The sequence below is a fragment of the Paraburkholderia sp. BL9I2N2 genome, assembly GCF_004339745.1.
Classification (GTDB): domain Bacteria; phylum Pseudomonadota; class Gammaproteobacteria; order Burkholderiales; family Burkholderiaceae; genus Paraburkholderia.
The window spans coordinates 920,034-1,150,719 of sequence record NZ_SMGP01000003.1 but is presented as its reverse complement, the minus strand read 5'-3'; the positions used below and the strand labels follow the sequence as shown (position 1 = coordinate 1,150,719).

At 60.9% G+C, this 230,686-nt stretch carries 187 protein-coding genes and 20 pseudogenes (2 of these 207 only partly in view); 107 read left to right on the top strand and 100 right to left on the bottom strand.

Annotation, left to right across the window (positions count from 1 at the left end):
• Positions 1 to 10 carry the beginning of a hypothetical protein gene (locus tag B0G74_RS36155; protein ID WP_132381172.1) on the bottom strand. 197 nt of this gene lie to the left of the window's left edge, so only the first 10 of its 207 coding nucleotides appear in the window; the start codon lies at positions 8 to 10; its stop codon lies beyond the left edge, outside the window.
• Positions 11 to 289: 279 nt separating this feature from the next.
• Here B0G74_RS36155 and B0G74_RS47570 point away from each other — a divergent pair.
• The 3 genes and pseudogenes from B0G74_RS47570 to B0G74_RS36140 form a co-directional block, all read left to right on the top strand.
• Positions 290 to 516: pseudogene (locus tag B0G74_RS47570) on the top strand (methyl-accepting chemotaxis protein); the annotation flags it as partial.
• A gap of 529 nt (positions 517 to 1,045) precedes the next feature.
• Positions 1,046 to 1,720: a response regulator transcription factor gene (locus B0G74_RS36145; protein ID WP_132381170.1), complete on the top strand. Its 675-nt coding sequence runs from the start codon at positions 1,046 to 1,048 to the stop codon at positions 1,718 to 1,720.
• A gap of 84 nt (positions 1,721 to 1,804) precedes the next feature.
• Positions 1,805 to 2,020, top strand: a pseudogene (locus tag B0G74_RS36140) (helix-turn-helix transcriptional regulator); the annotation flags it as partial.
• Positions 2,021 to 2,053: 33 nt separating this feature from the next.
• Here B0G74_RS36140 and B0G74_RS36135 read toward each other — a convergent pair.
• Positions 2,054 to 2,377 carry a hypothetical protein gene (locus B0G74_RS36135; protein WP_132381168.1) on the bottom strand — a complete coding sequence of 108 codons (324 nt, stop codon included), beginning with the start codon at positions 2,375 to 2,377 and terminating at the stop codon, positions 2,054 to 2,056.
• Positions 2,378 to 2,888: 511 nt separating this feature from the next.
• On the opposite strand from B0G74_RS36135, the gene poxB reads away from it, so the two are divergent.
• The 6 genes from poxB (at position 2,889) to B0G74_RS47130 (ending at position 9,656) form a co-directional block, all read left to right on the top strand.
• Positions 2,889 to 4,610, top strand: coding sequence for a ubiquinone-dependent pyruvate dehydrogenase (gene poxB / locus B0G74_RS36130; RefSeq protein WP_132381166.1), 1,722 nt, complete (start codon positions 2,889 to 2,891; stop codon positions 4,608 to 4,610).
• Positions 4,611 to 4,646: 36 nt separating this feature from the next.
• A complete protein-coding gene (locus B0G74_RS36125) occupies positions 4,647 to 5,033 on the top strand; it encodes a YtcA family lipoprotein (RefSeq protein WP_243658474.1) in 387 nt (128 codons plus the stop codon).
• A gap of 22 nt (positions 5,034 to 5,055) precedes the next feature.
• Positions 5,056 to 6,111 (top strand): multidrug transporter subunit MdtN, encoded by a 1,056-nt coding sequence (gene mdtN, locus B0G74_RS36120; RefSeq protein WP_132381164.1) that lies wholly within the window; start codon positions 5,056 to 5,058, stop codon positions 6,109 to 6,111.
• A 335-nt stretch (positions 6,112 to 6,446) separates the two neighbouring features.
• On the top strand, positions 6,447 to 8,180 hold the full coding sequence (locus B0G74_RS36115; protein ID WP_165923997.1) for an FUSC family protein: 1,734 nt from the start codon (positions 6,447 to 6,449) through the stop codon (positions 8,178 to 8,180).
• Positions 8,173 to 9,138 carry a TolC family protein gene (locus B0G74_RS47135; protein ID WP_243658473.1) on the top strand — a complete coding sequence of 322 codons (966 nt, stop codon included), beginning with the start codon at positions 8,173 to 8,175 and terminating at the stop codon, positions 9,136 to 9,138. The genes B0G74_RS36115 and B0G74_RS47135 overlap by 8 nt, the downstream gene beginning before the upstream one ends.
• On the top strand, positions 9,021 to 9,656 hold the full coding sequence (locus B0G74_RS47130) for a TolC family protein (RefSeq protein WP_243658472.1): 636 nt from the start codon (positions 9,021 to 9,023) through the stop codon (positions 9,654 to 9,656). Before B0G74_RS47135 ends, B0G74_RS47130 begins: the two co-directional genes overlap by 118 nt.
• A 256-nt stretch (positions 9,657 to 9,912) precedes the next feature.
• Here the strand turns inward: B0G74_RS47130 and B0G74_RS36105 are convergent, their stop codons facing one another.
• Positions 9,913 to 12,126, bottom strand: coding sequence for a glycoside hydrolase family 3 C-terminal domain-containing protein (locus tag B0G74_RS36105; protein WP_132381160.1), 2,214 nt, complete (start codon positions 12,124 to 12,126; stop codon positions 9,913 to 9,915).
• Between the two features lie 945 nt (positions 12,127 to 13,071).
• On the opposite strand from B0G74_RS36105, the gene B0G74_RS36100 reads away from it, so the two are divergent.
• Positions 13,072 to 13,518 carry a VOC family protein gene (locus B0G74_RS36100; RefSeq protein ID WP_132381158.1) on the top strand — a complete coding sequence of 149 codons (447 nt, stop codon included), beginning with the start codon at positions 13,072 to 13,074 and terminating at the stop codon, positions 13,516 to 13,518.
• An 83-nt stretch (positions 13,519 to 13,601) separates the two neighbouring features.
• Here B0G74_RS36100 and B0G74_RS36095 read toward each other — a convergent pair whose 3' ends face one another.
• A complete protein-coding gene (locus B0G74_RS36095) occupies positions 13,602 to 13,820 on the bottom strand; it encodes a hypothetical protein (protein ID WP_132381156.1) in 219 nt (72 codons plus the stop codon).
• Positions 13,821 to 14,805: 985 nt separating this feature from the next.
• Here B0G74_RS36095 and B0G74_RS45995 point away from each other — a divergent pair.
• The gene (locus tag B0G74_RS45995) at positions 14,806 to 14,949 is read left to right on the top strand and encodes a hypothetical protein (protein ID WP_165923996.1); all 144 of its coding nucleotides are present in this window, start codon (positions 14,806 to 14,808) and stop codon (positions 14,947 to 14,949) included.
• A 101-nt stretch (positions 14,950 to 15,050) separates the two neighbouring features.
• Here B0G74_RS45995 and phnY read toward each other — a convergent pair whose 3' ends face one another.
• Together phnY and phnA are read right to left on the bottom strand one after the other, a co-directional pair.
• Positions 15,051 to 16,505, bottom strand: a complete 1,455-nt coding sequence (phnY, locus tag B0G74_RS36090; protein ID WP_132381154.1) for a phosphonoacetaldehyde dehydrogenase — start codon at positions 16,503 to 16,505, stop codon at positions 15,051 to 15,053.
• Between the two features lie 14 nt (positions 16,506 to 16,519).
• Positions 16,520 to 17,755, bottom strand: a complete 1,236-nt coding sequence (gene phnA, locus B0G74_RS36085) for a phosphonoacetate hydrolase (RefSeq protein ID WP_132381152.1) — start codon at positions 17,753 to 17,755, stop codon at positions 16,520 to 16,522.
• A 227-nt stretch (positions 17,756 to 17,982) separates the two neighbouring features.
• On the opposite strand from phnA, the gene B0G74_RS36080 reads away from it, so the two are divergent.
• The 5 genes from B0G74_RS36080 to B0G74_RS36060 all read left to right on the top strand — a co-directional run bounded on the left by B0G74_RS36080 (position 17,983) and on the right by B0G74_RS36060 (position 24,625).
• Entirely contained in the window at positions 17,983 to 19,038 is a 1,056-nt protein-coding gene (locus tag B0G74_RS36080; protein WP_132381150.1) for a putative 2-aminoethylphosphonate ABC transporter substrate-binding protein, read from the top strand.
• Positions 19,039 to 19,159: 121 nt separating this feature from the next.
• Entirely contained in the window at positions 19,160 to 20,251 is a 1,092-nt protein-coding gene (locus B0G74_RS36075; RefSeq protein WP_132381148.1) for a putative 2-aminoethylphosphonate ABC transporter ATP-binding protein, read from the top strand.
• Positions 20,248 to 21,975 (top strand): putative 2-aminoethylphosphonate ABC transporter permease subunit, encoded by a 1,728-nt coding sequence (locus B0G74_RS36070; RefSeq protein ID WP_132381146.1) that lies wholly within the window; start codon positions 20,248 to 20,250, stop codon positions 21,973 to 21,975. Before B0G74_RS36075 ends, B0G74_RS36070 begins: the two co-directional genes overlap by 4 nt.
• A gap of 35 nt (positions 21,976 to 22,010) precedes the next feature.
• Complete coding sequence (locus B0G74_RS36065) at positions 22,011 to 23,141, top strand: 2-aminoethylphosphonate--pyruvate transaminase (RefSeq protein WP_132381144.1); 1,131 nt, start codon at positions 22,011 to 22,013, stop codon at positions 23,139 to 23,141.
• Positions 23,142 to 23,236: 95 nt separating this feature from the next.
• Complete coding sequence (locus tag B0G74_RS36060) at positions 23,237 to 24,625, top strand: FAD-dependent oxidoreductase (protein WP_132381142.1); 1,389 nt, start codon at positions 23,237 to 23,239, stop codon at positions 24,623 to 24,625.
• Positions 24,626 to 24,644: 19 nt separating this feature from the next.
• Here the strand turns inward: B0G74_RS36060 and B0G74_RS36055 are convergent, their stop codons facing one another.
• A complete protein-coding gene (locus B0G74_RS36055; protein ID WP_132381382.1) occupies positions 24,645 to 25,358 on the bottom strand; it encodes a phosphonate utilization associated transcriptional regulator in 714 nt (237 codons plus the stop codon).
• Between the two features lie 539 nt (positions 25,359 to 25,897).
• Between B0G74_RS36055 and B0G74_RS36050 the strand changes: the two genes are divergently transcribed.
• Together B0G74_RS36050 and B0G74_RS36045 are read left to right on the top strand one after the other, a co-directional pair.
• On the top strand, positions 25,898 to 26,401 hold the full coding sequence (locus B0G74_RS36050; protein WP_132381140.1) for a hypothetical protein: 504 nt from the start codon (positions 25,898 to 25,900) through the stop codon (positions 26,399 to 26,401).
• Between the two features lie 355 nt (positions 26,402 to 26,756).
• Complete coding sequence (locus tag B0G74_RS36045) at positions 26,757 to 27,395, top strand: dihydrofolate reductase family protein (protein WP_132381138.1); 639 nt, start codon at positions 26,757 to 26,759, stop codon at positions 27,393 to 27,395.
• A gap of 315 nt (positions 27,396 to 27,710) precedes the next feature.
• Here B0G74_RS36045 and B0G74_RS36040 read toward each other — a convergent pair whose 3' ends face one another.
• Positions 27,711 to 28,058, bottom strand: a complete 348-nt coding sequence (locus tag B0G74_RS36040) for a BON domain-containing protein (protein WP_132381136.1) — start codon at positions 28,056 to 28,058, stop codon at positions 27,711 to 27,713.
• 364 nt (positions 28,059 to 28,422) lie between these two features.
• Here B0G74_RS36040 and B0G74_RS36035 point away from each other — a divergent pair, with 364 nt between their 5' ends.
• Positions 28,423 to 28,725, top strand: a complete 303-nt coding sequence (locus tag B0G74_RS36035) for a VF_A0006 family four-cysteine protein (protein WP_132381134.1) — start codon at positions 28,423 to 28,425, stop codon at positions 28,723 to 28,725.
• 22 nt (positions 28,726 to 28,747) lie between these two features.
• Here B0G74_RS36035 and B0G74_RS36030 read toward each other — a convergent pair whose 3' ends face one another.
• A complete protein-coding gene (locus B0G74_RS36030) occupies positions 28,748 to 30,265 on the bottom strand; it encodes a DUF1254 domain-containing protein (RefSeq protein ID WP_243658471.1) in 1,518 nt (505 codons plus the stop codon).
• Between the two features lie 294 nt (positions 30,266 to 30,559).
• Between B0G74_RS36030 and B0G74_RS36025 the strand changes: the two genes are divergently transcribed.
• Positions 30,560 to 31,936, top strand: coding sequence for a DUF1214 domain-containing protein (locus B0G74_RS36025; protein ID WP_243658470.1), 1,377 nt, complete (start codon positions 30,560 to 30,562; stop codon positions 31,934 to 31,936).
• Between the two features lie 506 nt (positions 31,937 to 32,442).
• Here B0G74_RS36025 and B0G74_RS36020 read toward each other — a convergent pair.
• The 6 genes and pseudogenes from B0G74_RS36020 to B0G74_RS35995 form a co-directional block, all read right to left on the bottom strand.
• A pseudogene (locus B0G74_RS36020) lies at positions 32,443 to 32,775 on the bottom strand (ABC transporter substrate-binding protein); the annotation flags it as partial.
• A gap of 219 nt (positions 32,776 to 32,994) precedes the next feature.
• On the bottom strand, positions 32,995 to 34,116 hold the full coding sequence (locus B0G74_RS36015; protein ID WP_132381132.1) for a porin: 1,122 nt from the start codon (positions 34,114 to 34,116) through the stop codon (positions 32,995 to 32,997).
• Positions 34,117 to 34,359: 243 nt separating this feature from the next.
• The gene (locus tag B0G74_RS36010) at positions 34,360 to 35,106 is read right to left on the bottom strand and encodes an SDR family NAD(P)-dependent oxidoreductase (RefSeq protein WP_132381130.1); all 747 of its coding nucleotides are present in this window, start codon (positions 35,104 to 35,106) and stop codon (positions 34,360 to 34,362) included.
• Positions 35,107 to 35,165: 59 nt separating this feature from the next.
• Positions 35,166 to 36,719 carry an AMP-binding protein gene (locus B0G74_RS36005; protein WP_132381128.1) on the bottom strand — a complete coding sequence of 518 codons (1,554 nt, stop codon included), beginning with the start codon at positions 36,717 to 36,719 and terminating at the stop codon, positions 35,166 to 35,168.
• Positions 36,720 to 36,866: 147 nt separating this feature from the next.
• A complete protein-coding gene (locus B0G74_RS36000; RefSeq protein ID WP_132381127.1) occupies positions 36,867 to 38,105 on the bottom strand; it encodes a thiolase family protein in 1,239 nt (412 codons plus the stop codon).
• A 91-nt stretch (positions 38,106 to 38,196) separates the two neighbouring features.
• Positions 38,197 to 39,318, bottom strand: coding sequence for a CaiB/BaiF CoA-transferase family protein (locus B0G74_RS35995; protein ID WP_132381125.1), 1,122 nt, complete (start codon positions 39,316 to 39,318; stop codon positions 38,197 to 38,199).
• A gap of 203 nt (positions 39,319 to 39,521) precedes the next feature.
• Between B0G74_RS35995 and B0G74_RS35990 the strand changes: the two genes are divergently transcribed.
• Together B0G74_RS35990 and B0G74_RS35985 are read left to right on the top strand one after the other, a co-directional pair.
• Complete coding sequence (locus B0G74_RS35990) at positions 39,522 to 40,310, top strand: enoyl-CoA hydratase/isomerase family protein (protein WP_132381123.1); 789 nt, start codon at positions 39,522 to 39,524, stop codon at positions 40,308 to 40,310.
• A 59-nt stretch (positions 40,311 to 40,369) separates the two neighbouring features.
• A complete protein-coding gene (locus B0G74_RS35985) occupies positions 40,370 to 41,722 on the top strand; it encodes a DUF1214 domain-containing protein (protein ID WP_132381121.1) in 1,353 nt (450 codons plus the stop codon).
• A 90-nt stretch (positions 41,723 to 41,812) separates the two neighbouring features.
• On the opposite strand, the gene B0G74_RS35980 is transcribed toward B0G74_RS35985, so the two are convergent.
• The gene (locus tag B0G74_RS35980; protein WP_132381119.1) at positions 41,813 to 42,517 is read right to left on the bottom strand and encodes a TetR/AcrR family transcriptional regulator; all 705 of its coding nucleotides are present in this window, start codon (positions 42,515 to 42,517) and stop codon (positions 41,813 to 41,815) included.
• 295 nt (positions 42,518 to 42,812) lie between these two features.
• Between B0G74_RS35980 and B0G74_RS35975 the strand changes: the two genes are divergently transcribed.
• The 8 genes and pseudogenes from B0G74_RS35975 to B0G74_RS35940 all read left to right on the top strand — a co-directional run bounded on the left by B0G74_RS35975 (position 42,813) and on the right by B0G74_RS35940 (position 50,972).
• Positions 42,813 to 43,958: an acyl-CoA dehydrogenase family protein gene (locus tag B0G74_RS35975; RefSeq protein WP_132381117.1), complete on the top strand. Its 1,146-nt coding sequence runs from the start codon at positions 42,813 to 42,815 to the stop codon at positions 43,956 to 43,958.
• An 81-nt stretch (positions 43,959 to 44,039) separates the two neighbouring features.
• Positions 44,040 to 44,201: pseudogene (locus B0G74_RS35970) on the top strand (fatty-acid--CoA ligase); the annotation flags it as partial.
• A 32-nt stretch (positions 44,202 to 44,233) separates the two neighbouring features.
• Entirely contained in the window at positions 44,234 to 45,418 is a 1,185-nt protein-coding gene (locus B0G74_RS35965; protein ID WP_132381115.1) for a lipid-transfer protein, read from the top strand.
• 57 nt (positions 45,419 to 45,475) lie between these two features.
• Positions 45,476 to 46,690: an acyl-CoA dehydrogenase family protein gene (locus tag B0G74_RS35960; RefSeq protein WP_132381113.1), complete on the top strand. Its 1,215-nt coding sequence runs from the start codon at positions 45,476 to 45,478 to the stop codon at positions 46,688 to 46,690.
• A gap of 14 nt (positions 46,691 to 46,704) precedes the next feature.
• Positions 46,705 to 47,871 carry an acyl-CoA dehydrogenase family protein gene (locus B0G74_RS35955; RefSeq protein ID WP_132381111.1) on the top strand — a complete coding sequence of 389 codons (1,167 nt, stop codon included), beginning with the start codon at positions 46,705 to 46,707 and terminating at the stop codon, positions 47,869 to 47,871.
• Complete coding sequence (locus B0G74_RS35950; RefSeq protein WP_132381109.1) at positions 47,868 to 48,323, top strand: MaoC family dehydratase; 456 nt, start codon at positions 47,868 to 47,870, stop codon at positions 48,321 to 48,323. The genes B0G74_RS35955 and B0G74_RS35950 overlap by 4 nt, the downstream gene beginning before the upstream one ends.
• Positions 48,324 to 48,356: 33 nt before the next feature.
• The gene (locus B0G74_RS35945) at positions 48,357 to 49,268 is read left to right on the top strand and encodes an SDR family NAD(P)-dependent oxidoreductase (RefSeq protein ID WP_132381107.1); all 912 of its coding nucleotides are present in this window, start codon (positions 48,357 to 48,359) and stop codon (positions 49,266 to 49,268) included.
• Between the two features lie 300 nt (positions 49,269 to 49,568).
• Positions 49,569 to 50,972 (top strand): DUF1214 domain-containing protein, encoded by a 1,404-nt coding sequence (locus B0G74_RS35940; protein WP_132381105.1) that lies wholly within the window; start codon positions 49,569 to 49,571, stop codon positions 50,970 to 50,972.
• A gap of 306 nt (positions 50,973 to 51,278) precedes the next feature.
• Here B0G74_RS35940 and B0G74_RS35935 read toward each other — a convergent pair whose 3' ends face one another.
• Complete coding sequence (locus B0G74_RS35935; RefSeq protein WP_132381103.1) at positions 51,279 to 51,857, bottom strand: TetR/AcrR family transcriptional regulator; 579 nt, start codon at positions 51,855 to 51,857, stop codon at positions 51,279 to 51,281.
• A 121-nt stretch (positions 51,858 to 51,978) separates the two neighbouring features.
• On the opposite strand from B0G74_RS35935, the gene B0G74_RS35930 reads away from it, so the two are divergent.
• The 3 genes from B0G74_RS35930 to B0G74_RS35920 all read left to right on the top strand — a co-directional run bounded on the left by B0G74_RS35930 (position 51,979) and on the right by B0G74_RS35920 (position 54,983).
• The gene (locus tag B0G74_RS35930; protein WP_132381101.1) at positions 51,979 to 52,956 is read left to right on the top strand and encodes an SDR family NAD(P)-dependent oxidoreductase; all 978 of its coding nucleotides are present in this window, start codon (positions 51,979 to 51,981) and stop codon (positions 52,954 to 52,956) included.
• Positions 52,957 to 53,068: 112 nt separating this feature from the next.
• The gene (locus B0G74_RS35925; RefSeq protein WP_132381099.1) at positions 53,069 to 53,395 is read left to right on the top strand and encodes a hypothetical protein; all 327 of its coding nucleotides are present in this window, start codon (positions 53,069 to 53,071) and stop codon (positions 53,393 to 53,395) included.
• 634 nt (positions 53,396 to 54,029) lie between these two features.
• Complete coding sequence (locus B0G74_RS35920) at positions 54,030 to 54,983, top strand: LysR family transcriptional regulator (protein WP_132381097.1); 954 nt, start codon at positions 54,030 to 54,032, stop codon at positions 54,981 to 54,983.
• A gap of 211 nt (positions 54,984 to 55,194) precedes the next feature.
• On the opposite strand, the gene B0G74_RS35915 is transcribed toward B0G74_RS35920, so the two are convergent.
• Positions 55,195 to 56,322 (bottom strand): porin, encoded by a 1,128-nt coding sequence (locus B0G74_RS35915; RefSeq protein WP_132381374.1) that lies wholly within the window; start codon positions 56,320 to 56,322, stop codon positions 55,195 to 55,197.
• A gap of 525 nt (positions 56,323 to 56,847) precedes the next feature.
• On the opposite strand from B0G74_RS35915, the gene B0G74_RS35910 reads away from it, so the two are divergent.
• The 9 genes from B0G74_RS35910 to B0G74_RS35870 all read left to right on the top strand — a co-directional run bounded on the left by B0G74_RS35910 (position 56,848) and on the right by B0G74_RS35870 (position 65,818).
• On the top strand, positions 56,848 to 57,879 hold the full coding sequence (locus B0G74_RS35910; protein WP_132381095.1) for an ABC transporter substrate-binding protein: 1,032 nt from the start codon (positions 56,848 to 56,850) through the stop codon (positions 57,877 to 57,879).
• 3 nt (positions 57,880 to 57,882) lie between these two features.
• Positions 57,883 to 58,716: an ABC transporter ATP-binding protein gene (locus B0G74_RS35905; protein ID WP_132381093.1), complete on the top strand. Its 834-nt coding sequence runs from the start codon at positions 57,883 to 57,885 to the stop codon at positions 58,714 to 58,716.
• Complete coding sequence (locus B0G74_RS35900) at positions 58,716 to 59,555, top strand: ABC transporter permease (RefSeq protein ID WP_132381091.1); 840 nt, start codon at positions 58,716 to 58,718, stop codon at positions 59,553 to 59,555. The genes B0G74_RS35905 and B0G74_RS35900 overlap by 1 nt, the downstream gene beginning before the upstream one ends.
• 37 nt (positions 59,556 to 59,592) lie before the next feature.
• Positions 59,593 to 60,978: an FAD-dependent oxidoreductase gene (locus B0G74_RS35895; protein WP_132381089.1), complete on the top strand. Its 1,386-nt coding sequence runs from the start codon at positions 59,593 to 59,595 to the stop codon at positions 60,976 to 60,978.
• The gene (locus B0G74_RS35890; protein WP_132381087.1) at positions 60,975 to 62,156 is read left to right on the top strand and encodes a CoA transferase; all 1,182 of its coding nucleotides are present in this window, start codon (positions 60,975 to 60,977) and stop codon (positions 62,154 to 62,156) included. The genes B0G74_RS35895 and B0G74_RS35890 overlap by 4 nt, the downstream gene beginning before the upstream one ends.
• Positions 62,153 to 62,926, top strand: coding sequence for an enoyl-CoA hydratase-related protein (locus B0G74_RS35885; protein WP_132381085.1), 774 nt, complete (start codon positions 62,153 to 62,155; stop codon positions 62,924 to 62,926). The genes B0G74_RS35890 and B0G74_RS35885 overlap by 4 nt, the downstream gene beginning before the upstream one ends.
• Entirely contained in the window at positions 62,926 to 63,261 is a 336-nt protein-coding gene (fdxA, locus tag B0G74_RS35880) for a ferredoxin (protein ID WP_132381083.1), read from the top strand. Before B0G74_RS35885 ends, fdxA begins: the two co-directional genes overlap by 1 nt.
• Positions 63,262 to 63,270: 9 nt before the next feature.
• Positions 63,271 to 64,185, top strand: coding sequence for a LysR family transcriptional regulator (locus tag B0G74_RS35875; protein ID WP_132381082.1), 915 nt, complete (start codon positions 63,271 to 63,273; stop codon positions 64,183 to 64,185).
• 187 nt (positions 64,186 to 64,372) lie between these two features.
• A complete protein-coding gene (locus B0G74_RS35870; RefSeq protein WP_132381081.1) occupies positions 64,373 to 65,818 on the top strand; it encodes an NAD-dependent succinate-semialdehyde dehydrogenase in 1,446 nt (481 codons plus the stop codon).
• A gap of 141 nt (positions 65,819 to 65,959) precedes the next feature.
• Here the strand turns inward: B0G74_RS35870 and B0G74_RS35865 are convergent, their stop codons facing one another.
• The 3 genes from B0G74_RS35865 to B0G74_RS35850 all read right to left on the bottom strand — a co-directional run bounded on the left by B0G74_RS35865 (position 65,960) and on the right by B0G74_RS35850 (position 68,127).
• Positions 65,960 to 66,421 (bottom strand): ester cyclase, encoded by a 462-nt coding sequence (locus B0G74_RS35865; protein WP_132381079.1) that lies wholly within the window; start codon positions 66,419 to 66,421, stop codon positions 65,960 to 65,962.
• 343 nt (positions 66,422 to 66,764) lie between these two features.
• Positions 66,765 to 67,088 carry a DUF4148 domain-containing protein gene (locus B0G74_RS35855; RefSeq protein ID WP_132381077.1) on the bottom strand — a complete coding sequence of 108 codons (324 nt, stop codon included), beginning with the start codon at positions 67,086 to 67,088 and terminating at the stop codon, positions 66,765 to 66,767.
• Between the two features lie 184 nt (positions 67,089 to 67,272).
• Complete coding sequence (locus tag B0G74_RS35850; protein ID WP_132381075.1) at positions 67,273 to 68,127, bottom strand: LysR family transcriptional regulator; 855 nt, start codon at positions 68,125 to 68,127, stop codon at positions 67,273 to 67,275.
• 625 nt (positions 68,128 to 68,752) lie between these two features.
• Here B0G74_RS35850 and ald point away from each other — a divergent pair.
• Entirely contained in the window at positions 68,753 to 69,871 is a 1,119-nt protein-coding gene (gene ald, locus B0G74_RS35845) for an alanine dehydrogenase (RefSeq protein WP_132381073.1), read from the top strand.
• Between the two features lie 338 nt (positions 69,872 to 70,209).
• On the opposite strand, the gene B0G74_RS35840 is transcribed toward ald, so the two are convergent.
• Genes B0G74_RS35840 through B0G74_RS35830 form a run of 3 tightly spaced genes read right to left on the bottom strand, consistent with a single transcriptional unit; the run spans position 70,210 to position 72,779 of the window.
• Entirely contained in the window at positions 70,210 to 70,815 is a 606-nt protein-coding gene (locus B0G74_RS35840) for an isochorismatase family protein (protein WP_132381071.1), read from the bottom strand.
• Positions 70,816 to 70,869: 54 nt separating this feature from the next.
• Positions 70,870 to 71,697, bottom strand: coding sequence for a pirin family protein (locus tag B0G74_RS35835; protein ID WP_132381069.1), 828 nt, complete (start codon positions 71,695 to 71,697; stop codon positions 70,870 to 70,872).
• An 11-nt stretch (positions 71,698 to 71,708) separates the two neighbouring features.
• Positions 71,709 to 72,779, bottom strand: coding sequence for an alkene reductase (locus tag B0G74_RS35830; RefSeq protein WP_132381372.1), 1,071 nt, complete (start codon positions 72,777 to 72,779; stop codon positions 71,709 to 71,711).
• Between the two features lie 112 nt (positions 72,780 to 72,891).
• Between B0G74_RS35830 and B0G74_RS35825 the strand changes: the two genes are divergently transcribed.
• Positions 72,892 to 73,797 carry a LysR family transcriptional regulator gene (locus tag B0G74_RS35825; RefSeq protein ID WP_132381067.1) on the top strand — a complete coding sequence of 302 codons (906 nt, stop codon included), beginning with the start codon at positions 72,892 to 72,894 and terminating at the stop codon, positions 73,795 to 73,797.
• 398 nt (positions 73,798 to 74,195) lie between these two features.
• On the opposite strand, the gene B0G74_RS35820 is transcribed toward B0G74_RS35825, so the two are convergent.
• The 5 genes and pseudogenes from B0G74_RS35820 to B0G74_RS35800 all read right to left on the bottom strand — a co-directional run bounded on the left by B0G74_RS35820 (position 74,196) and on the right by B0G74_RS35800 (position 77,452).
• Positions 74,196 to 74,876 carry an MBL fold metallo-hydrolase gene (locus B0G74_RS35820; RefSeq protein WP_279388639.1) on the bottom strand — a complete coding sequence of 227 codons (681 nt, stop codon included), beginning with the start codon at positions 74,874 to 74,876 and terminating at the stop codon, positions 74,196 to 74,198.
• Between the two features lie 198 nt (positions 74,877 to 75,074).
• Positions 75,075 to 75,366: pseudogene (locus tag B0G74_RS47565) on the bottom strand (EAL domain-containing protein); the annotation flags it as partial.
• 119 nt (positions 75,367 to 75,485) lie between these two features.
• On the bottom strand, positions 75,486 to 75,770 hold the full coding sequence (locus B0G74_RS35810) for a hypothetical protein (RefSeq protein ID WP_132381065.1): 285 nt from the start codon (positions 75,768 to 75,770) through the stop codon (positions 75,486 to 75,488).
• Between the two features lie 576 nt (positions 75,771 to 76,346).
• Positions 76,347 to 77,126 carry an SDR family oxidoreductase gene (locus B0G74_RS35805; protein WP_132381063.1) on the bottom strand — a complete coding sequence of 260 codons (780 nt, stop codon included), beginning with the start codon at positions 77,124 to 77,126 and terminating at the stop codon, positions 76,347 to 76,349.
• Positions 77,126 to 77,452, bottom strand: coding sequence for a nuclear transport factor 2 family protein (locus B0G74_RS35800; RefSeq protein ID WP_132381061.1), 327 nt, complete (start codon positions 77,450 to 77,452; stop codon positions 77,126 to 77,128). The genes B0G74_RS35805 and B0G74_RS35800 overlap by 1 nt, the downstream gene beginning before the upstream one ends.
• 94 nt (positions 77,453 to 77,546) lie before the next feature.
• Here B0G74_RS35800 and B0G74_RS35795 point away from each other — a divergent pair, with 94 nt between their 5' ends.
• From B0G74_RS35795 to B0G74_RS35785, 3 genes and pseudogenes are all read left to right on the top strand, one after another.
• Entirely contained in the window at positions 77,547 to 77,888 is a 342-nt protein-coding gene (locus B0G74_RS35795; RefSeq protein ID WP_132381059.1) for a helix-turn-helix domain-containing protein, read from the top strand.
• Positions 77,889 to 78,068: 180 nt separating this feature from the next.
• Positions 78,069 to 78,416: pseudogene (locus B0G74_RS35790) on the top strand (CatB-related O-acetyltransferase); the annotation flags it as partial.
• A 323-nt stretch (positions 78,417 to 78,739) separates the two neighbouring features.
• Positions 78,740 to 80,194 carry a PAS domain S-box protein gene (locus B0G74_RS35785; RefSeq protein ID WP_165923994.1) on the top strand — a complete coding sequence of 485 codons (1,455 nt, stop codon included), beginning with the start codon at positions 78,740 to 78,742 and terminating at the stop codon, positions 80,192 to 80,194.
• A 368-nt stretch (positions 80,195 to 80,562) separates the two neighbouring features.
• Here B0G74_RS35785 and B0G74_RS35780 read toward each other — a convergent pair whose 3' ends face one another.
• A complete protein-coding gene (locus tag B0G74_RS35780; RefSeq protein WP_132381055.1) occupies positions 80,563 to 80,817 on the bottom strand; it encodes a hypothetical protein in 255 nt (84 codons plus the stop codon).
• Positions 80,818 to 81,479: 662 nt separating this feature from the next.
• On the opposite strand from B0G74_RS35780, the gene B0G74_RS35770 reads away from it, so the two are divergent.
• From B0G74_RS35770 to B0G74_RS47115, 11 genes and pseudogenes are all read left to right on the top strand, one after another.
• Positions 81,480 to 82,046, top strand: a complete 567-nt coding sequence (locus B0G74_RS35770; RefSeq protein WP_132381051.1) for a universal stress protein — start codon at positions 81,480 to 81,482, stop codon at positions 82,044 to 82,046.
• 147 nt (positions 82,047 to 82,193) lie between these two features.
• On the top strand, positions 82,194 to 82,427 hold the full coding sequence (locus tag B0G74_RS35765) for a hypothetical protein (protein ID WP_132381049.1): 234 nt from the start codon (positions 82,194 to 82,196) through the stop codon (positions 82,425 to 82,427).
• A gap of 741 nt (positions 82,428 to 83,168) precedes the next feature.
• Positions 83,169 to 83,456: a hypothetical protein gene (locus tag B0G74_RS35760; RefSeq protein ID WP_243658468.1), complete on the top strand. Its 288-nt coding sequence runs from the start codon at positions 83,169 to 83,171 to the stop codon at positions 83,454 to 83,456.
• Positions 83,457 to 84,284: 828 nt separating this feature from the next.
• Entirely contained in the window at positions 84,285 to 84,503 is a 219-nt protein-coding gene (locus B0G74_RS35755) for a hypothetical protein (protein ID WP_132381047.1), read from the top strand.
• Positions 84,504 to 85,395: 892 nt separating this feature from the next.
• Positions 85,396 to 85,707 carry a hypothetical protein gene (locus tag B0G74_RS35745; RefSeq protein WP_132381043.1) on the top strand — a complete coding sequence of 104 codons (312 nt, stop codon included), beginning with the start codon at positions 85,396 to 85,398 and terminating at the stop codon, positions 85,705 to 85,707.
• 487 nt (positions 85,708 to 86,194) lie between these two features.
• The gene (locus tag B0G74_RS35740; RefSeq protein WP_132381041.1) at positions 86,195 to 86,695 is read left to right on the top strand and encodes a DoxX family protein; all 501 of its coding nucleotides are present in this window, start codon (positions 86,195 to 86,197) and stop codon (positions 86,693 to 86,695) included.
• Between the two features lie 175 nt (positions 86,696 to 86,870).
• The gene (locus B0G74_RS35735; protein WP_243658467.1) at positions 86,871 to 87,131 is read left to right on the top strand and encodes a sigma-70 region 4 domain-containing protein; all 261 of its coding nucleotides are present in this window, start codon (positions 86,871 to 86,873) and stop codon (positions 87,129 to 87,131) included.
• A gap of 23 nt (positions 87,132 to 87,154) precedes the next feature.
• Positions 87,155 to 87,700 carry a sigma-70 family RNA polymerase sigma factor gene (locus B0G74_RS35730; RefSeq protein ID WP_132381368.1) on the top strand — a complete coding sequence of 182 codons (546 nt, stop codon included), beginning with the start codon at positions 87,155 to 87,157 and terminating at the stop codon, positions 87,698 to 87,700.
• Positions 87,700 to 88,341, top strand: a complete 642-nt coding sequence (locus B0G74_RS35725; protein WP_132381037.1) for a DUF1109 domain-containing protein — start codon at positions 87,700 to 87,702, stop codon at positions 88,339 to 88,341. The genes B0G74_RS35730 and B0G74_RS35725 overlap by 1 nt, the downstream gene beginning before the upstream one ends.
• 289 nt (positions 88,342 to 88,630) lie before the next feature.
• The gene (locus B0G74_RS35720) at positions 88,631 to 89,086 is read left to right on the top strand and encodes a ribonuclease (RefSeq protein ID WP_132381035.1); all 456 of its coding nucleotides are present in this window, start codon (positions 88,631 to 88,633) and stop codon (positions 89,084 to 89,086) included.
• 87 nt (positions 89,087 to 89,173) lie between these two features.
• Positions 89,174 to 89,336, top strand: a pseudogene (locus B0G74_RS47115) (branched-chain amino acid ABC transporter substrate-binding protein); the annotation flags it as partial.
• Between the two features lie 156 nt (positions 89,337 to 89,492).
• Here the strand turns inward: B0G74_RS47115 and B0G74_RS35710 are convergent.
• The 11 genes and pseudogenes from B0G74_RS35710 to B0G74_RS35660 all read right to left on the bottom strand — a co-directional run bounded on the left by B0G74_RS35710 (position 89,493) and on the right by B0G74_RS35660 (position 102,184).
• Positions 89,493 to 90,508 (bottom strand): annotated as a pseudogene (locus B0G74_RS35710) (alpha/beta fold hydrolase).
• A 13-nt stretch (positions 90,509 to 90,521) separates the two neighbouring features.
• On the bottom strand, positions 90,522 to 92,180 hold the full coding sequence (locus B0G74_RS47560; RefSeq protein ID WP_279388634.1) for an amino acid ABC transporter permease/ATP-binding protein: 1,659 nt from the start codon (positions 92,178 to 92,180) through the stop codon (positions 90,522 to 90,524).
• A gap of 104 nt (positions 92,181 to 92,284) precedes the next feature.
• A complete protein-coding gene (locus tag B0G74_RS35700; protein WP_243658464.1) occupies positions 92,285 to 93,136 on the bottom strand; it encodes an ABC transporter substrate-binding protein in 852 nt (283 codons plus the stop codon).
• 77 nt (positions 93,137 to 93,213) lie between these two features.
• Positions 93,214 to 94,116 carry a polysaccharide deacetylase family protein gene (locus B0G74_RS35695; protein ID WP_132381029.1) on the bottom strand — a complete coding sequence of 301 codons (903 nt, stop codon included), beginning with the start codon at positions 94,114 to 94,116 and terminating at the stop codon, positions 93,214 to 93,216.
• 139 nt (positions 94,117 to 94,255) lie between these two features.
• Entirely contained in the window at positions 94,256 to 96,631 is a 2,376-nt protein-coding gene (locus B0G74_RS35690) for an acetamidase/formamidase family protein (protein WP_132381027.1), read from the bottom strand.
• A gap of 175 nt (positions 96,632 to 96,806) precedes the next feature.
• Positions 96,807 to 97,838, bottom strand: a complete 1,032-nt coding sequence (locus tag B0G74_RS35685; RefSeq protein ID WP_132381025.1) for an acetamidase/formamidase family protein — start codon at positions 97,836 to 97,838, stop codon at positions 96,807 to 96,809.
• 139 nt (positions 97,839 to 97,977) lie between these two features.
• A complete protein-coding gene (locus B0G74_RS35680; protein ID WP_207915757.1) occupies positions 97,978 to 98,172 on the bottom strand; it encodes a hypothetical protein in 195 nt (64 codons plus the stop codon).
• 146 nt (positions 98,173 to 98,318) lie between these two features.
• Positions 98,319 to 98,912, bottom strand: a pseudogene (locus tag B0G74_RS35675) (AraC family transcriptional regulator); the annotation flags it as partial.
• A 70-nt stretch (positions 98,913 to 98,982) separates the two neighbouring features.
• Positions 98,983 to 99,885 carry a choline ABC transporter permease subunit gene (choW, locus tag B0G74_RS35670; protein WP_132381021.1) on the bottom strand — a complete coding sequence of 301 codons (903 nt, stop codon included), beginning with the start codon at positions 99,883 to 99,885 and terminating at the stop codon, positions 98,983 to 98,985.
• Positions 99,878 to 101,050 (bottom strand): annotated as a pseudogene (locus B0G74_RS35665) (glycine betaine/L-proline ABC transporter ATP-binding protein); the annotation flags it as partial. The gene choW and the pseudogene B0G74_RS35665, both read right to left, overlap by 8 nt.
• 306 nt (positions 101,051 to 101,356) lie before the next feature.
• Positions 101,357 to 102,184: a glycine betaine ABC transporter substrate-binding protein gene (locus B0G74_RS35660; RefSeq protein ID WP_132381366.1), complete on the bottom strand. Its 828-nt coding sequence runs from the start codon at positions 102,182 to 102,184 to the stop codon at positions 101,357 to 101,359.
• Between the two features lie 1,051 nt (positions 102,185 to 103,235).
• Here B0G74_RS35660 and B0G74_RS35655 point away from each other — a divergent pair.
• Positions 103,236 to 104,126 (top strand): 2OG-Fe(II) oxygenase, encoded by an 891-nt coding sequence (locus B0G74_RS35655; protein WP_132381017.1) that lies wholly within the window; start codon positions 103,236 to 103,238, stop codon positions 104,124 to 104,126.
• 42 nt (positions 104,127 to 104,168) lie between these two features.
• Here the strand turns inward: B0G74_RS35655 and B0G74_RS35650 are convergent, their stop codons facing one another.
• From B0G74_RS35650 to B0G74_RS35640, 3 genes are all read right to left on the bottom strand, one after another.
• A complete protein-coding gene (locus tag B0G74_RS35650; protein ID WP_132381015.1) occupies positions 104,169 to 104,840 on the bottom strand; it encodes a hypothetical protein in 672 nt (223 codons plus the stop codon).
• 95 nt (positions 104,841 to 104,935) lie between these two features.
• On the bottom strand, positions 104,936 to 106,393 hold the full coding sequence (locus B0G74_RS35645) for a cytochrome c peroxidase (protein WP_132381013.1): 1,458 nt from the start codon (positions 106,391 to 106,393) through the stop codon (positions 104,936 to 104,938).
• A 186-nt stretch (positions 106,394 to 106,579) separates the two neighbouring features.
• Positions 106,580 to 108,916, bottom strand: a complete 2,337-nt coding sequence (locus B0G74_RS35640; protein ID WP_132381011.1) for an alkaline phosphatase family protein — start codon at positions 108,914 to 108,916, stop codon at positions 106,580 to 106,582.
• Between the two features lie 1,701 nt (positions 108,917 to 110,617).
• Here B0G74_RS35640 and B0G74_RS35625 point away from each other — a divergent pair.
• Positions 110,618 to 110,741: pseudogene (locus B0G74_RS35625) on the top strand (IS21 family transposase); the annotation flags it as partial.
• A gap of 247 nt (positions 110,742 to 110,988) precedes the next feature.
• Here B0G74_RS35625 and B0G74_RS45990 read toward each other — a convergent pair.
• Positions 110,989 to 111,153 carry a hypothetical protein gene (locus B0G74_RS45990; protein WP_165923992.1) on the bottom strand — a complete coding sequence of 55 codons (165 nt, stop codon included), beginning with the start codon at positions 111,151 to 111,153 and terminating at the stop codon, positions 110,989 to 110,991.
• 8 nt (positions 111,154 to 111,161) lie between these two features.
• On the opposite strand from B0G74_RS45990, the gene B0G74_RS35620 reads away from it, so the two are divergent.
• Both B0G74_RS35620 and B0G74_RS35615 read left to right on the top strand, forming a co-directional pair.
• A complete protein-coding gene (locus tag B0G74_RS35620) occupies positions 111,162 to 112,673 on the top strand; it encodes a sensor domain-containing diguanylate cyclase (RefSeq protein ID WP_132381005.1) in 1,512 nt (503 codons plus the stop codon).
• A gap of 175 nt (positions 112,674 to 112,848) precedes the next feature.
• Positions 112,849 to 113,193: pseudogene (locus B0G74_RS35615) on the top strand (PDDEXK nuclease domain-containing protein); the annotation flags it as partial.
• Between the two features lie 146 nt (positions 113,194 to 113,339).
• Here B0G74_RS35615 and B0G74_RS35610 read toward each other — a convergent pair.
• The gene (locus B0G74_RS35610) at positions 113,340 to 114,281 is read right to left on the bottom strand and encodes a substrate-binding domain-containing protein (protein ID WP_132381003.1); all 942 of its coding nucleotides are present in this window, start codon (positions 114,279 to 114,281) and stop codon (positions 113,340 to 113,342) included.
• 593 nt (positions 114,282 to 114,874) lie between these two features.
• Complete coding sequence (locus tag B0G74_RS35605) at positions 114,875 to 115,567, bottom strand: phosphatase PAP2 family protein (RefSeq protein WP_132381364.1); 693 nt, start codon at positions 115,565 to 115,567, stop codon at positions 114,875 to 114,877.
• A gap of 1,876 nt (positions 115,568 to 117,443) precedes the next feature.
• Between B0G74_RS35605 and B0G74_RS35595 the strand changes: the two genes are divergently transcribed.
• Together B0G74_RS35595 and B0G74_RS35590 are read left to right on the top strand one after the other, a co-directional pair.
• Positions 117,444 to 117,923 (top strand): hypothetical protein, encoded by a 480-nt coding sequence (locus B0G74_RS35595; protein WP_132381001.1) that lies wholly within the window; start codon positions 117,444 to 117,446, stop codon positions 117,921 to 117,923.
• A 390-nt stretch (positions 117,924 to 118,313) separates the two neighbouring features.
• Positions 118,314 to 118,475 (top strand): annotated as a pseudogene (locus B0G74_RS35590) (phenol hydroxylase); the annotation flags it as partial.
• Between the two features lie 54 nt (positions 118,476 to 118,529).
• On the opposite strand, the gene B0G74_RS35585 reads toward B0G74_RS35590, so the two are convergent.
• The 9 genes from B0G74_RS35585 to B0G74_RS35545 form a co-directional block, all read right to left on the bottom strand.
• Positions 118,530 to 119,555 (bottom strand): NADP-dependent oxidoreductase, encoded by a 1,026-nt coding sequence (locus B0G74_RS35585; RefSeq protein WP_132380999.1) that lies wholly within the window; start codon positions 119,553 to 119,555, stop codon positions 118,530 to 118,532.
• Between the two features lie 167 nt (positions 119,556 to 119,722).
• Positions 119,723 to 120,691 carry a transcriptional regulator GcvA gene (gene gcvA / locus B0G74_RS35580; RefSeq protein WP_132380997.1) on the bottom strand — a complete coding sequence of 323 codons (969 nt, stop codon included), beginning with the start codon at positions 120,689 to 120,691 and terminating at the stop codon, positions 119,723 to 119,725.
• A 157-nt stretch (positions 120,692 to 120,848) separates the two neighbouring features.
• Complete coding sequence (locus tag B0G74_RS35575; protein ID WP_132380995.1) at positions 120,849 to 121,886, bottom strand: NADP-dependent oxidoreductase; 1,038 nt, start codon at positions 121,884 to 121,886, stop codon at positions 120,849 to 120,851.
• Positions 121,887 to 121,935: 49 nt separating this feature from the next.
• Entirely contained in the window at positions 121,936 to 122,493 is a 558-nt protein-coding gene (locus B0G74_RS35570; protein WP_243658463.1) for a DUF302 domain-containing protein, read from the bottom strand.
• A gap of 81 nt (positions 122,494 to 122,574) precedes the next feature.
• Positions 122,575 to 124,161 carry a cation acetate symporter gene (locus B0G74_RS35565; protein WP_132380991.1) on the bottom strand — a complete coding sequence of 529 codons (1,587 nt, stop codon included), beginning with the start codon at positions 124,159 to 124,161 and terminating at the stop codon, positions 122,575 to 122,577.
• Positions 124,154 to 124,528: a DUF485 domain-containing protein gene (locus B0G74_RS35560; RefSeq protein WP_132380989.1), complete on the bottom strand. Its 375-nt coding sequence runs from the start codon at positions 124,526 to 124,528 to the stop codon at positions 124,154 to 124,156. Before B0G74_RS35560 ends, B0G74_RS35565 begins: the two co-directional genes overlap by 8 nt.
• A 54-nt stretch (positions 124,529 to 124,582) precedes the next feature.
• On the bottom strand, positions 124,583 to 125,905 hold the full coding sequence (gene fahA, locus B0G74_RS35555) for a fumarylacetoacetase (protein WP_132380987.1): 1,323 nt from the start codon (positions 125,903 to 125,905) through the stop codon (positions 124,583 to 124,585).
• A gap of 57 nt (positions 125,906 to 125,962) precedes the next feature.
• Entirely contained in the window at positions 125,963 to 127,192 is a 1,230-nt protein-coding gene (locus B0G74_RS35550) for a CoA transferase (RefSeq protein ID WP_132380985.1), read from the bottom strand.
• A 2-nt stretch (positions 127,193 to 127,194) separates the two neighbouring features.
• Positions 127,195 to 127,965, bottom strand: a complete 771-nt coding sequence (locus B0G74_RS35545) for an enoyl-CoA hydratase/isomerase family protein (RefSeq protein WP_132380983.1) — start codon at positions 127,963 to 127,965, stop codon at positions 127,195 to 127,197.
• A 95-nt stretch (positions 127,966 to 128,060) separates the two neighbouring features.
• On the opposite strand from B0G74_RS35545, the gene B0G74_RS35540 reads away from it, so the two are divergent.
• The 7 genes from B0G74_RS35540 (at position 128,061) to B0G74_RS35510 (ending at position 136,565) form a co-directional block, all read left to right on the top strand.
• Positions 128,061 to 129,314, top strand: coding sequence for an AraC family transcriptional regulator (locus B0G74_RS35540; RefSeq protein WP_243658491.1), 1,254 nt, complete (start codon positions 128,061 to 128,063; stop codon positions 129,312 to 129,314).
• A gap of 172 nt (positions 129,315 to 129,486) precedes the next feature.
• A complete protein-coding gene (locus B0G74_RS35535) occupies positions 129,487 to 130,452 on the top strand; it encodes an AraC family transcriptional regulator (RefSeq protein ID WP_132380981.1) in 966 nt (321 codons plus the stop codon).
• 292 nt (positions 130,453 to 130,744) lie between these two features.
• Positions 130,745 to 131,749: a sugar ABC transporter substrate-binding protein gene (locus B0G74_RS35530; protein ID WP_243658462.1), complete on the top strand. Its 1,005-nt coding sequence runs from the start codon at positions 130,745 to 130,747 to the stop codon at positions 131,747 to 131,749.
• Positions 131,750 to 131,839: 90 nt separating this feature from the next.
• Entirely contained in the window at positions 131,840 to 132,661 is an 822-nt protein-coding gene (locus tag B0G74_RS35525; RefSeq protein WP_132380977.1) for an ATP-binding cassette domain-containing protein, read from the top strand.
• The gene (locus tag B0G74_RS35520; RefSeq protein ID WP_165923991.1) at positions 132,658 to 133,941 is read left to right on the top strand and encodes a sugar ABC transporter permease; all 1,284 of its coding nucleotides are present in this window, start codon (positions 132,658 to 132,660) and stop codon (positions 133,939 to 133,941) included. The genes B0G74_RS35525 and B0G74_RS35520 overlap by 4 nt, the downstream gene beginning before the upstream one ends.
• A 153-nt stretch (positions 133,942 to 134,094) precedes the next feature.
• The gene (locus B0G74_RS35515; protein ID WP_132380975.1) at positions 134,095 to 134,823 is read left to right on the top strand and encodes an SDR family oxidoreductase; all 729 of its coding nucleotides are present in this window, start codon (positions 134,095 to 134,097) and stop codon (positions 134,821 to 134,823) included.
• Positions 134,824 to 134,921: 98 nt separating this feature from the next.
• On the top strand, positions 134,922 to 136,565 hold the full coding sequence (locus tag B0G74_RS35510; RefSeq protein ID WP_132380973.1) for an FGGY-family carbohydrate kinase: 1,644 nt from the start codon (positions 134,922 to 134,924) through the stop codon (positions 136,563 to 136,565).
• A gap of 474 nt (positions 136,566 to 137,039) precedes the next feature.
• Here the strand turns inward: B0G74_RS35510 and B0G74_RS35505 are convergent, their stop codons facing one another.
• Positions 137,040 to 138,398: a hypothetical protein gene (locus B0G74_RS35505; RefSeq protein ID WP_132380971.1), complete on the bottom strand. Its 1,359-nt coding sequence runs from the start codon at positions 138,396 to 138,398 to the stop codon at positions 137,040 to 137,042.
• 405 nt (positions 138,399 to 138,803) lie between these two features.
• Positions 138,804 to 140,186 carry a monooxygenase gene (locus B0G74_RS35500; RefSeq protein WP_132380969.1) on the bottom strand — a complete coding sequence of 461 codons (1,383 nt, stop codon included), beginning with the start codon at positions 140,184 to 140,186 and terminating at the stop codon, positions 138,804 to 138,806.
• Between the two features lie 118 nt (positions 140,187 to 140,304).
• Between B0G74_RS35500 and B0G74_RS35495 the strand changes: the two genes are divergently transcribed.
• Together B0G74_RS35495 and B0G74_RS35490 are read left to right on the top strand one after the other, a co-directional pair.
• Positions 140,305 to 141,855 (top strand): alpha/beta fold hydrolase, encoded by a 1,551-nt coding sequence (locus B0G74_RS35495; RefSeq protein WP_132380967.1) that lies wholly within the window; start codon positions 140,305 to 140,307, stop codon positions 141,853 to 141,855.
• Between the two features lie 295 nt (positions 141,856 to 142,150).
• Complete coding sequence (locus B0G74_RS35490) at positions 142,151 to 143,659, top strand: aspartate aminotransferase family protein (RefSeq protein ID WP_132380965.1); 1,509 nt, start codon at positions 142,151 to 142,153, stop codon at positions 143,657 to 143,659.
• Positions 143,660 to 143,784: 125 nt separating this feature from the next.
• Here B0G74_RS35490 and B0G74_RS35485 read toward each other — a convergent pair whose 3' ends face one another.
• The 3 genes from B0G74_RS35485 to B0G74_RS35475 form a co-directional block, all read right to left on the bottom strand.
• Positions 143,785 to 144,222: an acyl-CoA thioesterase gene (locus tag B0G74_RS35485; RefSeq protein ID WP_132380963.1), complete on the bottom strand. Its 438-nt coding sequence runs from the start codon at positions 144,220 to 144,222 to the stop codon at positions 143,785 to 143,787.
• A gap of 66 nt (positions 144,223 to 144,288) precedes the next feature.
• Entirely contained in the window at positions 144,289 to 145,221 is a 933-nt protein-coding gene (locus B0G74_RS35480; RefSeq protein ID WP_132380961.1) for a branched-chain amino acid transaminase, read from the bottom strand.
• Complete coding sequence (locus B0G74_RS35475; protein ID WP_132380959.1) at positions 145,218 to 148,817, bottom strand: indolepyruvate ferredoxin oxidoreductase family protein; 3,600 nt, start codon at positions 148,815 to 148,817, stop codon at positions 145,218 to 145,220. The genes B0G74_RS35480 and B0G74_RS35475 overlap by 4 nt, the downstream gene beginning before the upstream one ends.
• A gap of 96 nt (positions 148,818 to 148,913) precedes the next feature.
• On the opposite strand from B0G74_RS35475, the gene B0G74_RS35470 reads away from it, so the two are divergent.
• The 12 genes and pseudogenes from B0G74_RS35470 to alr all read left to right on the top strand — a co-directional run bounded on the left by B0G74_RS35470 (position 148,914) and on the right by alr (position 163,847).
• Entirely contained in the window at positions 148,914 to 149,819 is a 906-nt protein-coding gene (locus tag B0G74_RS35470; RefSeq protein WP_132380957.1) for a LysR family transcriptional regulator, read from the top strand.
• A gap of 230 nt (positions 149,820 to 150,049) precedes the next feature.
• Positions 150,050 to 151,132 carry a LacI family DNA-binding transcriptional regulator gene (locus B0G74_RS35465; RefSeq protein WP_132380955.1) on the top strand — a complete coding sequence of 361 codons (1,083 nt, stop codon included), beginning with the start codon at positions 150,050 to 150,052 and terminating at the stop codon, positions 151,130 to 151,132.
• Between the two features lie 341 nt (positions 151,133 to 151,473).
• Positions 151,474 to 151,998: pseudogene (locus tag B0G74_RS35460) on the top strand (isochorismatase family cysteine hydrolase).
• Between the two features lie 145 nt (positions 151,999 to 152,143).
• Entirely contained in the window at positions 152,144 to 153,709 is a 1,566-nt protein-coding gene (locus B0G74_RS35455; RefSeq protein ID WP_132380953.1) for an ABC transporter substrate-binding protein, read from the top strand.
• A 7-nt stretch (positions 153,710 to 153,716) separates the two neighbouring features.
• Positions 153,717 to 154,652 (top strand): ABC transporter permease, encoded by a 936-nt coding sequence (locus B0G74_RS35450; protein ID WP_132380951.1) that lies wholly within the window; start codon positions 153,717 to 153,719, stop codon positions 154,650 to 154,652.
• Positions 154,649 to 155,620, top strand: coding sequence for an ABC transporter permease (locus B0G74_RS35445; RefSeq protein ID WP_132380949.1), 972 nt, complete (start codon positions 154,649 to 154,651; stop codon positions 155,618 to 155,620). Before B0G74_RS35450 ends, B0G74_RS35445 begins: the two co-directional genes overlap by 4 nt.
• A complete protein-coding gene (locus tag B0G74_RS35440) occupies positions 155,617 to 156,459 on the top strand; it encodes an ABC transporter ATP-binding protein (protein ID WP_132380947.1) in 843 nt (280 codons plus the stop codon). The genes B0G74_RS35445 and B0G74_RS35440 overlap by 4 nt, the downstream gene beginning before the upstream one ends.
• A complete protein-coding gene (locus B0G74_RS35435; protein WP_132380945.1) occupies positions 156,449 to 157,282 on the top strand; it encodes an ATP-binding cassette domain-containing protein in 834 nt (277 codons plus the stop codon). Before B0G74_RS35440 ends, B0G74_RS35435 begins: the two co-directional genes overlap by 11 nt.
• A gap of 138 nt (positions 157,283 to 157,420) precedes the next feature.
• Positions 157,421 to 158,590 carry a porin gene (locus B0G74_RS35430; RefSeq protein WP_132380943.1) on the top strand — a complete coding sequence of 390 codons (1,170 nt, stop codon included), beginning with the start codon at positions 157,421 to 157,423 and terminating at the stop codon, positions 158,588 to 158,590.
• Positions 158,591 to 158,659: 69 nt separating this feature from the next.
• Complete coding sequence (locus B0G74_RS35425) at positions 158,660 to 160,783, top strand: hydantoinase/oxoprolinase family protein (RefSeq protein WP_132380941.1); 2,124 nt, start codon at positions 158,660 to 158,662, stop codon at positions 160,781 to 160,783.
• Positions 160,780 to 162,630: a hydantoinase B/oxoprolinase family protein gene (locus B0G74_RS35420; RefSeq protein ID WP_132380939.1), complete on the top strand. Its 1,851-nt coding sequence runs from the start codon at positions 160,780 to 160,782 to the stop codon at positions 162,628 to 162,630. The genes B0G74_RS35425 and B0G74_RS35420 overlap by 4 nt, the downstream gene beginning before the upstream one ends.
• A gap of 20 nt (positions 162,631 to 162,650) precedes the next feature.
• The gene (alr, locus tag B0G74_RS35415) at positions 162,651 to 163,847 is read left to right on the top strand and encodes an alanine racemase (RefSeq protein WP_132380937.1); all 1,197 of its coding nucleotides are present in this window, start codon (positions 162,651 to 162,653) and stop codon (positions 163,845 to 163,847) included.
• A 476-nt stretch (positions 163,848 to 164,323) separates the two neighbouring features.
• Here the strand turns inward: alr and B0G74_RS35410 are convergent, their stop codons facing one another.
• From B0G74_RS35410 to B0G74_RS35400, 3 genes are all read right to left on the bottom strand, one after another.
• Entirely contained in the window at positions 164,324 to 164,542 is a 219-nt protein-coding gene (locus tag B0G74_RS35410; RefSeq protein WP_132380935.1) for a hypothetical protein, read from the bottom strand.
• Positions 164,535 to 165,452, bottom strand: a complete 918-nt coding sequence (locus B0G74_RS35405) for a sterol desaturase family protein (RefSeq protein WP_132380034.1) — start codon at positions 165,450 to 165,452, stop codon at positions 164,535 to 164,537. The genes B0G74_RS35410 and B0G74_RS35405 overlap by 8 nt, the downstream gene beginning before the upstream one ends.
• Before the next feature lie 892 nt (positions 165,453 to 166,344).
• Positions 166,345 to 166,731, bottom strand: coding sequence for a potassium channel family protein (locus tag B0G74_RS35400; RefSeq protein WP_132380933.1), 387 nt, complete (start codon positions 166,729 to 166,731; stop codon positions 166,345 to 166,347).
• A 452-nt stretch (positions 166,732 to 167,183) separates the two neighbouring features.
• On the opposite strand from B0G74_RS35400, the pseudogene B0G74_RS35395 reads away from it, so the two are divergent.
• A pseudogene (locus tag B0G74_RS35395) lies at positions 167,184 to 167,459 on the top strand (IS6 family transposase); the annotation flags it as partial.
• Between the two features lie 347 nt (positions 167,460 to 167,806).
• Here B0G74_RS35395 and B0G74_RS35390 read toward each other — a convergent pair.
• On the bottom strand, positions 167,807 to 168,343 hold the full coding sequence (locus B0G74_RS35390; protein ID WP_132380931.1) for a DUF4142 domain-containing protein: 537 nt from the start codon (positions 168,341 to 168,343) through the stop codon (positions 167,807 to 167,809).
• Positions 168,344 to 168,707: 364 nt separating this feature from the next.
• On the opposite strand from B0G74_RS35390, the pseudogene B0G74_RS35385 reads away from it, so the two are divergent.
• The 5 genes and pseudogenes from B0G74_RS35385 to clcA form a co-directional block, all read left to right on the top strand.
• Positions 168,708 to 169,472 (top strand): annotated as a pseudogene (locus tag B0G74_RS35385) (glucosidase); the annotation flags it as partial.
• A gap of 10 nt (positions 169,473 to 169,482) precedes the next feature.
• Complete coding sequence (locus B0G74_RS35380; RefSeq protein WP_132380929.1) at positions 169,483 to 170,961, top strand: alpha-amylase family glycosyl hydrolase; 1,479 nt, start codon at positions 169,483 to 169,485, stop codon at positions 170,959 to 170,961.
• Positions 170,962 to 171,844: 883 nt separating this feature from the next.
• On the top strand, positions 171,845 to 172,324 hold the full coding sequence (locus tag B0G74_RS35370) for a glycine zipper domain-containing protein (protein ID WP_132380927.1): 480 nt from the start codon (positions 171,845 to 171,847) through the stop codon (positions 172,322 to 172,324).
• Positions 172,325 to 172,393: 69 nt separating this feature from the next.
• On the top strand, positions 172,394 to 172,792 hold the full coding sequence (locus tag B0G74_RS35365) for a hypothetical protein (protein ID WP_132380925.1): 399 nt from the start codon (positions 172,394 to 172,396) through the stop codon (positions 172,790 to 172,792).
• A 180-nt stretch (positions 172,793 to 172,972) separates the two neighbouring features.
• Positions 172,973 to 174,295 carry a H(+)/Cl(-) exchange transporter ClcA gene (clcA, locus tag B0G74_RS35360; RefSeq protein ID WP_132380923.1) on the top strand — a complete coding sequence of 441 codons (1,323 nt, stop codon included), beginning with the start codon at positions 172,973 to 172,975 and terminating at the stop codon, positions 174,293 to 174,295.
• A gap of 546 nt (positions 174,296 to 174,841) precedes the next feature.
• Here the strand turns inward: clcA and B0G74_RS35355 are convergent.
• The gene (locus tag B0G74_RS35355) at positions 174,842 to 176,242 is read right to left on the bottom strand and encodes an FAD-binding oxidoreductase (protein WP_132380921.1); all 1,401 of its coding nucleotides are present in this window, start codon (positions 176,240 to 176,242) and stop codon (positions 174,842 to 174,844) included.
• An 844-nt stretch (positions 176,243 to 177,086) separates the two neighbouring features.
• On the opposite strand from B0G74_RS35355, the gene B0G74_RS35350 reads away from it, so the two are divergent.
• On the top strand, positions 177,087 to 178,001 hold the full coding sequence (locus B0G74_RS35350) for a LysR family transcriptional regulator (RefSeq protein ID WP_132380919.1): 915 nt from the start codon (positions 177,087 to 177,089) through the stop codon (positions 177,999 to 178,001).
• A 10-nt stretch (positions 178,002 to 178,011) separates the two neighbouring features.
• Here the strand turns inward: B0G74_RS35350 and mdcH are convergent, their stop codons facing one another.
• Genes mdcH through mdcA form a run of 9 tightly spaced genes read right to left on the bottom strand, consistent with a single transcriptional unit; the run spans position 178,012 to position 185,384 of the window.
• Entirely contained in the window at positions 178,012 to 178,944 is a 933-nt protein-coding gene (gene mdcH / locus B0G74_RS35345; protein WP_132380917.1) for a malonate decarboxylase subunit epsilon, read from the bottom strand.
• Positions 178,941 to 179,591: a malonate decarboxylase holo-ACP synthase gene (locus B0G74_RS35340; protein WP_243658461.1), complete on the bottom strand. Its 651-nt coding sequence runs from the start codon at positions 179,589 to 179,591 to the stop codon at positions 178,941 to 178,943. The genes mdcH and B0G74_RS35340 overlap by 4 nt, the downstream gene beginning before the upstream one ends.
• A gap of 18 nt (positions 179,592 to 179,609) precedes the next feature.
• A complete protein-coding gene (gene madM / locus B0G74_RS35335; RefSeq protein ID WP_132380913.1) occupies positions 179,610 to 180,377 on the bottom strand; it encodes a malonate transporter subunit MadM in 768 nt (255 codons plus the stop codon).
• A 14-nt stretch (positions 180,378 to 180,391) separates the two neighbouring features.
• Positions 180,392 to 180,787: a malonate transporter subunit MadL gene (gene madL, locus B0G74_RS35330; RefSeq protein ID WP_132380911.1), complete on the bottom strand. Its 396-nt coding sequence runs from the start codon at positions 180,785 to 180,787 to the stop codon at positions 180,392 to 180,394.
• A 59-nt stretch (positions 180,788 to 180,846) separates the two neighbouring features.
• Positions 180,847 to 181,662 (bottom strand): biotin-independent malonate decarboxylase subunit gamma, encoded by an 816-nt coding sequence (mdcE, locus tag B0G74_RS35325; protein WP_132380909.1) that lies wholly within the window; start codon positions 181,660 to 181,662, stop codon positions 180,847 to 180,849.
• Positions 181,659 to 182,510 (bottom strand): biotin-independent malonate decarboxylase subunit beta, encoded by an 852-nt coding sequence (locus B0G74_RS35320; protein ID WP_132380907.1) that lies wholly within the window; start codon positions 182,508 to 182,510, stop codon positions 181,659 to 181,661. The genes mdcE and B0G74_RS35320 overlap by 4 nt, the downstream gene beginning before the upstream one ends.
• 5 nt (positions 182,511 to 182,515) lie before the next feature.
• Positions 182,516 to 182,824, bottom strand: coding sequence for a malonate decarboxylase subunit delta (locus B0G74_RS35315; protein ID WP_132380905.1), 309 nt, complete (start codon positions 182,822 to 182,824; stop codon positions 182,516 to 182,518).
• Positions 182,825 to 182,832: 8 nt separating this feature from the next.
• Positions 182,833 to 183,723 carry a triphosphoribosyl-dephospho-CoA synthase gene (locus B0G74_RS35310; RefSeq protein ID WP_132380903.1) on the bottom strand — a complete coding sequence of 297 codons (891 nt, stop codon included), beginning with the start codon at positions 183,721 to 183,723 and terminating at the stop codon, positions 182,833 to 182,835.
• Positions 183,723 to 185,384 carry a malonate decarboxylase subunit alpha gene (gene mdcA, locus B0G74_RS35305; protein WP_132380901.1) on the bottom strand — a complete coding sequence of 554 codons (1,662 nt, stop codon included), beginning with the start codon at positions 185,382 to 185,384 and terminating at the stop codon, positions 183,723 to 183,725. The genes B0G74_RS35310 and mdcA overlap by 1 nt, the downstream gene beginning before the upstream one ends.
• A 186-nt stretch (positions 185,385 to 185,570) precedes the next feature.
• Here mdcA and B0G74_RS47090 point away from each other — a divergent pair.
• Positions 185,571 to 185,999, top strand: a pseudogene (locus B0G74_RS47090) (PLP-dependent aminotransferase family protein); the annotation flags it as partial.
• 103 nt (positions 186,000 to 186,102) lie between these two features.
• Here the strand turns inward: B0G74_RS47090 and B0G74_RS35300 are convergent.
• Positions 186,103 to 187,917, bottom strand: coding sequence for a lactate permease LctP family transporter (locus B0G74_RS35300; RefSeq protein WP_132380899.1), 1,815 nt, complete (start codon positions 187,915 to 187,917; stop codon positions 186,103 to 186,105).
• Positions 187,918 to 188,099: 182 nt separating this feature from the next.
• Positions 188,100 to 189,458, bottom strand: a complete 1,359-nt coding sequence (locus B0G74_RS35295) for an Nramp family divalent metal transporter (protein WP_132380897.1) — start codon at positions 189,456 to 189,458, stop codon at positions 188,100 to 188,102.
• Between the two features lie 880 nt (positions 189,459 to 190,338).
• On the opposite strand from B0G74_RS35295, the gene B0G74_RS35290 reads away from it, so the two are divergent.
• Positions 190,339 to 190,761 carry a universal stress protein gene (locus B0G74_RS35290; RefSeq protein WP_132380895.1) on the top strand — a complete coding sequence of 141 codons (423 nt, stop codon included), beginning with the start codon at positions 190,339 to 190,341 and terminating at the stop codon, positions 190,759 to 190,761.
• A 461-nt stretch (positions 190,762 to 191,222) separates the two neighbouring features.
• On the opposite strand, the pseudogene B0G74_RS35285 reads toward B0G74_RS35290, so the two are convergent.
• The 14 genes and pseudogenes from B0G74_RS35285 to B0G74_RS35220 form a co-directional block, all read right to left on the bottom strand.
• Positions 191,223 to 191,336, bottom strand: a pseudogene (locus tag B0G74_RS35285) (DDE-type integrase/transposase/recombinase); the annotation flags it as partial.
• 67 nt (positions 191,337 to 191,403) lie between these two features.
• Positions 191,404 to 192,441: an XdhC family protein gene (locus B0G74_RS35280; protein WP_132380893.1), complete on the bottom strand. Its 1,038-nt coding sequence runs from the start codon at positions 192,439 to 192,441 to the stop codon at positions 191,404 to 191,406.
• Positions 192,442 to 192,492: 51 nt separating this feature from the next.
• Positions 192,493 to 193,914 (bottom strand): MFS transporter, encoded by a 1,422-nt coding sequence (locus B0G74_RS35275; RefSeq protein WP_243658460.1) that lies wholly within the window; start codon positions 193,912 to 193,914, stop codon positions 192,493 to 192,495.
• Entirely contained in the window at positions 193,911 to 195,572 is a 1,662-nt protein-coding gene (locus tag B0G74_RS35270) for a UbiD family decarboxylase (RefSeq protein WP_132380891.1), read from the bottom strand. The genes B0G74_RS35275 and B0G74_RS35270 overlap by 4 nt, the downstream gene beginning before the upstream one ends.
• Before the next feature lie 201 nt (positions 195,573 to 195,773).
• The gene (locus B0G74_RS35265; protein WP_132380889.1) at positions 195,774 to 197,246 is read right to left on the bottom strand and encodes an NAD-dependent succinate-semialdehyde dehydrogenase; all 1,473 of its coding nucleotides are present in this window, start codon (positions 197,244 to 197,246) and stop codon (positions 195,774 to 195,776) included.
• 90 nt (positions 197,247 to 197,336) lie between these two features.
• Entirely contained in the window at positions 197,337 to 197,930 is a 594-nt protein-coding gene (locus tag B0G74_RS35260) for a UbiX family flavin prenyltransferase (protein ID WP_132380888.1), read from the bottom strand.
• Positions 197,917 to 199,584 carry a UbiD family decarboxylase gene (locus tag B0G74_RS35255; RefSeq protein ID WP_132380886.1) on the bottom strand — a complete coding sequence of 556 codons (1,668 nt, stop codon included), beginning with the start codon at positions 199,582 to 199,584 and terminating at the stop codon, positions 197,917 to 197,919. The genes B0G74_RS35260 and B0G74_RS35255 overlap by 14 nt, the downstream gene beginning before the upstream one ends.
• 129 nt (positions 199,585 to 199,713) lie before the next feature.
• A complete protein-coding gene (locus B0G74_RS35250; protein ID WP_132380884.1) occupies positions 199,714 to 200,442 on the bottom strand; it encodes an enoyl-CoA hydratase/isomerase family protein in 729 nt (242 codons plus the stop codon).
• A 65-nt stretch (positions 200,443 to 200,507) separates the two neighbouring features.
• Entirely contained in the window at positions 200,508 to 202,874 is a 2,367-nt protein-coding gene (locus B0G74_RS35245; protein ID WP_132380882.1) for a xanthine dehydrogenase family protein molybdopterin-binding subunit, read from the bottom strand.
• A 4-nt stretch (positions 202,875 to 202,878) separates the two neighbouring features.
• Positions 202,879 to 203,391 (bottom strand): (2Fe-2S)-binding protein, encoded by a 513-nt coding sequence (locus tag B0G74_RS35240; RefSeq protein WP_132380880.1) that lies wholly within the window; start codon positions 203,389 to 203,391, stop codon positions 202,879 to 202,881.
• 19 nt (positions 203,392 to 203,410) lie between these two features.
• On the bottom strand, positions 203,411 to 204,292 hold the full coding sequence (locus tag B0G74_RS35235; RefSeq protein ID WP_132380878.1) for an FAD binding domain-containing protein: 882 nt from the start codon (positions 204,290 to 204,292) through the stop codon (positions 203,411 to 203,413).
• A gap of 27 nt (positions 204,293 to 204,319) precedes the next feature.
• Entirely contained in the window at positions 204,320 to 205,027 is a 708-nt protein-coding gene (locus B0G74_RS35230) for an SRPBCC family protein (protein ID WP_132380876.1), read from the bottom strand.
• 112 nt (positions 205,028 to 205,139) lie between these two features.
• The gene (locus tag B0G74_RS35225) at positions 205,140 to 205,934 is read right to left on the bottom strand and encodes an alpha/beta hydrolase (RefSeq protein WP_132380875.1); all 795 of its coding nucleotides are present in this window, start codon (positions 205,932 to 205,934) and stop codon (positions 205,140 to 205,142) included.
• Positions 205,935 to 206,098: 164 nt separating this feature from the next.
• Complete coding sequence (locus B0G74_RS35220; RefSeq protein ID WP_132380874.1) at positions 206,099 to 206,500, bottom strand: carboxymuconolactone decarboxylase family protein; 402 nt, start codon at positions 206,498 to 206,500, stop codon at positions 206,099 to 206,101.
• Positions 206,501 to 206,640: 140 nt separating this feature from the next.
• On the opposite strand from B0G74_RS35220, the gene B0G74_RS35215 reads away from it, so the two are divergent.
• The 5 genes from B0G74_RS35215 (at position 206,641) to B0G74_RS35195 (ending at position 213,146) form a co-directional block, all read left to right on the top strand.
• Complete coding sequence (locus B0G74_RS35215; protein WP_132380872.1) at positions 206,641 to 207,327, top strand: GntR family transcriptional regulator; 687 nt, start codon at positions 206,641 to 206,643, stop codon at positions 207,325 to 207,327.
• Between the two features lie 414 nt (positions 207,328 to 207,741).
• Positions 207,742 to 209,040: an MFS transporter gene (locus B0G74_RS35210; protein WP_132380870.1), complete on the top strand. Its 1,299-nt coding sequence runs from the start codon at positions 207,742 to 207,744 to the stop codon at positions 209,038 to 209,040.
• A gap of 150 nt (positions 209,041 to 209,190) precedes the next feature.
• A complete protein-coding gene (locus B0G74_RS35205; RefSeq protein WP_243658459.1) occupies positions 209,191 to 210,600 on the top strand; it encodes a solute carrier family 23 protein in 1,410 nt (469 codons plus the stop codon).
• Positions 210,601 to 210,838: 238 nt separating this feature from the next.
• Positions 210,839 to 211,882, top strand: coding sequence for a porin (locus B0G74_RS35200; protein WP_132380866.1), 1,044 nt, complete (start codon positions 210,839 to 210,841; stop codon positions 211,880 to 211,882).
• A 172-nt stretch (positions 211,883 to 212,054) separates the two neighbouring features.
• Positions 212,055 to 213,146, top strand: coding sequence for a porin (locus B0G74_RS35195; RefSeq protein ID WP_132380864.1), 1,092 nt, complete (start codon positions 212,055 to 212,057; stop codon positions 213,144 to 213,146).
• A 294-nt stretch (positions 213,147 to 213,440) separates the two neighbouring features.
• Here the strand turns inward: B0G74_RS35195 and B0G74_RS35190 are convergent, their stop codons facing one another.
• Complete coding sequence (locus B0G74_RS35190) at positions 213,441 to 214,055, bottom strand: hypothetical protein (protein ID WP_132380862.1); 615 nt, start codon at positions 214,053 to 214,055, stop codon at positions 213,441 to 213,443.
• Between the two features lie 582 nt (positions 214,056 to 214,637).
• The gene (locus B0G74_RS35185) at positions 214,638 to 215,504 is read right to left on the bottom strand and encodes a LysR family transcriptional regulator (RefSeq protein ID WP_132380860.1); all 867 of its coding nucleotides are present in this window, start codon (positions 215,502 to 215,504) and stop codon (positions 214,638 to 214,640) included.
• A gap of 100 nt (positions 215,505 to 215,604) precedes the next feature.
• On the opposite strand from B0G74_RS35185, the gene B0G74_RS35180 reads away from it, so the two are divergent.
• From B0G74_RS35180 to B0G74_RS35170, 3 genes are all read left to right on the top strand, one after another.
• Complete coding sequence (locus B0G74_RS35180; RefSeq protein ID WP_243658457.1) at positions 215,605 to 216,600, top strand: HPP family protein; 996 nt, start codon at positions 215,605 to 215,607, stop codon at positions 216,598 to 216,600.
• 76 nt (positions 216,601 to 216,676) lie between these two features.
• Positions 216,677 to 217,213, top strand: coding sequence for a carboxymuconolactone decarboxylase family protein (locus B0G74_RS35175; protein ID WP_132380858.1), 537 nt, complete (start codon positions 216,677 to 216,679; stop codon positions 217,211 to 217,213).
• A gap of 137 nt (positions 217,214 to 217,350) precedes the next feature.
• Positions 217,351 to 218,352 (top strand): LysR family transcriptional regulator, encoded by a 1,002-nt coding sequence (locus B0G74_RS35170; RefSeq protein ID WP_165924001.1) that lies wholly within the window; start codon positions 217,351 to 217,353, stop codon positions 218,350 to 218,352.
• Positions 218,353 to 218,717: 365 nt separating this feature from the next.
• Here B0G74_RS35170 and B0G74_RS35165 read toward each other — a convergent pair.
• The 3 genes and pseudogenes from B0G74_RS35165 to B0G74_RS35155 all read right to left on the bottom strand — a co-directional run.
• Positions 218,718 to 219,653 (bottom strand): annotated as a pseudogene (locus B0G74_RS35165) (polyamine ABC transporter substrate-binding protein); the annotation flags it as partial.
• A gap of 523 nt (positions 219,654 to 220,176) precedes the next feature.
• A complete protein-coding gene (locus B0G74_RS35160) occupies positions 220,177 to 220,977 on the bottom strand; it encodes a YkgJ family cysteine cluster protein (protein WP_132380854.1) in 801 nt (266 codons plus the stop codon).
• A gap of 1,246 nt (positions 220,978 to 222,223) precedes the next feature.
• Positions 222,224 to 223,285 carry a class I SAM-dependent methyltransferase gene (locus B0G74_RS35155; protein WP_132380852.1) on the bottom strand — a complete coding sequence of 354 codons (1,062 nt, stop codon included), beginning with the start codon at positions 223,283 to 223,285 and terminating at the stop codon, positions 222,224 to 222,226.
• 228 nt (positions 223,286 to 223,513) lie between these two features.
• On the opposite strand from B0G74_RS35155, the gene B0G74_RS35150 reads away from it, so the two are divergent.
• Both B0G74_RS35150 and B0G74_RS35145 read left to right on the top strand, forming a co-directional pair.
• Positions 223,514 to 223,933: a MarR family winged helix-turn-helix transcriptional regulator gene (locus tag B0G74_RS35150; RefSeq protein ID WP_132380850.1), complete on the top strand. Its 420-nt coding sequence runs from the start codon at positions 223,514 to 223,516 to the stop codon at positions 223,931 to 223,933.
• Between the two features lie 90 nt (positions 223,934 to 224,023).
• A complete protein-coding gene (locus B0G74_RS35145; RefSeq protein WP_132380848.1) occupies positions 224,024 to 225,361 on the top strand; it encodes a chloride channel protein in 1,338 nt (445 codons plus the stop codon).
• Positions 225,362 to 225,746: 385 nt separating this feature from the next.
• Here B0G74_RS35145 and B0G74_RS35140 read toward each other — a convergent pair whose 3' ends face one another.
• The 3 genes and pseudogenes from B0G74_RS35140 to B0G74_RS35130 all read right to left on the bottom strand — a co-directional run bounded on the left by B0G74_RS35140 (position 225,747) and on the right by B0G74_RS35130 (position 226,694).
• Entirely contained in the window at positions 225,747 to 226,013 is a 267-nt protein-coding gene (locus B0G74_RS35140; RefSeq protein ID WP_132380846.1) for an IS3 family transposase, read from the bottom strand.
• 89 nt (positions 226,014 to 226,102) lie between these two features.
• A pseudogene (locus tag B0G74_RS47085) lies at positions 226,103 to 226,320 on the bottom strand (hypothetical protein).
• A gap of 170 nt (positions 226,321 to 226,490) precedes the next feature.
• On the bottom strand, positions 226,491 to 226,694 hold the full coding sequence (locus tag B0G74_RS35130; protein WP_132380842.1) for a cold-shock protein: 204 nt from the start codon (positions 226,692 to 226,694) through the stop codon (positions 226,491 to 226,493).
• 848 nt (positions 226,695 to 227,542) lie between these two features.
• On the opposite strand from B0G74_RS35130, the gene B0G74_RS35120 reads away from it, so the two are divergent.
• Complete coding sequence (locus tag B0G74_RS35120; protein WP_132380840.1) at positions 227,543 to 227,857, top strand: hypothetical protein; 315 nt, start codon at positions 227,543 to 227,545, stop codon at positions 227,855 to 227,857.
• A gap of 1,009 nt (positions 227,858 to 228,866) precedes the next feature.
• Positions 228,867 to 229,574: a phosphate signaling complex protein PhoU gene (gene phoU, locus B0G74_RS35115; protein WP_132380838.1), complete on the top strand. Its 708-nt coding sequence runs from the start codon at positions 228,867 to 228,869 to the stop codon at positions 229,572 to 229,574.
• 172 nt (positions 229,575 to 229,746) lie between these two features.
• Here phoU and B0G74_RS35110 read toward each other — a convergent pair whose 3' ends face one another.
• Entirely contained in the window at positions 229,747 to 230,091 is a 345-nt protein-coding gene (locus B0G74_RS35110) for a hypothetical protein (protein ID WP_132380836.1), read from the bottom strand.
• Positions 230,092 to 230,379: 288 nt separating this feature from the next.
• Between B0G74_RS35110 and B0G74_RS35105 the strand changes: the two genes are divergently transcribed.
• Positions 230,380 to 230,686, top strand: partial view of a DUF2442 domain-containing protein gene (locus B0G74_RS35105; RefSeq protein ID WP_243658456.1) — the 5' portion only. The gene runs 53 nt beyond the window's last position; only the first 307 of its 360 coding nucleotides appear in the window; the start codon lies at positions 230,380 to 230,382; its stop codon lies off the right edge, out of view.

Sequence of the window (230,686 nt, the reverse complement as noted above, 5' to 3'; positions counted from 1 at the left end):
TCTTGCCCATGTACGTCTCCGACTGTGAGGTGATTGGGTGAACGCCCTGTGGGATACGCGCAGGATTCAGTTTGCGCATCGGGCTGCTTCAGTACGTAGCGTGACAGTGGTGCGGCTTCGCTGTTTCCTGGTACGAACGGCAACTTTCCGTTTTGCACGATGATTCTTCGACGCTGAGAGTGCGTTCAATTACCTCTCCGTCCGGATCAGCATGCAATTGCACAACGCCCGTGCAAGCACGCGAGTCCGATGACGAATTGCGTCGCTTTCTCGATCGGTGTCTACTGGGTTGAACGCGACTGTTAAAGCGGCGCGTGCGGGAGAAGACGGGCACGGCATTGCCATGGTGGCATCGGAAGTACGCAGTTTCGCGCAGCGCGAGCGCGGCAAAAAGAGATCAAGGAATTGATTGAGGATGCGGTACAGCGCATCGGCTTCGGCGATGAACAAGTTTCGCGCGCCGGCACGACGATGGAGGTAGTCGTACGTTCGGTAAAGCTAGTGTCGGCCATCATGGCCGGGTACAGTCACGTTGTTGGCATGTTGCGAGAAATGCACCGGCAGTTGCGATCATGTCGTTCCGCAGATCATAGAGGACCGCTTTACTGCAACGGAAACGGGCGACCTACATGTTTATGTAATAGCGGTCCTACCCCCTGCTCGCTATCATCAATAGTTCCTCTTAAACTGGGAGTTGCTGACGGCTCGCGGCATTGCAATCACGTACGAGATGGTGTGACGCTGGCCGGTAAAGTCCGGTCTGGGTATGGGCTGACGCATTCGCTCTACTGCGCTGGCCCGAGCCGAAAAGTGGCATCTTGAAGTGGTGCTCACCATCAATCAACGGCAGGAAGCACTGCGGCGATTTCCGTCGGTCCGCGATCAGGTAACCCGTTCATGCTCTGCCGCTACAACGCAAACGCGCAAGGGAAGCATGACCGGCAATCCAAATGCTGGATCGTCTTTCCGCATAATTTTGGAATACTTGTGTTGGCGATTTTACCCGCGCGACTTTCAATAACGTGAAGGTACCAGGGAACCTGCCATGAGCAGTGAAACGGGCGACGCCGCGAATAGCTCGATTGTCTATGTCGTCGACGACGATAACTCGATGCGTGAAGCGGTCGGTATGTTGCTGCGCTCAGTGGGCTTGCAGGTTGAACTGTTCGCGTCCGCGGATGAATTTCTTGCGTTCCAGATGCCGGATGTGCCGAGCTGTCTGATTCTGGATGTGCGGCTCAAAGGGCAGAGTGGCCTTGCCGTGCAGGAACAGATTGCGGCGGGCGCAGTGCGTGTGCCGATTATCTTCATGACCGCGCATGGCGATATTGCCATGTCGGTCAAGGCGATGAAGGCCGGCGCGATGGACTTTCTCGCGAAGCCGTTTCGCGACCAGGACATGCTGGACGCCGTGGCGACCGCGCTCGGCAAGGACGAGGAACGGCGCGAAGCGGACCGCTTGGTGGCGGATCTGCGCCGTCGCTACGAGTCGCTCACGCCGCGGGAGCGCGAAGTGACGGCCTTTGTCGCGAGCGGCTTGATGAACAAGCAGATTGCCGCTGAAATGAAGCTGAGTGAAATCACGGTGAAGATTCACCGCGGTCAGGCCATGAAGAAGATGGAGTCGCGCTCGCTTGCCGATTTCGTGCTGAAGGCGGAAGCCCTCGGCGTCAAATCGCCACAAGGCTCCACTACACCGCCGCGTATTAAGCGCGGCTGAACCGCGGGGCATCTATGCCTCCCGTGCGACGTAAATCGCATCGCGGTTCGTTTCTCCCTCGAAGCCCTCGCAATGCGACGCCCCGGCCTCACCCGCGTGCATTTCGCCACGCAATTCCGGCGCGCGACGGGCCTGTGTCCGCATGACTACTTGCTGCGCCGCCGGATCGAACACGCACCTCAGCTGTTGCTGAGCTCGGAACACAACGTCTTCGATGTCGCGCTGAGCCGCGGCTTTCGCTCGCAAGCGCATTTCACCACCGTGTTCAAACGCTTTGTCGGCGAGACGCCTTACTACTAAAGGATGAAAGCGAATGGCGCTCGATAAGCAGGTTCAGTCATTGTGTTCTTGCCGTGTGGCGGATGATGCGCTCAAATCCGCGCGATGGCAGCGCTCCTCCCACAAATGAGCCGACGATTGCGCATGCGTCGATCCCGAGGCTGAACTGTGCAGCCGCTCCGACACGTCGGTGATTTGCGCAGGCTCCCGGTTATCTGTGACGATGCGTTGGAGTGGCAACCGGACGTCCGTTCCGAAAGTCATGACTGCCCGCATCAGGCCCCGCTCCGGCAGCAGGCACGATGTACCGATCGTCAGGCAAACAGCCGCGGCGACGTAGCCGGTCTGGAACCACGGAAATCGGATCGAGGTCGTCATGCATTCTCCGATGCGCTCTGGAACACATGTAGGGCGCGCAAGATTGTGATTGAACATGCGATGGAGTATTGCCGCGCGTACGGATACGTTCTTTTGCGTTGGCACATCGTATTGTCTAATCGCACTTGCATGCGCCGACAGTAAAAAAACAGCGCATTGAAGAATGCAGAATGGAGGAGCGGCGAACACCATGCGGCGTTCATCGTATGCGCAGAAGCGGAAGTCCCAAGCCAATCCGCAAGGCGGGCTCTCAATGGGTCAAAGGGATCAATAGCTCCGCATTCAATATTCTGTAAAGGCTTTCACGTTGGAACGATGGCTGAATGCAGACATCCACGAACGGTTTGCCGTGCACGTCATTTGATATGGATGCCCGTACTCGTGCATGCGGATAAAGACCGTGCGACTACGAAAGGGCCAATGATAGGCGATCGCTAGAATCCGGACATGCTTCAAGGCTGACTGCGAAGTGCCGCCAGCAGCGAAGACTTAATCTGAACGGAGAAGCGACATGGCAAAGATGGCAGCTGACTACATGGTGGGCGCATTAGCGAAGGCGGGCGTAAAGCGCATTTACGGTGTCGTGGGAGATTCGCTGAACGGACTCTCGGATTCGCTGCGCCGGGACGGGTCGATTGAATGGGTTCATATGCGGCACGAGGAGAGCGCGGCATTTGCCGCGGGCGCCGAAGCCCACCTCACTGGAGAGCTCGCGGTTTGCTGCGGAAGCTGTGGACCCGGCAATCTGCACCTGATCAACGGACTCTTCGACTGCCATCGGAGCGGCGTTCCCGTTCTTGCCATCGCGGCGCATATCCCGAGTTCGGAGATCGGCATCGACTATTTTCAGGCTACGCATCCTGAACTGTTGTTTAAGGAGTGCAGTCACTACGTCGAACTCGTGTCGAGCCCGGACCAGTTGCCTCAGATTCTCGGGCGAGCAATCCGGACGGCCGTTGCGCGAAAGGGCGTCGCGGTCGTCGTCGTGCCGGGCAATGTGGCGCTCGGGCCGCTGACCAAACCGGTGCCGAAATGGAGCATGCCGTCGGCCCCGGTGATCCGGCCGTCGAACGACGAGGCCGTGAAGCTCGCGGACCTGTTGAACCGGTCGTCGCGGGTGACGATGCTCTGCGGCGCCGGTTGTAAGGATTCACATGCGGAAGTCGTGGAGCTCGCGCGCAAGCTGCAAGCGCCCATCGTGCACTCGCTGCGAGGCAAGGAATACATCGAATACGACAACCCGTTCGACGTCGGCATGACAGGACTGGTCGGATTCTCATCCGGCTATGCGGCGATGAAAGGTTGCGACATGCTGTTGATGCTGGGTACCGATTTTCCGTACCGCCAGTTCTATCCCGAGGGTGTGACCATCGCGCAAGTCGATGTGAGGGCGGAAGCACTTGGGAACCGGTGTCCAATCGATCTGGGGGTGTTGGGAACGGTTAAGGACACGCTCGGCGAGTTGTTGCCGATGATTCAGGAGAAAACGGACAGCAGCTTCCTGAACCGTGCGCTCGACGATTATCGCAACGCCCGGGAGGGACTGGACGCGCTGGCGGAGCCCGAAGCAGGCAGCCATACCATCCATCCGCAGTACGTGACGCGGCTGGTGAGCGAACTGGCGGACGACGACGCGATCTTCTCCTGCGACGTCGGCACACCGATCGCGTGGACGGCCCGCTATCTGAAGATGAACGGCAAACGGAGGCTGGTGGGTTCGTTCAATCACGGCTCGATGGCGAACTCGATGCTGCATTCGATCGGTGCACAGGCTGCCTTCAGAGACCGGCAAGTAATTTCGATGTCCGGCGACGGCGGCTTCACGATGATGATGGGCGAGTTCGTCACGCTCATTCAGACGGGCTTGCCTGTCAAGGTCGTCGTGCTCAACAACGGCACGCTGGGTTTCGTGGAACTCGAGATGAAGGCCGGCGGGTTCGTCGATACGGGGTGTGATCTGAAAAATCCGAACTTCGCCGCGATGGCCAATGCGATGGGTATCAAAGGTGTGCGCGTCGAGCATCCGTCGGAACTGGAAGGCGCGCTGCGGGAGGCTTTTGCGCATCCGGGCCCGGCGCTCGTCGACGTGGTAAGCGCTCGTCAGGAACTTGTGATGCCGCCGGTGACGACCGTAGACGAGGCCTACCATTTTGGGCTGTTCATGTTGCGTGCGGTCATGGATGGGCGAGGCCAGCAGCTTATCGACCTCGCGAAGGTCAATCTGTTGCGTTAATGATTTTGTCGGCACGTATGCTGCGACCACGTCGTCATGCTTTCGCCCCCGCTCGCGACACGGTTCACACCCGGTGGAGAAGCGATCGCGTATCCCTCCCTGAACACAACGGTGATGCCAGTGATGGTAGGTAGACAGAAAGGTAGACGTCGTCGCATCAGCGCCGCTCACAGATCGCATCTCGCGCAGGCGATCTGGGTGGTGCTCCTTTTGCAAGGTTGCACCAGGTCTCCATCGCTGAATGTGCTGGGTGCGTATTTTCCCGATTGGCTTTTTTGCATTGTCGGTGCAGTCGCGGTGACAGTCCTGATCCGCCTGTTGTTAGTGCGCGCGTCGCTCGACGAGTGGCTCGACCCGCCAGCAATTGCTTATCCGGCACTTGTCGCGCTGCTGGCATTCGCTGGCTGGTTGCTGTTCTTCTGACGTCTATCGGGAGTGGGAACACATGGCAGAGAGCGCTCAAAAACCAAAGATGAAGCTGTTGACGGGTCTTCTATTGCTGTTCGCGATCGTGTTGGGGATCGTGGTGGTCTGGCGTGCGGATACCGAACCCCGAACCGACGACGCCTACGTGTACGCGGATACGATCAACGTAGTCCCCGAAGTATCGGGGCGGATCGTGACGCTCGCAGTGCGTGACAACCAGCGAGTGAAAAAAGGCGATCTTCTTTTCGAACTGGATCGGCGCCCCTTTCAGGATGCACTCGATAAGGCCCGTGCGTCGCTCGTACAACTGGACGAACAGATCATGCTGACGCAAAGGTCGGTCAACGCACAGGTACTGAACGCATCGGCTGCGCGCGCAAACGTCGAGCGGGCGCGGTCCGCCGCGAAGCAGGCCGCGGACACATTGCAGCGGATGGAGCCGCTGGTGGAAAAGGGTTATGTGTCGGCGGATGAGCTGGACCGGGCGCGGACTTCGGCGCAAAGCACCGCAGCGGAACTCGCGTCGGCCGAACTTCAGGCGCGCGAGGCGATGGCTGCCGTCAGCGGGGTGGATGCGCTGCAAGCCCAGCGCTCGGTCGTGCAGGCGGAAATCGCCTCTGCTGAGCTGAACCTGGAATACGCAACGGTCCGGGCACCGTTCGACGGTGTCGTTGTGTCGCTTCGCACCACGCGCGGACAGTTCGCATCCGCCTCTGCGCCCGTGTTCACCTTGATCGACACGACTCATTGGTATGTCGTCGCGAATCTGCGCGAGACGGAGCTCGCGAAAGTTCACCCCGGCACGCTGGCTACCGTTTATCTGATGAGCAACGCATCAAGGCATTTTCAGGGGAAAGTTGATTCGGTCGGATTTGGTGTGTCGCCTGAAGACGGCGGGAGTCTTGCTCAAGGTCTGCCGCAAGTGCAGCGCAGTATCAACTGGGTCCATGTATCACAGCGTTTTCCAGTGAAGATTCTCGTCGCGGCCCCGGACCCGGGCCTCTTTCGCGTCGGTACTTCCGCGGTCGCGACGTTTCACCCGGCCGGCCAGCGTGACCCGCGCACCGCGAGCTGACAGATGAGTCAATTGCTCCTGTTCCTGCGCGACGGGCTGTCGCCATTTCCCGGCCGGATGAACGTCGCCTTGCGTTGCATCGCCAGTGCGGCCGTCGTGATCGTAGCGTCGATGACGCTTCAGGTGCCGTACCTTGCCCTGTCACTCATTGTGGTGTTTTACGTGACCCAGTCGAACGTCGTCATCACACGCATGATCGGCATTCTGTTTTTCGTGGGCATTACGCTCGCGACTGGCTGCACAGTGCTATTGCTTAAATGGACGTTCGACTATCCGCTATTGCGGATTGTAGTCGCCAGCATCATATTTTTTTCTGTTGCGTGTATGCGATGCGCGTGTTCCAGTTCGGCATCGTTTTCTTTATCGCGGCCCTCATCGTCATTTACGTGCAGACGTTCGTCGACGTAACGCAGAACGCCGAAGGGATTGTCCGCGAGACGCTATGGGTGTGGGTTGCCGTGTGCTACCCGATTGCTCTCACATTGGTCATCAATACGCTACTGCTGCCGATGGAGCCCCGCCAACAGCTGCGCCGGATGATGGTGTCGGAGCTCGCTGCGGTGCAGGCGAGACTGGACGCGCTGCGCGACGGTGCATCCGCGCTTCCTCCATTAAAAGCGCTCGACATGGAAGCCGCCACGACTTCGCTGCAAAAGCTGCTGAGATTTACCGCGATGCGTGGCAAGCGAAACGCGCTTGCTGAGGCGCGTGATCTCGCGACCGTGACGGCCGTGTCGAATCTATACATGGCTGCATCGAACCTGCGCCCGCTGTCGGGCAACTCGGGGCCTCTTGCGATGGGCGTGGTCTCCCTGGGCGACGGGTGCGCGGCATTGGTCGATTCGATCAAAAGAGACGAACCGTTTTTACTTCCGCTTGCCGCACGCGAGGCGTCTACCGCCGGCATGCCCTGGGCGTTGCTGGCGATGCGACGTACGTTCCTGGAGCTTGATGCGTTCAAGGTCGCGCAGGCCGACGCGATGCACATGCCGCCTGGCCAGCCCATAGTCGCGTCCGACGCTTTGAGCAACCCTGTCTACGTCCAGTTTTCGCTCAAGACCTTGCTGGCCGTGCTCGTGTGCTATGTCTTCTACAACGCGGCCGGATGGCAGGGCGTTCATACGGTAATGCTGACGTGCCTCGTCGTGGCCCAACCCAGTCTTGGTGCGTCGGGCCGGCGGTCCATGCTGCGCTTCTGGGGAGCCGTGTCTGGAAGCCTGCTTGCGCTCTTCGAGATCGTTTTCATTCTTCCGCAGATTGACGGTATCGCAGCGCTGCTCGTGGTCGTTGTGCCCGTCCTGTTCACAGGCGCGTGGATAGCAGCAGGTTCTGAACGCATCAGCTACGCGGGCGTGCAATTGATGTTCACGTTTTCGCTGGCATTCCTCGAACAATTCGCCCCGACGTATGACCTGACCGAGGTTCGGGATCGCATGGTCGGCATCTTCCTCGGCATTGCTGTCGCGACCTTCGTGCAGGTGTGCATCTGGCCGGAAGGCGAGGCGACCTTGCTCAGACGGAGGCTTTCGACCAGTCTCGCGTCGATAGCGAAACTCCTTGCGTTGGGGCAGTCGACGGAAGATCAGACAACAATCGGCAAGCAACGAATGGCCGCGTGGGCCGCGCTCAGCGACTGCGAAGGTATGCTCTTGCGCGTGGCGCTCGAACCGACCTGGCGTGAAGGCGAAGAAGAGCGCGTCACGCTTCGCGCGAATTCGGTGCTTGCAGGTGCCCGTGAACTGTTGCTGGCGGCCGATGCCTTTCGAAGTGCGTTCGATGTTACCAGGACTCGGCTTTCGGCGCGTGCCCGTGTTGCTGTGTGCGATTCCGCTTCCAATGCTGTCTCCGCCATCGAGCAATATGCAGCCGGACTGACGGCGCCGGAACCTTCCGCCAGAACTCCCCGCGTGTTGGCACGACATGTTGACGCTGACGGCGTTGGTGGCCGCGAGGCGGAGCTGGGCGACGAAATCAACCGTGTTCTGCGAGCGGTATCGAACTTGCCGGACTGGTTGGAGAACGATAGCTCCTACCCATTAACGCTTCGAGCAGGCACACACCATGAATGATGCGATGTTCGCCGTGTGGCGTGGCCGTGGTGCCTTGCAATCAGGATGCTGCGCCATCGCTTGTGCCGCACTGCTCAGCGGCTGTGCGTTGATTCTTCACGACAGCGGTGCCGTTCCGCAGGTCGAGGCGGCTCGGGTGCAGCTTTCGCCGAAGCTCGATTTGCCCACCGGCGACTGGCCGTCCGACAAATGGTGGCTTCAGTACGACGACCCGCAACTGACTGCCCTCATCGACCGTGCTCTGGTGGCGTCTCCGACGATGGCACTCGCACGCCAACGTGTGGCGCAGGCTCATGCGCAGGCAGAACTGGCGGTGGCGGCAGCCGGGCCGCAACTCGCCGCGACTGGAGCCATCGACCGCGAGCGTGTCTCATCTCATGGATTCCTGAGCGCATACGCGGGGTCCGATCCGGCGATCGGCGCGAATGGTCCCTGGTATACGACGGGATTGGTCGGTTTCGACGGCGCGTGGGACCTGGACATCTGGGGGCGGCACCGGGCAGAGATTGCGGCGGCCGTGGGGGTCCAGAACGCGCAAAAGGCGGAGGAAGCGGAAGTGGCGCTCGAGCTTTCGACAGACATCGCGCGAATCTACTACGTCGTGCAAACCGCGCGCTCCGAGATCGATCTGCTCAAACAGCAAAGAGACGCGATCTCGATCGAAGTCGATGCGCAACGTTCGCGATTCGCACGCGGACTCGAGCCCGACACGACGGCCAAACAGGCAGAAGCGAAGCTTCTGACGGTGGATCAGCAGATCGCGCAGACATCCGAGCAGGTGACGAACGGGCGGGAGTCGCTTCGCGCGCTGATAGGCGCGGATTCGGGGGGCTCGGCAATTTGGCGTCGCGGCCTCTGCCCATTGTTGCGACGGGCGTTCCGGACAGTCTCGGCTTTCAACTGCTTGCGCGCCGCCCTGATTTGCAGGCGTTGCATTGGTATGTCGTTTCATCTTTGAAACGCGTGGACGCAGCAAAGGCGGCGTTCTATCCGAGCTTCGATATCAAGGCGTTCTTCGGCTTCAACGCGTTGGACCTGTCTCAACTTTTTCTTCATGCAAGCCAGCAGATCAATATCGCACCAGGCCTATATCTGCCGGTGTTCGACAGCGGCCGTCTGAACGCGTCGCTTGGCGGCGAGCGTGCATCGAGCAACGCCACCATTCTGCAATATAACCAGGCCGTACTGAATGCCGTCCGGGATGTGGCGCAAAACGGAAGTGCGTTGAAAGACCTGAGTGAACGGACCGCGATGCAGCAGAAAAAGCTCCAGGACGTGCGGTTTGTTTTCGACAGCGCATCGGCCCGCTATGGGCGCGGACTTGTCGACAGGCTGCAGGTGGAAGAGGCGCGCGAGTCGGCGATTCAGGAACAACTTGCGTTGCTTGAACTGACGGGCCAGAGTCTTCAGACGTCCATTGCGCTCACGAAGACGCTGGGCGGTGGTTATCAGGCGGCAGTCGACGCGCAGTCATAATCGCGATGAGCCGCGCGGGTTCTCTCGCTCACGGATGACAGGTTCGTTGCCCGTCCCGTCCCGTCCCGTCCCGTCCCGTCCCGTGTCGGGTTCGAGTCGAAATTTGTCATGGTGAACCAAGAACGGTCGTTTGGCACTGTGAGCCAAATCGTTGACGGCCCGCGCGCCGCTCGCCAACTCCTGCTGGCGAGCGGGTCAGCCCATGTTCCCAGGCGCGGAACAGCATGCGCCCAGATTCGTGACGGGAGTACGAGTTTCAGCTCCCTTGCAGCCGAATGTCACGCGACGACGCTCCGACGTACACGGTCCCTCCCGGCACATATCGCCAGCCATTGCGCGACGTGTCCCACACGCTCTGCATGCGCGGCGTGACCGTGACGCGAACGTGGCGTGCTTCGCCGGGGTTCAGGCCGATTTTCTCCCAGCCGACGAGACGTCGCGGCGGCTCGTCGCGGTAGGGCACGCCGAGATAAACCTGCGGCACTTCCGCGCCCGCCATGCGGCCGTCGTTGCGCACCGTGAACGACACGTCGATCGCGCCGTCAGGACGATGTTTGACGGATAGCCCCGAGTACGAGAAATGCGTGTACGACAGCCCGTAACCGAACTCGAACATCGGCGTGATGTTTTTCGCGTCGTACCAGCGGTAGCCCATGTTCAGCTTCTCCGCGTAGACGGGATCCGGCTCGAACGCGCCGCTTTGTCCCCACGTCGGCGTATCCTGGTCACGCACGGGGAACGTGACGGGCAGCTTGCCGGAAGGATTGACCTTACCGAACAGCACGTTCGCGATCGCATTGCCGCCGCCTTCACCCGGATACCAGGCTTCCACGATCGCCGCCACGCGATCCTTCCACGGCATCAGCACCGGATTGCCGCTTTCCACGACCACGATCGTGCGGGGATTGGCGTGCGCGACCGCGTCGACAAGCGCATCCTGGTTCGACGGATTCGCAAGGCTCAGGCTTTGCAAATCGCCAAAGTCTTCACCCGCCGGCTGCGCTACGACGACAATTGCGACATCCGAGCGGGCCGCGAGCGCCGCAGCCTGGTTGATCTCCTGTTGAGTGTATGCACGGAAGGGAGTCTGCTGATCGCTGTTGCCGGCAAAGCTCACCTGCGCCGATGGCGCGAGCGCGCGAATCGCCGCAACAATGGGCGTGTTCAGCTTCAGCCACGGATTGGTCCACCAACTGCACCCGGTCGATGTGCCGAACGTCAAGCCGCCACAACCCGCGAATGCCCCCGTGACCGGATCACGTGTGTTGCCTGACCCGCCGCCGGTCAGCACCGCCGCATCAGCGTGTCCGCCGATCACCGCAATCCGTGAAAGCGAGGCCGCGGAGAGCGGCAACTGGTTGTTGTCGTTCTTGAGCAGCACCATCGACTGCTCGGAGACCGCTTGCACGAATGCGTTCGCGCCAGCGAAGTCGATCGTGGCGCCGCCCTTGGGAGGATCGTCCATCACGCCGATGCGGATCATCACGTACAGCTTGCGTCGCACCATGTCGTCGAGGCGCGCGGTCGAAACCGAGCCGCTCGCGATCGCCTGTCGAACTGCCGTGGGTGTCAGATAGACGGTGGAACCGACGTCCTCTTCCTCGTCGAGGCCGGCGTTGATCGCGTTCGCCGTGCTATGCGTCGCCCCCCAATCCGACTGGACCTGTCCTTCAAAGTGCCAATCGTTCTTCAGCACGTCGTTGAGCAGATGCGCGTTCTCGCACGCATAGTCGCCGTTGAGCCGGTTATAGCTGCACATCACGCTGCCCGGCTGCGCGCGTCTTGCGGCAATTTCAAACGGCAATAGATAGAGTTCGCGCAACGTGCGCTCGTCGATCTGGCTATTGCCGCCCCCCCGGTTATGTTCCTGCTCATTGCCGGCGTAGTGCTTGATCGTGGCGATGACCTTCTCGCGCTGCGTGCCGTCAGTGCGCTCGGCGAGCATCTCGCCGGCGAGCACCGGATCTTCGCCGAGGTACTCGAACAGCCGGCCGCCGCGCGGCTCGCGCGCGAGATTCGTGCCCCCGCCAAGTCCCATTCCGAAGCCCTGTGCACGCAGTTCTATCGCAACCTGTCTGCCGAAATTGGAAGACAGGCGGCGGTCCCAGCTTGCCGCAAGTGCGATCGTTGCCGGGAAGGTCGCGCTGGCCTGCGATGTGCTGCCGGAGCCCGTCGCGGAGTCGACCATGTTCAGGTCGGGAATGCCGAGGCGCGGTACCCCTTGAATGAAGCCCGCACCGCCTCCCGGCACGGCGGACATTGCGTATTCCGAATGAATGAACTGCAGCTTTTCGTCGAGCGTCATCTTGCTGACGAGGGTGTCGGCGCGCCGATGCGCGGCCGCCGATCCGAACGCGTTCACCGCACTTGAAGTGGGCGCGAAATCGAGTGGAAAGTCGAGTACATCCGCACGGGCCGCGACGCACACGGCGGCCGCTAACGCGACCGCTGGCCATATTTTCTTCTGCATATCTGTCTCTCCGAGATTCTGCTTTTGTTGGAATGCGGAAGCGGAGCGAGTCCGATAGGTTCATACCGGACACGAAGGCTGGCGACGCAGGGTGGCTGCGCAAACGTTTGCCGGCCCGAACGAAATCGGGACCATCTGATTGACTGTAGCGACTCTCCGTGCTGAGTAATGTAGGAATGTAGTCTGACTACAGCATCAGTACTTTTACTAATACGATGCGTTTTTATGCTGAATGATGGTCGCCGTTAAAAATTATTGGGGATTAAATGCGTTAAACGCACAAAGCCCAATGCATTCAGCACGACAAGTAGTGATTGAGACTTAGGGAAGAGGAATGCGACGGCGAAGGTTATGAGCGGAGACGCCTTATTCCGTTGACTTTGAAGATTCGAAATGAATGAAATCATCGAACGGCTGACAAGTCACGCGTCAGGGCGGCTTGGGGTTGGACGAGTTGCGAAAGTTCGCGTCGGGTGAAAATACGCTGGACGGGCTAACCAAGGCATACATACACCGTAACTTTGAATAGCAATATGCTGTCGTCGAGATAAGCAGACGTGCATATGAATCGGAGATGGAGATTCGGTCTGGGGCCGCATTTGGCATAAAGGCGATGCTAAATCTGGCGTGAGGCATGTCGTCATAGTTCGAGGGACAATGCACACGAAAGTGCGGACGATAGATTGATCCTTTGCCTTCGTAATTAAAACGTGTAAAACGGTAAATTAAAACACAGGTCATAAGGCATGGCTGCATATCTCTTCTCTTGTAATCCAAAAAGGCGGACTTGGGTAGACCACGCGGATGGTATCTACCGTGTCAATAACAACGAGCCCTACGATGTGTATTGGAGTTGTGGAAACCGTCGCAACATCGATATTGGCGACAGGTTTCTGCTGACGACGCATTACGATCGGCGCTTGAGCCAGGCGCCAAGGAGACATCATGACGGTGAAGCGTATGGACAACGTCGGCATCGTGGTTGAAGACATCGATGCCGCCATTGAGTTTTTTATTGAACTTGGCCTTGAGCTGGAGGGGCGCGCCCCAATCGAAGGAGACTGGGCAGATGGCGTCACTGGATTGCGCGGCATGCGTGTCGAAATTGCCATGATGCGTACGCCGGACGGTCACAGCCGGCTCGAGCTGTCCCGCTTCCTTGCGCCACCTGTGGTCGCCGATCACCGTCGCACCCCGGTGAACGCCCTTGGTTACTTACGCGTCATGTTTACCGTGGAGGACATCGACGATACGCTCGCCCGTCTCGGTAAACGCGGGGCGGAACTCGTCGGCAAAGTGACCCGGTACGAAAACACGTATCGGCTCTGCTACATCCGGGGCCCCGAAGGAATCCTCATCGGGCTCGCTCAAGAGCTCGGGCATGGCGCCTAACCCTGGGGCGCGCATGCCATTGCCTTGCGCTCAACCGCAATCGATATCAATCGACATGCGACCTGGACATTCCCCAACGCTAATCACCGGGCCCCACTGGCGATAGCGGCGGCAAGGCAGTCTCGCTGCGACTGCAGACGTGACCAGGCGGTCAAAAGCGCGTCGAGGGACGCGAGCTCCTTCTCACGAGATCCCAAACGCTGAAGCAGCGAGATGTACTCTCGTCGCACTGCAATCACGCCTTCAAGCGCCACCAAGGCTTGCTCAACTTCGCGGAGTTGCCGTCGCAACTCATCGGTCATTTCAATCCTCCCGACGGATGAACGCATCCTCTTCGTACTGGACACGCTCCACCGACTCCAGTGCGCCTGACTCTCGTTGCTGATGCCAAAGGCTGCGGATAATCCGGCGAGCTTCCCTGATTCCCATTAGCACTCTCTTAAGGGCGTAGTGGATCGACGCGGACTCCCTTGGCGCAACGTGAAGTGCGGGCGCGGTTTCGCTTGAGGCGTTCTCTCGTCCATAGTGGACTCGCCAAAGCACTGTGTAAACGTACAGTATCGCGAGTTGCGCGTAAAGGCCTAGACTTACCATTCCGACACAAACGCGGAGCGCGCCATGGTCAGCAAGACCGTCCGCCGGACATTTTCCGGTCTGACTTCGACGTTTTCGCCAGCTCCGAAAGGCAAGCAAGGGGTCGCATATACCGTGAGATCGGCCCAGCAACGCGCCGACGAAGCCTGGAGACGCGCGACTCACGGAGTCCACAATTCCCCAGTCAGTAAAGATCCGAAGGCGTGATTTTCGGAAACCAGAAGCAAGACTGAGCCTGCCGTCCGAATTAGCTGTGATCGAAGCCGGAGACGAACTATGACTGCGCCGCAAAAACTTGACGGTGTGACGCTGAAGCCCCACGCCAAGGCTCCACGCAAGCTGATCGAAGTCCCCGACCCAGAGGCGCGCCCTGACCTTTTGGAAGCAGTTCGCCGAGTCGTGACGGAGAATCGGGAAGCTGGGGAGCGACGACCCGAGAATAATTCGATCTAGTGTGGTGGCCGTGGCACCTGTGATTTGAACTACGAGACATAGCCGCTCGGCTCGGGTTGGAAAAACCATCGAATCGGTTGCCGACGGATACGGCGTAGGGAATCGCTCCATGCCGATGATTCAAGCTACGAACGCGGGAATCATTGGCGGTGCATCGATGTCATTGCGGAGGACAGCATCAGTCCCGCTGTCTCGCTTGCCAACGAAAACCGCGGCGTCACGAATTCGCGGAAGTACGCCTTGAGCGCACTCAAGGCGATCCCTTCGCGCGAGCAGATGGATGCGCTGATCGCATCGCCGCGCGCCTGCAAGCATGCGACAATCCAGGCGCGGATCGGCGGCCCGACCTTGATCGCCACCATGTCGGTGTCTCAGTCTGCCTAAGCCTCCAGAATCAATTAATGTCCCTGCCCGCAGCGACCGATATTCGTAGTCCGCAGCGCGCAGAGACAGTTCGTCACGAGAGACGCATTAGCGTTTCGCACTCACCATGGCAAGGAGTAGGTCTTCGTATTGGTAAAACTCTTCATCGCCTCCTGCACGCCTTCCTTGTAGCCGAGCCCCGAATCCTTTACGCCGCCGAACGGGGTGAGCTCGAGCCGGTAACCCGGCACTTCGCGCACGTTCACACTCCCCACCTCCAATTCGGTGATGAACCGCGTAATGTAATCGAAGCGGTTCGTGCAGACCGACGACGACAGCGCGTAGTCGGTGCAGTTGGACATGCGGATCGCTTCGTCGATATTGGAAAAACGCATGATCGGCGACACGGGGCCGAATGTCTCGTGTTTGACGAGTGGCATATCGGGCGTGACACGATCGACGACGGTCGGTGAATAAAGCGCGCCATCGCGACGATTGCCCGCGAGCAGTCGGGCGCCGCGCGACAACGCGTCGTTGACCTGGCGTTCGCAGAACTGCGCGGCAGCCTCGTCGATGACCGTTCCCATGTCCACCGAACTATCCGCCGGATTGCCATATCTCCACGCGCGAGTCTTGTCCACGACGAGGTCGGTGAAGCGATCGGCGACCGCCTCGTGGACCAGCATGCGCTTGATTGCCGTGCAGCGTTGGCCCGAATTCTTATAAGAGCCCGACACGGCGAGTGAACTGGCTTCGTCGAGATCGGCGTCCTCCATCACAATGATCGGATCATTTCCGCCGAGTTCGAGCACCGCGCGACGGTAGCCCATGCGCGAGGCGATCGATTTGCCGATCGAGACGCCGCCGGTAAAGGTAATGAGATCGATCGCGGGGTTTGTGATCAACTCGTCGGCGATGACGCGAGGGTCGCCCGTCAACACCTGGAGCATCTGCACGGGCAAACCGGCTTCATAGAGAATGTCCGCAAGCAGATAGCAGGACAGCGGCACTTTCTCCGATGGTTTGACCACGATGCGATTGTTCGTCGCAATCGACGGTACGATCTTGTGCGCGACCTGATTCATCGGGTGGTTGAACGGCGTAATCGCGGAGATCACACCGAGCAGCGGGTCCCTTTGCGTGTAGACACGCCGCTTCTTCCCGTGAGGTGTGAGGTCGCAAGAAAAAATCTGACCATCGTCTTTCAGCACCTCGCCGGCGCCGAACACCAGCACGTCGGCCACGCGGCCGGCCTCATAGGTCGAATCCTTCCAGCACAGGCCGGCCTCCGCCGTGATAAGGGCCGCGATCTCTTCCGTGCGCGCGCGCACTGCATCGGCTGCGCGCCTCAGGATCGCGGCGCGCTCATACCGGGTCAGCGCGGGACGATACGCGCGAGCGAATTCGAACGCATGACGCACGTCCTCTAGCGTGGCTTTCGGCACCGTGCCGACAAGCGTGCCGTCGTATGGGTTGCGCACTTCGATCACTTCGTCGCGAAAGATTTTTTCGCCGCCGATGCGCAGCGCTTCATGACGCACCTGCAATTGAGTTTTCGTTTCCGCAATGGCGTTCATTTCCGTTTCCCCGGTCATTGAAGGTGATTGAGTGCGATGTCGATGATGTCGAAGTTGCGCAGCCGTGCGCGCTGGGCGACCGACTTCGCGACCGGCTGGTTGAACAGAAGCGGCACGATCTGTTCGGCAAGGCCGCCATGCGAGCGCAGCGGCACGTCGAGGCCGGACAGATCGTGTTTGATGCGCCGGGTGCCGAGCACCACATCGCGTGTCGAGATCACGATGAGATCGCCCATGCGCGCGGGAGGCAGCTCGAAACGTGCGCAGCCTTCGGCGCCCGTCAGCACCAGTTCGATGCCGGGCTCTGCGGCAAGCCGTCGGCGCATCTCTTCGATATCGGCTGAAGGGGGCAGGTAGACGGTCGCGAACGATCCAAGCGCGCCGTGGTGCACGACGTACGGGTCGGTGATCGGCAGGATCACGCGGGCGGCGTCGTTGCCGAGCCACTCGTCAAAGCGTTCCTGAAGATAGATCACGTTGGGCTCGCCGTCTTCGTTGTGCTTCGCGTTCATGCCGTGATCGGCCGTGATCGCGAGAATCGCCCCCAGCTCGTCGAGCCGTCGCAGATAGCCGTCCATCATCTGGTAGAACGCGTTCGCACCGGCTGTGCCCGGCGCGCATTTGTGCTGGACGTAGTCGGTGGTCGACAGATACATCAGGTCGATTGCGCGGGTTTCGAGCAGGCGCACACCGGCCGCGAAGACGAATTCCGACAGCTCGGCGCTATACACGCTCGGCACCGGCTTGCCGACCAACTCCAGCAGATTGTCGATGCCGTTTTCCTCGATCGTCGCCTCGTCGGCTTTCTCCGCCGAGAAGCACACGCCCGCGAGATCTTTACCTAGCAGGCGGCGCAGTTTGTCTTTTGCGGTGACCACCGCGACGTGCGCACCCTTTTCGGCGAAACCGGCCAGCACGGTCGGAGCGACGAGGTACTTCGGGTCGTTCATCAACACCTCCGTGCCGCTGTCGCGATCGAAAAAGTAGTTGCCGCTAATGCCATGCACAGCGGGCGGCACGCCGGTCACGATCGACAGATTGTTCGGGTTCGTGAAGCTCGGCACGACACACTCACCCTTGAGCGCAGTGCCGGAATCCAGCAGTTTGCCGAGAAACGGCGCAACGCCCGCCGCTGCCGCCATCTCCAGATATTCATATGCGCAGCCGTCCACACAGACCACGACGACGGGTCGATGCATCCAGTTGTAGCTGCGGCCGTTCACTTCGATGGTAACCGGTGTTTCGCTCATGACGTGTCCTCTGGGTTAGGGTAAGTCGGGTGTTGTGGATGAGGCGTTATGTGGCAAAGTGTGGCAATACTTGACATTAAAATTGATGCTTTGTAGATTGTCAACAACAGACAACATTCTCGAGTCCACAAAAAGCAGTCGTCACGAAGCTCGCAACAGGCAGTAGTCCCGCAGCACCGGTCGTTTTCGTCGCTGGCCGCGACGCCACTTTCTCAAGGGGTCTGGAAATGAAGGAAAAGCAGGGGTTGAACGGTTGCAGCAATCGTCTGAACGTGGCGCTGCGTTGGCTCGTTGCCGCCGCCGTCACGCTCGGCGCGGTTCAGTTCGCGCATGCGAAAACACAGTTGCTCGTCTATACGGCGCTCGAGGACGAGGCCATGAAGCCGTATAAGGACGCTTTCGAAAAAGCCAATCCAGATATCGAAATCCGCTGGGTGCGCGATTCGACCGGCGCTGTCACCGCCAAGCTGCTTGCCGAAAAGAGCAATCCGCGCGCCGACGTGGTGCTCGGACTCGCGGCATCCAGTCTCACGCTGCTCGATCTGCAGGGAATGCTGATGCCGTACGCGCCGAAGGGCTTCGACAGCCTGACGCGCAAATACAGCGACGCCAACACGCCGCCGCACTGGGTGGGCATGGACGTCTGGGGCGCGACAGTCTGCTACAACCGCGTCGAAGCGGAAAAGCGCCACCTGCCTAAGCCGACTTCGTGGGAAGACCTGACTAAGCCCGTCTACAAAGGGATGATCGTGATGCCGAGCCCGGTGTCGTCCGGCACGGGTTATCTGGACGTGACGTCATGGCTGCAAACGTTCGGCGACGACAAAGGCTGGAAGTACATGGACGCGCTGGACAAAAACGTCGCGCAATACGTCCACTCGGGATCGAAGCCCTGCACGCTGGCGGGCACCGGCGAGTTTCCGATCGGTATCTCGTTCGAATTCCGTGGACACGAGCTGCAGGCCCAGGGCGCGCCCATCGACCTGATCTTCCCGAAGGAAGGGCTCGGCTGGGATATGGAAGCGACCGGCATCATGAAGACCACCAAGCAGCCGGACGCGGCCAAAAAGCTCGCGGACTTCATGGCCAGCAAGGAAGCCAATGAAATTACCGCGCAATGGTGGGCGATCGTTGCCTACCCCGGTGTCGCGAAGAAGCTCTCCGGCATACCTGAAAACTATTCGGAACTTCTGGTGAAGAACGATTTCACGTGGTCGGCGAAGAACCGCGACGCGATTCTCGGCGACTGGCAGAAGCGCTACGGCAGCAAGGAGCAGAAGTGAGGGCGGACTCAGCCGGGTCTTGACGAATGCCGGGCGCGCCGCGCGCGCGTCCCAATCGATACGGTGAAGCAGCGCTCGGCGGTGCATCGCCGCCATGCAGGCAGGGCAAGCGGAGGAGCATATGACAGCGTATTTGAGCGTGCAGAGCGTTTACAAACGGTTCAACGACACGCCGGTTCTGGAGGACATCAATCTTGGCGTGAAGAAGGGCGAAATGCTCTGCTTCCTCGGGCCGTCGGGATGTGGCAAGACCACTTTGCTGCGTATCATCGCCGGACTGGAAACGCAGAGCGCCGGCCAGATCATGCAGGCCGGCCGCGATATTTCGCGGCTCCCGCCGCAGCTTCGCGACTATGGCATCGTCTTTCAGTCGTATGCGCTGTTCCCGAACCTGACCATCTTCGACAACGTGGCCTATGGTCTCGTGAATCGCAAGATGAAGCGCGCGGCGATCGCCGATCGGGTGAACGAGCTGCTCGCGCTGGTGGGCTTGCCCGACGTGCAGCGCAAACATCCGAACCAGCTATCGGGTGGCCAGCAGCAGCGTATCGCGTTGGCGCGCGCGCTGGCCACGTCGCCGGGCTTGCTTCTGCTCGACGAGCCGCTCTCGGCGCTGGATGCGCGCGTGCGTGTGCGGTTGCGTCAGGAAATCCGCCAGTTACAGCAGCGGCTCGGCGTGACCACGATCATGGTCACGCACGACCAGGAAGAAGCGCTTTCCATGGCCGATCGGATCGTGGTGATGAATCATGGCGTGATCGAGCAGATCGGCACGCCACACGAAATCTATCGCGAACCGGCGTCGCCGTTCGTTGCCGACTTCATTGGCAAGGTCAACCTGATTCCCGCCGAGGTGACGCGCGACGGCAGTCTCAAAGCCGGCGCCATCGCGCTGCGCTACGGGTGCGGAACGGAGCGAGCACTGCTCGGTTCGAAGGTCTCGGCTTTCGTGCGCCCGGAAGACATTCATATCAGCGCGCCGGGTAGTACGGCAGACAATCTGCTACCGGCCTCCGTGGAGAAGCTGGAATTTCTCGGCGCGTTCTGCCGGGTCAGCTTCAAGGTGGATGGACTAGGCGAGCAGGAGATCGTCGCGGATCTGTCGTTTCATGAAATGCATCGCACGAGTCTGCGGGCAGGCGCGCGCTTCAATCTGGCCATCAGCCGCGAACACGTGTGCGTGTTTTCCGCCGCGAAGGAGCGACTTCAATGAGTGCCGTTCTGATAGAGCGTCGCAGCGGCGACGAAAGTCACGCCGAGGTACGCCAGAAAAGCCATTGGCATGACCGTGTCGCGCAGTTGGCGCTCGTACTGATGTCCGCGTTCCTCGGCGTGTTTCTGCTATTGCCGCTTGCTCTGGTCGTCGGCAAATGTTTCGTCGATGCGGACGGTCACTTTGTTGGAATGGCCAATTTCACGGGCTATCTGGTGGATTCAGGCGTATGGACATCGACCTTGCATTCGGTCACGGTCGCATGCCTGGTGACGGCAATCGTGATTCCCATGGCTTTCACGTTCGCGTACGCGCTAACCCGTTCATGCATGCCGATGAATAACGCCGTCCGCACGATTGCGCTACTGCCGCTGCTCGCGCCGACGTTGCTCTCCGCGGTGTCGTTCATCTACTGGTTCGGCAACTCGGGCATTCTGAAACCGTTGCTGCAAGGCCATTCCATCTACGGGCTGCCGGGGATCGTCTGCAGTCTGGTCTATGCCGCATTTCCTCATGTGCTGATGATTCTCGTGACGGCACTGTCGTTATCCGATGGCCGTCTCTATGAGGCCGCGGACGCGATGGGCACACGCCGCGCGCGCAAGTTCTTCACGATTACGTTGCCGGGCGCGAAGTACGGGTTGATCAGCGCGACGATGGTGTCATTCACGATCTGCATCAACGACTTCGGCGTGCCGGTCGTCATCGGCGGACCCTATTCGGTGCTCTCCACCGACATCTACAAGCTCATCATCGGCTTGCAGGACTTCAACCGAAGCGCGGTGGTCAGCCTGCTTCTGCTCTGTCCGGCGCTGGTTGCGTTCGCCGTCGACTTCTTCATTCGGCGCAAGCAGCAATCGCAACTCGGCGCGCGCTCCACGCCTTATCAGCCGAAACCCGCGCGTGGATTCGACATGGCGATGCTCGGCTATTGCGGCATTGTTTGCGGTTTGCTGCTGGCGGTGGTCGGTATTTCGGTGTTCGCCTCGTTCGTGAAGTTCTGGCCGTATCAGATGAGCCTCGGCTTGCAGCACTACAAGATGGGGCTGATCGGCGCGGGGATTTTCGATGCGTACAAGAACAGCCTGAAAATGGCCGCTTGCGTTGCGATTGGCGGCACCGTCATCGTGTTCGGCGGCGCGTATCTCGTCGAGAAGACGCGTGGGCCGCGCTGGTTGCGGGGCTTTATCAATCTGTGCGCGATTCTGCCGATGGGCGTGCCGGGACTCGTGCTCGGTATCAGCTACATCTTTCTGTTCAACTCGCCTGCCAATCCTTTGAACGGCCTGTACGGCACGCTCGCGTTGCTCGCGATCGTCACGGTTGTGCACTACTACTCGTCGAGTCACCTGACGGCGGTCACTGCGCTTCGTCAGATCGACAACGAGTTCGAGGCGGTCTCGGCATCCTTGAAAGTGCCTTTCTACAAGACGTTTTTGCGTGTCACCGTGCCGGTGTGCCTGCCATCGATCCTGCAGATCGCGCGCTATCTGTTCGTCAACGGTATGACGACGGTGTCGGCGGTCGCGTTCCTTTATTCACCGGACACGCAACCGGCCTCGGTTGCCATTCTCAATCTCGACGACGCTGGACAGATCGGACCGGCCGCGGCGATGGCCACGCTGGTCCTCGTGACGGCGGCATTCGCGTGCCTGCTGTTTGCCGGCGTGTCGCATGGCGTGTTGCGTAGAACCCAGGCATGGCGCACATCCCGCCGCGCCTGAAACAAATCTTCTATCAGAATCTACAAGGAGCCACCGTGAATCTGCCGTCCGCACCCATTCTGCTTACACCCGGTCCTCTCACGACTTCCGAGCGCACGCGTCAGGCAATGCTGCGTGACTGGGGATCGTGGGACGGCGACTTCAATCAGATCACCGCCCGTATCCGCCAGCAGACGCTGCGTATCGTGCATGGCGAAGACACGCATGAATGCGTACCGTTGCAAGGTAGCGGCACTTTCTCCGTCGAAGCCGCGATCGGCACGCTGGTCCCGCGCGACGGTCTCGTGCTAGTGCCGAACAACGGCGCGTATTGCCAGCGCATCGCGAAGATTTGCCGGGCGCTCGGTCGTCGTCACCAGACCATCGACTATCCTGAAGACACGCAGGTCAAAGCGATCGACGTCGATCGCACGCTGGCGGCTGATCCGGGCATCACGCACGTCGCGCTCGTGCATTGCGAAACAGGCGCAGGGGTGCTCAATCCGCTCCACGAGATCGCCGAGGTTGTCGCGAAGCATGGACGTAGTCTGATCATCGACGCGATGAGTTCTTTCGGCGCAATCGACATCGACACGCGCCGAACCCCGTTCGACGCCGTCGTGGCCGCTTCCGGAAAATGTCTGGAGGGCGTGCCCGGCATGGGATTCGTGATCATTCGCCGCAGTGTCCTGGAGCGCTGCGAGGGCAACAGCCCTTCGCTCGCGATGGATCTATATGACCAGTGGGTCTACGTGAACCGCACGACACAATGGCGCTTTACGCCGCCCACGCACGTCGTGGCGGCACTCGATCAGGCCATTGCGCAATACGTGGAAGAGGGCGGCCTCGAAGCGCGTGGTGGCCGCTATGCAAGCAATTGCCGGGCGCTCATCGAAGGTATGGCCGAACTCGGTTTTCGGACCTTTCTCGATCCGTCGATCCAGGCGCCGATCATTGTCACGTTTCATGCTCCCGACGATCCTAACTACGACTTCAAGACTTTCTACACGGAAGTGAAAAAGCGCGGATACATTCTTTACCCGGGCAAGCTGACACAGCTGGAAACATTCCGCGTCGGCTGTATTGGACACTTCGGCGAGTCCGGAATTCCGGGCGCGGTCGCAGCGATTGCCGACACGCTGAAAGCGATGGGAATCACGCGGGTGTCCGCGAAAGCGTTGGCCTGAACGAGCCGACGCGGAGGCTTCCTTGCGCGTGAATCGCGAAGAAGCCTCCGACTTCGTGCCCGGAGTCAAACCGTTGTATCCAATGTGAGCCATTTATGCGTCCCTTCTGGATTGAACAAGCACTCTTTGCCGATGGTTCATTGGCGCCCGCATTGCAAGGCGCCACGACTGCCGACGTTTGCATTGTCGGCGGCGGCTTCACCGGTTTGTGGACTGCCATCCAGGCCAAGCAGAAAAAACCCGATCTCGACATCGTGATCATCGAGAGCGATCTGTGTGGCGCGGGCGCAAGCGGTCGCAACGGCGGCTGTCTGCTCACGTGGTCGACCAAGTTCTTCACGCTGCGTCGTCTGTTCGGCCAAGCAGAAGCGATCCGTCTCGTGAAAGCGTCCGAAGCGGCTGTCGGGCGGATTCGCGACTTCTGTGTCGAGCATGCGATCGACGCCGAACTTCGGCTCGACGGCACGCTCTACACGGCGACTTCACGCGCGCAAATCGGCTTGCTCGATCCGGTCATAGCCGCGTTGAAGGAGCATGGCATCAACTCGTACCAACATCTCTCACCGGACGAAGTGGCGAGCCGGTCCGGATCCGCGCGCAATCTCGGCGGCGTGTATTCGCCGGTCGCCGCAACGGTTCATCCGGGCAAGCTCGTGCGCGGACTGCGCCGTGTCGCAATGGCAATGGGTATTCGCATTTATGAACGCACGCCCATGCTCGACTTTGCCGCCGGTGACCGCGTGACCGTACGCACGCCGGCCGGCAGCGTGACTGCGCCGAAACTGGTGCTCGCGATCAATGCGTGGATGGCGAGCCGCTTCCGCCAGTTCGAACGCACGCTGGCAGTCGTCTCCAGCGACATGATCGTCACCGAGAAATGCCCCGAACTGCTGCATCGAATGGGCTTGAAGGATGGCGTGTCGGTGCTCGATTCGCGGATCTTCGTCTACTACTATCGCAGTACGCCGGACGGTCGACTGATGCTGGGCAAGGGCGGCAATACGTTTGCCTGGCGCGGCCGGATCGCGCCGGTGTTCGATCAACGCTCGCCGTATGAAACCGATCTGACGCGCGGTCTGCACGATTTCTTCCCGGCGCTGCGCGACGTGCCGGTGACGGCGAGTTGGAACGGGCCGTCGGATCGGTCGGTCACCGGCTTTCCATTTTTTGGGCGTCTGGAGAATGCGCCAAACGTGCTCTACGGCTTCGGCTATTCCGGCAACGGAGTGGGACCGACTTATATGGGCGGCCAGATTTTGTCGTCGCTGGTGCTCGAACTCGACAATGAGTGGACGCGCAGTCCGTTGACAAACGGCCCGCTGGGCTATTTCCCGCCCGAACCGATTCGCTTCGTGGGCTCGATTACCGTGCGCGACGCCATTCGGCGCAAAGAGCGCGCGGAAGACGAAGACCGTCAGCCGTGGCTTGTCGATCGCTTGCTCAGCAAGCTGGCCAACGCGGCCGGCAAGTCGGATAAAGCGTAGCGCAGCCCTTCAGTCTGTTTCAACTTTTGGCTGCCCCGTCCACGGATGCGGCCCACCGTTCGTGGGCACGCCGCATTCTGGCGAGGCCGTGGGCAACGTGTTCGCGCACAAGGGCGACCGCGCGTTCCGCATCGCCTTTAGCGAGCGCGTTGACGATTTTCTCGTGTTCCGCGACCGACGTAGCCAGCGCGCTCTTTTCCGATTCGATGGCGGCCTGACGCAGCAGACCCAATTGGCGGACGAGATGCCGGTACGTTTCGATCAGATGCTGGTTGCCGACACCCGACACCATCGCGTCATGCAACTGGACATTTAATGTCGTGTACAAGGTGAGGTCGTGATCTTTCTTGGCCGTCTTCATCGAAGCAATGATGCGTTTGAGCGTTGCAAGCGTTTCGGGCGTCATCCGTTCGGCCAACGAGCGGGCAACCGACTCGTCCAACATCGCGCGGACCTGGTAGATTTCTTCCGCCTCGCGCAGCGACAGCGCGCGCACCGTGACACCGCGGTTCTTTTCGGTTTTTAGCAAGCCCGCCTGTTCCAGCGCACGAAACGCTTCGCGCAATGGTCCGCGAGACACGTTTAGCCGGGCGGAAACTTCGACTTCGTTCAATTTCTCCCCCGGGGCGAATTCGCCAGAGACGATGCCGCGTTCAAGTGTTTCCTGGACTAGCGTGGCAAGGGAGTGCCGCTGCAGCAAGTCAATCGCGCTGGTTGGAGTTGGCGTGGTCATTGATGAGCGGTTGGCAACGGTAAATGGAGGGGCATAACTCGAGTCTCCTGAACATAGCGTGGCAAGTTGTTTATTGTCAACAACCATCTGACGACAATTTTCTACTGACGCGTTCATCTTCGAAGATGTCGGCGTGACGGCCTGCAAGGGGGCTGCGCCGCGGCTTGCTCGCGGCATAGTTCGGCGAGATTGCGTCCTGTCACGAGACGAGTTTGGCCGACACCGACTGGAGCAGCATCGCCAGGACGTTGGTGCGGCCGCCACCCACAGCAGTGCGTAGCCGTAGCCGGCACCCGCCTGGTTTGATCCCAGACTGGCACGGCAGATGACTCTGGTGCGTATCGGGCGCACGCGAGGAACGGCCCGAGACCTGTGCCAGGCGCTGGCGCCCCGGCACGATAATTTGCCAAGCGCGGGTTTGGCCCCATTGCCAGGCCCATCCGGTCCGCTTCTACAATCAGCCGTCGTCGCCGCGACTTTCAGGAATGTATGGAACACGGCACGAATCACCTACTTGCAATTCAAGGGAGCCAAAAGAAATGAAGTTCCTTTTGCGGTTCTTTACGATCGTCCATGGGCTGATGGCTGCTCTCTTCGCCTGCGCGGCGCTGATGTTGATTGCGATTGCTGCTCGCATCGGTTCGACTGCATTTGCGAGTCAATGGGATCAGGCAAGCGCGCAATCCGTCATTGAAGCCGTGGGGTTGCTGGCTGGGGCCGTTGTCGCCTTGCAGATCGCCGAGACCATCGTAGAGGAAGAGGTCATACGGGAGGCTGACGTGAGCGCGCCGACGCGGGTACGACGTTTCATGTCGCGATTCTTGGTGGTTGTCGTCGTCGCGCTTGCCATCGAAGGGCTTGTGGCAACGTTCAAAGCGCTGCACCAGGATCCATCGCAGCTTCGATATGCGGCCGGGCTGCTTGCTTCGACAGCCTTGCTTCTTGCCTCCTGGGGGCTGTTCGTCCACCTGAATCGGTCCGCGGAAGAGTTAGAGCCGGAGGCCATGGAGGACGCGAAACGCGAAGACAAGAAAGTGCAATAGGCCAGTGCGGAATGTGCTGCCCGAATGCCCGCCGTGACACGAAGCGCCTGATTCGTACGGAAAAGCTTCTGTCACGGTGAGGCTGGTTTGTCGGGTGACCGCAATGGGGTCGGTAGACAGTGTGGCAGCAACCGGGCCACCAGGCGACTTCAGTCAATCGCTCCAAAGCGGACATAGGGATGATTTGCAGACTATTTTCCGATATGTTGCTTTATGCATTTCATTTGATGGACTTGGCAGAAGTCAAAAATCGCGCAGCGATCTAATCCAATTCAATATATCTCTAGTTCTAGCTGCCGAGTTAGCCGGCAGTCCTCGAAGTTAGGCCGACATCCGAACATGCGAGAGGAGAATCATGAGCAAAGTATTCGTCAACATTGGACTTAGCCTCGATGGCTACATGGCACCGGAAGGAATGACCATGGAGAATTGGGACACGCCTGAGTACAAGAGCTGGGGTGCCAAGTGGGGTGCGCTGATGGCGTGGATCCTCAATCAACAGTACTTCCGCGAGAACCTCAAGCTCGGACCGGGGGGAGAGACCGGCCCGGTCAATGACCTGCTTCGCAGCACCACGGAGCGCATCGGTGCCAACATTATGGGCAAGCGAATGTTCGACCAAGGCGAGCGTGCCTGGCCAGAGGAGGCGCCGTTTCACACACCGGTATACGTTCTTACCCATGAGAAACGCGAACCCTGGGTGCGCCCGGGTGGGACGACCTTCTATTTCATCAATGACGGGCCGGAGCGTGCCCTTGAGCTGGCTCGGGGATCCGCAGGCAGTCGTGATATTCGTATTGCTGGTGGAGCCGATGTGATCCAGCAGTACCTGACCATGGGTGTTGTTGACGAGCTGGAAATCGCCTTGTCACCCGTGTTGTTCGGCGGTGGGCGGCGTCTCTTCGAGAACCTACGCGAGCCCGGGCCGCAGTTTCGCATCGACAAGGTTCTTGATGGCCCAGCTGCCACACACTTGCGCTATGTGCGTCAGTGAGGTGGGCCTAACAATCGGTTGCAGCGGGCGGTCCGCTGCGCGGCCCGCCGCTGAACCGGAGCGTTGGATGTCTGCTTCCCAATTGTTGAATTGACCGCTGTGGGCCGATCACGCTCGGCCCTGATGCCGGTGACTGTAATGGCGGGGGAATGGTCGCCAACGCGCAGATGCAGTAAGCCGAAGGCGGGACTGCCGATCACGCGCAATACGGGTATCGATACCTCGCTCGCGAATTTTGTTAATTGTGAAGCAGGCTCCGCTTCGACACGCTCTTCTGCGGCACTCGTTCGTCAGCCGTGTTCCGGCGAATGCGCGTCATTTCGGCCTGAGTTGCAGATCGCTGCTCACGGATTGGACCCCCGGCACGCCGCGCGTCACGGCAAGCGCCTTCTGAATCTGTACCTCTGAATCCACATAGCCTGACAACTGCACGACGCCTCGATACGTCGCGACGCTCATCGGCAACGATCTCAGCCCAGGGTCCGCGACGAGCGCCTGCTTCACCCGGGCGGCGAGCGCAGCGTCGTCAGTGGCGATCTCCCCCGGCGCGGTCACGGCAGGCGTCGTCGTCGTCGACTTGCAGCCGTTGATGAACACGAACGCGGGCAACGCGAACGCCGCGACGATCAGCAACCGGCTTTTGATGTATCGACCGTTTCGCATGTCGGTTATGACAACCCGATTCGTGCACAACGAGCGTCGTTCGGGTTGGCTTGGCAGGTAGACATGTGCGCTCTCCTTGAGTCCACCATGATAGTGCAGAGTGGTGAACTTTGACCAAGCCGACTTGCCTAAGTCTGTTCATGCTCCGGGCCGAGTTTGTTGTTCAGTTCGGCCGGTGCCGGCCAGTCGGCCTTGTCGCATGAATTGTCGACAATCGCACAGCGCTTGTCCGATGAAGCGATGACGGTGACACAGCATTTCAATAGTGAGAGCGACATTTGCGTCGTCTAAATTGCACCCTTCGCATCGAAAAATGCGACATGGTACGATTGGCCGCCGTCATCCCTGCGTCTTGCCCACAATCATGCGCAACCTCGCCTATCTGCTTCTCTCGGTCACGCTCGCCTCGCCGCTCTCGGCGCTGGCGCTGGGCACCGAAAATCCAGACTACGATCAATGCATCCTGCAATCGCTGGCGAACAGCCAAAGCAACATTGCGGCAAACGTGATCAGACGCTCGTGCGAAGCGCTCTACAGAAACGGCGCGCTGCTCTTGCCGCGCGAAAAGTCGTATCACGTGTGTGTTTTACAGAATATGCAGAACGTGAGAGCCGCATATGCGGTTAACCAGATCCTGCGAGCATGCCAGCGCCAGAATCAGATGTGAGCCATGTCTCGTGAACCTCGCTTCAGTTGATGCGTACCACCGGTGGCGGCGTCCACGATCCATCCAGTATGGCGGCCTTGGGCCAGTAGGCGCGGATGTACAGCGAGAACACGTCCTTCGGCGCAGGAACCCAGTTCGATTCCTTGTCTTCCCCAGGCGAGTCGTTCTGGAAATAGAGCGTGAGCGAGCCGTCGTCGTTGTACTTCAGTGATTTGCTCTTCGTGCCGAGCGAAAAGCGGTTCAATCTGTTCGCCTCGAACAGATGCTCCTTGTTATAGACCGTCAATGACCAGAATCCGTTTACCGGAGGCAACTGTCCCTTCGGAAATGTCACCGTGTAGCGATTCGCCCCCGCCAGGCGTTGTCCGCTCGCGTCAAAGTCCGTATAGATATAGCGGGTTTCCTGCGGCGCGTTGTCGTACATATTCGACTTTGCCGATGCCGTGCGCGACAGGTAGTCGGTACCCCAGCGCGCCCCGTTGGGCGGAGACGTCCAGCCGTTGCCTACCGGTCGGCCGTTGTTGCGAAATTCGAAGAGCGGGCTGATCAGATCGGCCTCCGAGGCCGCCGCCGTCTCGTTCAACGTTGCCTTGATTTGCGGGTCTTTTGCCGCAGCGTCCAGCACAGACTGGATCGTCGCGTAGAGCGCTTGCTCGCCGGGCCGAGGCGGTACCATCTTCATGACCAGAGGAAGCTCGTCGAAAAACTTGTCCGGGATGACCCACTTCACTTCGCCCTTGCCGTCGGTAGCCGGCGGCGGGAAAGAGGGGGTGCTCTTCCAGTTTTTGATCTTCATCTTCCCGGTGTATTCGCTTAATGGATACACCATGACCTGACTTAACAGAGGTTGAATTGCTGCTTTGTCTTCAGGTGTGTCGTCCTGAAAAATCCGGGGAAATATGGCCACGAGATTGGTGGGTGCACGGTGAACCGCGACAATCCCTTTCGGGACGTTCCCTTTCCATTCGGGGCCAACCAGTAAATGGAGCCCGGGCTTTGTTCTGTATTGCGTGCCGATTTCGCCGAATGAATCAGTTCTCGCGTCGGAGAGCTGATAGGTATAAAAGCGTTTGCCGAAATCCGGAACCTGGATAATGACGGGGGTTTTGTCAAGCTCCATAAAGCCCGCGCCATACACCGTATCCTGATTGGGACACGTGACAAAATTCTCGGCCGAATCAATGTAATCAGTCAGCATGGAAACCTGGTTGTGCGGCGAACCGGGAATCACGCCGCCTATCCGGCCGGGTTCCGGCAGGTCTTTCACGGCAAGCGAGCGGTTGTAGTTATTCACCAGCGCCCAGCCCCAGAGATAGGCGAACCGGCCAACCGTAGCGACATACTCTTTGGTCATCACCGTGCCGGTGGGGGTCCCAAGGATTTCGGACGCGGACTGCGCAACAGAGGGCGGCGCTGCAGCCGCCACACACACCGTTGAAGCGCCCACGCCCACGCCCACACCTAAGCCCACGATCATATGCCTCAGATTCACATTGACTCCTCGTTGAGAATGTTGGAACGCCAGGCCAAGCGTCGTCATGTCCGCAGCTAACGGCAAGCCGCCCTTCGGATTACGGGGACTCGTAGCATTGCCGGATCAGCACTGAAGCTCGATGGGCACCCCTTATCACCGTTGCGTTATCCATCATGAAAGCAGTGCAAAGAACACAGTCGTTCAATTAATCCCGAGCCCGCCCGCAGCTTGATGTTTTTGCGAATTTAGCTGAGTCGCATAGTGTTATCTGGATATCGGCACTCACTGCCATGACACTCTATCAAGATTTTCTTAATCAATGTAAGCTTTCCGTCATCCATCCAGAAGAGGACTAGTTCAATGCTAAGCACTACCAATGCGACGAGATTGACGTTCTCCGTAATTGCAGCAGGTTTGATTGGCATGGGCGTGGCGGCCTGCAGCTCGCCGGGTAGAAGTCAGGCACCGGCCGCAAGCACGACTGCGAATGCGAGCGCCCCGACTGATGAACAGATCGTGGCCGCATGGAATTATCTGTATGGGCGCTATCTGGTGTTGCAGCAGGAGAATTACGACATCAACGTCGAGAAGGCGGGTTACAACAAAATTAAATACAATCCGCTTGGCTCGGCCCAGTTTGTCAATCCGAATCTCGACGTGGCTTATCTGGAAGCCTGGCTGGCGGCGGATCCGGATCACGCAGTCATCCTGAACGTGCCCAAAGTGACGGGCCGCTACTACACGGCGCAGTTGCTTGACGGGTGGGGCGAAGTCATTACCAACATCAATGAGCGCACAAATCCCGATCACCCGTATGGCAAGTTTGCGCTCGTGATCAAGGGTACCAATCCGCCGGTGCCGGCTGATGCGGTCAAGATCGAATTGCCGTCGGCGAAGGCCAAATTGCTGGCGCGAGTGGAACTCAAAGGCTCGCCGGAAACGGCCGTGAAGTTGCAACATCAGTTCACTGTCGTTGCGTCGCCGGACACAAAGATCGACGCGCCTTTTCCCGTGCCGTCCTTCACGCCGGCCGCGCCCATTGGAGCCGAGATCTTCGATCACGTGAGCGAAGCACTGGCCACGTATCCTGACGCCATGCCGAAGGCCGCCGAATTTCAGGCATCGGCAATCAACGTCGCTAACTATGCGAAGAGCAATGACGCGGCACGCAAGCGGGTGAACGAGGTCGTCAAGGCAAAGGCGGTTCCGGGCTTCTTGCAGCATGCCAAAGGCTTTGGGACGCAGAAGGGCGGCTGGTCGGTCACTTATGTCGCGGGCAAGTTCGGCAATGATTACGTGGCACGTGACATCGTCAACTACGGTGGCCTGTGGGCCAATGTCATCAGTGAAGCAATCTACTTTGTCGGCCTAAACGATAGCAATAACCATCCCCTCGACGGTAGCAAGACCTACGAGATCCGTTTCCCGAAGGGTGAAAGGCCGGATGCACATGTCAATGGATTCTGGTCCGTCACGTTGTATAGCGTGCCGGATTATCGCGTGGTGCCCAACGCGCTGCATCGGTATAACCTGAACAATGTATCGCATCTGAAGGCAAATTCGGATGGAAGCACGAGTATCTGGCTCGCACCCGTTCGACCGAAAAATGTTCCGCAAGACAACTGGCTGCCTACGCCGGATGGGAAGGGATTCTCATTGAACTTCCGTACTTATGTGCCGAAAGACGAGGTCCAGCAAGGTCAGTGGTTTCCGGCACCGATCGTGAACGTGAAATAACGACGAACGTGCAATCGCGGTTCAGTTTGTCGAGGTGCGACCTCGATAGACTGAACCGGATGTCTCTGGTCGTTTGCCAGGCGGGTGTCACTGCTGCAAGCCGGAATGACACGGGCGTCGGTTCGTAGGGATTTCGGCGCCGGAAGCGGCCGCGAACGTCCAGTGCATGAGGCGGCACCGGGGCCAGTTACGGATGTTCGAGTGTCACCTGCAACTCAGACAATGGCCGTTCTCGTGTCGCTTGTATGATTCGGATCGTCATCCGGGACTGCCATCGGTTGTGCGTTCGCATTCGCCTTCGCCGTCTGCCCGCCGTTTCTTGACGGGAAGCGCTGTGCCGTCGTTGCGAGGTCGAGGCATTATCCGGCGAAAGCGAGCACCGTGAATACGCCTCGAACAGCCACGAGCAGTCGTCTGGAAAATCCCTGATGATCCTTGCGTTACGAGCGACATCGGACGAACTGATGATCGACTTGTAGCTTCAGTTTGCAGCCACTACGCCGCAATCACATCCGAACGACATCCATCACGGTTTTCTTTCGGTCCTTGAACTGATAGATCGTGATCGCGGCGTCGCGGAGGTCGCCATGCGGGTCGGACGCGATGCGTCCAATTACGCCTTCATAGCTGGTGGAGGGCATCGGCGCGAGAATTTTCGCCCGCTCGGCCGAATTCGCGCGCTTCATGGCGTCGTAGATCACGTAGACGGCGTCGTAGGTAAATGGCGCATAGGCATCTATCGTCGTCCCGAAACGTGCCACATAGCGTTTGTCGAATTCCTGACCCTGGGGCATCTTCGACAAGGCGAGGCCAGCTTCAGAACACGTCACGTTGCCGATACATGGCGGCACGGGCTTCATGGAGGAAGCCGGCGCCGCGCAGTTTTACCGCGATGCGCGCATCCCAGGAAATCGGTCGCAAGACGCTGCGTGATCGCGGTGCGGTCGTGAAGGCGCTGCTTGCGTGATCGCGCAGACCGCCGACGCGCCCGGCGCGCACAACGGCGCAGCGGTCGTTGCCGTAGCCCGTGCGATACAGGCAGGCAACAAGCCCATACGTCAGAAGCGATGCGTCATGCCGACAAGAAAGAGCGACTGCGACGCTTCCGTCCCGGTTACCGTAATGCCTGGCCAGCTTACTTTGGCACTTCCGTTGTTCTTGAAGTACCCACCGCGCGCATAGATGCTGGTGCGCTTCGACACGCTATGGTCGATGCCTGCCTGGAAACCGAGCGAGTTGTCATGCACGCCGCGTACGTCGCGCTCGACCACTGCAAGCTGGATTTCGTCAGCGGCCGTCGCCTGGATCGTCGCGCCGAGTTCGGCGTAGCTCAACGAGTGTCCCGCGCCGAGCAGGGCCGCTATTGACCCCGGCGCGGCATCCTTCGGACGCGCGTACGAATAGTTAAACTGGAAGTTGACGATGCCGATCCGGTATCCGAGTGCGCCCGTAAAGTGCTCGGTACGCAGCAGGTTGAGCGCACGCGGCAGACTTGGGACCGTCTCCTGTCCGGACTGCTGGTTCAAGTAGGCGAGCGCCGCGAACAGCCCGGCGCCTTGCCAGGTCAGTGCGACATCGAGCATGTTTCCCTGCTGCATCGCGATCGGCTGTGTGGCCGACGCCGCGAAACCATACATCGCATAGAGCTTCGCCCCCAGGACATCCGGCGACCGGTACATGATGGTATTGCTGATACGCCCCGGCGCATACTGGACGGCAAGCGTGTTGTGGTCGGTGGCCGCGGCAAGGTCGACTGCGGAGAGAGGCGACAGTGCTTCATTGCCGCGGAACGGATCGGTCGGATAAACGGCCCAAAAGCTCGGCTGATATTGACGGCCGAAGCTCAGCGTGCCGTACTTCTCGTGCTGTATGCCTACCCACGCCTGGCGATAGAAGAGGGCCGTCGAATCGGCGAGGAAGGCGCCGTTGTTGATGTTGTAGCCGCCTTCGAGCTGAAATACGGCCTTCGTTCCGCCGCCCAGATTCTCGCTGCCTTTGAAACCGATCAGTGAGCCTGTCGAGCCTCCACTTCGTTCTGAAGCCGAACTATGCCCGCCGTTGTTGAGATACTGGATGAACACATCGGCCACCCCATACAACGTCACGCTCGACTGCGCGGCAGCACTGCCCGCAACGAGCGCCATGGCTGTGGCGCAAATGCTCTTACTGATAAAACGCATACATGTCTCCTCTATGTGTATGCCACGTCCGACAGACGCGGGTAATGCTGATTCAGACAGGACTCCAAATGGTTGTTGAAACGCGATCTACCCGGATCTGACGTTTCCATGTTATTAGTAGGAGTCCGTATCGTATATAAGACTATTTCTCACGAATTAACAGGAACTCAACCTTCTACCTCGCCGGAATTTTCAGTGATCAGAGTAAGGATTTGAGTGTCATGGCGCTGCGCGCCATGCCGATCAACGCGTTCCACACTCGATATCGAACGTGGTCGCGTTCAAATAGGAATTTTCGACAATGTGCTGGACGAGGCCCGCGAATTCGTCGGGCTTGCCCATGCGTTGCGGAAACAACAGCTTGCCGACGATCGTCTCTGACACCTTCGCTGGCATTCCCGCAGACATGCCCGATTCGAACAGGCCCGGTGCGATCGACAAGACGCGAATGCCATGCTCGGCCAGATCGCGTGCCACCGGGATCGTCATGCCGATCACGCCGGCCTTGCTTGCGCTGTATGCCGCTTGTCCCATTTGTCCTTGACGCGCCGCGCCCGATGCCGTGTTGATGATGACGCCGCGTTCACCATTTTCGTCTGGCTCGTTGGCGGTCATTGCGAGCGCTGCGTGACGGAGCACATTGAAGGTGCCAGTCAGATTCACCGACAGCACGCGATTCCACAGATCGGACGGGAATAGCTGTCCTTTGGAGATCGTCTTGCTCGGCCCTAGAATGCCTGCGCAATTGACAGCCACATGCACGGTTCCATACGTGCGCACGACGGTATCAATACCCGTTTTGACGCTCTCTTCATTGGCCACGTCGACGGCGACGCCCTTGATATCCGGCCCGAGCGCCTCTTCCAGCTTCGCGCCATCGAGGTCGAATCCGACCACTCTGGCGCCCGTTGCTGCAAGTGCCTTGCATGTGGCGAGGCCGAGGCCGGATGCTGCGCCAGTGACGACTACAACCTTGTTTCGCAGATTCATGTTTCTGCCTTGTTCCTGGTTTGATGTTTAAGAGTCAGGTGATCGGTCATGCGCGGCACTCACACCGCACGCCACTGACCTTCCCAGAACTTGCCGCGAATCTCACGTTTGAGCACCTTGCCGACCGCGCTGCGTGGCAGGTCTTCCCAGAACTCGAAGCTCTTCGGCGTTTTCACGCTGCCGAGCTCGCGCTTGCATAACTCAGCGAGTTGCTCGGTTCCCACATGCTCGCCGTTCTTCAATTGGACAATCGCTTTGACCGCTTCGCCCCATTTCTCGTCGGGTACACCGATTACCGCGCAATCGAGAACAGCGGGGTGCGAGTTGATGACCGCCTCGATTTCTCCCGGGAAGACGTTGAAGCCGCCGCTTACGATCATGTCCTTCTTGCGGTCGACGACCGTGATGAAGCCACGTGGGTCCTTGATGCCGATGTCAGAAGTGTGGTGCCAGCCGAATTGGGAGACCTGCGCCGTTTCCTCGGGATTCTTGTAGTAGCCGAGCATGACGGTCGTAGAGCGCACCACAATTTCCCCCTTTTGTCCGGTGCCGACGATGTTGCCTGCGTCATCCATGATCTCGACACACGCGAACTGCGCGGCCTTGCCTGCGGATTGCAGCGCGACTTCGTCGAACGTGCCATCGGCCAGCAGGTAGTCGGACGGACGTTTGACGACCACAGGAAAGCCGCATTCGCTCTGTCCATAGACTTCGTAGATCACCGGCCCGAAGCGGCGAACTGCCTCCTTGATTTTTTCCGGGGCAATGGGCGCTGCGCCGACCGCGAGGCAGCGCAGCGACGAAAGATCGGCGCCAGCCAGAGCGGGATCGCTCAACAATGCGTAGACGACTGTGGGCGGCAGGAACAGATGCGTGATACGTTCTTCGGCGATCGTGCGCAGTACGACTTTGGCGTCGAACGAGGGCAGCACGACGGTACAGCCGTTGCGGATCGCGCCGGCCAGCGTGAGCATGCACGCGGCATGCGTAAGCGGCGCGACGGCCAGCACGCGCGAGTCCTGATCGATTTTCAGTTCGGAAAACACCGCAATCAGCCCCATTTCGAGCGAGCGGTTGTCATGCAGGGCGCCTTTCGATGGACCTGTCGTCCCGCCGGTCGGTTGCAGCAGCGCGTGCTGATTGGGGTTTTCTTGCGGCGCGACGAACGGGTCACGATGATTCGCTATCCAGTTGTCGAGCGATTCGCCGTGTTCCGATGGCTGGTCGATACAGATGAACTTGCAACCGGCCCCGAGGCCGTCCTTCAGCGCCGGCACGATGGCGGCGTAAGCACTGTGGAAGAAGACCAGTTCGCAATCGGCGAACGAGAGCACCGCAATGTTGGTTTCCACCGTATTGCGCGTATGGACTGAAACCCAGGCCATGTCCGCGCGGTTGATCGCGATCTGAAGCAGGCTGATCCGGTAGTCATTCGGCGCGTAGATCGCCGCATGTGCGCCGGGCCGCAGCGTCGGGTCGCGCATAAGTGCGTGTGCGGCGGCATGGACGAACTTCTGTGCATCAGCGAACGTGATTCGCGTCGTTCCGTCGACAAATGCTTCACGGTCCGCATGCCGGGACACGGCCGAATCGAAGTAATCGGCAAGGCGCATATGAGTCTCCTTGAGTCGACGTAGCCGTGCATGGCGGCTACCTTTTCATTCATGATAGGCGGCGCAGCGGGTCATTCCCGGTGCCGGCATGCGGCAGCCCGAAAGAGGCCGCGGCGATGCGCTCGCCCGTGATGCCTTAGTGATGCATTAGCGCGCCAGAATCGTGATGCAGGCCACTGCTTCTTCGATTCCATACAGGCCGCCACCGTTCTCTGCGACAGCGATCCGCGCGTTGTCGACCTGACGCGGGCCTGCTTCGCCGCGCAACTGCGTGACGAGCTCATGCACCTGTCCGAGACCCGTCGCACCGACTGGGTGTCCCTTCGACTCCAGGCCGCCCGACGGGTTGACCGGGATCCGGCCGCCGATTGACGTTTCGCCACGCTCGGAGAACGGGCCGCCGTCGCCGAAGTCGCAGAAGCCGAGATTCTCGATCTGGACGATCTCACCCATCGCGGTCGCGTCATGCACTTCCGCCACCGACACGTCCTTCGGACCGACGCCAGCCAGCTCGTACGCGCGTCGCGATGCCTGCACGGTGACATGCTGCTCGATGTCGTCGGGCGAGCGGTCCGTGCCGCTCTGGACCACCGAGGCTAGCACGCGGATCGCGCGTTTCGGATCGATGTTCAAACGCTTGAGCGCGTCGGCCGTGCACAGGATGGCAGCAGCAGCGCCGTCAGACACCGGCGAGCACATCGGCAGCGTGAACGGGTAGGTAATGGGCGGCGCGGCCAGGACTTCTTCCACGGTGTAGGCGACCCGGTATTGCGACAGCGGGTTGTGCACCGAATGACGGTGGTTCTTCGCCGACACGGCGGCGATCTGGCGCTGCGTGGTGCCGAAGCGTTTCATGTGCGCGCGGGAGAACGCCGCGTACACGTCCATGAACACGCTATAGGGCTTCGGCGACGTCGATCCAGCCGGAATCTCGACGCCTTCGCCGATGCGCAACAACTCGGCGTGAATTTCTTTCGCGCGCGAAACATCGAGTGCGCTGTCGAAGACCGAGAACATGCGCTCGCGGTCTTCGGAAAACATTTTTTCGGCGCCTACAGCCAGCGCAACGTCCCCGGCGCCCGAGCGCAGATGGTTGACCGCCAGCACGAATGCACTGCTGCCGCTCGCGCAAGCATTCTCGACGTTCACGACCGGGATGCCGCCGATACCCATGTCTCGCAGCGCGATTTCGCCACGAATCATGTGCTGACCGTCCATGTGACCCTGCGATGCATTACCGTAGAACGCCGCTTCCAGAGCGCTCTTTTCGATGCCCGCGTCCTTGAGCGCCGCTTCGGTAGCATTGCGCACCAGCGATTTGATGCTCTGGTCGAGTAGCCGGCCGAACGGCGTCATGCCGACACCAACCACATAGATGTCTTTCATTTTGATTCCCAGATTGTTTGAGGATAGGCTATCTGATGCGGCTAATTCTACTTTCGAGTAAACGCATAGTCGATAGGGTAAAAGTCCATGTTTACCCGGCTGTCTGTGCGTCTTCGGCGTGCGCGAGCAACTCGTTGTCATGCTCGCCGACAGCGGGTACCCCGCGCGTAGGTCCGGGGTGCACGCCGTTGAAGACAAGTGGCTGCGCAACATGCCAGGCGCGACGCCCGTCGCGCTCGTCAACCTCGCAGAACATGCCGCGCGCGCGGAAGTGCGGGTCATTCACGACTTCGTCGAGACTATTCACCGGCGCCCAAGGCACGCCCGCCTGATCGAGCAGTGGCGCCCATTGAGCGCGCGGCCTATGCCGCAGCGCTTCAGAAATGCGGGCGCGAAGTTCAGCTTCGCGCGGTGCGCGTTCGGCGTTCTTTACCTGCGCGATATCGGTGAGGCCGAGAAGCTCGCATAGAGGGGCCCAGAACCAGTCTTCGTGCGCGATTGACAGCGTCAGCAGAAGGTCGTCTTCGCAACGGAATACGCCGTAAGCGGGCTGCGCGTTGATTTCAGCCATGCCGAGGCGTCCGCCGTTCATCGCTGGCGAAAGGAACACGCTCATCCACGACACGAGGCCGTCGGTCATCGACACGTCGACATACTGGCCGAGCCCGGTGCGAGAGCGCTCGAGCAGTGCAGCAAGACAGCCTGTGACGGCGAACATCGCAGCGGAGAGGTCGCCAATCGCAAGCTCAGGTGGTGCTTCGATCTGGCCGCTGGCGGCCTGGCGATGCAACAGGCCTGCGATTGCCTGATACGACAGATCGTGCGCGGGCCGGTCACGATACGGGCCGTTCTGGCCGAAACCCGAGATCGACAGATAGACGATGCGCGGATTGAGCTTCGCGACATCGCCGTAGCCGAAGCCGAGGCGTGCCATCGTGCCGGGACGGAAGCCTTCCATCAGCACGTCCGCGGAAGAGATCAGTTCGCGCAGCGCTGCGCGTCCCGCGTCGGTTTTCAGGTCGACGCCGACTGAACGTTTGCCGCGGTTGAGTGCGGCGTGAAAGTCGGGCAGCTGACGGGCAGGGTCGCCGGCGGGCGGCCGCTCGACCACGATCACGTCGGCACCCAGATCGGCCATTACCAGCGTGGCGAACGGGCCGGGATACTGTTCGGCAAGACTGAGGATGCGCACACCTTCCAAAGGCAAACTCATACGTGTCTCCTGCTGCGACCCCACCGGGTCGCGTAATCAATGCGCGTGCGCATGGTCTGTCGATGCGCCGCGCCGGGTTCGTTGAAGCGCTATATTGGCATATTTTCTACTGCTGAGTTAGTATAGAAACTAGAAATTTAATTGACGCTTGGCTAATCGAGCGCCCGGCGCTTACACCGAGACTGTTTCAGGAGGAAGACACCATGCAGGACATGCCCGTTATCGCCGAGGTACGGCATGGCGCGATGTGGATCACGCTGAATCGCCCCACAGCGATGAATGCGATTACTCCCGACATGGTTCGGGAAATCGAGCAGGCGCTCGACGAAGCTGAGAAGCGAGACGACGCGCGTGTCGTCGTGCTGACCGGCGCGGGCCGCGCGTTCTGCGCGGGCGCCGATCTGAAATTTGTGCGTGGCGAGCGCGACGGCGACCAGCCGGGCGCGAGCCAGTTCCTCGATGCGCTGCTCGCGCTGCTTAACCGTCTCGAACGTTTTCCCCGGCCGGTTGTTGCGGCCGTGAACGGCATGGCGCTCGCGGGCGGTCTTGAGCTGGTGCTGTGCTGCGACCTGGTGATCGCGGCGGAGTCGGCGCGGTTTGGCGACGCGCATGCGAACTATGGGTTGCTGCCCGGCGGCGGCGGCTCGGTCCGCCTGCCACGCAAGATCGGCGCGACGCGCGCGAAGTACCTGATGTACACCGGCGAATTTGTCTCGGCCGGGTCGATGGAGTCGGCAGGGCTCGTCAATCAGGTCGTCGAGGACGCGGAGCTTGATGCTGTGGTTGACACGCTCGTGAAGACGATGGCCGCCAAGAGTCCGCTCGGTCTGCGCCGAATGAAGACGCTCGTGAACGACGGTCTCGAGCAGCCCGCCGAGGTCGCGCTCCGCCAGGAACTGCTGATGACCGCGCTTCACCAACACAGCGAAGACATCCGCGAGGGGCTTGCCGCGTTCCAGGAAAAACGCGCACCCCAGTTCACCGGCCGCTGAGTCGGCCGGGTGGCCGCTTTCGCATGTGCGCTGCGGCCGCCCCACTCATGGAGACGAGAATGCAGAAGCTATTTCGCGTGAGCGCTGCGGCGCTGCTCGCGTGGACCTTGCTCGCGGGTCTCGACGGTTGCAAGAGCGTGCCAATCGAACAGACGCCGCCAGTTGCGACCGATCAAGACCCCGGAGCCACAGTGAGCGACACCGACGTCGTCCATGCTTACCACTACCTGCTTGGACGGTTGCTGGTCCTGCGTCAGCAACGTCTCGATTTCGAAAAAGACGGGTTTCAATGGAACCACATAGTGCACCGTAAGCCGGGCAGCGTGGAATGGGCAAACCCGAATCTCGACGTGCTCTATTCCGAAGCATGGGTCGCTCTCGACGAGAAGACGTGCGTGCTGCTCGACATTCCGCGTATCGAAGGACGCTATTACACGTGGCAGATGCTGGATGGCTGGGGAGAGACGGTGCTCAATATCAACGAGCGCACGTTTGCCCAACGGCCTTATGGCCGCTACGCGCTGTGTCTGAAGGGCGGGCGCGCGACACCGCCGGCCGACGCACTGCGCATCGATCTGCCGGTCCGGACGATGCGGGTTCTCGCGCGCATCGAGCCCGGCGACGATCCGGCGCAGGCTACAGGTTTGCAGCATGAATTCCGCTTGACGCCGCTCGGTGAGCCCCGGATTGAAGCGCCCATCGAGGTGCCTCTCTTCACGAACGCACGTTTGCCGCGAGCTGAAGCGTTCGACTTCGCTAAGCAGGTTCTGGACGGCCAGCCGGACCTCGCGCCTGGCATGGACGAGGTTCGTGAGAAGGTAAGGGCAGTGGCAGCTCTGGTTCAATCGGACGCAGCGGGACGCACGCGGGTGGACGACGTGATCGCCCGGCAGGCGCTGCCGGCGCTTGCGCAGCGGATGAAAACGCTCGGGCCGACTGGCAATGGCTGGGTCCGGCCCATGACCTTTGGCCACTATGGAAGCGACTACCTCGACCGGACGATTGTCGATCTCGTCGGTATCTGGGCGAACACCCGAACCGAGGTGACGTTCTACGGCATGCCGCATCTGGACGGCAGCGCGACCTATACGCAGACCTACCCGAAAGATGCACCGCCGCAGAGTCTCGCGCGCTACTTCTGGTCGGTCACCGAAGTCGATTCGACTCATTACAAGGTGGTGCCGAATCAGCTGGGGCGTTATGCGCTCAACCGGCAGTCGCGCGTGCAGCCCAATGCGGACGGCTCCGTCACGCTCGCGTTCGGTCCCGCCCGTCCTGACGGCGTCCCCGAATCGAACTGGCTGCCCACGCAGCCTGGCACGAACTACAACCTCACGTTCCGGCTATATGGCCCGGCGATCGACGTGGCGGCAGGTCAGTATTTCCCGCCGCCGCTTGTCAGGCAGCATTGAGCGACTTGCAGAGAAAATCAACGGCTCCCGGGCGGCACATGTGCGCACGCGCTCCGTTGCGCGCCGTCTGCCTGGAGGCGTTCGAAACGTCTAGGCTGCTTTCACGGAGGTCTTGCGCGGACGGGTGCGGATCTTCGCGGATCCGGTCGCGAGTCCGTGCGACATGAAGTTGACAAACACCTCTGCGATCGCCTCGGGGCCGTGATCGCCCTCTGGATTGAACCAGCTCGGAATCCAGTTAATCGAGCCCATCAGCCATGCCACGGCCAGCTTGGGCTCGCAAGGCGCGATCGAACCATCTTCGATGCCCTCCTGGATGTATTCCCTGATACGCAGATCAAAAGCGCGGCGGCGCTTGCGGACGATTTCCTGATGCTCGGGCAGCATGTCGTCGAGCGCGGACACGAACGCGTGCGAAACGAAATCGTCTGTCACCAGCACGATGAACCGGCCGATTGTCTGTTCGAGCTTTTCGAGCCCGGTCTTGCCGTACCGGCCTTCCTCCAGTGCAATGTCACCCATGTCGAGTGCGAGCGTCTGCGTTTCGAACAGTAGCTCGCGCTTGCCCTTCACGTAGTAGTACAGCGCTGCCTTGGTGACGTTTAGCGCCTCGGCCACGTCGTCAAGGGACGTGTTGTGAAACCCCTTCGCCTTGAAAGCCTGGCCCGCCGCGCGGATCAAAGCGGTTTTCTTGAGCTTTTGCAGATCTTCGCGCGACGGCAGCGCGTCTTTCCACCGCGGGGAAGACTCTTTCGATTTTCGGAGGGTGGGAGATTTGCGCGTAGTCGAAGCCATGATGAAGGATCCCGTTCTGATTCAACGCATCTTACCACGCAGTCGAACTGGCTTTGATCGTGCTCTAACGGCAGCAGGAAAGGCTCTGAGAAGGGCAGTCTATCGCCTGATCGGGCCATTCCGACAAAGGAAGGAGAGTTTCAGATTGACAATTTGACCTATAAGAATAAGAATTAACTTTATAGTAGAAAATGTGTTCATCAACGTGGGTCAACGGCGTGCAATCGGGCATGTTCCACGTTGCGGAGCGAGAATTCAGAACGGCGATCGAAGCATCCGGATTACGGAGACAACCATGGCAGACACATCCACAGCATTTCTTACCGAGCAACAGATCATGATTCGCGACTCGGCGCGCCGCATCGCCGAGGAGGTGATCGCGCCGACCGCCGCGAAGCGGGACCGCACGTCGGCATGGCCGCACGCCGAACTGAAGCAGCTCGCGGAGCTTGGCTTTCTCGGCATGCTCGTTCCGGAAGAGTACGGCGGCGTGGGCGCGGGCGTCGTCGAGTTCTGCCTTGCGCAATACGAGTTCGCGGGCGCCGATGCGGGCCTGGCAACGATTTTGCACGTGCATAACTTCACGGCGCTGTGTATCGCCACACACGGCACTGAGGAGCAGAAGCGCCGCTATTTGCCGGCCATGGCGCGTGGCGAATCGATCGGCGCATTCCTGCTGAGCGAGCCGCAGGCCGGCTCCGACACCGCCGCGCTGCGCGCAACGGGCCGCCGCGACGGCGACCATTACGTTCTCGACGGCGCGAAGCAGTTCGTCTCGAACGGCAGCGAAGCGGGCGTTGCAATCGCCTTCGTGCTGACGGACAAGGACGCAGGCAAGCGCGGCGCGAGTACCTTCATCATTGATCCGAAGCAGCCGGGTTACACCGTCACTCGCATCGAAAGCAAACTTGGCCAGCACACCGCACATACGGCAGCGATTTCTCTCGAAGGCTTTCGCGTGCCGCGCGAGAACCTGCTGCGCCCGGAAGGTGAAGGCTATCGCCTCGTCATGTCCGGGTTGTCGGACGGCCGCATCGGCATTGCATTCATCGCGGCTGGCGTTGCACGCGCTGCGCTCGACGCTGCTGTCGCGTATGCGAAGGATCGTGAGGCCTATGGCCGCCCAATTGCGGAACTGCAAGGCGTGAGCTTCGATCTCGCCGATATGGCCGCGCAGGTCGAGATTGCCTTCCAGTACTCACTGCACGCAGCGCGTCTGTGTGCGGAAGGCATCGAATGCTCGAAGGAAGCGTCGATCGCCAAGCTGTTCGCGAGCGAGATCGCTGAAAAGGTGTGCTCGGACGCCATCCAGATTCATGGCGGCTACGGCTACCTGACGGACTTCCCGGTCGAGCGCTATAGCCGCGACGTGCGTGTCTGCAAAATCTACGAAGGCACGAGCCATGTCCAGAAGCTGATCATTGCGCGCAGCCTGGTGTAAAGCCGATGTCCGGCCCATTAAAGGCACCCTGAGCCATGAGCGATAGTTCGATGGGTACAGAACCTGACACGCGTTCGCTCAGCCGATGACGTCATCAATCACTGCAAGACGCTGATTGCCAGCTACAAGTGTCCCCGCAGCGTCGAGTTCGTCGACGAGTTACCGCTGTCCGGCGCGGGCAAGGTACTCAAGACGTGCTTGCGCGAGCCATTCTGGAACCGCCGCGCTGGCAACGTTGCATGACTTTTTTTAACCGATTTATCGCGGAGCACACCATGAGCCGAGATGTCTACGTAGCCGGCATCGGCATGATCCCCTTCACCAAGCCCGGTGCGAACGAACCCTATCCGAAGATGGCCGCACGGGCGACAGCTGCCGCGCTGGACGACGCGGGCATTAGCTACTCGCAGGTACAGCAGTGCTATGTCGGCTACGTGTACGGCGATTCAACCGCTGGCCAGCGCGCGCTCTACAAAGTCGGCATGACCGGTGTGCCGGTCATCAACGTGAACAACAACTGCTCGACGGGTTCGACGGCACTTTATCTCGCCCGTCAGGCCGTGGCGAGCGGCGCGGCGGAATGCGTTCTCGCACTCGGCTTCGAGCAGATGAATCCAGGTGCGCTCGGCACGATTTTCAAGGACCGTCCGTCGCCGTTCGATCATTTCGACACGATAGCGGAGGACCTGGTTGGCGCGACAGAAGTGCCGCCTGCATTGCGCTATTTCGGCGGCGCAGGACTTGCGCACATGAAGCAGTACGGCACGAAGCTTTCGACGTTCGCAAAGATCCGCGCGAAGGCAAGCCGTCACGCTGCTAACAATCCCCTCGCGGTGTTCCGCAACATCGTCACCGAAGACGAGGTCATGGCCTCTCCGATGGTGTGGGAAGGGGTGATGACGCGGCTGATGGCGTGCCCGCCTACCAGTGGTGCCGCAGCGGCGATCATCTGCTCGGAGCAGTTCGCGCACCAGCATGGCCTGAACCGTCAGGTGAAGATCGCCGGGCAGGCGATGACAACTGATTTCCGTGCCACCTTCGAGAGCCGCGACATGCGCGAGGTCGCAGGTGTCGGAATGACAAAGGCGGCAGCGCGCCAGGTGTACGACCAGGCGGGCATCGGCCCACAAGACATCGACGTGATCGAACTGCACGACTGCTTCGCGCACAACGAGCTTCTGACCTATGAAGCGCTGGGTCTCTGCGCGGAAGGTGACGCGGAGAAGTTCGTCGTCGATGGCGACAACACGTATGGCGGCAAGTTCGTGACCAACCCGTCGGGTGGCCTGCTGTCGAAGGGGCATCCGCTGGGCGCGACCGGCATTGCGCAATGCGTGGAGCTGGTCCAGCAGCTGCGTGGCACCGCGGACGCGCGCCAGGTGTCCAACGCACGGCTCGCATTGCAACACAACGTCGGGCTGGGTGGCGCGTGCGTCGTGACGCTGTACGAGCGCGTCTGAGTGCCTGATGGCGCTTCGATCGACTTCACACTGAATCATCAACAGGAGTAACGTCCGATGGACTTTCGACCGGACATGGGCCTCGATACCTTTCGTCAGCAGGTGCGCGCGTTCCTTCGCGACAACTTGCCGACCGACCTGGCGGGCTCACAGCACGGTGTGCGTTCGCCGCGCGCCGATCTCGTGTGCTGGCAACGCATTCTCAACCAGCATGGTTGGGGTGCACCCTACTGGGCGGCAGAGCATGGCGGCACCGGCTGGACTGCGCAACAGCGCCTGGCCTTCGACGAGGAATGCGCGATAGCGGGCGCACCGACCCAGGATGTGTTCGGACAGCGGCTGCTCGGTCCCGTGCTGAATCACTTCGGCACGGCGGAACAGAAAGCTCAACACTTGCCACCGATCTTCAATGGGGACCGTCTGTGGTGCCAGGGATTTTCCGAGCCTGGCTCCGGTTCCGATCTCGCTTCGCTGCGCACGCAGGCTGTACGTGAAGGTGACCACTACGTCGTGAACGGGCAGAAGATCTGGACCAGCTACGCACATCAAGCGGACTGGATCTTTCTGCTGGTGCGCACGGACCCGTCCGCGAAAAAACAGGCCGGCATCAGCTTCCTGCTCGTCGATATGAGAACGCCGGGCATCACCGTGCGGCCCATACTTACGATCGACGGCTGCCATCACCTGAACGAGACGTTCTTCGACAACGTGCGTGTGCCGGTGGACAACTGTGTCGGAGGCGAGGGCGCGGGTTGGAACGTCACGAAGTTTCTGCTCAACAACGAGCATGCGGCAACGGCCGATCTGCCGACGCTCGTCCGCTTTCGGCGGCAATTGCGCAAGCTCGCGGCGACGCTGGTGGTGGACGGCAAGCCGCTGATCGAGCGGCCCGAATTTGCGCAACGGCTCGTGCGCCTCGAAGCCGAATTACAAGCCATTGGCATGATGGTGCAGCGCGTTGCGGCCATGGAGGAAGACCACAGCCCCACTGCTCACGTGATGGGCTCGATGCTCAAGATTCGTGGCACTGAACTGCAGCAGCGGATGAGCGAGTTTCTCGTCGAGTCGCTGGGCGACTACGGGGCCTATGCCTATGCTGATGCAGGTGCGCAGCGGGACTCCGGCGCGACGCACGACGCGTTGCCGATGCCTGCGCCAGGTCTTGGACCGGGTATTGCCAGTGAAATGTTTTTCCGGCGTGCGTCGACGATTTACGGCGGCACCAGCGAGGTTCAGCGCGGAATCATTGCCAAGCTGATGTTTCAACTCTGACGCGACAGATCACCATGAACTTCCAGTTGAATTCGGAGCAGCAGATGCTGCAGGACAGCGTGCGTCGCTATATCGAGCGAGCGTACGCATTCGACAGGCGCACTGCGCAGGTCAGGGCAGGCCGCGATCATCATGCGGTGAACTGGTCGTCGTTCGCCGAGAACGGCTGGCTCGCGGCGGCACTCCCAGAAGAGTACGGCGGCCTGGGCGGATCGGTGCTCGACACCGTGCTGATCGCGCAGGAGCTGGGGCGCGGTCTGGTGGTCGATCCCTTCGTTGGCTGCGCGGTGCTCGCCGCGCAGACCTTCGTGGCGGCGGCCACGCCCGCGCAGCTGGACGTACTGCTGCCGCGCGTCGCTGAAGGCACATGCCGCATCGCGCTCGCGTACCAGGAAGCATCATCGCGCGGTAAGCCGACAGTCGTCGACACGCTCGCGACTCGCGACGCGAGTAGCTTCCGGCTCCACGGACAGAAGACACTCGTGCTGGGCGCGCCCGGCGCAGACCACTTCATCGTGTCGGCGCGTATTGCTGATCACGCTGCAAGCGACGATAACCTGACGCTCTTGCTCATCGACGCGACCGCGCCGGGTGTGACGATGCGTGCGGTGCCACTGCACGACGGAAGCTGGGCGGCGCAGTTGCAGTTTGACGGCGTACAGGTTGGCCAGCAAGCGGTGCTCGGTGAACCAGGGTGCGGTCTGTCCGCGCTTCGTCACGGCCTTGCGCACGGAACCGCAGCGCTGTGCGCAGAACTTGTTGGCGCGATGGAAGCCGCGATCGTCGCAACTGCCGAGCATCTTAAGGTCCGTAAGCAATTCGGTGTGCCGATCGGCAGCTTTCAGGCGTTGCAACACCGGATGGCAGACATGGCTGCCGAGATGGAGCTTGCACGCTCGATGCTGTACGCGCTGCTGGCATCCCTCGAAAACGACGACGCGGCGACGCGTCAGCACACTGCATCAGCTGCAAAAGCGCTGGTTGGCCGTGTGGCGAAGCAGGTGTGCGCTCAGGCAATCCAGTTGCACGGAGGGATCGGCATGACCGAGGAATACACGATTGGTCATTATTTCAAACGCGCGGTCGTTGCCGACATTCTGTTCGGCACCAGCGACCAGCACGACGCCGATCGCGGGGCATTGCTGCGCGATGCGTCAAGTTCTTCCACGGAAATGGCATGAAGCACTACGGAAGCATCGAGGCGTTAAAGCCGCTTGTCGGGGAATCGATCGGCACTAGCGACTGGCTCGTCGTCGATCAGCACCGCATCAATCAATTTGCGGATTCGACCGGTGATCATCAGTGGATCCACGTCGATGTCGAGCGCGCTCGCAGCGGCCCATTCGGCGTGCCGATTGCGCACGGCTTCCTGACTTTGAGCCTGATGCCCGCATTTCTCGAGACGGCGTTCGAGGTGCGTGGCATCGGTTCGGCGCTCAACTATGGCCTCGACAAGGTGCGATTTGTAGCACCGGTTCCCGTGAATTCGAGCTTGCGCGCGCAGTTCAGGCTTGTCGAATGGGAACCGCTGGGAACCAGCGGAGCACAAATCAAGGTCGAGATGATTGTGGAAATCAACGGGCAGAGCAAGCCCGCCTGTGTGGCCGAATCCATCATGCGTTTCTTCTGCTGACCCGCGCGGCCTGTACTTAATGAGATCGAGATAATGAACATTCGTTTTGACGGCAAAGTCGCCATCGTCACAGGAGCAGGTGCGGGCCTTGGGCGCCAGCACGCACTCGCTCTTGCCGCACGCGGCGCAGCAGTGGTGGTCAACGATTTCGGCGCAAATCGGGACGGTACCGGCGGATCGTCCGCGTCAGCGCAAGCAGTCGTGGAGGAAATCCGCGCGATGGGTGGTAGCGCAATCGCGCACGGTGCCAATGTCGCCGACTATGCACAGGTCGCCGACATGGTCGCGCAGGCGATGTCCACGTTCGACCGCGTCGACATCCTGATCAACAATGCGGGCATCTTGCGCGACAAGAGTTTCGCAAAGATGGACCTGTCGGAGTTCAAGGCGGTGCTCGATGTCCACCTGATGGGCTCGGTGAATTGCACGAAAGCAGCGTGGGACATCATGCGCGAGCAGAAGTACGGCCGCATCGTCATGACGACGTCTGCAGCCGGGCTCTATGGGAACTTCGGCCAGGCCAACTACGGCGCAGCCAAGATGGCGCTGGTCGGGCTGATGAACGTGCTCCATCAGGAAGGCATCAAGAACAATATCAAGGTCAACACGATTGCGCCAATCGCGGCGACCCGCATGACCGGGGAATTGTTGCCTGCCGCCGCGCTCGACGCGATCCGCCCCGAGCGTGTCACGCCTGGCGTGCTGTTCCTGTGCAGTGACGACGCACCCTCCAGGGTCGTGCTATCCGCAGGCGGCGGCTCTTTTTCAGCCGCAGCAGTGATGGAGACTGCGCCGTGCCATCTGCGTGACGAGGAACTGACACCGGAGACGATCGCTCGCCGCTTTAGCGAAATTGCAGACTGGAGCAATGCGCGCGCGTATAGCGAAGCAGGGGAAGAGGTGCAGCGGTTTATCAATGGCGCGGTAGAAGCTCTGCGCGGATGAGAACCGGATGGACCCGGAGGCCGCAGATTGCGTGCAAGGAGTGCACGGAGCATCGCGTGTACACAGGACGCGGTGCGAGCCGGTGGAAAATTTGAGGAGGCAGGTTTCAAGGTTCTGGTTGCGGTGAAGAGAGTGGTGGATTGCTATGGCGAGTTCTTCGGTGTGGGGGGAAGGTATGGTGCGGCTGCAGGCATACAATAGCTTGCAATTTATTCAGGTTATTGAAGCAATGATCTGGCATGTGGAATCTGGGGTCCGTTAATCTTCTACTCACCAATGTCCAAGCAAGCGAGGCCGTCGATGAACGCATTCGTTAGTCCGTCATATTTGATTGGCGCTGTCAGCGCTTTCGGCATCTCCCGGCTTGAATTCAGACAATCAGGATTCGTCTTCGCATTGGGCATCTCCCTTGCCGTGAGCGGTTGTGCTACCGATGGGAAGCAGCCTTCCGCAGGCAAGACGGCACCCACCGTTCAGACGGCCGTCTCCGACACGGATATTGTTGACGCCTACTACTACCTTCTTGGCAGGGTGCTCGTGCTTCGCCAGGAGCACCTCGACTTTGAGAAAGAGCAGTTCGAGTGGAACAAACTGATCTATCGCAGCCCGGCCGGTGTCGCATGGGCCAACCCGAATCTTGATGTCGTCTATTCTGAGGCATGGATCGCCGTCGATGAAAAGACTTGTGTGTTGCTGAGCATACCGAAGATCACAGGACGCTACTACACGTGGCAAATGCTCAACGGCTGGGGCGAGACCCTGGTCAATATCAATGAGCGAACTTTTCCGCAACATCCCTGGGGCAATTTCGCCCTGTGCCTCAAAGGTAGCGAAGTTCAGCCGCCCCAAGATGCGCTTCGCGTCGATTTGCCGGCCAAAACTGCACGAGTACTGGCACGTATTGAACTGGGTAGCAATCCCAGGGAAGCGTTGCGTTTGCAACGTCAGTTCAAACTGACGGCCAAGGGGCGTGTCCAGCCGGACAAGCCGGTCGACGTCCCCATGTTTGAGGGCAACCACCTGCCCGGGGCCGAGATATTCGATGGTGCCGACTCGATTCTCGCAAGCGAACCCGACATCAATCCCGGCATGGAGGATGTCCGCGCCAAACTGGCAGGCGTGGAGTCGCTCCTTACATCGGGCGCGCCCGGACGGGCCCGAGTGGAGAAGGTCGTGACTGAGCAGGCGGTGCCCGCACTCCCCGGCATGCTAGCAACAATTGGTACGGCGAAGAACGGTTGGGCGCATCCGCGGCGCAACGGTAACTATGGTGACGACTACCGGATGCGCACGTTGGCTAACCTGACCGGTATCTGGGCTAACAACCCGCAGGAGGTTACCTACTTCGGTGCGCAGGGTCTGGATGGCGGGGTTTCCTACACCATGACATTTCCGTCGGATGCACGCCCGAAAGACAAGGTCCGGTATTTCTGGTCAGTCATCGCAGTTGACGCAAAGGAATACCATGTGCTGCCCACTTCCACCAAGCGTTACTTACTCAATAAGCAGTCGCCACTGAAATACAATGTCGATGGCTCGCTGACGCTCGCTTTCGGTCCGCATGCCCCGAAGAGCGTGCCAGAAAGCAACTGGCTACCGACGGTCGAAGGGCTGAAATACAACCTCACGTTCCGATTCTACGGCCCCGTCACAGATGTGACGGACGGCACTTATTATCCGCCTCCACTGATTGGGGGCGACTAGAATCCGATCGCTGACCGGTGTCGGGAGCGGCATGTCGGGCGCGCTTCTCGACTGCAGAAATCGGCCGCTCGAAGCGGCGTTGTCAGGTCGCGAGGCCAGTCAGAGGTAGCCTCACCGTTCGGACAGTCTAATCGACGGCCGCCTGGCGCCGCCCGTCACGTGATTTCAACCTTGAGAGGAGAGGCTGAAACGGTGACGCAGAAACTCAGATTCAGCGCAGGCCAGGCGTTCAATTCGATCATCGCGAAGATTCAGGGCAGGCATGTCGTCCGTGAGCTGTCCTTGCGGCGGCGTTGGCTGTTGACACTAGTCGGGGAGCCTGGATCCAAGCAAAAGTATATCGACCAGCCTCTTTGCACTTTGCTGCCAGTCCGGAGCAGACGCGACATTGGACACGCCGACGAGCGCGCGAAGCAGATCCAATGGCTCGAGATCAGGGCGGATATCCCCACTCGCGATAGCGCGCATGACGAGCGACTGGATTGCGTCCTTGATCTGCGCGCCGGACGATTCGAATAGCTTCGTCGGCCCCCCTACGATCGAATTCAATGCTGGCGCGATGATCTTCTTCGTGGCGATGTAGTCGACGAAGAGCAACATCCAGGCTCGCAACGCATCGAGTGGGGGCAGCGAATCGGACAGTCTGCGCTCTTCCTGGGCGAGTTTCGCGACCTCGGCACGGTAGACACTCTCGAGCAGTGCCTCGCGCGTCGGAAAATGCCGGTAGAGCGTGCCTACGCCGACCCCCGCCTGACGGGCGACGTCCTCCATGCTGATTTCGCCTGCGGCGCGCGTGAACGCCGTTTTCGCTTCGTCAAGAATGCGCTCGCGATTGCGCAGCGCGTCGGCTCTAGGTTTTCGTTCTTTTGGCGTCGGATCGTTCATTTATACGTTGAAGGCTTGCAAACGGAGGGTGACTCCGTTTAGTATCGTAAAAACGGAGGCAAGCTCCGTTTTATCCCGGGCTGGGAATGACGTCAACCTTGATTGTGCTGGAGCGGCGGAAATGACTGAGAAATTTGGTGCGACTTCGACAACGGACGACGTGCTCGCAGGCGTCGATCTTCATGGCAAGCGAATTCTTGTAACGGGCGTGTCCGCGGGACTGGGCGTGGAGACCGCGCGGGCGCTCGCAGCACGCGGGGCCACGGTTATCGGCGCGGCCAGAGACCTGGAAAAGGCAAAGCAGGCGATTGCCGACGCGCGGCGCGAGGCCGGTGCCGCAGGCGGCGACATCGAGTTGATTGCGCTCGATCTCGCGAACCTCGAGAGTGTTCGTGCTTGCGCCGACAGGCTGCAAGAGGACGGCAAACCCATCGACGTCATCATCGCGAACGCGGGCGTGATGGCGACTCCCTTTGGCAAGACAACGGACGGATTCGAGACGCAGTTCGGCACGAATCATCTGGGGCATTTCGTGCTGGTGAACCGCCTGGCGTCGCTGATTCCGGCTGGCGGCCGGGTCGTGATGCTCGCGTCGTCGGGGCACCGTTTCGCGGATGTGGATCTCGACGACCCGAGCTTCGAGCGTACGCCTTACGATCCGTTCGTCGCATACGGGCGCGCCAAGACGGCGAATATCCTCTTTGCGGTGGCTTTCGATCAGCGACATCGGGCGCGTGGAGTGCGCGCAGCCGCGGTTCATCCGGGCGGGATTCACACGGAACTCGCCCGTCACATGGACGAAAGCCAGATGACGGCGCTGCTCGAAACGATCAACACTCAACTTGCATCAGAAGGGAAAGGACCGTTTCAGTTCAAGACTGTTCCACAAGGGGCGGCGACTTCGGTCTGGGCCGCGGTGGCGGCGTCGGCCGAAGAGGTCGGAGGCAGGTACTGCGAGAATTGCCATGTGAGCGAAACCGTCGCCGACGATGTTGTCATCACGCCCGTCAGCGAAGGTGTTCGACGCTATGCGCTCGATGCCGCCAACGCTGACGCGCTTTGGCGCAAAAGCGAAGAGATGGTTGGTGAATCGTTTTGACATGGCGCGTCGAACGCCATTGCAACGGTTCTCCAACGCCACTAATTCACTTTCGTACACGCTGCACGACATAGTGTTGATGCTGGACCTGGAATTGGAGTAGCGGCCGCGCTTGCCCAGCGCGATGCGTGAGTTCATGGTAGATGGTCTGCGCGGCCCCTTCGAGCGGATCCGGGTCGGCGCGATGGCAGCGACGGCCTTCTCCGCGCATTCGAAGGCATCGGCACAACCTTGGCGCGCTTTGGGCAGTTGCGTGTCGTCGAACTCTTCCCAGATCACCGTGCCACAGCGCGTTGGGCCGCAGCGGTGCGCCGCCGCGATGCGCGAATGGCATGTGCCGGTCGCGGAATTCGACGAGTTGGGCCAGCAGGTCGCTGACCGCCCCTTTACATTGCGTTCGCTGCCTTCTGCACTGGCCTTGGTTGCCGCCCACGCCTGATAGGCGACCACGATGGCGTCGAAATGGGGACGCGAGCCGCGATTCTTGTCATATTCCTTCAGGCAGGCATCGAGAAACTTGAGCAGCTTGCTTCTCGGTTTCAGTGCCAGGCTGGTGCGGCGCTTCCGCTCGTCGCGCGACATGATAGCCATCAGCGAAACTCCTTTGTTTGTATTGGCTGGCTCGATGTGTCGGTATTGCTTGCCGGCGGGGGAGGGTCTCTTGTTACGAATTTCGGCCGCTGTGTTTGTGCTCGAGGTTGTACCAACGCACGAATTGTGGCGTCCGAGTACGAGGCTCATCGACACCGCTGAACGGCATTGGGTACGACATAGAACACAGAGTCGTGAGATATCTCGGCATAGTCCGTTTTGACGCTGGTCACGTAGCGCGCTGCCACTGGTGCGCAAGTAACTTTTTATACGTCTCGACTTCTAAAAGTCATGTAGAAAAACGGCCAGATTTAACGATAACTATCGTATCAGAGTTGTCCTCCGGCACCACGGATCTTTGCCAACGCATGTATGAATGCCGGACCACTATGCTGCGCGATCAAGCGCCTGCACGTGGAACAAATGTCGGAAATGGAAGATGATTAAACAAATGGATTTCCTCGATCCCGTCGATTTGCCAAATGGATAACTTTGACCTCAATCTTTTGCGCGTCTTTGATGCGTTACAGCGTCACGGACATCTTGGTAAGGCGGCCGTGGAGCTGAATCTGAGTCAGCCCGCTGCATCCTACGCCTTAAAGCGTTTGCGTGAAGAACTTGGAGATGCGCTCTTCGTCAAAACCAGGTTTGGCATGCAACCGACGCCACGCGCGATGCAGCTAGCCCCCGTGGTTCAGTCGGTACTAGCCGATATTCGTGAACGAGTGTTGACGGCGCCGAATTTTATGCCAGACAAAGCTCAGCGCACGTTCACTATCGCAATGTCAGATGTCGGTGAGATGGTCTCCTTGCCGAGATTGCTGCAGCGGGTTACAAGTCTCGCTCCCAGCGTCAATGTGAAGACAACGTCTTTGTCTCCCAGGCAGCTATTGTCCGCACTTCAGCGAAGTGAGGTCGATCTCGCGATCGGATATTTCCCTGATCTTGATGGTGTCGACGTTTTTCAGCAGCGCCTGGTTCGACATTCGTTCGCGTGCCTCGTGCGGCGGAATCATCCGGCGGTACAGGGCCGGTTGACGAAGAAGCTTTTTTGCGAACTGCCACATGCGGTGGTTGAGGCAGAGGGCCGTCGCCAGGAAATCGTTGAACAATTCCTGAAAGAGCATGGTATCCAGCGCAGAAAGGTCCTCCATACTCCGCATTTTTTAAGCATCCCGATGACCATTGCAATGACCGATCTGGTAGTCACGGTTTCCAGCGATGTGGGCGAGATATTTGCGCGTATCGCCGATCTCGCGATTTTAGAACCCCCATACCGGATGCCGCAGTTTGACGTCAAGCAACACTGGGCCGACCCGTTCTCATGCGGCCATCCGTGCACTTCTGAAGGCATGGGCGGGGGGCGGCGTGCCCGCTGCCGACTCCGTTTTGCTGGATGTCACAATGGGGCTGCACGGTACGGAAGACGCACGTAAGGGTCGAACCGCACGCGTCGAAGCGATGAAGCATGGGGTCGAGCCAGAGCCCGTTGTATTCACTGGACGATAGTTCTGCGGGCTCGCGGCCAAGACCTAGCATGAGGCTAACGAAGAATGCGCATCACGACGACTGAAGGCGACTAACTCCAGTCCGCAAGAAAGCGCACTTTCGTAATTCTCGGTGAGACCCGTCATTCGCAACCACAGTTCACCACTTATGCCGGAGTCCGATCACCGCTGAGACTTGCGACTTGGTGGTGGAGGGGGAAAGCGAATAGATCTGCGCGTACTGCGCGTCACCCGCCGCTTTCTGATAGATGCCGACGAGAAAGAGATCGGTGCGCTTGCTGAGCAGGTAGTCCACACCGGTATTCACCTGATGCCATTTTGGACTGTTGTCCTGTGGGTGGTATTGCCCGGTAGTGAAGATATACGCGGCGCCAAGAATGAGTTGCGGCGTCACGTAGTCGGTCAGCGAAACCTCAAAATTCTGAAGTGTCAGGCGCGACGTGTCGAGATAGTCGAATCGCGCGTTGGTATAAAGCAGCGACAGGTTTGCCGGTCCGAACGCGTAAGCGCCGCCCGCTCCAAACATCCTTTGCTTGCTCACGCCCGCGTTGGTCGCCGGATTCGTGATGAACGGTGACGTGAAGCCATAGTCGTTCACCACCGCGCCGTTCGTATTGTTGGCGTCGTTCGGCGTATTGACCTGAAGGAACGCCACACCGGCTGACAGCGGCCCGTTGCGATATTGCGCCGCGGCGCTATAGGCATTGTTGTCGGAGAAGCCGCCCGGCTTGTTCGAGAAGCCGTAGAGCCCTTCAAACTGAAGACCTTTGTAGTCGATGCTCTTGTACTGGACCGCGTTGTTGATCCGGAACGTGTCGAACACGTTATCACTGTCGCCAATGTGCGCACCATATGCCGCGAACTGACAGGCCGACGAGAAGACACACAGTGTGACAGCCTCGTCGTATTGACGTCCTAGTGTTACCGTCCCGAGGGTATCCGACGACAAACCGACAAAAGCCTGCCGGCCAAACTCGCGACCGCCTTGCGACAGTGCGCCAGTCGCCACACTGTAGCCGCCTTCCAGCGTGAAGATGGCTTTCAAGCCCCCGCCCAGATCCTCTACCCCCTTCATGCCCCAGCGAGGCGTCTGCATCGGCCCGCTAGCGAATTGCCACGTCGCGTGGCCTTGCTTGTCTGCTCCTTTCTGGTTATTCGCGTAGACGATACCCGTGGAGATCAGGCCGTACAGGGTCACGCTGCTTTGGGCGGATGCCGTCTGACAGGACAGAGCCAGGGCGGCGAGAGCAAAGATGCGTCGATTCATGATTTCCTTTGAACGCTTGTTTTGGGAAAGTGAAAACGAATGCTTGAAGCTGGCCTGAAGCCGTTTGTAATTAGGATCACGAAGCAAAGACAATGGGAAGCGAAGTATTTGTTCCACCGCTGACGGTCTCAGCTTTCTCCGGTTAATTGACAACGCAGCACCGCGGTCCCGCATCGAGATCGCCTGTCATTACAAATGCCTTTCGGAGTTTGTCAGGCGCTGATGCGAATCTGGTGCGATTGCTGGCGATTCTTGCGGAACAAAATTCGCGACAGCTAGCACTGAATTTGACTACCAGTGATCGAATTTTTAGCGCGTCGAGGCTGAACTGGTGCACGAATCGCGCACACATTTGGGCGCTTTGTCAGAAAGCGTGCGCAGATAGCCGCTCTAATTTCGGCATCACTCAGCTTCAAAATTGATGCTTGCGGGGACACTTTTGGTTCTTAATAATCGATTTGACCGGCAGCACTCAGCGTTAGATGACCTGCCCCTTGTATCCAGGAAGGACCAACGGAGGAGATGATGTCAGTAATCGAAAATGCCGGACGTCGGCGTTTGCTGCGGATGACGCTTGCGGCGGGCGGCATGGCTGCAACGGGCGCACTGCTTTCGGTGCGCGCCTTTGCAGGCGACAGGACAACAGTCAACATGCAACTGGGCTGGATTCCGGGTGGCAACCAGGTCGGCGAGGTGACGGCAAAGCGGCTTGGATATTACGAGCAGGAAGGAATCGATTTCCGCATCCAGCCGGGCGGCCCGAACATCGACGGCGTCGCGATTGTTGCCTCCGGCCGATCCGAGGCCGGCGAGATTTCCTCGAGTCCGTCGATCATGCTGGCGGTCTCAGAAGGCTTGCCGATCAAGTGCATCGCGGTCGGATTGCAGCAACATCCTTACAGTTTCTTTTCGCTCAAGAAAAATCCCGTACGCACACCGCACGACATGATCGGCAAGCGTATCGGAATTCAGTCGACCGGTATGGTGCTGCTCAAGGCGCTGCTCGCGAAGAACAAAATTCCGGAAAGCCAGGTCAACATCGTGCCGATCGGTGCCGACATGATGCCGCTTCTCAGTGGGCAAGTCGACGCGGTAACCGGTTGGCAAACCAACACGACGGCGCTCAAGCCGCTCGGGGTAGATCGCGTCGACTTGCGCCTGTGGGACACCGGCGTGCGCCTCTACGCGCTGCCGTACTACGCGAACACCGCGACGCTCAAGGACCATCCCGACACCGTCGCGCGGTTTCTGCGCGCAACTGCGCGTGGCTGGGTTTACGCGAACGCGCATCGCGACCAGGCCGTCGATCTGCTCATCAAGGAATATCCGAACCTGAACCGCGCCGACGAGCGTGTCGCGATTGATTCGCTGATGGGCTACGCGTTCGATCAAACCACGCAGACGCAGGGCTGGGGCACGATGGACGCGAAGGTCTGGGAAGAGCAGATCACGATGTACGGTCAACTGGGCCAGTTCCGCGCAAGTCAGCCAAAAGTCGACGACGTGATGACGATGGACGTTCTCAACGCTACCCGTTCCTCTCGCCTCAAGGTGTAATCCATGCATGCTGCCACTATCAATCCGCCGCGCGCGGAAGGGGTCGGTTCGTCCGTCGCCGCGCTGCAAGACACCCCGCTGTCTATTAGCTGCCGCAATATCAACGTGCGCTTCTTCACCGACCGGCGCAGTGTCACCGCGATCGAGGGCTTGAGCCTCGATGTCGCGGCCGGCGAATTCCTCACGCTCCTCGGTCCCTCGGGCTGTGGGAAGTCGACGTTCCTGCGAGTCGTCGCGGACCTGATCAAGCCGAGCCGTGGCGAGATCAGCGTGCTCGGCGCGGCGCCCCGAATTGCGCGTGAGCATCGGGACATCGGCTTTGTGTTTCAGGACGCGGCCTTGCTGCCGTGGCGCACGGCTATCCAGAACGTGCAGTTGCCGCTCGAAGTCGCGGGCGGCAAGGCCCGCGCGGGCCGGGCGACACCGCGTGAACTGCTCGAACTCGTCGGCCTCAAGGGTCGCGAGGACGCTTACCCGCACGAGATGTCAGGCGGAATGCGCCAGCGTGTGGCGATTGCGCGTGCCCTCGTCAGCGACCCAAAAGTCCTGCTGATGGACGAGCCGTTCGGCGCGCTAGATGAAATCACGCGTGACCGTCTGAACGAAGAATTGCGTCGCGTCTGGAAAGAGATGGGCCTCACGACGCTCTTCGTTACCCACAGCATCTATGAGGCGGCGTTTCTCGGCCAGCGAGTGCTGATGCTGGCCGCTAATCCCGGGCGTGTGAAGGAGATCGTCCCGGTCGGGCTGCCAGAAGATCGAACGCTCGATATCCGCGAGACCCGCGAATTCGTCGAACTCGCTGCCTATCTGCGACGCGTACTGGAGACCTGCTGATGACCACGTCCGAAATGCAATTGAATCTGTCGTCACAAGCGGCGGATCCTGAAGCGCAGGCCTGGCTTGCGCGTCGCCGTCAGCGCCTGTGGCGGGCGCGCCTCTTGCCGGTACTCGGCGTCGCGGGCCTGCTATTCGCGTGGTGGGCGGTCGTGGCGGGCTTTCATGTGAAGCCGTTTATCGCGCCGTCGCCGTTCCTGGTTCTGGAGACGCTATTCAGCAAGAGCGATGTGCTGCTGCAGAACCTGGTGCCGACGGCGATCGAGGCAGTGGGAGGTTTCCTGCTCGGCAACCTGGCGGCGATCCTGATCGCCACCGTCTTCGTGCATAACAAGACGCTGCAGGACATCTTCTATCCCGTCGCCGTGATGATCAACTCGATTCCGGTGGTCGCGAAGGCGCCGATCCTCGTTCTCATCATGGGTAACGGTCTTGAGCCGAAGATCACGATCGCGGCGATCGTCTGTTTTTTCCCGACGCTCGTGAACATGGTCCGCGGACTGCAGGCGGTGAACCCGCAGGCGATGGAACTGATGCAGATTCTCTCGGCAAGCAAGCGCGAAATTTTCTTCAAGCTGCGCCTCTACGCTTCGCTGCCGTATCTGTTCTCCGCATTGCGCATTGCCGCGTCGATGTCGGTGATTGGCGCGGTGGTCGGCGAATGGATCGGCGCCACGCAAGGTATCGGCGCAATGATCATTCAGGCGACCTACAGCTTCGATTCGGCCTTGCTGTATACGGCGATCATCATGAGCGCCGTGCTGTCCGGCCTGTTTTTTCTGGTGATCGCGATTGTCGAACGCCTGGTGGTCAGATGGCAACCCGAAAGCACGCATTGAACCGAACACGAAACACCCGAATTCTCAGAGGCGAAAAATGAACATGATCAGCGATTGGATTCAGGAAAGCGCGCGCGATGTGCGCGTGGCGGCCAAGGCAAACGTCGTGGTGGTGGGCGGCGGCCCTGCGGGCCTGTCGGCAGCGATCGGGGCGGCGCGCAACGGTGCCGAGGTGATTCTGCTGGAGCGTTACAACCACCTGGGCGGCCTTGCATCCGGCGGCATGGTGCTGGTACTCGACGACATGTGGGACAACCACCTGCAGGAAATTTCGGTGCGTGGCGTCTGCATGACCTTCATCGAAAGAATGGCGGCGCGCAAGCTGGCGATGTTCCCGCGCTCGGACGAATGGGGCGAGGATCCGGCTGCGTATCGCAAGTGGGGGCGCTGGGGCACCTTCGACTTTCACAGCCAGAAGACGCCTCACCCGGTATGTTTCGCCGCGGCGTTCGATCCAGATGCGATGAAGCGCGTCGCGCTGGAGATGGTGGAATCGCTCGGTATCAAGTTGCGTCTGCATTCATGGTTCTCGCGCACGCTGGTCGAGGACGGTCGGGTGAAGGGCGTGATCTGCGAGACAAAGAGCGGCCGTGAAGCGATCCTCGCCGACGTGGTGATCGATGCGACGGGAGACCTGGATGTCGCGGCGTCGGCGGGTGTGCCGCATGTTGGCGGCACCTATATCACGACGACCGTATTTCGCCTCGGGGGCGTCGATACGGAGGCGGCCGAGCGTTTCGAAGCCGAAGAGCCCGAGGCGTTTGCGGCGCTGGATCGCCAGATCAAGCGCATTCTGGGTGGCTCGTGGGGCTACTGGTGGTTGAAGACACCGTTGCCCGGCGTGGTGTGGTGCAACTGCCCGCATATGGCGGGTCTCGACGGCCTCAAGCCTGAGGACCTGACACGCGCGGAAGTGCAGGGCCGCCAGCACATTCACGCGGTGGTCGATTTCGTGCGCGGCAAGCTCCCTGGTTTTGAGCAGTGTTACGTGATCGATGTCGCGCCGCAAACGGGCGTGCGCCAGACGCGCCTGCTCGAAGGCGAGTACGTGATGACGAAGGATGACCTCGCGCAGCGTACCCGCTTCGACGACAGCATCGCGCGTGGCCGCGACTACTACATGCCGTATCGCGTGCTCCTGCCGAAGCAGATCGACAACCTGCTGGTCGCCGGCCGGCACTATTCGGCGACCTCGCAGGCGCAGAAGATGTCACGTGAAATCCCGCCTTGCATGGCGATGGGCGAAGCCGCTGGTGTGGCTGCCGCACTCGCGCTCGGTGCGGGGGTGCGGGTGCGCGACGTCGATGTGCACGCGCTGCAGAAAACCTTGCGTGCGCAAGGCGCGGACCCGGGCGACCAGACCGGCCGTAATGCCGACGTGCCGCCGCTTGCCGTGCACATCAATAAGCGGGAGGCCGCATGAGCGTCGCAGACAACATTGCCAAGATACCTGACCTGCCGCTTGCCGGCGTGCGTGTCGTCGATCTCACACAGGTCATGATGGGCCCAGTCTGCACGCAGATGCTCGCCGATTACGGCGCCGACGTGATCAAGGTCGAGAGAAAAGGCGCGGGCGATTTGAGCCGCTCGACGTTCGAGCCGGTAGCCGGCGCGGACAATCCGATCTTCTGCAGTCTGAATCGCAACAAGCGCAGCGTGGCGCTCGACCTGCGCGACGCGCAGCAACTGGCCGATTTGAAGGCACTGATCGCGGACGCGGATGTGGTCGTCAGCAATTTCCGCGCGGGCGTGATGGACCGTATGGGTGTCGGCTACGAAGACTGCCGCCGGTTGAACCCGCGGATCGTCTACGCGGTGGGCACGGGCTTTGGCGAAACCGGACCCTATGCGCACAAGGGTGGCCAGGACGTACTTGCCCAGGCGATGAGCGGTGTGATGGCGCGCCGCGCCGATGAGTCGCTGCCGATTTCCGTGTACCCGACAGCGCTTGCCGACTATTCGGCGGGCATGCACATGGTGCAGGGCATCCTGCTCGCGCTCCTGCATCGTGAGCGCACGGGGGAAGGGCAAAAGGTCAACGTGTCGCTGTACAACTCGATGCTCGCGATGCAGATGCAGGAAGCCGCCATGATCATGATGGCCGACTCGGAAGTGAACTGGGCCGCCATGCCGCTTTCGGGTGTCTTCGATACCCAGGACGGTGCGCTGGTACTCGTTGGTGCGTTCAAGCCGAATCCGCTGCGCGACATTTGCGCCGCACTGCAGATCGAAGACCTGTCGCTCGACGCGCGCTTCTGCAATCTCAACCAGCAGTTCGTTCACAAGGCCGAATTGCAGCGGATCTTCCGCGAGCGCTTTGCGAGCAACACGCGCGACTTCTGGCTCGCCCGGCTCGAGGAGCAGGACCTGTTGTGTGCGCCGGTGCGTGATCTGCGTGAAGCGCTGGTCGATCCTCAGACGCTGCATAACCAGCTGATTCTGGAAGGCGAGGGCGAAGGCCAGCCGGTGCGCTTTATCGGCAGCCCGATCGAACTTTCGCGCGCGCCGGTTGCCCTGCGGCGCGGGCCGCCGCGCCTCGGCCAGCATACCGAAGAGGTCCTGCAACAATTACGCGGCAAGGTCGCCACGGAGGCTGTATGAGCGTACGTCTTGTCATCGACCAGCACGTTGCCACGGTGACGCTGGCGCGGCCGGAAGCGCTCAACGCCGTGGATCTTGCCACTGAAGCTGAACTGCAACGCGTGTGGACCGAGCTTGAGCATAACCGCGACGTGCGGGTCGTGGTCCTGACCGGCGAGGGCGAGCGCGCGTTCTGCGTCGGCGCGGACCTGAAGAACCCGTCGGTGAGCGGTGTTGAATATTGGGCGGCGCCGCGCCCGGGCGGCTTCGGCGGCATTGCGCTGCGCGAGACGCTGAACGTGCCGGTGATTGCGCGGGTCAACGGTTATGCTTTGGGCGGTGGCTTCGAAATGGTGCTGGGGTGCGATCTGGTGGTCGCCTGTGACGAGGCGAGCTTCGGGCTGCCCGAGGCGCTCGTCGGGCGCATGCCGCTCGACGGCGGCATGACCCTGCTGCAACGTCAGATCCCATACCGCCAGGCAATGGCGATGCTGATGACCGGCCGCCGGATTTCCGCGCGCGAGGGGCTCGACATGGGCCTCGTCAATGAAGTCGTGCCGCGCGCCGAACTGGATGCCGCTGTCGAGCGCTGGGTTCAGGCGCTGCTCGCGTGCGCTCCGCTGTCGCTGCAGGCGATCAAGCAGGTGGTCAAGCGCACGTCCACACTCTCGCCGTCGGACGCTCAGGCGTTGAGACTGCCCGCCCTGGTGGCCGCACTTCAATCCGAAGACGCGAACGAAGGCGTGCGCGCGTTCCAGGAGAAGCGCAAACCGGTCTGGAGCGCACGCTGATGGCCTATGTCATCACTTCGCCCTGCATCGACGTCAAAGACGGTGCGTGCGTGCAATGTTGTCCGGTTGACTGTATCTACGAGGGCGGGCGCACGCTCTATATCCACCCTGAGGAATGCATCAACTGCGGGGTGTGTGTTTCAGTGTGTCCGACCGAGGCGATCTTTCACGATGAAGAACTCCCGCAATCGGAGGCCATGTTCGCCGCTGTGAACCGGGATTTCTTCGGGCCGGACGCCAGTGCGCTCGGTTCCCCGGGTGGCGCGTGCGACGTAGGCAAGGTAGCCTGCGATCATCCCGTGGTCGCGGCCTGGACGGTGCGGCCGATGAACTGAGAAAACACGATGCATGCGAATGTCCTGAAATATTTTGTCGAAGTGGCTCGGTGCAGTTCGATCCGCAAGGCCGCGCAGAATCTCTATGTCGCGTCGAGCGCGGTCAACCGGCAGATCCTGAAGCTCGAAGCCGAGATGGGAACTGAACTTTTCGACCGGCTGCCGAACGGTATCCGGTTGAACGCGGCCGGCGAGCGCATGCTGCAACACATTCGCGCGACGCTGAACGACTTCCATTTGATGCGCAGCGAACTTGACGACCTGAAAGGCGAGCGCAAGGGGCACGTGTCAGTGGTGGCAATGGATTCGCTTTTCGTCGACTTTCTACCGGCGACCGTCGAGGAGTTTTCGGACGCCTATCCGGCTGTGACCTATTCGATCGCCGCCGTGCCGCCCCATGACGTACCGACGCGGCTGGTCAGTGGCGAGTATGACGTCGGCATTTCGTATGTCACGAAGCTGCCTGCCGGGCTCGATGTCGTGACCGAAGTATCGTTGCCGCCGGGCGTGGTCATGGCATCGTCGCATCCGCTAGCGAAGACGGAGCGCATCAGCTTCGACGAATGCCGCAATCATGCGTTTCTGCGGCTCGAAGGACGATCGCCGATCCAGGGCGTCGTCACCACCGACTTTCCCGAGTACTGGGAGTCGCTACAGCCGAGCGTCACTTGCAACTCGACGACGCTGCTCAAGCGGCTCATTGCGTCTGGTCGAGGCATTTCGTTTTTCTCCAAGCTGGCTTTTCTCGATGAACTGGCGCGCGGTGACGTGGTATGGAGACCGCTCGACGACGTGAACGTCAACGCGCTCACCGTCGGCGTCATCACACCGAACCAGCGCGCGCTGCCTCATGTAACGTTGGAGTTCGTCGAACGTATCGTGCGACGCCTGAAGCACGTCGACCTGTCGCTGCGCGACGCCTGATCTCCGCGTTGTCGCTGATCGCGCTTTGCCGTGGGCAGGGTGACGCCGCGTTCGGTAGTGATCGCGCGCCTTCGCGTGCATGTAATTAGTCATCTTAAGTGATGGGCTGCATTTCGGCCCTTCATTCACGACCGCCCGCCATCATCCTGATAGCGGTAGATGGTCCCCCAACTATCAGGAACACAACATGGTCACATCAGGCTATACGGATACGCGACTTCTGATCAACGGCGAGTGGTGCGACGCCGCCAGCGGCAAGACGCTCGACGTCATCAACCCTGCCACCGGCAAGGCCATCGGCAAAGTGGCGCACGCCGGCATCGCCGATCTGGACCGGGCGCTGGCCGCCGCGCAGCGCGGCTTCGAAGCCTGGCGCAAAGTGCCGGCCAACGAGCGCGCCACGACCATGCGCAAGGCCGCCGCGCTGGTGCGCGAGCGCGCCTCGGACATCGGCCGCCTGATGACGCTGGAACAGGGCAAGCCGTTCGCCGAAGCACGCGTCGAAGTGCTGGCGGCGGCGGACATCATCGAATGGTTCGCCGACGAAGGCCGCCGTGTCTACGGCCGGATCGTGCCGTCGCGCAATCTCGCGGCGCAGCAACTGGTGCTCAAGGAACCGATCGGCCCGGTAGCCGCCTTCACGCCCTGGAACTTCCCGGTCAACCAGGTGGTGCGCAAGCTGAGCGCCGCGCTCGCGTGCGGCTGCTCGTTCCTCGTCAAGGCGCCGGAAGAAACCCCGGCATCGCCGGCTGCGCTGCTGCAGGCTTTCGTCGAAGCCGGTGTGCCGGCGGGCACGGTCGGCCTCGTGTTCGGCGACCCGGCTGAAATTTCGAGCTACCTGATTCCGCATCCGGTGATCCGCAAGGTCACGTTCACCGGCTCGACGCCGGTCGGCAAGCAACTGGCGGCACTGGCCGGCGCGCACATGAAGCGCGCGACGATGGAACTGGGCGGTCATGCGCCGGTCATCGTGGCCGAAGACGCCGACGTGGCGCTCGCCGTGAAAGCCGCGGGCGGTGCGAAGTTCCGCAATGCCGGTCAGGTCTGCATCTCGCCGACGCGCTTCCTCGTGCACAACAGCATCCGTGAAGAATTCGCCGCGGCGCTGGTCAAGCACGCTGAAGGCCTCAAGCTCGGCGACGGCCTTGCCGAAGGCACCACGCTCGGCCCGCTCGCCAACGCACGCCGTCTCACGGCGATGAGCAAGGTGCTCGACGACGCGCGCAAGACCGGCGCCAAGGTCGAAACCGGCGGCGAGCGCGTGGGCTCGGAAGGCAACTTCTTTGCGCCGACCGTGCTGACCAACGTATCGCTCGAATCGGACGTGTTCAACAACGAGCCGTTCGGCCCGATCGCCGCGATTCGCGGCTTTGACAAGCTCGAGGAAGCGATCGCCGAAGCCAACCGTCTGCCGTACGGTCTCGCGGGCTACGCGTTCACTAAGTCGTTCACCAACGTGCATCTGCTGTCGCAGCAGCTGGAAGTCGGCATGCTGTGGATCAACCAGCCGGCCACGCCGTCGCCGGAAATGCCGTTCGGCGGCGTGAAGGATTCGGGCTACGGTTCGGAAGGCGGCCCGGAAGCGATGGACGCTTATCTGGTGACCAAGGCCGTGTCGACCACTGCTGCATAGCGCTGACCGATCGGCACCCGCTTTGAAACGAGGCGCGTCGAGGAAGGGCTAGTTGTCGATAGCCCTGACGGTAGCCATAAGATAACGCCCTTGCCGCTATCTGCCTTAATGACGCGCCCCATGATCACAACGCACGGACGCTTATCGGCCAGACTCGCTTGATGCAGGCTTGAGATGTCCGGCGATGCCATTTTGCCCACCCGAACTGCGCAGAACCTCCAGCGCACTTCGCTCTACCCAGTTATGCCGGAGCAGCCCGTCCTCGCCGACGTGCAGGACAGCAGTTCCCGTCATATCGATCGGTAAGCCCGATGGTTCCGAACCCATAAAGCCGTTGTTCTTTCCCGTAACCCGCCAACGACTGACGACCCGGTCGCCTATTTCGTTCTGAAACGTCTCGATCACATCGAACTCGAACTCATCGATGCTGGCGAGAAATGCAGCGACCCACTTCTTGAACGCTTCGCGCGATTTGATCTCCACTCCGCCCGAGGTTACCGTGAAGTCGTCAGAGACCAGATGGTCCGCTGCGTGTGGATTGCGTAATTGCCAAACCTCACGCCAAAACGTCTCGACGATCTGGATTGAATTCTGCCCTGCCATTTCAAATCTCCTGTTCATTGACAACAAAGAAATCGCTTCTGGTTGACCCTGTCCGGCCTTCGGAATGTTTCATTGAGCGGGCATGGTTCCCGCCGCGGTAACGTGCTTCAACAACGAGGCGATCTCAGCAATTCGCGCGCGGCGTGCGGTGAAGTTCAGCATCTGCCGCAATGAGCCGCGCGTGTCATGCATGAGATCGAATTTCCTGAGGTGCGCGAAGCATTTTGTAGTTCGAGCAGTCCCGCTCCTATCTCGATCCACGACATGCATTCATGCACTTGCTGTGCGGATGCCGCGGGCAAAGCGATCCGTAGGAGCGCGTCGATGCTACGGCTTTGCCCCGTCATTGACCGAAATAGATGCTGTCCCGTGCTTCCGGCGCGGTCACGGTACGGCGCCCGCTTTGCGAGCGGCCCGTCACGGCGCCGCCGAAGGAAGAGGCGCCGGCGCTCCCGGCGTTCGTGTTGGCGTTCTGGAGCGCGGCGGCTGCGCGCAGTTGAGCGGAGGGGTAGGTGGCATCGGGCGCGTCGAACACGCCAGCTTCGCGGGCCTGAACGAGTTCGGCCCGAACTTCTTCGCGGGTCTTGCCATGGGCGGCAGGTTCGGCGAACACAGACGACGATACGATGGCGCTGGCAATGACGACGGGGATCAGAAAGCGTTTCATTTCGTGCTCCTTGGCGGATAGATGAGAAGCTGTTCGACGATCAAGCGGCTAATCTGCGATCTGCCGTTTGCTTGTTCGTCGATCGGTGAATGCATTATTGCCACCGGCCTTCTATCCGCCAATTCCCGAAATGTGCGTACCGTCCAGGAGAAAATGCACAAGCCGTTGCTGCGCGCTGCCCGCGTCAGCCGTTACCAGGAAAGCAGCTTGCAATGAACTGCATGACGCTGCGGATCGCAGGAGCGTGCCGCAGATCGTTGTGAATGGAGAGCCATATCTCGCGCTGCAATGGCTGGCCCGGCCCCTCGACGATGCTGAGACTCTCGTCCCAGTCCCCGAGGAAGTAGGGCAAGATGGCCACGCCGACACCTGCCCGAGCGGCCGCTGCCTGGACATCCAGGCTATTGCTGCGCAGAATCACAGGACGTGACTTCGCCTGCGTGGCCAGCCAGATGTGTTGAGCGGATCCGTCGAGACTGTCGTCATATCCGATGAATTCGTAGTCTTCGGGCGCATGCGACGCCAGATACTCCGGCGACGCATAAAACGCGAACGCAACCACGCCGATCTTGCGCGCGACGAGATCGGACTCGGTCGGCCTGCTCAGACGAACGGCTATATCCGCTTCCCTTCGTATCAGCGACACATTGCGCGTGTCGGCGATCAAGCGGACGTGAAGCGCGGGGTGCTGCACGCGCAGCCTGCCTAAGTGAGGGGCAATGACACTGCTGGACATCGACGGCGGCGCGCTGATCACCACCTCGCCACTAACGACTTCCTGTCCGCCGACCGACATCCGCTCCACGGCAAACGACTCTTCCTGCATGCGCTTGCCCCGTTCGGCGATGCGTTCGCCGTCTGCCGTCAGCACATAGGCGCGTGGGCGGCGATCAACCAGCTTCAGTTCGAGGGACTGTTCGAGCGAGGCGATTCTGCGCGCGACGGTCGCATGATCGACCTTCAAATGCCGAGCTGCTTTCGCGAGCGATTGTTCCTGACTGAACGCGACGAAGTGGCGTAAATCCTCCCAGTCGAACATGAGTTTTCTCCTGTCGCTTTGATCGTTGCAAATCCCCAGGTTGGGACAACTGGACAAGCATATTAGAAGCAAACATGACAGACGTCACAGAAATTGCGTTGTGAAGGGTATGTGCATTGGCGCATATGACCTATGCATCTTTGCGGAATGGCGGGCAGCTTCAGGGCACCTTCCTGCCGTTTGTACATCGATGGCAGCGAAGGGGACATGGAGGCGACGGGACTAGATATAAACCCTTGCGCCTGCGATGCAGGATGATGGACGCACGTCGCCTAATTCAGGTGTTTCAACCAAAATTCGCGACAATTACATTAACAACATCTACCACACCGCCGATAGTATTGTGGAAATCACTACTCGTAGCCGGATATAGCACCTAGGTCACGCTCGATTCCCACATGCATCCCGCTCCGATGTACCCGTTACAACCTGCTACTGGCCAGGCGCCAGGTCATGGCGTCGCCAACAGGTGAAATCGGGTCGACGGTGGCGATCGTTTCTTGCGATGCCGCGTGCGTGCGTTAGCGTCGTTAATGCCTCCCTCGCCAACGCTCGACGCTCGTGCTGGGCGTCTGAGGAATCAGATCATTTCGCGGCTGATTGGCAGTCCCACACAGGAGGCAATATGCACATAGGCGTTCCGAAGGAGATCAAGAACCACGAGTATCGTGTCGGTCTCACGCCGTCTTCCGTGCGCGAGATCGTCGCGCATGGACACAGCGTGGACGTCGAGACAGGCGCTGGCGCAGGCATCGGCGCAGCGGACGACGCGTACCGGGCGGCGGGCGCGCAGGTTGCGCCCAGCGCAGAAGCGGTGTTCGCCGCTGCCGACATGATCGTCAAGGTGAAAGAACCCCAGCCGCCCGAGCGTGCGATGCTGCGCCCAGGACAGATTCTTTTCACCTATTTGCACCTCGCGCCGGACCCCGAGCAGTGCGCCGATCTCGTCCGAAGCAACGCGGTCTGCATCGCCTATGAGACCGTCACGCAACGCGGCGGCGGACTGCCTCTGCTCGCGCCCATGTCCGAGGTTGCGGGCCGCATGTCGATTCAGGCGGGCGCGTTCAGCCTGGAACGCGCGCACGGTGGCAAGGGCATCCTGCTGGGCGGCGTGGCGGGCGTGCCCCCCGCGAAGATTGTGATCCTCGGCGCCGGCGTGGTCGGCACCAATGCCGCGCAGATGGCTGTCGGCACGGGTGCGCAGGTCGTCGTAATCGATCGCAATGTCGACGCGCTGCGACGCATGGACCGGCTGCTGGGCGCACGCGTGATCACCGTGTATTCGAATCAGGACAACATCGAACGACAAGTGCTCGATGCCGACCTCGTGATCGGCGGCGTGCTCGTGCCCGGCGCCGCTGCGCCCAAACTCGTCACGCGCAAGATGGTCGATGCGATGAGCCCCGGCTCCGTCATCGTCGATGTCGCGATCGATCAGGGAGGATGTTGCGAAACCGCGAGGCCTACGACTCACGCGGACCCCACGTACAAGGTTGGCGAAGTCGTACACTACTGTGTCGCAAACATGCCTGGCGGTGTGCCGCGCACGTCCACGTATGCGTTGAATAACGCGACGCTTCCCTTTGTCCTGAAAATCGCCGACCAGGGTTGGCGCAAGGCGCTTACCGATGACGAACATCTGCGTAGTGGCCTGAATGTCGCGTTCGGCAAAGTGACCTGTCCCGAGGTCGCTGAAGCACTGGGCTACTCCTGCGAGGATGCAGGTGCCATCGCCGCTGAATAGCAAAAACATCGAGACGAAGCGCGGGGGGCTTATCCGGTCGCGCTCTCGAGCCAACATGGCGGCGAGAGTCGCGCCCAATCAGACTTGGTCAGGTTCCCACTGCGAACATCTGTATTGCGCGAAATTCCGTTTTGCCGAACTGTATTTGGCTGGTCGTCGACTATCGGGCCAGTTTGAGACGTTCGAGGGTAATCCACGAATCGTTGAACAATCGTGAATCAAAGATAAAACGTGTCGAAAGCCGTCGTCGGACACGGGATGTCACGAGGCCTCCAAACATGAGTTGATCTGTTATCCGAAGCGCCATGCGCTCCGGATAACAGGATGTGGTTCCGGATTTATGCGATGCCGGCGCCGAGTGCCGGAAACACGTCGGTGAACAGCAAAGTGATCAGTTGTTGTCCCGCCGGGGTGGACCAGTCCTGCGCGATTTCCGCCATGAGCGTGTTGGTGGCGGTGAGCACCACGCCCGCATCGTGCATCCGTTGACGCGAAAACTCTTCGGAAAGATCGCTGGGCGATCCTGAAGCATCCATCACTGCCTGCACGCCAAAGCCTTCGAGCGCAGCGTCAATTGCCGGGAAGATCAGGCAAACGTCGGTGGTCACGCCTGCCATGATCAGGTTCTTGCGCCCCGTGGCAAGCACCGCATCGCGGAAGTCGGGATAAGCCCACGCGTTGACGACGCCGGGGCGCTTGATTCGTGCCGCGTGCGCTTCGGGCAGGATCGCGGCGATTTCCGGAAGAATCGGGCCTTGTGCGCGATCTTCCTGACTGGACGTGATCACGACCGGCAGATCGAGGATCTTCGCCATCTTGGCTAGCGCAATCGACTGTTTGGCGGCGAGTTCGCGGTCGATATTCTTAATTAGTTGCATCGTGCCGACCTGATGGTCGATCAGCAGCAAGGCGGTGTTGTCGGCAGTGAATCGTTCAACCTTCATGAGGTAGCTCCTAAGTGGTGATGGGGCGCATGCCCCGGGGGGTGTGGCGGCCTGTTACAGGCTTCCCATCTCGCCACGTTGGTAGGCAGCGGTTGCCGCGATCAGGCTCTCCTGGCTCGCAAAAGCCATCGGTCCATTTGAAAACACGGGCTGGCGCAACGGTTCGCCGATGAACACGGCGACCTTGGCGCCGCCAGCTTTGGTAGCGAGCTTGTGCATCACCGCTTCAGTCGCGGTCGGCAGGATCGGGACACGAAGGTCGTCGAGACCGAAGCTTTCGCCATCGAGCTCCGCGCTGCCGAAGATCGGCATGAAGAAGGCGCGCTTGCCTGCGGCCACCGATAGCAGAAGTTCAGCGCCTTCCTCCAGTGTGATGTCGAGCAAGGTGACCTCGGTTGGCGGTGTCAGCGGGGAGCGCACGCCGTCAAAGCTGCCCAGGGGGACGCGGACCCGGACCCCGGGGCGCTGCACCACCGGTACGTCCTGCGGGGCCAGGCTGAGCGCGAACGGCGCCGCGTTCTGCCGTTCCCGAGGAAGGTTGATGAAGATCTGCAGCAGGTGGGTGGTACTTCCCAGCACCGCGGGATTCTCTTCATGGACCACACCCCTTCCGCCAGCGGTCCAATGCAGGCCGCCCGGCTCGATCAGCGTGCTGTTGCCGAGCGAATCGCGGTTGGCAATGCCCGTCTCCGAGTCGAGGAACAGGTACGTCACCGCGGAGAAGCCGGCGTGCGGATGCGGCGGGAACGTTGGCGCGCTCATCCAGGCGTGGTCGACTCCCATAAAAGGATCGAGTTGCGAGGGCTCGGAACCGTGCAGGCTGTATGCGCGGAAATGGCTTCCCCGGTTGGCGCGCTGCATGCGCGCAGTGACTGTCGACATGACGGCAGTCCTCAGGCGTGACCGGCTGCGCTCAGCACGGGGTAGTCGATATAGCCCTGTGCGCCGGGCGAGTAGAACGTGTTCTTGTCGGGGGCATTGAGCGGCGCACCCACGCGAAACCGCTCCGGCAGATCCGGGTTGGCGAGGAAGGCACCGCCGAAGACCGTGGCGTCAGCGCGTCCCTCTGCCAGCAGGTTTTCAGCCGCGGCCTGGTCGAGTCCTCCTCCGACCATATAGGCGCCATCGAAACGCGGTCGCAACAGTGCGTGGTAATCGACGCTCGTACCGAACAGGGCGACGTGCAGGTACGCGAGATTGATGCCGCGCAGATAGTCGACGAGATACGTGTAGGTTTCCTGCGGCGCAGTGTCGAAAATGTCGTTGAAGTTCATCTCCGGCGAGATCTTGATGCCGACCCGCTCACCGCCGGCCTCCGCCACCATCGCCTCCAGCACTTCGAGAACGAAGCGGGCACGGTTCGCAACGGAACCGCCGTATTCATCCTCACGCTGATTGCTGCCGGACGAGAGGAACTGTTCAGGCAGATAGCCCGAAGCAGCATGCAACTCGACGCCATCGAAACCGGCTTCCAGAGCGCGACGCGTCGCCCTACGGTACTCATCAACCACACCGGCGATCTCATCCAGGCGCAGCGCTCTCGGCGTCACGAATTTCTCCATGCCGTTGCCGGTCCAGGTCTCGCCCGCCGGCTTGATGGCCGACGGTGCCACCGGCAGCGCGCTATCCGGCTGCAGAGACGGATGCGAGATACGCCCGCTGTGCATCAGCTGCATGAAGATCCGTCCGCCGCGAGCATGCACGGCTTCGGTGACCCGCTTCCATGCGCTCACCTGTGCATCGCTGTGGATGCCGGGCGTACGCACATAGCCCTTACCGGTCGCGGAGGGAAACACGCCCTCGGTAATGATCAGACCTGCGCTGCTGCGCTGGCCGTAGTACGTGATGACAACGTCGTCTGGAACGCCTGCATCATCGGCGCGCGAACGGGTCATCGGGGCCATGATCATCCGGTTCGGAAGGGACAGGCCGCCAATGCGAACAGGGGTGAAAAGCTGACTCATGTTGTGCTCCTCAGTGGTGATGTGTTCATCAGATGGAGTCATCATCCGGCAAACCACTGGCGGGATAAAGATGGCAAAATGGAAATCATTGAGCCATTTATGGAGCAGTGGGATGGAGTTCCTGAACGACATGGCGTTGTTCGTGGAGGTGGTCAAGGCGAAAAGTTTCCGCCGCGCGGCCGAGGCGATCGGAGTGCCGAACTCGACGCTGTCGCGCCGGATCAGTGCGCTGGAGAAGGCAATCGGATTGCGCCTTCTGCATCGCACGACCCGCAAGATCGAGCTGACCGAAGCAGGCCAGCTCTATTTCGAGCGCGCGAGGCGCATCGTGGACGAAGCCCGGCTTGCGCACGAGCAACTCGGCGAGATGCTAGCCCAGCCAGTTGGCGTGTTACATGCGTCGTTGCCGGTGGATTTTGCGAATATCTTCCTCGCGCCGCTGCTCGCGGAATTCGCTCGCCGCTATCCCGGCATCACCTTCGAATTCGATCTGACGCCGCGCCGCGTCGATCTGGTAGCTGAGCCCTTCGATATCGCGATCCGCATGGGCGAGCCGCCGAGCTCGAATCTGATCGCACGACAGCTTGCCCGGCTACCGCGCTATCTCTATGCATCGCCGCGTTATATCGAACAGTATGGCGAGCCCGCCGAACCGGCCGACCTCTTGCGCCATGAGTGCGTGCGCCTCAGTCCGGCGGAGGTCAACGGATGGACGCTGCACAGCGAAAGTGAAACGGCTGAGGTCACAGTGGGTGGTCGGTTCTTGCTCAACAGCGTCGGCATGGTACGGCGACTCGCGACCCTGGATCTGGGCATCGTTGTGCTGTCGGAAGAAATCGCGGCCGACGATGTTGCCACTGGGCTCTTGCGCCGGGTGATGCCAGCATGGCAGGCCCCACCTATTCCCGTGTACGCCATCACCGAGACACGGTTGTTGCCAGCGAAGACGCAGCGCTTTATTGAATTTCTGCGAGAGCACCTGGGGGGAGGAGTGGCTATCAGCAAGCTTCGAAATTGAAGTGCGGCCATTCTTGGAATCGCGGTGGTCCCGACGCCGCTTTCCAACGATGTTCGCAGCAAGACCACTTGAGCGTCCGCTATGGATTGCCGCGAATGTCCCTGATCGGGTGCCTTTCCTGCCGTTCGACAGTCAACGGTGATGCGGCCGCTGAACGCCTCTTACCTGTCGCTCGCGACGCCGCCGGCGAGGATGTCAGGGTTACGGCTGATTCGAAGGCACACTCAAGACCCTGAGCAGTCAATTGCCCTCTCGGTATCCCTTATGTCGCGAGCGTTAATAGTCGACGACCTATAGGCCGCGGTCGATTGTCCAAAACTGGGCCGACATACGCCAACGGTTTCCTTGGCGCGCGAAGTCCGGCCGGCAACGCACCGAACGGCGGACCCGGCTAACGATCAGGTGCGTTTGGCCAGATAGGCATCGACCAACTCGACCAGTCGTTCCCGCCCGAAGCTCCCGTCGTGTCCGGCGTGGACGACTTGCACGGGCAATTCACGCAAGCGCTTCATCGTGCGCACATAAGTCGGAATATCAGCACCGCCTATCTCGTCCAGCAGCGGGCCATCGTAGATCGCATCCCCCGAGAACAGCGTGCCGGATGCCGCTTCCCATAGGCCGATGCTACCCGGCGAGTGGCCGGGTAGATGCAGAACCTCAAAATGCCGGTTGCCAAGATCGACGATGTTCCCTTCCTTGACGATTTCCGTGACCGTTGCGGCACGCACGCGATAGTCGGACATCGAGTAATCAGCGCTGGGAAGGGCGGTGATCAGATCGCCGTCGAACGGATAGCCTGCTTCGCGATACCGGCGAATCGCTTCGTCGCCCAATACCGACGCCAGAAGGGTGCCTGGCTCACGCGGCGAGCGCAGATTCTCTGCCTCCAACTCGTGAACCAGCGTGTGCTCGAACTCATGATGTCCACCGATATGATCCGAGTGCGTATGCGTGGCAACGGCGGTGACGTCCTTCTGCAGCAGGTGCCTGGCTGCCTCCTGCAGACTGACGATACCCATTCCCGTGTCGATCATCAGATCCCGGTCGCGGCCGCGCACATGCCAGATATTGCAGCGCATCAGCGGCACGACATGGGGCTCCCAAAGCAGGGTAATGTCGTCGCTGATGCGTTTGAGTTCGAACCATCGGTCGGCAATCGGTAACTTGGTCATGTGGGGTCGCTCACGGTAGGAGCTGTTACTTTGACACACTCCGCATCGCACTTCGAGAGCGTTGACTCGAGTCGCGTCGTTCAGAGCATTTTCATGCGAGAGGGTTTCGATCAATTGCTCTGCGGACATTGGACGGCCAAGCAGAAAACCTTGCAGGGAATCGCAACCAAGCCGGGTCAGGAACTCTTGCTGCGCCGCAGTCTCCACGCCCGAGATCACGGATAAACCCGCGGTCGATTTTCAGTTCACTGGCCGGTAACCGCTTGAGATAGAGGAGGCTTGAATACCCCGTACCAAAATCGTCGATTGAAATACTCACGCCCGTGCCGCGAAGCTGCTGCAGGATTCGTAAGCTTGCGTCGGCATCGCGCATCGCCGTCGACTCGGCGACCTCGAGCAGTCTCGACGAAACCGAGGTTAGAAACAGGCGAGAGGGACACGTGCAGACGGATGCATCGAGCGGCGGATGGGCGAGACCTTCGCCCACGAGTTCGTCGGTTGCCGGAAGCAACTTTTTTAGTTTTGGTCCAGCGTGTCGCGCGGGAAGAACGTGCGCGACTCAAAAGCCGGCATCACTACGGTCGCGCCTGCCGAAGTAAGGCGGACATTGCAGGTCTGATCGACTCGCTTATCGTGCCTGTAAATGACCGCGCCAGGGCCGCCATTACATTCGGCAGCATGTTCGAAGAGGCGCATTTCGCGCCCGTTCTCGATTGATCTCGTGATGACGAAGCCGTCGGCATGGACTGCCGTTACGCCGACGAGGGCTGCTATCCCAACTACGACTTTTATCATCTGCATGATGGGGACCTCCGGGTCAGGCCGCGTGTCGCACTTGCCAGGCACCGGTGGGTCGGAGCCGATGCGAATATGACCATACTAGATTGTGCTGCTTTCAAATCCCACCGTCGCTGCCGCCAGCGGATATGCTCGATCTGGACAACGTGCCTCAAGTCACCGGACGATTTGACCACAAGTCGTTCAAACATGCTTGTCTGCAGAAAAATGTGAACCCACGCAATCGAGGCACGGACCAATTGCTGCCCAAGGTCAGAAACTGGCGGAACGCGGCCTGGAGACGATCGGCTGAGTTTGTTATGCGTTGTTCGATGCCTGCCCTTGTCCGTCGCCCCATGAGTGCACGACGACGCGTGCGGGCAGGCGTTGGACAACGTTTATCAACAAGCCGCGCGTGCGCGATGGCGCCGCAGAGCTGCCGTTAACCGAGCCGCGCAACTCGCCTGACGGCCGCATTGGGAGAAAATTGGGCACCGCGGACTCAGCCAGTTTCGGCCAACAATCCACTCTCACTAAGTGTCAGCTTCCCGTCAGCTCGCGAGCGTGAAGATGGCATCCCGCTGATGTGCCGCCTAAGCATTAAGCAGTGGGAATGGTTCCGCCGTCGATGACATATTCCGCTCCGCTGATGGCTGCCGCACGCGGTGAAATCAGAAAAGCGATCAGGTTGGCGACTTCCGCAGGTTTCGACGGACGTCCGAGAGGGATGCCGCCCAGTGCATCCATGATGATCTGTTTGCCGCCTTCGTAATCCGTACCGGCCTGGCTGGCGAGCCGTTCCGCCAGGCCGACGGCCGCTTCGGTTTCCACCCAACCCGGCGACACGCGCACGATGCGCACGCCTTTCGGCGTTACCTCCTTCGACAGGCTCTTGCTGTACGTGGACAGCGCAGCCTTGGCGGCAGCATAAGCTGTGGTCGATGCGGGCAACGGCAGTCGATGCTGGATGGACGTGACGTGGATGATGACGCCAGCGCCCTGTGCAATCATCTTGGGCAACAACGCCCGATCGAGTCGTACCGCGGGGAACAGGTTGAGGTTCAGTTCCCTCTGCCACTCCGTATCATCCAGCGCGGCGAAGCCGCCGGCCGGGGCCGAAGATCCGCCCAGGACATGGACGATGGCATCCACTCCTCCGAGCCTGTCCTCGACAGCCTGTGCCACGGTGGCGCAACCTTCAGGCGTGGTCAGGTCGGCCGCGACGAACATCGCTTCGGGAATAAAGTCCGGCTTGGCTCGGGCCGTGGTGAGGATGTCCGCGCCGAGTTCGCCGAGCAGTTTGACGACGGCCTTGCCGATGCCTTTGGTTCCGGCCGTGACGAGCACGCGCGCGCCTGCGAGTTCGAGATTCATGGTGATCAGTGAATCTTTAGAAAATCTATCTGGTTGTCGGTCAGCCGGAAAACATGGTTGAGATCGGCAGGAGTTCCAGGGAAGTTACCGACATACCTGGCCACGACCGTTACGCCCGCATCGTCTTGCACAGCCGTCAACGGTTCGACGCAATAGGCATATTTACGCTGCGCTTCCGCCAGCCAAGCCTCGATTTCCTCGTGTCCCTTGTAAGTCTGTCCTTCATCGTGGACGACCGATTTTTCGGAAAAAGCGCGCCGTAGGGCCGAAGGCGCAGCGCCGTTGCTCACCTGAAAAAAGGTCGCAACCGAATCCGGTAGTGAAATGCTCATGTCTGAAGCCTTTGTGGCAAGCTGGGCGATACGGTAATTTTCACCATAAACTCGCAACCCAACAAGAACGCACGGAAAAGTAAGCTACGTACCCATGGGAAAGGTCTACACCCCCGCGACCGCCGCCACCGGCGTCGAAGAAGTGTTCAAGTTGCTGGAGGGGCGCTGGAAGCTGGTCATCCTGTTCCATCTATTCGATGGCAAGGTGCAGCGCTTCTCCGATTTAGAGAAGCTCATCCCCGGCATTTCGCAGAAGATGCTCGCGCAGCAGCTACGCCAGCTGGAGGCCGATGGCATCGTGGCGAGGAAGCTCTATCCCCAGGTTCCGCCTAAGGTGGAATATCGGTTGACCGACTGGGGACAGGCAATCTGCCCCGCCTTGGACGCACTCCTCAAATGGGCGGAGCAGCGGGACGAGTTGCCCAAAGCCGACTAAAGCCCGATGTGGCGCCTCACGCGGCTTCTTTTGACTGCTGGAGCAAGCTAAGGCGAATCAGGCACTCGGCCTTGGCGACAATGGCCTCTTCGCTCGAATGGGGTGCACAGCCGAGCAGTGTTGCAATGCCTCTCATTCCAGGGTTGCTGAGCGCTGCGAGGCGCACCAGCCGCTTGGAGAGCGTTTGCCGACGCCTGCGATGCATTCGAACCCACCGGCGCCACGAATGTCGGAAGCGATGTCTGGATCGGTTCCGAGGCGATGATCATGCCAGGTGTCCGCATTGGCCACATGGTGCCGTGATCGGAATTCGCGCTCTCGTAACGAAGAATGGTGAGCCTTATAGGGTCATCGGCGGCAACCCCAGCGAAGCCGAATCGAAAGCGTTTTTCGGACGGAGAAATTGAAATGCTGCTTGAGATGAACTGGTGGGACTGGCCGTTCGAAGAAAACAGCCAGTCGATGGGACCTTTGGCCGACGCGATCAAGACACGCGAGATTGAGAGGGGTACCAGGGGGACGTTTTGAGCGTTTCGCCGGACAAAGTGCCTGCCGTCGATCGTCGCATCGCGAAGCGCGTGACACATATGCTCATCGCATTGGGCAGCCCTTTGGCCATGAAGAGATGGTCATCGATCTCGCCGTGAACGGGCCGCTCTTCGGCCTTATGCAAAGCTTCTCATAGGCCGAATCCAGGCGGCCGCCATTCCGCGTCTGATCAAGGTTCGTTGCTGTAAGCATGCGCCACCTTTACCATGCCTATTAAACGACCACGACCGAGTCAATTTTTGACCCGCTTTGTTGCTTGCGGACCCTGCACAATTATTGAGCATAGGCTAGTGGAGGAATCGATGCGGGAAAGCGAAACACGCTTCCGAACGATGTTGGACGCGGCTCCTGTGATGATCTGGATGTCGGATACGGATCGGCTGTGTACGTTTTTCAACAAGCGGTGGCTGGATTTTACGGGGCGCACGCTAGAGCAGGAAATGGGCAACGGGTGGTCAGAGGGTGTGCATCCGGACGATTTCGAACGCTGCCTGAGCGTTTACGTCTCATCGTTTGACGCACGCAAGGATTTCACCATGGAATACCGTCTGCGAAGACGGGATGGCGTGTATCGCTGGATCCTCGATACCGGCGTGCCGCAGGAGGACGTCGACGGTACGTTTCTCGGCTATGTTGGTTCATGCGTCGACATCTCCGACCGCAGGCAGGCTGAAGAAAAATTCCGGAGCGCTCTGGAGTTCCTGCCGGTTGCAATTCTCATGGTTGATCAACACGGGCGGATTGTGCTGGCCAACGAGCAGACCGAAAAGCTCTTCGGGTATCAACGTGACGAACTGATTGCACAGCCTGCGACCATGCTCGTCCCACAGCTGCTGGGCGATAGCGGGGCTATGCCGCAATCCGAGACCTTACGCATTGCACACGCTTCGACAGTGGGGGCGCCTTGCGATCTGTTCGCACGGCGCAAGGACGGAACGGAGTTCCCGGTCGAGGCCGGACACAAGACGGTTCGATTCGAAGATGACGAGACTGTGCTCGCGGTCATCATCGACAAAACAGAGCGATATGAACTGTACCAAAACCGGCAGCAACTGGCCCATCTGACGCGCGTATCGATGATGGCTCAACTAGCAGTGTCGCTCGCACACGAACTGAACCAGCCCCTTACCTCAATTCTGGGCAACACTCAGGCCGCCCAGCGGTTTATGGCCACGGATCCGCTCGACCTGGCTGAAGTGCTCGAGATACTGAAAGACATTGTTCAGGAGACCAACCGCGCGAGCGAAATAATCCGGCGGATTCGCACCTTTCTCAAGAAAGGCGAGCGAGAAATCGCGCCGCTCGATCCGGTCGCTGTAATCCGCGACGCGGTGCAGTTGTTGCAATTTGACGCGATCGCGCGCGGTATGCGCATGTCAGTCCACTACGATGCCACTCCGGCCACAGTGCACGGCGACAAGGTGCAGTTGCAGCAGGTCATGCTCAATCTCTTGCTCAATGCGTTCGACGCAATGGACGGTCGTCCGGCTAGCGACCGCATGGTGGCCGTGTCCATCACGCTTCAGAGCCCCCAAGTAGTGCGCGTTGCGGTGCGCGATCGCGGGGCGGGCCTGCCCGGCGACCTGCTCGCGCTGATCTTCAACCCGTTTGTCACCTCGAAATCCCAAGGCCTCGGCCTTGGGTTGTCGATCAGCCGTACCATCATCGAGATGCATGGCGGGCGGCTATGGGCCGAAAACAATACGGATCAAGGCGCGACGTTTTACTTTACGTTACCCGTAGGGGACGCCGCATAGCTAGACGCCTTGCAGTCGGTGCCGTGATCGACCGGGCTCAACGGCCTTTCTGGTTGATGACGGCGGTTTCGCCACGCCAACATGAGGGCACTCCAGGGCGGGTCGAGGGTCGGCTTAAGCTTGGCTTATCCGAAACTTCTCACAAGACCGGATAGCGGACACTCCGCTGTATGGGCTTGTATGGCCGCCTTGGGTCGCAACCGGAAGTTCGCGGTGGATCGGTACCGAGGGCGGGCCGCGGCGGAGGTTCGCTGCCCTGCCGCTACAGCTGCTGCAGCGGCAGGAGAAGACTTTCATCACAAGCGCGGATTTTGGTGCAGCGTCGTAAAGGTCTTCCAGCCCGACCACGATCACACTTGTAACCGCCTTTACTCGACGATGCCGACCAGATCGTCGATGTCCTTCTGGATACGCATCCGTGCCTCCCGCACGGCGGCATCAGGTGTGTTGGCAACGAGTGGGAGCATCAAACCCGAACCTTTAAATTCGGTTTCGAAATGCACCCATGCTGCGTAAGCGCAAACACCGGAAGCCTTTTGCACCAGGTTCACCGTTACGTTGTATGTGCGTTGCTTGCCATGCTTGCGGGTGTACTGAAAACGGCTTAACAGGGGTTTGGACATCATGTTTCCTTGGCTTTGCTGCTTCCGATTCGGCCTGTTTGCTGAGGGGCAGTCGTTCACTGCCTCAGGGCCGTCTGCCGGATGCCGCGGAGTGTCGTTAGCTATTTGCTGCGTCGTCCGAGGCTGATGATCTGCGGAACGGGGAGCGAGGCATCGGTACGCCATCCACGAAAGCGCTCGCGCAGCGCACGGCAAACTCGTATGCACAGGTCCGGTTTGCGAACTGACCAAGATCACCCAATGAGGTGGATTCGCCGTCTTCCTTCAAAATGCAGGCGCGGGCTACGAACGTGTTTCCGTCCCTTATCGTCGACGCCTGAATCAGTGCGCCGCGGTGAAATAGAACCATTGCATGCCCTCATGATTTCAGAATATGAAAGCATATTGTAATGTTGTTATCTTTGCGTGTGGTGACTGTTACCTTTCTACATAAAGTGCTTAAGTGTGACGACGACACTGTCAAATTGAGGAAATCAACTGACTGAAATCCCACTTCGATGCGGCACTGCCGCGTAACCGAGCAGCGCGCAGAAAATATTTCGCAAATGGCGGCAGTGTCTATACTGAAAGCAAAGTGTAATTTATAGCGGCATCAATGTCGATGTCGCGAGCTGTTAAGTGCGCGTCGGATACAGCCCGCGCGTCGAGCGAGGGGAGGTGTCATGTTCAAGCATCTGCTGGTGCCGACCGACGGCTCGGCACTTTCCGAAGTCGCAGTCCAGATGGCGGTGACGCTCGCCGCCGAAAATGACGCTTCGGTTACGGGACTTCATGTCATGCCGGAGTTCCATGTTTTGGCATATGGAACCGAAATGCTCGCGGATACCGAGGAGAGATTCGTTCAGGTCAACAGGGAGCGTGCAGAAGCCTTTCTCGTGGCTGTCACGAAGGCGGCAAGCCAAGCGGGCGTGATATGCGAAACGGTTGCCACCACCCGCGCTCATCCTTATGAAGCGATCATCAGCACCGCCATCGAGCGAAATTGTGACCTGATTGTCATGGCGTCCCACGGACGCAGCGGTGTGCGTGGCCTGTTGATCGGCAGTGAGACACAGAAGGTACTGACTCATAGCGCTATTCCCGTTCTGGTGGTGCGGCAGTCGACACATACGGGCGTCGTGGGCGAAGCGGGAGCCCGCAAGCAATCGACAACATCGAAGTCTTCGTCGCCTCATGGATTCATCATCGGGCGAATTCCGCTTGCAGTTACTCCGGCACTGTCAACTTAACGGAATTGCTGGCCGGCGTCAGTGCGCCAAAAATGCTATTGAAGCGGGATATTGGTCAGGCCGATTTGCTTAAGTTGACAATACCTCAGCCGTTACTTGTGGGCCGCGCGCCCATCACAAACCCTGTGCCATGCTGAAGGTGTCAGTATGCCGAAAATCTATTGGAAGCTGGAGAGGATCGCGTTCTCGCTCGTCGTGCTGTTGGCGCTTGCATGTTTCGGCCTCATCGTATGGCAGAAGAATCCCGGCATGACGTTGGCGATCCAGACGGGCGGCGAAATGCTGATGCCGAGCAGTGAACATTTGCTCGGCTGCATGGCGCCGGATCAAGGCGGTTGTGAGCGGATGTTGATCGAGCTGAAAACACCGGACAAGACCTGATTGGCACGCAATATGAACGGACACGAGTGTCCGGCGTGTTCCATGCAGTTCCGTCATTGATGCTAGCAGCGCACGCCTTTGCAGCGAGCGCAAACGTCGAACCACTACGCGCGCGACGTGCTACGGGCGCTTGGTGGTGACTTCGACAATCTATTAACCACGACTTCACGTTACGGATCGCGGCAAGCTGCGAAACCGTCGCTAAGGTGAAGCGTTAAGCGGCCTTGGTACGATGCCCGTCCCCGGTTACAGCGTGATACACGGCCACCGGCAAAATCGCTGCCATTAATAAGTTTCCGCTCATCTGGCGCGCTTCGCGCGGGCTTTACGTTCTGCCTGCGTCACGGCCTACGGTGTAACCAGTCGCGCATTGGGTGCGTGTCGAGCCACCGAAGTTGCCGATTCCTGTGATGTTCGCGTCTGTAGTGCTCCGCAATCAGGATGGCAGCCATGATCAGGACGATCGCCCCCAGAAACACTGCCGAAATTGACTCGACCATGGTCGTCTCCTTGCTCGCGATCATAGTTATATCTTAGGTCATGGCAACGAGCATGGACGGCGAATATCCCGGCCACTGAAGGGGCGGCCAAGCTCCCGGACAACCAATACGGCTCGCGAGACTGTCGTCTGAGACTTACCGCCATCGATCCCAATATTTGGCATGCCGCAAAAACTGGTCTAAAGTATTTATCAGACGTAAAACAATATGGCGCAGGCCAGAACCACATTAGGGGGCGCACATGGGTATGTTCTTTGACCAGGACATCGCGCATATTGCACGCGTGATGGTTCCATCACTGATAGAAGACCTCGGCGGGCCAATCCTGTCGGCTGAATACTGGCGCGGACGGCTCCACGAGCTTCTGAATGGGACTCACCTGACGCGCGCCCAACTCTGCGCGCTGGATAGTTTGCTGCTTCAACTGGACGACTTTGAGGCCCATGGCCGGCCGACGCCATCGGGAAGCATTTGCCCGCGTCGCCTGGAATCTCGACAACATCGAACGCCGCGCCAGAACATTTCTTGATCTGGCTCCCTGCGGATTCTTTCCGGTCGCATAAAAAGAAGCCGCAGGACTTGCCTACGGCTACTTAACACACCAAATGCGGGGATTCGTCCGCGTTAATGAAAGCTTATAGCCCAGATATGGTGGCAACAAGCCAAATGTCCATGATTTGCCTCTTCTTGCCACATTCGCGACACAGCTCGTCCCCCAGCTAATTCCCGGTATCGCCAGTCACAACGTTAATATCGTGACGCAGTTACGCGGGGCAGTGCCGCCTTCGACGGTGTGTAATTGGCTCGCCGGAAGCGGGACGCATCGCCCACTGTGCGCGCAGCATCTCTGCGCGCCAAGGCATCGATGGCGCCATCTCGCTGGTTCATTTCCTCCAGGCGAAGCTTGCATAGGATGTCGAAGCAAATGTAGGAAGTGAATCCAGTGATCGCACCGCTGAATAAGGATTCTGAGCCTGCGAAGATACTCAAAAAAAGAAACGGGAAAAAGTTGTTTTACGTGCTGTCGCTTCTGGAGACCTTGATCTGCATACTTACATTCAATGACCGGTTTAACCGGGAGGAACCGCCGTTTCGATAGCCGAGGATCCAACGCCCGGGATGAGGTCGACTACGGTCTCTCGTCTATTGTGTGTGACGTATACATCTCGCCGAACACGATCACTGATCAAGGTGATCGTGTCTCCGATCCGACTGATCAAGAATCAAGAACGCTGGAATAAGCAGGCATGGCTCCACGCGTCTGAATTCCACAGCCTACAGCAACCGATTGGTATCCCAACCGATTGCTGTGCGCAGTGTCGCCCTGTAGGATTTCCCCACTCATTGGGAGGTGACCATGCAGTTCGACTACAAGGACTTCCATATCGACGCGTCACCTCTCGATGAAGGCGGCCATTACTACGCCCGTGCAAAGATCTACCGGCGCGCCTCGGTGGGCGGCGACACCGTCGAGGTCAAATGGTCAGGCGATCTCGGCGACTATCCCTCCGACGCAGCCGCTATCGAGGCGGCGCAGCGCTGGGCGATCCAGTGGTGCGACGAGAATTCGGCATAGGCATCATTGGAGACAGTTATGCAGCCTTGCAACGCCTGTCGCGAATTAGTTGGCAAGCCATCCAGCGTTTCCCCACACGGCGATCTTGCCGCCTCTGGCGTCAGTGCAATCGGGCCATCGGGCCACACGACGAAAATCAGCAGCAACTGGAATTGCACGGTCTGCGGAAGCTGGCTGTACCAGAATACAGCTGATGGCACCCCGCCTGGCGAGTGGGTGATGGGCGAGCATCAGCGAGCTTCGCCCGGGAAGGCGTGACAAGCGGTGCTTTGAAATCACGGTGGCGACCAGCCTGGCTTCGTCCACTACGCTGTCGGAACTTCGCATGCGTGTTCCCCGGCAGTTTTTGTCGAGGGAAGTAGCACGACGCTCAGCTCGCGTAGGCCTTGCCCGCGTCGATCGGCTCGTTGAACGTGAGGCTGTCGTCGTCACTGCTCCTTTCGTTCATGTTGGGCATGACGCGAAGCAATGAAAGTCCTCCGAGACGTTCCGGGCGTTGTTCGTCGACGACTCAAGAGGCCACCTGCGACGGCCATCATCCGGCTCAGTGCGGCCAGGAAGCGACGTTCGCTTCTTCCGCCCAGATCTTCGCCAATCATGGGGGAGCTTGGTTGCAAGTTTGCTCACCGGCCCCGTTCCACTGGCTGCTTGCTATCCACACCACCCAATCAGTTTCCTCGCGGGTCACGTAGCATGCACCGCGCATGCTGGACCACGCCGGCCTCAGATTGGGGACCAGGGACCCGTTTAGGTCACTTCGAAAATCGAAATTCACCCTTGCGAACAATGCGCTTAATTATTAGCGACCGCTTTCCTAAACTTGGTGTTACCTGGAAAAATACGAATAGATCGTTTGCGTCGAAATTCCAGTCCAATTAAGGAGGAGCGGGTCATGAACAAGGCAACCAGCACATTAATCGCGGCCCTCGCCGCACTCACGCTGGCGGGCGGTGCTTATGCACAGAGCAACAACACGCTGGCGACCCCGACCACCGTGTCGCCGGCCGCGGTATCGCCGACCAATGCAACGAGCGGCTACGGCACGCCCGGCGTCACCAACTCGGACAGCGGCATGGGCGCCGGGTCGCCGAACTCGGGCATGCCGAATAGCACTAACAATAGCTCGACGTCCCTCACCAACGCTCCCGGGAGTCACAACACGCTGGCTACCCCGAGCGTAGTGTCGCCGGCCGCCGGCCAATAACAGTTGCGTCGTCGACGTAAATGCTGACGGGGGCGTGAGTTCAAGCCCCGGCAGAGCGAGGCATCGACTCGCATAGCGTGTGTCGTAACGGACTATCCTCACGAGATCCGCAAACCCGGAGTTCGAGTCCCTCATGCGTCACCCATCCTAAGAAAGACCGCTGCCCTCAGGGACAGCGGTCTTTTGTTTCTCCCTGACCGCTTTTGGCATTGGCTTGCGGCACATTGGCTGGTTGCATGCCCGTGTGGTGATCGAATAACAGCAACTGGCGACACAGTTCAGCGGCTGTAGCGGCATGCCCTGTCTGAGCCGGCTTTTACTGACAAGTGACCGGCAACAGTGGAGCAGGCGCGTGCCAAGGAAAAAATATTCAGCCTCACTGTAACCGCGCATCCATCCTCGACGAACTACAAAGAGAGCGGGCGAATGCATACCCCACCTGCATCGCCCGTTGTTCTTTGCTAACGTTCATCAGGAGACCTTGCGCATGGACACTGTCCGCCACCTGCTTCGTTTCACCGATTCCGCCCGGCTGACGGATCGCTGGAGCCTCGCCCGATGGGCACCCCTGCCATTGCGGCTGATCGTCGGTTACGGGTTCATGGCGCATGGCTACTCAAAAATCGTCAAGCATCCGGATGCATTTGCCGGGATTTTGCACGCGCTCGGTGTGCCGGCACCACACTTCATGGCGTGGGCGACCATTGCAATCGAACTGATCGGGGGTCTCTCGATCTTCGCCGGCGCGTTCGTGTCACTCGTCAGTCTGCCAATGATCGCGGTGCTGATGGTTGCGGCGCTGACTGTGCATCTTCCGTACGGGTTCTTGTCGATCAAGCTGATGGCAGTCACGTCGGCCGGCCCGCAGTTCGGTCCGCCGGGCTACGAAACCGATCTGCTTTATCTTGCGTGTCTTGCCGCTCTGATGTTGGGGGGATCGGGACCGTTCTCCGTCGATGGCTGGCTTAGTCGCGACGGGCGGCAATAGGGAAGGGCGATGGAATTCCAGGACGGCATTGCGGACCAGGTATCTGATCTTCGCCGTTATGCGCGCGCCAGTGGGCGACCGTGGCTACGCCGGCGATCCAGTGCAGGGCACGCCAGAGCGAAGTCTGCGCTACGCGATGCGATTTCGACGAGGCACGAATTCGCGCCGATGGCAAATGACGATCACACACAGCGGCAACCAGATTTCATGTCTCGAAGTGCGAGACCTCGATTGGGTCTTTCAAATGCTTTGGGAACAGCAGCGCGAAGTGGTGCTGATGGTCGGTCTTGACGACATGAGTTACGCGGAAATCTCGCTGGTGCTCGGCATGCCGGTTGAAGCGGTCATGTCGCGGCTCTCACGTCGACGCGAACGGTTGCGTCACGTGACCGCCCCCGTGCGGCCAGAATCGAAGCTCGGAGTCACGTCAACGTGACGCGCGGGACGCACGCCGGGCCGATGCGTCCAGTCGAGGAACGGCTCAGAAACTTGCTGGTCCGCTCGCTGGAAGGCGACGCCGCGTCGTATCGAGCGTTTCTGCAGGACCTGACCGGACATCTGCGGGCGTTACTGCGCAAACGGCTGCACTATCTGCCTCATGATATCGAAGACGTCGTGCAGGAAATCCTGCTGGCCGTGCATAACGGACGCCATACCTGGCGCCCGGACGAACCGCTGACCGCCTGGATCAACGCGATTGCGCGCTACAAGCTGACGGACCATCTGCGTGCGCGATCGCGTCGCGAGGCGTTCCAGGAACCGCTTGATGACGAAGCCGATATCTTCGCCGCATCGGACACGGAACCCGCGGATGCGAGGCGCGATGTGCACAAGTTGCTCGACCAGCTACCGGACCGTCAGCGTTTGCCGATCGTGCACGTCAAGCTGCAAGGGCTTACCGTCGAGGAAACGTCGCGCCTGACCGGCTTATCGGAATCGGCTGTGAAAGTAGGCGTGCATCGCGGGCTGAGGGCTTTGGCCATGAAGATTCGAGGGATATCCTGATGAAAACAGAGGATCTGATTTCGATGCTCGCGACAGGCGTTGCGCCTGTCGAACGACATGTCGCTGCAAAGCGCTTCGGTGGAGCGCTCACGTTTGGCGCAATGGGTGCGCTTGCGATCGTGATTCTCGGTTACGGCGTGCGGCATGATATCGCCGTTCTTCTGCATGCTCCGCTGTTCTGGGCGAAGCTCGTGTGGCCCACATGTCTCGCGTTTGCAGCGTTGGCGGCCTGCGTGCGCCTCGGGCGACCCGGCAGGGCTGTAGGGGGCTGGTGGGCCGTACTCGCGACGCCGGTGGCACTGGTGTGGCTTGCCGCACTACTGGTGCTCTGGTTCGCGCCGCCCGAGGCGCGTGAGCACCTACTGATGGGTCGCACTTGGCGCTCGTGCTCTTTCAACATCGCGCTGATCTCGTTACCCGCGTTCGCGGCCGCGCTGTGGGCGGCGCGCGCTCTCGCGCCGACGCGGCTTCGCCTCACGGGCGCGGCCGCCGGACTTGTTGCAGGCGCGATCGGCGCGCTTGCCTACAGTCTTCGATGTCCGGAAATGAGTGTGCCGTTCTGGGCAACCTGGTATCTGATCGGGATGTCGATTCCGACGGCCGCCGGGGCACTGCTTGGGCCGACGCTCCTTCGGTGGTGAAGTTACGGGGCGAAGCACTGTAGCGAGGGACGAATGGACCGTCCAAAAGGCAGTGGGCCGGCGGCGCCCGCGGCTGAAAGCGCCTCGACTGTGCGTCTGTTCGATAAAACGAGCCTCGCCGCAATCTGCTTGATTTGCATACTTCTCGAACGCCGCGAACCGTGTAACGGCCTGGTTGTCGAGTTAAAAATTGCTATTTCGGGCCGGACATTGATTCACTCTGCCGTTAGCGATACCCTTAAATCGTTCGTGGTCGTCGAATGCTGGTCAACCCGGAGACAACCGCTTCGTGAAGCAAGCGTGGGCTTTCCCGTACATCCTCGCCTTGAGCGCGATCCTCGGCGGATGCGGTAAGGACGGATCGCAAAACGCTACTCAAGCATCGGGCGCATCCGAGAGTCAGGCGCCGGTTCAGCCTGGGCAGGCCGCGAGCGCCACACCCGTCGCATCGGGCACGCTGGCTACCGTCACTAAAGCGCAGTTGTCGGCGGAAGCTGCCGAAACACTACGTCTGATCAAAGCGGGCGGCCCTTTCCCTTTTGGCGAGGACGGTGTCCTGTTCCGCAACAGCGCGGCATTGCTGCCGCAGCATCCGCGTGGCTACTACCACACCTACACAGTTCGCACGCCTGGCTCGGCGGATCGTGGGCAGCGCCGCATCGTATGTGGTGGACCGCGCAAGCAGACCGGCGACTGCTACTACACCGACGATTACTACGTCAGTTTCAAACGCATTGCAGAATAACTTGAGCCAATGAAAAACGCCCCCGGGCCTCTCATAAAGGAGACGCCGGGGTGTTGTGTTTTCAAAGGCCGTGCTGCGATGGCACGACCGTTTGCATGCGACGCCGTGGGCGTGATTGTCGCGGCGATGAAGCGCGCGCAAATCAACCGACTCCGCGAAAATCCTTGCCGCGATGCCGGCAACCGACTACCAAGGTGTGCTTGGCGAAACGCAGTTCGATTCAAGAGGCGACCTGCGGTACGGCGTGATTTTCGCTGTACAATACGTGGGAGGCCATTCAGGCGTGCGGTACTGTTCGCACTTCCACACGAAGGCATGCGGACATCTCGGCGATCCTCCCGAGTTCGCGCCAGACCTTGCAAAAAAAGTCTGGCGCACGCGGAACCGAGCGCAAAAGAGCCGAACACTACGCAGCCAGAATCTCCTTCACCGCACTATCGATGAATTTAACATCGACAGCGTTGGCTGCGGGACCGCCCGCAAAATGACCCCAAACCGATTCGATAGGCCGCAACTGTGCATTGGGCATCTTCGAAACCTCATACTCACTATCTTCCGGCGGAAAATACAGATCCGTGCGCCCGGGCATCACAATAGCCTTTGCAGTGATACTGGCCAACGCTCGATCGAAATCTCCCTTATATAGAGAATTCGCGGAAATATCGCCGTACTGCCAACTCCACATCATCGACAAGATATTGTTCGCGTCCTTCTTCAGGAAGTCGCCTTCCCAGAACTGCGTAATGAAGTCCTCGAGAGAGCCATACCCCATTGCTTCCATGTCGAGCCGTTGACGCAGAAACGCCTGCGAAAATCCCCATCCGGCAAACACCCTCGCGGCAGCGCGCATTCCACGCGTCGGCGGTGCATCGTAGAAACCGTCCTTGAATTCCGGGTCCAACAGCAATGGAGCCTTAAGCCCTTCGATGAACACAAAATTGTGCCGCGAGCACCGCGCCGCCCCGCAGAACGGCAGAATGCGTTCGACCATTTCCGGATACATCGCAGCCCAGTGGAACGCCTGCATCGCGCCCATCGACCAGCCGGTGACGAGCCTGAGCGACTCGATGCCAAACTTCTCGGTCACGAGGCGATACTGCATCGCGACGTTGTCGTAGAGCGTCACATGCGGAAAGCGGCCGCGATCATAAGGGGGGGATTGTTGCTTGGCGAACTCGATACGCCGTTGCCAAACATATTCGGCACGATGATGAAATACTCCCGCGGATCGAGCCCCATGTGCTCGCCGATCAGCCATTCATTGTCGACATGGCTGCCGCTATAAAACGTCGGATAGACAATCGCGTTGTCGCGCGCGGCATTCAGCCGGCCATACGTCTTGTAGCTGAGCAGCATGTCAGGGAGCGTCGCACCGGACTGCAGCACGACGCGGCCGAGATTGAAAGTTTCGAAGTCTGTCATGTGAGCCTCATATTCAATTGGCGACGACGTTAAGGAATTTTTGGGTGCGCTCGTGAGTCGGGTTGTCGATGACCTGCTGCGGCGTTCCTTGCTCGATAACTTCGCCGCCGTCCATGAAGACAACGCGGTCGGCGACATCGCGAGCAAAGCGGATTTCGTGCGTGACCACGACCATCGTCATGCCTGCATCAGCCAGCCCGCGCATCACGCCAAGCACTTCACCGACGAGTTCTGGATCGAGCGCCGAAGTCGGTTCGTCGAAGAGCATCAACTTGGGCTTGATCGCGAGCGCACGCGCAATCGCCACGCGCTGCTGCTGCCCGCCTGATAGCCGATGCGGCAGAAAATCCGCGTGCGCGGCGAGGCCCACGCTCTTCAACAACTCCCGGCCGAGTGCTTGCGCTTCGGCAAGCGGCACGTCATAGACCTGCCGCTGTGCTTCGACGATGTTGTCCAGCGCACTCAAATGACTGAAGAGATTGAAATGCTGGAACACCATACCCACGCGCGCTTCGGCGCGTGCGCGTGCGAGGTTGTGCAGGGGCCGCACCGTGCCGCCGCCACCCGGTACTTCCCGGTAACCCACATACTGCGAATCGACCTTGATCGTTCCCCAGTCAAGCGGTTCGAGATGGTTAATCAGCTTGAGCAGTGTGCTTTTGCCGGAACCGCTCGGGCCGAGGATGACGACCACTTCGCCATGCCCGATCGACAGGTCGACGCCGCGCAATATCTCGCGCTTGCCATACGATTTCCAGACGTTCCTGCACGCTACAAACGGTTCATCGCGATGCCGCGGCGTGCGACTTTCGGCAGGCAGCAGCGTCCCGATCCATGCGTGATCGTTCGCCTCCGGCTCTTTTGCGGCGACCGGAGAGTCAATCGGTGCGTCGAGCGCTTTCACATTGCGCGTCGAAGGGCGCAGTCCGAACCACGACAACGTGACCTTTCGGTCGCGCTCGTGATCGAAGATGCTTTCGAGCCACACCTGAAGCAAGGAGATCCCGCTCGTCAGGACCAGATAAATCACCGCCGCCGCACCGAACACGGTAAAGAACTTGAAGTTCTGGCCGACGACCTGTTGCGAGCGAAACGTTAGCTCGTTGACGAAGATCACCGACGCGATCGACGTTAGCTTCAACATGCCGATGGTGTCATTGGCGAGGCCCGGGATCACCGCGCGCATCGATTGCGGCAGGATAATGCGGCGTAACGTCAGCAACGGTCCCATGCCGAGTGCGGCGGCGGCGGTCGATTGCGAACGGTTCACTGACAAGATGCCGGCACGAAACAGTTCAGCGCTGAACGCCGCCTCGTTCAATGCAAAGCCGATAACCGCAGTCGTGACTTCATCGAAACGCAAACCGATCAGCGGCAACGCGTCGAAGATGAACACGAGTTGCAGTAGTTGCGGTGTGCCGCGCACGAACCAGATATAACCCCACGCCGCTGAGTTCAAGGCCTTGAATCGCGACAGCCGCATCAGCGCAAGACCGAGCCCGAGCACCAGCCCGATCGACATCGCTATCAGCGTAATCTTCACCGCGATCCACGCGCCGCCGAGCAGGAAGGGCGAGCCGACATACCCGGCCAGCTCCTTGAAACCGTCGAACACCTGAGCGCCATCGAGACCGGCCGCCATCGCCGGCTGCAATACGAACATGGCAACCATACCGAGAGCGCCGACTACAATGTGTTTGATACGCAATGCCTTCATTTCCGAACCTGATCCATGACGCTACCGGCACACGACACGGTGTGCCGCGCAGGCAGCCTTTATTGAGTAAGCAGTGTGGTCGGCGTTTGCAGCGACGGATCTACGCCGTATCGCTGAAAGGTCTTCTTCTGCGTCTGATTGGCCTGCATGATCTTGAGTCCGTCGGAAACGGCGGCGATCATATCGGCGTTGCCTTTCTTCACACCCACGCCGATCTTCATACCGCTCGTCACCATGAAGCCGCGCATGTAGAGTTGTGGGTTCTGTTTCGCGAGACCGTCGACGAGCGCCAGGTCGTACATCATGACATCGGCACGATGGCTTGCGACGAGGCGTGCGCCCGACGCGATATCGGCGGACGTCATGATGGTCACGTCGGGCTTGCCTTCGGCTTTGCATTTGGCGGCTTGCGCCTGCGCCATCGTCAGTTCGACGGTGCCAATGCCTGCCGTGACCGTGAGGCCGCAGAGCTTGGAGATGTCATCGATCTTCTTGGGGTTGCCAGCCGCCACCAGACCGCCCGTGCCGGCCTGCATATACGTAACGAAGGTCGTTTCCTTCGCCCGTTCCGGCGTGTAGTACAGCAAGTCCCACATCACGTCGATCTGTCCGGCACGCAGCGCGGGCAGCAGCCCCGGCCAGCCGGCAGTGAAAAATTCCGTCTTCACGCCGGCGCAGTCGAACACGGTCCGGGCCATGTCTGCATCGGCGCCGATGATCTTGTTGAAATCCTTGCTGTCACGAAACGCATATGGAGGCGACTCGGGGTCCACGCCGATCTTGATGGTCTTGCCCGCAAGCGACGGATATTTCTGAGCCACCTTGGACGGTTCGCACGATTGCGCTGACGCGCCTTGTGCGAGGAGAAGACCGGTGAGTGCGCACAGCAGCAGCTTGATTGCCTTTGACATGAACATGGCGAATCCTATTGAGGTTGAAGGAAATATGGGCGGACGAGGGCGGCATGGCAAAGTGAAAATGAAGTGATCTAATGCCCGAGAAAGTCCATGTGGTTTGCAATCGAACCAGGCGTGGTGATGCAGACCCGGCCTTCGTCGCGCGCGCGGGCAATATGTTCGAGTGCCCGCCGCAAGTGACACAAACGATGCGGTTGTCCCATCAGGTACGCATGCAGCGCAATGCCCATCACCAGCGGTTCTCGCGCGGATTGCCGCAGCATTTCCTCGAAGTGATCGATCACCAGATCGGCGAACGATTTCGCGTCCATTTGGCGCGCAAGGATCATCGGGATATCGTTGACCTCCTCCGGATACGGAATCGCCCACAGCGGGTGACCGTTGCGCGTAAGCAGGCGCGTGGGCTGATCGTCGTGACACCAGTTGAGCGTGTACTGGTAACCCGCTTCGGCCACCAGATCGCTGGTGACATGGCTCTCCGAGAGCCACGGCGATAACCAGCCGGCCGGCTGTTGCGCGCTCTCCGCCGCGATCCGCTCGCGACATGCCACGATCAGCGCGCGTTCGTCGTCTTCGGTCAGCGTTCCTTGTCGGTCCGAATTCGTATGGCCGTGCGCGACGAGTTCATCGCCACGCTGAGCGAACGCGGCGACCAGTTCGGGGCAGTGATCGTAGAGCGCCGTGTTGATGATGGCCGCGGTTGGCAGTGCGAGTTCATCGAAGAGATCGAGACAGCGCCATGCGCCCACGCGCAATGCGTACTCACGCCACGCGTGATTGAGCACATCGGGTTCGGGCATCACCGGGCCGATAGTCGGTCCCAGTCCTTCACCGAACGCAAAGTGCTCGATGTTGAAACCGATATAGACCGCCAACCGGGAACCGTCGGGCCAACGATAAACGGGGCGGCCGTTGATCGGCAAATATTGAAAGCGCCCGTGGCCGGGCAGCGTGCGATGTGCGGGAGAATCCATGGTCCAGTGAGTCCTGTCGAACGGCGCATACGCCTGTGTTCAAGTCAGAACCCATGGTAGGGAAGCCAAAATCGCGGCATCGAGCTTGCTGCGAACAAACTCTTGTACGCACGCGTATCGGAGGTCGCTACTCGCTACTTCACGCGGTGAAGAGCGACTTCCGGATGATCGCGTGCACGCCCCAGTTGCCGTCTACCACCTGCGTCACGCCGAAGTCGACTGCGACCGAGATCAGAGAGATCGCCTCATCTTCGGAAAGACCCTTGGTCGTCATCAGGAAGCGCCGGGTTTTGATGAACGCGTCGCGCATCGCGAGATCGAGCGTGGATTTTTCGTACACAGCGCTTTGCGCGCTCGTGCCGAACTCGGCCAGATAGTTCGGATAGCTGAAGCCGTGAAGAACCCATTCGTCGGCGGTTTCGACTAGCGGATAGGTGAGGTCCGCAAACACCTGCCTGCCGAGCGTCTCTTTCTTGTGGAGCACCAGTTGGAAGTCGCCGGTGAGCGAACATTCGATCGCGGTGCCGCACAGTTCTGAATCTCCTTGCGATGCATGCGGGTCGCCGACGGAGAGCAGAGCGCCCGGCACCCCGACTGGCAAGAACACGCTCGCTCCACGCGTCACGCGCCAGTTGTCGAGATTTCCGCCGAAGGTGGAGGGCGGGATCGAATCGATCAGACCATCCTGCTGCGGCGCGACCGTGATCACGCCGAAGTGTGGACGTACCGGAATCTGGACGTTCTTCAGGATGTCGTGATTCTCGACCACCGTCGAATGATCGACTGGCACGCCGGGATAGTCGATTGTCGGATGCATCACGCCAAAGGGGTCGCGCTGAGGTGTCCAGCGGAAGTTATAGACAGCGCGCGCGCAGGCGGTTTTGCCTGCGGTGGCGTCGGCATCAAGTTCATAGATGGTGACGACCTCGCGCGGTTTCGGCTCGGTCAATAACTCGCGATAGTGGAAGCCCCACCACGCAGCGGCATTGCTGCCGAACGCGCGGCCGGCGAATTTCGGATTGGCGCAACGGCGCGGGTGAATGTCGAGAATGCGCACTTCCAGCACATCGCCGGGTTCCGCGCCGCGCACGGCAATCGGTCCGGTACAGATATGCACGCCGAAGCCTTCACCCGCGCCACGTCCATAGATGGACGCATCCATGGGACCGGCGCCGCGGCGATTGACGTTCTTGCGCCCGGCGGTCCAGTGGAACACGCTTTCAGCGCCAGGATCACCCTGCACCATGCGCTCCCAATCATCCGCCGCGTGTTGCGTGAGTGTTTCGATCGTCACCGTGTCGCCGCTGTTCAGCTCGAGCACGGGCTTGAGATCGTGACTGAAGTAACCCCAGTGAATTGTGTTGGCCGTCGCGCGCAACAGATGATGACGCGGCTTGCCGGACTCGCGGGACGGGGGTGCCGAAGGCGCTTCAGGCTGCTCGGCAGAGCCGGTCTCGTCCGCAACTTCATGAACCGCACCCTGCTCGGCGAGTTGTGCCTGCACGATCAGACTCCCGGCGTTGACGGGCAAGCCGCGCGAGATTCGCCGCACGAGAAGGCGCGCTAATTCAAGACCTGCTTCATGCCGGAAAGTGCGCGGCGACGCGCCATATTGCTCGCGAAATGCGCGGCTGAAATACGCGGGGTCGTTGAAACCCCAGCGGAAGCAGACATCGGCAATCGAAAGCTTTTCATACAGGGGATTGACCAGATCCGCGCGGCAGCGCTCCAGTCTGCGGGAGCGCAAGTAGGTCGAGAAATTCTGTCCAACCGCTTCAAACAGTTTCTGCAAATAGCGCGGCGACACGCGCTCTTCCTTCGCTATCGAAGTCAACCCGAGATCGGGGTCAGCGAGATTGCCTTCGATGGTTCGACATATTCGTGAAAAGAGCGCGGCCTGAGATGGCGTGAGGCCACTGAAGCTGCCTTCCTTGTCGTGCCCGACGAGACTGGCGACCAGGAACTCCGCGAGCGCGAGTTCGAGGGGACGCAGATCGTCGAGTGACAACGTCTCCACGCTTTCAGCAATCGAGCGCAGAAAGCCGGAGAACACGTGACCGATACCGGCGTCTCCGGGCAAACGCCCGGCACGCAGTGAGAACGGTGTAAGAAGGCGTGCGTTGATGGCGGCGCGGGGCACGCGGATCACGAACGCACGGAAGTCGGAGGTGAACGACAGGCCCGCTTCCTCGCGCGACGACGCATAAACAATATCACCGGTCGCAACTCGCGCGCGCACACCGTCGGCGACGAGCGTTACGCCGCCGTCGAGATGCAGCACGATCACGAGACTGTCGGTGCCGTCGACTTTGAGCTCGATCGTTTGCGCGAACGCGGCCAGCGCGATCAGTTCAAAGCCGTTGCTCGACTTGCGCGACTTGATGGTTCCATGCAAGTGGCGCGCGGCTGCCTGAGGCGCGCCGCAGCGCAGACCAAGCCGGTCGAGCGCCTCGTTCCATGCTCGCAGGCGATCTACTTCGGCGTACGACTCGGTGGTGAAACGCAGTAAGTCCAACCCAGGCTCCCGGACCCTGACGAACGTCAGTCGAGTGATTCAAAGGCAATGTCCGTGCCATCGATAACAACGCCGTTAGCGCTGTGGCGCTGCGCTACGACGGTGCGTGGACGCACCGCTACCGCGCTGCGCTACAACTGTGCGCGGACGCACCGTCGTAGCGCACGCGCACAACTCACGCGCGAGGCTTTTTCTTCGGAGGAAAAATGCTGCGGGGGATCTTGCAATGAATGCCCTGACGGCCATCGACGACCTGGGTCACGGAGAAATCCGCGGCGACGCTCATTAGCGAATACGCGTCGTCGCGGGACAGGCCTTGCTGCTCGGTGAGCAGCAACAACATATCGCGTGAAGCGTTTTTGGTCGCGATGTCGAGGTCTTCATCAAAGCCGTGGACGATCCAGTATTCGGGCGTTTCCAGCAGCGGCGAAGGAAATCTGAAGTCGCGCCGCAGCACGATCTGGAACATCACATTGAGCGACGCCTCGATCGCGGTGCCGCTGATTTCGCCATCTCCTTGCGATACATGCGGATCCCCGATCGAGAACAACCCGCCGTCCACGGCGACCGGGTAGTACATGGTGGAGCCCGCGCCGATGCGCCAGTTATCGATATTGCCGCCATGTGCGCCCGGCGGCACGGTGCTCACGCGGCCCGCCACATCGGGCGCGACGCCTGCCGTGCCCAGATGAGGGCGCACCGGCACGCGAATGCCTTCGAGCGCGGGTTCGCGGCAGCAGTCGCGAATCTCCGAGCGCTTGCCCGGCACGAGATATTTGCCGGGATAGTCATACCCATACAGCGCGTGAGCGGTGTTCGATGCCTGATCGAGTTCGTAGATAGTGACGCGTTCTTTCTCGAAGTCGGTGAACAGATGACCCCAGTGCGCCGCGAGATTCGAACCGTAGTTGAAGCGCGGAATCATCTGCAGATAACGTACCTCGAGCAGGTCGCCAGGCTTTGCGTCCTTCACGAAGATCGGTCCCGTCATCAGATGCACGCCGGGTTGGCGATCGGATTCGGGAATCGTGTCGTAGAGCGCGCGCACCTTGTCATCCATCATGAGGTCGGGGGCGTCGCCTGCATGATGCGTGATCGCTTCGGCGCGAACGAAGTCGCCGCTCTCGACGATCAGCGCGGGCGCTAGCGCCGCGTCAAAATATCCCCAGTGAACATTTTTCTGGATAGCTGGCAGGTCATGAAGCATGCTTTCTGAAGCTCCGTAAGAGTGTGCGATCGGTGCAACGCGACCGATGGCAGATCGTACGAGCGACAGAATAGATACACTTGGGTGACTGCGTACAAAAGCTTGTGCGTGGGCGAAGCTCGTTCCGGCACGACTACGCTTACGAAGGTCTTGTAAGGTCGGCATCCAAGTCCTCGACGATACCGTCGGGGAGGCGGCAATCCGCGACGATCGTCGTGACGTCGGATCCGTCGGGATTGACCGAGTGAATGTGGCCACCGCTCAATTCGAGGAACGACAATCGGCTGGAGCGGGTCGCGTCCGCGGAAACATTTGTTCCGCCGATTTGGGGCATGGTGCGTTCTTTCGGGTCACTGCCAATGGAAGAGAGACTGAATGTGGGGCGCGACTGTGTACCCCGGGGAGCGGTCTCGTCCATCATCCGCCGCACGATATCCGGCTCTGCGGCCGGGGTGCCGACCCGAGCGATTGCAACTCGAGCGATACCTGTTCGGCGACGTTCTGCCCAAGCCGGCTGCCGACGAGTTTGAGCATCAGATCAAGCGGCGCGGTACCGCCGACGCACGTCAGGCGATCGCGGTCGATCACAAACAGTTCGTCTGCAAAATGGACTCGCGGAAACTCCTTGCGCAACACGTGCAGGTCTTCCCAATCCACAGTGCAGCGGTAGCCGTCGAGCAACCCCACCGACATCAGCGCATACGCACCGGTGCACATGCCACCGAGTGGTACACCCTGCCGCGCGAGATCGCCAAGCAGCTCCGTGACGCTGCTATCCACCGCACGGCGGATTTGCGTGCCGCCGCAGACGATCAGCACATCCGGCCTGCCCGCTTCTTCAAGCGTGCACGCGGGCTTGAGCGTGATGCCGTTGCTGGCGCTCACTGGCACGCCATCAGGTGTAAGGATCGACCATCGATATGGCTGCGCGTGGGCGACGTGATTCGCCACGCGCAGCGCCTCGACCGCGCTCGTGAACGCGATCATCGAAAAGCCGGGCAGCGTGAGAAAGCCAAAATGCGCAAGGCTCTGCAACGGCAATTCATTCCTGGCTGACGTCACTTCACTCTCCATGATGCTTACGGTAGGTCTGGTGGTCGCAGAAATCGCTGGTTTTCGCGGCGGCGCGCTGCTCTCTACCTGTTCAGTTCTGTGCGGCAGGCCGCTCCGCTCGTACGCGCATTACGCTGCGCAGGCCTGCGAAGCGCGGCGCGCTGACCGTGCCCGGGGAGCGGCCGAAGCTCTCGGTGATACGATCCAGCATGATCGCGAGCAGCACCACCGATAAGCCGCTTTCGAAGCCCAGCCCGATATCGAGGCGCTGAATACTGGCAAGCACATCGTTGCCGAGACCGCCCGCGCCGACCATCGACGCAATGATCACCATCGACAGCGCCAGCATGATCGTCTGGTTCACACCCTGCATGATCGACGGCAACGCGTTGGGAAACTGCACCTTGTACAGCAATTGCCACGGCGTGCACCCGAACGCCTGCCCCGCTTCGACGATCTCGCGATTCACGTGACGGATGCCGAGGCTCGTCAGACGTACGGCGGGCGGCATCGCGAAGATCACCGTCGACAGAATCCCAGGCACGCGGCCGAGGCCGAACAGCATCGCAGCCGGGATCAGGTAGACGAAGGCGGGCATCGTCTGCATCAGGTCGAGGATCGGTCGCACGACCATCGCGACGTGCTTGTTCCTTGCGGTCCAGATGCCGAGCGGCACGCCGAACACGAGGCTGATCAGCGTGGCAGACAACGTCAGACCCAGCGTGATGACGGTCTGATCCCAGAACCCGGTCGCATAGATCAGTAATTGCGATAGTGTCGCGAAGATCGCAAAGCGCCAGCCGACCCGCCACAACCCGATTCCAATGAAGAACGCCATCAACGCCCACATCGGAACGGCTTGCAGGCCATGTTCAATCAATGCGGCAAAACTCTCGATCGCCTTGCCGATCGAATCGAAGGTACTCGCGTCGTGATCGAGCAGATAGTGAACCGATTGGTCGACCCAACGGCCGAGTGGAATGATCTCAGACATGGCCACCTCGATTGCGCGTGATTACCTTCAGAACGTCCGCCCGATCGACGGAACCGCAATAGCGGTCTTCATCGTCGACCACGGGCAGCGCGGTCGAGTTCGCGCACACGCGCGACACCACGTGATCGAGCGACGCGCCACGCGAAACGCATTCGACCTTGCGCAGCGACGGCGACGCATTCCCGATCGCATCGCGCGTCACGAAGCCGCGAATACGGCGCTCCGCATCGAGCACGAACGCGTATTCGGCGCTGCCGTTCAACGACGCTTCGACGTTCGACTGATCGAGAATACGCACGAGCGGCACGCCGTTCGTCCGCATCAGATCGCCCGCCGTCAGATAGCGGCTCGTATCGACGCCTTCGAAGAAGGCACGCACGTAATCGTCGGCGGGGTTCGCGATGATGTCTTGCGGCGTACCAATCTGCACGACGCGGCCGCCTTCCATGATTGCGATCCGGCTGCCGATGCGCAGCGCTTCTTCGAGATCGTGCGACACGAACACGATCGTGCGGCGCTGATTGTTTTGCAGTTCCAGCAGTACGTTCTGCATTTCCTTGCGCTTGAGCGGATCGAGTGCCGAGAACGCTTCGTCCATGATCATCAGCGACGGGTTCACCGCGAGCGCACGCGCGAGACCCACACGCTGCTGCATGCCGCCGGACAGTTCGGCCGGCAGCTTCTGCGAGAACGTCGCGAGGCCGACCTGTTCGAGCACTTCGAGTGCACGCTTTTCACGCGTCTTGCGTCCCATGCCGGCCACTTCGAGACCGAAGGCGGCATTCGACAGCACCGTGCGCTGCGGCATCAGCGCGAACGATTGGAACACCATGCTCATCGCAGTGCGCCGCAGCGACGTGAGTTCGGAGCGGCGCACTGCGGCAATGTCGCGGCCATCGATGATGACCTTGCCCGCCGTCGGCTCGACGAGCCGGTTGATCAGGCGGATCAACGTGGATTTGCCGGAACCTGACAAGCCCATCAGTACGAAGATCTCACCTTCCTGAACGTCGAACGAGACATTGTGGACGCCGACCACCTGGCCTGTTCTGGCAAATATCTCGTCCTTGGTGGCGCCGTGCGCGAGCAGGTCAGCAGCCGCGTTGGGATTGTTTCCAAAAACCTTGCAGAGACCTTCGACCACAACCTTTGGGGAATCCATTGAATTCATGTCCTTGTGGTGCAGGCGCCGGCCTGCACATTGATGCCTCCGTGGCTTTTCGTACTCGTCGGGCAAACCAGGGCGATAGTCGCGCGCAGAGCGGCTTTCAGCAAAGCTCGGCCGTTCGGCGGCTTTGGCGCAGTGGGTGACTGCACAAGCGATGGATCGACAGGGACTCTTGAATCAAACCATCAAGATTTGAACGAGACGTACGTCTACCCCTATCAGCGAGAATGCGAGAAACACGCGAAGACAGCAGGTGGATCTTGCCGCCGACATCAGGTAGGAGCCACGAAACTAACTAACAAATCATTGCGTCTTAGCAACCCAGCTATCCACGCGCTCCGCGTGCGCCGCAATCCACGCATCAGCTGCCGCCGTAGGCTTGCTGCCATTCTCGGTCGCCAGCATGACGCTATCGATCTCACCCGGTTTCCACTGGAATTTCTTAAGGAACGCAACCACAGGTGCGGCCTTCGTCTCGAGCTGTGGGTTGATCACGTTATCAACATGCTCGGCGCCGCCAAATACCTTCTTGGGATCGTCCAGAAATTTGAGCTTCCACTTGGCAAACATCCAGTGGGGCGCCCAGCCTGTCACGACAACCGGCTTGCTCCCGTTCATCCGTCGAGCGAGTTCCGCCGTCATTGCGCTGCCCGAGCTCGGCATCAAAGTCAGGCTGAGGTTATAAGCCTTGATGGCGTTGTCGGCTTTCTTCATCACGCCCGCACCTGCGTCGATCCCGACGATGCGATCGTTGAAATCCGCTTTGTGCGCTTCGAGATCGGCAACGCTATTCTCGGGCACGCTCGCCGGTACGACCAACCCGATCTTTGCATCCGGGAAATTGGTGCCGAGGTCGGTCACTTTCCCTTTGAATTGCTCCCAGTATGCGCCATGTGTCGCCGGCAGCCACGCTGACAGCGTCGCATCAAGATCGCCCCGTGCGACGCCCTGCCACATGACGCCTGCTGCCACAGGCACGAGTTGAACCGGATATCCCAGTCGCTGCTCGATAATGCGTGCGGCCACGTTCGACGTTGCGACGCTGTCGTCCCAACCTTCGACATAGCCAATCTTGATTGGCGGTTTGGTATCCGCTGTCGCACTGACGGATGTACTCATCATCGTTACCATTGCAGTGCCCAACACACTGCACAACAATAGTTTTTTGAAAACCTTCTTCATTGATTTCCTTTGCTTGTTAACCATAAGGAGAAAACCGCTGACTTGTTCATGATCGCGCTGTCATCGTGCCGTCCAAGGAGTCGGGCGAATCCCGGCAATACGACATGCCCGGTGTCGATAAAACGCGATCAGATGCGCTGCGGGTTGCGGCGTGTCGAGCGATACTTCCGTGCAGCCGCGAGTGAGCGCTCAATGCTCAACGAAGGCGAGCATCAACTTCCCAATTCCCCGTCCTGATACGCGGGGTTGACAGCGAACCGGACAATGCTGGCGACGTCGTCTCTGCGATAAAGGTCGCCAGAGGAGGGCCCATAGCGCGTACAGGGTCATCGTTCCGATGATTGCGCGGGTCTGTTTCAACGCACTCAGCGTCGCGCGCTTCTGCTGCTGGCGCAAGGCACCGGGAAATGGAGTGCGGACATTCGGCCTTGCTCTGCGTGCGACTCGAGGACTTCCGCCAGCTCATCCTCTCCGGTTACGGCGTGCTCGACAAAGAATGGCCACACAGCGTGCGGCCTTCACGCGCCTTCATGATGAACGACCGGAATCAGCAAACGTAACATGTCATTGCCCTTCGATATCGTTTGCATGCTTTCATTTCAACAAATGCGGCATCAAGGCGCCGAAAAAGTTCTAGTTCGGTGCATAAAGATGCCGTCAACGTGGCTCGGAACTGGCAACACGAAGGTGCAGCGTGCCCCTTCGTGCGTAGCCCTGGAGATGGATGGCTTTCACACGTCCAGTAGCAACTGTTGCCGCATCGAATGAAGAGCATAACTCGCAGCTGGTGACGCCAAATCGCGTCTTATTGTTTGCATTCTGCTGTGCAGCGCTGACGGCGAACCTGTCGTCGCGGCAAGCGGCTCAATTGGTCTGCCGTAACTTACACGAACCGCTGCCCACTCGAATCCATTCACTGATGGTTTATATAACCGATATCATGGCAGCAGTTTTCCACTGCAGACGACAGTACCCTTCCAACCTATCGTTCACCATTCCGATGTCCATAACAGTTAGCTTCCCCGTCGAAGTGCGCGACTGGATTGCCCACAATCTCACGCGCGGCGTCGCGCCACAGGCGATCGTGCGCGAGCTGATCGATCGAAATAACGCAGCGGAGCTCGCGTCGGCAATGGTCGATGCGGTCTCCTCGGCTTTTTTATACGGCACACCGTTGCCAGGCGAGACGCTCGAAATCGGCGGTGCGCCAGTCACTTACGAAGTGGAGCCGCTGCGCGTGCCGGACGGTGCGACGATCCGGCTCGGTGAGCGCAAGGTGCGTGTGATGTCGCGGATGCACCGGCCATCCTCGGTACTGCTCGCGGATTTTCTCACCGCGAACGAATGCGAGCAGCTGATCTCGCTCGCGCGGCCGCGGCTGGATCGTTCGACCGTGGTCGATCCGGTAACAGGCCGTCATGTCGTGGCTGGCCACCGCAGCAGCCACGGCATGTTCTTTCGTTTAGGCGAAACGCCGCTGATCGCGCGCCTCGAAGCGCGGATCGCCGAGCTCACCGGCCTGCCGGTCGAGAACGGCGAAGGCCTGCAACTGCTGCATTACGAAGCGGGCGCCGAGTCGACGCCGCACGTCGACTATCTGATCGCGGGCAACCCGGCGAATCAGGAGTCGATCGCGCGTAGCGGGCAGCGCGTGGGCACGCTGCTGATGTATCTGAACGATGTGGAAGGCGGCGGTGAAACCGTGTTCCCGCAGCTTGGATGGTCGATAGTGCCGCAGCGCGGCCAGGCCCTCTATTTCGAATATGGAAACCGTTTCGGGCTCTCCGATCCGAGCTCCCTACATGCGAGCACGCCCTTGCGGACGGGCGAGAAGTGGGTGGCCACCAAATGGATCCGTACTCGCCGCTTTGTGCCTCGCGATCAGGCGTAACGGTTTGCGGGGCGGCTAAAAGCGCGCCCCGCCCACTGCGTTTCAGCGCACGAAGACCTCGTCGGCGACCCAGCCGTTCGACGTCAGATGCACGCCTTCGCGCAACTGCATCGTGCCCGCGCCCTCGATCACGCGCTTGATCATCGGGAACACGCGCTGCGCATCGGCATCTTTGGCCCACGGTGACGGATCGATCTTGTAGGTATAGATGACCGAGGTGGCGGTCTTACCTTCCACTTGCATTGGCCGTTCCCATCCCACCACCTTGTCGAGGGTGAGTGTGGCTGCACAGAAATCAGCCGGGTGCGTGACGCGCGAAGTGGCGGTCGCGACGACTTCCGGAATGTGCAGATAGTATTTCTGCCCTTCGGCTGTCAACTGGTACTGGCGAGCGTTCGCGGTGATCTTCTTGCCGCTGGGGTCACTGCGTTCGACCACCATATCCTTGCCCGCCACGATACCGAGTTTCTCGAGCACCGGCATCTGTACCGCGTCGCGGGTACCGGAGGCGACATCGTCCGTTGTCACGTAGATCGGCCAGTCGTATTTGGCGAGGCACAAGTGGCCGCGCTGGGCGAGAAAGTCGTTGATGGTAGCCGTGAAATTCTCGCGGCTAACGTCTTGGCTCTTGTCGTGGCAGCCAGCGAACAGGGTCAGGGCGCTCAGGGCAAGTGCACCGCAAGCAAGGCGGGCGGCGATGGAACGTCGCGTCATGGTGTTTGTTGCTCAGGTTAGGTTGCTAAGGTACGGATAAGACAGGCACGCGGCCTGCCTGAAAGGGCAGGCCGCGTGCGAGATCATCGATTTTGTCAATTTACGCAGGAGCCGCTGGTGGGCGGCGTGGCGGGCGGTTGATAGCCATCGGTGAGCGTGTTCAGGAAGCACACCAGGTCGGCGATGTCCTGCTGCGTCAACTGCGGCGTCGAATGAATCGGGCGCGGCTTTGCACCGTCGGCCGCCGTCGTGCCACCTGCGTCAGTCTGGCCTTGTCCCATTGGCAGTTCTTCGTCGATATTGCCCTGATAGGCCGCGGGCAGATCGTTGAAGGATTGGGCCGTCGCACCCGATGCGGCCGTCGGGAACAGCGCGAAGGATGGGTTCTGCACCTGGTGGCTGGAGTCGCCGCCCGTGCTCGGATACCAGTATTCAGGGTTGGTGTCGCGCGTGTTGTAGAAATTGATCACCTGCACGAGCGAGTGGAACACGCCGTTATGGAAGAACACGGACCGCGTCGCGACGTTGCGCAGTGTCGGCACCTTGAAGCGGCCGCAATACGGGTCGGGGACATTGACGCCGGTGAACGAATCCGGACCGGCGCCGCTCGTCGCGGAGCCCGGAATGTGGATCGTCGCGTACGGTCCGCACAGACCCATGTCGACGAATGACGCGTTCGTGTTGGCCGGAATCGGATCTGTGTTGTTCGGGATCGACGCGTCGTTGCGCGGCGCACCGATCGCCTGGTAGGTAAAGTCGGTCATCAAACCAACCGAGCCCTGGAAGTTGGCGCCCACGTAGTGGCAGGCCGCGCAGCCGGCGCCGTTCGTAGTGTCATTGAATAGTTTGAGACCGCGCGTCTCGGCGGCCGTCAGCGTGCCGCCGAGCTTGTTGCCGATATACAGGTCGAACTTGCTCGTGTACGTCTCGAACGACGGCTCCTCGATCTGGAACTGCTGCAGCGCGTCGCCGATATCGTTGAACGCGGCCATGGTATTGCCGAACACGCCCTGGCCGTACACCTGCTGGAACCGCGCGGCGTACGGCCCGCTCTGTACAGCCTTCACGACGACGTCCGGCGAGCTGTTGTTCATCTCGATCGGATTCAGCAACGGAAACGCCGGCTGCGTAGCGAGCGTCGTGGCGCGACCATCCAGCATGAAGCCGCCGCCGGGCGCGTTCTGCGTGACGCCGTCCGGGTTCGCCGCGTTGTCGTCGTACGGCGGCGTCATCGCTTTGTAGCGCAGCGACGGCACCGCGCGCACGCCCGACAGCGACGGATCGGAGCCGAGCTGTACCGACAGGCTGTTCGGTGGCCCGTACGCGTAGGCCGGGCTATGACAACTCGCGCATGCCATGTTCTTGTTGCTCGACAGAGATTTGTCGAAGAAGATCGTTTGGCCGAGCTGCGCCTTCTGGCTTAGCGTCGAGGCGGCAGGCGCCGATGCGCCCGACGATGGGCTTGACGCGTCGCTGCTGGACGAGCTACCGCCGCCACAGGCGGCCAGTATCGCGGAAACGGAGCAGATTAGAGCAAGAGATAGCGTACGCATGGTTGGTATAGTTTTCGCCGGGAAGTCAGTTTCCGGGCGACCCCGTAGTCGCACGAGGCGAGGTGGCCGGGAAAATGTGCGAGATGTTCAACAAAAGTGCCGGGTAACGCGCGAGGCATACCCGGCATGCAGCTGCGATGGTTTCAGACGGGGAAAGGGCGGGCCCTTTCCCCGTGACCGTGAAACTTACTGGATCGTCCAGATGTTGGTCTGGGTCTTGTCCGGACCCGGCTGGCGATTAGCTTCCTGCGTACCGATGATGTCGGCCGGATTCAGCTTCTGCGTATAACCCTGCGGCGTGATGTACGCATGGTTCATCGGACGGACCGAGTCGAAGTGCGTATCGGCGCTGTCCGCGAGTTCCGGCAGGTTCAGGATGTTCGCCGTGATGAAGCTCTCGGTGTACTTCGAGCGGGCGATGTACGTGGACTCCTGGCCCGGTGCCGGATCGGCGAGCTGGAACATGTCCTGCAGCGTACGCACGAGCGCGAAGTGGCTGTACGCGTCGCTGTCCTGGATGCCCTGCGCGCCATGGTTCGTGACCACACCGAAGATCGAGTTGCCGTGACCGTGGTTGCCCTTGTTGTACTGCGTCGTCGTCGTCGGCGTGTACTTGCCGTTCGTGAACGTGAGCGGTTCAGCGGCCGACGTTTGACTCGGGTTCCAGCCGCAGCACGACGTCGAGCTACCTTCGCCTTCGTCGAACATCACGACGATCGCAACATGACGTTTCGGATTGTTCCAGATCGGCGAAGCCTGGATCTTGGTCACCACCTGCTGGACGTATGCGTCGCCACGCTTCACGAGGTTGTCGCCCTTACAGGTCGGGTCGTTACCCGTGCCGTGCATATCGTCGCACTGGTCCGGAACCACGAAGTTGACCGCGCCAACGTCGCCGTTCTGCAGGTCCGTATCGAACTGGTCGAAGTTGTAGCCTGACGGGACCGGGTACACCGACGTGTTCTGGAGCGCCGAAGCGTACTGCGTACCGAAGATCGTACGGTTGCTAGCGAAGAATTCCGGCAGCGAACGCGCGGTCTGGTAGGCCATGCCCGGGTGATGCTTCGTCTTGTACAGCGCTGACGGCATGTTCAGAGCCGGGCTGGTCAGGCCGGCGGTGACGGTGCCCGCGATGCCGTTGTAGCCGGCCACGACGGCCGGGTCGGCGATGCTGTCGGTACGCGGGTCCTGGCCCGGGTTCATCGACTCGCTATACGTGCGCCACGCGAGGCCGGCGTTCGACAACTGCGTGAACAGGTTCGGCTGGACAATGTTGTGCGCAGCGGTCGTCCCCGTCGGACAAGTGCCAAAGCCGGACAGGTCACCGTTCGTGTTGGCCGGAACAGCGGGGGTCGCCACCAGCGGCTGACCGTCCGATGCCTTGCCGCCCGGGAACGCGACGTCCTTCAGTGCGGAAGCGTCTACGCCGCAGCCCCACCAGTTGTCGTCGGTGATACCCCAGTCGTCCGCACCGCCGAGCGCGGTGTAGTTCGGTTCCGACGGGTTGCCCGTCGAGTAATAGGTCGTAGCCTGGTTCCACTTGCCGCTCGTGAAGTCGAGGTTGCCGGCGATGTACGGCGCGTCGCCCGAGCCCTCGATACCGATCGTGCCGCCCGTCGTGGTTCCGATCGAGCGGTTCTCGAGCATGACAATGAAGACCGCGTCATAGCGCGGAATGCCTTCGACGTTGAACGCAGCCTGCTGCGACTGCGCGAACGTGATCGGCGTCTGCGTCTGTGTCGGCACAACGGCCGTCGTCGAGGTCACACCCGCCTTGCCGACGAGCGACGGATCGCCGCCCGCAACCGCGAGGTTATCCGGGTACATGTCGCCGCGATCGAGCTTGGTCGTTGCGTACGTATAGCGGTTCGTCAGTGCATTGTCTTCAAACAGGATCGCCGACTGCTCGGCGCCCGACAGCTTGTTCACGTCGCCGAGCACGTCGGCGGCCGCGACAGTCGCTGCCGAAGCGGCCACACCCGGACCGCTCAGGCGCGTCGCGAGGTTGGCCTTCTCGGTGGCGTAGGTCGTGCCGTTCGCTTCAACCAGACGCTGAACTTCGCTCGACATCGGGCTGATCACGACGTTCGTCGCGCCCTGGTCGGCGACCTGTGCCGCCGAGGCGCGCAGGATCATGTGGCTCGGGGCGGCTGCGCCGGTCGCCGTGTTGGTGGCCTTGGTGCTCACGTCGGCTATCAGTTGGCCGGTGCCGCTGGTCTTCAGCGTGAAATGGCCCGTGCTGTCGGTTGTCGCGATGGTTTCAGCCCCGTCGCACTTGCCGTTGCCGTTCGCGTCGACGCACACGGTCGCGCCAGCGTAGTAGCCTGCCTTGAGGATCGGATCGCCAGTCGTGCTGCCCGGCACGAAGCCGGCGGCGGCGACGGCGCCGGCGAATGTCTGCGTGGGGGCGTTGCTGGCCGCCGGTGTAGAGTTGTCATTACCTCCGCAAGCGGTCAGCACGCAGGCTGCCGCGATCGAAGTTAGAAGAAGAGTGGTGGTGCGACTTGTTGAATTGACCGACATTGTGGGGGAGCCCCTGTTGGTTGTATACGCCCTTCAGAGCAAACTCCGACTGCGCGGTGCAGCGCGTTCACTTTCAACTACGTGCGGAGCTTGCCTGGGATGTTATTAGAAGTGCAACTGCCACGACTGCCTTTAAAGCAGGGCGAATTGGAACACCCCTGAGTGAAACTTTAGCGGCAGAAACCTGAATATTGGCTTGCAATTCGCGATGGCGCGTCAACAGGACCTACCAAACATGTCTTCAGAAAGCCGACAAAATTGGCTCTCCGATAAATGTGTCCAGGAGATGTCGAAAAAAAAGTTGCAGTTCGCAATTAACTGGAAGGCAGCGGTTATCATCACGCCTCTCTCGGATAAACTCTGGCAGATTTTTTAGCTCCGAATCCACCTCTCGCGCTGATCCTCGGCCAGCAACATGTCTGAAATTCTGATTGTTGAAGATGATCCCCTCGATAGCCGAACTGCTATGGCTACATGTACAGGAAGCGGGGCATCGACCTGTGGTTGCATGCACGGGCAAGAAGGCGAAGGAGTTAAATTGATGAGCGGTTGCCGGCGGCTGTGATTCTTGGCTGGACGTTGCCTGACATGACGAGACTGTCTCTGTTGATGCCGGGGCGGACTTCTATCTCCTCAAGCCCTTTTCAACAAGGGAATTGTTTACCCGTGTACAGGTTATGTTGCGCCCACAACCAAACGTGAACTCCCAGGATATTTTTTGAGCGTCCCTAGGATCACCGTGTCGCTCACGTCACATCGAGTATTCGTACGGCGGGAGGACTGAGAAGTTGCTGTCACGATGTCGCCGACAGGATTCAGGCTCCTACGGCTTTATTTGACGCATCCAGGAGAGGTACTTCCCCATGACGCATTTGTCCAGAAGGTCTGGATGGCACAACCCCATGCCAGTGAGCGCACGGTCGATGTCCATATCAAGTTCCTCCGCGATGCGCTTCGACCATTGGACACAATGATCGAAACGGTTCGGAGTCGAGGCTATCGTTTGTCGAGTTCTCCTTCTCACTAGTCGAACGCCGGTCAATCATCGTAGGGGCCTTGTCACGTTGCTGCGGTGGCCGCGTAAATCGGCGATGAAAAATACGAAATCACTCTGTGACGGCCATCGCTTTCCGGCGGTGGTGATCGGTTGTGCCGTTCGCCGGTGCAGTGTGTATCGGCGGCGGTCGCGGTGGAACCGCTACTTTCACCTTGAACGCAGCAGCAATACTGTATATATTAACAGTACTGGTTATATATACAGGGTCGGCAATATGGAACATCTGATTCGTATTCTTAACGACAAGGATCGCCGAACGCTCGCCTGGCTGCGGGAGCAGGTCGGCGAGGCCGCCCTTGGCGCGGCCGCTGAGCGGTGCGGCGGCCCGACAAAGCCCTATGTGTCTCGTGTCTGCCGATGCCTAGGCCTGAGGCCGCCAATATTCGGCGAGTCGCGCCCGCACATATCGACTGCGACTGCCGAGCGGTCACTCGCTTCAATCCGCGAAATTCTGGCCGCGGCTGCGGCAAGGCGCGGCCCCGGTTCGGTGCGTGTTTGACGTCTTTGACGTCTAATCTAGCGAGAACGCCGATCCGATCACGTCACACCGGCCGCTTCTGACAGACGGATTCTGGAGTGACGTTTGCGCCAGGCGAGAGCCACAGTCATTCAGCTTGACAACGGGCACCCGCGGCGCACGGTGCGACATGCACAGCTTGGCTCACGAGATCCGTATTTACGAGGACGGGGGAGCTGCTGGCCGTTCATCCTGTACTCGAAGGGCGTCGACGAACGTCGCTGCTGCCGGGACATCGGCGTTCACACGAACCGCTCGCCTTTGCTCTCGCGATGCGGCGAGCAGTCTGGTAAATCGTTGGAATTTCAACTTGCCGCTGTCCATCAGGAAAACGGTGAAACGGTCCTCAACTACGTTGACATCCCTTGCCACCGGTCGAATACGATTTATCATCCCACGGCGCCCAAATGATTGTCCGCAGATATCATCTCGCCTGCGGTGGCTGGGCAAGTGTCGCCTCCGGTATTTGAAAAGGCGCCCTCTTGGCGTTCCAGTAAATTACTCAAGTAATGATTTTGTCAGATCCTGTGCGGCGATAATCAGAGTCGTTTTGGGGTCTCGTGCGCCGCGAGAAATGACGATGGCTTTGTTATCAGAAGGCACGTCTGCCGCCCCGTGCGCGCGGCAACGTTTGTTCAGACCGTGCGGATGAATTCGTCTCATGAGGCTCCATGCGTTCGTCACTATCGCTTTCTGTGCGCCGATCCGTTTCGTCAGCCGCCTCGCGGGTGTTGTCGCCATCTGGTGTGATCGTTTGTGGTGTTTTGCTGACGCTGTTCACGTGCAGCCTTTGCGCGTGGGTGCTTTTCGAGTCACGCAACGATGCCTACAACCACGCCGAGGAAAATGCACGGAACCTGATGCTCGTCATCGAGCGGGACATCGCTCGCAACATCGAGCTCTACGATCTTTCGCTGCAAGCGGTAGCGGACGGGGTGGCGGATCCGCAGGTGATGGCACTCCCCCCGAGGATCCGAAGCGGGGTGTTGTTCGACCGCGCCGCTTCGGGTAAGCACCTCGGCTCCATATTCGTGATGAGTGAGCGCGGCGACATCGTCCTGGACTCACGATTCATACCGGCGCGGGTCGGGAACTTCGCTGACCGTGACTATTTCAGCTTTCACCGCGACAGCGGCAACACCGGCCTCTACATCAGCAAACCCTACGCGTCACGGCTGCGCGACGGCGCGCTCACGATTGCCCTGAGTCGCCGGATTACGCGCGCGGACGGCTCTTTCGGCGGTGTCGTGGTTGGGACGCTGAGCATCGACTATTTCCGCGCTCTCTTGGACGGCCTGTCCGTGGGGGAGCGCGGTACAGCGGCAGTGATCGAGACGAACGGAACCATGATCACCCGATTGCCCTACGATCCGAAGGTGGTCGGGCGTGACATCCGAAACGCCCCCGTGTTTATTCAGGCGATGTCGACAAACGAAGGTGCGTTCGCTGGCACTGCCTCAATCGATGGGATCCGCAGGCTCTACGTGTACAAGCACCTACCCGGGCTTCCGATCATCGTCGACGTGGCGCCCGCGGAGAACGACATTTATGCGGAATGGCAACGCCGGGCCAGGCGACTTGAGATCGTGATGGCGGTGTTCGGTGTGATCCTTGGGACAGGATCGTTGCTGTTGTCGCGTGAGCTACGGCGGCGACAGCTTGCGGAGTCGAAACTACAGCATCTGGCGCGTACGGACGCGCTTACGGGATTGAGCAACCGGGGCACCTTTGACGAAACGTTGCAGAAGGAATGGCAACAGGCCAATCGCTCGGGCCGTCCGCTCTCGCTGCTGTTCGTCGACATCGATCAGTTCAAGGCGTACAACGACTACTATGGTCATCAGGCGGGCGATGAGGTACTAAGAGCCGTTGCTCAATGCGTGGCTCTGTGCGTTCGCCGACCGGCCGACCAGGTGGCGCGGTATGGCGGCGAAGAGTTCGTGGTGACCCTTCCAGATACCGACGCGACCGGTGCCGCGAATGTCGCAGAGACCATTCGGCAAGCCGTATTTGATCTCAACATTGAACACGCCCAGAGCCGCTATGGCTGTGTGACCGTGAGCATCGGCGTGGTGACGTCGCAAGGGCGAGCGGTTCACGATGGCGCGATTCTGGTGAAGATGGCTGACTCGGCCCTATACGAAGCAAAGTCAACCGGCCGTAATCGGGTCTGCGAGGCATAGCAGCGCCAGCGCGCGCACGCAATCGACGCAGAGGGCGTACACAAAGGCAGCGGAATGGAGTTCCACCCGAACAGCAGGATGAACAGGAACCTGGCCGGTGCCCGCGCGGCCAGGCGATCACCGATCATTTTCAGGCTGCACGTTCAGGTGGAATCGGCGAGCCACGATCACTGGCGATGAAGCGTGGTTCAGGGTCGATCTGGTGTTTTTCCATCGACGTCTGAAATGCCTCGTCATCATCGATCTCAAGGTCGGTCGCTTCAGCTATGCTGACGCCGGGCAGATGCATCTCTATCTGAACTACGCGCGCGAGCACTGGATGAAGCCTGGGGAGAATCCACCTGTCGGCCTGATCCTTTGCGCCGAAAAAGGTGCGGCCGAAGCACACTACGCGCTGGACAACCTGCCGAACAAGATTCTCGCGGCGGAATACCAGACAGTGTTGCCAGATGAGGCGATGATCGTGCAGGAGCTGGAGCGCACGACAGCGGAACTGGAGCGGCGTACCGGGGCTGCGTGAGATCCGGTCCCGACGTCCGACAGATCAGGATCACGCTGAGCGCCTCGCAAGAATGCCTTCTGGAGATCTGCCTGATTTCGAACGGAAAGGACGATTACCGCCTGAATCCGCTTCCAGACTCGGGGCGCGCGCTCATTCCCGCATCGCTATCGATTGTAGTTGGCTATCACGGCGCGTATAGCCGGCTCATTCATGTTCGCGCGTGTCACCGTCACCACGTCGACGAATACCTTTGGACGCGGCGGATGGCCCTGCAAGGCGGCGATCAGCGTCTCGACCGACTGATAACCCATACGGTAGGGGTCCTGCACAATGTCCGCGTATATCACGTTGTGTTCCAGTGCATCCAGAAATTCCGGGCGCCAATCGAACACGACCAGACGAGGACGAGTGCTGACGGGCATCTCTTCGACGACATGCAAAGCGCCGTAGGCCGTCGTCTCGTTCGGAGCGAAGACCGCGTCGAGGCGCCCTGCGTCAGCGGACAGGGCCTTGCGCACCTGCGCTTCCGTCTCGCGAAACTGATACCCGACATAGGGGGCGATGACCACACGCCACCCCATTTCACGTGAGACGGTCAAAAACCCCTCTTCACGCGCGGTCGTCGAACTGATATTCGGCGCGAGTCTCAGCACTGCAATTCTGGCGCCCTTTTGCAGAACGGGTACCAGACTCAGCGCGGCAGTTCTACCTGCCGCGAAATTGTCGGTGCTTACGGTGGCGATCGCGTTGTAATCCGTGCTGCTCCGGTCGACGAGTACCGTAGGAACGGCGATCGAAATCGGAGTCGCTACATCTTGCAGTGGCTCGGGCGCCAGCACGATGCCCGCTACGCCGCTCTTCACCATGTAGTCGATCATTCTCAACTGGATATTGGGCTGTGCGCCGAGTGACATGCCGTCGGAAGGACTGCGCATTATCAGTTCGACATGGAGATCGTCAGCGGCACGGTGCATACCCTTGCTCATCGTCGCCCAGAAATCCAGGCCCGAGCCAGCGAGCACTACGCCGATCTGCGTGGCGGGCGCCGCCTGCACTGCCCCCGCCAATGCAGTAACCGCTACAAGAAGTGAAAACGTTCTGCGCATTGAGTGTTGCTGTGGTGCCGAATATGGGTTCTGCTGCGTACGCAGCGCGGCCCAAAGGGCCGCAACTGATTTAGCGCGTGTCAACGTGGAATCACCCGGATGACTTGTCCCAAACACTGGGAAACTAATTGCGCCCGACGGCTGTGTCAATGGATTTCGGATATCCATCCCCGGTCTGCAGCTTGCATCGACGACCTGGAAGACCTGAGGTCATCCCCTTAGCTGCAATGCGCAAATCATGTCCTGCATTACGAGGAAGAAAGCGTTGGCCATGCGCCGCGCAGATGAAGTCAAAGGGTCGCAAACGGATACCCGCTTGCGGGTGGGGCGAAGGTTCGCACCGGGTCAGCTACAGAAGTCGGGCCGCTGCCACGGATGGCTCAGTGCGGTGGAGCAATGTACTTCCGGCTTCGGCCGTCTGCCGCCATTCGTTCGTGCGATCGATCGGTCATTCGGACGTCGGCTCCGCTTTCTGAGCGGCCGCTTCGATCACAACGACGCGTGTCGCGTCGATGAACCTGGCTTCGATAAAATCACTCGCTCGGGCGGCGCCACCACCGACATGCTTCCAGCGCCGCGCCGCAACGCGTGGTTCATAGATGTTTGAGCACACTGCTCGCCAGCGTGCGCAGTTCGTCGAACTGCGTAACGAGTTCGAGGCACAGAATAAACGCCAGCATCGCTGAAGGTCCCGGGCAGCGTTCGATCCATCGCAGCGCCGAAGTCGCGTAGCGCACGCGGATCGCATCTCGTGTCATGACATAGGTAATTCCGATTCCCACAGCGGCGCCCACCAGCAAATCGGTTGGGTAGTGAAAGCCGAGATAGGCGCGCGGAACGCAAATGAATAGCACGGTATAGAGAATCGCCAGCACACCGATGCCGCGCCACACGAGGAAGATGCCAGTGGCGACCGCCATCCATAGCATCGCGTGATCGCTCGGGAAGGAACTCCAATTAGTCAGCAGTGCGTCCTTGATATCGCCACCTGCGAAGTGCAGATGCAGTTCGGCGCTATAGACGGGGCGCACTCTGAACGGCAACCAGTGAGTCAGCAGTCTTCCGACGAACAGCGCCACGAGGCCACTGAGAAGCGTCGCGAGAACCATTTCTCGCCGCCATTCGCGGCGCTCGTCCTGCTGAAACCACATCCACCACAGCATGGGAATGAGTACGAGGCCTTTGAAGGTATAAAGGTCGGCGATGCCTTCTATGGATCGGGTCGCGAAATGACCGAAGTGTAGGTTGGACAGATATGTTTCGATAGAGGAATCGAAGCTATTCATTATTTTGTAAGAAATTTGAGCTAGTCGCATCGAGATTAGCATAACCCACCGAATGCGCTGCATTTTTTGGTGCTTACTTTCATTGACAACTTTCCCTGCGCAATTTCATCGCCAACTTTCCCTGACGGCTTACTGCGCAGGTTTCCTCTTCGGGCGGCGTATGCCGACGAACACCGCGTCGGCCACGTCCATCGGAAAATCTCGGGTAGCTATGGCGACACCTGCTCGATACTCGTCGATCAGCGCGTCGATAGCCGCAGCGGAAATGCCGGCCGCTGTCCTTGGGTGACCCAATCGAGCTTCGACCGAGAATCCGCCAACGATCTCATTCCTCGAATGTCCGCTGCACTCCGAGACGCGCCGCACAGTTCGCCGGATGATGACAGTCTGTACCGGGTCATATTGGAACGTCGAGATAGAGCTGACATGCCGGGGTTAATGCCAGGACACCGACGACAGCTTGCAAAGAACGTCGCATGCCATGACCAGACCGAGCAAACCGTGCCGGTCAGTCGGTCGAAGCGCCGAAGCAGCGGCCGCACGAACGCGCCTTGCCCAGTCGCAGGCGCCCGGCGCTCACTGTTGCCTCACCACCGCAGTCGCACCGGCAAACCCACAAACCATCGCCAGCGTACCGATCGGTCGTCAGCTGGCCAAACACCTCACCGCCCCGCAGCGCAGGTGAGCCTGGGCGGGACCGCCACACACGACGCTGCTCACGGCAGCCACAATCACGTGTTCTGCCGCCTTCTACCGCCTCCAACTCGGCAGTCACGCTGCCGCCGCAACGACAGCTCCAGAGCCACACATCGGCGCCGCGATATTGAAGCGCGACAAGGTAGCCGAAGGTGCGACCAGCGACATCGCGACGAGGCGGAAAGGGCCATTCAGGCGGCAAGGGGGGACGGATACGCTGATTCACAAAAGGTAAATGGGGTTCGGCATCCTACTCTCAAGGCATAAGTCCTGCCCGTCGCTTCGCGGGCGTGGCTCAGGAAGGGGGGCAGAGTGACCCCGTACAATCGATGAATCGGCACCTCGTTATAAGCGACGTATGCTCTCTGCACGTACCAAACGGAGAACGTCTTGGTATTCGCATTGCGATCTGTGTCTTCGCCGTTTTACAGCAATTTTGCGTGCCGAGGAATTCCTGACAATATAAAGTCAACCCGTTCAAGTTTCCTGTGTGCGACGCAATTACGGTGCGACATTATCCACAAGTGGTCCGTCAGCTTGAAGCCTCGCAAGCGTGCGCCGACCAGGCCTTGGCTCACGCACTGTTTTTCTGTCAAATAACACGCGCGGATATCTCTGATCATGATGTGGTACGAAACTTAAAGGGAGTATTCATATCGTGAGAATTGAAGCACCAGCGAGCAATATGCCAGCAATCAACGATGGCCACGACCCGCAAACGACATCAGCGTCAAAAGCGCTAAGCGGCTCGCAACCTCCAACTTCCCCCGAGATCACGGGCCCATTGTCCGGTCTCAGGTCCGTCAAGGACCACGGGTCGGCAGCGCGTGCTTCATCGTCCGTCCGGTGGGGTACGTCACCGTCAACAGCCGGAGGTCGAACGTTTTCGACGAGCGATTCGATCCCATTGCAGCGGATGCCGCAACTGGGTCCGCAAGCACCCGCCAACGCAGCATCTCACACGACGTCAGCGGACCCCGCCGGTAGCGGCGCCCAATCGTCTGGCATGGCGGCTTCTAAGGAAGGGAACGCACCTCTAGCCTCTCGATATGCCGGAGGTATCGCGGGGGCACTCGAGTTAGGGGGCGCCATCGCTGCCGGCGTCGCGACAATCCCGAAACGCGAGGTGATAAGTACCGCCGCGTCTGGTGCTCTTTGGGCGGGCGGTGCAGCGGCAGGTATGGTCGGCAACACGGCCAGCCTGGTAGCGGGTATCGGCACGCAAAGCCATCTATCAGTCGGTAGCCTAGCGACCAGAATTGCATCTCACGCAGGGCAAATGATATCCGGTGTTGCTAATCTGGGTGCTGGCGTGTCGGATGCGACAACAGCAAGTCGCCATGTCGTGGCAAAAGTCGCGGGCGGTTTTTCCGGCGGCGCGTGGGGACTGAGTGCAGGGCTCAACATGGCCCAAGCCGGAACGGAGCTTTGGAACGGCTATAGCCACGCCTCCGCTTTAAAGTTCGCAAGTGGGGGATTCAATCTTGGCGCGGCCATAGCGGATACGGTTGCGGTATTCGATGCCACGGCATCGGTAGCTCCTAAGGTGGCTTCCGCACTATGGGCCGCGGGCGCCGCTGCGCAAGTGGGGGCTGCAATTGCTGAAAGGCCCGCGAAAAAGCCTGAGGATGTCGAGTCTGGGACGCAGGTGAGCCAATGACCGTTTAACGCGCGAAACCCTCCCGTATTGCCACATTGCGATAGACGCGGCAAAGCGCGCAAAGCAGCAGGTGCATTTGCATTGCATGGCGATTGGCCGCGACCGCATTATCACACTGACGCATCGTGAAAATGTGCAGGAAGCCAAAGATTTCGCAACTCACAAAATGAATGAAAAACGCTAGTGTCGCCTGCTTTCCGGTGGCGCCCCGCGACACGAACTGTCCATGATGCGTTTCAATCCATGGATCCCATGATGGACTGCAACACCGGCTTTTTACGATGCGGGCCGAAGATCAGGCAGCCAGACTGCGCGCCGGCAGGCTCACGGAACTGGCCGGGACAACGTCGCGGAGGGGCTCGACAGCCTTGCGGGTGCGTTACCATACTTCACAAGGCCTATCTTTGCGGGCCGCCCATGAAGATTGAAGCGGCGATCCGCACTCTGATGCAGGGCCAGTTGTTCGAGCGCGACATCTACACGGAGAAGTTTCTCACCAGCGCGGACCGCGCGGAGGCACTCGCGAAGAGTCCCCTGTTCAAGTCGATTTGAGCGATGCGGCCGGGCGCGGGTCTTGATCTTTTTACGAGCGCGAAACGAATTCTCTCAAACCCTCACGAGCAACTTGCCGATGTTGCCGCCTTCGAACAAGCTATTCAGCGCAGCAGGCAGTTGTTCGAATCCATCGACAAAAGTCTCCTTGAATACGATCTCACCGCTTTTAACCCAAGGCGCCACTTGCGCCACCATTTCGTCCATACGATTGGTGTAGTCTCTTGCCAGCACGCCCTGAATGGTGGCGCGCTGAAAGAGCATGTGCTGTAGAAATCGTGGTCCCACGTCCGGCGTGTCCAAACCACCGTCGTATTGACTGATCGCTCCGCAAATCACGATGCGGGCTCGGCGCTTGATAAGCGGGATCACGGCATCCGTGATCGGGCCGCCGACGTTGTCGAAATAAACGTCCACCCCTCCTGTGGCCTCGAGCAGCGCGCTCGTCAAGTCTTCATGCGTCTTGTGTTCCCGATAATCGACCGCGCGATCCAGTTTCAGTTCGTCGAGCAGGAATCGGCACTTGTCTGGACCACCGGCAATGCCGACGACCTTGCAGCCCGCCTTTTTGCCAAACTGTGCAACCAGCGAGCCGACGGCCCCCGCCGCGCCGGAAACAACCAGGGTATCACCAGGGCGCGGCCGGCCGGCTTCCATGAGACCAAACCAGGCGATACGCCCCGGCATGCCGAGCACACCGAGTGCCGTGGAAACGGGCGCGCTTGCCGGATCGAGTTTGGTCAATTCGCTGTGATGACACCGTGCATATAACTGCCAACCCGAATAAGTCGACACCCAGTCGCCTTTGACGAACAGCGGGCTGGCCGACTCGACCACTTCTCCCACTACACCGGAGCGTTGCACGATGCCGAGGGGATGAGGCACGTCATACGTATTGCGCTCGTGCTGCTGAATGCGAATATACGGATCCACGCTGATGTACCGTGCGCGAACGATGACTTCGTTCTCCGCCAACGGTCCCGAAATTTCGCTTTCACGAAGCTCGTAGTGTTCCGATCCAACGCGACTCGTGGGACGTTTTACATAGAACCATTGGCGATTCGAATAGGGTGCGTTCATGGATTGGATTTCCGGTGTGAATTGCGATGCGGTGGGAACGATTCACTTGAGTTGCGCGAAGTCTTTGCGATGTTGGTATGACGGATTTGACGAGGCAACGCAGCGATCTCTGGCGGCTGGTTTCGTGCAGCGATATTTTAGTTTTATGGACAGCCACCGTCGAATCATTATTTATCCAGCTTGGCAGTAGTTTTTCTACTGCCTCCTTGCGATCGCTTTGCTGTTGTCGCTGCTTTTAGTTCATATTGGGCCTGCGTGATCAGCCAGTCTCGCATTGCCCGAATAGTCTCCGAGTCGCGCCGGTCCTCGGGATAGACGACGTAATAGCCCAGCGAGAGATGCAGCGCGAAATCGAAGAGGCGGCACAGGCGGCCGGCGGCGAGATCCCGTTCCACGAGTTGCTCGCTGGTCAGCGCGATGCCTTGGCCCGATATCGCGGCATCGATTGCAAGGGCGGACTGGCTGAATCGAGGACCCTTACTCGGATCGACCTGTTCTCCTCCGTTCAGCGCTTCGAGAAATTCAGGCCACAGGTCATGTGAATCATGCAGCAAAACGTGACGCTTCAGATCGGACGGCTTCCTCAGTGGTCGTCTCGAGTCGGCCAATGAAGGGCTGCAGACGGCATAGATGTCGACCGGAAAGAGCGGATCGGCAGCGAGTCCTTTACCGAAAGGCGGCTTGCCGTGGCGGATTGCAATGTCGACTCCATCGCCTTTGAAAGTCGAGAGTTGTTGATCTGCGATCACGCGCACTTCAATTGATGGATAAGCGTCCGTAAATGTTGCCAGCCGTGGGATGAGCCATTTCGACGCAAATGAAGGCGTCGTGCTCACTGTCAAACTCGATGCCCGGTGTGCGAGCGCTTCCGTTGCGTTCGCGATGATCGTTAGCGCGCGCTGCACTGATGAGAAGTAGATCGAACCATGGGTAGTTAACGCGAGCCCGCGCGGCAGTCGATCGAACAACTGAAGTCCAAGAACATCTTCGAGATTGCGCACCTGCTGGGCAACTGCGCCTTGAGTTACGCCTATTTCCTCTGCGGCGACACGGAAGTTGAGATGACGCGCGGCGGCTTCGAATGCCCGCAGCGCGTTTAAAGGGGGAAGGCGTGGCACTTTGGTTGGGGACAGCATACGGTGGAAAAACTACAGCCTTGGAGTAAGCAATGATTCGACGCGGTTGGCGCCCGGACGCCCTAAGTTAGCATATCGTGGCGCGCGCAGGGAGCGTGTTCGCTTTACGGCCAGGCCAGGCACCTGCCTCTACCCCTTGAGTTTGCAGGCACTTCGATCAGTCGAACTTGGCCGGGTCCGCCACCCGCACCACTACTTTGCCGAAGTTGCGCCCTTCCAGCATGCCGAGAAATGCCTCCGGGGCCTTCTCGAGACCGTCGACGATATCTTCCTTGCAGCGAATCCGTCCTTCGCCAATGCCGTTGGACACGATGCGCAGAAACTCGGGATAGTGTTCGTCGGCAAACTCGTAGTTGATGAAGCCTCGCACCAGAAGGCTTTTTGTCAGTATCTGGCGCATCGTGGCCGCAAGCTGGCCGTTGGCGTTTTCCTGATCGCCGCTGTATTGCGCGATGAGGCCGCAAACTGGCACACGCGCGAAGCGGTTCAGCAGAGGCAGCACCGCTTGCCATATCTTGCCGCCGACGTTCTCGAAGTACACATCGATTCCATCCGGACAAGCCGCAGCCAGTTGTTCGGCCATGTCGGGCGCGCGATGGTCGATCGCGGCGTCGAAACCGAGTTCGTCCAACACGTAGCGGCACTTCTCCGAACCGCCCGCGATGCCGACTGCTCGCGCCCCGGCTATTCGCGCAAGCTGCCCGACGAGTGAGCCGACCGGACCGCTAGCCGCTGCAACGACGACCGTATCGCCGGGTTTGGGCTTGCCGATTAACATGAGGCCGGCATAAGCGGTGAATCCCGGCATACCGAGCACGCCGAGCCGAGCCGACGGTGACGAGAGATCGGGGTCGACCTTGCGCAATCCAGTACCGTCGATCACCGCATAGTCGCACCATCCGGTTGGTGCGAGTACGAGTTCACCTGTGCGATAGTCCGGATGTCCGGATTCGATGACCTCGGCCACGGCTTCACCGACCATCTTGTGATCGATTGCGACCGAGGGCGCGTACGACTTGCGCGCATCCATTCGGCCCCGCATGTACGGGTCGAGCGACAGGTACAAAACACGAAGCAGCAGCCCATTCGGCGGCGTGTCCGGCAGCGTGGCTTGCTCAAGACGGAAATTGTCGACGGTTGGCTGTCCATCGGGGCGAGACGCAAGAACGATCTGTTTGAAAGTGTCTATTTTCATGGTGGATATCCGCTTCGTCAGGACGTTGGCCCGTCAGGACAGTACAATTCTATTGCAATACCGAAGCACAGAGCTTCGCGAGCCGAGCGTCGAGCGAACGGCCTTGAACGTCGATCTGGGCGCTGTGGAACTGGCTGAGTTGGGTCGACGGCTTATCGTACTCGATCGTCGTGCCACCCTGTGCGTTCTCGTAGACCATGATACGCAATGGCGCGTACAGTCCCGCCGCCATATTGACGCTGGTCATTTCAGTCGCGGTGAGAACGTTGCCGGTGAAATACTCAGTGCCGTTCCGGCGCTGTCCTTTCAGCACGAGCCAATCTCCATGCAGCCCAATGTAGTGAATCACAAGACCGTCGTTGCCGGCGGCTTTCTGAAGGGCGACGCGCAATTCGTCGACCTTGTCCTGCTTCAGCAGCGTGCGGATATGATCGTCAAGTCGGCCGAGACGGCTCTCCAGATCCTGTTTGACGGAAGCGTAGGGTTTGCTGGAAGAGACGGTCACGTGATCGATAATCGTCTTTGTTTCCGATACCTCGACGGTCGCCGCCATCGCGGGCGCACAGAACATGTTCATGCTGATCGCAGCAATGGCGGCCGTAGACAATGCAACTCGTGAAGCGGCAGTACGTAAGTTAATCACTGTTGTCTCCTTGTTCGACAGGTAGGTGGAGCGCGCTCTCTCGGATCAGTGTTCCGACGCGGCTTCCGCTCCAAGGCCGCTTAGCATTCGAAGTTGCTGAGCATCGAAGGAAGCGTCGCCCGCGTTCTGACGTGTCGTGACCGATCCGATCCAGCCAGCGATAAAGCCCACCGGAATGCTGAACAGACCGGGATTCGAGAGCCAGAAAGGCGGGGTGGAATCCTTGAAGATGATGCCTTTTGCTCCGATGACGGCCGGCCCCAGCAGCACGAGACCAATCGAGGAAAGGGTGCCGGCGAGCACTGCGGCCACGGCGCCTCGATCCGTAAAACGCCGCCAGTACATCGAGAAGAGAACCACGGGCAAGTTTGCGCTGGCCGCGATGGCGAACGCGAGCCCTACGAGAAACGCGACATTAAACGTCTTGACGAGCAGCGCGAGTCCCATCGCGGCCATACCGAAGACTATTGTTGCGATCTTCGCGATCACGACCTGCCGACGCTCCTTGTCGCCAGACGCCGAGAAGAGTTGGCCGAAGATGTCGTGGGAGATGGTCGAGGCCGAGGAAATCATGATGCCCGAGACGACCGCAAGGATCGTCGCGAAGGCAATTGCCGAAACGCAAGCGAGAAGAAGTTCGCCGCCGGCAGAACCCGCACCGCCGCCGAGTGTCGTGGCGAGCAGGGTGATGGCGCTGTTTCCTGAACTATGTGTGGCGAGAATCGCCGCCGGTCCCACGATCGCGGTGGCGGAAAATCCGAGCACGATCATCATTACCGCAAAAGACGTCATCACAATCAGACCGATTTTCGCGGACTTTCTCGCCGCGACGGCGGACGGCACCGTGTAAAACCTGGTCATGACGTGCGGCAGGCCCGCTGTGCCCAACGCGAGAGCGAGCGTGAGTGACAGCGTATCCAGCGGATCCTTGAAGTAGCCGCCCGGCACAAAGTACTGCGCCGGACGCAGCGACGAGAGGCGTGCCTTATTGAACAGCGCGCCCACGTCGAAGGAGAAATGCGCGAGCGCAAGCAGCACGAGCACCGCACCGGCAGTCCAGACGAGGACGGCTTTGACGATCTGCACATAGGTCGCGGCCACCATTCCGCCGAACAGCACATACGCGATCATGAGTACGCCGATCAGCACGATCGCGGCGTTGGTGCCGATCGGCAATAGCAGGCTGGCCAGTGCGCCGCCGCCAACGAGTTGCGCGAGTAGATAGGCTAACGAAATGATCAGCGAGGAAACCGATGTGGCCGCTCGAACTCCGCGGCTGCGCAAACGCAGTGCGACCACATCTGAGAGGGTGTATTTGCCGCAGTTTCTGACCGGCTCGGCGACGATCAGCATGATCATGATCCATCCGGCGATGAAGCCGACCTGATACACGATGCCGTCGAATCCGAACAGGGAAACGAGTCCCGTCACACCGAGAAACGAGCCGGCGGACATAAAGTCTCCCGCCAGCGCGAGGCCGTTCTGAAACGGCGACAGATTGCGTCCGGCCACGAAAAATCCGGAGGTTCCGCGCGACCGGCGAGCGCTCCATCCGGTCAGAATGAGGCTGAGTCCGATAAATCCTACGAAGGCGATGATTCTGAGCCCGCCATGACTGATCAGATTATTCATGTCGATCACCGTTCGATTGTGCAAACGCGCTGCGAAGCAATTCGGCCGCTTTCGGGTCGTAGACTCGCTCGGCCCATGTGCAGTAGCCCCAGAAGGTTGCGATCGTGAGCGCGAACTGAACGACTACCGCGAGCAGTCCAAGGTTGAGCTCGCCGTAGACGGATAGGGACATCGCGCCAGGAAACTCCAGCACTGCGATCAACAGGCCGAAATAGATTCCCAGTGAGGTGTAAAGCAATGACCATACGAAGCGGTTCCGGAACTTTGCGAGCGCTCGCGTCTTCTCGACGAGGGACAAGCCGGATGATCTGACTTTCGTCACGTTTTGCCTCTCGAACTCCGCGTTGATTGATTCCATGGATTGCATGTCGGGTCTCCTCCGTTATGGTGTTCATGACAGACATCTGAAGAGGCTTGATCACTAGAGTTTTGCTGGCAGGACTTCGCCGCGACTCTCTCCAAATCCGATTCGTGCAAAGCCTGCTCTCTCACAGTAGCCGCGCAGGATAATGGCGTCGCCATCCTCCACGTAGCTGCGCTTTTCACCCGTACTCAGCGTGACCGGCTCGCTTGCGTTGCGTGCTAGTTCCATCAGCGCGCCCGCTTCCGATTTCTCCGGACCTGAAATGGTGCCGCTGCCAAGCAGGTCTCCAGCACGCAGATTGCAGCCGCCCACGGCGTGATGCGTGACCATCTGTGCGATGCTCCAGTACTGATGCTTGAAACTCGTCAGTGAGAGTCGCGTCGCCGGGAGATTCCCGGCTCTATGGCGAGAAGTCTCCATACAGACTTCCAGTTGGATATCGATGGCGCCCGTCGTGCTATTCCGGCTGGAATCCAGATAACGCAGCGGCTTTCCATCTGTGTCCGGGCGCGGCAGGGGAAGCCTGAACGGGGCCAGTGCCTCCATGGTCACGATCCACGGCGAGATTGTGGTGGCAAAATTCTTTGCCAGAAACGGCCCTAGTGGCTGCATCTCCCAAGCCTGAATGTCGCGAGCGGACCAGTCGTTGAGCAGACATAGCCCGAAAACATGGCTGTCGGCCTGATCCAGATCGATCGGCTCGCCAGCCGCATTGCCTTGTCCAATGTAGATGCCGAGTTCGAGCTCGTAGTCCAGCTTGCGCGACGGCGAGAAGATCGGTGCATCTTCGCCCGGAAGCATGATTTGACCCGCCGGGCGTCGGAACCGCTGACCGCTTAGCCCGATGCTCGAAACCCGGCCGTGGTAAGCAATGGGTATCGATTTGAAGTTGGCGCCCACACCGCTCAGGCCGAGTAGCGTGCTGATGTTGGTCGCGTGATGAATCGAGGTGTAGAAATCCGTGTAATCGCCGATCTGCGCTGGCAGGCTGTATTCCACTTCCGCTAGCGGGACCAGACATGCCTCGATCGCCGCGCGATCGTCCGAAGGGGCGCGCTCATGAAGCGCTGCGAATAGCGCGTGTCGCAATTCGCGCCATGCGGACGGACCCATTGAGAAGAACTCGTTGAGCACGGGCTGCGCGCATGCCCGCGCAGCCTCGCCCGCGATTCCATTCAGACCGGCACGAGATGCCCAGGCGGCGATGTCGATGACCTGATCGCCGATTGCGACCCCGCCCCGAAACGCCTCATCGAAATTCCTTCTACGGATAACCGAGAACGGCAGGTTCTGGATGGGGAAGTCGCCCGCCGGTGCATTGGCGGACTCGACCCAACTGTGCGCAGCGGGATCATGCGTCTGATTCAGAGTGTGTTGCATGTTTATCTCGATTCATTCGGGGTAAGGCGCGAGCCGCTCGCGTCATGGCACCTACGTTCAGTCGAACGGGCGCGTGGGGCTGTGCCTGCTGAGAAGGATTCCGCGCTCCTGCAAATCCCGAATGAACGCCGCGCTGAGCTTGCGTTCGGAGAGCACCTCGGCGTTATGCTCGCCCTGGAAAGCAGGGCTGCCCGGCTGCGGCAACTCAGACTGGCTGAAATGCCACGGCGCGCCGGGCATGCGTGTCGTGCCGCCTGATCTGTCGTCGACATCGACTAGCGCACCCCATTCCTGCACCCACTCGGAATCGGCGAACTCGTTGACGCTCCGGACCACGCCAATGGCCAATCCCGCTTCGCTGACCTGCGTCTGGAGCTGATCCAGGTCGTTGAAGGTGAGAAGCCACGCGCGCACTTCGGCCAGCAAATCAGCAATGTTTTGCCGCCGCAAAAGCGCCGTGCCGAAGCGGGGGTCGCTCAGCAAATCGTTGCGGCGCATCATCGCGCAGTAACGCGAAAACATTGGCGTGTAGATCGGGCTGCCAGCGATGGTGAGTTGGCGTCCATCGGGCAAATCGAAAATGTGTGAATCGGGCGCGGAGAGAATGATCGGTTCGCCATCCGTATCGATTTCCGACAGTTGTGCGCCCACGCGTTCGTTCACCGATAGCATGGTGGCGGCCATCGAGACGTCGACGTGCTGCCCCTCGCCGGTTCGCGCGCGATGCTGAAGCGCGGCCAGAATGCCGATGACGCCGTGAAGTCCGGTGTACATGTCGGCGTGGCTGCATGCGTCGTTACGGACTTCGGTGAGCGCAGCGCCGAAATGGTGCTGGACGATGTCGGTCAGTCCCGACTCGGCTTGCACGGTCGGCGCGAACGCCGGACGGTTGCGCCATGACGTCGATTGTCCATAGCCACTCAAAGAGGCATAAATCACGGACGGGTTGAAAGCGCGCACCTGCTCATAGCCGAGTCCAAACCGGTTCAGCGTCCCGGGGCGAAAATTCTCGACGATGATGTCCGCGTCCCGGCACATGTCGACCATGATCGAGCGTGCCTCCGGGAAGTTGAGATCGAGGCTCACGTTGCGCTTGCCGGCGTTCTGCTGCACATAATACAGCGACATGTCGCCGATATGCGGCATGCTCACGCGGCCGATATCGCCGGAAGGCGGTTCGATCTTGGTCACGGTGGCGCCGAGATCGAGGAGCGTTTTGGTGCAATGCGGTCCGGCCAGCACTCGCGTGAAATCGATCACGCGAATGCCCTGGAGCGGTGCTGACATGATCAATCTCCCTTGAATTCGGCGGTGGCGGGTCCGGTCGAAAAGAACGAAGCGAAACCTCGTTCGCGATCGCCCGTCTTCCAGATCATGTTGTTGAGGTTGATCTGTTCGAGGTCTGCGCTGCGCACGCCGCCGTTGGCAGCGAGATTGGCCTGTTGCTTGATGCCGTGGAGGACTTTGGTCGGGCCCGCCGCCAGTTGCCGGGCGAACGACATGGCGGCGCTCTGGAGTTCGGCTTCGGGCACGACGTGATTGATGATGCCCCAGCGTTCGAATGCTTCCGCCGGGTGCCGCCGTCCGATCAACGCGATTTCCTTGGCCCGCACGACGCCCGCTCGCTGAACGAGTCGTTGCGTGCCGCCAAGCAGCGGAATCAGGCCCACGATGTTCTCGACCTGGCCGAAGTAGGCCGTGTCCGCGGCGACGATCATGTCGCAGGTGAGCGCCAGTTCGAGGCCGCCGCCGAGCGCGGCGCCGTGAACGGCTGCGACTGTCGGAACCGGTGCGTTTTCCAGCACGTCGAGAAACTCCAGGAATTGATCGGCGTTGTGCTGGATCACCGTCTTGCCATCGGTAAATGAGCTCATTTCCGCACCGGCGGAAAAGTGCCGCATGTCGCTTTTGAGCACGATCGCGCGGGCACCTTCGGCGACTATGCTGCGATACGCGGCGAGCAGATCCGCGATCATCGCGTCGTCGATCAGGTTGTGCGGCGGCTTGGCTAATGAAACGATTCCGACGGCGCCATCCATTTCAATCTTTACTGTGGTCATGGTTCTCTCTGCAAGGTCGTGTTGCGTCGCCGCATGGACGGGACCGATTGCGCCATCCACGGTTTCAGGATGAGCGCCGATCAGGGTTGTCACTAGTGCTGGAGCGGGGTGGGCTGGGGGCTTCAGGGCTTGTCTCCATCTGTTTTTCGGCGTGCGCCGTTGATGGTTACTATCTCAGCGAGCCCATTGAGCGGCAACGTCCAACCCTGCCAATTGCCGTGTCAAACTGTGCCAAACGTGCTCGACGAAGATCGGGAAAATGTGCGAGCATGTCCGCAACTGGAGTGAGACAAATCGTGCGACCACCGAAAATCATCACGCCATTGCATCCGGATCTCGATGCGCCGACGCAGAGTCTTCTGGGCTTGGCCGCGCTCGCCGCCGAACTGGCCGCGGAGGGCGTTTCCGTCAACAAACTGTTCGCGAATACGGGCGTCCATGCGAACCAGTTGGAGGATTCGCAGGCGAGAATTTCGCATCGTCAACGCCTCGCCATTTATCGAAACGCCCAACGGCTTGCAACAAGAGCCGATGTTGGATTGCTCGCGGGTGCGCGTCAGAGGATCAGTGACTTCGGCATCTATGGCTATGCCATGGTCAGCAGTACGACCTTTGGAGACGCCCTGAAATTCAGCGTCGAAAATGTCAGGATGGCCGGCGCGGTTTTGCAGATCCGCTATTCCACCGAGGGCAATACCGGCATTCTGAGCAGTCACGGGCTCGCATCGCTCGGCGACATGTTGCCGTTTGTCGCCGAATTCTGGCGAAGCTCGATGACGGTGTTATTCAGCCGGGTGCTGGAAGCGCCTTTTCCGTCGAAGCGCATGGTCATGGCGTATCCGGCGCCGCCACATTGGCGGAATTACGAGAGGATGTTCGACTGTCCCGTGGAATTCGGCGCCGATACGATGGAGTGGCATTTCGACGTGCATGTACTGGACCGTCCGTGTCCGAATGCGAATCCGATTACCGCGCAAATCTGCCAGCAACTGTGTGATCGTCTTCTCGAAGAACGCGATGGCATTCCCGAACTGCCGCGGCAGATTCGCATGGCTTGCCTGAACGCACCGGGCGTGTTCCCATCCGCCGAGAAGATGGCCGCCCAACTCGGCATGTCACTGCGAACCTTGCATCGACGGCTGGCCGACGATAACTACTCGTATCAAACCTTGTTGAACGATGTGCGCCGGTCGCTCGCCATCGAATTTCTCGAGAACACGCGGCTTCCTATCGATCAGGTCGCCGAGCGCATTGGATTCTCGGATGCGGCGAGCTTTCGCCGGTCTTTCAGGAAGTGGACTGGAAATTCACCTAGTCTGTATCGGAAGGGAATGGGCCAGGATGGGTGAGGGGAGCGTTGTCACTTGATGGCGTACGGATTTACCCCAATGCAATAAAGTATCAGTTCGCGGTCTTATTTTCAGTGGCGAGATGTCCGCGGCGGGGCTAACTTTCTGTTATAGCGGACGCAATGCGACATATGCGACTGTCAAAAGCAGAATGGGCTCAGGAGGAAGACAGATGCACACGACGCTGGGTGTCACGGCGCGTACCGATGCCCGCCACGCCAAAATCGCTCAGCCGGATCTGGAACTGGTCGCCGTGCCGCGCGACGAGTCGTTCAAGATCTGGTCCCATGGGTATCCCTATCGCACGGTGCGCTGGCATTTCCATCCTGAATACGAAATTCAGCTGATTACGTCGACCACGGGCAAATACTTCGTAGGCGATTACATCGGCAATTTCGCGCCTGGCAATCTCGTGATGGTGGGATCGAATCTGCCGCACAACTGGGTCAGCAATGTGCCGCAGGGCGACCGTGTGGATGAACGCTGTCTTATTCTGCAATTCGATGCAGAGTTCGTTACGCGCGCAATCAAGCTTTTCCCGGAGTTTAAACGCGTCGAGTTGTTACTCGATGCATCGCGTTGGGGTGTACTGTTCACACCAGAAACGGGCGCGGCTGCCGAACCGATCATGCGCGAGATGCTGGGCGCGAAAGGCATGCGGCGCATCACGTTGTTTCTTGCTTTGCTTGACTTGCTCGTGCAAAGCGTCGCGCCGGTGAAACTGGCGAGTGCTGCTTATTGTGCGGACCCGGCGCGCTATGCGCAGGCGCGCATCAATCACGTGCTTTCCTACATTGGCAAGAACCTGTCGCAAGAGTTGCGCGAAACGGAGTTGGCCGAACTCTTGGGACAAAGCGTCAGTGCCTTCTCGCGATACTTCCGTCGGCACACCGGCGTGCCTTTCGTGCATTATGTGAACCGGCTGCGCATTAATCTTGCGTGTCAGTTACTGATGTCGGGTGAACTGAACATCACCGATATCTGCTATCAGGTCGGCTTTAATAACCTCTCGAATTTTAACCGCCAGTTCCTTTCCCTTAAGGACATGTCGCCTTCGCGATGGCGCGCATACCAGCAACTCAACGCTGCCAGTGGTGCTGAATCACCTGATGCCGCAGTTGTGCAAGACCGGCGATGACTACACGATAAATAAAGGCGCAACACTTTCAGCCCGTGGAACGGAGACATCGCGCAGTACATGGGATATGAAACACGACGCGGCAACTTTCCCATGATCGGGCCAACGCAAGTGAGGCAGGTGATGGGCATTGGTCTGGAAGCCGCTAGCAACGACGAAAAACTACAACAAGGAGTTCACTCGCGACGCAGACACGGCAGCAGCTACGCCGGAATTTTTCTAATAATGGAGACATTCGATGACCCGACTTTCGAACCAACTAATCGGCGCTAGCGCCCTGAGCCTGAGCTTGTTGAGCAACACGGCGGCATTGGCCGCCCCCAGTGGCACGGTCGCCTTTCTGATGCCCGACCAGGCGTCGACCCGCTACGAACAGCATGACTTCCCCGGCTTCAAAGCCGAAATGAGCAAGCTCTGCCCCGACTGCAAGGTCCTCTACCAGAATGCCAATGCCGATGTCTCGACGCAGCAGCAGCAGTTCAACTCGGTGATCGCGCAAGGCGCCAAGGTGATCGTCCTCGACCCGGTCGACTCGACGGCCGCCGCGTCGTTGGTCCACATGGCGCAGGGCCAGGGTATCAAGGTTATCGCCTATGACCGGCCCGTGCCCTCGACGCCGGCCAACTACTACGTTTCGTTCGACAACGAAGGCATCGGCAAGGCCATCGCGGAGTCACTCGTCCAGCACCTGAAGGAAACGGGCGTGCCGACCACCAAGGGCGGCGTGCTCGAGGTCAACGGTTCGCCGACCGACGCGGCCGCGGGACTGATCAAGAAGGGCATCCACGCCGGACTGCAGGGGAGCGGCTACAAGACGCTGGCCGAGTACGACACACCGGACTGGGCACCCCCGAAGGCCCAGCAGTGGGTCAGCGGGCAGATCACGCGCTTCGGCTCGCAGATTGTCGGTGTCGTGGCCGCTAACGATGGCACGGGCGGCGGGGCTGTCGCGGCCTTCAAGGCAGCCGGCGTCAACCCGGTGCCCCCCGTGACCGGCAACGACGCGACGCTCGCGGGATTGCAGTTGATCATCGCGGGCGACGAGTACAACACAATCCTGAAGCCGAGCGAGATCGTCGCCGCCGCAGCGGCGAAGGTGGCGGTCGGCTTCCTTTCCGGCCAGACGCCGAAGGCTGAAACGACGCTCTTCAATACGCCGTCCCAGCTCTTCAAGCCGGCGGTCATCACGGCGAAGAACCTCAAGGCGGAAGTTGTCGACAAGGGGTTCGCGAGCGGCAAGGATCTGTGTACTGATCGGTATGCCGAAGGATGCAAGAAGCTGGGAATCACTTACTGATCCGGCGCATACCCGACGCAAATGCGGCGCAAACGCCCGACGGACCCGGCTCGTGCCGGGTCCCTCTACTCTCAATGAGGTATCCGTCCCATGACTGACAACTCCACGACACGATCCAGGCGCGGCGAACTGGTGCTGAGCCTGCGCGGCGTCTCGAAGCACTTCGGAGCGGTCTCGGCTTTGACGGACATCGAGCTCGACGTGCATGCCGGCGAAGTGGTCGCCCTGGTGGGCGACAACGGAGCCGGCAAATCGACGCTGGTGAAAGTTCTAGCCGGGGTCCATCAACCCAGCGCCGGCACCATTACCTTCGGCGGCAAGGAGGTCACGCTGTCCAATCCGGGCGCGGCGCTCGATCTCGGCATCGCCACCGTGTTCCAGGACCTGGCGTTGTGCGAAAACCTCGACGTCGTCGCGAACATCTACCTCGGGCGCGAGCTGAATCCGCTGCGCCTCGACGAGGTCGCGATGGAGGTGAAGGCCTGGACGCTGCTGAACGAGTTGTCGGCGCGTATTCCGAGCGTGCGCGATGTGGTTGCGTCGCTCTCGGGCGGCCAGCGCCAGACCGTCGCAATTGCGCGCTCGCTGCTGCTGGACCCGAAGCTGATCATGCTCGACGAGCCGACGGCAGCCTTGGGCGTGGCGCAGACCGCCGAGGTGCTGAATCTGATCGAGCGGGTGCGCGACCGCGGTCACGCGGTGATCATGATCAGCCACAACATGGAGGACGTTCGCGCCGTGGCGGACCGGATCGTGGTGCTGCGGCTGGGCCGCAACAATGGCGTCTTCTATCCCGATTCCTCGAATCAGGAACTGGTGGCCGCGATCACCGGCGCCACGGAGAACGCCGTGTCGCGTCGCGCCGGCCGACGCCAGGCCGAACAGGGCACCCAGACTAAGGAACCGTCATGAGCAACGATATTCAAGGCGGCTCGCAGCCTGAACCGCAAGGTGCGCCACAGCCGTCCACGCTGCTCGACCGCAGCGATGTCCGCGTCAAGCACGCCACCGGAGTCGGCGGTACCGTGGCCGCCTTCGTCGAGCGGGTGCGCTCGGGCGATCTGGGATCGCTGCCGGTCGTCGCGGGCCTGATCATCATCTGGACCGTGTTCACCAGCCTGAACCCGGTGTTCCTCTCGGCCGACAACCTGGTCAACCTGCTGTTCGACTGCTCGACGGTCGGCGTGATCTCGCTGGGGATCGTCTGCGTGCTGATGGTGGGGCAGATCGACCTGTCGGTGGGTTCGATGAGCGGCTTTGCTTCGGCCCTCGTCGGAATGCTCTGGGTCAACCACGGCTGGCCGGTGCTGCTGGCCATCGTCGCCGCGGTCGTCGTCGGTGCGGTGGTCGGCGCCCTGTACGCGTTTCTGCTCAACCGGCTCGGCATGCCGAGTTTCGTCGCGACGCTGGCCGGGTTGCTCGCGATCCTCGGGATGCAGCTGTATGTGCTAGGTGCTACCGGGTCGATCAACCTCCCCTATGGTTCGACGATGGTGAACCTCGGGCAACTCATCATCATCCCGGCTGTCGTTTCGTACCTCTTTGCGCTGGTGCCCGGTGTCGTGATGCTGGTGATCGGGCTGCGCACGCGTGAGCGCCGCCGTGCATCCAATCTCTCGGCGCCCTCCGTGGGCAGTCTTTGTGTGCGCGCCCTGGCCATCACCGTACTTTTGGAGGCTGTGGTTGCCTACCTCAACCAGGGACGTGGCGTTCCACTGATGTTCGGCATCTTCCTCGGCCTCTCGGTCGCGATGGACTATGCGCTAACAAGGACGCGCTGGGGCCGGTCGATGAACGCGGTCGGCGGTAATCACGAGGCTGCGAGACGGGCAGGCATCAATGTCGGCGCCATCTACACCAGCGCCTTCGTACTGTGCGCCAGTCTCGCCGCACTCGGCGGCGTGCTGACCGCGGCACGGCTCGCCTCGGCCAGTCAGCAGGCCGGCACCGGCGACGTGAACCTGAACGCCATTGCAGCGGCCGTGATCGGCGGCACCAGCCTGTTCGGCGGCCGAGGCAGCGCGTATTCCGCAGTACTGGGCATTATCGTGATCCAGTCTATCGCCAGCGGCCTGACGCTGCTGAACCTGTCGTCCTCGCTGCGCTTCATGATCACCGGCGCGGTGCTGGCGATCGCGGTGATCGTCGACTCGCTTGCCCGGCAGTCCCGCGTCTCGCATGGTCGCGCGTAAGTCGAACAGTCCAGCAATCGTTTTGCACGGGACCGGGGTTGCATGGGACCGGAATAAGCGCTAAAGCGCTAACTCCGGTCGACCGCCATCAAACCGCATGGGACCGGAGTAAGCGCTAAAGCGCTAACTCCGGTCGACACAGGAGAGCAGTCAATGAGTGAATCCATGAAAGGAAAAGTTGCCGCCATCACGGGCGCGGCATCGGGCATCGGCCTGGAGTGCGCGCGCACCCTGCTCGCGGAAGGCGCAAAGGTCGTTCTGATCGACCGTGCGAAAGACAGGCTCGTGCAACTGTGCGCAGAACTGGGGCCGAACGCACTGCCGCTGGCCGTGGATCTGTTGCAGCCGTCGGAGGTATCCGCGATGCTGCCGAGAATCCTCGAGCTGGCCGGCGGCCTCGATATCTTCCATGCCAACGCCGGCGCCTACGTCGGCGGCGATGTCGTGGATGGAAATCCGGACGAGTGGGATCGCGTACTGAACCTGAACGTCAATGCCGCGTTCCGATCGGTCCACGCCGTGCTGCCGCACATGGTCGCGCAGAAATCGGGTGACATTATCTTTACCAGTTCCATCGCGGGCATCGTCCCGGTCGTGTGGGAGCCGATCTACACCGCGTCCAAATTTGCGGTGCAGGCCTTTGTCCACACGACCCGGCGCCAGCTCGCCAAGCATGGTGTGCGGGTCGGCGCGGTGGCCCCGGGCCCGGTCGTCACCGCACTGCTCGACGACTGGCCGAAGGCGAAGATGGACGAAGCGCTCGCTTCGGGCAGCCTGATGCAGGCCAGGGAGGTCGCCGATGCGGTGCTCTTCATGCTGACGCGGCCGCGCAACGTGACCATCCGCGATCTCGTGATTCTTCCAAACAACGTCGATCTCTGAAATGCGTGCCAGACGCGGGCGCGGTCGTGTGGCTCGCCGTCAACATGGAACGCCTCCCCCAAAAAGGCAATGAGCAGACAGTGACCAGGCAGCGAGCTATGACATCAGAAAACTCGACCTCCGGCGCGACAGACAGCGCACGCGATGCGCTCCATGTCATCGGGGTGGATGTGGGCACGGGCAGCGCCCGGGCTGGAATCTTCGACCTTGCCGGTCGCATGGTGGCCTCGGCCAGGCGTGACATCACACTGTTCCATGCAAGCGGCTCCATCGTCGAACAGTCGAGCGGCGAAATCTGGACCGCCGTCTGCGATTCCGTGAAGGATGCGCTGTCGCAGGCCGCCGTCTCGCCCGATCAGGTCGCCGGCATCGGCTTCGACGCCACCTGCTCGCTCGTCGTGCTGGGCGAGGGCGGCCGGCCCCTGCCCGTGGGCCCTTCCGAGCAAGCCGAGCGCGACATCATCGTCTGGATGGATCACCGCGCCGTGGCACAGGCGGAGCGCATCAATACGACGGGCCACGAGGTGCTGAAGTTTGTCGGCGGCAAGATCTCGCCGGAAATGGAAACACCGAAGCTGCTGTGGCTCCTCGAAAACAGGCCGGGCGTGTTCGAGGCGGCGTGGCAGTTTTTCGACCTGACCGACTTCCTGACCTGGCGCGCGACCGGGGACTTGTCGAGATCCACCTGCACGGTCACCTGCAAATGGACTTATCTGGCGCACGAGCGGCGCTGGGACGAGAGTTACTTTCGGAGCATCGGCCTCGGCGTGCTGGCGGACGAGGCTTTTGCGCGCATCGGCCAGACGGTCGTCGACCCGGGTACGCCGTTGGGCAGCGGACTGACCGAAGACGCCGCCGCGCAGCTCGGCCTGCGAACCGGAACGCCGGTCGCCACGGGCGTGATCGATGCCCATGCCGGGGGGATCGGCACGGTCGGCGCCGACGGCGAGCCCGAGTCCTGCCTCGCTTACGTCTTCGGCACCTCATCGTGCACGATGACCACGACCCGCAGTCCGGTCTTCGTGCCCGGCGTGTGGGGGCCTTATTTTTCGGCGATGGTGCCGGATGCATGGCTCAACGAGGGCGGCCAATCGGTAGCGGGCGCGGCGATCGAACGACTGCTTTCGATGCACCCCGCTGCCCCAGACGTCCGACGTCGCGCAGAGCACGAGGGCCACCCACTGCCGGTGATGCTCGCCGGTCTCGCGGCGCAGGCGGCGGACAGCCTGTCGGGCGCGGCGTTGCTGGCCAACGGCCTGCATGTCGTCCCGGAGTTTCTGGGAAACCGTGCCCCGCTGGCCGACCCACACGCAAGAGCCGTGATTGCGGGCCTTGGAATGGAGGACGACCTGAACAGTCTGGTCGCCCTCTACATTGCCGGCATTTGCAGTATCGGTTACGGCCTTCGCCAGATCATCGAAGCACAGGCGATGGCCGGTGCACCGATCGAGCGGGTGGTGATCAGCGGCGGCGCGGGGCGACTCGATCTCGTTCGGCAACTGCTCGCCGATGCGACGGGAAAGCCCGTGCTTGCGACGCGGGCGGAAGAACCCGTGCTGCTGGGCGCGGCGATCCTGGGCGGCGTGGCTGGCGGCCTGTTCGACGACGTACGCTCGGCGATGGCCAGAATGTCGCAGATCGGTAGGATCTACGAGTCGGACACGGGTGACATTGCGGCATTGCACGAGGCGCGGTATCGCGCCTTCAGGCAGTTGCAGACCGTGGCCAGGGAAATTCGCTAGGCCCGACGTTCAGTCCGCGTTTGCCAGAGAGATCAATGATTGAATTCATGTCAATCGGCAAAAGATCGAGGTCGTGCCGCTGGCAGATCTCGAAAGTATCAACCTGCGCGGAACTTTCGATTTCCCGATCGGACGCATTGCGCATCATTTGCTGCCGGGCGTCGCTGACCTGGATGCGAAGCAACGGCGGTTAGCTTGAACGGCAATAATCTCCATCGGCTCGACACGACTAGAGTTCCGCACGCCGAGTGCAGGGCAGGCGTCACTCCGGCATGCGAAAACTTCGGCGGAGCGAGCAAAACGGGAAGGGGGCAAACGGCAGACAGGAAGCGCCTGATTTGGTGAGGTATTTTAGCGGGACCGCCTCGCAGTCCGCATCAAGCCAGGATCAACTTGCCGTCACAAAATGCATTGAAATCAAGGGCGAACCTGGCAGCGCGCCCGCCGCAAAATTCCGGTCAACTCCCGTTCAGGTCAGAGCGACACGATCTGTCGCAATAGTTCCAGCGCTTTCATTTCGTCAAGACGACCGGTTCGTGCCTTACCTGCGAGCGTCTTGATCAGCGCCTCTGCGATCGGTTCAATACCGATCAGATCGCCAAGGCTGGTCACGGGAGCAGAACGGCGCGGCTCCGCGATGACCTCTGTGATGGAAGCCGCCGCAGGTTGCTGGTGGGAGGCGGACGGCGGGAAATCGCTGTCGACAGTTTGCTGGATTGCCAGATCGGAGGCATGCGGAAGTCCCGGATCCTGTTGCTCCACGACTGCCTTCGTAACGACGCTGCCGCTGGGGTGATCCGCCTCGGGCGGTTGGGCGTGTCGGTTGCTCGCGGCTTTTGCCTTTCTTGTCGCGGATTTTCTTGCCACCACCGCTTCCGGCCTTTTCGCGGCAGGAAGCTCCTGCTGATCAGATGCAGATCGACCCGACAGCGGATCAAGCAGAGCCGAGACAGACTCAGGAATGTCTGAGACTGAACGCGGAACGTCCAGCCAGGCAGTCGGCAACCCAAGGCGTTCGGTGAAACGGTTGGCTTCAGCGTCGTCCATGCGCTTCTGTCCATACAGACGATTGTCTAGATTGGAGGCGCTGATATTCACTACTGCGCTGAGCCGCACCTTCGATCCCTTACGGGACGTTAGTACGTGCAGGTTTGCGCGACGAATGTTTTGCAGAGCCGCCACGTCGGTCAACGGCAAGGATTGCTGGGCCCCGGACTTCATAGACGCTTTGGCTTTCGCTGATGCCGGTTTCGACGAGGGAGCCGTGGCAGTTCTTGCCGCTGCAGGGTTGCGCTTCGCGACGGCCTGTGGCGAGTCGCCATCGGTTCTCTTTGGCATTTCTGATTTCCTGGGCAAACGGTCAGTGGGGGTAGGGTGGTGATTCGCCAGTACTGCAGGAGCCGGTTCCACTGGCTGCCCGTCCGCCGATTCTGGCTCAGCATTCGCGCGAATAAAGTTGAGCGGCGCCCTCAAACGACTGATCGTTTCGGAAGTGAGCGCAGGATTGGGTTGATCGAAAAACCCGTCGGGTAGACCGAGCGTCGTTTCAATGTGGAAAGCCGTCTCGGGTGTGAATCTCTCGCCGTTGATCAACTCGGCCACGCGCGCCAGGTTGGATTCGAGTCCCAGTGCGATGTTCTCCGCGCCCACCGCGTCGACAAGCCATTTAAACGAACGCGTTTTGAAAATGGACGCCGTCTGGGCTGGGTCTCGCGCGGGCGGCGTTTTTACGTATGGCTTGTTCTGTCGGTGGGATGTCGTATTTGAGGGTTGGCGCGATTGACGCGGACCCTTGCCTCGCGATCCCGGATATCGCCCATTTGGCTGACTCATAAAGTGGGGCTCTCCGCCGATGAAATCACTGTCAATGCGGGGATTATAAGGGAGGGGAGACTGTCCTCGGAGTTGTCATCATCATCCAAAAAAATGAGCCGTTCTGACGGCCCGGATGCTGACGGCCTTGTGCCCGGCGACATTCGTGGCCGATCAGGAACGTGCGGCCGTTGCAGGTCGCTTTGCCGACATTCGCGACCAGGTGTCGGCGACTGTCAGCTTTCGTTATTGACGAATGAGCCTTCTCGACCCTCATGTGCTGTTCGTCATCGCGACCGGCAACGACCGCTTGCAAAAGTCCAACGGCCATTCGCTCGCGCGAGATTGCCTTTCGCTTGTCGGCCGTGGCAAACGTTCGTGACGAGCGCGCGTTAGACGCCTGCGCCGGTCAACCGTGATGCCCGGTCACGACGATGCGCTATTTCGCCTTGCTGCTTCGATTGCGGGCGAGCGAGCCGATAGCACAGGCCTCCGGTTGCCCTGCCAGACCCGCCTGGCGATCGCAGGGCTGAGCAGCGACGACGGCGGCATCATCAGGTTGACAACCTTCAGAAACGCCGTCGCCAGCGCGCTGTCGCGCGTTGCGGCAAGGTGAAGCTTGCCAATGTACCAGTTGATGAAACGTAGCATCGGCGGGCGCGCGCCCTTGACCTGTGGATGGCGGAGGTCGTTGCCAACGGCGATGTCCCACGGAATATCGACGATCTTCGCGGCCGCCCGGAAGAATCGAGGCGCAAGCTCATTCGAGCCCGCGCGCAGGCACCGCTGCAGCGTCAGCGCTTCCTCTGCCGCGACGGTCATGCCCTGCCCGTAGACCGGATTGAAGCTGCAGATGGCGTCACCAAAAACCAGGTAGTTCCCGGGGAAGCGTGCAAGCTTCTCGTACCGCCGGCGCAGGCTGCAGGCGTAGCGGTAGTGCTTGTAATCGGTTAGCGGTTCCGCTCTTGCGACAACGTCGTGAATCTCCATGGTCGGCAGCGTCGCCAGATACGCGAGAAAGCCCTGGTCGTTGTCCGGTGCGTCGTCGCCGAGAAAACCGCCGGCACTGACGATCCAGCTGTCGTTGTCCTGCGCGAGCAGGACACCATTGCGCCAGTTCGGCGCACTACCGGCGACAACAATACCGTGCTTGCCGTCAAGATCAGTAGGCCGACGTCGATAGGTACGGGTCGTGTAGCAGATGCCGATCTCGACCTTCTCATTGGCGGGAGGTTGGTAGCCGAGTGCTTCAAGCCACGCCGCACTGGATGAGCCACGGCCAGTCGCATCAACGACAAGGTCCGCGTTGAAGGTCTCTTCCGGCTTGCCCTCGACACATATGCGCACACCGGTCACGCTCCTGCGAACGGGGTCGGTGGCAAGGCCACGCACAGCGCAACTTTCTATGGCGCGCACGTTCGGCAATCCGAGGAGCCGTCGGCGTAGATGGCCTTCGAGCACGGGACGGCTCGCAAGCAGACCGATCAGGTCGCTCGTGCCGTTAGCAAGCCTGACGTTGCGACCTATCCAGATCACATCGTTGGCGACATCACCGATCAAGCCGCCGCTTTGGGCAACGACCTCGGCGTTGTATCCCGGGAAGAATTCCTCGAGTATCGCGCTGCCGCGCGCAAGGAGCCCATGGGTATGACGACCCTGTGGCACGCCCTTGCGCGGTGTGTCTGCTGCCGGAAACGCATCGCGTTCGAGCAAGGTGACTGTGGTATAGAAATCCGACAGCACGCGGGCGGCCAGGAGCCCACCCATGCTGGCGCCGATCACGATCGCATGCTCGCCCAGGTTCTTCATGGCAATCCTCCAGTTCAATCCGTCGCAATGAGTCCAGTGACCATCGCTTGCGGGGAATGGTAGGATTGCTTCGTCCCCTGAGCGTCCCCCGGACGCCGTCATTGAGGGTCGCCTCGCCATGGCTCTGTTCAGCGTGCGGACGCTTGGATTTCCGGAGATCCGTCGGGACGGCCGGCTGTGTCAGCTGCCCCTGCGCAAGGGCCTGGCCCTGCTGGTCTACCTGGCCGAAGCGAACGGCTCAGTCGGGCGTGACGTCTTCGCCACGATGTTGTGGCCGGAAGGCCGCGAAGAGGTTGTACGGGCGCGGCTGAGGCGTCTGTTGCATCGCCTCCAGCTCACGCTTGGCGACGACGTTCTCGCCACCGACCGGTCGACGGTTCGATGGTCATCAGCGATCGACCTGCAGTTGGATTCCCAGCTGTTCGAGCAAGCCTGCGACCGCGGCGAGTTCGAGCGGGCCTGCCGTCATTATCCCGGCGACTTTCTCGAAGGTTTTTCGCCCGGCGACTGCCCGCAGTTCGACGAGTGGGCTTTTTTTCGCCGGGAGGCCTTGCGGGGCCGGGCGATCCAGGCGCTGGAGCGAGTGGTGCACGACAAGAATGCGGCCGGTGAGTACATAACCGCGGCCGCCCATGCCGGCCGTCTTGTTGAGCTCGATCCGCTCAGCGAAGTGTACGGCCGACACCTCATCCGCAACCTTCTGCTCACCGGAGACCGGGCCACAGCCCAGCGGCACCTCGAGGCCCTGACGCAGCGCCTTCACGACGAGCTCAATGTAGCCCCCGAATCCGAGACCCGCGCGCTGCTCGATGCGGGCGCAATGTTACCCATCGAGGACCCGCCGTCGACGCGTTACGTCAGCGGTGGCGGCGTCCATCTCGCGTTCCAGACCTATGGTGCCGGCCGCATTGATATTCTGGTGCTCCCCGGTTTCGTGTCCCACGTCGAACGGGTCTGGGAGGAGCCCCGGTGCCGGGCGTTCCTGTCCGCGCTCACTGAGATGGGTCGTCTTGTCCTGCTCGATCGTCGCGGCATCGGGCTTTCCGACCGGGTCGGGTTCAATCCGAGCGTCGACGCGACCGCGCAGGACATCGGCACCGTGCTTGACGCCGCTGGCAGCCGCCGGGTCGTTCTGTTCGGCGCGTCCGAGGGCGGACCGGCATGTATCAAATTTGCCGCTGATCACCCCGACCGTGTCGCCGGCCTCGTTCTCTTCGGCTCGTTGGCGAAGGGGAGCGCGGCATCCGACTATCCGCACGCGCTGCAGGCTAGCCAGTACGACGCGTGGTTGCGGCAGCTCGTCGCCGTCTGGGGCGGTCCTGCCGGTATCGAAACATTCGCGCCGAGCCTCTCCCGGGATTCGCAGGCGAGAGCCTGGTGGGCAGGCTTGCTGCGGGCCGCGTCGAGCCCGGGAGCCATCAAGGGCGTGCTCGAGGCGTTGCGCGATATGGATGTGCGGCATCTCCTGGGCCGAATTTCCGTTCCGACTCTGGTGCTCCACCGCCACGGCGACCGCGCCGTTCGCATCGGCGCCGGCCGGCATCTCGCCAGCCACATCGCGCAGGCGCGATTCGTCGAACTCGACGGTGCCGATCACTGGGTCTTCGCGGGCGACCAGCAACCCGTCCTGGACAACATCAAGCAATTTGTCGGCAGTCTCGCGGCGTGACTGCGACCGAGAGATGCAGGCCAATATATCAGCGCAAGGCAAGTGCGATTCAGATGAAACCTACCTACGCAGCGCCACTGAATCGCGTTATCCGACGATGTAACCGTTCGACTGCGGTGACAAACGCGCGTTGAATGTCCGTCTTCTCGGAAGCGGCCTTTTGGGATTATTCTTGTTCGATGAACGGCTCATCTCCTGGTTGTCAGACCGCCGGACTTGTGCCGACAGGGCCTGCGCTCCTGAGCATGGCTATCGCGACACGAACACGCTACTCCTTGATCGAACAGGTGCCGTGATGGATAAGAAAGATGCCGCTGGTTCGCACGCTTTCCCCGGAGTCCAGCCGCGCTTCGAGGAAACGCTCGATCCGGACGATTGGACCGGGCTGCGGACACTTTCCCACCAGATCATCGACGATGCGGTTGACTACCTGCGCGACGTCCGCAGCCGGCCGGTGTGGCGAAACATGCCGGCGGATGTCACAGCCTTATTCGAGCAAGCGCTGCCACGGTCGGCGTCGCCGGTGGAAGGGATCTATCACGAGCTTGCCGAGAACGTGTTGCCCTATCCGCTGGGCAACGTGCATCCGCGCTTTTGGTCCTGGTATATGGGGGCTAGCAACTTCACCGGTGCACTGGGAGATTTCCTGGCGGCAATCCAGGGCTCTAACCTTGGTGGCGGCAATCATGCTGCTGCCCTGATGGATCGGCAAGTGGTCAACTGGTGCAAGGAGATGATCGGTTTTCCAGTTTCGGCCAGCGGCACATTGGTGAGCGGTGGCTCAATGGCCAATATCATTGGCTTGACAGTGGCGCGCAACGCCAAGGCCGGCATCGACGTGCGCGAGCATGGTGTCGCCGCCATGGAGCGGCCCTTGCGTTTCTATGGCTCGGACCAGATCCACAGCTGCCACCGAAAGGCCATGGAGGCGCTAGGCATGGGAAACCGAGCGCTGCGATACATCCCGACAGATGTCGAACTACGGATCGATCTCGCCGCCCTGCGCGTTGCGATCGCAGAGGATCGGGCGGCGGGATTTCAGCCTGCCTGCGTGATAGCGACAGCGGGGACAGTTAACACCGGCGCGATCGACGATCTGATGGCGCTGGCGGATCTGGCCGCCGAAGAGAACCTCTGGTTGCACATTGACGGATGCATCGGCGCGCTGATTGCGATCGCTCCCGAAAATGCAAATCGCGTTGCAGGAATCGAGCGGGCGGATTCCATCGCGCTCGATCCTCACAAGTGGTTGCACGCACCGTTTGAAGTCGGCTGCGCCCTGGTTCGTGACGCCTCTGCCCATCGAGGCGCGTTCGCGGTGACACCGGAATATCTGGAGCCGACGCCGCGCGGAATCGCGTCGGCCCCTTGGCTGTATGAGTACGGACTGCAGACGACGAGAGGTTTCCGTGCGCTGAAGGTCTGGATGGCACTGAAAGAGCATGGAGTCGAGAAGTTTGGCCGCCTGATCGATCAGAACATCGCACAGGGTCGCTACCTCAGCGGCCTGATCAAGGCCGAGCCCCTTCTCGAACTGGTCGCGCCAACGAATATCAACATCGTATGCTTCCGATATCGTCCGGAGGGGGTGGAAGAGGGAGCATTGAAGGCGCTCAACATCGAGATCATGCTGCGGCTACAGGAAGCGGGCATCGCGGCCTTGTCCGACACGACGGTGCACGGAGTGCATTGCCTGCGGGTAGCGATATGCAACCACCGCACCCGCCGCGATGACCTGGATCTGCTGGTCAATGAAATCGTTCGGCTTGGGCACCAGATTGTGAGTGCAAGCCGCACCGCCTGACTTGTTTGTTCGAGTCTCACTCCGCTTCGGCGTTGAAGGCAGAATCAAATATGCGCCTCCGGAACCTCGGCATCGTTCAACTATGGCCGATCAGGCAACGCTCGTCTTTCGGAGGCCAATGCCTGTTACGAGTAGTTCAGCGTTGACGTGGAAGCGGGGTCGATGGGTGGCAAAGGGCGTGGCATTCGCGCTGAGTCGGTGGCTACAAAGGTGAGGGTAGCTTCCGTCACCTTGACGACGTCGGCCGTCATGCCCATGCGTTGAGCGAAGACCTCCACGTTGACGGTGATCGACGTACGTCCCTCGCGCACGATTTCTGCGTAGAAGCTCAACAGGTCGCCGATAAAAACGGGCTGTCTGAACGTGAACGAATTGACGGCGATGGTGACGACACGGCCGTTCGCGCGCCGGCTGGCGGGAATCGATCCGGCGATGTCGACGTGTGACATGATCCAGCCGCCGAAGACATCGCCGTGTACGTTGGCGCTCGACGGTTGGGGCACGACGCGCAGCACGGGCATCGCGTGGGCGGGAAGGCGTTCCGAGGATGAGGAGGCGGGCATGGCGGTCTCGTGTCGTAAGTGAGCCGGGAGCGGCACGATAGCGCCGGCTCCTGGCAAATATCGCGTTCAGCGGACCACGTGCGTCAGCCAGTGTGCGTAGCGTTCCGATTTGCCGGCGACCGCGGCGAAGAACGTGTCCTGCAGCTTTGCGGTGACCGGTCCACGCTCTCCGTTGCCGATCACGCGATCGTCGAGTTCACGAATGGGCGTCAGCTCGGCTGCCGTGCCCGTAAAAAAGGCTTCGTCGGCGCAGTACATTTCGTCGCGCGTAATGCGTTTTTCGACGACCTGAAGGCCCTGATCCCGCGCGATTTCAATGACCGACGCGCGTGTGATGCCGTCGAGGCACGAGGCCAGGTCCGGCGTATACAGCACAGCATTTCGCACGATGAAAACGTTTTCACCCGCGCCCTCGGACACATAGCCTTCCGTGTCGAGCAGCAGCGCCTCGTCGTAACCGTTACGGGTGACTTCGCGATTGGCCAGAATCGAGTTGATGTAGTAGCCGCTCGCCTTGGCGCGAACCAGCGACACATTCACATGGTGACGCGATAGCGACGATGTCTTGACACGAATGCCGCGCGCGAGTCCCTCCTCGCCGAGATAGCTGCCCCAAGGCCACGCTGCGATCCCGACGTGAACCGTGTTGCCGCGCGCACCGAGGCCCATCTGTTCGCTGCCGAGCCATACGAGAGGCCGCAGATAGCACGCGGTCAGCTGATTGCGGCGCACCACTTCCAGTTGCGCCTCGCGAATCGTCTCCGCGCTGAAAGGCACAGCCATTTCAAAGATCTTTGCGGAATTGAAGAGTCTTTTCGTGTGGTCGTCGAGCCGGAAGATCGCGGGACCCGCGGCGGTCTCGTATGCCCTGACGCCTTCGAATACCGCCATGCCATAGTGGAGCGAATGAGTCAGAAAGTGGAGTTGCGCGTCCCGCCACTGCACCAGGTCGCCATCTAGCCAGATCACGCCGTCACGGTCATGCATAGTCGTTTTCATAACGCTTTTTCGAAAGATTGAGAGGATGAAACGGGCGGCGTGCTGTCCGCATCGGCCCGGTATTCGGCAAGCCAGCGTTCGCGCTTCGGTGCCGCGGCGAGCACGTTGCGCTCCTTGACGTGACCGAAGCCGCGAATCTCGCCCGGCAGATCGGCGAGCTTCAGCGCCGCATCGAATCGGGCGATGTCGAGCGTTGCGCAGAACTCGTCGACCAGCGCGAAGTACTGTTCGATCAGCTCACGTTCATTGCGCCGTTCCTCCGTCTTGCCGAATACGTCGAACGCAGTGCCACGCAGGAACCTGAATTTTTCGAGCACGCGAAATACCGTGAGCATCCATTGCCCGAATCGTTGCTTTTTCAGGCGGCCGTGTTCGTCGCGTTTGGCGAGCAATGGCGGCGCGAGATGGAACGCGAGCTTGTAATCGCGACCCGGCTCGCCTTCGAACTGCGCGCGCAGCTTGTCCATGTAGGCCGGGTCCGCATACAGACGGGCCACTTCGTACTCGTCCTTATAGGTCATCAGTTTCGCGAGATTGCGCGCGACCACCGGCGTGAGCCGAGGCTTCGACCCCGGCACAACAGCCGCTTCCTTCTCGCGCAGCCGTTCGACGGCTGCAACATAGCGCGCCGCATAACGCGGGTTCTGATAGACACTCAGCCGCTCGACGTTGCGCTCGATCAGTCGGCCCAGCGATTCGGGCATCTGCACGACGATGGCCTGCTGCTTACCGGCGAGCGGCGTAAAATCCTCCACGGCGGCTTCACCGTGCTGCGCGACGTAGCGGCCCCATTCGAACGCCAGACGATTCTTTTCGACGGCCACGCCATTCAGTTCGATCGCGCGATCGAGACTTTCGTAGCTGAGCGGCAGCCAGCCGCGTTGCCAGGCAAAGCCGAGCAACAGGGGATTTGCATAGAGCGTGTCACCTAACAGTGCGAGCGCGAGACGATTGGCGTCGATGAAGTCGCAGTCGTCGCCGATGCTCGCGCGCAGATCCTGTCGTGTCTGATCGGCCGGAAAGCTCCAGTGCGGATCCCGCACGAACTGTGCGGTCGGCGTGGCGCCGCTGTTGATCGCCGCTTTCGTCACGCCGCGTTGCGTGCGTGCCAGGACTTCAGCGGAAGCGGAAACAATCGCATCGCAGCCGAGGATCAGGCGCGCTTCGCCGGCCGCGATCCGCGTGGCATGCAATTGGTCGGGTGCCGCGGCGATCTGCACATGGCTCAGCACAGCGCCGCCTTTCTGCGCGAGCCCAGCCATATCGAGCACGGTGACACCCTTGTGTTCGAGGTGAGCCGCCATGCCAAGCAAGCCGCCGATCGTCACGACGCCGGTTCCACCGACACCGGTCACCAGCACGCCATACGGCTTGGATAACGAAGCAATCGCGGGCCGCGGCAGTGCCGCGAAATCGGGCAACGCGGCTGCGGATGCGTGCTTAGCGGGCTTTTTCACCTGTGCGCCCTCAGCCGTAACGAAACTCGGACAGAAGCCGTTCACGCACGAAAAGTCTTTATTGCACGACGATTGATTGATCTTGCGCTTGGTGCCGAGCGACGTTTGCAGCGGCTCGACCGACAGGCAGTTCGATTGCACCGAGCAATCGCCACAGCCTTCGCACACTGCGTCATTGATAAAGGCGCGCTTCGCTGGATCGGGATACGTACCGCGTTTGCGGCGCCGGCGTTTTTCGGTCGCACAGGTCTGGTCGTAGATCAGAATCGATGTACCGGCCACTTCGCGCAACTCGCGCTGCAACCGGTCGAGTTCGTCGCGGTGATAGACCGTCACTCCTTCGGGAAGACGAATGTTCGCGTCGTATTTCTCCGGCTCGTCGGTCACGATCAGCACGTGCTTCGCGCCCTCGGCAACGACCTGAAACGCGATCTGCGGGACGGTGAGCACACCGTCCACCGGTTGGCCGCCGGTCATCGCGACCGCATCGTTGTAGAGCACCTTGTAGGTGACGTTCGCGCCTGCCGCAATGGCGGCGCGAATCGCTAGCAGACCCGAATGGAAATAGGTGCCGTCGCCCAGATTGACGAACACGTGGCGCTCATTCGTGAAATGCATCTGGCCGGTCCACGCGACACCTTCGCCGCCCATCTGGCTGAAGGTCTCCGTCTTGCGGTCCATCCACATCGACATGTAGTGACAGCCAATGCCGGCCAGTGCGCGCGAGCCATCCGGCACGCGTGTCGACGTGTTGTGCGGGCAGCCCGAACAGAACCACGGCTGCCGCTCCGGCACGGAACGCGGCGTGGCAGCCTCACGCTCCTTGGCTTCGATCACGGCCACGCGCGCATCGATCCGCGCTCGCAGATCGGCAGGCAGATCGGCTTTGGCGAGGCGCCGGGCGATCGCTTTCGCGATCAAGGCGGGCGACAGTTCGTAGTGCGCGGGCAGTAAAGTCTGTCCGCGCGGCACGGACCATTCGCCGCCTTCGTCGTCACGCTGATCGAACTTGCCGAACACCTTTGGACGCACGTCGTCGCGCCAGTTATAGAGTTCCTCTTTGAGCGCGTATTCGAGAATCTGGCGTTTTTCTTCGACCACCAGAATCTCGTCGAGCCCGGTTGCGAAGTCGCGCGCGTTCTGCGCATCGAGCGGCCATACGCAACCCACCTTCAGCACGCGAATGCCGATGCGCGCGCAGGTTTCGTCGTCGAGCGAGAGGTCGGCGAGCGCCTGCCGCACGTCGAGATACGCCTTGCCCGCGGTCATGATGCCAAGGCGCGGAGTGGGGCTGTCGATCACCACGCGATTGAGCTTGTTCGCGCGAATGTAGGCGAGCGCCGCGTACCACTTGTAGTTGAGCAGACGCGCCTCCTGTGCCAGCGGCGGGTCGGGCCAGCGGATATTCAGGCCGCCTTCGGGCATGTCGAAGTCGTCGGGCAGGACGATCTGCAAACGGTCCGGGTCGATGTCGATCGACGCGCTTGACTCGACCACGTCCGTCACGCATTTCATCGCAACCCACAGACCTGCGTAGCGACTCATAGCCCAGCCGTGCAGACCATAGTCGAGATACTCCTGCACGCTTGCCGGATACAGCACCGGAATGCCGCTTGCCACGAACATGTGCTCGGATTGATGCGCGACCGACGACGACTTCGCCGCATGGTCGTCGCCCGCCAGCACCAGCACGCCGCCGTTCGGATCGGTGCCGGCTGAATTCGCGTGCTTGAAGACGTCGCCGGTGCGATCTACACCCGGCCCCTTGCCGTACCACATGCCGAAGACACCGTCGACCTTCGCGCCCGGCCAGAGGTTGAGCTGCTGCGTGCCCCACACGGCAGTCGCCGCAAGGTCCTCATTGACCCCCGGTTGAAACACGACGTCGTGTTCCTTCAGATGCTTCTTCGCTTTCCATAGGCCCTGATCGAGCGCGCCGAGCGGCGAGCCGCGATAGCCGGACACATAGCCCGCCGTGTTGAGGCCGGCGCGGCGGTCGCGCGCCTTCTGCAGCATAGGCAGCCGCACCAGCGCCTGAGTGCCGCTCATATAAACGCGGCCCTTTTCGAGCGTGTATTTGTCGTCGAGCGATACGTCGGCAAGCGCGTCACGTAGCGGGGACGTTAGCGGGGCGTTCATGGTGAGGTCTCCGGCGGCTTTATTGGAAGCGGAGTATAGGAAGCGGAATTTCCAACGTAAAATCACGAATACCGAATCCTGCTATTCGAAAAACACATGTCAAAAGACGTTACCCTGCGGCAGATGCGTTACTTCGTGGCGGCCGCCCAGAGCGGGCAGTTTTCGATGGCGGCGACGGCCGAGCATGTGTCGCAATCGGCGATCACCAATGCCGTGCTCGCATTGGAGGAAACCCTGGGTACGCGGCTCTTCGAACGCCTGCCTCAAGGGGTCACGTTGACGCCGGACGGGCACGATTTTCTGAACCACGCGAGACACATACTCGATTCGGTGCGCGACGCGGTCTACAAGGCGCCGTTCCGCTCGCACGATCTGAAAGGGACCGTGCGCATTGCGGCGTCGTATACGGTGCTGGGCTATTTCCTACCCGAGTTGATGGCGCGTTTTCGCGCGACGTATCCCGACATCGTGATCGATCTGCACGACCTGGACCGCGAATCGATCGAGCAGGCCGTGCTCTCGGGCGACGTCGATCTCGGCATCGTTCTGCTCTCCAACGTCGAAAATATCAGGCGTTTCGGCCACCATGTACTGATTCGCTCGCGCCGGCAGTTGTGGACCGCGCTCACCCATCCTCTTGCGCAACTCAATGCGCCTTCGCTCGCTGATATCGCGAGCTATCCATATATTTTGATTACGGTGGACGAAGGCGAGCAGTCCACGTTGCGTTACTGGAAGCAGAACGATGTCGAACCGAATATCGCCTTTCGCACCAGTTCAATGGAAGCGCTGCGCGGTCTGGTTGCGCATGGTTTCGGCGTCACGATTCTGTCGGACATGGTGTTTCGACCGTGGTCGCTGGAAGGCAAGCGGATCGACGCGCGGCCCATTTTCAACGCGATTCCGCAGATGGATGCGGGCATGTTGTGGCGCAAAGGCGCAACGCTGGATACGCCGGCCGTGGCGTTCCAGCAGTTCCTCATTCATGCATGCGGGAGTTGAAGGAAGGTGTGGGCGGCCCGGTGAGAATGACATTGCACCGCCCGACTTGACGCTGGCGATCCAGACGTATCTGTTTTTCGCATGGGCTGACGACTGTTTTCCTTGTGCACGGACGACTGCCGGCCCGCGCCGTAAGGCCGCGCTGACATGAGCTAGAGCCGGGACGCATTATAATCGGCCCGATGCATCGATTCATCGAGAATCGATCGACCACCGTTCCGCCTTCCGTCATGCCCAAAGAGAGAGCCAGCAAACCCGTTAAGCCTGCGTTGCGCAGCCGCAAATCTCCGCAGGGCTCGCCCACCGTGCAGGACGTCGCGCGTCTCGCGAAGGTGTCGGTCGGTTCGGTGTCGCGTGTGCTGAACGGCCGCGAGAATGTGGCGCCGGCCATTCAGGAGGCGGTGCGTGCCGCGGTGGCCGAGTTGAATTTCGTGCCGAACGTGGTGGCGCGCAGCATGCGCAAAGGCAGTTCGAGCGCGATTGGCTGCCTGATTTCCGACATCACGCAGCACACCGCCGCACAGATGGTGAGCGCCGCCGAAGAGCGCCTGCGGGCAAGGGGTTTCGAGATTCTGATCGCCAATTCACATTACGATCTCGAGCGCGAACGGGCCATTCTGTCGAGCCTGAAGCAACGCCGCATCGACGGATTCATCGGCGCGATTTCCGACGACGAGACGCCTTCCTATTTCAACTTCCTGCATACCCTGAATATGCCGGTCGTGCTGTGGGAGCGCGATGCCCAGGGCGAATTCAATTCGGTACTGACCGATCACGCCGACGGCTGCCGTCAGGCTGTGCGCTATCTCACGTCGCTCGGGCATCGCGCGATTGCGCTTGTGGCCGGCCACGAAAACACGTGGGTAGGCCGCGAGATGGTACGTGGCTATCTGGCCGCGTGCGAGGCCGCCGGCATCGCGCTCGATCCGGCGCTCGTGCTGCGCACCAGCGCCTTCAACAAGGACGTCTGCCGGGCGCTGCTCAGCGCTCCGCAGCCGCCTTCCGCGATCATCGCCACGCTGAACGACGTGGCCATCGTGCTTGAAGTCGTGCGGGAAACCGGGCTGTCGATCCCGGCAGACCTGTCGGTGATTTCCATCGGCGAGCACGAGTATTCCGGAATCGCGTCGCCGGCATTGACCGTGGTGACGCAGAACCCGCGCGACGTCGGCCGCGAAGCAGCGGACATGATGTTGCAGCTGATCGACGGCAGCGCGCCGTCCGGCATCCGTCGCTCCAAACATCCCATGCGGATGATCGTGCGCGAGTCGTGCGGCGCGCCACGCAGTCCTGCCCGCCGCAAAAAGCGCTAGCCGGATCGATTCCCAGGGTTTGCCCGATCGCAAAGTTGCTTGACAGCGGATTTTTCGCCGCCGACATTGCGCATGGACGGTAAATGAATCGATTCACCAAAAACTCAAGGCATGATATGAGCGACAGGAAAAACGACTTACGATCGGGGCAGGGCGAGAACGAGGAAGGCGGCCGTGCGGGCCGTCGGCGGTTTATGAAAACGGCGGGCGCGCTGGCCGGCGCGGTGGCGACGGGACTCGGCCTTGATGGCTGTGGAGATGGCGCGATCAGCGCCGCGTCCGCGCAAAGCGTGGGTGCGCAGATACCGGCGATCGTGCCGGCACAAACGGCGCTTGTTGTGATGCATTATCAGACCGACATCCTGGGGCTCTTTCCATCTGTCGCGCCTACGCTGCTCGCCAACACGCGCAAGTTGTGCGATGCCGCGCGGGCCAAAGGCGTCAGCGTCTATTTCGCCAAGATCCAGTTCAGTCCAGGCTATCCGGAAGTCAGCCCGTTGAACAAGAACGGGCAAGGGCTCAAGCAACTCGGCCTTTTCATCAATGACAAAATCGCGTCGGAACTCGGCCAGTAAGCCAACGAACCGCTCATCATCGGGCATCGTGTCAGCGTGTTTTTCGGTACTGATCTACAGGCGCGGCTTTCCGCGCAGGGTATCGATACGCTGATCATGGTCGGAATTGCGTCGACCGGCGTCGTGCTGTCGTCGGTCGCCTATGCGAGCGACGCGGACTTCCGCCTGTACACCGTCAAGGATTGCTGTTACGACCCGGACCAGGTCGTGCATGATCATCTTTTTTCCACGGCATTCGATTCGCGCACCACGGTGCTGTCGCTCGCAGATGCCGCGTCGCTGCTCGCATAGGTCCGCCGCAAAGCGCTCTGAACGCGCCAGCCAGGGTTTCCGATATTTTTAAAAAGTTGACTCGTCGCGCCAACCTGACTATTGTCTGTGAATCGATTCACTAACACATGTTGAGTTGCGCGGCATTGAAAAAGCAGAGGATTTCATGACTTTCAGCAACAGGCGACGACAACTGCTGCGCGCAGGCGCCGCGGGTATCGCGGGGCTTTCACTGCCGTTCGCATTCGAAGGCCGCGTCTTCGCGGCGCAAGCAGGGGTGCTCTCGGTCGCCATTCCGAGCAATCCGCAAACGCTCGATCCGATCAACCAGCCGAATCACGACGTGATGGCGATCAACCAGTTGATCTTCGAGAATCTGGTCGGCATCGACGCGCGCGGTCAGCGGGTGCCGCAACTGGCGCGCGCGTGGACGATTTCGCCGGACAAACTGACCTACACATTCGATCTGCAGCGCGGCGTGAACTTTCAGAACGGCCAACCCTTCACTTCCGCCGACGTGAAATATAGCTTCGATTACGTGCTGAATCCCGCGAACAAGGCGTTCCGCCGTCCGTTCTGGACTGTGATCGAGTCGGTGAGCGCACCGGACGCGCACACCGCTGTGATCCGCCTCAAGCGTCCCTACCGGCCGTTGCTCGACTACATGTCGAAGTACATGGGTATTTTTCCGGCAGGCAGCCGCGAGCAGCACCCGGATGGCTACTTCAAGCAGACGCCGGTCGGTGTCGGCACCGGCCCGGCGATTTTCGTGCAGTCGAAAGCGAACGACTTCGTCGAGTTGAAGCGCAATCCGGCTTACTGGGGCAAAGGCGAGCCGCATTGGGACAAGATCGTGTTCCGCATCATTCCGGAAGAGTCGTCGCGGCTCGCTTCGCTGATGTCGGACCAGACGCAGATCATTAGTGCGCCGCCGGCCCAAACCTTTGCGCAGATCCGCACGTCGGCGGGCCTTGCGGGCGATAGCCGCGCATCGCCGACCAGCCCGCTGATGATGTGCCTGAACAACCGCAAGGCGCCGTTCGACGACCCGGCGTTTCGCCGTGCGGTTTCGCTTGTGCTGGACCGCGCCAAGATCTGCCGCGATCTGTGCTACGGCGCAGTGAAAGGGAGCAGCATGCCATTTGCGCCGGAGTCGTCGTGGTACGACGCTGGCTCGGCCGGAAGCCTGGCGTTCAATCTGGACCATGCGCGAGCGGCGTTGAAAAGCTCGAAGTACGCGAGTGGCGCGTCGTTCGATCTACTGTACGTGCAGCCTGCGTATCTGATCGATACATCGTCGACGGCGCTTTTCATTCAGGCGCAACTGGCGTCGCTGGGTGTGCGAGTCAATTTGCGTCCACTCGATTTCGGGCAGATGATCTCGCAGGTGCTGGTCGGTAACCACGCTGCGGCGTTGACCGGTTTCATCGCACCGCCGGAGCCGACGTATCTGCTCAATGCGCTGTTCCGGCCAACCGAAAGTCTCTGGAAAGCGAGCGGCTACGAGAGTGCCGAACTACTGAAGCTGATCGACGACAGCTATCTGGTCGACGATCCGGCTGCGCTGAAGCCGATCCTCGCGAAGCTTCAGCAGGTGTTGGCGCGCGACTGTCCGGCCGTCTGGATCGGCGCGCTGGAAGTGCAGAACCTGTGGCGCAGCAACGTCAAGGATTTCCAGGTGAACACCGGCTTCTCGCTGATGCTCGACAACGTTTATCTCGCGAAGGCGTGAGGTGGATATGAAAGCCGTTTCAAGGCTCTTTTCGTCCGTGCTGGTGCTACTTGTGGTGAGCGCGTTGCTGTTCGCGATGTGTCGCGCGACACCCGTGTCGCCCGCGCGTCTGACCCTGGGCAGCGACGCAAGTGTCGAACAGATTGCCGCGTTCAATCATCAATATGGACTCGACCGGCCTGTCGCCGCGCAATACGGCACGTGGCTGAACGGTGCGCTCGCGCTCGATTTCGGCAAGTCCTACGTGACCGGCAATTCGATCGGGCCGCAGATCGCCGATACCTTGCCGAATACCGTCGAGCTCGTCACGCTGTCGTTCATCTTCACGATCGTGGTGTCGATCGTGCTCGGCACCGTGGCGGCACTGAAAGAGAACAGCGGCACGGACCATCTGCTGCGAGCTGTGGCGATCGTCGGTTTATCCGTGCCGTCGTTCTGGCTGGGGCTGCTGCTGATCCGCTATGTCGCGCTCAAAACCGGGTGGTTTCCGGTGGGCGGCCTCACGCCCTGGTCGGACGGATCGGCGGCTCATCTGCTCGCGCTGGTGTTGCCCGTCCTGACGATGTCGGTGTACTACATCTCCGTGCTGAGCCGTCTGGTGCGGGCGAACATGGTTGACGCGCTCTCGCAGGATTATGTGCGAACCGCCAGAGCGCTCGGTTTGTCGCCGTCGCGTATTCGCCTGTATGCACTAAAGAACGCGTTGCCGTCGCTCGTGAGCACGGCCGCGATGAGTTACGGCTACATGTTCGGCTGGGCGTTGATCGTGGAACAGATTTTCAATCTGCCGGGCGTCTCGCGTGCGTTGCTCACGGCGATCTTCCAGCGCGACTATCCAACGGTGCAGGCCATCGTGCTCGTGGTCACGACGATCTTCATCGCGTCGAACACGTGCGCCGACGTACTGCATGGTTATCTCGACCCGAAGGCGAACAGAACATGATGGCTGATTCATCGCTACCCAACGTGCACCGCAAGCCACCTGTGCTCGGCGCATGGCTCGCATCGGCCGGCCGGTTGCTGCGCGCGCTGATGCATGAACCGGCTGGTGCTATCGGTCTCGTAACGATCGTGCTGCTGGGCGTGATTGCATTGTGCGCGCCGTGGCTGCCCTTGAAGGATCCGCTGCAGCTCTATATCGAACATCGGCTGGAAGCGCCGAGCGCGGCATTCTGGCTCGGTACCGATCAGGTGGGCCGTGACATTCTGAGCCGCACGATATGGGGCGCTCGCGCGTCGCTATCCATCGGACTGTGCGCAGTCGCGATCGGCCTCGTGCTCGGCACGGGCATCGGCCTCGTAGCCGGCTGCAAATCCGGCTCATGGCTCGACGAAACGCTGATGAAAGTGATGGAAGTGCTCGCGTCGATTCCGCTCTTGATCTGGGCGATCGCGCTCGTCGGCATTACCGGCACTGATACGCTGCGTGTCGGATTGCTCGCCATTTCGAATGAAACCAAGCTCGTGCTGCTGATCGGCGTGCTGTACGCGCCGGGTCTTGCGCGGCTCACCCATAGTCTCGCGAAGGCCGAGTCGCAAGCGGAGTATGTCGCCGCACGGGTTCTGCAAGGCGCGAGCGAGGCGCGCATCATGCTCTCCGACGTTTTGCCCAACATCATCTCGCCGGTGCTGATCCAGGCGTCGCTGCTGCTCGGCGTGACGATCATCGTGGAAGCGTCGCTCAGTTTCATCGGACTCGGTGTGCAACCACCGACGCCGAGTTGGGGCGCGATGCTCTCCGATGCGCGCGCACTGATTTTCACCGACAACTGGTGGGTGTCGGTGTTTCCGGGCGCGGCGGTGTTCGTCAGCGTGCTCGCCTTCAATCTGTTCGGCGACTCGATGCGCACCATTCTCGACCCGCGGCGGCGCAATGCGCATGCGGCGAATGTGCCGGGAGCGTCGCTATGAACGAAGCGCTTCTGTCGATCGAAAGCCTGCGCGTCACTTTCGGTTCGGGCAAGACGCAGACCGAAGTGTTGCATGGACTCGATTTGCACGTGGGACGCGGCGAGGCGGTCGGTCTCGTCGGCGAATCGGGTTCGGGCAAGAGTGTCGCGTCGCTGGCGGTGCTCGGGTTGCTTGGCAACGCGGGGCGTATCAGCGGCGGCCGGATCGTGCTCGACGGCGAAGACCTGGGCCGTGCTTCGGAGGCGCTTATGCGGGCATTGCGTGGACGGCGCGTCTCCATGATCTTCCAGGATCCGGCGACGGCGCTTAACCCTGCCTTCACGATCGGCGCGCAACTCGCCGACGTGATCCGCGCGCACCGTCCGCTGCGCGGCCGCGCGATCCGCGACGAAGTGCATGGCGTGCTCGAACGCGTCGGTTTCAAAGACCCGCGCACCACGGAGCGCGCGTATCCGCACGAACTGAGCGGCGGCATGAAACAACGCGCGATGATTGCCGCCGCGATTGTCTGTGAACCGGCGCTGCTGCTCGCGGACGAGCCCACTACCGCGCTCGACGTGACCGTGCAGGCGCAGATCGTCGAGTTACTGCGAACGCTGGTGGACGAGATGGATCTCGGCCTCGTGTTCATCACGCACAACCTCGACCTGATGGCGGAACTGTGTTCACGCGCCGTCGTGCTGAAGCAGGGGTGCGTGGTCGAAGCCGGCTCGGTGGAGGATATCTTTCTGCGGCCTTCGCACGACTACACGCGGCATCTGATCGCGAGCATTCCGCGTTTGCCGGTTACGCGTGCTACGGGCCGTCATCAACCTGAGGAGACGCGCGATGTCCGTTAGTGTGCCGAACGCCGCTCTCGCCACGCAGCCGATCTTCGCGCTGCAGGAGGTCGGCAAATCCTATGCGCTGGCGCGTTCGCCGCTCGAGCGCATGTTCAACCGGCGCCGCTTTCATGCGGTGTCGGGCGTGAGTCTCGAGGTGGCGAAGGGCGACGCGCTCGCTATCGTCGGCGAAAGCGGCAGCGGCAAATCGACTGTCGCGCGCATGATGGTCGGCCTCACCGCGCCGACTTCCGGCTCGATCTGTTTCAGAGGCGACGCGTTGAACACGATGACGCGAGCGCAGAACGCGACGTTTCGCGAGCGTGTCCAGATGGTGTTCCAAAGCACGACGAACTCACTGAACCCGCGCAAGACGATTGCCACGACGCTGGCGGAAGCGATCGGCAACGACGGCGTGCCGGTGCGCCAGTTGCTCGACATGGTGCGGCTGCCGGCATTCGTGCTGGCGCGCTATCCGCATCAGTTATCGGGCGGCCAGCGCCAACGCGTGGGCATCGCACGGGCGCTCGCGCGCCGTCCGGAACTGGTCGTTGCCGATGAACCCACTTCCGCGCTCGACGTATCGATCCAGGCGGAGATCATCCGGCTGCTGCGCGACCTCCACCAGAGCGCCGGTGTCTCGCTGGTCGTGATCAGCCACGATCTGGCGCTGGTCGGCGAGTTGTGCCAGCGGGTGGTGGTGATGCGAGAAGGGCGCGTCGTCGAAGCGGGAGCCGTGGATCAGGTGCTGTTCGAACCACGCGAGCGCTACACAACGGAGTTGCTGGCGGCGGTCCCGAAAGGCATTGGCCGGCTGCAAGAGAGGCGATCTGAGCAGTAAAGAAGAAGATCCGGGTCAAGCAGTGAGCCGGTCCACCTATGGACATTTTTTTTAATCTTTGGTGAATCGATTCATTTGCTATCATCAATCGATCGCTAGCCGACCGGGGTGTCGCGATTTCTTGTTTGGAGAAGAGCGGTGAAGGAAAAGTTATTCATCATGGCGGCTCTGCTGGGCGGGAGCGGTTTCGTTCATGCGCAGAGTTCCGTCACGCTGTACGGGATCATCAACGAGGCCATCACCTACTCGTCGAACCAGGGCGGCCATAGCGCGGTGCAGTTGACCGGCAACGGCGAGTACGGCAGCCGCTGGGGGCTGCGAGGCGCCGAAGACCTCGGCGGCGGCACCAAGGCGATCTTCACGCTGGAGAACGGCTTTAACCCGGTCAACGGCGCGCTCGGTCAGAACAACCGCATGTTCGGCCGCCAGGCATTCGTGGGTTTTTCGAATCCGGACTACGGCACGCTGACGTTCGGCCGCCAATACGACGCGATTGTCGGCACCTTGCAGACGATGACGTCCAACGGCGCGTGGGGCGGCGTGATGTTTTCGCATCCGTACGACAACGACAATACCGACGACTATCTGCGCGTCAATAACTCGATCAAATACGTCTCGCCGAACTTCAAGGGCTTCACCGGCACCGCGATGTACGCCTTCAGCAACGCGCCCGGCGCCTTTGCGAACAATCGCATGTGGTCGGTAGGCGGCATCTATTCGCTGGGCGCATTTTCGATTGCGGCCGCCTATTCGCTCTATGACGAACCCGGCGTGAACACCACTGCGAACGTGAACACCAACGGTGCCATCACCTGCTGTGATGCGCCGATCACGTCCAAACGGGAGCAGATTGCGGGCATCGGTGCCTCGTATGTGATCGGACCGGCCAAGCTGAGTCTGATGTACAGCAACGCGATCTACAACAACGTGGGCACGACGTTGACGAGCGGCATCAACTACCGCTTCAACAACTATGAAGCGAATGCGCGCTTCACCCTCGATCCGACGCTGTTTTTCGGCATGGCCTACACGTACACGAGCGACAACATCACCGGCGGTCCGGGCGGACCCACGCAGGTGCACTGGCACCAGGTCAATCTGCTGGTCGACAAGTTTCTCTCCAAGCGCACCTCCATCTACACGGAAGTGATCTATCTGCGCGCGGCCGGTGGCGGCTTCCCGCGACCTACGGGCGGTCCATTGCCGGCGACTTCTAACGGCATGCTGGCCTCGCAGATTCAGACCATGCTGCCCTCGTCGGGGCAGAACCAGGCGGTGGTCAGCGTCGGACTCGTGCACAAGTTCTAGCAGCACTGCTTTTACCGGCGCAAACCGGCAGCGCGTTTGCGCCGCATCGACTAACAAGTAAGGTGTGTAATGACTGAAAGACTTTACCGGGCCGGTGTCGATATCGGTGGGACCTTCACTGATATCGTCGTGATCGGCGATGACGGCGTGATTCATACGAGGAAGGTTTCGTCCACGCCTCAGGACTATGGCATCGCGATCGTCGCGGGCTTGCAGGCATTGCTGGCCTCGCTCGACGCGCAACCGCGCCAGATAACCGAACTGGTTCATGCAACCACTGTCGCCACGAATACCGTGCTCGAAGGCAAAGGCGCGCGCACCGCGCTGATCACCACGCGCGGTTTTCGCGACGTGGTCGAGATTGGCCGCCTGCGTGTGCCGATGCTCTACAACCTCGCGTATCAGAAACCGGAGCCGCTCGCGAAACGCCGGCACCGCTACGAGGTCGACGAGCGGCTATTGGCCGACGGTTCGATCGACACGCCGCTCGACGATGCGCAGGTGCTGAACATCGCGCAACGTATCGCCGACGAGAAAATCGAAGCGGTAGCGATCAGTCTGATTCATGCGTATGCGAATCCCGATCACGAGATCCGTATTCGCGATCTGCTGCGCAACGTGTTGGGGGACGCCGTCTACCTGACCTGCTCGCATGAAATCCTGCCGGAGATCCGCGAATACGAACGCACCAGCACGACCGTCGTCAATGCGTATCTCGGCCCGGTGGTAGTCAGCTATCTGCATTCGCTGATCGACAAGCTACGCGGCATCGGCATGACCGGTCCCGTGCAGATCATGCATTCGAACGGCGGCGTGATGAGCGCGGCCATGGTCATGCAGAAGCCGGCGATGATCATCGAGTCCGGTCCGGCGGCCGGTGTGATCGCGGGTGCCTCGGTGGCGGCCGCGTCGGGTTACGCCGATTGCATTACGGTGGACATGGGTGGCACCACGGCGAAGGCGGCCATCATCGAGAAGGGTGAGCCGGCGCGCACGACCGAGTACGAGGTTGGCGCGGGAATCAACGTCAGCAGCAAGCTCGTGAAGGGCGGCGGCCACGCGGTGAAGCTGCCGTTCATCGACGTCTCGGAGATCGGCGCCGGCGGCGGCAGTCTGGTGCGTATCGACGCGGGCGGCCTCGTCAAGGTCGGCCCGGATTCGGCGGGCTCGGTGCCCGGGCCTGTGTGCTACGACGCGGGCGGCACTATTCCGACGCTCACGGACGCCGTGCTGACGCTTGGCTATCTGAATCCGGAGTTCCTCGCCGGCGGGGAGTTGCGCATCAACCAGCAGAAGTCGCTCGAGGCAATGCGCACGCAGATCGCCGAGCCTACGCACACGGATCTGTACGAAGCCGCCTATGGCGTCTTCTCGATTGCGGCTTCCACGATGACGCGCGCAGTGAAAGCCGTGTCGACGTATCGTGGCCGCGACCCGCGCGAGTTCGCCTTGTTCGCCTTCGGCGGCAACGGGCCGGTCATTGTCCACGCGATCGCCGAATTGCTCGACATGAAGACGGTGATCGTGCCGCCGAGCCCTGGCGTGTTCAGCGCGCTGGGCCTGCTGTTCTCGTCGACGCAACATGAATTCATGCAGACGATGTTCTGCCGCCTCGATCACTCCGCCGCGATGGAGTTGGGTAATGTTCTCGAAGACCTGGTGGCACGCGCCACTGCGGATATGACGGCCGAGGGCAATGCCTTCGACGATATCGCCGTGACATGTGCGCTGGATTTGCGCTACACGGGTCAGGCTTACGAGTTGACTGTGCCGATCGAATGGCGTGCCGGTCAGCCGCTCGACATCGCGCCGATTGCTGCCGCGTTTCATGCGGAACACGAACGCACCTACGGGCACGCGTCCGCGGACGAGGTTATCGAGCTCGTCAATCTGCGCGCGGTCGGTTCGCTGCGCTCGCAGAAAAACCGCGCCTACGACGCGCAACGCGCCGGTGGCAGCCGGGCGAGCTCGTCAGGCGCGCGCGTGCCGGTGCTGCGCCGGGCGTATTTCGGCAAGACCCACGGTTTTATCGACACCCCGGTGATCTCGCGCGCCGATTTGCGCGCCGTGCCGATGAGCGGCCCGTTGATTGTCGAAGAGTACGACTCGACCTGCGTCGTGCCGCCGAATGCCGGCGCGCGCGTCGATGCCCACGAAAACATTGTCATCACGTTTCTGGAGCAATCCGCATGAATACCCAGCAGGCCGCCTCGGCGGGCACCGATGCCATCACACTCGAAATCGTCAAGAACGCGCTCGGCTCGATTGCTGACGAAATGGCGCTTGTCGTGCTACGCACTGCCTATTCGCCGATCGTGCGCGATTCGATGGACTTCTCCACCGCGGTGTTCGACCGCGCCGGCCGCGTGATCGCGCAGGGCCTGACCTTGCCGATTCACCTCGGCGCGTTTCCGGCCGCGATGGATAACGTAGTGAGCCGCTTCGGCACGGCCGGCAAGCCCGGCGACATCTACATCATGAACGACCCGTACACGTCGGGCGGCATGCATCTGCCGGACGTGTATCTGATTCAGCCGGTTTTTTACGAATCGCATATCGAAGGCTATGTTGCGACCATCGTCCACCACGCCGATATCGGCGGCATGGCGCCGGGCAGCATGGCGATCGGCGCGACGGAAATCTATCAGGAAGGTCTGCGGATTCCGTTGATGAAGCTGTGCGATGCAGGCGCTGTCAACGACGCGCTCGTCACGCTGCTGGAGACGAACTCGCGCATGCCGGTTCAATTGCGCGGCGATCTGCGCGCGCAGGTGGCCTCGTGCAAGGCCGGTGAGCGGGGGCTTGTGCAGTTGCTCGACAAATACGGCGCGGACGGTTTCGGACGGCTGGTCGAAGCGCTGCACGATTACGCGGAGCGCCTGACGCGCCAGGCTATCAGCACGATGCCGAACGGTGAATACCGTTACGAGGATTTCATCGACGGTCTGGGCGATATGCCCGTGCCGATCGCGTTTCGCGTCAAGGTCACTGTGGCGGACGACACGGTCAGCATCGACTGGACTGGGACTGACGCGCAGGTGCAGGGCGCGATCAACGGTCCGTTCGCGACCACGCAATCGGTCGCGTACGCGGCGGTGCGTTGTGCGATTGGTGTCGATGTGCCGAACTGTGAGGGGTTTTCGCGGCCCGTGCAGGTGTACGCGGAAAGCGGCTCGATTGTGAATCCGGTGGAACCGGCCGCATGCGCGGCGCGCGGGATCATCGCTTACCGCATGTTCGATGTGTTGCAAGGCGCATTCGCGCAGATCGTGCCGGATACGATTCCGGCGCTCGGTGAGGGCGGTCCGTCGGTCGTGTCGATTTCGGGCCGTAGCTCGGATGGCAAGGGCGGCGGGCGCGGCAACTGGTTGATTACCGACGGCGTTCTTGGAAGTTGGGGCGGTGGCCGTACCGACGGCTGCGAAGGCATTGCGAATCCACTCGGCAATCTGTCGAACCAGCCGGTCGAATTGATCGAGGCGCGTCTGCCGCTCAAGATCACCGAGTATGGATTCGTTACCAACTCCGGCGGCGCGGGCCGGCATCGCGGCGGCCTTGCAATGCGCCGCGCTTATGAATTGCGCAGCGACCACGCGTTGCTCGGACTGCGCTCGGACCGGCGCGCACATCGGCCGTCGGGCTCGCACGGCGGCCTGAGCGGATCGCCGTCGCTCAATCTGCTGACCCGCGACGGTCAAAGCACGTTGCTGCCGACCATGCCGAGCACGGTGACCGCACTTCGCAAGGGCGATCGTTTCTGCCATATCGCGGCGGGCGGCGCAGGTCATGGCGATCCGTTGACACGTTCGCCGCAGGCCGTGCGCGAGGACGTGCTTGACGATCGCATCACGGAGCAGCTGGCGCGTGAAGTGTACGGAGTCGTGCTAGAAGGCGCGGGGCGCGGCGTCGACGAGCGCCGCACCGCCGAGATGCGGGGGCTTCTCCAGACGCTTTCCTGGCAGGAGCGCGTCGCGAGACAGGAGGCGCTGTTTCTGCAATCGACCGGCGCCGATGCTACGGCTATCGGCAAACTACTCTGACCACGACAGGGGCTTTGACTATGTCCGCTTCAATCCCTGAGTCAGTCCTCGATACTCAACGTGTGCGCTTGCTGCGTCCCAGTTGGGCCGAGCTCGACTATGGCGCCATCGCCGCGAATCTGGCCGTCGCGCGTGAACAGGTGGGACGAACCACCAAAATCTACTTCGTTTGCAAGGGCGACGGATTCGGGTTCGGTGCCGCGAAGGTTGCGCAGTTGGCGGCGCAAGCGGGTGTCGATGGCTTTTGCGTCGGTAGTCCGGAAGAGGGCGTCGCGATTCGCAACGCGGGCATCGATCGCGACATTCTGCTGTTTGCCTCGACCTTGCCGGAGGATGCGGCGCAGGTTGCCGCGTTGGGACTGACGGTGACGATCCAGAGTCACGAAAGTCTGCGCGCGTTTATCGATGCCGGCGTGGCGGTCGATGCATTCCTCGAGATCGACCCGGGCTTCGGGCGCTTCGGTTTTCTGCCGTCGCAATGGCAAGCCGCGTTCGAGGCACTGCGCGCTCAGTCGACAGTGCGGCTCAAAGGCGTGTACACGCATCTGAGTTCGCCGGAGAGCGATGACGTGACGCGTAATCAGGCCGGCTTGTTCGATGCCGCGCTGGCCGACGCACGCGCCGCGGGATTCGATAACGTCACGACGATGCTGGCGAGTTCACGGGTGATGCTCGCGCATCCGCATCTGGCGTATCAGGCGGTCGACCCTGGTCGGCTCCTCTACGGAGCGCTCGACGCGGACTGGATGGCGCGTGCGCCGCTGCGGCCGATGTTGCGCGCGGTACGTGGGCGCATCATTCACGTTCAGGAGCATCCGGCTGGATCGGTCCTGGGAATTGGCTATGCGGAACCGATCCGGATAGAACGCCGTGTGCGGATCGGTGTCGTGCCGATCGGTTTCTGGGATGGGCTGAATCATGTGCCGCCGCTTGGCCGCGTGATAGTGCACGGACAGGAGGCTCGTATTCTTGGGCGCCGTTCGTTCCAGCATACCGTGGTCGACATCACGGAGAATGAGCAGGCCCGGACTGGAAGTGCCGTGACGTTGCTGGGACAGGACGGCGACCAGACGATAACGATCGACGAACTGGCAGCATCGCTGCGGCTGCCCGTCATGGAACTGATTCCGCGGTTAGTGAGGAGCTTGCCTCACGTTGACACCGAAGTGACGGATGTGCCGGGCAATGACGGATGTGTCTGTCGCTCATCAAACTGACTCGAAGGGCCGTTGTGCATTAGAACCTGCGGACGAAGGCGCGTTGACTCGAATGACAGCATTGGCCGATGACCGGGCAGCAGGGCCAAAGGCGAATGACCGCTGCGCCTCCGGACGAAACGAAAGGCGGCCCTGGAGCCACGTGGCGAGGAAAGGGGTGAGACGGGTCGGTCGGCCGCGTCGATATGGCCAATGCCGTGATAACCCGCCGTGTCACCGCAACCGCTTCTTGGCATTAGCTGTGGATCGGCAGGGCCGGGCGGCGTCCCCGGATTCTCGGCAATTCCGGTTGTTCATACCTTGCTCGACGCAGTTGTTTCGCAGCGACCGTTTTCGTGCAGTCTCGAATCGTCAATGGCGATCCGTACTCGAAATAGAGCGGGGTGATTGCTCCACGCTCGCACCGACATCAAGAACGAACCGTTCCGGCTGTGCCGACCTTCGAGGCAACAAGGAAACCTGTTGCGACGACAGGCCTATTTTCGGAGAAGGCGCTGACGCTGACCTTGCTGCGCGGTCGCCCAACTGCGGTTTTCTGAATCTTGCCGTGGTCGAACGCGACCCACACGCCTGAGTAATGGCTGATCAAGGTTGGACCAGGCGACTTCCACCACGTTGATGTCAGCCATCTTGCCATTGCTTTCTGACAGTTCCTTCTGGGTGATCCAGGCGTCAGTGGACGTATGGTCAGCCATTGGCCACTTTGCGCTCGCCACAAGGCGCCTTGTTCCTGCGGCGCAGTTCATCTGTGGTTTCGCCGCCGCCGTCCGGCAGCCAGCCAGGCGGCTGGAGAATGTGATTGATCGCCGTCCACACGTTCTTTGCCTTCACTACGTCCCGCACCAGTGTCGCCCAGTGCTCGAACTCGACGACGAACGGATTGCGCGAGGTGGTCGGCGTGACGAGACCGTAACGGCAAGGTTCGTCGGCGCGCTCCTCAACGTAGGTGCCGAACAGCCGGTCGAAGATAATCAATACGCCACCGTAGTTCGCATCCAGATAATCGACATTCGATGCATGGTGCACGCGGTGCGAGGATGGCGTATTGAAAACATACTCAAGCCAGCCGAGCTTCGGAATCCATGTGGTATGCAGCCAGAATTGATACATGAGGTTGATGAAGAGCGTCAGCAGGACGACTTCAGGACGCACGCCGAGCCATACGAGCGGCGCGAAGAAGATCGCCGAGCCCGACAGCTTGCCCGTCACGCCGAGCCGGTACGCGGTGGAAAGGGTCAACTGGTTAGGCGAGTGGTGCACCGCGTGCGTCGCCCAGAAGAACCGGATGCGATGCGACGCCCGGTGATACCAGTAGTAGCAGAATTCCTGGCCGATGAAGAGCGTGAGCACCATCAGAGCGCTGTTCAGTTCTACGGTGAAGATGCGATGCTCCCACGCCAGGGCAAATATGGGGGTTGCGAGCGAGAGCGGCAGCAGCGCGAGCAGCTTGCGCCCGACAACATCGGCGAGCGAAAGCCACACTTCGTGCCATGCGAATGGCGTGTCGGTTATGCGATTTTTCCGGCTAAGCCAGACAGCTTCGACCAGCGACACGGCGATGACGAAAGCTGTGACGTAAAGCGTGAATTTTCCAAGTGATTCCATGACGATGCCCTAACGGTAGTGGCGGAAGCTATCGTCTGCGGTGAAAGGGTGTGGCAGTGCGTCGCATCCGATACGGACAGATTAGCCATGGGCGCCATAACAGTCTATGTGGAAGTTATTTCACCGTATGTCGTGCGAGGTGGAGCCTTGCCATGCGATGAAAGTCGGGTCCACACACATGGAGCCTGGTCCTTTGACACGGTAGTGACAATCACAGGACCGCACGGTGTCAAGGGCAGGTCGAACTGTGCCGTCGGAACCGTAGCTGGCATCGCGCAAGGCATCCTCATCAGGGAGCGGCAAGCGCGCTTCGCTTTGTCTGAAGCGGCGAGCAGCGCACCCGCGCCGACCAGCGATTGGGTTGGCGCGGACCGAAGGGCTGAACAACGCGAAAACTTTGACCGGTTACATCTTCCCGGGCGATGTCATGTGATGCACACCTGCGGCTCCACCTTCAGCCGGTCTACGGCGATTGGGATGAAACGGACACCTTCGAAATATGTCAGCTAGAACGTCCCTATCACAATCTGGAACCTGAGAACGTCGGCCCGTCACTCTCTGAAGGAAAAGACTTGTTGTCCAGCACTGCTCGCTGTGCTTTATAGACTGGTCTTTGGGTCCGGACGACTTTATGTCATTTGACAGCCGGCGCGGCCGAATTGATGCTGACGGGCATGAAATATCGACTGGACAAGATGTATTGAGACCAGCACGAGCTCGCCGTACACATCCTGTCCTCGCGGACCAGGGCCAGGCGCCGGGCAAGCTGAACCGCGACTTTGGGCTTGCCGTCCCCGACGGCCTTGAACTTGATGACGTGAATGACACCCCAGGCCGAGGAACGCCCTTAGTCTTGGGCAATGCTTAGGTGAAGCCCGTCGAGTCCTCATATCTAGCCTGGCCGGAGGCCAGCCCGCTGGGCAGCCACCTGAATACCGTAAACAGTCGAGCCAGTAATTACCCCCGTCATCAACACGCCGATGAAAGCAAGCAAAACCGCGATGATCCGACCAAGCGTAGTGGTCGGCACGACGTCGCCGTAGCCGATGGTCAGCGCAGTGACCGCGCAAAAATAGAACGTCTCGCCCAGAGATGATTGCGTACGTGTGACCGTGTTGACGGCCCCTCCAACGTAATACATCGCGATCGACAGAAAGAAGAAAAGCACGACCAGAATGGCCAGAATGCGGCGCAGGTGCCAGAGGACCTTGGCAACCTCAGCAGCCGCAGTACGCGGCGAGATCTTGGCGTGAAGGTTGTCCTCGTTGCCACTATCCATGTCTCTTAAGCCTGTCAGGTTGATTCGGGCTCTCTTTGAGAGAGCCGCGTCCACAGAACCAACATAAAACGTTGTGTCCGGCGGAGATATTGCATGTTTACGTAATACGAGGCAAGTTCGGGTGTCTGCCGTCGTGGCTGAACAAGCGTCGAGCGTCAACAGCCTCGCTGGATTCATTGCATATACATGTAATAGCCGTTCTTCGCCAAGCCAACTATCATCGGGAGCTCGGGACTTGGAACCGTTCGGTATTGTCGATACGGCTTGGCGATTGCACTGCGGACCTCGATGTGACCGCAGTCCGGATGACCGTCCTGCCGGGCAATTCACGGTAACCGGTTCAGCAACTCGTCCTGGAGAAACGATATGGCTTCGAAAGGGAAGTGTCTGTGGCTCTGTCGAGTTAACGCGGTGAAGTAGATTCGGTCGGACCGTAACGCATGACGAGCGTGATGGCAAAGACGAGGATGCCACGCAAGGCACTGCCCGCTGGCATTGGCAAGGTACTGAAGCGACTGCACTATCCATTGGACTTGATTCAGCTGTGTGTGCGCTGGCATGTGGCGTACTCGCTGAGCCTGCGCAACCTCGAAGAGATGATGGCCGAACGGGGCATTGAGGTGGATCGTTCGAGCGTGCACCGCCGGGTCATCAAGCTCGTGCCGTTGTTCGAAAAGGCGTTTCGACGGCACAAGCGAGCGGTTGGCAAGAGCTGGAGGATGGACGAAATCTCAGTGCGCAGATCAAAAAAAGGCCATGCAGTACGGCACTTTGTGTGCCACATCGGGCCTTCAACATCCCTTGTGTGGATGTTGGTCAGCACGGCGTCGTCCTGCGCTTAGTCAGTCGTGTCGAGCAGTGAGTTCGCGTTGTGGTAGAAAAGCCGCGCTAGCAGAATTAATGGGCACGATTTGCGCTCCAACGGACATCATTAGCAGAATTTGCGACCTTCAGCATTTGTGAACACCAACAATTGGAGCGTCAATGTCGCCGTCGAGGAAGCTATCTGATAAGGATAACTACTTTCTGACTAGGCAAACAGCCGACGCTCGTCAACTTGACAAGGCCGTACAGATCATCGACGAAACCCCGGCCGTTCCAGTGTCAGTTGCAATCGTTGAGCCTGGTCCAGATGAAAAATGAACGACGGGCGAGACCGGACGAGCAGTGTCTTCAGTTCCATGCTGGTCGTGGTCCGAATGAAGGTGTCTACCGTTTTGACCAGCTGATGCAGGACAATGACCTCGCGATCAAGGTAAGTCTGGTCGAAATCGTAGATTCCGACTTCGTTAAGCCTTGCGAGGTCATCGTAGCTCTGCCGCGTCATCGCATCGCTGATCTTGCTTCGTTGTGGAGTCGCTCCGAGTCTCTGCAGCAATTCGGCGGTTTCCTGAATGACCTGTCCATGCTCGTCAATCATCCGGCTCGCGAAGCTTTGCACGCCTCTCAACCGAGTTCTGCGCAAGGCTATTTGCCCTGCCGCGATTTCCGCCTGATTCGCCACAAGGATGATGCCGACGATCTGTGCATTGGTCAGCCCGTCATCCTGACCAAATGCGCAAATGGATGATGCGAGGAGCAGCAGCGCTCCAACGGTACATTTGACGTTCATTGCTCACCTGAAACTTGTGTTCCGGTCGTTGACGCACCGTTCAAGCCGCACGTCGGCAGCACAGTTGACATGCTATACCGGCGAGCCGACGAGTGCACCAGACGAACAAAGAACGCCACGCGAGTTGCCCGCAGCTCCACAGCTCGGCTCCAGCCGGCGCAGGCAATCAGGGCTGCGATGAGAAGAGGCAGGTTTCTCTTCTCAACGACCGGGTCCGTGGCGTCTGCGGAAAGGGCGCGCCGTTTTGCGGGCAGCCCCGCCGCCATGGAGTTATGCTGAACGGTCGATTCAGGTCAGAGCGACAGGATCTGCCGCAATAGTTCCAGCGCTTTCATTTCGTCAAGACGACCGGTTCGTGCCTTGTCCGAAGCTGATGGAGCTGATTGCGCAGTTTCGAAAACGCTACCCCGCGCTGGTTGCCCATGTGGCTCCGACCGACGCGGGTTTCATCGGCCATAGGGAACGGAGACTTCTATCGATTCTCAACAAGCGGAAACTCGAGCGCGTGCTCGGTTACCTGCTCGATGAGAACGAGTTCCTGGGGCCGCACGGCATTCGTTCGCTTTCTCGCTATCACCTGGAACATCCCTTCGTGCTTCACGTCGCTGGGCAGGAGTATAAGGTGCAGTACCTGCCGGCCGAATCGAATACCGGCATGTTCGGTGGCAACTCGAACTGGCGCGGCCCGGTGTGGATGCCAGTTAATCTGCTGATTGTCCGGGCGCTGATAAATTTCTACACTTTTTTCGGCGATGACTTCAAGGTTCAATGTCCGACCGGGACGGGTCCGCACATGACGCTGTTCGAGGTAGCGCAGGAGCTTGTCCGTCGGCTGACGGGTACGTTTCTGCGCGATGCCGACGGGCTACGGCCCGTCTACGGCGGGGCGGCCAGATTCCAGGACGATCCGCATTGGCGCGACCTGATCCTGTTTTACGAGTACTTCCACGGTGACAATGGCGCTGGCCTTGGGGCCAGCCACCAGACAGGCTGGACGGGCCTCGTCGCCCCTCTCCTGGACCTGTTTGGGCGTGTCGATGCGCAAACTATACTGGAGACCGAACGCGCCCGTGTGATGGCGGGGATCGTAAGGGGGCAGGTGGGCGGAGAAGGGATCGGCGAGAAGTAAAGGAGAGGATATGTTCGACTTACGCTATCCGGCGCTGTACCAGATCAACACCCGCGTCTGGCTGACCGGGTTGTCTCGCGTGCTGGGGAGGAGCGCGACGCTGGACGATATTCCGGATGCCGAACTGGATCGCCTTGCCGAGTTGGGCTTTGACTGGATCTGGTTGCTGAGCGTCTGGCAGACCGGCCCCGCAGCGCAAGCGATCTCGCGTGCGAACCCCGAATGGCGTCGCGAATTCGCCGAAACGATACCGGATCTCTGCGACGAAGACATCGCCGGCTCCGGGTTCGCCATCCAGAGCTACACCGTCCATCGCGATCTGGGCGGCGCCGAGGCGCTCGCCCGATTGCGGCAGCGTCTGCAGCAACGCGGACTGAAGCTGATGCTCGATTTCGTGCCGAATCACATGGCGCCGGATCACGACTGGATCGATGAGCATCCGGACTACTTCGTCCACGGGAGCGAGGCGGACCTGGCTCGTTCACCGCGCAACTACTGCCGGGTGCAGACAAGGAACGGTCCGCTGGTGCTTGCCCACGGCCGGGATCCATACTTCGACGGATGGCCCGATACGTTGCAGCTCAACTACGGCAATCCGGAGTTACAGCAGGCGATGATCGGCGAGCTGCAAAGAATCGCGGGGCAATGCGACGGCGTGCGATGCGACATGGCCATGCTGGTCTTGCCCGACGTGTTCGAACGCACCTGGAACATTCGCGCCGATCCCTTCTGGCCGAAGGCCATCGAATCCGTGAAGCGCAAGCATCCGCAGTTCCTGTTCATGGCGGAGGTCTATTGGGACCTGGAATGGACGATGCAGCAGCAGGGCTTCGATTACGCCTATGACAAGCAGATGTATGACCGCCTCCGCGATGCGCACGCACGGTCGGTGCGCGAGCATCTGCACGCCGGGCTCGATTACCAGGACAAGCTGGCCCGCTTTCTGGAAAACCACGACGAGCCCCGGACCGCGGCGGCCTTCGAACCCAGCAGGCACGAGGCAGGCGCCGTCATCACGTTTCTTTCGCCTGGTCTGCGCTTCTTTCACCAAGGCCAGTTCGAGGGCTGCAGGAAACGCATCTCGCCGCACCTGGTCCGGTCGCCACAGGAGCCTATCGACGCAGCGTTGCAGGCGTTCTACGAGAGCCTGTTGGCGGTGCTGCGTCAGCCGGTCTTTCGGGACGGCGCGTGGAACCTGCTCGAATGCGTGCCGGCGTGGGAGGGCAACTGGACCTCGGATTGTTTCATCGCGTGGTCCTGGCAACGAGCCGAAGGCGACCGGCGGCTCGTTGCCGTCAACTACGCCGACAACCAGAGCCAGTGTTACGTGCGACTGCCGTTTCCCGACATGGCCGGCCGCACGGTGCGGATGAAGGACATGATGGGGCCGGCCAGTTTTGATCGCGACGGCAACGATCTCATTTCACGCGGTCTTTACCTGGATCTGCCACCATGGAGCTACCACGTCTTCGAAATGACCTCATCGTGAAGGCGCGCACGACGCCAGGCGTGGGAGCATTGCAACCCGCGCTGTAACCCGTTGGCGAAACCGGGGCAACTCCAGCTCCACCCGTCGCGACGAGCCCACGGCGCCATTGCGTTATTACGGGCCGCGACCGCGACGGTCTGTAAATTTCCACCGATGCGTGTCGTTAACCCACGCGACCATGCGAGTTTGGTTGACCATTGTGCAGCAAGTGGAACCGACAACGTGATCCCATAGCGAGTACTGCTTTGCAGATCTTGGTTCTCGACGCCATTGATCATTATCCGGCCGCCCGTGAGATACGTAACGTCCGCGGCAATCCACAGTCCGGGCCGCCAGCCGAATCGATCCGACCGTGTCGGGGAAAACCACACTACGCCTCAAGATCCGCGCCGCGAGCCGCATACTGGCGGCATATCCTGGAAGGCTGTGTTCACATTTGCGACGGTGCCAAATGCGCAGGCAAGCGATGCAACACGAGATAGCTGTCGGCGAGCTTGGCATATCGAGTGGAGACGCGGCAAAAATGTTTGATGAGGTTGAAGCGATATTGGACCAAAGTTCAATTGCCTTTTAATGCAAACGAGATCAATACTCCTTTCAGCCATCATGAGTTGCGAACCGTCGTCTGCTCATCGACGAATGCTTGTCTCATATTCGCAATGGCCCAGCGTCGTGCGCGCCAGGCGGATCTCGAAGACGACGTCAACGATTTTGAGCAACCTCGGGCCGCAAGAGATACGTCACGGCAAGGAAGTGGCGGGCCTGATCGGGACGGTGGTGACGTGCACGGTTCCGGTTTCGGCTTTGCGCCTTGACGGCGTGTTCACCGCCGTCGATAGGCGGGTCGGCGAATATTCGAAAGCATTTTTTGGGGCTTTTCGCAATGCAACGAATTGTTCGATTTTCGATCGGCCTGGCGATCTCGTCGCTGGCAATTGCGGCAGCGGCGCAGCAGCCCATCATTTATCCCGCCCGGGGGCAGAGCCCGGAACGCCAGCGAACGGACACCGCAGAATGCCAGGCGTGGGCTCAGCAAACCACCGGCGTCAATCCTGTCGCGCTCGCGCAGCAGGTGGCGAGCAGCCCACCACCACCCTCGCAGCAAGGCCACTTGTTCCGCGGCGCCGCGGGCGGTGCGTTGTTCGGAACGCTGATAGGCGGCGCCGCTGGCGGCCATTGGGGCGAGGGAGCGGGAATCGGCGCACTCGTCGGAACGATGGGGAGCGGCATGCGGATGCGGCGCGAGCAACAGCAAGCGGCCATGGAGCAGGGAAGCATGCAGCAACAGGCGTCGAGTCAGCTTTCGACATACAACCGTGCGGTGGGAGCGTGCATGACCGGCCGTGGCTACACAGTCGAGTAGTCACTGGCGCTGGTGACCCAGTCCATCGAGCGCTTGCTCGCTGATTCACGACAGGCAGGAGAAGCAGCTATGTTGAAGACACTGCGGACAAGCACCCTCGCGATCCTCGTTTGCTCGACGCCGTCATGGGTGCTCGGCGCAGACTTCGACGGCAGCAAGCCGCTGTTGTGCGCCACTATCGATGCGCATTTCTGCGGCGTCGGGGAGGTTTGCTATCGAACGGTGCCGGCGGTCCTTGGCGCGCCGCAATTCATCCGCATCAACTTCGCCAAAAAAGCCGTGATCGGGTCGCAGCGCACCACCGAGATCCGGCACATGGAGCCGAGCGAGGGCCAGTTGCTCCTTCAAGGCACCGAGCTGGGCTACGGCTGGAGCATTGCACTCGATACCAGGACGGGCAGCATGTCCACGACCCTCGTCAACCGTGAAGACGTGTTCGTGCTCTTCGGCGCCTGTACGCCGTCGTAGCTCGCTCGCGGCTCCGGATGCCGCGCCAATCGCGTCGCGCGGGAGGCACGAACCCGGATCGCCCCGGCGCCGATGTCGCACTTCGAGCACCGGGTTCCGCTGTTGTCATGGAAACGGCCACATGCCAGCGTCATCGGAGATTCTCCGTTGCACGTGCTCCTAATCGGACATGCGTAGATCATGAACAGCGAGGATGTCGAGAAGCAGCACGCAGAGCTCGTCGCGCTCGCCATCGTTTCGCTCATCGCGGGCGCGGCCTGCGGAGCGCTGGGAACGCTTTTCCGGCTCTCGCTCGGACGAGCGGACCAGGCGCGCGACGTGTTCATCGCGTGGGCGCGCTCCGGGCATGCCGTCATCGGCTTCGTCCTCGTGCTGCTCGCCGCGTCGGCATCGACCGCACTTGCCGCGTGGCTCGTCAGGCGTTTCGCGCCGGAGGCGAGCGGCAGCGGCATCCCTCACGTCGAGTCCGTGCTGAACGGCGACCAACCCGCCGCGCCCCTGGCGCTCATCCCGGTGAAGTTCGTGGGCGGCGTGCTCGCCATCGGCGCCGGGCTCGCGCTGGGCCGGGAAGGTCCCACGGTTCAAATGGGCGCCTCGATCGCTCATTTGCTCGGTACACTCTTTCGCCGCAATGCGGACGACTGCCGGGTCCTGCTCGCGGCGGGCGCCGGTGCCGGACTTGCGACGGCATTCAATGCACCGATCGCCGGCGCGGTATTCGTACTCGAGGAACTGGTGCGCCGCTTCGAGACGCGTACGACCATCGCGGCACTCGGCGCATCGGCCGGCGCAATCGCGGTGGCGCGCTTGATGCACGGCGACTCGCCGGACTTTCAGTTCGCGGCGCAGCCTTTCCCGGGCTTCGGCACGGTGCCGGCGCACCTCGCCCTCGGCGTCGTCGTCGGGCTGCTGGGCGCCGCCTATTGCCGCGCAATACTCCTCGCGCTCGCCGCCTCCGACCGGCTCGCACGCTGGCCGGTCGAAACGCGCGCGGCGCTTGTCGGCGCAGCGGTAGGACTGCTCGCGTGGCTTGCACCGGACCTGGTGGGCGGCGGCGACGCGGTCACACAGCGCGCCCTCGTGGGCACAGGCGCGCTTTCCGGCATCGCGCTCACGCTCCTGATCCGCTTCGGGCTGGGTGCCGTGTCATATGCAGCGAATACCCCGGGCGGACTGTTTGCGCCGATGCTCGTGCTCGGCGCACAAACGGGCCTCGCGTTCGGCCGGATCTGCACGCACTGGTTCCCCGGGGTGGCCGCTGATCCGACCGCGTTCACCGTGGTAGCGATGGCGGCCATTTTCGCGGCCGTCGTGCGCGCGCCGATTACCGGCATCGTCCTCGCCACTGAAATGACGGGGAGTTTCACCCTGCTTTTACCGATGCTCACCGCATGTTTCAGCGCGATGATCGTTCCCATCTTGCTGCGCTGTCCGCCGATCTACGATTCGCTGGGCGAGCGCCTTCCGCATAAAAGCGGGCACGCAGGGAAACCTGCGCAATGATGGACCCGTCGGTGAGTTGGCGCTTTCACTGTGGGTATTGACCTGGGTTGCGAGTCCGTACCGGACGCGACGACGCTGCGATTCCGGACACGGGCAGCAGGCCTCGTGCCCAATCATCGGTGCGTTGCTGTGCTACCAGATGCGCAACGTGCGCGTCATCGCGGAAGCCCGTGGGCAGCGCGCGATGATCGAATCGCTCGACGCAACGAATGCAGGACATTCATCAGCACGGTCAAAGCTGGCAGCCCGCGCGAATTACGCACCCAGCTATTCTGAACTTGGCCTGCATCGCGGCCATCTCTCAGTCAACCTTCGTTTCACACATTAACAGTGCGTGCGGGTCGGATATGGCCGATTCCCCGCAGGGAGGGCGTGTCCATTCCATCTCGGCCGGTCAGCGACCGCCCGGCTTGCCTGCGTTACGCCGAGCTTCGCTGGATCGTGTCGTAATAGGGTGCGGACTGTTTTCTCGCACGGCGAAGGAGCGATGCCGCCACGCCTGCGCGGTGCTTCGCAACGGGCGGCCTGCACGACCGGTAGACCGACTCATCCCCCCGGCGCGTCCGCGAGCGGCGCAGGCGCGATGTTCTGGTTCAGGCGGAACAGGTTGGTCGGGTCGTACTGCGCTTTGATCGCGCCGAGCCGCCCGAGCTTGGTTCCATACGCCGCCTGCAATCCTGCGAAGCCCTCGTCGCCGCCGAGATAGTTTACGTACGCACCCGGTGCCTTGTACGGCCCGAGTGCGTCAAGCAGCTCACGCGTCCACGCAATGTTCCGTTCGCTATCCTTTGCATCGGACCATGCAGACGTTACCACGATATTCCACGGCCAGTTGCGATGCCCGAACGCGGTCGCCGATTCGGGAACGCGGCTCCATGCGCTGTTGCCATAGTTCTCCAGGACGATCACGGTATGCCGTGACGGGACATGCGCGAAACGATCGACCACGATGTCGATGGCCGCGTCGTCGAGCGCCTTGAAGTAGCTCGATTTCCAGTAACTGTGCAGGCCCGGCGGCCACAGGAAGTCCGCCATGCGCTGCGCATCGTTGTATGGCGTGGGTGCGAACTTGTCGACAAGGGGCGGCCCGTATTCGCGCAATCGCCGTAGGATTTTCTCGCCTTCTTCCACCGGCCCGGCGTAGACGCCACCCAGACCAGCGACCGGGGCGCCGCGCATCGGTGGAGGCAGTGAAGGATCGTCCGGCATGTGGAACAGAAGCGCGCCTAGCGTCGATTCGTCCGGTGCTTCCGCTTCGAGATCGCGCCATCTGCGGATTGCACCCGCCGCTGCACCGGCGGGATGGAGCACAATGCCAGCGAGCACCGTTCCGGCCGGGTGCACCTTGAATTCGAACGAAGTCACCACACCAAAGTTGCCTCCGCCGCCGCGTATCGCCCAAAACAGATCCTCATTCTCGTGGCTGCTGGCCTTCACCCTGCGACCGTCGGCGAGTACGACCTCGGCGCCCAGCAGATTGTCAAGCGCAAGTCCATGCTTGCGAACGAGCCAGCCGAGGCCACCGCCCAGCGTCAGTCCAGCCACGCCGGTGATTGACACGAAGCCGCCCGTGGCGGCAAGGCCATACGGCTGGAGCGCGTCATTGACTTCGCCCCAATTGCAACCGCTTTCCGCACGCACGGTGCGCGCCGACGGATCTACCGTGATCGCTTTCATGCGCGACAGATCGACCACGACGCCGTCGTTGCATACGGCATATCCGGCGACGTTGTGACCGGTGCTGCGTACGGCAAGCGGCAAGTTGTGCTTGCGCGCGAGCACCACAACCCTTGCCACGTCGTCCGCGTCGACGCAGCGCGCGATCAGCACAGGACGCTTGTCAATCGAGACATTGAAGACGGCACGCGCCTCATCGTAATCCGGATCCTCAGACTGAATGAGCTCACCCCGAAAGCCGGATTGCCGAATTTCAGAAGAATTGATCATCGCATCCTCCTTCGGCGACTTGCTAATCAATCAGTACGCCTATGTGGGCGTCAAGCGCTACATAAAACACCGCGAAGTCCCGTGCCGATGACGCATACAGAGTGCATTCGAAAAAATGGACAACTCACGATTTCTAGTCGTAACTGTGGCCCAATGCGGCCCAGCTTCACTCTAGGAAAATGTAAGCCGCATATCAAGGTTCGCGACAGGATTAGGGCGGCTGAACCCATAGTCGTTCAATCAGCACTTAAGACGTACAACATCCAGGACCCCAAGTGTTGATGGAAGCCGTTAAAAAACCCGGGATGTTCTCTGCCAGGTCCACGTAACACGTCGTTGTCCAATCTACGGAAACTGTCGCCGAGCGAGTTCGTCAAATTCTTGGATCAACAGCGACGCGCAGTTGCACGACGCTATATGCTCCCACTCGACTCCAGCGCCGCTTCTGAATACACCGGGTGAAGCGCAAGACTTGAATTTTCACCGAGGCTAACTATCCGCTATCCAGGTTATTTGATCTGTTGATGGCGCGCGGGTTACGTTACGAAAACGAAGACCAACCGCGCGAGCCGAATCGAAGCGCGTGGCTTGACATGTGACGAAGCCGTCCGGGACATTACTTATGAAGCCATTCGGAGGAGACGCAATGCCCGACATCGAATTAATGAAGCGAGAAAGTCGCGTTTTCGAAGCCGGAGCAAACTTTTTTTGCCTGAGCCATTTTCCGAGGTTCTTGACGACAGCAATGCCCGCCCGCTTGTCGCGAAGAATGCGGGGTTATCGCTACTTGTCCAGCGGTCTCATGCGCCGATAATTGTCAATTTTGACCATCCCCCGGATCGAAATGCGCGACCGAATCGACGATGAGATCACCTTTCGCAAGCTGGAAGTCCTGCTCGCATTCATGGAGACCGGAAACCTGTCGAAGGCGGCCGAGGCGCTGAACGTGAGCACGGTCAGCGTGCATCGAGCGCTGCACTCGCTCGAACAGGGCGTACGATGTGCGCTGTTCCGGCATGAAGGCCGCAACCTCAGGTCGACGGAAGCGGCGCAAATGCTCGCCGATGTGGCACAAGAGGTGCTCACTCTGATGTCCGCCGGCATTCACGCGACCCGTGAGGCGGCGGGGTATTCGTCGGACCGGCTGAAGATCGGCTCGCTGTACTCGCTGACCATCAGGACCGTGCCTGACATCGTCGTCGACATCAAGGTGCGGCGGCCGACGCTCCAGGTCGAACTCGTGCTCGGTTCGAATGCCGAACTGCTCGACAAGCTGAAGCAGGGCACCGTCGATGCGGCCCTGATGGCCTTGCCGGACGGCGAGCCCGAAGTCGATTCCATCCCGCTTTTCGAAGACGACATCTTTTTCGCGGCGCCTGCCGGTTCACGATACGCGAACCAGGAAGCGGTCGATTTGCGGGACTGCCGTGACGAGACCTTCGTTTCCCTCGGCGAGGGCTTCGTGACATATCGAGGCTTTATGGAGGCATTTCGCGTCGCGGACTTCACGCCGAAGGTGACCATGAAAGTCGGCGATATTTTTTCGCTGATGAACCTTGTGAGCGGCGGGGTCGGGTATACGCTATTACCAGGCCGCGTGCGTGGCGTGTTCGGCGACAAGGTGCAATTCATTCCTCTCAAGCCGCAATACCTGATGCGCCAGTCAATCGGTGTCAGCTTTCTGCACGCACGCGAGCGCGACCCGAACCTGTTGGCGCTGATGGCCGTCTGCCGTCTTTGCACGAGAAGGGCTGGCTGAGGTTTCAGCCTCACTCGCGCACCCGTTCCCGCTCGATCAGCGCGCCAAGGTCCGGCAGCGCCGTCTCGCTGCAACTCACCGCGATCCCCTCTGTGAGAATCGCGCTGCTCAACCGGGTCAGCACGTTGGCCGGCGGCATCTCGACGGCGAGGCACGCGCCTCGTTCCCACGCAAGCCTCACGGTGTCATGCCAGCGCACCTGCCGCGCCATGTTGCCTGCAAGATCGGCCGCGATGCGTGGGCCGTCAAAAAGCGGGCGTGCAATGTTGCTGCTCAGATACACGATACGAGGCGCGCGTACGGTGATCTGGCCAAAGGCATCGGCGAGCGCCACCGCGGGTGCGTCGAGCAAAGCGCAATGCGAAGGAGTCGCCACGTCGAGACGCTCGCAGCGTTGTGCCCCGTATTCGATCGCGAGCGTCGTAAGGCGGTGCATGGCAGCATCGCTTCCTGCAACGACCATCTGCGTTTCTGCGTTAATGTTCGCAAGGAACACGGGCGTGGCCTCGCTGTTCACTTGCGCGATCAGTCGTTCGAGCGCCCGCTGCGTCATGCCGATGATCGCAGTCATGCCGTAGCCGCTCGGGTAGGCGCGTTCCATCAAGTGGCCGCGCAACTCGACGAGCTTCACGGCGTCGGCGTATTGAAGCGCGCCCGCGATCACGGCGGCCGGATAGGCGCCGATCGAAAGCCCCGCCACCATGTCGGGTTCGTAGCCGCGGGCGCTCATCACGCGTGCCTGAGCGACGCCCGCGATCAAGACGCAAAGTTGCACCGCGACGGTAGAGCGCAGCGAATCGGTGTCGTCGAGCGATGTGACGTCGTAGCCCAACGTGTCGCTCGCTTCCTGCAGTGTTCGAGCGACTTCGGCGTGAGACGGGAGCGCATGCAACATGCCCGGGCGCTGCGAGCCCTGACCGGGGAATGTGAACAGTACGCTCATGATGCGTCGTCAACCCAGGGATCCGATACGAGCAAGGGGCCACGCCCCGTCTTCAGCAGAACGCGATCCGCGTTGCCGGCCCATTCCGCGAGCGCGAACCCGCCGTGGCCTGTGTCGACCTGCATGTCGATGCGCGCGGGCGACGCTTGCAGCAACGCGAAAAGCGAGCGGGCTTCGTCGCGCGGTAGCGGCTTCGATGCGCGCAGTAGCAGATCGAGGTCGCTGTCCTGCCGCAGCGTGCTCACGCCGCTCGCAAGCGCAAAGCCGACGCTGCCGGTGATGCCCCACGCCAACCGAAGCCGGTCGAGTTCTGGCGCCAGGCGACTCAGTGCGCGCACGCAGGGCAGCGTCGCGAGTGCGGCGTTGGTCCGCCAGGCGCAGCCTTTGGCGAGCGCCTCGGGCGTGACGCTGAGACGAATGCGCTCGCGCGCCACGTGAGCGGCGAACCGCTCACTGCGTGCACGACCGCGAAGCCCGACCGGCACCACGCCCTGCTCGCCGACCGCTTCGCGCCGCATGACCACCGGCGCGTGCGAAAGCCACTCGCGCGAAGCCCATCCAGGTACTTCCGATGTCGAACGAAGGTCCTCCCGCTCACGGATCCACAGGAGGTCGTGCGGGCGAAGCGGTTCGTGAGAGGTAGACAAGAGGATTCTCCCGGGCCATCAAGCGTCCATCAAAGCCTTAGTCGCAAAGAACAACAGCGAAGGTCCGAGCAGGCAGCCGACGCCCGTATGGAACGTCGCGATCAGCGCCCCGTAAGGCACGAGCCGACGATCGGTCGCGGCGAGCCCCGCGCTCACACCGCTCACCGTGCCCGCCAGGCCGCCGAAGATCATCGCGGAGCGCGGCGTCTTCAGTCCCATGAAACCGGCCGCGAGCGGCGTGCCGATCATCACGATGATAGCCTTGATGAGGCCCGTCGCGATGCTGAGCGCGATCACATCCGAGCTCGCGCCGATCGCCGCGCCCGTCACCGGTCCCACGATATACGTGACCGCGCCCGCGCCAATGGTCGTCATGCTGACAGCATCGGTGTAGCCGAACGCATGCGCGATGCTCGCGCCGACGATGAACGGCAGCACGGTCCCGAGCAGCAGCGACACCACGCCAATGAGTCCCGCCTTACGCGCCTCGGTGGCCTGCACCTCGAACGCGGTCGCGACGATCGCGAAGTCGCGCAGCATCGCGCCGCCCATCAGACCGATGCCGGTAAAGAGCGGCAGGTCGGCGATACCTTTTTGCCCGCCGGTGAAGGCGCCGCCGACATAGGCGAGCGCTAGGCCGATTACGATGGCGATTGCCGAGCCGTGCACGCGGCCGAAGGTCAGCTTGCGCGAAATCAGCGACGACACCCACATGATGAGGCCCACCAGCGCGAACGCAGTGACGAGGCCGTTCTGAATCAGATTTTTATCGAGAATTTGCAACATGACTGACTCCTGATTCAGATTTCTTCAAGATGCGGAGCGTTCACGAACGACGTGCTATCGCGACCGGTGCGGGAAAGAACGGCGATGCAGCATGCGCAGACGGCCGCAGCCCCCAATGCCGAAAGCAGTGCGACGGGGCCGCCTTTGAGCGCGGCCACGACGTTCTGGTTAGCCGCCATCGCGACGACGACGGGAATGTACATGGCGCCCCAGAAGCCGACGCCAAATTCGGTTTCCTTCGGCAGCAGTCCCTTCTTTTGCAGATAGAGCTTCAGGAAAATCAGCAGCAGCATCGCAATGCCGACGCCGCCGACGTTCGTCTTCACGCCGATCGCGACGCCGAGCAGGTCGCCGAGAAAGAGTCCCGCGAGATGGCAGAACGCGAGAAGTGCAGTTCCATAGATGATCATTTCATGTCTCCTGTAATACCTTTATTGGCTTCTGACGAGCCGGTGCGAGAAGTGCAGCTCTACCGCCATTGCTCCCGCAGCTTGCGGCGAACCGTCGCGGAGGCCGCGCGGTGCTCGCTGCCGAGCCGATTTTCCAGACCGCGCGACGGGTCGTTGCGGATGTCGTCGAAAGCGGCTTGCAGCGCCTTCTCGACGGTGGTCTGATCGGCGTTGGTCGGCGCATCGGCGTTGGTTACGCTCAGGAGTTTCCAGAGCAGCCCGAGCGATGCGTAGTTGTCGATGTCGTAGGCCATCGGCGGGACGCGCGCCGTGAACGCTTCGAGATCGGCGACCGAGCGGAGCGTGACCCGCGCCGCCGATTCCTTGCCCATCGCGTGGACCATGACCTTCGGATCGGCGAGTGCGATGAGGCGGTTGGCCTGATAGCCGTGCGCGAGAAACGCCCCCGACATCGCGCGCCCGACGATCAGCCCGATCACCGGATGGCCCGCAAGACGCGCGCTGGCGTAAGCATCGGCGGCGGCGGCGAGCGCCTGGTGGATGCCGTACGCTTCCTCGCGCCGGCCGTACGCCTGGCTCGCCACGTCGATCACCGCGACGATCGCGCGCTTTTCTCCACGCTTGCTATCCGCATCGACGACCTCACGCACCGCGCGCGCCACTTCCCATCCTTCGACGAGACCGACCTCGCCGCCGCGTGCCCGCGGGAACAGATTGTCCGGATCGGGCACGACGGCGATGAAGCGCGCGGGATGGTCGCCCAACCGCGCATCGGCGACCCGCACCGAAGGCGGATAGCCGGCCTGCAGCGGCGCGCTGTAAGTGAGCGCGTCGAGCCAGACTGCGCCGCGCTTCGAAAGCTCTTGTGTGCTCATAACTGAAACCCCTTGCCGTAGATGGCGGCCGCCTGTTCCGGCGTGGCCTGCACGCCCGGATCGACCTCGGAAAGCCGCGTCAGAAAACCCGCGACGCGCTCGCTGCGGCATGCCTCGGGCCGCCCCGCGCGAAAGCGTTCGATGACGGCCGCGCGGATCGCGTCGGCGTCGTCGGCGACGTAGTCGTCGACGAGTCCCGTGCGATGCCGCTGCTCGCAGCCGGTGAAGCTCCAGATCATCGGACGGTCGCGCGAATCGAATTCGGCGATGCCCGCTTCCTGTTCGATGACCGCCGGGCCGTTGAGGCCCAGGCGCGCTTCGCGGGTGCCGATCAGATAGCTGCACAGTCCCGCCGCGATCGACATGCCCCCATAGCAGCCGATCGGCCCGGCCGTGATGCCGATCACCGGCTGGTAGCGCCGCAAGTCGACGATGCCTGCGTGAATTTCCGCGATCGCGGCGAGCCCGAGATTGGCTTCCTGCAAGCGCACGCCGCCCGTTTCGAAGAGGATGACGGCGCGCGTCGGGATGCCTTTGCGGTTGTCCTCGGCGGCGAGTTCGAGGCTGCCCGCGATCTTCGCCGCCGACACCTCGCCCATGCTGCCGCCCTGGAATCCGCCATCGATGCCAAGCACGACGGCTGGCTTCCCGTCGATGGTTCCCTTCGCGACTACCATGCCGTCGTCGGCCTGCGTCACGATGCCTTGGCGCATGAGCCATGGCGACGTGATGCGCTGGAACGGATCGATCAGTTCGCTGAAGGTGCCTTCATCGAGCAGCTTCTTCGCACGGCTGCGCGCGTCGAGCTCGATGAAGCTCTGGCGTTCGAGCAGTTGCTGTGTATCCATGATCATCACGCTCCGCCGGTTGATTTCAGTTGTTCGAAGACCTGCCCGATGCGCATCTGCACGACCCCCGGCGTCGCGCCCGAATCGTTGATTTCGAGCTTCGCGGCGGGGAGCGACCCGTCGCCGAAGATGCGTTCGAGCACGGCCTGCCAGAGGCGGCCCTTGCCGTCGACGGAAGTCGTGACGCTCACGACGGTGCGGTGCGCCGTGTTCGCTTCGAGCAGCACTTCGAGGTCGCCCGAGGCGACGACGCCCGCGAGCGCGCGGCCTTGTACGGGTTGCCCCGCCGGGAATTCAAGGACGATGGTTTCCATGTGTGTTCCTATGTGTTCGACGTGTGAGCGGCTTCGCGTTGAAGCCGGTCGAGAAAGAGCGTGGCGGCGAGCAGGTCGGCGGCTCCCCCGGGCGATACGTGCAGCTCGACGAGACGGCGGTCGAGCGCCTTCAGTTCGCGGCGCCCCGCGAGCGCCGCGGCGCCGCCTTGCTCCAGAACGCTCCGCGCGCCGTCCTGCATCTCGGCGAGCGCGTCGGGTCCGCCGCGCGCGAGCACACAGGTGTCGTCGAGGCTCGCCATCACGGCGAGCAGCGCGTTCAGGCGCGCGGCCGTTTCGCTGTCGCCGCGCATGCGCGAACGCACGAGTTCCGGCAGCGCGACGTCCACGACGTGCGGAAAGCCGGCCTGCGCCTGTCCGCGCGCGCCGCCGACGTTGTAGTCGAGGCACGCCTGCTCGCCCTTGTTGCCGGTCAGCGCGGGCGCGTGGCGATCCTGCACGCGCGCAATCGATCCGGCGCGTGCGGCGACTGCCCCCGGCGCGAGGTCCGCCGGTTCACGCGCTGCGCCGGTCACGAGCAGCCCGAGCGCCCAGATCGCGCCGCGATGCGTATTCACGCCGCCGGTCGCATCGAGCATGCGCGCTTCGCCAACGCGCCCGATTACGCCGATGCGCTCACGCAGCGCGAGCAGCGGTTGCGTTTCGATGCCTGCACGCGCCAGTTCGACGAACGTCGGCTGCAATGCGAGTGCCGATGCGCACATCAGTTTCCAGTCGAGATCGAGATGCGCGCCGCGGCTGTGGATATCGACGAGTCCGGGCTTCGGCGCGAGCGTGACTTCGTCAATCAGCGCTTCCACCACATGCGCGCCGAAACGGTCGGCCAGGTCCGGCGCCTGGCGCAACGGCCGCGCCGCGTTCATTGCGAGGTTTTCGCGCATTACCAGCTCCGAAAGCGTGCGGGCGGCTCGTACAGCCCGTCCGACCAGTCGACGATATCCGCCATGCTCTTCGCGGCGAGCAGCGACCGGCTCGCTTCGCTGCGGTGGATGCCGAGGTCCTCGGGCAGCGCGACGAAGCCATCGCGGCGCAGCGCCGCGAGCTTGCCTGCGTCGCTCCTGAGACCGATCGGCGTGACGCCCGAGACGGCCGCGATCATCTCCTTGCGATGGTCGAGCGAGCGCGCCTTGTAGAGATACGCGATGCCTTCCTCGGTCAGCACGTGCGTGACATCGTCGCCGTAGATCATCACGGGCGCGAGCGGCATGCCGGATTCGCGGCCGACCTCGACGGCGTCGATCGATTCGACGATGGTCGGCTGGCCGCCCGCCTGGAACGTCTCGAGCATCTGCACCACGAGCTTGCGGCCGCGCTCCAGCGGGCTGTCCGTCTGCAGCAGATCGAGCCACGCGGGCGTCGCGTGGCGCCGGCCGTGCGGATCGTGGCCCATGTTGGGCGCGCCGCCGAAGCCGGTGAGCCGCCCGTGCGTCACCGTCGACGAGTTGCCTTCTCCATCCATCTGCAGCGTGGAGCCGATGAACATGTCCACCGCGTATTGCCCCGCGAGCTGGCACATCGTGCGATTGGAGCGCATCGAGCCGTCGTGGCCGGTGAAGAAGATGTCGGGCCTTTGCGCGACGTAGGCTTCCATGCCGAGTTCGCCGCCGAAGCAGTGCACGCTGTCGACCCAGCCGGTTTCGATCGCGGGGATCAGCGTCGGATGTGGATTGAGTGTCCAGTGGCGGCAGATCTTGCCCTTGAGACCCAGCTTCTCGCCGTAGGTTGGCAGGATCAGTTCGATCGCGGCCGTATTGAAGCCGATGCCGTGATTGAGCGACTGGACCTGATGCTTCTCGTAGATGCCGCGAATCGCCATCATCGCCATCAGCACCTGGATCGGCGTGATGAGGCGCGGATCGCGCGTGAAGAGCGGCTCGATGAAGAACGGCTTGTCGGCCTGCACCACGAAATCGATCCACGAGCCGGGGATATCGACGCGCGGCAGGTCCTTCGGATCGTCGACGATCTCGTTGACCTGTGCGATCACGATGCCGTCGCGAAACGCGGCGGCTTCGACGAGCGACGGCGTGTCTTCGGTGCTCGGACCCGTGTACAGATTGCCTTCGCGATCCGCCTTGTAGCCGGCGCACAGCACGACGTTCGGCGTGAGGTCCACGTAGAGCCGCGCATAGAGTTCGATGTAGGTATGGATCGCGCCGATTTCGAGGATGCCGTCCTGCAGGAACTGCGAGATGCGCAGGCTCTGCGCGCCGGCATACGCGAAGTCGAGCTTTCTGGCGATGCCGCGCTCGAAGAGATCAAGATGCTCGGCGCGGCTCACGCTCGGAATGATGAGATGCAGGTTGTGGACGACTTCCGGATCGACCTTCGCGAGGGAACGCGACAGGAAATCCGCCTGTTTCTGGTTGTTGCCCTCGACGACCACGCGGTCGCCGGGGGCGACGAGCGCCTGCAGGACATCGACGATGCGTTCGGTGGGTAGCACCATGCCATCCGCGATCGATGCAACCTGCGCGAGGCGGCGATGTTTTTCCGCACGGCGCGTGGCCCAGCGGGATTGGGTCTGACTTTGACTGGACATGTGGACTCTCGCTCAAGACATGAGGCAAGTCTAGGGAGCGAGGTGCACTGGTTCAATGACGCTTGGGACGCGTCTGTTATCCCAAGGGTAATGATCATTCGACGTGAACGCTGAAACCGTGACAGAACGGGGCAGGGAGCTTAACCGCGTCGCCCAGGGGTTTTCCCGGTTTCGCTGACGGATGTGCTCGACCGCGCGATGGACATCGTCTGGTTGATGTGCGAGGAATTGCAGGCCCGAGTTCCCGAGCCTCGGCGAGGGCTTCCCCCGTCGAATGGTTGAATGAAATACGGATAAACCAACAGCCTGTCATACGAACCGGTGCCGGCTCGTTGTTTCGATACGGACGCCGGTTTGGCTTTATGCCGTTGCGACAGTATTTCCGGCAGAGGCTCGCGGAGTGCAAAATAGAGGCAGCGGCGGACGGCGAGCGACTGACATCAGCCCTGCGAAGGCGCATTAAGTGTTTCGGTTGGCGGAGGTGCACGCGTCATCGTGGTCGAAAGCGATGCGCTCGCTGACCTGCGGTCGCGATCTGCCGCACGAATCCCGGTGCTTGACCAGCTACGACGGACCATCTACCTCGGTAGCTTCTCCACGAGCGTATCGGCCGCGTCGGGGACTTGCAACCAGTCCGACATACGTTGCGGTCGCATCGTGATCCTACACTTTGCGATCGTTCGAGAATCAAGACAATCGTTGACCTGGCTTTGTGCATTCATTTGACGGCGGGTGGTACCGGAATCATCCCCGGGAAGACATACGCCTGCAGCATGGCAATCACGCCGATCACCGCCGCGCCAGCGATCGAATGAAAGAATACAGTCCGGAAAATCGGTCCAAGCGCGAACGACCGCTCCTTCGGATCGTCGTAGCAGGCGGCGCACGCGACCATGATGGATTGAGCGTCGATCATCTTGCCCATTACACCGCCCGTCGAGTTTGTCGCCACGATCAGGATGGGGTTCAGGTTGAGTTGCTGTGCGGTGATGCGCTGCAAGCTGCCGAAGAGGGCGTTTGACGCCGTGTCGGAGCCCGTCAGGAATACACCGAGCCAACCCAGGTACGCCGCGAAGAACGGATAGAGAACCCCGGCACCCGTGAATGCAAGACCGAGGACTGCATCGGTGCCTGAGTAGCGCGTCAGGAACCCCAAGCCGAGTACCTGAGCAATGACCAGCACCGGGATCTTCATCCTGCGCATGGTCTGCATGAAGGCGTCCTTCCATTGCGTTGCGCTCAACCTGAGTGCGAGACCGGAAAGCACCGCTGCGACAAAAACGCCTGTGCCCGCGGCGGACAACCAGTTGATCGTGAATCGGGCCGCCTCCGCTTTCGCGTTGACGGGTACGACAGGCGGCATCCGCTGCACGAGGTTATGCAGCGCGGGCATGTCCCAGACAGGCAGCGACAACGACCCCTTGAGCGGAGAACCGAGCAGCGTCGTGGAAAATGTGACTCCGGCAAACAGGTTGTTGAGGAACTTCTTGAACTCCGGTACGCCCCACAGTGCACAACAGGCGATCAGAATCACCCACGGCATCCACGCATAGGCGGTTTCGGCGGCTGAGTAGCTGTACTTCCACGTGGTGCTTTCTGTCGTCGTGGTTGCCGTGCTCTTGCTTGCTAACGCGAGTGCCTCACGTTCGGAGCGGAGCAGGAAGCGTGTTTTTGGTTGCCAGACGAAGCGCAGGAACAGCGCCGTGCAGATCACCGAAAAGACGCCGGATACCACGTCGGTCATCAAATGGAGCGCGGTGCTCCCGGAAGCATAGAACTGCATGAGCGCAAACGAACCACCCGCGCACAGCATTGCCGGCCAGACTTCGAAGACTTGCTTCCATGACCCGCCTTCCATCTTCACGAACGTCGCGACCAGCCAGAAGGGCACGAGAACCGACACGAACGGCAACTGGTGGCCCGCCATGGTGGAAAGCGTGACCTGATCGAGTTCGCTCACGGCCGCGAGTGTGATGATCGGCGTGCCGATCGCGCCCCAGGCGACCGGCGCGGTATTGGCGAGCAGATTCAGCACGGCGGACTGAAATGGCTTGAAGCCGAGGCCCACCATCACTGCCCCTGCGATCGCGACGGGTGTCCCGAAGCCCGACGTGCCTTCGATGATTGCGCCGAATGAGAAGGCGATCAATACGCACTGCAGTCGGCGATCGAACGAAATGTGGACGATCGACTCCTTGACGATCTCGAACTTCCCGGTAACAACGCTCATTGTGTACAGGAACATTGCGGCCAGGACGATCCAGATAATTCCCAGAAATCCAGAAAGGGAGCCCAGCGCAAAGGCCGAGATGGCCGTCAGCACCGGCATCCGGAAAACCAGACACGAGATGATAAAGGCGGCGACCACGCCGAAAAAAGCCGCGTAGGGCGCCGAGATGCCCAAGTGCACGTTGCCCTGCGTATCACGGCGGCGGTGCAAGGCAATGAAATAGAGTAGCGTCAGAATCGGGATCGCGGCAACGATCGTGGAAAGGAATGCATTGCCCAACGGGTCATAGGTCTGCTGGTACATGGCTTTCCTTTTTGATCTTAGGATTCGCGCCCCGCTCGTAGTCCATTCGAGGTCTCACAGCCACCGGGAAACTTCGATAGCGCCAAGGCAACGCTATTTCCTTACAGATTACGACTGATGCTTTGAGGTATAGCGGGCGAAATCATCGATTTCAAGTTTTGCGGCCACGGCGAGCGCCCGCGCTATCCGGAGACCGTATCGACCAGGAGCTTGAGGTTGAGTATCACGATGACGCCCGCTACAAGCCACGCGAGCAGCGTCATCCATCGGGGTGTGACACAGGCGCCCATTTTGAGTTTGTCCGATGTAAAGCGCACGAGCGGGATAATGGCGAACGGAAGCTGCATCGAGAGGATCACCTGGCTTAGCACCAGAAGCTGCGCCGTGCCTTTCTCGCCGTAGAGAGCGGTGACGACCACGACCGGCACGATTGCGATGCCGCGTGTGACCAGCCGGCGCGCCCAGTAGGGCATGCGAAGCCTGAGAAAGCCCTCCATGACAATCTGCCCCGCGAGCGTCGCCGTCACGGTCGAATTAAGCCCCGAGGCGAGCAGCGCAAGCGCGAACAGCGTCGATGCAATGCCGAGCCCGAGCAACGGCGAAAGAAGCCTGTAGGCCTCACCGATTTCGGCGACGTCCGTGTGGCCGGTACCATGAAACACGCTCGCTGCGACCATCAGGATCGCCGCGTTGATGAAGAGCGCGAGCATGAGCGCAATGGTGCTGTCCGTCGTGGCCCATCTGATCGCATCGCGCCGTCCCTCATCGTCGCGCGCGTATGCCCGGGTCTGCACGACCGACGAATGCAGATACAGGTTGTGCGGCATAACCGTCGCGCCGATGATGCCGATTGCGACATAGAGCATCTCGCGGTTGGTGACGATTTCCGGCGAGGGTACGAAGCCCCGCAGCACGGCCATGACCGGCGGCGCCGCCGCGACGATCTGCACCGCAAAGCACACCGCGATCACGAGCAGCAGCGCGATAACGAAGGCTTCGAGAAAGCGGAAGCCCTTGTTCATCAGGAGCAGCAGCACAAAGGCGTCGAACGCGGTGATAAGCGCGCCGGCGATAAGCGGGATTCCGAAGAGCAATTGCAGCGCAATAGCCGTACCGATCACCTCAGCGAGATCGCATGCGATGATCGCCGCTTCGCAGGCGAGCCACAGCATGATATTGACGGGCCTCGAATAATGCGCGCGGCACGCCTGCGCTAGGTCGCGCCCAGTCGCGATCCCTAGACGCACCGATAGCGCCTGCAGCAGGATCGCCATGAGATTCGACAGCAGGATCACCGCGAGCAGTGTGTAGCCGAAGCGCGAGCCGCCGGCAATGTCGGTTGCCCAGTTGCCCGGATCCATATAGCCGACGGAGACCATGTAACCGGGACCTGCGAATGCGGCAAGCCTGCGCAGCCAGTGCCCACCCTGCGGCACGGTGATGGAGGAATGCGCTTCCGGCAAGCTTCGATCGAACTCGTCGCCCGGCCTCGAGAACCTCCAGGCGAACCGTGACACGGGCAGTTCTTTATCGTTGGACATGTGATTGCTCTGCTGGAGCGATGTTGGGTCAGGAAGTTCCCCAACAGTAATTATGCCAAACGCGCGGAAAAATCACGCGTCGTTCAGGACGTGAAGCGACCGGCTCATGTCGGGCCGGAAACTGCCGCTCACGAGTCGATTCCAAACGGCTCAAAGGGTCGAACCCGGCCAGCCGTTGAATTGGAGCAAAATGAATGAAGCGGCGCAGAGCGGACAGTGGCGCAGCACTCAGAGCTTGATCATTTGAATAGTATGCGATTTCTCTTTGGGTTCGGGCCGTCTGGAACCCTCATGTCTATTGGGACGCTTTTGCACGAAAAAGTTGGATCAAGCATGAAGCGGCGCGGATTTCCGACGCGTGCCTCACGGCTAGACACGAGGGGAATCGCGCATTGAGGCACGCTGGGGTTGGGCGCAGCCTGTTTTCCGGAAGAACAGGGACGTGGACGTGCTGCTCAACGGCGGAACATTGAAGTGCGCCTGTACATACAGTTGCGCGTCATTGGTTCTGCCATGCGTTGTTCGAAAGAGGGAGACGTCATGAACAAGCTTACGTCCGTTCTCGTGTGGGCTGTCGGTTGTGCTGGGATGCAAATCGCCGACCCGCCCGCGTCGCGGCCCGTTGGCCACTTGTGACAAATTCAATTCGTGATCCACAGTTTTTTGCGCGACGAGGGTAAACCGGGTTGCATGATGCCCTTTAAGCGTTGAAACCAGAGCCCTGAGCCACGCGAGGTATTTACGCTTTGTGCACGGTACTTTCGCTTTCAGATGAGCCTGCGCGACATAGCGGGCTCACTTTTCACCCTCGCGCTTGAACGAGTCGCAGCCCTGTCCGGTGCTATCATGACCTCTCCGACCGGCTTACGTGAGGTCCGCCATGAATATTCTCTTGCCGGTGGACGGTAGTGAGTTCACGCAACGCACACTTGACTACGTCGCAAGCCATGGCACGCTGTTCGGGCCAGGACATACCTATACGGCATTTACGGCTGTCGCTCCAATTCCCGTACACGCGACACGGTATTTGAACCGTCCTATCGTTGAAGAGTACTATCGTGACGAGGCTGAGAATGTACTGGCGCCGTTGCGCGAGTCAGCAAAACTTCATTCGCTCTCCATTACGACTCAGTACGCCATCGGTCACGCTGCAGAAACCATCGCCGCATTCGCCAGGAACGAGCATCAGGATCTCATCGTGATGGGTTCCCACGGCCACTCGTGGATTGCGAACGTCATTCTTGGCTCGGTAGCGACTGGCGTGTTGGCACGCTGCGACGTGCCGGTACTCCTCGTTCGCTAGATCGGATCGACGCAATAGCGACAGTCTGATTCTCCTGTCGTCGGCCAGGAAGCGGCATTCGCCTGCACCGTCGCTCGGACATTCATACGTCGTTTCCACCCAGAAAGTGGCTATTCAATTCACGCGGAACGCCGCCCGGCGACTCAGGCGGTGAGGTGCCCGCCGGACAGGCGACCTTAACCGGGACGACACGCTTGATACCGAGGGGGTAATCCGCGCGCGTGGCTCGCCTTCAAAAAACTGACCATTGGGCTTGGCGAATATAGGAATCGGCCCCTTTGCGCGCTAGCCTCGGTCCTCCGGGAATTCCTCGCTGCATGATGGTAGACCATGCCTGCGTCTTTAGGCTCTGGTGTACATAGGTGGCGTGGCCGAAATGTTTCTTATAGATATGGATGCCTTATTGATTGAACGGGAGTGCATTCCAGGCCGAGGACGCGGTGGCGTCTTTGAGCCCGAGAGCGGAAAGATCGAACTGACAAGTCCACTGTCTGGCCGACCTGATCCACTGCCCGATACAGATAGAGCCACCGGCCACGGATCTTCAGATAGGTCTCGTCGACACACCATGACCGCCCTGGCGGGGCGTGCCAAAACTTCGGATGACCTGCTTCAATCTTTCAGCCACATCCACAACATGAATCAGCGACGCGCGCCCACGGTGCAGCTCGTCTGTTGATTGGCCACGATATCAAGCGCGGCTTTTGCCTCTTCGACCCGTAATCCATCCGGCAACGCCACACCGTTCTTGACCGCCGTCACCTCGGCCAGTATCGACACAGCGATTTCGGGCGGCGTCCGGCTGCCGATAAAAATGCCGACGGGTCCACGCAGCCGGGTAAGTTCTTCGTTACCGAAATCGAAATACGTTTCCAGCCGCTCACGCCGCGCGGCATTACTTCGGCGCGAACCCAGCGCGCCAACGTAAAACGCGGGCGTTCGCAGCGCCTCCATCAGAGCGAGGTCGTCGAGCTTCGGATCGTGTGTGAGCGCAATCACGGCACAGCGCTCGTCGAGTTTCATGTCGAGCACGGTGTCGTCCGGCATCGTATGCACGAGCGTCGTGCCGGGTACGTGCCAGGCGTCGGTGTACTCCTCGCGCGGATCGCAGACGGTCACTTGATAGTCGAGCCCGAGTGCGATCTGGCAAAGATATCGCGAGAGCTGGCCGGCACCGATCACGAGCATCCGGTAACGTGGGCCGTGAACGGTCAGGAGCCTGCGCCCGTCGAAATCGACGCCGTCGGTCGAGTGCGCCGGCACGAGCCTAGCCGCGCCGCTCTTCATATCGAGCGAGCGCGCGACGAGTTGCCCGGCAGCCACCCGCCGGCACAGATCGTCGATGCCGCTCGCGCGCGTCAGCGGCTCGAGCACCAGCTCGATCGTGCCGCCGCACGGCAAGCCGAAACGGTGCGCCTCGTCGGCGGAGATGCCGTATTTGAGGACTTCCGGGCGCGTCGGTCCGATGCCGAGCCGGCGCACGCGGTCGATCAGGTCGTCCTCGATGCAGCCGCCGGATACCGAGCCGACCACCGAGCCGTCCTCGCAAATCGCCAGCATGGCCCCTTCGGGCCGCGGCGACGAACCCCACGTCCTGACTACGGTGACAAGCAGCACGCGCTGGCCGCCCTCGATCCAGCGAACGCTCGCCTTCAGCACTTCGAGATTGACGCTATCCATGAAAATACCGGGTGATTGCCTGACCGTAACCTGGGCTTCGGAAGTAACCCGTCAGTGTCGCGACAGCGCCGAGCGCAAGGACATTTCTCGCGCGGCTTCTGGCGTGATAGTTCTGTTGAGCATGAAACAGGCGACACCGGCCGCCAGCATGGGCAAAGCAGCGAGAAGAAAGATCGTTCCGATCGGCGTTCCGATGGCGATCAGGACACCGGCGAGCAGCGGGCCGAGGATGGCGCCAATGCGCGCCACCGCGAAGGAGGCGCCGGTCGCGGTCGAACGGATGAAGGTCGGATAGATCATGCTCGAAATGGCATTGAGGCCGATATTTCCCCCCAGGACCAGCAGACCCGAGACCAGCGCCATCGCCATGGTGAGACTGGCGCCCGTACCCACGGCCAACCCGAGGGCCGCCACCGGAATGGCGCCGAGGATCATCGTCAGCGTCATCACCCGTACGCCTTTCTTGTCGATCATCCAGCCGAAGAACCAGCTGAAGCCGGCACCAAGCTGGAACAGGGCCTGGCTGCGGGCCGCGTTGGCGAAGCCGATTTCGTCGGTGAGCAGCGTCGTCATCCACTGCGACAGGAAGAAGTGGGTGACAAAGGAAAAGCCAAGCGCCAGCCACAGGAAAGCGGTCATAGCCGAACGGCCCTCGGTGAAGAGGTGCGTCACCGGCACACCCGTGCGCGCCTGCTCCTGGATGGTGAAGCGCGTGTCGTCCGCGAATTGCGCGCTGGGTTTCAGCTTACGGGCATAGGCCAGGATGCGTTTGCTGGAGGGGTTGCGCAGGATCAGGTAGCGAATGGATTCCGGCAGGCCGGCGAACAGGATGATGCCCGCCACCACGGCGCCCGCGCCACCGAGATAGAAGACCGAGCGCCAGCCATAGGCCGGGATGATCTCCGCCGCGAGAAGGCCGCCGCCGGACGAGCCCGCGGTGTAGCCGAGATAGAGGAGGGTAATGATCAACCCCCGCTTACCCGAGCGGGCGTAGTCCGTGATCAGCGAGACCGCCATCGGCATGCCGCCGCCGATGCCGAGCGCGGCGCAAAAGCGCAGGATCGACAGTTCGACCAGGTTGTGGGCGAACGGCACGGCGAACGTGAAGGCGCCGAACAGCGTGGTAGCCAGCAGGATGGCGCGCCGCCGGCCGATGCGGTCGGCCAGCATGGCGAAGACGACCGAACCCGCCATCCAGCCGACAATGCTGACGTTGAACACGGGCGTCATCAGGGCCCGGTTGATGCCCCATTCCTTGATGATGCCGGGGGCGGCGTAATTCAAAGCCTGATTGTCGAAGCCGTCCGCCAGCATGACGAGGGCGCACAGAACGAAGAGGGTCACGGTGAACCAGCTGCGTTCCTGCGTCTCGACGACCTGGGCGATATCGACGGTATTCTTTTGAGTCATGGCGGTCTCCGGATGCCTCTGCTCCAGCGGCTGTTTACCTTCGGTTGGCACGTTGGTGCTCATTCGCCGTGGCCGCCCGAAGCTTCACGCACCGGTGTTTCCGGCTTCACGCCGCCACGCCGGTTGGCCCAGGTGCGCTCGCCCGTCTCGCGCCAGCCGCCGGAGGTCGCCGCCTCTGCATACTCATCCCAGCGCTTGTTCCAGTCGCCCAGATGATAGCCATGCCAGGGTGACTGCGGCGTGAGGGAGGGGAGTTGCAGCTCTTCCCAGATCTTGCGTGCCGCGCTCATGTAGGGCTCGGTGGGCAGCGCCAGCGGCGGCATGGCGTGCTTCAGCGTCGCGTCGATCAGCAGCGTACTTTCGAGCGGCGCGCGACCGGACTTGGGGCCGTGACCGCTGGCGCGATAGGGTGTCACGTGCAGGTCGTGTGTGAAGTCGGACCGGTAGGCCAACGACCAGAAGATCGCATCGGCGTTTTCCGGGTTGATATCCTCGGAGACCGCGATGACCAGCTTGCCGCACTGCGCCTGCAGCGTCGCGGCCCCTTGCAGGCCGCGCCAGACCTCCGCCTGCTGCGTGCCGCGCGCGAACTGGAGGAAGATCACCTTGCGCAGGTTGGTCAGCGGCTCGTGCATCACCACCCGCTCGATGCCGCGCACGCCCATCACCTTGCGCAGATGCTCGAGATATAAGGGCTCGTAGGCCACTTTCTTCAGCACGGAACTTTCGCTGGGCGTGACCTGGCTGATGATCGAGACGAACACCGGCTTCTTCTTCATCGTGATCGCGGTGACGTGCATGGACATGTTGTAGTCTTCGAGCGCGATGTGGCCGTGGCTTTCGCCGAACGGGCCTTCGGGCTCCAACGCATCGGTGTCGATCAAGCCTTCGATCACGATTTCGGCATCGGCGGGAACGACGAGATCGATGGTTTTGCAGCGCACCACCTCGACCGGCGCGCGCATCAGGCCGCCGGCAACGGCCATCTCGTCCTGGTCGATCTGGAGCTTCTGCGGCCCGGTGAACAGCACGGCGGGCGCGCAGCCCAACACGATCGCACACGGCATCTGCTCGCCCTTGGCCCGATATTTCTCCCAATGGAGATAGCCACCGGCACCCGACAGGCGGCTCGCCATGCGTACACCCAAGCGGTCTTCCGACTTCAGTGCGGCGCGGTAAGTACCCATGTTCTGGACGCCGCTGTCGGGATCTTTGGTCACGCAGAGCGTCGCGGTCAGATAGGGCGCCGCGTCAAAGCCTGGCGTGGAAACCGGCACCGGCAGACGCGACAGGCCGTTTTCCTTCAGCGCATCGCCGCTGATCACCACCTCCTGGCAGGGCGCCTGCTCCACCATGACGGGTGGAACCGGCTCGGCGATCGCCTCCGTCCAGGCCTTGCCGATCTGCTCGACAGGCAAGCCCAGGCCGGTAGCGTAGATCTCCGGCGAGGCGGCAAGCCCGCCGATCAGCACGGGGATGTCATAAGTCCGGCCGTCGCCGTCGACCACGTTGGTGAACAGGAAAGCGCGGCGCTGATCTTCGTGCAGCCCGCCCTGGAACTGCCAGCGCGCTAGCGGGTGCAGTTCCGTATCCTTGTTGATCGGCCGCTCGATGCGAGTCAGCAGCCCCTTGGCTTCCAGCCGGGAGATATGTTCCTGCAGATTACGCGGAGCACCGCCGGCCGTTGCCGTTCGCGAAAGATCGTGAGGCGATGATGACATTCTGTCTCCTTAGCGTGAAACCCAGCAGGTGGGTAAATTGGTGTGATTGTATGATTGCATAACAGTATTACGGATGTCAACGCGACGCCGCCCACTGACGCATGGCGCCCCGGCGGCGTCTGGATTGCTGTCGAACGAGCGCTGGGCGGTGGTCTTGACGTAATGAATCCGGCTGGCAGCCTTCTGCCGAAGCGGCATCGCTCAGAGGCCGCCCATGCACAGGTACTTGATCTCGAGATATTCCTCGATGCCGTACTTCGAGCCTTCGCGGCCGAGGCCGGACTGCTTGACGCCGCCGAACGGCGCGACTTCGTTCGAAATCAGGCCGGTGTTGATACCGACCATCCCGTATTCGAGCGCCTCGGACACGCGCCAGATCCGGCCTATGCCACGGCTGTAGAAGTAGGCGGCAAGACCGAACTCGGTGGCGTTCGCCGCCTCGATTGCTTCGCGCTCCTCGTGAAAGCGGAAGAGTGGGGCGACCGGGCCAAACGTCTCCTCGCTGGCAAAGCGCATCGACGCGGTGACGCCCTCGACCACGGTCGGCTCGAAGAAGAGCTTGCCGGCCGTATGACGCTTGCCGCCGGCGAGCACGCGCGCGCCGTGCGCCACCGCATCGGCGATATGCGCTTCGACCTTCTCGATGGCGGCCTCGTTGATGAGCGGGCCTTGTGTGACGCCGGCCTCGAACCCGTTGCCGACCTTGATGCGGCCGACCGCCGCCGCGAATTTTTCGGTGAACGCGTCGTACACGCCGTCCTGTACATAGAAGCGGTTCGTGCAGACGCAGGTTTGCCCGGCATTGCGGTACTTCGAGGCGAGCGCACCTTCGACTGCCGCGTCCAGGTCGGCATCGTCGAACACGATGAACGGCGCGTTGCCGCCCAGTTCGAGCGAGAGTTTCTTGACCGTCGGCGCGCACTGACTCATCAGCAGTCGGCCCACCGGCGTCGAGCCGGTGAACGAGAGCTTGCGCACGATCGGGTTGCTGGTCATCTCCGCGCCGATCGCGCGCGGATCGCCGACGACGATACTGAACACACCGGCCGGCACGCCGGCGCGATGCGCCAGTTCGGCCAGCGCGAGCGCCGACAGCGGCGTGGCTTCGGCCGGCTTCACAATCATGGCGCAGCCGGCGGCGAGCGCGGGCGCGACCTTGCGCGTAATCATCGCAGCCGGGAAATTCCACGGTGTAATCGCGGCGCAGACGCCGATCGGCTCCTTTGTCACGAGCATCCGCTTGTCGGTGGCCGGCGAGGCGAGCACGTCGCCGTCGACCCGCTTGGCCTGCTCGGCGAACCATTCGATGAACGACGCTGCATAACCGATCTCGCCTTTCGCTTCCGCGAGCGGCTTGCCCTGCTCGGCCGACATGATCATCGCGAGGTCGTCGGTGTTCGCGACCATCAGCGCGTGCCAGCGCTTCAGGATGGCCGCGCGCTGCGCAGCGGTGAGCGCGCGCCAGCCGCGCTGTGCGCGTTCGCCGGCTTCGATCGCACGGCGCGTCTCGACGCCAGTCATCAGCGGCACGTCGGCGATCTTCTCGCCGGTGGCGGGATCGTTGACGGCGAAGGTGCGGGCGTCGTCGGCGCCGCACCATGCGCCATCGACATAGGCGAGCGCGCGCAACAGGCTCGGATCGGCGAGCCGGGAAAGCGGATTGGATTCAGTCATGATCGTCGCAAAGGGCGAGCCCGCCCACGCTAGCGGCGCGGCGGGCCTGTGATGTTGATGAAAGCGGGCGGCACACGCGTTACTGCCGCATTACTGCTCGGGTTGCTGTTCCTTCCAGCGCTTGACCACACCGGTCTCGATGTCGAACAGATCGAGCATGCGGCCGACTGTGTGATTGACAATGTCGTCGATCGATTGCGGCTTCGAGTAGAACGCTGGCACGATCGGCGCGATCACCGCGCCCATGTCCGAAAGCTGCACGAGCGTGCGCAGATGTCCGCCGTGCAGCGGCGTCTCGCGCACGCCGAGCACGAGACGCCGGCGCTCCTTCAGCACGACGTCGGCCGCGCGGCTGATCAGCGAACTCGTGATGCCGGTGGCGATCTCGCTCATCGAGCGCACCGAGCACGGCACGATCAGCATGCCCTTCGTCTTGAACGAGCCGGAGGAAATCGCCGCGCCGATGTCGCCGGCCGCATACCAGTGCGACGCGCGCGCGCGCAGATCGGCGGCGCGCATGTCGGTTTCGTAGGTCATCGTCAGCTCGGCGGCCTTGCTGATCACGAGATGCGTCTCGACGCCCGCCTCGGCGAGCAGTTCGAGCGCGCGGATCCCGTAGATCACGCCGGACGCGCCGGTGATGCCGACGATGATCCGTTCAGGAGTGCCGTTATTTGTCGCCACGATCGCCCTCGACGCCGCGCACCGGCGAATTCGGCTCGACGCCGCTCTTGCGGCGCGCCTGGTAGGACGCGTCGCGCTGCATCCACTCGCCGCGCGTCGCCTGCTCGGCGTTGCGGTCCCATTCCTCGGTCCAGTCGCCGAGCGAGTAGCCGTACCACGGCGACTCCGGCTTCAGTGCCGGCAGGCCGAGGCGTTCCCACAGCACCTTGGCGTTCTCCATGTATTCCTTCTTCGGCAGCGCGAGCGGCGGCATGGGTGTCTTCATCGTCGCGTCGATCAGCATGGCCGAATCGAGGCCGCTCGCATGGTCCGAGCGCGGACCGTGGCCCGCCTCGCGGTACGGAATCAGCTTCACGTCCTCGACCGGATTGCAGCGATAGCCCATCGCCCAGAACACGGCGTCCGCGTTGTTCGGATCGATGTCGTCGTCGATCGCGATCACGAACTTGCCGATCGCGGCCTGCAGCGACATCGTGCCGTACAGCGCGCGCCAGACCTCGGTGCGCTTCGCGCCGCGCTCGAACTGGAGGAACACGAAGCGGCGCAGGTTCGTGAGCGGCTCGTGCAGCGACACTTTCTTGATGCCGCGGATGCCGAGATGGTCGCGCAAATGACGCAGGAACATCGGCTCGTAGGCGAGCCGCTTGATCACGCTCGATTCGGACGGCGTGACTTGCGAGATGATCGAGGTCAGCACCGCGTCCTTGCGGCGCGTGATCGCCGTGACTTCGATGGCGAGGTTGTAGTCCTCGATCGCGACATAACCGTGGCTCTCGCCGAACGGACCTTCCGGTTCGAGATACGTCGGATCGACATACCCTTCGACGACGACTTCCGCCTCGGCCGGCACCAGCAGATCGACGGTGCGGCCTTTGACGACGCGAATCGGCGCACCGGCGAGACCGCCGGCGACGCTCAGCTCATCGACGTTCGGGCGCAGCTTCTGCGGACCTTGGAAGGCGACGACGGGCGGCGCGCCGAGCACGATGGCGACCGGCATCTTCTCGCCCTTGGCCGCACACTTGCGCCAGTGGTCGAGGCCGCCCGCGCGCAGGTTCACGAGCATCATCATGCCGAGGCGCGTGGCCGACTTCAGGTGGCCGCGATAAGTGCCCATGTTCTGCACGCCGGTTTCCGGATCGCGTGAGATCACGCCGGTCATCGTCATGTACGGCGCGGCGTCGAAGCCCGGCGTGGAGATCGGCAGCGGCAGCGATTCGAGGCCGTTGCCGGGACCTTCGAGGTCTTTGCCCTCGATCACGATGTCATGCACGGGACCGCTTTCAACGAGGACGGGCGGGATCGGATTGTCGATCGCGCGGTTCCACGCGTCGCCGATGTCGTCGAGCGACGGCACGTTCATGCCGATCCGGTAGATCTCCGGATTCGCGGCGATGCCGCCGACGATGACCGGAATGTCGTACTTGCGGCCCTTGCTGTCGACGATATTGGTAAAGAGGAACGCCTTGCGATCGGCTTCCGGAATGCCGCCGCGGAACTGCCAGCGCACGAGCGGATGCATTTCGGTGTCTTTGTTGACCGGCTCGTCGATCCGGTACAGCAGGCCTGCCGCTTCGAGGCGCGCGATGTGTTCGTGCAGGTCCGCGTAACCCGGGTTCGTGGAAGACGTGGAAGTAGTGTCTTGATCAGCCATGACTAGAAGTCCCATGAAGCGCAGCGTTGCGCTGCGCCTCTATTGCTTGAAGTGTTGCCCGAGGCGGGCAGGGTACTGCGTGTTCGATCCGTGCCGCACGTGCCGCTGGTGCGGCACCGCGGCGGCGTATCAGCGGCGCATCGACGTCATTGCGTTCGCGAGCGACGCGCCCGCGACTTCGCTTGCGAGCGAGAAATCGGGAATCGTGATCTCGCGGGAGTACGTCTTCAGCGCCGCGATGGCGATCCGGTCGCGCGTGCAGATCGAGGCGACCATCGCGTCCGCGCGCTCGCTCAGACTCGCGGCCGGCACGACTTCGGCGACGATGCCCCACTCGCGCGCGTTCGCGGCGTCGATGGTCTCAGTCAGATAGACCATGTGCGCGGACGCCTTCGGCGGCACCTTGTAGCGCAGTACGGACATCACGAGCGTCGGCGGCAGGTTTTTCTGCAGTTCGGGCAGGTTGAAGCGCGCGTTGTCCGAGGCGACCGCCAGGTCGCACGCGGTGACGAGCGCGCAGCCAAAACCTTCCGCATCGCCTTGCACTTCGGCGAGGAGCGGCACTTCGCTTTCGTGCATCGCGCGGTAGACGTCGAGAATCGGATCGGCCACATTGCGGCGGTACTGCGCGGACGTCGGCGGCGTGGCCGGCGGCGCGCTGACGGCGCGGCCGCGGCAGAACGCGGGACCCGACGCGCGGAGGCGGATGATTTTCACGTTACTGTCGCGGCCGGCCTTGCGGATCTCGGCGGCGAGCGCGCGCATCGCGTCGAGCGTCAGCATGTTGCCGAGGTCCGGCTGGGCAAGGGTGATCCGGTATTCGGAATCGTGGAGCGCTGCGGTGAATTCGGTCGTCATGGAGAAGAGGTGTCGTTAATGAAAACTGGGAATGAGCGCTCGCGATGCGCAAGCGCCCGCGCCGGTCAGCGCGCGTAGGCGCCGGCCTCCTTGAGTTTCTGGAATACGCGCTGCGGAACCAGCGGCGCTTCGGTGAACTCGACGCCGTATTCCGAAAGCGCGTCCTCGATCGCCGCGACGATCGCCGCGGCCGCCGGAATCGTGCCGCCTTCGCCCGCGCCCTTGACGCCGAGCGGATTCAGCGGCGACGGCGTTTCGAGGTGCACGATGTCGATGTTCGGCACATCGGTCGCCATCGGCAGCAGGTACTCGCCGAAGTTCGTCGTGGTCGGCTGCGCGTTCTCGTCGTATTGCATCCATTCGAGGGTCGCGTTGCCGATGCCGTGCGCGACCGAGCCGATCACCTGGCCGTCGACGAGCAGCGGGTTGATGAGCTTGCCCGAGTCGTGCGCCATCACGTAGTTGAGGATCCTGATATGGCCGGTCTCGCGATCGACTTCGAGTTCGACGACGGCGGTGCCGTTGCAGTAGGTCGACTGCGCGGGCGAGAAATACTTCGTTTCTTCGAGGCCGGCAGTGAGGCCCGCCGGCATCGTGAAGCCCGGCATGCCCTGCGAGATCTTCGCGAGCTGGCCGTAGCTCATGCGCTGCTCGATGCCCGAGCGGCGCGCGACGTGTCCTTGCGCGAGGATGAGGTCGTCGGTTTCGCACTTCCACAGGTGGGCGGCGAGCGTGAACATCTTGTCGCGCACGGCCTGGGCGGCGATGTAGACCGAGTTGCCGGCATTGACCGTCGCGCGGCTCGCGAACGTGCCGACGCCCATCGAGATGCCGCCCGTATCGCCGGTGACGACATCGACCAGTTCGAGCGGCACGTTCAGCTGTTCGGCACAGATCTGCGCGAAGGTCGTCTTGTGGCCTTGGCCTTGCGGCGACGCGCCGGTAATCACGGTGATGCGGCCGGTTCCCTGAATGCGCACCGTCGCGCCCTCGAACGGGCCCATGCCGGTGCCTTCGACGAAGCTCGCCATGCCGATGCCGACGAAGCGGCCCTGGCGGCGCGCTTCGGCCTTGCGCACGGCGAAGCCCGCATAGTTCGCGCGCTCCAGCGCCGCTTTCTGGCAAGCCGGATAGTCGCCGCTGTCGTAGCGCAACGGGCTGCCGTCGCGATAGATGAAACCCGCGTCATACGGCATTTGTTCCGGCTGGATCAGATTGCGCCAGCGCAGCTCCGCGCGATCCATGCCGAGCGCGCGCGCGGCCTTGTCGAGAATCCGCTCCATCGCGAACACCGCCTGAGGGCGGCCTGCGCCGCGCACCGGCGAAGTGGCGCACTTGTTTGTGTAGACGACGTCGAGCTTTGCGCCCATCGCGGGGATCACGTAGGGGCCGGGCGTCGTCGTGATCGAGATATACGGGGTGATGATGCCCCACGGCAGGAACGCGCCGTTGTCGTGCACCATCTCGAGTTTCACGCCGCGGATCTTGCCGTCGTTTCCGAGCGCCATCTGCACCGTCCACCACTGGTCGCGCTCCTGCGTGACTGCGAGGAAGTGCTCGCGCCGGTCTTCGATCCATTTGACGGGACGCTTGAGCGCGACCGCCGCGATCGCGACGAGCGCCTCTTCCGGATAGAAAGGCAGCTTCGGACCGAAGCCGCCGCCGACGTCGTTCATCAGCACGCGAAGCTTTTCGGCATCCCATTCGAGCAGCTCAACGAGATTCTTTTTCTCGTGATGCGGCGCCTGACCCGACGACCAGACCGTGAGCTCGCCGTTGGTGGCGTGATATTCGGCGATATAGCCGCGCGTTTCCATCGGATGCGCGGAGCCGCGGTTTTGCCAGTATGTTTCCTCGACGACGTGCGGCGCATCCTTGAAGGCCGCGTCGATGTCACCGAAACCCATTTCGATATGCGCGACGACGTTGTCTTTCGCGTCGGTGTGGCAGAGCGGCGAGTCCGGGCGCAGTCCGTCGCGGCACTCGGCAACGGCGGGCAGCGGGTCGTACTCGATCTCGATCAGACCGCAGGCGTCTTCCGCGATATAGCGATTGTCCGCGACGACGAACGCCACGGCTTCTCCCGCGAACGTTACTTCCGTCGAGGTGAGCAGTTCCTGGGTGCGCTCGAAGCGGATCGCCGGGTTCGGCAGCATCGACGGCGCGCGGCCGCGTGCGCGGCCGGTCAGGTCCGCGTGCGTATAAACAGCGTGCACGCCCTTCAGTTCGCGGGCGGCCGTGCAATCGATCGAGACGATTTTCGCGTGCGCGTGCGGGCTGCGCAGCACCGCGGCTTGCAGCATGTTCGGCAGGTGTACGTCGTCCACATAGGAGCCCTGGCCTTGCAGCAGCTTCTTGTCTTCGGTGCGCATGACGCGCCGGCCGATGTAGCGCTGGTCGGTGGGGGCACCCTTCAGGTCGGAATGGTCCATTGCGTTACTCCGTAGCTTGGGCTGCCGGCGCGGCGGCACGCTGGTCGCGGATGCGCTGAGCGGCGAGCAGGGCAGCCGCGACGATCGGCTGGTAACCCGTACAGCGGCACAGATTGCCCGTGATCGCTTCGCGGATCTCGGCTTCGGTCGGCGAATCCGTTTCGTTCAGCAGTTCGGTCAGCGTCATCAGCATGCCGGGCGTACAGAACCCGCATTGCAGCGCGTGCGTTTCGGTAAAGGCCTGTTGCAGCGCGTTGAGCGTGCCGTCCGCCTGGGCGAGCCCTTCGACTGTCGTCAGCGAATGTCCATTCACCTGGGCGGCGAGCGTCAGGCAGGCGCGCGCGGTGCGGCCGTCGATCAGCACGGTGCAGGCGCCGCAGACGCCGTGTTCGCAACCGTAGTGCGTGCCGGTGAGATTGAGGTCGTGACGCAGGAAGTCACCGAGCATGCGACGCGGTTCGACCTCGTGCTCATAAGCGGTGCCGTTGACGACGACTCTGACGGTACGAGTCTCCATGTGCATCTCCTTTGTCACGCTACGATTGTGTTGCGACGCGCGAGAACGCTGTCTTCAGCGCTCTTTCGGTCAGGACGCCGGCGAGATGCTGGCGGTAGTCGGTGCTGACGTGCGCGTCGGTCATCACGTCGAGCGCGCGCGCCGCGTCGCTCGCGATGCGCAGCGCGTCTTCGTCCATCGGGCGGCCGCGCAAGGCGGTCTCGACCTCGTGCATTCGCACCGGGCCGGGAGCCACACCGCAGATCGTCAGCGACACGCGGTCGAGGCGCTGTTGCGCATCGACGGTGCAGAGCGCCGCGACGCCGACGATGGCGTAATCGCCATGACGCCGCGCGAACTCTTCGAATGCGTAGCCATGGCCTTCGGGCCAGATGTCGAGCGAGATGCCGGCGAGCAGGTCGCCTTCCTCGAGCGCGGGCGTCATATACATCAGCGCCCAGTCGGACATTGGCAGCTCCCGGGTCGCGACTGCGCCGTCTTCGTAGCGCACGATCGTCAGGACACCGTCGAGTGCGGCGGTGAAGCATGGCTGCTCGGACGACGGATCCAGCTGGCACAGGCTGCCGCCGAGCGTGCCGCGATTGCGGATCTGCTTGTGGCTGACGAGCTGATACGCCTCGCGGATCAGCGGCGCGCGCTTCATGACGAGCGGCGACAGTTCGATGTCGCGCTGCCGCGCCATCGCGCCGATGTGAAGACGGCCGTTGCGCTCCTCGATGCGAGTGAGTGCCTCGACGCCGTTCAGGTCGATCAGGTGACTCGTCATCAGATACCGGAAGTTCATCATCGGCATCAGCGACTGGCCGCCGGCAAGCACGCGCGCATCTTCGAGTGTGCCGAGCAGCTGCGCGGCCTCGTCGACGGTGGTCGGCGCGTGATACTGGAATTCACTGGGTTTCATGCGTGCTCCGATAGTGCGGTGGCTTCCTCAGTGGGGCTGCTTGCGCCCGAAGAGCCGCGCGAAGTAATTCCGGATCGACTGCCACATCGCTTTGCGCATGAGTGCGCCCGCATCGAGAGGCACGACCGGCGCCGGTGCGGGGGGCGGGCGGCGCGCTTCGGTGGCCGGCCTGGGTGCAGCCGGTTCAGCGGACACGTTCGAAGCCTCCGGTTCGCCCGCGGTGTTCAGCGCGGTGGCCGGAGTGGCCGGAGCCTGCGCCGCGGCGTGCGCTGCGTCTGCCTCGATAAGCGCGGTCAGGTTCTTGGCGAACTGGTTCAGCAGTTGCTGCGAGAGCGCCTCGATCATCCCGGCACCGCGTCCGTACTGCGCGACCGTGCCCGACAGGTTCACGTCCGAGACGACGTCGACTTTCGTCTTGCCATCGCCGGCGTCGGTGACGGCCGCGTTGATCTGCGCATCGGCGCCGCCGCGGCCCTTGGTGTCGGTGCCGCTTGCGGACACCACGACCGTGCGGTTGGCGTCGTTCTGTTCAGCAATCTTGAATTTGCCCGCGAACTTCAGCGTAAGCGGGCCGAGCTTGACGGTGAAGCCGCCCTTGTAGCTGCCGTCGGGCTGCTGTTCCTTGAGTTCCGCGCCCGGAAAACACGGCGCGGACCGTTCGATGTCGATCATGGTCTTCCAGACGTCGGACGGCGGTGCATCGACGATGAAAGATGAACGGATTGTGATTGCCATACTGCCTCCTCGGGCGGTTGGCCCGTACGGGCGCCGCTCCACTTATCTGGTAACTACCGAGTCGCGCGGCGCGTGAAACTGTCCCAGCGCGCGGGCACGCTCGCGTTTTATTTCATTGAGCGAGGGTCGACAGGAAATCGTCGAATACCGTTGCAAAAGCTTCGTGCATGTCGAACGCTCCAAAGTGCGCCGCGCCCGGAACGACTACGAAGCGGCTCGTCGGCAGCGCGTCGGCGATCTTCTGCGATACCGCTGGCGGAATGCTCGCATCGGCATCGCCCGCGACGACGAGCGCCGGTGCCGACACGCGTGGCAGTTCGCCCAGGTTGTCGAGCAGCGAGATCGCCTGCCAGTTCGCGCTCCAGCTGTACCAGTCGTCGGCGGCGAGGCGCGCACGGCACTTCTGGACGAGGTCGGGGCGCGGCGTATCGGCGGCGAACCAGCGCGTGATCGTGTCGTCGATCACTTCGGACATCGAGCCTTGCCGGCTCATGTCGCCGCGCATGAGAATGCGCGGGCGCACTTCGTCGGGAAATCCGCCGGCCGTTCCGCACAGAATCAGCGCACCGGCCAGCTCGGGAAACTGGATCGCGACACGCTGCGCAATCATGCCGCCCATCGACACGCCTATCAGGGTTGCGCCGGCAAGCCGTTCCTGGCGCAACACCGCGGCGACGTCGGTCGCATGATCGGCGAGGGTGATGGGGGCGGTGACGAGGCTGGAGTCGCCGTGGCCGCGAATATCGATCGCGACGACGTCATACGATGCGGCCCAGTGATCGACATACTCGTCCCACCAGCTCCGGTCGACGCCGATCGGGTGAAGCAGAACCAGCGGCCTGCCCGTCCCGCGACGGGAATAGGCGATGCGACCGGCTGGGATTTCGCAGAAAGTTGAATGAGACATGATGGTTTCGGGTAATGCGCGGGTTCCGGCAGGTGCTTCGCGCGATCGGCTAGCGGGTCGGCAGCCGAAAGCACGAAACCCTTGCTGCCCTCTGGACTGCCAGGCAGGTACGCTTGGGATGAGATGACGATTCGCGAGGCGCCTTGACGAACCGCAAGCCGTCTTCAGGCAGCAGCGGCTTTCGCCTTCAGGTCGAGCACAACCGCCTTCGCGCGACGCAGCCCTTCGGCCGCGACTGGAATGCCTGCGTAGACGCCGGCTTGCAGCACCACCTCGGCGATTTCTTCTTCCGTCACGCCGTTATTCACCGCTCCACGCGTATGCACTTCGAACTCGTGCCAGCGGCCGAGCGAGGCCAGCATCGCAAGGTTCAGCATGCTGCGTGTCGCGCGCGGGAGGCCCGTGCGGTTCCACACGTTGCCCCAGCACACGTCTTCCGTGTACTCGAGGAACACTGTGTCGAACAGGTGGGGATTGGTATTGCTCTGCGTGTGGCTCGAGCCCAGCACTTCTTTGCGGATCTTTGCGCCGATGGCACGGCGTTCGGATAGCGTGATGTCTTCCATGATTATCCTTCGGGGTTTAACCAGCTGTTGTAGGATTGTATAATGGTAGGCAGTATCAGAGCTTCGCTGCGGAATGTCAATATGATTGTATTACGAAGATCAGCGCGGCTCTTTTTTGATTCATATGACAAGGGGATGGAATGAATACCAACAGGCTGGTAGTGCGACCGGTGGCGACGCTGCGCCAGCAGGTGATCGACGGATTGCGCTCATGTATTAGCGACTTGACCTTCAAGCCGGGCGACCGGCTGATCGAGCGCGAACTGTGCGAAATGCTCGGCGTGAGCCGCACGCTCGTCCGTGAGGCGCTGAGTCAATTGGTGGCCGAGGGGCTGGTGCAGATCATTCCGCACAAAGGTCCGATCGTCTCGGTAATGACGGCAGACGAGGCGCGAGGGCTCTATGAAGTGCGCGCCGTACTCGAAGCACTGGCGGGCCGGCAGTTCACCGAGCGGGCGACGGTCGACCAGCGTGCCGAGCTGAAACAGGCGTTGGAAAAGCTCGCCTCGATGCGGGACATGCAAGGCCAGGAGGGCACCATGAGCTTCCTGAAACAGAAAGCGCAGTTCTATGACGTGATGCTCGAAGGCGCCAACAACCCGGTTCTCACGGAGATGCTACGGCTCGTCCATACGCGAGTGATGATGCTGCGCGCCACGACGCTTTCGCAGGCAGGGCGCCTTCCGCAAAGCTATGACGAAATCGCGACGATTGTCGATGCGGTCATGCGCAATGACGCCGACGCAGCCGCGGCGGCGTGCAAGCGCCATGTCGAGCAAGCCGAAAGCCTGGCGGTCGAAGTGCTCGCGGCAGCAGCAACCAGCTAAGTCAACGAAACGCCGCATCTGCCGACCTCTTTCGTACCCGGTACGTTAGAGGCGGAATCCTCGCCTCGACACGCAACGGTCCGGCTTGCGGACCGATCCGACGAGCGGTACGCAACATGAGGCGCTCTTTTTACCTCCTTACTCGCGGCATCAGCCCTTCCCAGCGCGCTTTCCCGCCTAGGCCCAGACGGGTTTGCGCGCTGCGGACATCGCTCATTTCTTTCGATACCTCCCTGTATGACACCGCGCCGTAGGCGTCTCCCGTGGGCAAACGATCGGCAGACAGTAATACAATAATCTGTATTGCAATCACACTGCATTACGATATACTCCGCCAAATGACGAAATCGGGCGCTACGACCCGCATCGAGCAACGTGCTCGCTTATTCGGCGGCAGATCAGGAGACGGGAAGAATGGGCATATCGCAGGGCGCCAAGGCGGCGCCGGTGGCTTCGGCCGAGTCTCAGGGATTCAGGTTGTCGCGCTACCAGTGGCTGGCGCTGATCTCGGCGTTCCTCGGCTGGATGTTCGACTCGATGGATCTGAATCTCTTCACGCTGGTGCTCGTGCCGAGCGTGAGCCAGCTGTTGCACAGCACCGACGCGACCGAAATCAGCAAGATCGGCAGTTACATCATTGCGGGCAAGCTGCTCACGTGGGGCATCGGCGGCGTGCTGTTCGGGGTGGCCGCGGACCGGTTCGGCCGCTCGCGTGTGATGGGCTGGACCATCCTCATCTACGCGGCCTTCACGCTGCTGAGCGCATTTTCGAAGACCTGGCCTCAGCTTGCCGTCGCACAGGCGCTGGCCGGTTTCGGCATCGGCGGTGAATGGGCGGCAGGGGCCGCGCTCGTCGCCGAATCGTGGCCCGGTCGCCAACGCGCCCGCGCCATGCAGATCATGCAGATGGCGTTCGCGTTTGGCTTTCTCGCGGCAGCGCTCGACAACCTGCTGCTTGGCCGCTTCGGCTGGCGCGTCGTACTCGGGGTGGGCGCCGCGCCCGCGCTCGTCACGATTCTCGTGCGCCGCTTCGTGCCTGAGCCTCAACGCTGGGTGCAAGTGCGCGACAGCGTCATAGCCGAATCGGCGATGCAAACTTTCACCGCCATCTTCGCGCCGGGACTACGCCGCAAGACGATCATCGGCGTGATCGTCTCGTCGGCTGCCATGCTGGGCTGCTGGGGCGGTCTCACGTTTCTGCCGAGCTGGATTCACCAGTTGTCGGCTGCAGCCGTTGATCATCGCGACGTCGGCAGGACGGTCAGCTACGCGTTCATTCTCATGATGATCGGTGCGACACTCGGCTACCTTACGCTGATCTGGATGCTCGACGCATTCGGCCGGCGCATGTCGTACTTCATCTTTTCGGCAGGCTCGCTCGTGGTGTCGCTCGTGCTGTTCATGACGGTGCATGACATCGGCCGGGTGCTGTGGCTTATGCCGGTGTACGGTTACTTCGTCATTGGCGCGTTCGGCACTTTTGCCGCTTATTTGCCCGAGCTCTTTCCGACCCGCGTGCGTGCGACAGGGCAGGGCTTCTGCTGGAACATGGCCCGCGCGCTGACAAGTATCGGTCCGATCGCCGGCAATGCGGTGGTCGCGAAGTTTGGTTCGTTCCCGGCTGCATCGGCGGCGGTGTCGCTGCTCTTTATCGTCGGCATGGTGTCGATCTGGTTCGGCCCCGAGACAAAGGGCGTTCCGCTCGACAACTGAGGATCACTGAAGACCACCGGGCAGGCGGAATCGTCCGCGCCGGCGATACAGGTGTTTCCTTCGTGCGATAGCGCTCGAAGGGAACGGATGCGACGCGGCCCCAGTCGAGTCGCCGGATAGGATTTCGTTTTTGGCCTAATGGAACACACCTTGAGCACAGACATGCCGAAATCCGGCGCTTCGATCCGGGAGGCCACCGCAGACAGTCCATCCGCGCGCGTCTTCGACGTCGGAATCAACGAGCGGTTGCCACTCCCGCAACTGGCCGTGCTCGCGCTGCAGAACGTTTTCGGAATGACGGGCATGTTCGTGTTCCCGGGACTTCTCGGCCGCGCGTTTCATTTGTCCGATCCGCAGATCGCGTACCTGTATGGCATGACTTTCATGGCCTGCGGAATTATCACGATTCTGCAGTCGGTGCTGCTGCTGCGCCTGCCGATCGCGCAGGGTCCCTACGCAGGCAGCTTTGGTGCGCTCCTGACGGTCGGTCATTTGCAGTCGGGTGGCCTGGGTACGGCATTCGGGTCGTTCTTCGCCGCGTCATTGATCTGGTGCGTGCTCACGGTGCCGATCCGCGGACGCAGCCTGGCAGGCATGTTCGCGCGGCATTTGCGCCTGCCTATCATCTCCGGAATGATCGTCATGCTGATCGTGGTGCAGATTGCCAGCGTCGCGCTGCCGACCTGGATCGGCAGCGCTAAAAGCCCCGGTTTTCCGGTCGTGAATCTGCTTTCTGGCGCGGTCGCAGTGGCCGGTATCGTTTTCGCGATGCTTTGGGGTGGCCGCCGGCTGCGGCGCGTCGCGATCCTGCTCGGCCTTGCGCTCGGCACGCTGGCTTACACGCTGTTCGAGCCGGTTTCGTTTGCGGCGGTGGCCGCTGCGCCGCTTCTCGTCGAGCCGCGCATCTTCCCGTTCGGTTTCGGCGTGCGCCCCGATCTCGTCGCAGTGTTCCTGCTCGTGCTGATTCCGGCGGGCATGGGATCGATGGCCCTCTACCAGACAGTTGCCGAATGGGGCGAAGAGACGCTCAGCCCAGGCCGCATGTCCGAAGGCCTGTTCGGCGTCGCGCTCGGCTCGGTAGTCGCGGCCGTGTGGGGTGGCTTCAGCACGATCGCGTATCCGGACAACATCGGCATTCTGCGCGCCACGCGCATCGGTTCGCGCTTCGTTACGCTCGCCGCAGGCATCCTCCTGATCGTACTCGGCGGCTGCGTGAAGTTCGACATGCTGCTCGTCGTCGTCCCGATTCCGGTGATCTCGGCCGCCGCGACGCTGCTGTTCGGCATTGTCTTCATGCATGGCGTACATATTCTCGCGCAGGTCGAGTGGGACGATCGCCGGCTGATCGCGTCGGGGCTCGCGTTTCTCGTTGGCCTCGGCGGTCTGTTCATCTCACCGGAAGTAATTCATGCGATGCCGTTGATGCTTCAGCTCGTGCTTCAGCAGCCGGTGATCTCCGGCGGACTCACGCTCGTCGCATTGCACTCGCTGCTTTGCTCGAAGCAGCAGCCGCCGAGCACGTCGGCGGCCAGGCCTTCCCGCGCGCAGAACCAGACTTAGGCAACGCCGCAAAACATGTTCGGGCGGGCAGCGGCCTGTCCGGACTCTTCGACGCACGGTTATTTCTGGATGTAGTGCACAGACACCGGGAAAAACGCCGTAATACAAATTTAATACTTTGTACTACATATCAATAAAGAGAGCGAGCGCTCGGAGCGTCATTCGACACATATCAACGTGTTCGAAGGCGCGCCGCTTCGCAGCCATGAATCCAGGTTTGGAAAGGCGGGAGACATAGATGAAAATAAAGTTGGGGATGAAAGCGCTCATTGTCGGCGCAGCGCTGTTCGCCGAGGCGGCCCACGCGCAATCGAGCGTGCAGCTCTACGGGCTTCTCGATGCGTTCGTCGGCTACAAGAAGCCGATGAACGGTCAGTCGAGCGTGATCGCCGGTAACGGCGGCATGACCGCGCCGTACTTCGGCCTACGCGGGTCGGAGGACATCGGCGGCGGCACGAAGGTCATCTTCGACCTCGAAAGCTATTTCAATATCGAGAACGGCACGATGGGCCGCACCGGTTTCCCGCATGACGGCCTGTTCTCGCGTAACGCATACGTGGGAGTGACCGGCCCATACGGCACGGCGACTGCCGGTTTGATTCCGCCGCTGCTGTGGTTCTCGACCATTACGTTCAACCCCTTCGGGAACTCGTTCGTGTTCTCGCCGAGCGTGCTGCACAGCTACGTCGGCGTGAACGGCCAGGGCGTATTCGGCAATGCCGGCGAGTGGTGGAACGCCGTGTATTACGCGTCGCCGTCGTTCGGCGGCCTAATTGGCCGAGCCATGTACTCGTTCGGCAACGACCCAGGCCATCTCGGCCAGAACAAGTGGAGCGGCCAGATTTCGTACAACCGCGGCGCTTTCGCGACGTCGGTTGTTTATCAGCAGATCAAGTACAGCCTGAACGCCGGCGACCTCGACACCGTGCTGCCGGGACTGACGACGCAGTCGGTGGTGAACCTCGGCATGTCGTACGACCTTCACTACGTGAAGCTGTTTGGCCAGTACCAGCACGTGTGGGATTCGATTTCGAATGGCGACGTCGGCATCGATACCGGTCAGATCGGCTTCTCGATTCCAGTGGGCCTCGGCAGGATTCTTGGCTCGGACGCGTATTCGAAGAGTAGCGGCCATAGCTCGGTTTATCGCAACACCTGGGCGCTCTCGTATGACTACCCGCTATCAACGCGCACCGACATCTATGCGGCGGTGCTGTCCGATCGCGCGACCAGGATGTCGAGCGGCACCACGATCGGTGGCGGTCTGCGCACACAGTTCTGATCGACTGCCGGCGCCGACGACGCCGACGACGCGCGCGACATGCCGATCCGGCTCCACCGGAGAAAAGCGGGCGCGCGAATTCAGACAGCAATGATGGGCCGTCGCATGCAGTTCGAACCCGACCTTCGTGCAACCACGGCCCCACGAATTTAACGATGTCAATGGAGGAACTATGTTTAAGAGTGGAAGGACCGGGAGCGGCGCGCGCAGGTTCGGTCGGCGGCCAGCAGTGGCCGCAATGACCTTGTTGGGGCTTTCAGGGAGTGCGGCTTACGCGCAAAGCAGCGTTACATTGTATGGCTCTCTGGACGGCGGCCTGCGCAATGTCGTGAACGGCACGAAGGCAGGCGGCGCGGCGCTGACGATGGCATCGAACGGCGTCTACAAATCGAATCGCTGGGGTTTTCTCGGGATCGAGGACCTGGGCGGTGGATATTACGCCCGCTTCAATCTGGAAGCGGGCTACATTCTGTCGACTGGTGCCAACAGCAGCACGACCAACCAGCTGTTCCAGCGTACGTCGACCGTCGGGCTAGGCGGCCCGTTCGGCGAGGTCAACATCGGCCATCAGTTCACGCTGCAGCACAGGTTGATCAAGGACTTCGAGCCGTTCGACCTGCACTATCTAGGCATTACCGAAGCGGCGGCGATTTCGGGCGGCACCAGCGGCCGCGACGACAACGCTATCCACTACCACGGCAACTTCGGTCCGTGGACGGCTCGCGCGGTCTATGCGCCGGGCGGCGTGGCGGGCAGTCTCGCTAGCGGCACCATGTTTGCGGGCGGCTTGAACTACCACACCAAACTGTTCAAGTTCGGTGCGGGCTATACGCATCGCTCGAACCCGTTTTCGGCGACGTCGAGCGCGTATTTCGCCAACAATCAATACACTGCGGGCGGTGCCGTGACGCTCGGTCCCGTCGACCTGATGGGTGGCTATTCGCTCGCAACCCAGGCGGTTCCCTCCACAGCGCACGGCGAGACGCGCAATCAATATTTGTGGGGCGGTTTTCGCTATCACGCGTCGTCGGTCTTCAACGTAACGGGTGCGTATTACGACGACAAGAACGCGACGAACGGCGTGGACGGCAGAAAGGACGTCGCCATTCTGGGCGTCAGCTATGCGCTGTCGAAAAACACCGAGCTTTACGCCGATATCGACTACACGCATTTCACGGGTGGCTACGTGACCAATGCAACGCTGAACCCGTCCTTGCATGAAAAACAAACGGGCGTCTCGTTCGGCATGAACCACTTTTTCTAAGCCGAACCGGACGTGAGGGACGCGTCGAGTATCTTTGAGCCCATGCAACACGGGCTCGAAGGTTGCACTGATCTTTCCCGGTGGGGCGCCGGACGTGCAAGCACTATTCCCATTGCGAATGCTGCGAGTCCACCTCGTGCTGCCCCATGGTTCTTCACTCCTCGATCCTTTTATGATTATTTTATTGCACGCAGAAGGCGCGGGAGTCAAAGGACCGGAAACCTGCGCCCAAGGTCGGGCCCAGCGCCACGCATAGCAAGCGCCTGAGCGAGCGCGAGTCCATCCGGGACTCGACTAACGGAAGCCGTAGACCAGGACCTTTTTCCCTTCAAAACTTTCTTGCACACCTTGCTCGCAATCCGGTGGACACTTTACGTTGCCGTCCCCGCTCACGCCTGACACCGTGACGGCCCTGTAGACAACGGATTCGACGAGCGTCCCGTCAGCAGCGACGACGATGTTCAAATCAGTTTCGACGCCGGCCGGCACGGCTCCGCCGGCGGTATAGACGATTTTCATGGTGCCGGTGCAATCGGAGTTCACCGTGTAGGTGCCCATCTGGTTCGGATTGAAGGTCGTCTGCCCCCCTTTCGGCAACCCGCCAATCATGCCGAAGTCGGTGCGTTGAAAAGTGCCCCTGCCGTCGAACGTCACCAGGGCGACGTCGTCGAGGATCGACGGGGCGGCGTACGGATGCAACGTACCATCGGCAGCTTTCAATCCAAGTATCTCTCCGTGACCGAAAAACTCAAACGGTCCCTTTAGCGTCGCGTTCGAGCAAAGGCCGCCGTGGTCGCCGTGGTCCCCGTGGTCGCCGCGGTCGCCGGGGCCGCCGGCCTGCGCGGCGGCACTGAGCGAGAGAAGTGCCGCGGCGGTTGCGGACAAAATGCTTAAATGCTTGCTTATCATGTTCATCTCCTTGTCATCGACCGCGGCCGCTTCGCTGGCGTGCGCGTGATGTCGAGGCGCGTGCACAGGCACAAAGCGTCGGGCGGAGGCTTTCCAGCGGCGGCGCCGCGCCGCTCACGTTGACCTGATTCATGGTGGTCAGAAGCGCGAGCCTGTGCCATCGACAGAACATGAAGAAATCGTTAACCGTGCATCGACGGTATGTGGCAAAAGTGACGCGGAACGGACAGGGCGGCGCACATCGCCCTGGTGGCCTGCGTCAGCCTGCCCGGCCGGCTCGGGAGGCGCGGTGGAAACGAGGGAAGGGCGCTTCGCCACGTACAACGTCAACTATGTGTTGGCCCTTGACCCGCTGCGCCGCCACGGGTAATTCCAGGTGGCCTCTACCCGCCCGTAAGTGCATGACGCCGCCCCCACCGTCACGGTTATCCGAACGTGGAGAAGCGCAGCCCCCTGTGAAGCGTACCCGGCGCCGGTGGACCCATCGCCGAGAGCTTGCCGGCGTTTCGCCACACGCGGATGACCGTTTGACCTGGCGGATTCAACCGGTGGATGCTTCTATGGACCGCTTCACGCCCTGAGTCAGTCCGTCAAGGCGGGATTTTCGGCTACGATTTTCACCAGGAAGTCCATGACTGCCCGTATTTGCGGCGAACGGCGCAAGTCTCGATGAACAGCCATCCATATATCTCGCGAAAACGGTTCGCCACCGTACGTGAGGCGCTGCAGCTTCGCATCGGTATCCGCCAGGAAATCAGGGAGACCCGCCACGCCCGCGCCTGCCCGCGCCGCTACCAGATGGCCATTGATATCGTTGATTTCGCAGGCAATAGGCCTTTTCCCTGCAACGCTCGTCAACCACTTCTGCTGTGGCACGCCCACGAAGCCAGCGTCATAGGCGATGAACTCCCAGGCGGACGGATCGTGTAGATGAGGATAGTCCTTGCTCGCGTACAGACCAAACGACACGCGCCCCAGCTTCCGCGCGACGCTCGTGAGTTCCTCAGGCCGAGTCAGTCTCAGGACAACATCTGCCTCCCTTCGGCTTAGGGAGACCTGCCGTGCTTCGCACGAAACGGACAGTTGTACGCCTGGATTTGCACGACGAAAGTCTGCTAGATGCTTAACCAGAAAATTCGCCACGAGGACGGGCGGTGCGCTGAGCGTGACCTTGCCGCTCAGCGGCGAACGGCTGGCGTCCAGGAGTCGTTCGACAGCGTACGCGCCTTCTTCCATTTCCTGCGCCAATTCGAACACGCGCTGGCCGATCGGCGTGAGCCTGCAAGTCCTGGGCTGGCGCTCGATCAAGCAGGTCTTGATTTCGCTCTCCAGTGCGCTCAAACGCCGACTCACCGTCGCGTGATCAACTTTGAGGCTTCGGGCGGCGCCCGACAGCGTCCCGATGCGAGCAATAGCCAAGAAATATCGAATGTTTTCCCAATCGAACATCGGTGCATTAACGCAAGGTAGGGTTGCAGATACGGGGAATATTCGCACAAATCCGAAATCCCTATCATCGGACTATGCAAGCCGGTAGGGTTTATTTCTGATGAGCATTTCCATGCGCCGCGACCGACGTGGCACGTTCACCGACGCATTGATCCTTGGGCCAGTGCTTTCGGTTGTCCTTCTCGCTGCTGTCGCGAAGGCGGCGCTTTTGACTGGCGCGTTCTACGTTCTTTTTCCCGAACTGGCCGCGTTGAGCTATGACGTATTCACGCGCCCCGCGGGAGAGTGGGCACGCTCGCCGGTCATGCTGGCGATCACGCCCGCTGTGACCGCGGCACTGGGCACCGCGCTCACGCAAGCGATGGTGTACAGCCTATGGTCGGTGGCGATGACCATTGCCGGCGCGATACTGATCATCGGTTTGATGCGTTCGCCCATCATGCCAGCCATTTCCGCAGCCTTTCTGCCCCTCGTGTTCGGTATCACGAGCTGGTGGTATCCAATCTCCATCGCTGCCGTCATGGCGATTCTGGCCCTCGTCTCCACGATCTATGGCCGTATATTGGCTTCGGGCGATGTTGGTCAGGCGCCCGCGCTCGATACCGTGGCCCAAGCCGATGAGATTGAGCGTGCGCCCTGGCTCAGGATGTGGCTACCCATTTTCATTTTCTTCGGGTTTGTTCTCGTGGCGTACGGATTAGCCCGCGTCACCGGTCTACGGCTGATCCTGTTTCCCCCACTTGTTATGACCGCATTCGAGATCTTCACCAACGCTAACATCCGTCCATGGGCGAAGCGGCCCCTCACTTTGCCCCTTGTCTGCACGATCACCGCCGCTGTCGGGCTCGCCGCGCTTTTGTGGTTCGGCGCCGGCCCGTTGTCCGTCGTCGTTTCGTTGCTGGTCGGAATCGTGACGTTACGTGCACTGCGACTCCACTTTCCACCCGCCCTGACGGTGGGTCTTTTGCCACAAATCATGCTGCACCCTGATTGGCGTTTCGTGCTCGCTGTCACACTGGGTAGTGCGGCGCTTGTCGGCGCATTTCTGCTCGCTCGTCCCCTATTGCCTGATCAAAGCGCACGCTCAAGCGGATGACTGATCAGGTTCACTAAGCTTCACGCGCCATCCGCCCGCTATTCGCCTATTTTTCATCGCCCCAAAGGAATACATCATGCCTCGCTTCCATACTATCTCAGTGTCTGAAGCCACCGGCCACACGGCCGAATTGTTTAAAGGTGTCAAAGCGGCTGTCGGCAAGGTCCCGAATTCATACATTGGAATCGGCGCTAATAGCCCGGTCGCGCTGGAGGCAGTACTGAGTCTTGAGGCATCGCTCAAAAAGAGCAACTTGAGCGCACGAGACATCGAAGTCGTTAAACTGGTTGTCAGCCAGACAACCGGCTGCGGCTATTGCCTCGCCGCACACACGCTGTTGAGCAAAAAAATGGGCCTTGACCGTGAGGCCATTCTGGCGTTGCGTCAGGCCCGGCCGTCGGGCGACGCGCACGATGATGCGTTGGCCAAGTTTGTGCTGCATCTAATCACAACGAGCGGCACAGTTCAGACCGAAGTGATAACGGAGGTCAAGCAGGCCGGTGTCACCGATGCACAAATCGTCGATGTTGCGATGGCCATAGCCAGCATTGCATTCACCAATCTGTTTAACCGTATCAACGACACTACGCTCGACTTCCCTGCTGCGGACTAGTGCGAAAGCATCGGCTCCTTGCATCTGATAGCACTTGCGTGAGCCCATGCGAGCGCAAGCGCTGCTGAAAATTAGTCGATGTTCGCGCTGACGGCGATCAACGGGTAGCAACAACTGAGGACGCAACGTCTGTGGCGATAAAGCTTTCGTTTGAAGTTCTTGCGGTCTTGGACGCGATTGATCGCACTGGCACATTCGCTGAAGCAGCAAAGTCGTTGCATCGAGTTCCTTCGTCACTCACGTACCTCGTGCAGAAGCTGGAAGGCGATATGAACGTCGAGCTTTTCGATCGCAGCGGCAGACGAGCAAAACTCACGCAAGCCGGTCGCTTCCTTGTCGATGAAGGGCGGCAACTTTTACACGCTGCTCGACATCTGGAAATCAAAACAAAGGGAATACAGGACGGCTGGGAATCGGAGCTGCGGATATGCCTCGACGCAATCCTGCCTTCCGCATCTTTGTGGCCGTATGTCCGTGCCTTCTACGATCTCGAGATGGTTACCCAACTACGCCTTTCCACCGAGGTGCTTGGGGGAGTCTGGGATGCGCTGATTACCCGACGGGCCGATCTGGCCGTGGGTGCATTTGGTGAGCCGCCGCATGCCGCCAACATCGCAGCTCGACCAATCGGCACGCTCCGACACGTGTTCGTCGTTGCACCGGACCATCCACTCGCAGGCATCCTCGAGCCGTTGCGAAGCGAGACGATCGCAAGATACCGAGGTGTTGTCATAAGCGACACTTCGCGCAAACTGCAACCTCAATCGGTGGCCAAACACGATGGGCAGATGGTGATTGTCGTGCCGACACTGGGCGCGAAGGTTGAAGCGTTGTGCGAAGGTATCGCTGTCGGAATGCTGCCCGAGCGCGTAGCGGAAGGGCCGATCCATGAGGGGAGACTCGTCGCCCGACGCATTGTCGGCGTGCGTGAACTGACAAATTGCTACCTGGCCTGGCGCGAAGACAAGGTGGGGCGAGCATTGGAGTGGTGGATCGAGCGACTAAACACATCCGATTTGGCTGAGCGGTTCCTGGCGGGACTTGGTGACACGAAAGAACAGCAACGTGTGGTCAATAGGCACGACCCGGCCATGAGGAGACAGTCGTCCGGCGCTACCGAATGGCCGGTCACGGCGTGAGCGGACGTTCCGGTTCTGCGGACGCAATGGCGCCTCAGGATCGAACAGAGCCCTTGCCTGGAATTTTCCGAGGTTCTTTTCGCCTCCGGCGCGAGCATTGGCTGTCGTACTGATTGATCCCTTGCCCAATGTCGATGAGATTTGCGGGCCGCAATGGCGGCGTGGATAGTCGCGAGCGCAGCGTCTTTCGCGGCGCGGTGCGGCTATACATGCCAGGCTTTAAGAACCATGATGATCGTGGTGCCAACCACCTTTGTCTTGCCGAACGGGTGACCTCGATATCGAACGCAGGCTGACCCTTCGAGGACGTGCTGGCTGCGCGCCGTCGGCGCATTTCGGTGGATAAGCGGGGGTGAGCGGGGCTGGAACAGGGTCTTGATGACGTCAGGCGGCGGATACACGGCCGGATCGTTCGCCACGTCCTTGTCCACGTACTTGCGCGCTTCGAGGTTGGCGCTCGGGTAGTAGACGGCGTTGGTGATCGCGGCGTGAACCTGCGGCGTTTCGATGTAGTTGATCCACTCGAGCGCGGCTTCCTTGTTCTTCGCGTCCTTCGGAATCGCCATCACGTCGAACCACACCGGCGCGCCGCCCTTCGGAATGTAATACTCGACCTTGTAAGACTTCTTCGCTTCGACCGCACGATGCTTGGCGATCACGACGTCGCCCGACCAGCCGTACGCGAAACACACGTCACCGCCGACCAGGTCGTTGATATAGCCCGACGAGTTGAACTGCGTGATGTACGGGCGGATCTTCTTCATCATCTCGAGCGCGGCGCGGTAGTCGGCCGGGTTCGTGCTCATCGGATCCTTGCCGATGTAGTGCAGCGCGGCGGCGAACATCTGATCCGGCGCGTCGAGCACGGAGACGCCGCAAGCCTTCAGCTTCGAAATGTTTTCCGGCTTGAAGAGGACGTCCCAGCTATCGAGCGGCACGTTCTTACCGAGAATCTGCTGCGCCTTGGTGACGTTGTAGCCAAGGCCGGTGGTGCCGTATGCCCAGGGCACCGTGAACTTGTTGCCCGGATCGGCGCCGGCGACGAGCGCCATCAGCGAAGGATCGAGGTACTTCAGATTCGGCAGCTTGGATTTGTCGAGCGGAGCGAAGATGCCGGCGGCGATCTGCTTGCCGGCGTAGTTGCTGGTCGGCACGACGATGTCGTAGCCGGAATTGCCGGTGAGGAGCTTGGCTTGCAGCGTGTCGTCGCTGTCGTAGTTGTCGTATTTGACCTGGACGCCGGTCTGCCTGGTGAAGTTCGGGATGGTGTCCTTGGCGATGTAATCGGACCAGTTATACACGGCCCCACTACCCGTCTTTTCATTCCGTTCTCCAATCCTGACCGGCCTCGGTCCCACCGCTCATTTCGCGCGCCGCAGAGCCCCGAAAAAAATTAAAAGCTACCATTAATAATTGTCCGCATCAAAAAAATAGGCTTGGTTTTTTGAACGCCGAACCTATGGTAGAACTGTCGTTGCCTCCACTCGACCACTAGACCCGCAACTGAAATTCGACTCGCGGGAAACAGGCGTTCAAACAATACGCTTTCCGGCTACCGGCAAGCAACCGCAAAACCGGCGCGAGTGCCTTGGAACAAGGGCAAGCTGACCGGACAGAAGCCCTCGATCAGGCTGCCGGAATTCTGGGTGATCCGATCATGGCGCGCGGCGCGACATGTTGACCACCCATTAACGGTCGCTCGTTTCGGTCATGTTCGTGCGACCGGGTAGCTTCTGTCGACGGCCCAGGCCTCCATTGAACGTTACCGGACTTGCTGTACAACATCGGTCGGATCCTCTGACGATGCGTATCAAAGCTCGCGCCCTAACGTTTGTCCACGGAAGTTTGGCCGTTATCCAGTGACGACGGGAAAAACCCGTGATATCTGAAAGCTTTATCTGCGGTGCGCTGGTCGGGATAGCCAACCGCACCGACAGACGCGAGCGCCTCCATAGTCATGGAACGATTGGAAACAAACGTCCATTGCGCCGATTCGTCATCGGGAAGCGGTGACGCGCAGCACTGCTCCAGGGCGGTCAGGAGGGCGTCACGGTCCGGTGTGTGAATGACGAACCCCTCGTTCGCGAGCGCGGCATGATCGAGTCCGAGCTCGCGGCAAATCTGGATCCGCAACGGCGTCTCTGACTGCGTCGCGAGACGCGACTGCTGGACGAGTTGATAGGTCGACGCATCGACAAGGACGCCTTGCCGTTGTAATGGCGTTGTTTGCCACGCTTCCGGCGGACAGGCCTTGTTTTGCGGCACCATGGGTACGAAGGGATTGATTTCCGCCGGATAGATTCTGCAGACCAACGGGCGTTCATCGTAAATACCGCAGAGCATGTCGGCGCGCAGATTGGGACACGCGCCAGCGAACGCCGCAGCGAGAATGATCGAGACGCGCACCGGTAACGTTCCGCTCATAACGGCTGACGAACGCGCCCGTTTGTACGCAGCCTGGGCATTGTCGGGCTCCGGCTCGACCGGCCATGGAATAGCTTCGCAGAGGAGTTCCAGCTGTCCCCCACGTTTTAGCCAATCGATCGCCTCGGTGATTGTCAGTGGCAGGCGCAAATCGTGGCAGCACTGGCCACATGTCGTACAGGCAAAGTTGGTATCGTCCACGCTGTTTGTCCTTTCAGGTTCGGTTGCGTCGTGCTTAGTCGGGCCCACGCCGAAATTCTTACAGGGATACACAAGTGAAAAAAGTTGAAGCGTCGTCGTGATTCAGTGGACCGTGTGCGCGCCACATCGGTCCAGTGGCTGGTACAGCGCCCGCGCCCGGATCAAGCCTGGCGTATTTCCGTCGGATAGGCCGGACCTCACGCTTCCTGTGCAGCGTCGTGCAAGCCAGAGAAACCGGCGCATAGCATATGTGGCACAATGTGCTATAAAATCGGAGATAGACATTGAATATTCGTATCCATCGCGACCTGGCGATGCCGCCTGCCCCGGTTCGCCCTTGAGCGTGAGGTCACGATGACCCTTGCCGCGTGGCTTCGTTCCTTTCTGTTCGACAGATTCCCGGCGGACGCTGATTTCAGGGATACGGGAACCAATCGTGTACGTGTGAGTTGGACCGTGCGCGTCGACGGCGGGACACGGCAGAACTCGCCTTACATAATATCCATTGCTCCGGTTGTCAGAGCGCTATGGGAAACGAGTGAAGCTGGCGAGCAGCGCGAAATTGCCGAGCGAATTGCCCAACTCGTCGACGCGCGATGGGTGAGCTACGACCCTCTCCGACGACAAGTCGATATTGAGCGGTTTGTAGTTGCAATAGACTCCGGAGACTTTCGACAGAGTCTTCAATCAACGCGCCCCGAATAGCGTGACGGGTAACGGCAGGAAGGAGGCGATGACTGAAGGGGTGGGCATATTCCTGGTTGCATGCCGGCTGTCGATATCAATGAAGACGTCGACGAACTGGGTATGTGCGGCTGAGGCCGGCAAGCTGGAACGAACAGGCCGACATCGAAGGCCGCGAACTGAAAGCGAGCGGAGTAGACGTGGATCAAGCGGGAAGCTGGCTAAAGTAAAGATAGAGCACGCTTTGCTAAATCATGCGCGTCCCATTTTGCGAAGGCGTCGCGATGAGGTACGGCGCCGACTGAGCAGAAGCGACAGGACTGTGTGGTGGCGCAGATGCGCTGGCTGCTTCTGGCTCCGGTCCGCAGTCACGGCTCGCAGCGCCTGTTTCGCAGTTCAGGGTTCGCTCTGAATCTGACCATCGACTGGGCGCGTTGAACGACCGCTGTCGACCTGAGCGGAAATCCGGATGGTGATACGTCAAATCCTGTCAGCCGGATCAGGCTCATCCTCGCAGCGTGCGCCACGCCCGGAACGAAGCAATCAGCAGAAACGATATGGATCAGGCCTGAGCCTGGAAGACCAGATTGAACGGCGTCTGCGTTGCCCGCGTGAACCGGGTGAAACCGCCCGCAGTGACCACGTTCCTGAGTCGTGTTTCGCCAGCCTGTGCGCCCAATGCCATTTGCCCTTCCTGCGCGAGCGAGGCTCCCGTACAGATCATTGTGGACGCCGAGTAAAACACACGCCCGACCGGATTCAGATTGTCCTCCAGCCTGTCGTTCGCGAAAGGCTCGACGATCATCCACGTGCCACCTGGCTTCAACGAATGCAACACATGCGCGGCAGCACCCGTCGGATCGCCCATGTCATGAAGACAATCAAAAAACGCGACCAGGTCATAATCTTTCCCGGGAAATTGCTGTGCGCTCGCCACGTCGAACGTTACCCGATCGCTCACTCCGGCTTCCTGTGCCGCTTCGCGCGCCCGCTGGACAGACGGTTCGTGGTAGTCGAAGCCGACGAACGTTGCGTCCGGATAGGCCTGCGCCATCAGAATCGTCGAAGCGCCGTGACCGCAACCGACATCTGCGACTCTCGCGCCTTGTGCTTTGAGACGTGGTTCGACACCGTCCAGCGCCGGTATCCAGTCGCTGATCAGATGGGCTGCATAGCTCGGGCGGAAGAACCGTTCGGTTCCCTTGAACAGTGACGGATGATGCTGGTGCCATCCGACTCCGAGCCCCGTGCGAAAGGCAGATTCCAGTTTAGGCAAACTGCGAAACATCGCTTCCGCGCAGTCGCAAAAGCCGGGAATGAACGTTGGACTCGTTTCTTCGGCGAAGCACATCGCCATTTCGTTTTCAAGCTGGTACTGTGCGGTCGACGCGTCGTAGCGGATAAAGCCCGAGGCGGCCTGCGCGGCAAGCCATTCACGAACATATCTCGGCGCGAGACCCGTGCGTTCGGCGAGCTGTTCCGACGTCATCCAACCCTGTTCAGTCATTGCTTTATACAGGCCAAGCCGGTCGCCTAGCGCAATCAACGGTGCCGATGCAACCGCGCCGAACTCGCCAACCATGCGCGCCATGAAGTCCTGTACTTTCTGTTCATCGTATTGCATGACCACCTCCTCGACGAAGGCAGAATTGATCTAACGAAATGGCGACTAATACCAACAATTCGCCAACTTTGAGCATGAGAATTATAGAAAAAAGAAGGCGCGATGAAAGGCCAGATTCACCTTGTCCTGGCTGACTTCGCCCTGTGTATGATTCGCGAACGATGTCGGCCGCGCACTTGAGGTGCCGCGGCGCGTCGCCGAGTGACTGACCAACCAGCAGGATTTCAAATGAGTTCGAATGCGCAAACCAGAAAAGACCTTCCGGCCAAACACGATCTTGAAGCGATGTCTGTCTTCCGCTACGAGCTACGCAAGTTTCTGCGCGTGTCCGAAGAAATCGCCAGCGCGGCGGGTATCACAACGCTTCAGTATCAGCTGATGCTTCACGTGCGCGGTTTCGCTGGGCGGCAGTGGGCCACCGTCGGTGAACTCGCCGAACGGCTGCAGGCGGCGCCCAATGGCACCGCCGCGCTTGTCTCGCGATGCGAATCCGCTGGACTCGTCATCCGCAAGGCTGACGAGATTGACCGCCGCCAGGTTCAGGTGCATCTCACGCCAAAGGGCGAGCGCTGTCTGCTCAAGCTGGCTGCTCAGCACAAGGAGCAGTACGGCTCCTTCAGCTGGGTATTTGGCAATACCGGGCAATAGCGCCCACGTCGTCCTCATTCATCAATCGGAGGCAAGAGAGGCATGTATGTCACAATGTGCCTTAATTTGAATTGATGGAACGGTCTTTCAATGCTCATTCGCGGACTGTTGGACCGGCGCACGATTATGCGTGGCCGGCGTCTCTGGCTGCACTATGGAGTCTTCTGGCTCGGTGCAATCGCCACGGGGCTCGTCGCCGTCATGTACGCGCGGCTGATCGATTTCGGCTATGGCACCTTTGTGCGCTACACGACAACTTACCGGTGGCTGCCCCTTCTGCTCACGCCCGCAATTGGCGCATTCAGTGTCTGGATCACACGTCGTTATTTCGTAGGTGCCGAGGGCAGCGGCATTCCACAGGTTATCGCGACGCTGCATGACGGCCGCGAATTCGGACCGCGGCTGCTGACCATTCGCATCCTGGTGGGCAAGATCATCGTGTCTTTTCTGTCGATTCTGGGTGGATTCACGATCGGCCGGGAGGGCCCGACGATTCATGTGGGCGCTGCGCTTATGTTCAGTCTGCGGCAGTTTTATCCTGCGCGCCTCCTTGCCGTGCGGGGCGCGGCGCTCGAGCGCAATCTGGCTCTGGCAGGCGCCGCGGCCGGACTGTCCGCGGCATTCAATGCGCCGCTTGCCGGCGTGGTCTTCGCGATCGAAGAACTGACGCGCAGCTTCGAGCAGAAGAGCAGCGGCGTGCTGATTACCGCGATTATCTTTGCCGGCGTGGTTTCGCTAGGGCTCCAGGGCAACTACACGTATTTCGGCACTATCCAGATCGACGGTCATTTTCCCGATCTGCTCGCCGTTGCTGTCGTGATGCTGGGCGCCGTGACCGGCGTGGCGGGTGGCTCGTTCTGCTGGCTGTTGCTGAACACCGATCGCTGGATGCCCGGACGGCTCCTGGCGTTGCGACAAACGCGTCCTGTGGTGTTCGGCGCTGTGTGCGGACTTGTCATTGCTGCAATCGGCGTAGCTACAGCAGGCCATACGTTCGGCAGCGGTTACGCGGAAGCGCGCGGAATGCTCGACGGCGATTCGCAACTCGGAGCGAGCTACCCGCTGCTCAAAATGGCGACAATGGTCGGCTCCTACCTGCCCGGGGCGCCCGGCGGTCTGTTTGCGCCTTCTCTCGCAATCGGCGCGGGGATCGGCAACGCGCTGCATCTGGTTTTCGGGCAAATGCAGTTGCCGATGCTGATTGCTCTGGGCATGGTCGGATATCTGGCCGCGGTGACACAAAGTCCGATAACGGCATTTGTCATCGTGATCGAAATGATCAACGGTCACGCGCTAGTGCTCTCGCTGATGGCGACAGCACTGGTTTCAAGTCAGGTGTCGAAACTGTTTGCGCCGCCACTATACGAGGCATTGGCACGACGATATACCGGTCGGCAGAAAGGCGAAATGCCTGAGAAATTGAGTTAGAACCGAGTAACACCTGCTCCAGGCAGGGTAAAGCATCAGATTTACCAAGGCACGTTCAAGGACGACGATCCGACGTTGGAGGTCGCCCGCCTAGAACAGAGAGACGCCTGTAAGCCAGCGACGCGCTTCCATGCAATCGCTTTGTGAGTAAGGCCGACCAGCCTGGCGCGCGTTTTTCAACGACTCATTCTGGACAATAAGCGCGAGAGGCCTTTCATCCCCGATACCACGTGTGCTGCCCCTGCAAACGATCGAGCGCTCCATCGTCACTGTTTGAAGTTGACCCCGGTTCGACGGATAGATTTGCAGTTGAGTTTAATGCGGTGTGGCACCTCCCGATAAGGTTGAATCGCGGGTTGTCCACGGTCGGGCGGCGGGTTGCCTGTCACGACCACGGCGCTGCCCCGGCGGTGGGCAACCCGCGCGGCAATAAGCTTTGATCTTGCGCATGCAGGTTTTCGAACTCGAGCGGCGAACAATAGCCGATGCTGCTGTGCAGGCGGCGCATGTTGTACCAGCTCTCCAGAAACGAGAACAGACGCCGCCGTGCCTGTTCGTGGGTCGCGAAGTGTTCGCGACAGAGCATTTCGGCTTCGAGTGTGCCGAAGAACGACTCGCACATCGCGTTGTCAACTTCAATGCTGCTTTCCATGAGCGACAACTTACTTCGCCTTCAATCAAAGAGTTTCGTCGTATAACGAAACTTGCTAAGCATCGGGGTTTTCGCCGGCTTGGTCGTGACTACCGGTGACTATCTATCCAGCGTGCGCCCACGCAAGTCCACCAACCTGAGCATCTACTTCGGTCTCAAAGCTTTCAAGAACACCTGAGGCTTCGACGAATTTCGAGCCTTTTGTGATTGTCCCTCTGCCAGCATATCGCTCCGAATGCAGGATATCTTCATGCTCTCGGATGGCGTGCCCCCAAATGCCATACCCTTTGTAGACTTCGGCTTCCATGCACGCCTTACGACAATAGTGGGACGTCCCATCGAGAATTTAGGGCACCGACATATCTGCGCCAGCTTTCTGCGGCAGACGCATCCGGTATGCGTCTGCATTTCAGTTTCTTCGCACACAGGAGAGACGCCTGCCGCTTTAAGCCTTGGCTACCGGCTTGCGGCATGTTCCTAGAGCGGCTGGATGTTTGCGGCCTGCTTGCCCTTTGGTCCCAGCTTGACCTCGAAGCTGACCTTTTGCCCGTCGCTAAGAGACTTGAAGCCTTCCGACTTCACTTCGGAAAAATGGGCAAACAGGTCTTCACCACCATCGTCCGGCGCGATGAAACCGAAGCCCTTTGCATCGTTGAACCACTTCACTTTGCCCGTCTGCATTATCTGATTCCAAGGAAGTTAAAAAGAGTCATTGACTCGGCGTTGAAAATTCAAAAAGTTGCGCTGCACGCGTGCGGACGCGAGTTGGAAAAGCTTTCCTGTTCCCGGGGAAACCATTGTCTGGGCTTGCGAATCGTTATTCGGGTTGCAATGCGTGTCTACTGCGATGGTTATGTCCGACCCGAAGACATGCAGCCCCGTGTCATCTGCTTGTGTGAAGCAAGTCAGCGGTTCCAGGCCTGCGCCCATCGGACGCCCGCCAAGTGGAGCGAGCATTCTCGGGCGACCTGCATCCGGCGCCTGGAATCTGCCGGAGCGCTGGCGAGCCGGTCAAGCAGTCGCTGTAGCCGTTCCCGTTGCCTTCGCAAGAGCCCGGGCGTTGCGTACGCCTGAAGAACCCGACCGCGCCAGTAAGTTTGTGCGAACAACGAATCGGCACCGTCCGCGCACAGAACCCGCTCAAGATGCGTAATCGCAGTGTCAAGGTTTTGAGGCGTGTAGGGGCTCACCCAGGCGCCTGCTTTGGTCGCGATTTTCACAATGTTTTCTCTCAGGTATATAGCTTTGCTGACTAACGGTACTGTCTGCGGAAAGTGCGTCCGGCCCTCGGCCAACAGGGCTATTAGTCAGATGTTCAGTATGTCGTAATGAAAAAGATACAGGAAACACCGCTCCCGAATAAACCGGGTTTACCCGTCAATTCGGAAACGTTTGCCGCTGCAAAGTTGGGGCCGCATTAATATGATTTATACAGCGCCTACTGTCCTTGGCGAAGATTCAACGACACGAGGCACATCCCTTGCGGCGCCTATTCATGTGAGCGGCAGACGCTTGCATGGAGGTGAGCCATGAAACATATAACCAAGGCGTTGTTCGCTTCGGCTCTCGCGATGGCACTGTCGGCAAGTACATACGCACAAGCCAGCGGCAGCGCTGGCGGGCGTCCGACACCCGGCGTCGGCGCCGGTTCGATGAAGGCCCCGACCGAGACGGGCTACGGTTCTCCCGACGTCACGGGCAGTGGCGACCGCTCGGCGCGCAGTAATCCCGCGACGGAGCGTTCCGATAGCGGCAAGACCAATGGTCTGAATAGGGGCACGCGTAGCGGCGCGAATAGCGACGTCAACAGTGGACCGGGCGGCTCAAGGGGAAGCGGCCAGTAGTACGAAAGGGCGCCAGGTGATTGGCATCACGATCGCTAATGCAGCCTCGGGCGGAGTGGGCGGGTGAATCAATCGTGTAAGCCCGTTCCGCCCGTCCGGCAGCCTTGCCTCACGTATGTGAATCGCGACATCAAACTTCCGTACGGACGTCTGTGCTGTCGACACCGGCGATCCAGCGGACGAAGACAACGAGTTGAGTGGTTAGGGAACCGTTGCGGCGCTGGCTCACGGAATACTCAAAACTGACACACGCCGGCATAAGCCGGATATCGGTCGTCGACCGAACCTGCCGGTTTTCTCGAAGCTTCATGCACATCGCTGATGTTGGAGCAGTGATAATTGCACTGACATACGACTGCACACGCCCGGACGCATATGCTCTACGAGCACAACAAGACATCCCCGAGGTCGTCCAGCCACAGTGGTTTGGTGAGATGAAGGTCAAACACACGTCCGTCCGTCTGAAATCTGCTCGCGTCATTGGCATAGCCTGTTACTGCCACCAGCTTCGGCATGGAGCACTGCGCGCGTTGTCTGAGGAGACGCGCCATCCAAGTCGGGCATGCTTTGAGCCATTGGGATGACCGCTCACTCCATTTCGGAAGAGTGGCGTGGTGCCGTGCATCGGATTTTTGCACATCAATAATACGGTATATACTGTTTTTAACTGACGGTTAAACGGTTGAGGTTGACGCTCCTTGCGGCCTGGACGGAGGCAGGCAGGGGCCGCCGGAGAGCCTACGCTCGGCCGGGATGTCGAAATCCGCCGCCTGGCTCCAAGATGCCGCCGCGTAGCGGCTGAAACCCCTCACGCATACCTTGGCGTATGCCATTAGCGGTGTTCGAGGCGACGCATCGATGTATTCGGCGGCGGCTTCACGGAACGGACGGCATTCATACACTTCGACGAGCATGTCGGGATTGGTGCAGCCCGAACAGATTCTGTCGAACCCGACACAGCGGGCAGCTTAAAATTACGACACCGGCTGCGTCGGTTGAGGAGAAAATAATGCTGGACAAACATCTCTCAAGTCGGTTTGATGCTGACCTCTCTCTGCTTTCAACGCGGCTGCTCGGAATGGGCGGCCTCGTGGAGTCACAGATTACGCACGCGATAGACGCATTGAATACGTTCGACATGGAACTTGTCGAACGCGTCGTCGAGGGTGAACGCCGTCTCAATGCGATGGAAATAGAAATCGATGAAGAGATTAGCAATGTTATCGCCCGTCGACAACCGGCCGCCCGTGACCTGCGCCTCCTGATGGCGGCTTCAAAATGCGTCACCAATCTTGAACGTGCGGGCGACGAGGCGCGCAAGATTGCGAAGCGAACCCGTCGCATTGCGATGTGTTCCGACGCGCGGGACATCAACATTGCTGAAATCAAGGTTTCGGGCGAAATGGCTTCAAACGTTCTTCGCCGGGCTTTGGACGCGTTCGCACGCATGGATACGACTTCCGCAGAACAGATTATCCGGGATGACGAAGCCATCGATAACGAGTTTCGCGCTTTTGTGCGAAAGCTCGTGACATACATGATGGAAGACCCTCGTGCAATCTCGAGAGGACTGGACTACCTTTTCATTGCAAAGGCCATCGAACGCATCGGCGACCATGCGACCAACATTGCTGAATCCGTCGTCTATGTTGTTCGCGGCACCGATATTCGCCACGAACATAGAAAGCAGCGCGAGCATGAGATGTTGCGCAGTTGAAGGCGAAAGCGGGTGGGCACGACGGTCACTGGAACGGCTGGCGTCGTTCCGAAATCTGTACAGGCAACTGCGGCCGCTTTTCCCAACGTGATAGAGATTTCGGAGCGGAGCAGCGCTGTCGATGTTGCCCGCGACATGAAAGCTGTTGCTACGAGCGTGAGCTCGAACGTGTTCAGAGCGCGTCGTGGCAAAGTGCCATCATCCTCTGGACCATTGTGCTTGACTCGTTGAGTTCCATCTCGCTGGTGAAGAGAGCGTTCACGCTGGACAGCCGGACTGCGACGCCCGCCTCCAGCAAGTCCTTGCTGGCAATCTTCAGAGCGAGTTGACCGATGCGGACCCTGTCGAGCCAGTCCATCTTCAGCCCATTTTTCCTGAGCCATCGACGGCAGCACTCAACAATGTGGTCCACTCGCCATTCGTTGGTCAGCGCGTAGGATGCAGCTGCAATCGCCACCAGTAAACATAGCAAGTCGGGCCGCGCGCTTGCGCGCTCGTCAAATTGAGGTTTGGTCATGTCTATCGGCTTGCCCGCAGCAGTTAAGCAAGCCCAGCACATGTGGGCGAAGACACGCGAATCAACAGCGTCGTCATTCGACCCTGTTTTAAGGGCGCCGGCATGATTGCCAGGACCTGGTCGGAACAGCGACAAAGGGGGCTATTGCCGCGCGGCAACTGGCTTCGCACTTTCAGCAACGGTCGCAAGGTGCGTTGACGAACTCCTCGTCCCGTCGACCTTTCAGCAACGGCTGGACATGGATACCAGTGCGCGCGGAAGTTAGCGCAATGGGTACCGGGCCGCGACATGGTCTTGAAAAATGAAAAGCTGAATCACTTTGGTCGCGGCGCCGCGTTCCGGCATTCTCCCTTGTTTGGCGTCTCGCGGCGACCTATCTTTAAGTTGCTTCTCATCAAGGAGACGGCCATGGACAGCGGGGCGGTAAGCGTGCATTTCGACAGCGGACACCTGTTTCTCGACCTGTCCGACGGTCAGGCCGTTGAATTTCCGCTGGGCTGGTTTCCTGCGCTGCAGGCAGCCACAACAGCGGAGCGAGGGTGTTTTGCCATCTCTTTGGACCGCCAGCAGTTGTACTGGCCGGAACTGCATGAAG

Bases quoted from the DNA above. Each gene is read 5' to 3' on its own strand.
- B0G74_RS36145 (WP_132381170.1), top strand. From the start codon at position 1,046: ATGAGCAGTGAAACGGGCGACGCCGCGAATAGCTCGATTGTCTATGTC.
- B0G74_RS36135 (WP_132381168.1), bottom strand. From the start codon at position 2,377: ATGACGACCTCGATCCGATTTCCGTGGTTCCAGACCGGCTACGTCGCC.
- poxB (WP_132381166.1), top strand. From the start codon at position 2,889: ATGGCAAAGATGGCAGCTGACTACATGGTGGGCGCATTAGCGAAGGCG.
- B0G74_RS36125 (WP_243658474.1), top strand. From the start codon at position 4,647: ATGCTTTCGCCCCCGCTCGCGACACGGTTCACACCCGGTGGAGAAGCG.
- mdtN (WP_132381164.1), top strand. From the start codon at position 5,056: ATGGCAGAGAGCGCTCAAAAACCAAAGATGAAGCTGTTGACGGGTCTT.
- B0G74_RS47135 (WP_243658473.1), top strand. From the start codon at position 8,173: ATGAATGATGCGATGTTCGCCGTGTGGCGTGGCCGTGGTGCCTTGCAA.
- B0G74_RS36105 (WP_132381160.1), bottom strand. From the start codon at position 12,126: ATGCAGAAGAAAATATGGCCAGCGGTCGCGTTAGCGGCCGCCGTGTGC.
- B0G74_RS36100 (WP_132381158.1), top strand. From the start codon at position 13,072: ATGACGGTGAAGCGTATGGACAACGTCGGCATCGTGGTTGAAGACATC.
- B0G74_RS36095 (WP_132381156.1), bottom strand. From the start codon at position 13,820: ATGACCGATGAGTTGCGACGGCAACTCCGCGAAGTTGAGCAAGCCTTG.
- phnY (WP_132381154.1), bottom strand. From the start codon at position 16,505: ATGAACGCCATTGCGGAAACGAAAACTCAATTGCAGGTGCGTCATGAA.
- phnA (WP_132381152.1), bottom strand. From the start codon at position 17,755: ATGAGCGAAACACCGGTTACCATCGAAGTGAACGGCCGCAGCTACAAC.
- B0G74_RS36080 (WP_132381150.1), top strand. From the start codon at position 17,983: ATGAAGGAAAAGCAGGGGTTGAACGGTTGCAGCAATCGTCTGAACGTG.
- B0G74_RS36075 (WP_132381148.1), top strand. From the start codon at position 19,160: ATGACAGCGTATTTGAGCGTGCAGAGCGTTTACAAACGGTTCAACGAC.
- B0G74_RS36070 (WP_132381146.1), top strand. From the start codon at position 20,248: ATGAGTGCCGTTCTGATAGAGCGTCGCAGCGGCGACGAAAGTCACGCC.
- B0G74_RS36060 (WP_132381142.1), top strand. From the start codon at position 23,237: ATGCGTCCCTTCTGGATTGAACAAGCACTCTTTGCCGATGGTTCATTG.
- B0G74_RS36055 (WP_132381382.1), bottom strand. From the start codon at position 25,358: ATGACCACGCCAACTCCAACCAGCGCGATTGACTTGCTGCAGCGGCAC.
- B0G74_RS36050 (WP_132381140.1), top strand. From the start codon at position 25,898: ATGAAGTTCCTTTTGCGGTTCTTTACGATCGTCCATGGGCTGATGGCT.
- B0G74_RS36045 (WP_132381138.1), top strand. From the start codon at position 26,757: ATGAGCAAAGTATTCGTCAACATTGGACTTAGCCTCGATGGCTACATG.
- B0G74_RS36040 (WP_132381136.1), bottom strand. From the start codon at position 28,058: ATGCGAAACGGTCGATACATCAAAAGCCGGTTGCTGATCGTCGCGGCG.
- B0G74_RS36035 (WP_132381134.1), top strand. From the start codon at position 28,423: ATGCGCAACCTCGCCTATCTGCTTCTCTCGGTCACGCTCGCCTCGCCG.
- B0G74_RS36030 (WP_243658471.1), bottom strand. From the start codon at position 30,265: ATGACGACGCTTGGCCTGGCGTTCCAACATTCTCAACGAGGAGTCAAT.
- B0G74_RS36025 (WP_243658470.1), top strand. From the start codon at position 30,560: ATGCTAAGCACTACCAATGCGACGAGATTGACGTTCTCCGTAATTGCA.
- B0G74_RS36015 (WP_132381132.1), bottom strand. From the start codon at position 34,116: ATGCGTTTTATCAGTAAGAGCATTTGCGCCACAGCCATGGCGCTCGTT.
- B0G74_RS36010 (WP_132381130.1), bottom strand. From the start codon at position 35,106: ATGAATCTGCGAAACAAGGTTGTAGTCGTCACTGGCGCAGCATCCGGC.
- B0G74_RS36005 (WP_132381128.1), bottom strand. From the start codon at position 36,719: ATGCGCCTTGCCGATTACTTCGATTCGGCCGTGTCCCGGCATGCGGAC.
- B0G74_RS36000 (WP_132381127.1), bottom strand. From the start codon at position 38,105: ATGAAAGACATCTATGTGGTTGGTGTCGGCATGACGCCGTTCGGCCGG.
- B0G74_RS35995 (WP_132381125.1), bottom strand. From the start codon at position 39,318: ATGAGTTTGCCTTTGGAAGGTGTGCGCATCCTCAGTCTTGCCGAACAG.
- B0G74_RS35990 (WP_132381123.1), top strand. From the start codon at position 39,522: ATGCAGGACATGCCCGTTATCGCCGAGGTACGGCATGGCGCGATGTGG.
- B0G74_RS35985 (WP_132381121.1), top strand. From the start codon at position 40,370: ATGCAGAAGCTATTTCGCGTGAGCGCTGCGGCGCTGCTCGCGTGGACC.
- B0G74_RS35980 (WP_132381119.1), bottom strand. From the start codon at position 42,517: ATGGCTTCGACTACGCGCAAATCTCCCACCCTCCGAAAATCGAAAGAG.
- B0G74_RS35975 (WP_132381117.1), top strand. From the start codon at position 42,813: ATGGCAGACACATCCACAGCATTTCTTACCGAGCAACAGATCATGATT.
- B0G74_RS35965 (WP_132381115.1), top strand. From the start codon at position 44,234: ATGAGCCGAGATGTCTACGTAGCCGGCATCGGCATGATCCCCTTCACC.
- B0G74_RS35960 (WP_132381113.1), top strand. From the start codon at position 45,476: ATGGACTTTCGACCGGACATGGGCCTCGATACCTTTCGTCAGCAGGTG.
- B0G74_RS35955 (WP_132381111.1), top strand. From the start codon at position 46,705: ATGAACTTCCAGTTGAATTCGGAGCAGCAGATGCTGCAGGACAGCGTG.
- B0G74_RS35950 (WP_132381109.1), top strand. From the start codon at position 47,868: ATGAAGCACTACGGAAGCATCGAGGCGTTAAAGCCGCTTGTCGGGGAA.
- B0G74_RS35945 (WP_132381107.1), top strand. From the start codon at position 48,357: ATGAACATTCGTTTTGACGGCAAAGTCGCCATCGTCACAGGAGCAGGT.
- B0G74_RS35940 (WP_132381105.1), top strand. From the start codon at position 49,569: ATGAACGCATTCGTTAGTCCGTCATATTTGATTGGCGCTGTCAGCGCT.
- B0G74_RS35935 (WP_132381103.1), bottom strand. From the start codon at position 51,857: ATGAACGATCCGACGCCAAAAGAACGAAAACCTAGAGCCGACGCGCTG.
- B0G74_RS35930 (WP_132381101.1), top strand. From the start codon at position 51,979: ATGACTGAGAAATTTGGTGCGACTTCGACAACGGACGACGTGCTCGCA.
- B0G74_RS35920 (WP_132381097.1), top strand. From the start codon at position 54,030: ATGGATAACTTTGACCTCAATCTTTTGCGCGTCTTTGATGCGTTACAG.
- B0G74_RS35915 (WP_132381374.1), bottom strand. From the start codon at position 56,322: ATGAATCGACGCATCTTTGCTCTCGCCGCCCTGGCTCTGTCCTGTCAG.
- B0G74_RS35910 (WP_132381095.1), top strand. From the start codon at position 56,848: ATGTCAGTAATCGAAAATGCCGGACGTCGGCGTTTGCTGCGGATGACG.
- B0G74_RS35905 (WP_132381093.1), top strand. From the start codon at position 57,883: ATGCATGCTGCCACTATCAATCCGCCGCGCGCGGAAGGGGTCGGTTCG.
- B0G74_RS35900 (WP_132381091.1), top strand. From the start codon at position 58,716: ATGACCACGTCCGAAATGCAATTGAATCTGTCGTCACAAGCGGCGGAT.
- B0G74_RS35895 (WP_132381089.1), top strand. From the start codon at position 59,593: ATGAACATGATCAGCGATTGGATTCAGGAAAGCGCGCGCGATGTGCGC.
- B0G74_RS35890 (WP_132381087.1), top strand. From the start codon at position 60,975: ATGAGCGTCGCAGACAACATTGCCAAGATACCTGACCTGCCGCTTGCC.
- B0G74_RS35885 (WP_132381085.1), top strand. From the start codon at position 62,153: ATGAGCGTACGTCTTGTCATCGACCAGCACGTTGCCACGGTGACGCTG.
- fdxA (WP_132381083.1), top strand. From the start codon at position 62,926: ATGGCCTATGTCATCACTTCGCCCTGCATCGACGTCAAAGACGGTGCG.
- B0G74_RS35875 (WP_132381082.1), top strand. From the start codon at position 63,271: ATGCATGCGAATGTCCTGAAATATTTTGTCGAAGTGGCTCGGTGCAGT.
- B0G74_RS35870 (WP_132381081.1), top strand. From the start codon at position 64,373: ATGGTCACATCAGGCTATACGGATACGCGACTTCTGATCAACGGCGAG.
- B0G74_RS35865 (WP_132381079.1), bottom strand. From the start codon at position 66,421: ATGGCAGGGCAGAATTCAATCCAGATCGTCGAGACGTTTTGGCGTGAG.
- B0G74_RS35855 (WP_132381077.1), bottom strand. From the start codon at position 67,088: ATGAAACGCTTTCTGATCCCCGTCGTCATTGCCAGCGCCATCGTATCG.
- B0G74_RS35850 (WP_132381075.1), bottom strand. From the start codon at position 68,127: ATGTTCGACTGGGAGGATTTACGCCACTTCGTCGCGTTCAGTCAGGAA.
- ald (WP_132381073.1), top strand. From the start codon at position 68,753: ATGCACATAGGCGTTCCGAAGGAGATCAAGAACCACGAGTATCGTGTC.
- B0G74_RS35840 (WP_132381071.1), bottom strand. From the start codon at position 70,815: ATGAAGGTTGAACGATTCACTGCCGACAACACCGCCTTGCTGCTGATC.
- B0G74_RS35835 (WP_132381069.1), bottom strand. From the start codon at position 71,697: ATGTCGACAGTCACTGCGCGCATGCAGCGCGCCAACCGGGGAAGCCAT.
- B0G74_RS35830 (WP_132381372.1), bottom strand. From the start codon at position 72,779: ATGAGTCAGCTTTTCACCCCTGTTCGCATTGGCGGCCTGTCCCTTCCG.
- B0G74_RS35825 (WP_132381067.1), top strand. From the start codon at position 72,892: ATGGAGTTCCTGAACGACATGGCGTTGTTCGTGGAGGTGGTCAAGGCG.
- B0G74_RS35820 (WP_279388639.1), bottom strand. From the start codon at position 74,876: ATGCGCTGCAATATCTGGCATGTGCGCGGCCGCGACCGGGATCTGATG.
- B0G74_RS35810 (WP_132381065.1), bottom strand. From the start codon at position 75,770: ATGCAGATGATAAAAGTCGTAGTTGGGATAGCAGCCCTCGTCGGCGTA.
- B0G74_RS35800 (WP_132381061.1), bottom strand. From the start codon at position 77,452: ATGAGCATTTCACTACCGGATTCGGTTGCGACCTTTTTTCAGGTGAGC.
- B0G74_RS35795 (WP_132381059.1), top strand. From the start codon at position 77,547: ATGGGAAAGGTCTACACCCCCGCGACCGCCGCCACCGGCGTCGAAGAA.
- B0G74_RS35785 (WP_165923994.1), top strand. From the start codon at position 78,740: ATGCGGGAAAGCGAAACACGCTTCCGAACGATGTTGGACGCGGCTCCT.
- B0G74_RS35780 (WP_132381055.1), bottom strand. From the start codon at position 80,817: ATGTCCAAACCCCTGTTAAGCCGTTTTCAGTACACCCGCAAGCATGGC.
- B0G74_RS35770 (WP_132381051.1), top strand. From the start codon at position 81,480: ATGTTCAAGCATCTGCTGGTGCCGACCGACGGCTCGGCACTTTCCGAA.
- B0G74_RS35765 (WP_132381049.1), top strand. From the start codon at position 82,194: ATGCCGAAAATCTATTGGAAGCTGGAGAGGATCGCGTTCTCGCTCGTC.
- B0G74_RS35760 (WP_243658468.1), top strand. From the start codon at position 83,169: ATGGGTATGTTCTTTGACCAGGACATCGCGCATATTGCACGCGTGATG.
- B0G74_RS35755 (WP_132381047.1), top strand. From the start codon at position 84,285: ATGCAGTTCGACTACAAGGACTTCCATATCGACGCGTCACCTCTCGAT.
- B0G74_RS35745 (WP_132381043.1), top strand. From the start codon at position 85,396: ATGAACAAGGCAACCAGCACATTAATCGCGGCCCTCGCCGCACTCACG.
- B0G74_RS35740 (WP_132381041.1), top strand. From the start codon at position 86,195: ATGGACACTGTCCGCCACCTGCTTCGTTTCACCGATTCCGCCCGGCTG.
- B0G74_RS35735 (WP_243658467.1), top strand. From the start codon at position 86,871: ATGACGATCACACACAGCGGCAACCAGATTTCATGTCTCGAAGTGCGA.
- B0G74_RS35730 (WP_132381368.1), top strand. From the start codon at position 87,155: ATGCGTCCAGTCGAGGAACGGCTCAGAAACTTGCTGGTCCGCTCGCTG.
- B0G74_RS35725 (WP_132381037.1), top strand. From the start codon at position 87,700: ATGAAAACAGAGGATCTGATTTCGATGCTCGCGACAGGCGTTGCGCCT.
- B0G74_RS47560 (WP_279388634.1), bottom strand. From the start codon at position 92,180: ATGGTTGCCATGTTCGTATTGCAGCCGGCGATGGCGGCCGGTCTCGAT.
- B0G74_RS35700 (WP_243658464.1), bottom strand. From the start codon at position 93,136: ATGTCAAAGGCAATCAAGCTGCTGCTGTGCGCACTCACCGGTCTTCTC.
- B0G74_RS35695 (WP_132381029.1), bottom strand. From the start codon at position 94,116: ATGGATTCTCCCGCACATCGCACGCTGCCCGGCCACGGGCGCTTTCAA.
- B0G74_RS35685 (WP_132381025.1), bottom strand. From the start codon at position 97,838: ATGCTTCATGACCTGCCAGCTATCCAGAAAAATGTTCACTGGGGATAT.
- B0G74_RS35680 (WP_207915757.1), bottom strand. From the start codon at position 98,172: ATGCCCCAAATCGGCGGAACAAATGTTTCCGCGGACGCGACCCGCTCC.
- choW (WP_132381021.1), bottom strand. From the start codon at position 99,885: ATGTCTGAGATCATTCCACTCGGCCGTTGGGTCGACCAATCGGTTCAC.
- B0G74_RS35660 (WP_132381366.1), bottom strand. From the start codon at position 102,184: ATGGTAACGATGATGAGTACATCCGTCAGTGCGACAGCGGATACCAAA.
- B0G74_RS35655 (WP_132381017.1), top strand. From the start codon at position 103,236: ATGTCCATAACAGTTAGCTTCCCCGTCGAAGTGCGCGACTGGATTGCC.
- B0G74_RS35650 (WP_132381015.1), bottom strand. From the start codon at position 104,840: ATGACGCGACGTTCCATCGCCGCCCGCCTTGCTTGCGGTGCACTTGCC.
- B0G74_RS35645 (WP_132381013.1), bottom strand. From the start codon at position 106,393: ATGCGTACGCTATCTCTTGCTCTAATCTGCTCCGTTTCCGCGATACTG.
- B0G74_RS35640 (WP_132381011.1), bottom strand. From the start codon at position 108,916: ATGTCGGTCAATTCAACAAGTCGCACCACCACTCTTCTTCTAACTTCG.
- B0G74_RS45990 (WP_165923992.1), bottom strand. From the start codon at position 111,153: ATGAGACGAATTCATCCGCACGGTCTGAACAAACGTTGCCGCGCGCAC.
- B0G74_RS35620 (WP_132381005.1), top strand. From the start codon at position 111,162: ATGCGTTCGTCACTATCGCTTTCTGTGCGCCGATCCGTTTCGTCAGCC.
- B0G74_RS35610 (WP_132381003.1), bottom strand. From the start codon at position 114,281: ATGCGCAGAACGTTTTCACTTCTTGTAGCGGTTACTGCATTGGCGGGG.
- B0G74_RS35605 (WP_132381364.1), bottom strand. From the start codon at position 115,567: ATGAATAGCTTCGATTCCTCTATCGAAACATATCTGTCCAACCTACAC.
- B0G74_RS35595 (WP_132381001.1), top strand. From the start codon at position 117,444: ATGGTCGGCAACACGGCCAGCCTGGTAGCGGGTATCGGCACGCAAAGC.
- B0G74_RS35585 (WP_132380999.1), bottom strand. From the start codon at position 119,555: ATGAACGCACCCTATTCGAATCGCCAATGGTTCTATGTAAAACGTCCC.
- gcvA (WP_132380997.1), bottom strand. From the start codon at position 120,691: ATGCTGTCCCCAACCAAAGTGCCACGCCTTCCCCCTTTAAACGCGCTG.
- B0G74_RS35575 (WP_132380995.1), bottom strand. From the start codon at position 121,886: ATGAAAATAGACACTTTCAAACAGATCGTTCTTGCGTCTCGCCCCGAT.
- B0G74_RS35565 (WP_132380991.1), bottom strand. From the start codon at position 124,161: ATGAATAATCTGATCAGTCATGGCGGGCTCAGAATCATCGCCTTCGTA.
- B0G74_RS35560 (WP_132380989.1), bottom strand. From the start codon at position 124,528: ATGCAATCCATGGAATCAATCAACGCGGAGTTCGAGAGGCAAAACGTG.
- fahA (WP_132380987.1), bottom strand. From the start codon at position 125,905: ATGCAACACACTCTGAATCAGACGCATGATCCCGCTGCGCACAGTTGG.
- B0G74_RS35550 (WP_132380985.1), bottom strand. From the start codon at position 127,192: ATGTCAGCACCGCTCCAGGGCATTCGCGTGATCGATTTCACGCGAGTG.
- B0G74_RS35545 (WP_132380983.1), bottom strand. From the start codon at position 127,965: ATGACCACAGTAAAGATTGAAATGGATGGCGCCGTCGGAATCGTTTCA.
- B0G74_RS35535 (WP_132380981.1), top strand. From the start codon at position 129,487: ATGCACACGACGCTGGGTGTCACGGCGCGTACCGATGCCCGCCACGCC.
- B0G74_RS35525 (WP_132380977.1), top strand. From the start codon at position 131,840: ATGACTGACAACTCCACGACACGATCCAGGCGCGGCGAACTGGTGCTG.
- B0G74_RS35520 (WP_165923991.1), top strand. From the start codon at position 132,658: ATGAGCAACGATATTCAAGGCGGCTCGCAGCCTGAACCGCAAGGTGCG.
- B0G74_RS35515 (WP_132380975.1), top strand. From the start codon at position 134,095: ATGAGTGAATCCATGAAAGGAAAAGTTGCCGCCATCACGGGCGCGGCA.
- B0G74_RS35510 (WP_132380973.1), top strand. From the start codon at position 134,922: ATGACATCAGAAAACTCGACCTCCGGCGCGACAGACAGCGCACGCGAT.
- B0G74_RS35505 (WP_132380971.1), bottom strand. From the start codon at position 138,398: ATGAGTCAGCCAAATGGGCGATATCCGGGATCGCGAGGCAAGGGTCCG.
- B0G74_RS35500 (WP_132380969.1), bottom strand. From the start codon at position 140,186: ATGAAGAACCTGGGCGAGCATGCGATCGTGATCGGCGCCAGCATGGGT.
- B0G74_RS35495 (WP_132380967.1), top strand. From the start codon at position 140,305: ATGGCTCTGTTCAGCGTGCGGACGCTTGGATTTCCGGAGATCCGTCGG.
- B0G74_RS35490 (WP_132380965.1), top strand. From the start codon at position 142,151: ATGGATAAGAAAGATGCCGCTGGTTCGCACGCTTTCCCCGGAGTCCAG.
- B0G74_RS35485 (WP_132380963.1), bottom strand. From the start codon at position 144,222: ATGCCCGCCTCCTCATCCTCGGAACGCCTTCCCGCCCACGCGATGCCC.
- B0G74_RS35480 (WP_132380961.1), bottom strand. From the start codon at position 145,221: ATGAAAACGACTATGCATGACCGTGACGGCGTGATCTGGCTAGATGGC.
- B0G74_RS35475 (WP_132380959.1), bottom strand. From the start codon at position 148,817: ATGAACGCCCCGCTAACGTCCCCGCTACGTGACGCGCTTGCCGACGTA.
- B0G74_RS35470 (WP_132380957.1), top strand. From the start codon at position 148,914: ATGTCAAAAGACGTTACCCTGCGGCAGATGCGTTACTTCGTGGCGGCC.
- B0G74_RS35465 (WP_132380955.1), top strand. From the start codon at position 150,050: ATGCCCAAAGAGAGAGCCAGCAAACCCGTTAAGCCTGCGTTGCGCAGC.
- B0G74_RS35455 (WP_132380953.1), top strand. From the start codon at position 152,144: ATGACTTTCAGCAACAGGCGACGACAACTGCTGCGCGCAGGCGCCGCG.
- B0G74_RS35450 (WP_132380951.1), top strand. From the start codon at position 153,717: ATGAAAGCCGTTTCAAGGCTCTTTTCGTCCGTGCTGGTGCTACTTGTG.
- B0G74_RS35445 (WP_132380949.1), top strand. From the start codon at position 154,649: ATGATGGCTGATTCATCGCTACCCAACGTGCACCGCAAGCCACCTGTG.
- B0G74_RS35440 (WP_132380947.1), top strand. From the start codon at position 155,617: ATGAACGAAGCGCTTCTGTCGATCGAAAGCCTGCGCGTCACTTTCGGT.
- B0G74_RS35435 (WP_132380945.1), top strand. From the start codon at position 156,449: ATGTCCGTTAGTGTGCCGAACGCCGCTCTCGCCACGCAGCCGATCTTC.
- B0G74_RS35425 (WP_132380941.1), top strand. From the start codon at position 158,660: ATGACTGAAAGACTTTACCGGGCCGGTGTCGATATCGGTGGGACCTTC.
- B0G74_RS35420 (WP_132380939.1), top strand. From the start codon at position 160,780: ATGAATACCCAGCAGGCCGCCTCGGCGGGCACCGATGCCATCACACTC.
- alr (WP_132380937.1), top strand. From the start codon at position 162,651: ATGTCCGCTTCAATCCCTGAGTCAGTCCTCGATACTCAACGTGTGCGC.
- B0G74_RS35410 (WP_132380935.1), bottom strand. From the start codon at position 164,542: ATGGCTGACCATACGTCCACTGACGCCTGGATCACCCAGAAGGAACTG.
- B0G74_RS35405 (WP_132380034.1), bottom strand. From the start codon at position 165,452: ATGGAATCACTTGGAAAATTCACGCTTTACGTCACAGCTTTCGTCATC.
- B0G74_RS35400 (WP_132380933.1), bottom strand. From the start codon at position 166,731: ATGGATAGTGGCAACGAGGACAACCTTCACGCCAAGATCTCGCCGCGT.
- B0G74_RS35390 (WP_132380931.1), bottom strand. From the start codon at position 168,343: ATGAACGTCAAATGTACCGTTGGAGCGCTGCTGCTCCTCGCATCATCC.
- B0G74_RS35380 (WP_132380929.1), top strand. From the start codon at position 169,483: ATGTTCGACTTACGCTATCCGGCGCTGTACCAGATCAACACCCGCGTC.
- B0G74_RS35370 (WP_132380927.1), top strand. From the start codon at position 171,845: ATGCAACGAATTGTTCGATTTTCGATCGGCCTGGCGATCTCGTCGCTG.
- B0G74_RS35365 (WP_132380925.1), top strand. From the start codon at position 172,394: ATGTTGAAGACACTGCGGACAAGCACCCTCGCGATCCTCGTTTGCTCG.
- clcA (WP_132380923.1), top strand. From the start codon at position 172,973: ATGAACAGCGAGGATGTCGAGAAGCAGCACGCAGAGCTCGTCGCGCTC.
- B0G74_RS35355 (WP_132380921.1), bottom strand. From the start codon at position 176,242: ATGATCAATTCTTCTGAAATTCGGCAATCCGGCTTTCGGGGTGAGCTC.
- B0G74_RS35350 (WP_132380919.1), top strand. From the start codon at position 177,087: ATGCGCGACCGAATCGACGATGAGATCACCTTTCGCAAGCTGGAAGTC.
- mdcH (WP_132380917.1), bottom strand. From the start codon at position 178,944: ATGAGCGTACTGTTCACATTCCCCGGTCAGGGCTCGCAGCGCCCGGGC.
- madM (WP_132380913.1), bottom strand. From the start codon at position 180,377: ATGTTGCAAATTCTCGATAAAAATCTGATTCAGAACGGCCTCGTCACT.
- madL (WP_132380911.1), bottom strand. From the start codon at position 180,787: ATGATCATCTATGGAACTGCACTTCTCGCGTTCTGCCATCTCGCGGGA.
- mdcE (WP_132380909.1), bottom strand. From the start codon at position 181,662: ATGAGCACACAAGAGCTTTCGAAGCGCGGCGCAGTCTGGCTCGACGCG.
- B0G74_RS35320 (WP_132380907.1), bottom strand. From the start codon at position 182,510: ATGGATACACAGCAACTGCTCGAACGCCAGAGCTTCATCGAGCTCGAC.
- B0G74_RS35315 (WP_132380905.1), bottom strand. From the start codon at position 182,824: ATGGAAACCATCGTCCTTGAATTCCCGGCGGGGCAACCCGTACAAGGC.
- B0G74_RS35310 (WP_132380903.1), bottom strand. From the start codon at position 183,723: ATGCGCGAAAACCTCGCAATGAACGCGGCGCGGCCGTTGCGCCAGGCG.
- mdcA (WP_132380901.1), bottom strand. From the start codon at position 185,384: ATGTCCAGTCAAAGTCAGACCCAATCCCGCTGGGCCACGCGCCGTGCG.
- B0G74_RS35300 (WP_132380899.1), bottom strand. From the start codon at position 187,917: ATGTACCAGCAGACCTATGACCCGTTGGGCAATGCATTCCTTTCCACG.
- B0G74_RS35295 (WP_132380897.1), bottom strand. From the start codon at position 189,458: ATGTCCAACGATAAAGAACTGCCCGTGTCACGGTTCGCCTGGAGGTTC.
- B0G74_RS35290 (WP_132380895.1), top strand. From the start codon at position 190,339: ATGAATATTCTCTTGCCGGTGGACGGTAGTGAGTTCACGCAACGCACA.
- B0G74_RS35280 (WP_132380893.1), bottom strand. From the start codon at position 192,441: ATGGATAGCGTCAATCTCGAAGTGCTGAAGGCGAGCGTTCGCTGGATC.
- B0G74_RS35275 (WP_243658460.1), bottom strand. From the start codon at position 193,914: ATGAGCACCAACGTGCCAACCGAAGGTAAACAGCCGCTGGAGCAGAGG.
- B0G74_RS35270 (WP_132380891.1), bottom strand. From the start codon at position 195,572: ATGTCATCATCGCCTCACGATCTTTCGCGAACGGCAACGGCCGGCGGT.
- B0G74_RS35265 (WP_132380889.1), bottom strand. From the start codon at position 197,246: ATGACTGAATCCAATCCGCTTTCCCGGCTCGCCGATCCGAGCCTGTTG.
- B0G74_RS35255 (WP_132380886.1), bottom strand. From the start codon at position 199,584: ATGGCTGATCAAGACACTACTTCCACGTCTTCCACGAACCCGGGTTAC.
- B0G74_RS35250 (WP_132380884.1), bottom strand. From the start codon at position 200,442: ATGACGACCGAATTCACCGCAGCGCTCCACGATTCCGAATACCGGATC.
- B0G74_RS35245 (WP_132380882.1), bottom strand. From the start codon at position 202,874: ATGGACCATTCCGACCTGAAGGGTGCCCCCACCGACCAGCGCTACATC.
- B0G74_RS35240 (WP_132380880.1), bottom strand. From the start codon at position 203,391: ATGGAGACTCGTACCGTCAGAGTCGTCGTCAACGGCACCGCTTATGAG.
- B0G74_RS35235 (WP_132380878.1), bottom strand. From the start codon at position 204,292: ATGAAACCCAGTGAATTCCAGTATCACGCGCCGACCACCGTCGACGAG.
- B0G74_RS35230 (WP_132380876.1), bottom strand. From the start codon at position 205,027: ATGGCAATCACAATCCGTTCATCTTTCATCGTCGATGCACCGCCGTCC.
- B0G74_RS35225 (WP_132380875.1), bottom strand. From the start codon at position 205,934: ATGTCTCATTCAACTTTCTGCGAAATCCCAGCCGGTCGCATCGCCTAT.
- B0G74_RS35220 (WP_132380874.1), bottom strand. From the start codon at position 206,500: ATGGAAGACATCACGCTATCCGAACGCCGTGCCATCGGCGCAAAGATC.
- B0G74_RS35215 (WP_132380872.1), top strand. From the start codon at position 206,641: ATGAATACCAACAGGCTGGTAGTGCGACCGGTGGCGACGCTGCGCCAG.
- B0G74_RS35210 (WP_132380870.1), top strand. From the start codon at position 207,742: ATGGGCATATCGCAGGGCGCCAAGGCGGCGCCGGTGGCTTCGGCCGAG.
- B0G74_RS35200 (WP_132380866.1), top strand. From the start codon at position 210,839: ATGAAAATAAAGTTGGGGATGAAAGCGCTCATTGTCGGCGCAGCGCTG.
- B0G74_RS35195 (WP_132380864.1), top strand. From the start codon at position 212,055: ATGTTTAAGAGTGGAAGGACCGGGAGCGGCGCGCGCAGGTTCGGTCGG.
- B0G74_RS35190 (WP_132380862.1), bottom strand. From the start codon at position 214,055: ATGATAAGCAAGCATTTAAGCATTTTGTCCGCAACCGCCGCGGCACTT.
- B0G74_RS35185 (WP_132380860.1), bottom strand. From the start codon at position 215,504: ATGTTCGATTGGGAAAACATTCGATATTTCTTGGCTATTGCTCGCATC.
- B0G74_RS35180 (WP_243658457.1), top strand. From the start codon at position 215,605: ATGAGCATTTCCATGCGCCGCGACCGACGTGGCACGTTCACCGACGCA.
- B0G74_RS35175 (WP_132380858.1), top strand. From the start codon at position 216,677: ATGCCTCGCTTCCATACTATCTCAGTGTCTGAAGCCACCGGCCACACG.
- B0G74_RS35155 (WP_132380852.1), bottom strand. From the start codon at position 223,285: ATGCAATACGATGAACAGAAAGTACAGGACTTCATGGCGCGCATGGTT.
- B0G74_RS35150 (WP_132380850.1), top strand. From the start codon at position 223,514: ATGAGTTCGAATGCGCAAACCAGAAAAGACCTTCCGGCCAAACACGAT.
- B0G74_RS35145 (WP_132380848.1), top strand. From the start codon at position 224,024: ATGCTCATTCGCGGACTGTTGGACCGGCGCACGATTATGCGTGGCCGG.
- B0G74_RS35140 (WP_132380846.1), bottom strand. From the start codon at position 226,013: ATGGAAAGCAGCATTGAAGTTGACAACGCGATGTGCGAGTCGTTCTTC.
- B0G74_RS35130 (WP_132380842.1), bottom strand. From the start codon at position 226,694: ATGCAGACGGGCAAAGTGAAGTGGTTCAACGATGCAAAGGGCTTCGGT.
- B0G74_RS35120 (WP_132380840.1), top strand. From the start codon at position 227,543: ATGAAACATATAACCAAGGCGTTGTTCGCTTCGGCTCTCGCGATGGCA.
- phoU (WP_132380838.1), top strand. From the start codon at position 228,867: ATGCTGGACAAACATCTCTCAAGTCGGTTTGATGCTGACCTCTCTCTG.
- B0G74_RS35110 (WP_132380836.1), bottom strand. From the start codon at position 230,091: ATGACCAAACCTCAATTTGACGAGCGCGCAAGCGCGCGGCCCGACTTG.